This is a genomic window from Pseudomonas sp. H3_A02 (genome assembly GCF_054671965.1).
Genome location: NZ_CP162807.1, coordinates 2,122,232 through 2,352,917 on the forward strand (window position 1 = coordinate 2,122,232; position 230,686 = coordinate 2,352,917).

The 230,686-nt window shown below is 60.7% G+C and carries 195 protein-coding genes, 8 tRNA genes, 3 rRNA genes and 5 pseudogenes (2 of these 211 cut by a window edge); 115 read left to right on the forward strand and 96 right to left on the reverse strand.

What is annotated here, in order from left to right; all coding sequences use genetic code 11:
- From AB4N80_RS09245 to AB4N80_RS09260, 4 genes are all read left to right on the forward strand, one after another.
- Positions 1-317 carry the 3' portion of a hybrid sensor histidine kinase/response regulator gene (locus tag AB4N80_RS09245; RefSeq protein ID WP_354339267.1) on the forward strand. The gene continues 2,068 nt to the left of window position 1, outside the view, so only the last 317 of its 2,385 coding nucleotides appear in the window; its start codon lies off the left edge, out of view; it ends in the stop codon at positions 315-317.
- 70 nt (positions 318-387) lie between these two features.
- The gene (locus tag AB4N80_RS09250) at positions 388-2,037 is read left to right on the forward strand and encodes an acyl-CoA dehydrogenase family protein (RefSeq protein ID WP_122565064.1); all 1,650 of its coding nucleotides are present in this window, start codon (positions 388-390) and stop codon (positions 2,035-2,037) included.
- Positions 2,038-2,253: 216 nt separating this feature from the next.
- Positions 2,254-3,753 carry an AMP nucleosidase gene (gene amn, locus AB4N80_RS09255; protein ID WP_460081666.1) on the forward strand — a complete coding sequence of 500 codons (1,500 nt, stop codon included), beginning with the start codon at positions 2,254-2,256 and terminating at the stop codon, positions 3,751-3,753.
- A gap of 70 nt (positions 3,754-3,823) precedes the next feature.
- A complete protein-coding gene (locus AB4N80_RS09260) occupies positions 3,824-4,459 on the forward strand; it encodes a pseudouridine synthase (RefSeq protein ID WP_460081669.1) in 636 nt (211 codons plus the stop codon).
- Here the strand turns inward: AB4N80_RS09260 and AB4N80_RS09265 are convergent.
- From AB4N80_RS09265 to AB4N80_RS09285, 5 genes are all read right to left on the reverse strand, one after another.
- Positions 4,454-4,663: a DUF2788 domain-containing protein gene (locus AB4N80_RS09265; RefSeq protein ID WP_039594082.1), complete on the reverse strand. Its 210-nt coding sequence runs from the start codon at positions 4,661-4,663 to the stop codon at positions 4,454-4,456. The genes AB4N80_RS09260 and AB4N80_RS09265 overlap by 6 nt on opposite strands.
- A 290-nt stretch (positions 4,664-4,953) precedes the next feature.
- Positions 4,954-5,433 (reverse strand): Lrp/AsnC family transcriptional regulator, encoded by a 480-nt coding sequence (locus tag AB4N80_RS09270; protein ID WP_003185723.1) that lies wholly within the window; start codon positions 5,431-5,433, stop codon positions 4,954-4,956.
- Between the two features lie 337 nt (positions 5,434-5,770).
- Positions 5,771-6,451 carry a hypothetical protein gene (locus AB4N80_RS09275; protein ID WP_163006685.1) on the reverse strand — a complete coding sequence of 227 codons (681 nt, stop codon included), beginning with the start codon at positions 6,449-6,451 and terminating at the stop codon, positions 5,771-5,773.
- A gap of 122 nt (positions 6,452-6,573) precedes the next feature.
- Entirely contained in the window at positions 6,574-16,212 is a 9,639-nt protein-coding gene (locus AB4N80_RS09280) for a hemagglutinin repeat-containing protein (RefSeq protein WP_460081674.1), read from the reverse strand.
- Between the two features lie 35 nt (positions 16,213-16,247).
- Positions 16,248-17,939, reverse strand: coding sequence for a ShlB/FhaC/HecB family hemolysin secretion/activation protein (locus tag AB4N80_RS09285; RefSeq protein ID WP_460081676.1), 1,692 nt, complete (start codon positions 17,937-17,939; stop codon positions 16,248-16,250).
- Between the two features lie 341 nt (positions 17,940-18,280).
- Here AB4N80_RS09285 and AB4N80_RS09290 point away from each other — a divergent pair, with 341 nt between their 5' ends.
- Positions 18,281-19,291, forward strand: a complete 1,011-nt coding sequence (locus AB4N80_RS09290) for a DUF6515 family protein (RefSeq protein WP_305468603.1) — start codon at positions 18,281-18,283, stop codon at positions 19,289-19,291.
- A 177-nt stretch (positions 19,292-19,468) separates the two neighbouring features.
- Here AB4N80_RS09290 and AB4N80_RS09295 read toward each other — a convergent pair whose 3' ends face one another.
- Positions 19,469-20,362 carry a cation diffusion facilitator family transporter gene (locus tag AB4N80_RS09295; RefSeq protein WP_122565070.1) on the reverse strand — a complete coding sequence of 298 codons (894 nt, stop codon included), beginning with the start codon at positions 20,360-20,362 and terminating at the stop codon, positions 19,469-19,471.
- 28 nt (positions 20,363-20,390) lie between these two features.
- On the reverse strand, positions 20,391-20,810 hold the full coding sequence (locus AB4N80_RS09300) for a polyribonucleotide nucleotidyltransferase (protein ID WP_122565071.1): 420 nt from the start codon (positions 20,808-20,810) through the stop codon (positions 20,391-20,393).
- 98 nt (positions 20,811-20,908) lie between these two features.
- Between AB4N80_RS09300 and hrpB the strand changes: the two genes are divergently transcribed.
- The 3 genes from hrpB to AB4N80_RS09315 all read left to right on the forward strand — a co-directional run bounded on the left by hrpB (position 20,909) and on the right by AB4N80_RS09315 (position 25,262).
- Positions 20,909-23,425, forward strand: a complete 2,517-nt coding sequence (gene hrpB / locus AB4N80_RS09305) for an ATP-dependent helicase HrpB (RefSeq protein ID WP_460081681.1) — start codon at positions 20,909-20,911, stop codon at positions 23,423-23,425.
- 284 nt (positions 23,426-23,709) lie between these two features.
- Entirely contained in the window at positions 23,710-24,285 is a 576-nt protein-coding gene (locus tag AB4N80_RS09310; RefSeq protein WP_460083038.1) for an IS66 family transposase, read from the forward strand.
- Between the two features lie 170 nt (positions 24,286-24,455).
- A complete protein-coding gene (locus AB4N80_RS09315; RefSeq protein ID WP_240998411.1) occupies positions 24,456-25,262 on the forward strand; it encodes a nucleotidyltransferase domain-containing protein in 807 nt (268 codons plus the stop codon).
- Between the two features lie 209 nt (positions 25,263-25,471).
- Here AB4N80_RS09315 and AB4N80_RS09320 read toward each other — a convergent pair whose 3' ends face one another.
- From AB4N80_RS09320 to AB4N80_RS09330, 3 genes are all read right to left on the reverse strand, one after another.
- Positions 25,472-26,731, reverse strand: coding sequence for a hypothetical protein (locus AB4N80_RS09320; RefSeq protein WP_460081684.1), 1,260 nt, complete (start codon positions 26,729-26,731; stop codon positions 25,472-25,474).
- Between the two features lie 13 nt (positions 26,732-26,744).
- Positions 26,745-27,824, reverse strand: coding sequence for an endonuclease/exonuclease/phosphatase family protein (locus AB4N80_RS09325; protein WP_354339258.1), 1,080 nt, complete (start codon positions 27,822-27,824; stop codon positions 26,745-26,747).
- Between the two features lie 89 nt (positions 27,825-27,913).
- Positions 27,914-28,576 carry a YciC family protein gene (locus AB4N80_RS09330; RefSeq protein WP_122565113.1) on the reverse strand — a complete coding sequence of 221 codons (663 nt, stop codon included), beginning with the start codon at positions 28,574-28,576 and terminating at the stop codon, positions 27,914-27,916.
- Positions 28,577-28,751: 175 nt separating this feature from the next.
- Between AB4N80_RS09330 and AB4N80_RS09335 the strand changes: the two genes are divergently transcribed.
- From AB4N80_RS09335 to AB4N80_RS09345, 3 genes are all read left to right on the forward strand, one after another.
- Positions 28,752-29,507: a DUF2076 domain-containing protein gene (locus tag AB4N80_RS09335; RefSeq protein WP_305481946.1), complete on the forward strand. Its 756-nt coding sequence runs from the start codon at positions 28,752-28,754 to the stop codon at positions 29,505-29,507.
- Between the two features lie 128 nt (positions 29,508-29,635).
- Positions 29,636-30,115, forward strand: a complete 480-nt coding sequence (locus AB4N80_RS09340) for a LabA-like NYN domain-containing protein (protein WP_013694260.1) — start codon at positions 29,636-29,638, stop codon at positions 30,113-30,115.
- Positions 30,116-30,136: 21 nt separating this feature from the next.
- Positions 30,137-30,748 (forward strand): 3'-5' exonuclease, encoded by a 612-nt coding sequence (locus tag AB4N80_RS09345; protein WP_122565077.1) that lies wholly within the window; start codon positions 30,137-30,139, stop codon positions 30,746-30,748.
- 128 nt (positions 30,749-30,876) lie between these two features.
- On the opposite strand, the gene AB4N80_RS09350 is transcribed toward AB4N80_RS09345, so the two are convergent.
- On the reverse strand, positions 30,877-31,329 hold the full coding sequence (locus AB4N80_RS09350) for an Lrp/AsnC family transcriptional regulator (RefSeq protein ID WP_460081691.1): 453 nt from the start codon (positions 31,327-31,329) through the stop codon (positions 30,877-30,879).
- Positions 31,330-31,490: 161 nt separating this feature from the next.
- On the opposite strand from AB4N80_RS09350, the gene yedA reads away from it, so the two are divergent.
- Positions 31,491-32,393, forward strand: a complete 903-nt coding sequence (gene yedA, locus AB4N80_RS09355; protein WP_122565078.1) for a drug/metabolite exporter YedA — start codon at positions 31,491-31,493, stop codon at positions 32,391-32,393.
- Positions 32,394-32,451: 58 nt separating this feature from the next.
- Positions 32,452-33,789, forward strand: coding sequence for a DEAD/DEAH box helicase (locus AB4N80_RS09360; protein ID WP_305468595.1), 1,338 nt, complete (start codon positions 32,452-32,454; stop codon positions 33,787-33,789).
- Between the two features lie 135 nt (positions 33,790-33,924).
- Here AB4N80_RS09360 and AB4N80_RS09365 read toward each other — a convergent pair whose 3' ends face one another.
- Together AB4N80_RS09365 and AB4N80_RS09370 are read right to left on the reverse strand one after the other, a co-directional pair.
- Positions 33,925-35,166 carry a TIGR03862 family flavoprotein gene (locus AB4N80_RS09365; RefSeq protein ID WP_460081695.1) on the reverse strand — a complete coding sequence of 414 codons (1,242 nt, stop codon included), beginning with the start codon at positions 35,164-35,166 and terminating at the stop codon, positions 33,925-33,927.
- Positions 35,167-35,445: 279 nt separating this feature from the next.
- Positions 35,446-36,366, reverse strand: a complete 921-nt coding sequence (locus tag AB4N80_RS09370) for a histone deacetylase family protein (RefSeq protein WP_460081698.1) — start codon at positions 36,364-36,366, stop codon at positions 35,446-35,448.
- A gap of 73 nt (positions 36,367-36,439) precedes the next feature.
- Between AB4N80_RS09370 and AB4N80_RS09375 the strand changes: the two genes are divergently transcribed.
- The 3 genes from AB4N80_RS09375 to AB4N80_RS09385 all read left to right on the forward strand — a co-directional run bounded on the left by AB4N80_RS09375 (position 36,440) and on the right by AB4N80_RS09385 (position 38,573).
- Entirely contained in the window at positions 36,440-37,009 is a 570-nt protein-coding gene (locus AB4N80_RS09375; RefSeq protein ID WP_018604974.1) for a GNAT family N-acetyltransferase, read from the forward strand.
- Between the two features lie 104 nt (positions 37,010-37,113).
- Entirely contained in the window at positions 37,114-37,983 is an 870-nt protein-coding gene (gene tesB / locus AB4N80_RS09380; RefSeq protein WP_024780306.1) for an acyl-CoA thioesterase II, read from the forward strand.
- Positions 37,980-38,573 carry an HAD family hydrolase gene (locus AB4N80_RS09385; protein ID WP_460081703.1) on the forward strand — a complete coding sequence of 198 codons (594 nt, stop codon included), beginning with the start codon at positions 37,980-37,982 and terminating at the stop codon, positions 38,571-38,573. The genes tesB and AB4N80_RS09385 overlap by 4 nt, the downstream gene beginning before the upstream one ends.
- A 143-nt stretch (positions 38,574-38,716) precedes the next feature.
- On the opposite strand, the gene AB4N80_RS09390 is transcribed toward AB4N80_RS09385, so the two are convergent.
- On the reverse strand, positions 38,717-39,664 hold the full coding sequence (locus AB4N80_RS09390; protein WP_460081706.1) for an alpha/beta fold hydrolase: 948 nt from the start codon (positions 39,662-39,664) through the stop codon (positions 38,717-38,719).
- Positions 39,665-40,549 (reverse strand): KPN_02809 family neutral zinc metallopeptidase, encoded by an 885-nt coding sequence (gene ypfJ, locus AB4N80_RS09395; protein WP_122565086.1) that lies wholly within the window; start codon positions 40,547-40,549, stop codon positions 39,665-39,667. It lies immediately after the preceding gene.
- A 252-nt stretch (positions 40,550-40,801) separates the two neighbouring features.
- Here ypfJ and AB4N80_RS09400 point away from each other — a divergent pair, with 252 nt between their 5' ends.
- Positions 40,802-41,680, forward strand: a complete 879-nt coding sequence (locus AB4N80_RS09400; protein WP_305468589.1) for a DMT family transporter — start codon at positions 40,802-40,804, stop codon at positions 41,678-41,680.
- Between the two features lie 139 nt (positions 41,681-41,819).
- Here the strand turns inward: AB4N80_RS09400 and AB4N80_RS09405 are convergent, their stop codons facing one another.
- Complete coding sequence (locus AB4N80_RS09405) at positions 41,820-43,157, reverse strand: MFS transporter (RefSeq protein ID WP_305468588.1); 1,338 nt, start codon at positions 43,155-43,157, stop codon at positions 41,820-41,822.
- A 278-nt stretch (positions 43,158-43,435) separates the two neighbouring features.
- Between AB4N80_RS09405 and quiC the strand changes: the two genes are divergently transcribed.
- Together quiC and AB4N80_RS09415 are read left to right on the forward strand one after the other, a co-directional pair.
- Positions 43,436-45,337: a 3-dehydroshikimate dehydratase QuiC gene (gene quiC, locus AB4N80_RS09410; protein ID WP_122565089.1), complete on the forward strand. Its 1,902-nt coding sequence runs from the start codon at positions 43,436-43,438 to the stop codon at positions 45,335-45,337.
- Positions 45,338-45,440: 103 nt separating this feature from the next.
- A complete protein-coding gene (locus tag AB4N80_RS09415; RefSeq protein WP_122565090.1) occupies positions 45,441-46,118 on the forward strand; it encodes a TetR/AcrR family transcriptional regulator in 678 nt (225 codons plus the stop codon).
- A 164-nt stretch (positions 46,119-46,282) separates the two neighbouring features.
- Here the strand turns inward: AB4N80_RS09415 and AB4N80_RS09420 are convergent, their stop codons facing one another.
- From AB4N80_RS09420 to AB4N80_RS09435, 4 genes are all read right to left on the reverse strand, one after another.
- Positions 46,283-47,134: a shikimate dehydrogenase gene (locus AB4N80_RS09420; protein ID WP_436278777.1), complete on the reverse strand. Its 852-nt coding sequence runs from the start codon at positions 47,132-47,134 to the stop codon at positions 46,283-46,285.
- A 5-nt stretch (positions 47,135-47,139) separates the two neighbouring features.
- The gene (gene aroQ, locus AB4N80_RS09425; RefSeq protein ID WP_122565092.1) at positions 47,140-47,580 is read right to left on the reverse strand and encodes a type II 3-dehydroquinate dehydratase; all 441 of its coding nucleotides are present in this window, start codon (positions 47,578-47,580) and stop codon (positions 47,140-47,142) included.
- A 296-nt stretch (positions 47,581-47,876) separates the two neighbouring features.
- Positions 47,877-48,956: a tRNA (uridine(54)-C5)-methyltransferase TrmA gene (gene trmA / locus AB4N80_RS09430; RefSeq protein ID WP_460081715.1), complete on the reverse strand. Its 1,080-nt coding sequence runs from the start codon at positions 48,954-48,956 to the stop codon at positions 47,877-47,879.
- The gene (locus AB4N80_RS09435) at positions 48,953-50,248 is read right to left on the reverse strand and encodes an NCS2 family permease (protein WP_122565094.1); all 1,296 of its coding nucleotides are present in this window, start codon (positions 50,246-50,248) and stop codon (positions 48,953-48,955) included. Before AB4N80_RS09435 ends, trmA begins: the two co-directional genes overlap by 4 nt.
- A gap of 204 nt (positions 50,249-50,452) precedes the next feature.
- On the opposite strand from AB4N80_RS09435, the gene AB4N80_RS09440 reads away from it, so the two are divergent.
- Positions 50,453-50,905: a DUF4879 domain-containing protein gene (locus AB4N80_RS09440; RefSeq protein WP_305468584.1), complete on the forward strand. Its 453-nt coding sequence runs from the start codon at positions 50,453-50,455 to the stop codon at positions 50,903-50,905.
- A gap of 160 nt (positions 50,906-51,065) precedes the next feature.
- The gene (locus AB4N80_RS09445; protein ID WP_460081720.1) at positions 51,066-51,632 is read left to right on the forward strand and encodes a DJ-1 family glyoxalase III; all 567 of its coding nucleotides are present in this window, start codon (positions 51,066-51,068) and stop codon (positions 51,630-51,632) included.
- 6 nt (positions 51,633-51,638) lie between these two features.
- Here the strand turns inward: AB4N80_RS09445 and AB4N80_RS09450 are convergent, their stop codons facing one another.
- Together AB4N80_RS09450 and AB4N80_RS09455 are read right to left on the reverse strand one after the other, a co-directional pair.
- On the reverse strand, positions 51,639-51,926 hold the full coding sequence (locus tag AB4N80_RS09450; RefSeq protein WP_122565097.1) for a HigA family addiction module antitoxin: 288 nt from the start codon (positions 51,924-51,926) through the stop codon (positions 51,639-51,641).
- A gap of 15 nt (positions 51,927-51,941) precedes the next feature.
- Positions 51,942-52,220, reverse strand: a complete 279-nt coding sequence (locus tag AB4N80_RS09455) for a type II toxin-antitoxin system RelE/ParE family toxin (protein ID WP_122565114.1) — start codon at positions 52,218-52,220, stop codon at positions 51,942-51,944.
- Between the two features lie 191 nt (positions 52,221-52,411).
- On the opposite strand from AB4N80_RS09455, the gene AB4N80_RS09460 reads away from it, so the two are divergent.
- The 3 genes from AB4N80_RS09460 to AB4N80_RS09470 are packed head-to-tail and all read left to right on the forward strand — an operon-like array spanning position 52,412 to position 56,144.
- The gene (locus AB4N80_RS09460; protein WP_122565098.1) at positions 52,412-52,945 is read left to right on the forward strand and encodes a (2Fe-2S)-binding protein; all 534 of its coding nucleotides are present in this window, start codon (positions 52,412-52,414) and stop codon (positions 52,943-52,945) included.
- On the forward strand, positions 52,942-53,943 hold the full coding sequence (locus AB4N80_RS09465) for an FAD binding domain-containing protein (RefSeq protein WP_305481937.1): 1,002 nt from the start codon (positions 52,942-52,944) through the stop codon (positions 53,941-53,943). The genes AB4N80_RS09460 and AB4N80_RS09465 overlap by 4 nt, the downstream gene beginning before the upstream one ends.
- Positions 53,943-56,144: a xanthine dehydrogenase family protein molybdopterin-binding subunit gene (locus AB4N80_RS09470; protein WP_354339238.1), complete on the forward strand. Its 2,202-nt coding sequence runs from the start codon at positions 53,943-53,945 to the stop codon at positions 56,142-56,144. Before AB4N80_RS09465 ends, AB4N80_RS09470 begins: the two co-directional genes overlap by 1 nt.
- A 29-nt stretch (positions 56,145-56,173) precedes the next feature.
- Here the strand turns inward: AB4N80_RS09470 and AB4N80_RS09475 are convergent, their stop codons facing one another.
- Positions 56,174-57,412: an MFS transporter gene (locus tag AB4N80_RS09475; protein ID WP_122565101.1), complete on the reverse strand. Its 1,239-nt coding sequence runs from the start codon at positions 57,410-57,412 to the stop codon at positions 56,174-56,176.
- Between the two features lie 424 nt (positions 57,413-57,836).
- On the opposite strand from AB4N80_RS09475, the gene AB4N80_RS09480 reads away from it, so the two are divergent.
- From AB4N80_RS09480 to AB4N80_RS09490, 3 genes are read left to right on the forward strand one after another with little or no spacing between them, the layout of a single operon-like run.
- Entirely contained in the window at positions 57,837-59,273 is a 1,437-nt protein-coding gene (locus AB4N80_RS09480; protein WP_122565102.1) for a cytochrome ubiquinol oxidase subunit I, read from the forward strand.
- Positions 59,274-59,276: 3 nt separating this feature from the next.
- A complete protein-coding gene (gene cydB / locus AB4N80_RS09485; RefSeq protein WP_053125566.1) occupies positions 59,277-60,284 on the forward strand; it encodes a cytochrome d ubiquinol oxidase subunit II in 1,008 nt (335 codons plus the stop codon).
- Between the two features lie 10 nt (positions 60,285-60,294).
- A complete protein-coding gene (locus AB4N80_RS09490) occupies positions 60,295-60,459 on the forward strand; it encodes a DUF2474 domain-containing protein (protein ID WP_064503198.1) in 165 nt (54 codons plus the stop codon).
- 100 nt (positions 60,460-60,559) lie between these two features.
- Here the strand turns inward: AB4N80_RS09490 and AB4N80_RS09495 are convergent, their stop codons facing one another.
- Both AB4N80_RS09495 and AB4N80_RS09500 read right to left on the reverse strand, forming a co-directional pair.
- Entirely contained in the window at positions 60,560-61,696 is a 1,137-nt protein-coding gene (locus AB4N80_RS09495) for a methyltransferase (protein WP_122565103.1), read from the reverse strand.
- A 182-nt stretch (positions 61,697-61,878) separates the two neighbouring features.
- On the reverse strand, positions 61,879-62,592 hold the full coding sequence (locus tag AB4N80_RS09500) for an autoinducer binding domain-containing protein (RefSeq protein WP_122565104.1): 714 nt from the start codon (positions 62,590-62,592) through the stop codon (positions 61,879-61,881).
- A gap of 290 nt (positions 62,593-62,882) precedes the next feature.
- On the opposite strand from AB4N80_RS09500, the gene AB4N80_RS09505 reads away from it, so the two are divergent.
- The gene (locus AB4N80_RS09505; protein WP_305468577.1) at positions 62,883-63,659 is read left to right on the forward strand and encodes a ferredoxin--NADP reductase; all 777 of its coding nucleotides are present in this window, start codon (positions 62,883-62,885) and stop codon (positions 63,657-63,659) included.
- A gap of 170 nt (positions 63,660-63,829) precedes the next feature.
- Here AB4N80_RS09505 and mscL read toward each other — a convergent pair whose 3' ends face one another.
- On the reverse strand, positions 63,830-64,243 hold the full coding sequence (mscL, locus tag AB4N80_RS09510) for a large-conductance mechanosensitive channel protein MscL (RefSeq protein ID WP_122565106.1): 414 nt from the start codon (positions 64,241-64,243) through the stop codon (positions 63,830-63,832).
- Between the two features lie 282 nt (positions 64,244-64,525).
- On the opposite strand from mscL, the gene katB reads away from it, so the two are divergent.
- The 3 genes from katB (at position 64,526) to radA (ending at position 68,179) form a co-directional block, all read left to right on the forward strand.
- Positions 64,526-66,067 (forward strand): catalase KatB, encoded by a 1,542-nt coding sequence (gene katB, locus AB4N80_RS09515; protein WP_354339234.1) that lies wholly within the window; start codon positions 64,526-64,528, stop codon positions 66,065-66,067.
- Between the two features lie 152 nt (positions 66,068-66,219).
- Complete coding sequence (locus tag AB4N80_RS09520) at positions 66,220-66,768, forward strand: ankyrin repeat domain-containing protein (protein ID WP_122565108.1); 549 nt, start codon at positions 66,220-66,222, stop codon at positions 66,766-66,768.
- Between the two features lie 43 nt (positions 66,769-66,811).
- Entirely contained in the window at positions 66,812-68,179 is a 1,368-nt protein-coding gene (gene radA, locus AB4N80_RS09525) for a DNA repair protein RadA (RefSeq protein WP_030140305.1), read from the forward strand.
- A 140-nt stretch (positions 68,180-68,319) separates the two neighbouring features.
- Here the strand turns inward: radA and AB4N80_RS09530 are convergent, their stop codons facing one another.
- Positions 68,320-68,682: a PilZ domain-containing protein gene (locus AB4N80_RS09530; RefSeq protein WP_122565109.1), complete on the reverse strand. Its 363-nt coding sequence runs from the start codon at positions 68,680-68,682 to the stop codon at positions 68,320-68,322.
- 158 nt (positions 68,683-68,840) lie between these two features.
- On the opposite strand from AB4N80_RS09530, the gene AB4N80_RS09535 reads away from it, so the two are divergent.
- The 3 genes from AB4N80_RS09535 to yjiA all read left to right on the forward strand — a co-directional run bounded on the left by AB4N80_RS09535 (position 68,841) and on the right by yjiA (position 72,275).
- A complete protein-coding gene (locus AB4N80_RS09535) occupies positions 68,841-70,907 on the forward strand; it encodes a carbon starvation CstA family protein (protein ID WP_460081730.1) in 2,067 nt (688 codons plus the stop codon).
- Positions 70,908-70,922: 15 nt separating this feature from the next.
- On the forward strand, positions 70,923-71,120 hold the full coding sequence (locus AB4N80_RS09540; protein WP_003182142.1) for a YbdD/YjiX family protein: 198 nt from the start codon (positions 70,923-70,925) through the stop codon (positions 71,118-71,120).
- Between the two features lie 186 nt (positions 71,121-71,306).
- Entirely contained in the window at positions 71,307-72,275 is a 969-nt protein-coding gene (gene yjiA / locus AB4N80_RS09545) for a GTPase (RefSeq protein WP_122564962.1), read from the forward strand.
- A gap of 138 nt (positions 72,276-72,413) precedes the next feature.
- Here the strand turns inward: yjiA and AB4N80_RS09550 are convergent, their stop codons facing one another.
- The 6 genes from AB4N80_RS09550 to AB4N80_RS09575 form a co-directional block, all read right to left on the reverse strand.
- A complete protein-coding gene (locus AB4N80_RS09550) occupies positions 72,414-73,106 on the reverse strand; it encodes a GntR family transcriptional regulator (RefSeq protein WP_354339859.1) in 693 nt (230 codons plus the stop codon).
- Positions 73,107-73,128: 22 nt separating this feature from the next.
- A complete protein-coding gene (locus AB4N80_RS09555) occupies positions 73,129-73,833 on the reverse strand; it encodes a FadR/GntR family transcriptional regulator (RefSeq protein ID WP_305468572.1) in 705 nt (234 codons plus the stop codon).
- A gap of 59 nt (positions 73,834-73,892) precedes the next feature.
- Positions 73,893-75,206, reverse strand: a complete 1,314-nt coding sequence (locus tag AB4N80_RS09560) for a C4-dicarboxylate transporter DctA (RefSeq protein ID WP_122564959.1) — start codon at positions 75,204-75,206, stop codon at positions 73,893-73,895.
- Between the two features lie 386 nt (positions 75,207-75,592).
- On the reverse strand, positions 75,593-76,123 hold the full coding sequence (locus AB4N80_RS09565; protein WP_305491133.1) for a hypothetical protein: 531 nt from the start codon (positions 76,121-76,123) through the stop codon (positions 75,593-75,595).
- A 207-nt stretch (positions 76,124-76,330) separates the two neighbouring features.
- Complete coding sequence (gene glyA / locus AB4N80_RS09570; protein ID WP_122564957.1) at positions 76,331-77,584, reverse strand: serine hydroxymethyltransferase; 1,254 nt, start codon at positions 77,582-77,584, stop codon at positions 76,331-76,333.
- Positions 77,585-77,806: 222 nt separating this feature from the next.
- A complete protein-coding gene (locus tag AB4N80_RS09575) occupies positions 77,807-81,655 on the reverse strand; it encodes a sensor domain-containing protein (protein WP_122564956.1) in 3,849 nt (1,282 codons plus the stop codon).
- Between the two features lie 271 nt (positions 81,656-81,926).
- Between AB4N80_RS09575 and ettA the strand changes: the two genes are divergently transcribed.
- A complete protein-coding gene (ettA, locus tag AB4N80_RS09580) occupies positions 81,927-83,591 on the forward strand; it encodes an energy-dependent translational throttle protein EttA (RefSeq protein ID WP_122564955.1) in 1,665 nt (554 codons plus the stop codon).
- A 183-nt stretch (positions 83,592-83,774) separates the two neighbouring features.
- On the opposite strand, the gene lanM is transcribed toward ettA, so the two are convergent.
- The 7 genes from lanM to AB4N80_RS09615 form a co-directional block, all read right to left on the reverse strand.
- On the reverse strand, positions 83,775-86,849 hold the full coding sequence (gene lanM / locus AB4N80_RS09585; protein ID WP_460081734.1) for a type 2 lanthipeptide synthetase LanM: 3,075 nt from the start codon (positions 86,847-86,849) through the stop codon (positions 83,775-83,777).
- A gap of 81 nt (positions 86,850-86,930) precedes the next feature.
- Positions 86,931-87,089 (reverse strand): hypothetical protein, encoded by a 159-nt coding sequence (locus AB4N80_RS09590; RefSeq protein WP_163006677.1) that lies wholly within the window; start codon positions 87,087-87,089, stop codon positions 86,931-86,933.
- A 153-nt stretch (positions 87,090-87,242) separates the two neighbouring features.
- Complete coding sequence (locus AB4N80_RS09595; protein WP_163006676.1) at positions 87,243-87,386, reverse strand: hypothetical protein; 144 nt, start codon at positions 87,384-87,386, stop codon at positions 87,243-87,245.
- A 189-nt stretch (positions 87,387-87,575) separates the two neighbouring features.
- The gene (locus AB4N80_RS09600) at positions 87,576-88,067 is read right to left on the reverse strand and encodes a GreA/GreB family elongation factor (protein ID WP_305468564.1); all 492 of its coding nucleotides are present in this window, start codon (positions 88,065-88,067) and stop codon (positions 87,576-87,578) included.
- A 72-nt stretch (positions 88,068-88,139) separates the two neighbouring features.
- Complete coding sequence (locus AB4N80_RS09605; RefSeq protein ID WP_122564951.1) at positions 88,140-88,496, reverse strand: putative periplasmic lipoprotein; 357 nt, start codon at positions 88,494-88,496, stop codon at positions 88,140-88,142.
- 102 nt (positions 88,497-88,598) lie between these two features.
- Complete coding sequence (locus AB4N80_RS09610; protein ID WP_122564950.1) at positions 88,599-90,452, reverse strand: Lnb N-terminal periplasmic domain-containing protein; 1,854 nt, start codon at positions 90,450-90,452, stop codon at positions 88,599-88,601.
- Between the two features lie 90 nt (positions 90,453-90,542).
- Positions 90,543-91,031 (reverse strand): DUF3015 domain-containing protein, encoded by a 489-nt coding sequence (locus tag AB4N80_RS09615; RefSeq protein WP_122564949.1) that lies wholly within the window; start codon positions 91,029-91,031, stop codon positions 90,543-90,545.
- 274 nt (positions 91,032-91,305) lie between these two features.
- Between AB4N80_RS09615 and AB4N80_RS09620 the strand changes: the two genes are divergently transcribed.
- The 4 genes from AB4N80_RS09620 to AB4N80_RS09635 all read left to right on the forward strand — a co-directional run bounded on the left by AB4N80_RS09620 (position 91,306) and on the right by AB4N80_RS09635 (position 95,863).
- Positions 91,306-93,744: a Lon protease family protein gene (locus AB4N80_RS09620; protein WP_060740549.1), complete on the forward strand. Its 2,439-nt coding sequence runs from the start codon at positions 91,306-91,308 to the stop codon at positions 93,742-93,744.
- Between the two features lie 335 nt (positions 93,745-94,079).
- Positions 94,080-94,421: a PA4575 family protein gene (locus AB4N80_RS09625; RefSeq protein WP_013694243.1), complete on the forward strand. Its 342-nt coding sequence runs from the start codon at positions 94,080-94,082 to the stop codon at positions 94,419-94,421.
- A gap of 132 nt (positions 94,422-94,553) precedes the next feature.
- Positions 94,554-95,042, forward strand: a complete 489-nt coding sequence (locus AB4N80_RS09630; protein ID WP_047230159.1) for a TIGR00645 family protein — start codon at positions 94,554-94,556, stop codon at positions 95,040-95,042.
- Between the two features lie 203 nt (positions 95,043-95,245).
- A complete protein-coding gene (locus AB4N80_RS09635) occupies positions 95,246-95,863 on the forward strand; it encodes an FKBP-type peptidyl-prolyl cis-trans isomerase (RefSeq protein ID WP_122564948.1) in 618 nt (205 codons plus the stop codon).
- 138 nt (positions 95,864-96,001) lie between these two features.
- On the opposite strand, the gene AB4N80_RS09640 is transcribed toward AB4N80_RS09635, so the two are convergent.
- The 3 genes from AB4N80_RS09640 to AB4N80_RS09650 form a co-directional block, all read right to left on the reverse strand.
- On the reverse strand, positions 96,002-96,259 hold the full coding sequence (locus AB4N80_RS09640) for a PA4570 family protein (RefSeq protein WP_003205743.1): 258 nt from the start codon (positions 96,257-96,259) through the stop codon (positions 96,002-96,004).
- Between the two features lie 206 nt (positions 96,260-96,465).
- Positions 96,466-96,807 carry a zinc ribbon domain-containing protein YjdM gene (locus AB4N80_RS09645; protein ID WP_122564946.1) on the reverse strand — a complete coding sequence of 114 codons (342 nt, stop codon included), beginning with the start codon at positions 96,805-96,807 and terminating at the stop codon, positions 96,466-96,468.
- A 144-nt stretch (positions 96,808-96,951) separates the two neighbouring features.
- Complete coding sequence (locus AB4N80_RS09650; RefSeq protein ID WP_122564945.1) at positions 96,952-97,920, reverse strand: polyprenyl synthetase family protein; 969 nt, start codon at positions 97,918-97,920, stop codon at positions 96,952-96,954.
- 239 nt (positions 97,921-98,159) lie between these two features.
- On the opposite strand from AB4N80_RS09650, the gene rplU reads away from it, so the two are divergent.
- From rplU to AB4N80_RS09675, 5 genes are all read left to right on the forward strand, one after another.
- Positions 98,160-98,474 (forward strand): 50S ribosomal protein L21, encoded by a 315-nt coding sequence (rplU, locus tag AB4N80_RS09655; RefSeq protein WP_003176051.1) that lies wholly within the window; start codon positions 98,160-98,162, stop codon positions 98,472-98,474.
- 35 nt (positions 98,475-98,509) lie between these two features.
- A complete protein-coding gene (rpmA, locus tag AB4N80_RS09660) occupies positions 98,510-98,767 on the forward strand; it encodes a 50S ribosomal protein L27 (RefSeq protein WP_003176049.1) in 258 nt (85 codons plus the stop codon).
- A gap of 190 nt (positions 98,768-98,957) precedes the next feature.
- On the forward strand, positions 98,958-100,181 hold the full coding sequence (gene cgtA, locus AB4N80_RS09665; RefSeq protein ID WP_122564944.1) for an Obg family GTPase CgtA: 1,224 nt from the start codon (positions 98,958-98,960) through the stop codon (positions 100,179-100,181).
- Positions 100,182-100,506: 325 nt separating this feature from the next.
- The gene (gene proB, locus AB4N80_RS09670; RefSeq protein WP_122564943.1) at positions 100,507-101,625 is read left to right on the forward strand and encodes a glutamate 5-kinase; all 1,119 of its coding nucleotides are present in this window, start codon (positions 100,507-100,509) and stop codon (positions 101,623-101,625) included.
- A 9-nt stretch (positions 101,626-101,634) separates the two neighbouring features.
- Entirely contained in the window at positions 101,635-102,090 is a 456-nt protein-coding gene (locus AB4N80_RS09675) for a CreA family protein (RefSeq protein ID WP_122564942.1), read from the forward strand.
- A 578-nt stretch (positions 102,091-102,668) separates the two neighbouring features.
- Here the strand turns inward: AB4N80_RS09675 and rpsT are convergent.
- Positions 102,669-102,947: a 30S ribosomal protein S20 gene (gene rpsT, locus AB4N80_RS09680; RefSeq protein ID WP_003185593.1), complete on the reverse strand. Its 279-nt coding sequence runs from the start codon at positions 102,945-102,947 to the stop codon at positions 102,669-102,671.
- Between the two features lie 254 nt (positions 102,948-103,201).
- Here rpsT and murJ point away from each other — a divergent pair, with 254 nt between their 5' ends.
- From murJ to ispH, 6 genes are all read left to right on the forward strand, one after another.
- On the forward strand, positions 103,202-104,740 hold the full coding sequence (gene murJ, locus AB4N80_RS09685; protein WP_122564940.1) for a murein biosynthesis integral membrane protein MurJ: 1,539 nt from the start codon (positions 103,202-103,204) through the stop codon (positions 104,738-104,740).
- 129 nt (positions 104,741-104,869) lie between these two features.
- A complete protein-coding gene (gene ribF / locus AB4N80_RS09690; protein WP_460081746.1) occupies positions 104,870-105,808 on the forward strand; it encodes a bifunctional riboflavin kinase/FAD synthetase in 939 nt (312 codons plus the stop codon).
- A 13-nt stretch (positions 105,809-105,821) separates the two neighbouring features.
- On the forward strand, positions 105,822-108,653 hold the full coding sequence (ileS, locus tag AB4N80_RS09695) for an isoleucine--tRNA ligase (protein WP_122564939.1): 2,832 nt from the start codon (positions 105,822-105,824) through the stop codon (positions 108,651-108,653).
- A complete protein-coding gene (gene lspA, locus AB4N80_RS09700; protein WP_092257339.1) occupies positions 108,646-109,158 on the forward strand; it encodes a signal peptidase II in 513 nt (170 codons plus the stop codon). Before ileS ends, lspA begins: the two co-directional genes overlap by 8 nt.
- Positions 109,151-109,588, forward strand: a complete 438-nt coding sequence (fkpB, locus tag AB4N80_RS09705; RefSeq protein ID WP_030140281.1) for an FKBP-type peptidyl-prolyl cis-trans isomerase — start codon at positions 109,151-109,153, stop codon at positions 109,586-109,588. The genes lspA and fkpB overlap by 8 nt, the downstream gene beginning before the upstream one ends.
- 174 nt (positions 109,589-109,762) lie before the next feature.
- Positions 109,763-110,710 (forward strand): 4-hydroxy-3-methylbut-2-enyl diphosphate reductase, encoded by a 948-nt coding sequence (ispH, locus tag AB4N80_RS09710; RefSeq protein ID WP_122564938.1) that lies wholly within the window; start codon positions 109,763-109,765, stop codon positions 110,708-110,710.
- Here ispH and AB4N80_RS09715 read toward each other — a convergent pair.
- Positions 110,664-111,203 carry a GspH/FimT family pseudopilin gene (locus AB4N80_RS09715; protein WP_460081753.1) on the reverse strand — a complete coding sequence of 180 codons (540 nt, stop codon included), beginning with the start codon at positions 111,201-111,203 and terminating at the stop codon, positions 110,664-110,666. The genes ispH and AB4N80_RS09715 overlap by 47 nt on opposite strands.
- A gap of 235 nt (positions 111,204-111,438) precedes the next feature.
- Between AB4N80_RS09715 and AB4N80_RS09720 the strand changes: the two genes are divergently transcribed.
- The 9 genes from AB4N80_RS09720 (at position 111,439) to AB4N80_RS09760 (ending at position 119,888) form a co-directional block, all read left to right on the forward strand.
- Positions 111,439-111,912, forward strand: a complete 474-nt coding sequence (locus tag AB4N80_RS09720; RefSeq protein ID WP_305468553.1) for a GspH/FimT family pseudopilin — start codon at positions 111,439-111,441, stop codon at positions 111,910-111,912.
- Positions 111,909-112,370 (forward strand): type IV pilus modification protein PilV, encoded by a 462-nt coding sequence (gene pilV, locus AB4N80_RS09725; RefSeq protein ID WP_122564935.1) that lies wholly within the window; start codon positions 111,909-111,911, stop codon positions 112,368-112,370. The genes AB4N80_RS09720 and pilV overlap by 4 nt, the downstream gene beginning before the upstream one ends.
- A complete protein-coding gene (locus AB4N80_RS09730; protein WP_122564934.1) occupies positions 112,367-113,083 on the forward strand; it encodes a PilW family protein in 717 nt (238 codons plus the stop codon). The genes pilV and AB4N80_RS09730 overlap by 4 nt, the downstream gene beginning before the upstream one ends.
- A 5-nt stretch (positions 113,084-113,088) precedes the next feature.
- Positions 113,089-113,568: a pilus assembly PilX family protein gene (locus AB4N80_RS09735; RefSeq protein ID WP_436278779.1), complete on the forward strand. Its 480-nt coding sequence runs from the start codon at positions 113,089-113,091 to the stop codon at positions 113,566-113,568.
- Entirely contained in the window at positions 113,555-116,647 is a 3,093-nt protein-coding gene (locus tag AB4N80_RS09740; RefSeq protein ID WP_122564932.1) for a PilC/PilY family type IV pilus protein, read from the forward strand. Before AB4N80_RS09735 ends, AB4N80_RS09740 begins: the two co-directional genes overlap by 14 nt.
- 9 nt (positions 116,648-116,656) lie before the next feature.
- The gene (locus AB4N80_RS09745) at positions 116,657-117,058 is read left to right on the forward strand and encodes a type IV pilin protein (RefSeq protein ID WP_305468548.1); all 402 of its coding nucleotides are present in this window, start codon (positions 116,657-116,659) and stop codon (positions 117,056-117,058) included.
- A gap of 57 nt (positions 117,059-117,115) precedes the next feature.
- Positions 117,116-118,216 (forward strand): glycine oxidase ThiO, encoded by a 1,101-nt coding sequence (gene thiO, locus AB4N80_RS09750; RefSeq protein ID WP_122564930.1) that lies wholly within the window; start codon positions 117,116-117,118, stop codon positions 118,214-118,216.
- Between the two features lie 253 nt (positions 118,217-118,469).
- Positions 118,470-118,634, forward strand: a complete 165-nt coding sequence (locus tag AB4N80_RS09755; RefSeq protein ID WP_163006672.1) for a hypothetical protein — start codon at positions 118,470-118,472, stop codon at positions 118,632-118,634.
- 888 nt (positions 118,635-119,522) lie between these two features.
- Positions 119,523-119,888, forward strand: a complete 366-nt coding sequence (locus tag AB4N80_RS09760; RefSeq protein ID WP_122564929.1) for a DUF6124 family protein — start codon at positions 119,523-119,525, stop codon at positions 119,886-119,888.
- Between the two features lie 192 nt (positions 119,889-120,080).
- On the opposite strand, the gene AB4N80_RS09765 is transcribed toward AB4N80_RS09760, so the two are convergent.
- The 4 genes and pseudogenes from AB4N80_RS09765 to AB4N80_RS09780 all read right to left on the reverse strand — a co-directional run bounded on the left by AB4N80_RS09765 (position 120,081) and on the right by AB4N80_RS09780 (position 124,377).
- On the reverse strand, positions 120,081-121,427 hold the full coding sequence (locus AB4N80_RS09765; protein ID WP_305468544.1) for a sigma-54-dependent transcriptional regulator: 1,347 nt from the start codon (positions 121,425-121,427) through the stop codon (positions 120,081-120,083).
- Positions 121,424-123,012, reverse strand: a pseudogene (locus tag AB4N80_RS09770) (two-component system sensor histidine kinase NtrB). The gene AB4N80_RS09765 and the pseudogene AB4N80_RS09770 overlap by 4 nt, the downstream one beginning before the upstream one ends.
- The gene (locus AB4N80_RS09775; RefSeq protein WP_122564926.1) at positions 123,002-123,235 is read right to left on the reverse strand and encodes a PP0621 family protein; all 234 of its coding nucleotides are present in this window, start codon (positions 123,233-123,235) and stop codon (positions 123,002-123,004) included. The pseudogene AB4N80_RS09770 and the gene AB4N80_RS09775 overlap by 11 nt, the downstream one beginning before the upstream one ends.
- A 125-nt stretch (positions 123,236-123,360) precedes the next feature.
- Complete coding sequence (locus tag AB4N80_RS09780) at positions 123,361-124,377, reverse strand: outer membrane protein assembly factor BamD (protein WP_058546854.1); 1,017 nt, start codon at positions 124,375-124,377, stop codon at positions 123,361-123,363.
- A gap of 150 nt (positions 124,378-124,527) precedes the next feature.
- Here AB4N80_RS09780 and rluD point away from each other — a divergent pair, with 150 nt between their 5' ends.
- The 8 genes from rluD to AB4N80_RS09820 all read left to right on the forward strand — a co-directional run bounded on the left by rluD (position 124,528) and on the right by AB4N80_RS09820 (position 131,407).
- Positions 124,528-125,490, forward strand: coding sequence for a 23S rRNA pseudouridine(1911/1915/1917) synthase RluD (gene rluD / locus AB4N80_RS09785; protein ID WP_003205696.1), 963 nt, complete (start codon positions 124,528-124,530; stop codon positions 125,488-125,490).
- The gene (gene pgeF, locus AB4N80_RS09790) at positions 125,487-126,212 is read left to right on the forward strand and encodes a peptidoglycan editing factor PgeF (RefSeq protein WP_305468541.1); all 726 of its coding nucleotides are present in this window, start codon (positions 125,487-125,489) and stop codon (positions 126,210-126,212) included. The genes rluD and pgeF overlap by 4 nt, the downstream gene beginning before the upstream one ends.
- Positions 126,213-126,342: 130 nt before the next feature.
- Positions 126,343-128,907, forward strand: coding sequence for an ATP-dependent chaperone ClpB (gene clpB / locus AB4N80_RS09795; RefSeq protein WP_305491125.1), 2,565 nt, complete (start codon positions 126,343-126,345; stop codon positions 128,905-128,907).
- Between the two features lie 316 nt (positions 128,908-129,223).
- Positions 129,224-129,299: transfer RNA gene (locus AB4N80_RS09800), tRNA-Asn, on the forward strand.
- A gap of 7 nt (positions 129,300-129,306) precedes the next feature.
- Positions 129,307-129,383, forward strand: a tRNA-Pro gene (locus AB4N80_RS09805).
- A 5-nt stretch (positions 129,384-129,388) separates the two neighbouring features.
- Positions 129,389-129,464 (forward strand) — tRNA-Lys (locus AB4N80_RS09810).
- Between the two features lie 94 nt (positions 129,465-129,558).
- A tRNA-Pro gene (locus tag AB4N80_RS09815) sits at positions 129,559-129,635 on the forward strand.
- A gap of 146 nt (positions 129,636-129,781) precedes the next feature.
- Entirely contained in the window at positions 129,782-131,407 is a 1,626-nt protein-coding gene (locus tag AB4N80_RS09820; protein ID WP_460096096.1) for a methyl-accepting chemotaxis protein, read from the forward strand.
- A gap of 180 nt (positions 131,408-131,587) precedes the next feature.
- On the opposite strand, the gene AB4N80_RS09825 is transcribed toward AB4N80_RS09820, so the two are convergent.
- Genes AB4N80_RS09825 through AB4N80_RS09840 form a run of 4 tightly spaced genes read right to left on the reverse strand, consistent with a single transcriptional unit; the run spans position 131,588 to position 134,323 of the window.
- Positions 131,588-132,886 carry an NAD(P)/FAD-dependent oxidoreductase gene (locus tag AB4N80_RS09825; RefSeq protein ID WP_460081766.1) on the reverse strand — a complete coding sequence of 433 codons (1,299 nt, stop codon included), beginning with the start codon at positions 132,884-132,886 and terminating at the stop codon, positions 131,588-131,590.
- Positions 132,887-132,946: 60 nt separating this feature from the next.
- Positions 132,947-133,120: a DUF3094 family protein gene (locus AB4N80_RS09830; RefSeq protein ID WP_076386361.1), complete on the reverse strand. Its 174-nt coding sequence runs from the start codon at positions 133,118-133,120 to the stop codon at positions 132,947-132,949.
- 52 nt (positions 133,121-133,172) lie between these two features.
- On the reverse strand, positions 133,173-133,700 hold the full coding sequence (locus AB4N80_RS09835) for an MOSC domain-containing protein (protein WP_122564921.1): 528 nt from the start codon (positions 133,698-133,700) through the stop codon (positions 133,173-133,175).
- Complete coding sequence (locus tag AB4N80_RS09840) at positions 133,697-134,323, reverse strand: DUF1780 domain-containing protein (RefSeq protein WP_025215531.1); 627 nt, start codon at positions 134,321-134,323, stop codon at positions 133,697-133,699. Before AB4N80_RS09840 ends, AB4N80_RS09835 begins: the two co-directional genes overlap by 4 nt.
- Positions 134,324-134,482: 159 nt before the next feature.
- On the opposite strand from AB4N80_RS09840, the gene AB4N80_RS09845 reads away from it, so the two are divergent.
- Together AB4N80_RS09845 and AB4N80_RS09850 are read left to right on the forward strand one after the other, a co-directional pair.
- Positions 134,483-135,169 (forward strand): energy-coupling factor ABC transporter permease, encoded by a 687-nt coding sequence (locus AB4N80_RS09845; protein ID WP_122564920.1) that lies wholly within the window; start codon positions 134,483-134,485, stop codon positions 135,167-135,169.
- Positions 135,170-135,232: 63 nt separating this feature from the next.
- Entirely contained in the window at positions 135,233-135,448 is a 216-nt protein-coding gene (locus AB4N80_RS09850) for a hypothetical protein (protein WP_053125334.1), read from the forward strand.
- Here the strand turns inward: AB4N80_RS09850 and yacG are convergent.
- From yacG to pilB, 5 genes are read right to left on the reverse strand one after another with little or no spacing between them, the layout of a single operon-like run.
- Entirely contained in the window at positions 135,445-135,651 is a 207-nt protein-coding gene (gene yacG / locus AB4N80_RS09855; protein ID WP_018609255.1) for a DNA gyrase inhibitor YacG, read from the reverse strand. The genes AB4N80_RS09850 and yacG overlap by 4 nt on opposite strands.
- The gene (coaE, locus tag AB4N80_RS09860) at positions 135,648-136,271 is read right to left on the reverse strand and encodes a dephospho-CoA kinase (RefSeq protein ID WP_122564919.1); all 624 of its coding nucleotides are present in this window, start codon (positions 136,269-136,271) and stop codon (positions 135,648-135,650) included. Before coaE ends, yacG begins: the two co-directional genes overlap by 4 nt.
- Positions 136,272-136,283: 12 nt before the next feature.
- On the reverse strand, positions 136,284-137,153 hold the full coding sequence (locus AB4N80_RS09865) for a prepilin peptidase (RefSeq protein ID WP_460081774.1): 870 nt from the start codon (positions 137,151-137,153) through the stop codon (positions 136,284-136,286).
- A 1-nt stretch (position 137,154) separates the two neighbouring features.
- Positions 137,155-138,372 (reverse strand): type II secretion system F family protein, encoded by a 1,218-nt coding sequence (locus AB4N80_RS09870; RefSeq protein ID WP_122564917.1) that lies wholly within the window; start codon positions 138,370-138,372, stop codon positions 137,155-137,157.
- 2 nt (positions 138,373-138,374) lie between these two features.
- Positions 138,375-140,075 (reverse strand): type IV-A pilus assembly ATPase PilB, encoded by a 1,701-nt coding sequence (gene pilB / locus AB4N80_RS09875; RefSeq protein WP_122564916.1) that lies wholly within the window; start codon positions 140,073-140,075, stop codon positions 138,375-138,377.
- Positions 140,076-140,299: 224 nt separating this feature from the next.
- Here pilB and AB4N80_RS09880 point away from each other — a divergent pair, with 224 nt between their 5' ends.
- Positions 140,300-140,707, forward strand: a complete 408-nt coding sequence (locus AB4N80_RS09880; protein ID WP_122564964.1) for a pilin — start codon at positions 140,300-140,302, stop codon at positions 140,705-140,707.
- 267 nt (positions 140,708-140,974) lie between these two features.
- On the forward strand, positions 140,975-141,328 hold the full coding sequence (locus tag AB4N80_RS09885; RefSeq protein WP_025215523.1) for a BON domain-containing protein: 354 nt from the start codon (positions 140,975-140,977) through the stop codon (positions 141,326-141,328).
- Between the two features lie 335 nt (positions 141,329-141,663).
- On the opposite strand, the gene AB4N80_RS09890 is transcribed toward AB4N80_RS09885, so the two are convergent.
- The 14 genes from AB4N80_RS09890 to dksA form a co-directional block, all read right to left on the reverse strand.
- Complete coding sequence (locus AB4N80_RS09890) at positions 141,664-141,960, reverse strand: DUF2845 domain-containing protein (protein WP_122564915.1); 297 nt, start codon at positions 141,958-141,960, stop codon at positions 141,664-141,666.
- A 1-nt stretch (position 141,961) separates the two neighbouring features.
- Positions 141,962-144,895: a DUF748 domain-containing protein gene (locus tag AB4N80_RS09895; protein WP_205929577.1), complete on the reverse strand. Its 2,934-nt coding sequence runs from the start codon at positions 144,893-144,895 to the stop codon at positions 141,962-141,964.
- 119 nt (positions 144,896-145,014) lie between these two features.
- On the reverse strand, positions 145,015-146,031 hold the full coding sequence (locus tag AB4N80_RS09900; RefSeq protein WP_122564913.1) for a class I SAM-dependent rRNA methyltransferase: 1,017 nt from the start codon (positions 146,029-146,031) through the stop codon (positions 145,015-145,017).
- 246 nt (positions 146,032-146,277) lie between these two features.
- On the reverse strand, positions 146,278-148,215 hold the full coding sequence (gene acs, locus AB4N80_RS09905; RefSeq protein WP_122564912.1) for an acetate--CoA ligase: 1,938 nt from the start codon (positions 148,213-148,215) through the stop codon (positions 146,278-146,280).
- A gap of 191 nt (positions 148,216-148,406) precedes the next feature.
- Positions 148,407-150,071, reverse strand: a complete 1,665-nt coding sequence (gene pgi, locus AB4N80_RS09910; RefSeq protein ID WP_122564911.1) for a glucose-6-phosphate isomerase — start codon at positions 150,069-150,071, stop codon at positions 148,407-148,409.
- A gap of 336 nt (positions 150,072-150,407) precedes the next feature.
- Positions 150,408-151,268: a pantoate--beta-alanine ligase gene (panC, locus tag AB4N80_RS09915; RefSeq protein ID WP_122564910.1), complete on the reverse strand. Its 861-nt coding sequence runs from the start codon at positions 151,266-151,268 to the stop codon at positions 150,408-150,410.
- Positions 151,265-152,065, reverse strand: coding sequence for a 3-methyl-2-oxobutanoate hydroxymethyltransferase (gene panB, locus AB4N80_RS09920; protein ID WP_122564909.1), 801 nt, complete (start codon positions 152,063-152,065; stop codon positions 151,265-151,267). The genes panC and panB overlap by 4 nt, the downstream gene beginning before the upstream one ends.
- Positions 152,066-152,434: 369 nt before the next feature.
- Positions 152,435-152,920, reverse strand: coding sequence for a 2-amino-4-hydroxy-6-hydroxymethyldihydropteridine diphosphokinase (folK, locus tag AB4N80_RS09925; RefSeq protein WP_122564908.1), 486 nt, complete (start codon positions 152,918-152,920; stop codon positions 152,435-152,437).
- A 3-nt stretch (positions 152,921-152,923) separates the two neighbouring features.
- Positions 152,924-154,321 carry a polynucleotide adenylyltransferase PcnB gene (locus AB4N80_RS09930; RefSeq protein ID WP_305468523.1) on the reverse strand — a complete coding sequence of 466 codons (1,398 nt, stop codon included), beginning with the start codon at positions 154,319-154,321 and terminating at the stop codon, positions 152,924-152,926.
- Positions 154,322-155,132: 811 nt separating this feature from the next.
- Entirely contained in the window at positions 155,133-156,566 is a 1,434-nt protein-coding gene (locus AB4N80_RS09935; protein WP_122564906.1) for a sigma-54-dependent transcriptional regulator, read from the reverse strand.
- Between the two features lie 22 nt (positions 156,567-156,588).
- Positions 156,589-159,543 carry a sensor histidine kinase gene (locus tag AB4N80_RS09940; RefSeq protein WP_170866875.1) on the reverse strand — a complete coding sequence of 985 codons (2,955 nt, stop codon included), beginning with the start codon at positions 159,541-159,543 and terminating at the stop codon, positions 156,589-156,591.
- The gene (locus tag AB4N80_RS09945; protein WP_003176118.1) at positions 159,527-159,703 is read right to left on the reverse strand and encodes a hypothetical protein; all 177 of its coding nucleotides are present in this window, start codon (positions 159,701-159,703) and stop codon (positions 159,527-159,529) included. Before AB4N80_RS09945 ends, AB4N80_RS09940 begins: the two co-directional genes overlap by 17 nt.
- A 77-nt stretch (positions 159,704-159,780) precedes the next feature.
- Positions 159,781-160,671 (reverse strand): tRNA glutamyl-Q(34) synthetase GluQRS, encoded by an 891-nt coding sequence (gene gluQRS / locus AB4N80_RS09950; RefSeq protein WP_305468521.1) that lies wholly within the window; start codon positions 160,669-160,671, stop codon positions 159,781-159,783.
- A 230-nt stretch (positions 160,672-160,901) separates the two neighbouring features.
- Complete coding sequence (gene dksA / locus AB4N80_RS09955) at positions 160,902-161,345, reverse strand: RNA polymerase-binding protein DksA (protein ID WP_047229844.1); 444 nt, start codon at positions 161,343-161,345, stop codon at positions 160,902-160,904.
- Positions 161,346-161,682: 337 nt separating this feature from the next.
- Here dksA and AB4N80_RS09960 point away from each other — a divergent pair, with 337 nt between their 5' ends.
- Positions 161,683-162,855 carry a pyridoxal phosphate-dependent aminotransferase gene (locus AB4N80_RS09960; RefSeq protein ID WP_460081788.1) on the forward strand — a complete coding sequence of 391 codons (1,173 nt, stop codon included), beginning with the start codon at positions 161,683-161,685 and terminating at the stop codon, positions 162,853-162,855.
- Positions 162,855-163,610: a DNA/RNA nuclease SfsA gene (gene sfsA / locus AB4N80_RS09965; protein ID WP_122564902.1), complete on the forward strand. Its 756-nt coding sequence runs from the start codon at positions 162,855-162,857 to the stop codon at positions 163,608-163,610. The genes AB4N80_RS09960 and sfsA overlap by 1 nt, the downstream gene beginning before the upstream one ends.
- Here sfsA and AB4N80_RS09970 read toward each other — a convergent pair.
- Positions 163,566-163,883 carry a Rieske (2Fe-2S) protein gene (locus AB4N80_RS09970; protein ID WP_122564901.1) on the reverse strand — a complete coding sequence of 106 codons (318 nt, stop codon included), beginning with the start codon at positions 163,881-163,883 and terminating at the stop codon, positions 163,566-163,568. The genes sfsA and AB4N80_RS09970 overlap by 45 nt on opposite strands.
- 256 nt (positions 163,884-164,139) lie before the next feature.
- Between AB4N80_RS09970 and AB4N80_RS09975 the strand changes: the two genes are divergently transcribed.
- The 4 genes from AB4N80_RS09975 to AB4N80_RS09990 are packed head-to-tail and all read left to right on the forward strand — an operon-like array spanning position 164,140 to position 167,690.
- Entirely contained in the window at positions 164,140-165,018 is an 879-nt protein-coding gene (locus AB4N80_RS09975) for a heme/hemin ABC transporter substrate-binding protein (RefSeq protein WP_122564900.1), read from the forward strand.
- 50 nt (positions 165,019-165,068) lie between these two features.
- On the forward strand, positions 165,069-166,052 hold the full coding sequence (locus AB4N80_RS09980; RefSeq protein ID WP_163006678.1) for a FecCD family ABC transporter permease: 984 nt from the start codon (positions 165,069-165,071) through the stop codon (positions 166,050-166,052).
- On the forward strand, positions 166,052-166,819 hold the full coding sequence (locus tag AB4N80_RS09985; protein ID WP_305491110.1) for a heme ABC transporter ATP-binding protein: 768 nt from the start codon (positions 166,052-166,054) through the stop codon (positions 166,817-166,819). Before AB4N80_RS09980 ends, AB4N80_RS09985 begins: the two co-directional genes overlap by 1 nt.
- 22 nt (positions 166,820-166,841) lie before the next feature.
- A complete protein-coding gene (locus tag AB4N80_RS09990) occupies positions 166,842-167,690 on the forward strand; it encodes a ChaN family lipoprotein (RefSeq protein WP_354339592.1) in 849 nt (282 codons plus the stop codon).
- Between the two features lie 225 nt (positions 167,691-167,915).
- Here AB4N80_RS09990 and AB4N80_RS09995 read toward each other — a convergent pair whose 3' ends face one another.
- From AB4N80_RS09995 to AB4N80_RS10005, 3 genes are all read right to left on the reverse strand, one after another.
- A complete protein-coding gene (locus AB4N80_RS09995; RefSeq protein ID WP_053125275.1) occupies positions 167,916-168,188 on the reverse strand; it encodes a TfoX/Sxy family protein in 273 nt (90 codons plus the stop codon).
- Between the two features lie 223 nt (positions 168,189-168,411).
- On the reverse strand, positions 168,412-168,753 hold the full coding sequence (locus tag AB4N80_RS10000) for a pentapeptide repeat-containing protein (RefSeq protein WP_122564896.1): 342 nt from the start codon (positions 168,751-168,753) through the stop codon (positions 168,412-168,414).
- Between the two features lie 91 nt (positions 168,754-168,844).
- Positions 168,845-170,401 carry a bifunctional aminoglycoside phosphotransferase/ATP-binding protein gene (locus AB4N80_RS10005; protein ID WP_305491109.1) on the reverse strand — a complete coding sequence of 519 codons (1,557 nt, stop codon included), beginning with the start codon at positions 170,399-170,401 and terminating at the stop codon, positions 168,845-168,847.
- A gap of 119 nt (positions 170,402-170,520) precedes the next feature.
- Here AB4N80_RS10005 and mrcB point away from each other — a divergent pair, with 119 nt between their 5' ends.
- The 3 genes from mrcB to AB4N80_RS10020 are packed head-to-tail and all read left to right on the forward strand — an operon-like array spanning position 170,521 to position 173,904.
- Positions 170,521-172,839 (forward strand): penicillin-binding protein 1B, encoded by a 2,319-nt coding sequence (gene mrcB / locus AB4N80_RS10010; protein WP_060740602.1) that lies wholly within the window; start codon positions 170,521-170,523, stop codon positions 172,837-172,839.
- 16 nt (positions 172,840-172,855) lie between these two features.
- On the forward strand, positions 172,856-173,575 hold the full coding sequence (locus AB4N80_RS10015; protein WP_122564894.1) for a tetratricopeptide repeat protein: 720 nt from the start codon (positions 172,856-172,858) through the stop codon (positions 173,573-173,575).
- Positions 173,575-173,904, forward strand: coding sequence for a YqcC family protein (locus AB4N80_RS10020; protein ID WP_460081800.1), 330 nt, complete (start codon positions 173,575-173,577; stop codon positions 173,902-173,904). Before AB4N80_RS10015 ends, AB4N80_RS10020 begins: the two co-directional genes overlap by 1 nt.
- A 6-nt stretch (positions 173,905-173,910) precedes the next feature.
- Here AB4N80_RS10020 and AB4N80_RS10025 read toward each other — a convergent pair whose 3' ends face one another.
- Positions 173,911-174,333, reverse strand: a complete 423-nt coding sequence (locus tag AB4N80_RS10025; protein ID WP_305468514.1) for a DUF4124 domain-containing protein — start codon at positions 174,331-174,333, stop codon at positions 173,911-173,913.
- 401 nt (positions 174,334-174,734) lie between these two features.
- On the opposite strand from AB4N80_RS10025, the gene AB4N80_RS10030 reads away from it, so the two are divergent.
- The 14 genes from AB4N80_RS10030 (at position 174,735) to AB4N80_RS10095 (ending at position 190,210) form a co-directional block, all read left to right on the forward strand.
- Complete coding sequence (locus AB4N80_RS10030) at positions 174,735-176,459, forward strand: acetolactate synthase 3 large subunit (protein WP_122564963.1); 1,725 nt, start codon at positions 174,735-174,737, stop codon at positions 176,457-176,459.
- Between the two features lie 2 nt (positions 176,460-176,461).
- The gene (gene ilvN, locus AB4N80_RS10035; protein ID WP_003176102.1) at positions 176,462-176,953 is read left to right on the forward strand and encodes an acetolactate synthase small subunit; all 492 of its coding nucleotides are present in this window, start codon (positions 176,462-176,464) and stop codon (positions 176,951-176,953) included.
- 45 nt (positions 176,954-176,998) lie between these two features.
- Positions 176,999-178,015: a ketol-acid reductoisomerase gene (ilvC, locus tag AB4N80_RS10040; protein ID WP_003185459.1), complete on the forward strand. Its 1,017-nt coding sequence runs from the start codon at positions 176,999-177,001 to the stop codon at positions 178,013-178,015.
- 144 nt (positions 178,016-178,159) lie between these two features.
- Positions 178,160-179,005, forward strand: a complete 846-nt coding sequence (gene pssA / locus AB4N80_RS10045; protein WP_053125264.1) for a CDP-diacylglycerol--serine O-phosphatidyltransferase — start codon at positions 178,160-178,162, stop codon at positions 179,003-179,005.
- A 75-nt stretch (positions 179,006-179,080) separates the two neighbouring features.
- Entirely contained in the window at positions 179,081-180,094 is a 1,014-nt protein-coding gene (gene msrP / locus AB4N80_RS10050; RefSeq protein WP_122564891.1) for a protein-methionine-sulfoxide reductase catalytic subunit MsrP, read from the forward strand.
- Positions 180,094-180,714, forward strand: coding sequence for a protein-methionine-sulfoxide reductase heme-binding subunit MsrQ (msrQ, locus tag AB4N80_RS10055; protein ID WP_122564890.1), 621 nt, complete (start codon positions 180,094-180,096; stop codon positions 180,712-180,714). Before msrP ends, msrQ begins: the two co-directional genes overlap by 1 nt.
- 543 nt (positions 180,715-181,257) lie before the next feature.
- A 16S ribosomal RNA gene (locus tag AB4N80_RS10060) occupies positions 181,258-182,794 on the forward strand.
- Between the two features lie 122 nt (positions 182,795-182,916).
- Positions 182,917-182,993 (forward strand) — tRNA-Ile (locus AB4N80_RS10065).
- Positions 182,994-183,003: 10 nt separating this feature from the next.
- Positions 183,004-183,079 (forward strand) — tRNA-Ala (locus AB4N80_RS10070).
- 241 nt (positions 183,080-183,320) lie between these two features.
- A 23S ribosomal RNA gene (locus AB4N80_RS10075) occupies positions 183,321-186,212 on the forward strand.
- A 168-nt stretch (positions 186,213-186,380) separates the two neighbouring features.
- A 5S ribosomal RNA gene (rrf, locus tag AB4N80_RS10080) occupies positions 186,381-186,496 on the forward strand.
- The 16S, 23S and 5S rRNA genes sit together here with 2 tRNA genes alongside, the layout of an rRNA operon.
- A 148-nt stretch (positions 186,497-186,644) precedes the next feature.
- Positions 186,645-187,304: a paraquat-inducible protein A gene (locus AB4N80_RS10085; RefSeq protein WP_305468511.1), complete on the forward strand. Its 660-nt coding sequence runs from the start codon at positions 186,645-186,647 to the stop codon at positions 187,302-187,304.
- Positions 187,291-187,914, forward strand: a complete 624-nt coding sequence (locus AB4N80_RS10090) for a paraquat-inducible protein A (RefSeq protein WP_305468510.1) — start codon at positions 187,291-187,293, stop codon at positions 187,912-187,914. The genes AB4N80_RS10085 and AB4N80_RS10090 overlap by 14 nt, the downstream gene beginning before the upstream one ends.
- Entirely contained in the window at positions 187,907-190,210 is a 2,304-nt protein-coding gene (locus AB4N80_RS10095; protein WP_354338834.1) for a PqiB family protein, read from the forward strand. Before AB4N80_RS10090 ends, AB4N80_RS10095 begins: the two co-directional genes overlap by 8 nt.
- A gap of 206 nt (positions 190,211-190,416) precedes the next feature.
- Here the strand turns inward: AB4N80_RS10095 and mksF are convergent, their stop codons facing one another.
- The 3 genes from mksF to mksB are packed head-to-tail and all read right to left on the reverse strand — an operon-like array spanning position 190,417 to position 195,225.
- Positions 190,417-193,257, reverse strand: coding sequence for an Mks condensin complex protein MksF (mksF, locus tag AB4N80_RS10100; RefSeq protein WP_003205592.1), 2,841 nt, complete (start codon positions 193,255-193,257; stop codon positions 190,417-190,419).
- A complete protein-coding gene (gene mksE, locus AB4N80_RS10105; RefSeq protein ID WP_014340217.1) occupies positions 193,254-193,955 on the reverse strand; it encodes an Mks condensin complex protein MksE in 702 nt (233 codons plus the stop codon). The genes mksF and mksE overlap by 4 nt, the downstream gene beginning before the upstream one ends.
- Entirely contained in the window at positions 193,945-195,225 is a 1,281-nt protein-coding gene (gene mksB, locus AB4N80_RS10110) for an Mks condensin complex protein MksB (RefSeq protein ID WP_063325220.1), read from the reverse strand. Before mksB ends, mksE begins: the two co-directional genes overlap by 11 nt.
- 181 nt (positions 195,226-195,406) lie before the next feature.
- Here mksB and AB4N80_RS10115 point away from each other — a divergent pair, with 181 nt between their 5' ends.
- Positions 195,407-196,186 (forward strand): energy transducer TonB, encoded by a 780-nt coding sequence (locus AB4N80_RS10115; RefSeq protein WP_122564732.1) that lies wholly within the window; start codon positions 195,407-195,409, stop codon positions 196,184-196,186.
- Positions 196,179-196,631 (forward strand): ribosomal protein S18-alanine N-acetyltransferase, encoded by a 453-nt coding sequence (rimI, locus tag AB4N80_RS10120; RefSeq protein WP_003205585.1) that lies wholly within the window; start codon positions 196,179-196,181, stop codon positions 196,629-196,631. Before AB4N80_RS10115 ends, rimI begins: the two co-directional genes overlap by 8 nt.
- Before the next feature lie 191 nt (positions 196,632-196,822).
- Here rimI and AB4N80_RS10125 read toward each other — a convergent pair whose 3' ends face one another.
- The gene (locus AB4N80_RS10125) at positions 196,823-197,227 is read right to left on the reverse strand and encodes a serine kinase/phosphatase (protein WP_305468507.1); all 405 of its coding nucleotides are present in this window, start codon (positions 197,225-197,227) and stop codon (positions 196,823-196,825) included.
- A gap of 132 nt (positions 197,228-197,359) precedes the next feature.
- Here AB4N80_RS10125 and can point away from each other — a divergent pair, with 132 nt between their 5' ends.
- On the forward strand, positions 197,360-198,004 hold the full coding sequence (gene can / locus AB4N80_RS10130) for a carbonate dehydratase (protein ID WP_003185433.1): 645 nt from the start codon (positions 197,360-197,362) through the stop codon (positions 198,002-198,004).
- 10 nt (positions 198,005-198,014) lie between these two features.
- On the opposite strand, the gene AB4N80_RS10135 is transcribed toward can, so the two are convergent.
- The 3 genes from AB4N80_RS10135 to AB4N80_RS10145 form a co-directional block, all read right to left on the reverse strand.
- The gene (locus tag AB4N80_RS10135) at positions 198,015-198,545 is read right to left on the reverse strand and encodes an SET domain-containing protein (RefSeq protein ID WP_122564730.1); all 531 of its coding nucleotides are present in this window, start codon (positions 198,543-198,545) and stop codon (positions 198,015-198,017) included.
- Positions 198,546-198,723: 178 nt separating this feature from the next.
- Positions 198,724-199,893 carry a hypothetical protein gene (locus AB4N80_RS10140; RefSeq protein WP_460081816.1) on the reverse strand — a complete coding sequence of 390 codons (1,170 nt, stop codon included), beginning with the start codon at positions 199,891-199,893 and terminating at the stop codon, positions 198,724-198,726.
- A 113-nt stretch (positions 199,894-200,006) separates the two neighbouring features.
- The gene (locus AB4N80_RS10145) at positions 200,007-201,461 is read right to left on the reverse strand and encodes a short-chain fatty acid transporter (RefSeq protein WP_205929564.1); all 1,455 of its coding nucleotides are present in this window, start codon (positions 201,459-201,461) and stop codon (positions 200,007-200,009) included.
- Positions 201,462-201,801: 340 nt separating this feature from the next.
- Here AB4N80_RS10145 and AB4N80_RS10150 point away from each other — a divergent pair.
- From AB4N80_RS10150 to AB4N80_RS10165, 4 genes and pseudogenes are all read left to right on the forward strand, one after another.
- Positions 201,802-202,374, forward strand: a pseudogene (locus AB4N80_RS10150) (PAS domain-containing protein); the annotation flags it as partial.
- Between the two features lie 156 nt (positions 202,375-202,530).
- Positions 202,531-202,962: pseudogene (locus AB4N80_RS10155) on the forward strand (methyl-accepting chemotaxis protein); the annotation flags it as partial.
- A gap of 90 nt (positions 202,963-203,052) precedes the next feature.
- Positions 203,053-203,607, forward strand: coding sequence for a DUF2975 domain-containing protein (locus AB4N80_RS10160; protein ID WP_122564727.1), 555 nt, complete (start codon positions 203,053-203,055; stop codon positions 203,605-203,607).
- Positions 203,608-203,614: 7 nt separating this feature from the next.
- Positions 203,615-203,848 carry a helix-turn-helix domain-containing protein gene (locus AB4N80_RS10165; protein WP_122564726.1) on the forward strand — a complete coding sequence of 78 codons (234 nt, stop codon included), beginning with the start codon at positions 203,615-203,617 and terminating at the stop codon, positions 203,846-203,848.
- Here AB4N80_RS10165 and ggt read toward each other — a convergent pair.
- Together ggt and AB4N80_RS10175 are read right to left on the reverse strand one after the other, a co-directional pair.
- On the reverse strand, positions 203,830-205,671 hold the full coding sequence (ggt, locus tag AB4N80_RS10170; RefSeq protein WP_460081821.1) for a gamma-glutamyltransferase: 1,842 nt from the start codon (positions 205,669-205,671) through the stop codon (positions 203,830-203,832). The two genes, AB4N80_RS10165 and ggt, sit on opposite strands and share 19 nt — an antisense overlap.
- A gap of 89 nt (positions 205,672-205,760) precedes the next feature.
- Positions 205,761-206,561: a helix-turn-helix transcriptional regulator gene (locus tag AB4N80_RS10175; RefSeq protein WP_305491102.1), complete on the reverse strand. Its 801-nt coding sequence runs from the start codon at positions 206,559-206,561 to the stop codon at positions 205,761-205,763.
- 119 nt (positions 206,562-206,680) lie between these two features.
- Here AB4N80_RS10175 and AB4N80_RS10180 point away from each other — a divergent pair, with 119 nt between their 5' ends.
- Complete coding sequence (locus AB4N80_RS10180) at positions 206,681-207,502, forward strand: carbon-nitrogen hydrolase family protein (RefSeq protein ID WP_354338840.1); 822 nt, start codon at positions 206,681-206,683, stop codon at positions 207,500-207,502.
- A gap of 113 nt (positions 207,503-207,615) precedes the next feature.
- Entirely contained in the window at positions 207,616-208,941 is a 1,326-nt protein-coding gene (locus tag AB4N80_RS10185) for an APC family permease (protein ID WP_122564722.1), read from the forward strand.
- Positions 208,942-209,109: 168 nt separating this feature from the next.
- On the opposite strand, the gene AB4N80_RS10190 is transcribed toward AB4N80_RS10185, so the two are convergent.
- Positions 209,110-209,186: transfer RNA gene (locus tag AB4N80_RS10190), tRNA-Met, on the reverse strand.
- Between the two features lie 103 nt (positions 209,187-209,289).
- Positions 209,290-211,347, reverse strand: a complete 2,058-nt coding sequence (locus tag AB4N80_RS10195; protein WP_122564716.1) for a methyl-accepting chemotaxis protein — start codon at positions 211,345-211,347, stop codon at positions 209,290-209,292.
- Between the two features lie 330 nt (positions 211,348-211,677).
- Between AB4N80_RS10195 and AB4N80_RS10200 the strand changes: the two genes are divergently transcribed.
- The 10 genes and pseudogenes from AB4N80_RS10200 (at position 211,678) to AB4N80_RS10245 (ending at position 221,357) form a co-directional block, all read left to right on the forward strand.
- The gene (locus AB4N80_RS10200) at positions 211,678-212,895 is read left to right on the forward strand and encodes an MFS transporter (RefSeq protein ID WP_460081828.1); all 1,218 of its coding nucleotides are present in this window, start codon (positions 211,678-211,680) and stop codon (positions 212,893-212,895) included.
- Between the two features lie 79 nt (positions 212,896-212,974).
- Positions 212,975-214,036 (forward strand): ankyrin repeat domain-containing protein, encoded by a 1,062-nt coding sequence (locus AB4N80_RS10205; RefSeq protein WP_460081830.1) that lies wholly within the window; start codon positions 212,975-212,977, stop codon positions 214,034-214,036.
- Between the two features lie 742 nt (positions 214,037-214,778).
- Positions 214,779-215,753, forward strand: a pseudogene (locus AB4N80_RS10210) (PDC sensor domain-containing protein); the annotation flags it as partial.
- Between the two features lie 429 nt (positions 215,754-216,182).
- A pseudogene (locus AB4N80_RS10215) lies at positions 216,183-216,701 on the forward strand (methyl-accepting chemotaxis protein); the annotation flags it as partial.
- Between the two features lie 165 nt (positions 216,702-216,866).
- Positions 216,867-217,301 (forward strand): hypothetical protein, encoded by a 435-nt coding sequence (locus tag AB4N80_RS10220; protein ID WP_240998387.1) that lies wholly within the window; start codon positions 216,867-216,869, stop codon positions 217,299-217,301.
- Positions 217,298-218,758, forward strand: a complete 1,461-nt coding sequence (locus tag AB4N80_RS10225) for an ATPase domain-containing protein (RefSeq protein ID WP_122564713.1) — start codon at positions 217,298-217,300, stop codon at positions 218,756-218,758. Before AB4N80_RS10220 ends, AB4N80_RS10225 begins: the two co-directional genes overlap by 4 nt.
- A gap of 9 nt (positions 218,759-218,767) precedes the next feature.
- Entirely contained in the window at positions 218,768-219,799 is a 1,032-nt protein-coding gene (locus AB4N80_RS10230; RefSeq protein WP_122564712.1) for a sensor histidine kinase, read from the forward strand.
- A gap of 72 nt (positions 219,800-219,871) precedes the next feature.
- On the forward strand, positions 219,872-220,315 hold the full coding sequence (locus AB4N80_RS10235; RefSeq protein ID WP_122564711.1) for a DUF3592 domain-containing protein: 444 nt from the start codon (positions 219,872-219,874) through the stop codon (positions 220,313-220,315).
- Positions 220,316-220,319: 4 nt separating this feature from the next.
- Positions 220,320-220,907, forward strand: a complete 588-nt coding sequence (locus tag AB4N80_RS10240; protein WP_122564710.1) for a hypothetical protein — start codon at positions 220,320-220,322, stop codon at positions 220,905-220,907.
- A gap of 72 nt (positions 220,908-220,979) precedes the next feature.
- A complete protein-coding gene (locus AB4N80_RS10245) occupies positions 220,980-221,357 on the forward strand; it encodes a c-type cytochrome (RefSeq protein ID WP_122564709.1) in 378 nt (125 codons plus the stop codon).
- 929 nt (positions 221,358-222,286) lie between these two features.
- Here the strand turns inward: AB4N80_RS10245 and ychF are convergent.
- The 8 genes from ychF to AB4N80_RS10285 form a co-directional block, all read right to left on the reverse strand.
- Positions 222,287-223,387, reverse strand: coding sequence for a redox-regulated ATPase YchF (ychF, locus tag AB4N80_RS10250; protein ID WP_060740647.1), 1,101 nt, complete (start codon positions 223,385-223,387; stop codon positions 222,287-222,289).
- Between the two features lie 22 nt (positions 223,388-223,409).
- Positions 223,410-223,994: an aminoacyl-tRNA hydrolase gene (gene pth, locus AB4N80_RS10255; RefSeq protein ID WP_122564708.1), complete on the reverse strand. Its 585-nt coding sequence runs from the start codon at positions 223,992-223,994 to the stop codon at positions 223,410-223,412.
- Between the two features lie 166 nt (positions 223,995-224,160).
- Entirely contained in the window at positions 224,161-224,763 is a 603-nt protein-coding gene (locus tag AB4N80_RS10260; protein WP_060740648.1) for a 50S ribosomal protein L25/general stress protein Ctc, read from the reverse strand.
- A gap of 140 nt (positions 224,764-224,903) precedes the next feature.
- Positions 224,904-225,845: a ribose-phosphate pyrophosphokinase gene (locus AB4N80_RS10265; RefSeq protein WP_003171603.1), complete on the reverse strand. Its 942-nt coding sequence runs from the start codon at positions 225,843-225,845 to the stop codon at positions 224,904-224,906.
- Positions 225,846-225,892: 47 nt separating this feature from the next.
- A tRNA-Gln gene (locus AB4N80_RS10270) sits at positions 225,893-225,967 on the reverse strand.
- 37 nt (positions 225,968-226,004) lie between these two features.
- Complete coding sequence (gene ispE / locus AB4N80_RS10275; RefSeq protein ID WP_460081835.1) at positions 226,005-226,856, reverse strand: 4-(cytidine 5'-diphospho)-2-C-methyl-D-erythritol kinase; 852 nt, start codon at positions 226,854-226,856, stop codon at positions 226,005-226,007.
- 1 nt (position 226,857) lies between these two features.
- Positions 226,858-227,475, reverse strand: coding sequence for a lipoprotein insertase outer membrane protein LolB (lolB, locus tag AB4N80_RS10280; RefSeq protein ID WP_003205525.1), 618 nt, complete (start codon positions 227,473-227,475; stop codon positions 226,858-226,860).
- A gap of 4 nt (positions 227,476-227,479) precedes the next feature.
- Entirely contained in the window at positions 227,480-229,204 is a 1,725-nt protein-coding gene (locus AB4N80_RS10285; protein ID WP_122564706.1) for a tetratricopeptide repeat protein, read from the reverse strand.
- A gap of 172 nt (positions 229,205-229,376) precedes the next feature.
- On the opposite strand from AB4N80_RS10285, the gene hemA reads away from it, so the two are divergent.
- Both hemA and prfA read left to right on the forward strand, forming a co-directional pair.
- Entirely contained in the window at positions 229,377-230,666 is a 1,290-nt protein-coding gene (gene hemA, locus AB4N80_RS10290; protein WP_122564705.1) for a glutamyl-tRNA reductase, read from the forward strand.
- Positions 230,663-230,686, forward strand: partial view of a peptide chain release factor 1 gene (gene prfA, locus AB4N80_RS10295; RefSeq protein ID WP_060740653.1) — the beginning only. The gene runs 1,059 nt beyond the window's last position; the window shows 24 of its 1,083 coding nt (coding positions 1-24); its start codon is at positions 230,663-230,665; its stop codon lies off the right edge, out of view. The genes hemA and prfA overlap by 4 nt, the downstream gene beginning before the upstream one ends.

Here is a 230,686-nt window from a genome sequence, read left to right on the forward strand (position 1 = left end):
AGCTGGGTTATCGGGTGCGCACCGCCGACAGTGGCCGCGCCGCGCTGGAGCTGCTGCACGGCGAGCGCTTTGATGCGGTGCTGCTCGATTGCCAAGCGCCGCCGCTGGACGGTGTGTCGGTCTGCTGCCAGATCCGATCGTTGTCCGGCTGCGAGGAGCTGCCGGTGCTGGTGGTCAGCCCGAACGTGGGCCATGAGTGTTGCCCGTCGGGCGCGTTGATCGATTACCTGAGCAAGCCGGTGAAATTCGAGGCCTTGCAGGCGACGCTCCAGCGTCGGGTGCTGTGCCCCAGGCAGGGTGAAAGCGCCGATATTTAGGCGCATATGACACTTTGTTCGGCTTGGAGGCGGTGCTTAACTGAATCCCTGCCGATCGAGGAGCCCTCTCATGAACCTGCACCAGTTCGCTGAAACCCACGACGTCACCAATCAGCCGCCATCCCTGGATGGCGCGAACCTGTACCGCATCGACCTGCCGCTGCAACAGTGGTCGCAGCGCTTTGGGGCTGGCTGGGCGCAGGCGCGGATCGATGCGTATGGGGCGTTGGCCGGCGGGCCATTGATGGAAGCGGGCTTCCTGGCCAACCAGAACAAACCGGTTTTTTCCAGTCATGACCGTTACGGTCATCGCATCGATCTGGTGGAATTCCATCCCGCGTATCACCAGTTGATGCGGGCCGCCGTCGAGCATGGCCTGCCCAGTTTGCCCTGGGCCCATCCACAGCCCGGTGCGCATGTCGCCCGTGCCTCGATGACCTACCTGCACAGCCAGGCTGAAGCCGGTACTGGTTGCCCGTTGACCATGACTTTTGCCAGCGTGCCAGCGCTGCGCTTGCAGCCGGACCTGGCCGAGCGCTGGGTGCCGAAGGTGCTCGCCACCGAGTACGACCCGCGCAATGTCGGCATGGCCCACAAGCCCGGGGTGACCGTGGGCATGGCAATGACCGAAAAACAGGGCGGCACCGATGTGCGGGCCAACACCACCAAGGCCTATCCGGTGGGCGCCAGCGGCCCGGGCCAGGCCTATGAGCTGGTGGGGCACAAATGGTTCTGTTCGGCGCCGATGTGCGACGCCTTCCTCACCTTGGCCCAGACCGACAAGGGGCTGACCTGTTTCCTGCTGCCGCGCCATCGCCCCGACGATACGCGCAATCAGTTCTACATCCAGCGCTTGAAAAACAAACTGGGCAACTGTTCCAACGCCTCCAGCGAAGTCGAGTTCCGTGGCGCACTGGCCTGGATGGTCGGTGAAGAAGGCCGAGGCGTGCCGACGATCATCGAGATGGTGGCCATGACCCGCTTCGATTGCATGGTCGGCTCCAGCGCCTTGATGCGCCAGGCGTTGACCCAGGCCAGCCATCACTGCGCGCACCGCAAGGTCGGCGGCAAGCTGTTGAGCGAACAGCCGCTGATGCAAAACGTCCTGGCTGACCTGGCGCTGGAAAGCGAGTCCGCCCTGGCCTTGAGCCTGCGCATGGGCCGGGCGCTGGACCACTTGAACGACGAGCACGAGGCCAAGTTCGCCCGGCTGGTGACGGCGGTGGGCAAGTACTGGATCTGCAAGCGCGCCCCCGCGATGATCAACGAAGCTGCCGAATGCATGGGCGGTGCCGGCTACGTCGAAGACAGCATCCTGCCGCGCCTGTACCGCGAAGCGCCGGTCAACTCGACGTGGGAAGGCTCCGGCAACGTGCAATGCCTCGATGTGTTGCGCGCCTTGTCCAAGGAGCCGGGTGTGCTGGAGGTCTTGTTCAGCGAATTGGGCGACGGCCACGGCGACAAGCGCCTGGCCGGCCACATCCATCAATTGCACGCGGCGTTCAAGGACACCGACGACATCCAGTACCGCGCCCGGCAATTGACCGAAGACATCGCCGTTGGCTTGCAAGCCAAACTGTTGCTCGAAGCGGGCAACAGTGAGGTCAGCGATGCCTTTATCGCCAGTCGCCTGGGTTCGACCGGCCGGGTGTACGGTGCCCTGCCTCGGGGCTTGGATGTAGAGGCCATCGTCGCCCGCTCGACCCCACACGGCTTTTAAGAGGGTTCAGGTTGGCGCATAACCCTGTGGGAGCGGGCTTGCTCGCGAAAGCTTCGTCACATTCAGCATCTTTGTTGTCTGACACACCGTTTTCGCGAGCAAGCCCGCTCCCACAGGGTTATGCGGTGAATGCGGATCTGCAACTGCCGGCGACCAAGGGTGGGAGCGATCGAGTCCACTACGCCACTGTTCCCGTCAGACGACGATGCAGGCAAGATGAAGGCCTGCAAGTCAGAACACAGGAAGCTGATCGTGACCGAAGCGTTTATTGTCGTTCAAACCGCCGAACAAGCCGTGGATCGTCTGGCGGCCCTGCACGAGCGTGCGACCACCGCGCTGAACCAGGCGCTGATGCGTTATCTCAAGGATCGCATCGAGCCGGATGCCGAGCAGCGTGCATTGTTTCGTTATCCGGCTCTGCGCCTGACCTATCACTGCCACGGCGAAGTCCCGCAAACCACACGGGCCTACGCCAAGGTCCAGTTGCCCGGCACCTACAGCGTCACCGTCACCCATCCCGCCGCGTTCCGTAAATACCTGCTGGAACAGCTGGTCCCGTTGATGCACGACTTTACCGTCACCGTGGAAGTGGGCGTCAGCGAGCAGAACATCCCGTACCCGTACGTGGTGGAGCAGGGCGACGAACTGGCCGGCTCCGGTGTGACCGCCGCCGTGCTGGCGCGGGTATTCCCCAGCACTGACCTGTCGGCCGCCACCGATGGCATCGCCGACGGCCTCTATGACTGGGAAAACACCGACCCGCTGCCCTTGGCGCTGTTCGACGCCGCGCGGGTGGATTTTTCCCTGCGCCGGCTGGTGCATTACACCGGCAGCGACTGGCGCCATGTGCAGCCGTGGATCCTGCTGACCAACTACCACCGCTATGTCGACCAGTTCATCGTCCATGGCCTGGAGCAACTGCGCAGCGACCCGCGCTTTGTGCGCATGGTCCTGCCGGGCAACGTGATCATCGACAAGAACATGGAGCACAGCGAAGCGTCGGCCATCGCCGCCGGGGTGGTCTGGCACCGCTATCAGATGCCGGCCTATCACCTGCAGGCCAATGATGGCCATGGCGTGACCCTGGTGAACATCGGTGTCGGCCCGTCCAACGCCAAGAACATCACCGACCACCTCGCCGTGCTGCGCCCGCATTGCTGGCTGATGATCGGCCATTGCGGCGGGTTGCGGCAGTCCCAGACCATTGGCGACTATGTGCTGGCCCACGCCTATATGCGCCGCGACGGGATCCTAGACCGGGTGGTACCGCCGAACATTCCGATTCCGGCCTTGGCCGAAGTGCAGATGGCCCTGCAGCAGGCGGCGGCGAATATCACCGGCGAAAAGGGCGACGAGCTGAAGAAACGCCTGCGCACCGGCACCGTGCTGACCTACGACGACCGTAACTGGGAACTGCGCTGGGCCCAGGAGCGGCCGCTGATCAACCTGTCTCGCGCCGTGGCGGTGGACATGGAAAGCGGCACCATCGCCGCCCAGGGTTATCGTCTGCGGGTGCCTTATGGCACGCTGCTGTGCGTCTCGGACAAACCGCTGCACAGCGAGATCAAGCTGCCGGGTTCGGCTAACGCGTTCTATGAGCGAGCGGTCAACCAGCATTTGAAGATCGGCATCGCGGCGCTGGACCTGTTGCGCACCGAACTCAACTCGTTGCATTCGCGCAAGCTGCGCAGCTTCGACGAGCCGCCGTTCCGCTGATCGGATGGTGGTCATTTAACGGTCGGGCCACTAGCATGGTCGGCCCTGACCGTTAGATGTTGTATTCGCCATGCCCCGTCCCCCACGCCCCGCTTCCCGTCGCCCTGGCGCGAAGCTCCCCGCCGCAGCCCCGCGCCGTGAGGCCAAGGCTCCGCCGGCCGAGCCAAAGCTGATCCTGTTCAACAAACCCTTCGATGTGCTGACGCAATTCAGCGACGGTGAGGGGCGGGCGACGCTCAAGGATTTTATCGACGTACCGGGCATCTACCCGGCCGGGCGGCTGGATCGCGACAGCGAAGGGCTACTGTTGCTGACCAACGATGGGCAGCTGCAGGCGCGTATTGCCGACCCCAAACACAAGCTGGCCAAGACCTATTGGGTGCAAGTCGAGGGTGAACCGAGCGCTGAACAATTGCAGCGTTTGCGCGAGGGCGTGGAATTGAACGACGGCATGACGTTGCCGGCCGAGGCGCGGCAACTGGACGAGCCACAATTGTGGCCTCGCAACCCGCCGGTGCGTTTTCGTAAAAGCGTGCCCACGAGCTGGCTGGAGCTGGTGATCCGCGAAGGGCGCAACCGTCAGGTGCGACGCATGACCGCTGCGGTGGGTTTGCCGACACTGCGCCTGGTGCGGGTCAGGATCGGTGACTGGACGCTCGAAGGGCTCGACCAGGGCCAGTGGAAGGAAGTGCCGGCGCGCTTATAGCGTCCCGGATTCGATCAGGCCGATCACCACGCTCTTGATGATGAACGCGGCCACGCCGAGGCCCAGCACGAAAAACAGGATGAACGAGCCAAAACGCCCGGCCTTGGACTTCTTCGCCAGGTCCCAGACGATGAAACCCATGAAAATGATCAGGATGCTGACCAGGCCGGTCATCATCCACTCTTCGAAAACAGCAGGATCCATCAGGACACTCCGGCGTGGGCGGGATTGAAAAGGCGCGGCGAGTATAAGGCATGGGGGGCGGGTGGGGGATTGGCCTGCGGCGGTGTGTCGCAGCTATTCATCGCCTGGGCTGACGCTATAGACCCATGTGGGAGCGAGCTTGCTCGCGATGGCGGTAGCACATCCAACGTCAATGCAAGCTGAACCACCGCTATCGCGAGCAAGCTCGCTCCCACAGGGATTTGCGGTAGGCGCGATTTCTGTGAGCACCCGGAACCCATGTGGGAGCGAGCCTGCTCGCGATGGCGCCTTCAACTGCGCAGGTGCGTCAACGGCAGCTCGGTACTGTTAAGCACCTGGTTCAGCACAAAGCTCGAACGCACGCTGGTGACGCCATCGATCCGGGTCAGGTGCCCCAACAGCAGTTTCTGGTAATGGTCCATGTCCGGCACTACCACCTTGAGCTGATAGTCCGCGTCCATGCCGGTGACCAAGCTGCACTCCAGCACTTGCGGCAGGTTGCGGATGGCGGCTTCGAAGTTCTCGAAGCGCTCGGGTGTGTGGCGGTCCATGCCGATCAGCACATAAGCCGTCAGGCTCAGGCCCAGCAGCTTGCGGTCGAGCAGGGCGACCTGGCGGGTGATGTAGCCGTCATCTTCCAACTGCTTGACCCGTCGCGAGCAAGGGGAGGGCGACAGGCCGATGCGTTCGGCCAGTTCCTGGTTGGAGATGCGCGCGTCGCGCTGCAATTCCGCCAGAATGCTCAGGTCGTAACGGTCGAGTTTGCTCATCGGTCGGGCCTTTATCTTGATAATTGCGGCAGATTATCTATCCGGGGTTAAAAATTGCGCAAGTGATGTTTATTTAAGCAATCTTCGCAATCATCCGTCGGCACCCCACGCTTATGCTTACCACCAAGATCACTGCTCGGACAAACAGTCCAGTGCAGCCCGCCCAATCAGGCCGGCTGCGGTCGCAGTACCCACCGGTACTGGCAGACCCCCGAGCTGCACACCGTCCAGAAGACGGCGTGAGGTGAGCCGACGTCATAAGCGTCGCGCACGGACGAAGTTCTCAAGGGGAGGCCGACGGGTCTCCCTTTTTTATTGGGCGCAGATTCTGCTTTGGCTAGGGCGCGTCATATCCGCAAGAACGCAGGCGTTGGCGGGTCAGGCGTTTGTCCGGGTAGTCGCTGCCCCAATTCAGATGCTGGTCATAACGAGATTTGACGTGGGCGCAGGCAGCCTTGATTTTTGCGTCAGCCTCCGCCAGGGCGGTATCGGACAGGCGATTGATTTTCAGGCTTTGGAAAAAAGGCAGGATAAACGCCTGATCCAGGTCGTAGCCTTTACTACCTTCGGGCAAGCGTTGGCCGGCGTTGACCGAGAATGGCTGTTTCAAGCCGCTCTGGTTTTCCCAGCACCAGTAGGTGACGTCTTCTTCCCATGCATTCGTCGGGCTATGCCAAATGTCATAGAAGCGCAAGCATTGCATGCCTTGCCGCGTGACCCAATCGATTCCTTCGGGGCGTGCCTTGCTTGGGGGGAGGTCCATCAGGGCGAGTTTGTTTTGCAGGAACTGCTCGGGAGAATAGAGCGTCCCTTCGTCCTTGCCGTCAAGCAGGCTTTCGACGGTTATCCAGCGCGATGAGGCCAGTACGACGAGGTCATCGGAGCGAAAGCCGCCTGCAGCACTCGCCGACTGAATGTCGCGCACCTTGTCATAGTTGAAGCCGCTTTTGATCGTGCCGCACGGCGTGTGCCGCAATGGCCCTGGCAGGTCGTAGGAGAACCGTGGGCTCAGGGTCACCCGTTGTTCCCCCACTTCACACAGCATTCGGCTCAGCCGCTTATCATCTTCATGCACCCGCGGCGCGGGCACGCAGCCCCACAGGGCCACGGGCAGCAGCGTCAGGGCAACGCGCCCGGGCCTCAAAGCGAGGCGCCGAAGGAGTTACCGTTCTTGTCGATGAAAGTTGGCACGATGTAAGTCTTTTTCGTCGTCCCGTCTTTGTCGGTAGTCGTGCCGTTCTTGAAATCTTGTTGCACTTGGTTAGTGCCTGTTTGGCACATGGATTTCACCTGGCACAAATAGTTGGAGTGCGGGCTCTCCTTACCCAGGAGGCCAGGGATTGTGAATATAGCCCCCAGGTACCGGGTGATCGGGTCGCTGGAGTTAAGGGCATTGTGGCCCAGCAAGTCGGAGACGGTGTCTGTCTTGGGCAACATGCCAAAGAACACTTGGCTGTCCGGGCGGTTGACCTGGAAAACCGCGTTGTTGCCGTCGGTATTGAAGCCCGCCTCTTGGGCGGCGTCAAAGAAGTGTTGCGCGAACACTGGCGCGCCAGACAGTTGAATGCCGCCTGCACTGTTGCCAAATTGCAGACCATCAAGCCCTCGATAGGTGAGCAACGCGCCCTGGCTGTGGCCCACCAAGTCCAGCTTGAACCCCTGGTCAATACCCGCCTGGTAGAACTCACTCACCTGTTGCGCGTTACCGGATCGTTTGACGCTACCCAAGGCCACGTCCCATAGGGACTCCACCAGGTCACCCAGGAGGCCGTGCTCCGGGTTGTAGCCTTGCATGAAGCTGTCCTTGCCGCCTTGCATGCTGCCATTCACCGCTGCATCTTGCAGCGAGTTCTGGATGCCGTTGATGGCAATCACCCCCTTGGCGTCAGGACGCACAATCAAGTCGAAGTCGACCTTATCCACCAGCGGCTTGCCGGTTTTCGGGTCCATGATGATCTTGCCTGTGGAGTCTTTCTTGTAATCCACTGTAGTGCGGTAAAAACTCATATCACCGCTGAGCAGCACCGGCAGTTGCGTCGCTGCGCCGCCGTGGCTGATCACGCCCGGCATCAGGCCCAGGGTCCCGTACGAGGTTTTATCCAAAGCAGCTTGCAGTACGCCCGGAATCCACGCCAAAGGTGCCAGGCCTGGATTTTCCTCCAGCGCTTTTTCGGTGAGGCCGGTCATGTCGCCATAGGGTTTGAACAGGTCGGAACTGCTCTTGCCATAGTTCTGCAGCCCTTTTTTCCACCGATCCAAGGTTTGCGACGGGTTGCCCACCGAGTTCAACGACGACTCGCTCACATAGAGGTCGGTACGCTTTTCCTTGTCCCGAGTGATGTCGTAGGCCTTGGACGGGTCGCGGTTGAGGCCGCCGGTGGAGGTTTGCCCGGTAACCGCATCGTTGCGCACGATGATGTTGCCCGCGCCGACGGTGGCGCGCACGTCCTGCTCGCGCTCCTTGCGGTAGTCGTAGCCGCTCACGCTCCAGCCATTGAAGCCTTCCTTGGGGGCGCCGCTCAGGCTCTTGTCGCCAGTGAAGGCCACGTCCTTGCCGCCGGTGGCCTTGGCGCCGTTACCCGCGTCCGCGCCCCAACCAAAGGCACCGCCAACGTTGACGTAGTAGCTGTGCTCCTTGTCTACGCCATTGATGTCACGGAAGCCCAGGGTGTTGGTGTCGAGCTTGAGCTTGCCGTTGTCGGCGGCGATCAGCGCACCGTCGATCTGGGTGTGTTTTTCGGTACGGATATCCACGCCGTTTTTACCAGTGATGCTGGTTTGCTGCTCGACCCAATGGGTCTTGCCGGTGGTCTTGCCCACGCCCACCGAGCCGCTGACGCCCCCACCACCGGCCAGGCCGATGCTGACGGTAACGCTGGCATCGAACTGCTTGCCGCTGACTTTGCCAGTGTCCGGCACCGACGACACCAGCAGGTCGCCGCCAACGCGGCCGACTACTTCGTTGGCGCGCAGGTTGGCGCCGGCGATGGTGGTGTCGTTGCCGCTGTTGAAGCGCAACTGGTTTCCTGCATAGAGGTAGGCAGTCTGCTGTTTCTCGGTCTCGCGCTCCAGCTTGCCCTTACCCATGTCGACGCTGGCGTAGACCGCGATGAAGTCTTTACCGCCCACGGCGATGCCGACCTCGCCACCACCGCTGCGACGGGTGGACTCACTGCTGGAGTCGTTCTGCGCGGCGCGGATGTTCAGGTCCTTGCCGGCACGCAGGTCGATGTCGTGGCCGGCGATCACCTGGGTTCCGACCATGTTCAGGTTCTCGCTCGCCTCGATGTTGGTGTCCCGCCCGGAAAGCAGGACGCTTGGGTTGTTGGTGCCCTGGGTCAGCTCTTCGCTGGCCACGCCATTGCTGCCGCCAATCCCGGCGCGGCCACTGCCACCGCCGCTCTGGCCGTTGATGCCGCCCTGGCTGCGAGTGGTCTGGCTCTCCTCGTTGATCTCGCCACGGGCCACGTCGAGGTTGACGTTCTTGCCCACCAGGGTGATGTCGCGCCCGGCCTCGAACTGACTGCCGCGCACATTGAGGTTGTTGCCGGCCACGGCGTTGATGTCTCGTCCGGCGCTCAAAGTGGAGGGGACGTTGTCACGAATTTCCGAACGCGAGCTGGTGCCCTGGCTGGCCGAGCCAAAGTGGGTGGCGCTGGTGGGCCCGGAGGTGAAGGAGTTGATGGCGTCCACGGTGCTGAGCACGCTGGAGGCTTTGCTGACGTTGTCTTCACCTTTGCCAGTGCCGTTGATGGCATCCATGGTGTTGCCATAGTTGTGGCTGATATTGGCGGTCAGGCCGTTACGGTCGCGGGTCTTGCTGCGCTCCTGGATGAAGGTTTCATCGGCGGCATCGACATTGATGTCGCGCGTGGCTTGGAGACTGATGTCGCGTCCGGCGTCGAGGCCCGCACCTTCGAGGGTCAGGTCGCGTCCGGCCTGGACGGTCATGTCCTGGCCGGCCACCAGTTGGCTGCCGGCGGCGGTCTGCTGGGCGTCGCGGGACTTTTGCTTAGTCGCTTCGCGCCCGGCAAACGCAGTGAAACCGTTGCGGTCGCTTTCCAGGGAGAGGCCGGCCTGCTTCGTGGATTTCCAGTTGCTCTGGTCCTGGCTGTTGCTACCGGCCAACACGTTGACGTCGCGCCCAGCACCCACTTGCAGGTTACGCCCTGCCTCGGCGGTGCTGCCGATCATGTTCACGTCACGGATGCTTTGCAAGGTGACATCACGGCCGGCGTTGACCTGACTGCCGACGCTTTGGGTTTGCAGGTTTTCCTGCCCGGACTTCTTCGCCGAGGCGATGGAAATGAAATTGCCGGAGGTGCTGAAGCCCACTTTGCTTTTGTACTTCTCGCTCTGACTGGTGGACTCGTTGGCGGCGTCCATCAGGTTGACGTCGCCGTTCTTGTCGATCATCCCGGCGCGCAATTGCGCATCGCGCTTGGCATCGATACGGCTGGCGGACAGATTGACGTTACCGCCAGCGACCACCACGGCATCGTTACCGGCGTCCAGCTCGCTGCCCACTTGGGTGATGCTGCTGGAACTGCGGCTATTGCCGCTTTTGCTCAGGCCGAAGCTGCCTTTTTTCTTCATGCTATAGCTGCTGTCGGTCTGCTCTTGCGCCGACATCAGGTTCACGTCGCCGGCACCACCGACCAACACGTCATTGCCGGCCTTGAGCTGGCTGCCGATCACGCTCACGTCGCGGCCGCCATTGAGGCCGATGCGACCGTCCTTGTCCTGGGTGACGTTGACGGTCAGGTCATGTCCGGCTTCGATCTGCGAAGCCACGTTGGTGGTCGCCGAGTCCGCGCTCTGGATGGTTTTACTTTTGCCCCAGGAGCCTTTTTTCTTCTGGGAGAAGGTCGAGGACTGTTCGTCCTGGGCCGAGACAATGGCCATGTCATTGCCGGCATTGAGGGCCAGGTCATTACCCGCCTTGACCTGGCTCGCCACGACCGCCATGTCGCGTCCAGCGTTCACTTCCAGGTTGCCACCGGTGGTCACGCTGGAACCGAGGGTCTTGACCGTTTCGTTGGTCACCAGGCCACGGCGGATCGCATTCTGGGTGAAGGTGTGATCCTGCACCGCGAGCATGTCCACATCGCGTCCAGCATTGAGCGTGGCATTGCCGTCGCTGTTGATCTGGCCTTTGTTGGTCAGGTCGCGCCCGGCGTTGACATTCAATTGCTGACGGGCGCTGATCAGGCTGCCTTGATCCAGGTTGGTCCGCGAGCCGGAGCCATAGAGTACCTCCATGGCGGCGCGCTCGTTGACGATGTCGCCTTTGACGGCAGTGAGGTCGACCTGATTGCCGCGTACTTCACCGCCCAGGGCGTTGCGAATACTGTTGGTGGCCATCAAGCTCACACGCTCGCTGGCCTGTGTCAGGCCGCCCTGATAGAGGTTGTTCCCTGCCTCGGCCGACAGGTTGCTGCTGGCCCGCAGGGTGCCGACGTTGGTCAGGTCGCGACCGGCCATCAGGTTAATGTCACGGGCTTGCACCAGACTGCCGCCGCGCAGGTTGCGCGACTCGGCCTGGGCCAGGTAAAGCACCGGCACCAGCACTTGCTGGCCCTGCACCTGGCGAGTTTCCATCCAGACGATGTCGTGGGTCAACGCCGCCACTTGCTGGGCGCTCAAGGCTACGCCGACGCTCAGGCGCAACGCGTCCTTGGAGGCGATGGCGTTATCCATCAGGTACTGGTATTGCTCATAGTCGCTCGTCAGGCTGGCCGCGAGGAAGCGTTGACCGGTCTGGGCCAGCACCGCTTCGCGGATCAGGCGGGTCTCGTAGAGACCATCACCCAGGCGACGCCAGCTACGGTCGTCGTTGTAGCCCAACAGGCCGAACATGTAGTCGGAACTCATGAACCGCGAGAGGTTGGTCAGGTTCGGGTTGGTCTCGATCAGGTAGCGGCTGTCCGGATTCTGGCTGCGCACGAATAGGCCATAGTCACCCTCCGGCAGGCGATAGGTGGCGAGCGCAGTGGGATCGACCGTGACAAAAGGCACGCCGGCAAAGTCCACCGGCACGAAGCTGACCTGGGTGCTGCCGTCGGCAGTGACGCGCTCGACGCGTCGTACATCCGCCGCGACCTGGGTGCTGCCGCCGCTGCCCAGGGCGTTGACGGTGATGGTTTGGCCGCCGACCAGGCCAACGGTGTTGGTCAGGCTCTGGCCAGACAGCTGAGCGCTGGCCTGTTGAGTCAAGGTGCCGTTTTCAAGGTTGCCGGTGACGGTGAGGTTCAACTGGCGACCGGACTGCAAGGTCGACGCGTAACCCGCCTGGGTGCCGTTGTGCACGACGCTGCTCTGACCGATGAGTGGGTACTGAGTGATCGCCGCCGGAATGGGTTGCTGCTGGTCGGGAGCGCTACCGGCATTGGCCGCGTTCCAGGCATTGGCGTTTGATTCTGCCCAACGGAAGTCGCCCTGTTTCACCCCGTGCAGGAAGTAAGTGGTGCTTTCAACACGCTGGTCGAGGGTTGCCCCTCGGTTGTAGAAGTTTGTCGCGTTGACGAATGCGTCGCGGTTGGCTGCGAGCAGGCTTTGTTTGTTTTCCACGGTACCGGCATTGATCAGCAGGTCGCGCCCGGCAATCAGGCGCGCGGCCGGGGAATCCTGGATGACTTTACCCAGGTAGGTGCTGTTGACGATAAACGTCGCGGTGTGGTGCTTGCCGGAACAGTCGGTGCAGTTGATGTCGATACGGCGGCTGACAAGGGATTCGCCGATCTCGAATATGTCTTTGGTGTTTTCCAGGCTGGCGACATTGAGGTTCATGTCGCCTTCGCTTTCGATGTTCGCCGAACGGTTGCTCAGGCTCTGCGCCTGACCATTGTCCAGGGCGGCGAAGCTCAGGTTGCCCTTGCTGTAGATATCGCCGTAGAGGTTGCTCAAGGTGGCACCGCGCAGGTTCATGTCGGCGCCGCTGTAGATCAGGGTATTGGCTGACGTGCTGATGCCGTTGCCAGCGAAGATGTCCAGTTGGCCCATGGCGCCGAGGGTTCCGCGGTTGCCGACTTGGGCGGCGTGGATCTTGAGATTCTGGTTGGCGATCAGGCGCCCGAGGTTGTCCAGGTTACCGCGCAGGGTGAGGGTGGTATCGCCAGCGCTGGCGATGCGTCCGCCATCTTGGCTCAGGTTACCCGCCGAGATGCTGACGGCCTTGGCCGCTGAAACCAGGCCGTTATTATTCAGGTCGCCGGTGAGCGTCAGGCCCAGGTCACCGTCGCTGAGCACTTCGCCGCTGTTGTTCAGGGTCGTGGCGCTTAGCGTCAGGCCGCTGGCACTGGCGATGCGGTCGCCGGCCAGCAGGGTGAGGCTGTCGTTTACGGCCACATCCAATGCACCATTGAACTGCAAGCGCCCGGTGCCATTGATCGAGCTAATGTCCACGTCGGCGCTGCCCAGGCCGGTGATGCTGCCCTGGTTGCCGGTCAGGCTGGCAAGGTCGATCTTGAACAAACCCGCTCCGGTGTGCTCGACGCTACCAGCAAGGTTATTCATCGCGTCAGCTTGGAGGTTGAGCGCCTGGCCAGTGATACCGATGGAGCCGTCCTGGTTATTCAGGGCGCCCGTGAGCAGAATCTGGCTTAGGTCACCGCCAATGGCGCGGATGCGGCCAGTACTGTTATTCAGGTTGCTGCCGGTCAGCAGCAGGTTACCGCCCGATTCGATCAGGCCGGTCTGGTTATAAGTGTTCAAGGCGTTGAGGTTCAGGGTCCTGGCGCTTATTTCACCGCCCGCTCGGTTGTCCAGGATCTGGCCCTGGCTGCTGAGCAGCCCTTGGGCATAAAGGCGGCCTGCCTGGTTGGTCAGGTTGTCGACCACCAGTTTCAAATCGCCGACTTGGGCGTTGATGATCCCGGCCTTGTCGGCCAGTGCGCTGTTGTTCACAGCGGCGGCTTTCACTTCGACACTATCGCCTTGCAACGCTCCGCCCTGATTGTTCAGCGTTCCTTGATCAAGCTGTAGATTGGCGTGACCACCGCCTGCCAGCACAAGTCCTTCGCTGTTATTCACGGTGGTTGCGGTGACTTTCAAACCCTCGGTGCCGGATAGGAGCTGGCCCTTGCGGTTGTCCACCACCGTAGCCTGTACGTCCAGGCGTTTGCCGGTGAGGGTGCCGCCCTGATTGTCGAGCTGGGTGGTCTGGGTCACGCGAACCGTCGACTCGCTGCCATCGATCAGGCCCAGGGCGTTGTTCAAGACGCCCGAGACCGTCAGTTCAATCGCACCGGCGGTGGCAATCGTCGAGCCTTGTGCGCTGTTGTCCAGGCTGGAGACATTGGCCCCGACGCTGCTGCCCAGCAGCACGCCGCCGTGGTTGTCGATGTCGCTGCCATTGATCTGCAAATGGCCGTCGCTCTGCACGCGCCCCTGATGGTTGAGCAATTGCCCCCGCGTCAGGCCCTGATCCTTGAGCGTCAGCAGCGCACCACCAGTCCCGGCCAGCAGCAAGCCGCCGGCGCGGTTGTCGATGCGCCCGGCGCCAACGGTCAGTTGATCGCCCACCACACGGCCGCCGCGGTTATCCAGCAAACCGCTTTGAGTCAACAGCAGTTGCTTACCGACGATCACGCCTTGCTGGTTGTTCAACGTGGCTGCGCTGACGTCGAGATCACCGACTTTGGATTGGAGATGACCGGCGCTGTTGTTCAGTTGTTGGGTCACGACCATGGTCAGCTTGCCGGTTTCGGCGCTGAGCACGCCTTGGGCGTTTTGGCTGAGGCTGTCCAGGCCCGTGCTGAGCTGGCCGCCGTTGACGTTGCCCTTGAGGTTGTTCAGATCACGGGCGGTCAGGGAGGCGCTGCTTGTGCCTTGCAGCAAGCCTTCGGTGTTGTCCACGTCCAGGGCGGTGACGGCCAGTTGATCGGCGCTGATCTTGCCTTGCCGGTTGTTCAGGTTACCTTGGCTGACCAAGGTCAACTGTTGGCCCACCAGCGTGCCGCCCACATTGTCCAGGCTCCCGGCCTTGATGCTCAATGCGGAAGCTGCCTGGATCCGGCCGCCCTGATTGGCCAGGTCTTGCGTAACGGTCAATACGTTGTTGCCAAGCTCGGCACTGATCAAGCCATTGGCGCTGTTGTTCAGACGCTGGGCAGTGAGCTTGAGGTGATCGGCGACAAGTTTCCCGCCTTGGTTCAGTACCTCGGCGGCGCTGACATCCAACAAGCTTTGGGCTTGCAGCACGCCGTCGGTGTTGTCGAGTTGGCCGCTGACGTTGAGGATGGACTGGCCGACGCTGGATGCGATCAGGCCGCCTTGGTTGTCCAGGCGCTCGGCGGTCACTTGCAGTTGGTCGGCGATCACTGAGCCGCGCAGGTTGGTCAGTTGCTTGGCGTTGAGACCGAGGCTGCCGCCGGCCAGTTCGAGGTGGCCGTCGGTGTTGTCCAGGGTGTCGAGATTGAGGGTGGCGGACTGGCCGTCGCCGAAGCGGATCAAACCGCCCAGGTTGACGATGGCCGGCGTCGACAGAGACAGCGTATTGATCCCCAATACCCGCGCCGTCGTACCTTGGTTGACCAGGCGAGAGCTGGTCAGGCCAACGTTGGTGCCCTGGATGATGCCGTTCTGATTGTCGATCACCTCACTGGCACCCACCTCGAGGTTGCGGCTGGCAACGATGTTGCCGGTGTTGCTCAGTTGCCTGGCGGTGATGGCTACGTCACCACCCTGGTTGCGGGTATTGTCCGGATTCACTCCGGCTTCGACGATACCGTTGTTGATGACCTTGCCGGCGCTGGTGATTGTGACTTTGTCGCGAGCGGCGATGCTCTTGCCTACCGTCACATTGCCGCTTGTGTTTACGTTGGCCTGGGTACCCGCGTAGACCTTGCCTTGCACGTCCAGATTTTGTCCATTGACGGTGACCGCCTGGTTGGCGCTGGCGTTGGCCATGCTGACCTTGCCGCTGGTATCGATCTGGATGTCGCCCACGCTGGCTGCCATGTCGCCCGCCAGGCGCACACCCACGCCCTTTTCGGTGCCCACCAGACGAATCGCCCCGGCGTACATGCCGCCCAGGGCCGAGCTGTCGATGGCCAGCTCCGGTTTTTCGCTGCCGTCGTCGGCGCGGGCGGTGGCGCTCAGGCTGTCGGCGTTGACGTCGTTGCGGCCGGTTACCACACTGAGGTTTTTCGCATAGATATTGGCGTTGAGCTTGGCGCTGCGGGTAATCAGGTCGAACTGGTCGACATCACTGGCGTCCAGGCCCGCCCCCTCAATACTGATATCGCCACCGTCGACCTGGAAGCGGTCCAGGCGCTGGCCGTCCATGATGGGTTTGCCGGTGGTCAGGGTGGCGCGCGGTGTGTTGATAAAGCCGCAACCGCTGCAGGTGATGCCATTGGGGTTGGCGACGATGACGCGTGCCGCTTGCCCGGCTACTTCGGTGTAGCCGGCCATCTGGCTGCGATTGCCGCTGGTGATTTCGTTGAGGATGACTTGCGCGGCCTGGCCCTTGAGGTTGTCGTTGCCAAGGATGAATCCGCCTAGCTGAGTGTTCTGCGTCTTGCCGGTGGCGTTATTGAGGATCACGCCGTTCTTGCCGACGTTGTAGTCGGTGAACTTGTTATGGGACAGCCCGCTGCCGTTGGTGCCGTTGATGTTGATCACCGGCACGCCATTACCCGCCGCCCCAATGGTCGTCTTGCCCCCTGCCGCTGCGTCGACCGCAAGACCAGCCGCTGCGGCGACGATCGGATTGAGCAATACAATCGAGGCCAAAGCCAGGGCAATACCTTGAGACAGGGGGCTGCGCACGTCCATGTGAAAGTCTTCCATTTACAAGAGCGAGTCGGGTGTCAGAAAAACAGATCGACGCGGAAATACACCGGGCGTTCACGTTTTTCGATAATCCCCGGGCGTTCCAGTGAGCGAGCGAAACTCACGGAAGTTGCGAGGTTCTTGCCCCTGGCGTTGAACTCCAGGGCATTGCCGGTGACGCGGCCACGTTCGTCGGGGTTCGAGGAACGGCCCTCGATGACCCCGACATCGTAGGCAAACGCCACGCCGTACTCCTGCAACAGCGGTTGCAGAGGCTGCCAGGTCACAGGCCGGCGCCAACGCAACTGGTTGCGCCAGTAACCGCCGCTGTCACCGGTCAAGGTCTGGTCTTGCAGGCCACGTACTGAACTGACACCGCCCAAGCTGATTCGTTGCGGGCTGTAGAGTTCATCTTCGCTGCGCTGACCCGTTGCAAGGCTGTCGAAGCTGAAGTTTTCATTCCATAGACGGAACGGCTGCAGATAGCTCAAGGTCAGGCTGTATTTGTTGTAGCGCGATTGCGGCCCTTGGCGAGAACTGTCCCGTTGGGCATCCAGCATGCCAATCCCTTGTTGCCAACCGGCGTCCAAGTTGATGAACGCCGAGCCGATGCGCCGACCATGGTTGAGGTTCAATTGGGTCTCGGTGATGGTCACGCTCGAGGTGTCGATGAAGTTATCGTCCACGTAGTTGCGTGTGCGCAGTTGGCTGAGGCCGAAACTGATGCCGGTCTTGCTTACGTTGTCGCGATACAGCACGCGCTCGGCGCGCAATGCATGGTTCTTGCTGGTGCCGTCATAACCGAATTTGAAGCCTTGTACGTCGCTGCGGGCGCGGTAGAAACTCTGGCTGTAGGCATAATTGAAGGTCCACCAGCCGTAGGGCACGCTGTAATACAGGCTCTGATTGTCGGAATGACGCCAGTGGTCGCTGACAGCGTCCTGATTGGCGCGCAGGCTTAATTGGTCGGCTAGGCCTAGAGGGCTATCCCAGTCCAGGCCCAGGCCCATTTGCTGCTGACCCGTGCTGCGGTCACCGTCGTTGTTACGGGTGGCCGATACGCGCCAGGGTTTTTCACGCTCGCCCTTGAGGCCGATGCGGCTGCCGCCGACTTGCTCGCCTGGCGCCAGTTCGAGCTGGGCCTGACGGGATGGCAAACGACCGAGCTGATCCACCAATTGCTCCAGCTCGCGCAGATTCAGCGGCTCGCCGGTCTGGCCGGGAAACGTCATTGCCAATTCGCGAGGGCTGGCCAGGGCTGAACTGTCGAAGCCTTCAAGCCGCCCTTCGACGACCACTATTTTCAGTACGCCGCCCGACAGGTCCTGCTGTGGCAGGTAGGCCCGAGTGGTGACGAAACCGCGCTCAAGATAGTGATGGGTCAGGGCCTTGAGCAAGGCGTTGATCTGGCCTACCGACAAGCATTGGTTCTGATAGGGTTTGATCAACTGCTCGCGCATCCCCGCGTCAAGGTGGTCCGCGCCCTCGAGTTCGACGGTCTTGATGTTGAAGCAACGCTTGTCGTCGGGGGTGGCAGGTACGGGCGCAGGTAAGGTCTTGCCGGGCAGTTGTTGAAGTTCGTCGAGGCGTCGTTGTTGTTCTTGCAGCAATTGCTGCTGGCGATCACGAATCAGATCACGATCACCAGGCGTCTGAAGGGGGGCGGCATGGGCCAGGGATGTGAACATCGCACAACAAGCTAAAACGTGCGTAACGCCAAAATGTGACATGCCTTCATTCCCTTGAATGGCTAGCTGCGGCTGATGCCGGCGATCGTTTCAGGCAAATGGAGATCCCTGTCGCCTAGCTAAAACGCTGGGCATCTTAAGTGGTAATACTTCTTGTCATGAAAAATTCTCTATAAATCCGACGAGCGGTGATTGCTATGTTTTCATGAGTGATGGCGTTTTGGTGTTATGGAGGGCGCGTCCGGGCTTCATGGTGTGAGCCATGCCGGTGAGGTGGCTCAGGAATGTCGGCGAAATAAGATCGATGACTGATAACCTGTCGCAGAACCGGCCTGGGCTTTTCCAGTCTTATCATCAGGCCCTGAACCGTTGTGAGGAATTTCATGAAGTCGCGCATCTGGCGTTTGGCAGGTGTTGGTCTGTTGTGGGCAAGTGTCAGTGCGCAGGGAATGGCCGACGATCAGCAAAACCGTGGCGGCCCGGATGGCAGTCGCGGGCCGGACGGGCGCGGCGGCAACGGCCAGGGTTACTCGGGCCAGCCACGGCCGCAGAGCAACGAAATCATTCGGGGCGACAACAGTCGTCAGTTCGAGGTCAAGCCGCAGCCGCAATACCAGGGCGGCCAGCACTATGACCGTGGGCCTCAAGACCCCAACGGCCATGGCCGCCCGCAGCCGCAGCCTGGCAACAACTTGCCCATTCAGGGCCGGCCCGACAGCGTGACCCAGACCCGTGAGCCGCAACCGGGGTATTACCGCGATATTCCTCGGCGCAACGATGGTTATCCGAACGCAGGTCCGCGTCCTGACCATGACGGCCGTCCCGATCGGCCTTGGCCCGGCCGGCCGGGTGGGCACGGCAACGGCTGGGGCCCAGGGCCGCAATACCGTCCTGGTTATGTGATCGACCGTTTCCCGGATCGCAACTACCGTGTGCCTTATCGCGGCCAGGACTATTTCTATTCGGGCGGCTACTGGTATCGCCCTCAAGGGCCGCGTTATGTGGTGGTCGCGCCACCGCGGGGCATCCGCACCCGTTACCTGCCCGATTACGCCCGGGAAGTGTGGATCGGCAGTTCGCTATTCTTCCTCGCGGCCGGCGCCTATTACATCTACGAAGCCAACACTCAGGATTACGTCGTGGTCGATGCGCCGGTCGCCAACCCGCAGCCGCAGCCCCAAGGCAACAGTTTCGATGTGGTGGCCTATCCGGCCAACGGCCAGTCGCCCGAGCAGGTCAATCAGGATGGCTACGACTGCTATCGCTGGGCGGTGCAGCAGAGCGGGTTCGATCCGCGCAACTACACCTACCCACCGGCACCTGAAGTGGTGCAGACCTATCGCCAGGCCCAGGGCAGTTGCTTGAGCAGTCGTGGGTATCAGGTGACGTACTGAGTTTTGAGAAGAGGGGAATGCCCGTTCTTGTGGCGAGGGGATTTATCCCCGCTGGGCTGCGGAGCAGCCCTCAGGTTCCACAACTCGGTGTGCCAGAACGGTTGAGTCGCTGCTTTGGGACTGCTTCGCAGTCCAGCGGGGATAAATCCCCTCGCCACAGGTTCGATGTTCGACAGCTTATGCGCTGGCGCGCTTTACCACGTCCGACGGATCGGCATGCACCAGAACCTCGGCCTTCGGGTAAGCACGGTGGATGGCATCGGCGGCCTGGTCGCTGATGCCGTGGGCCACTGACAGGGTCAGTTCCCCCGGCAACTCCAGGTGCAGTTGCACGAACCAGTGGTTACCGGAGACCCGCGTACGCAGGTCATGGGCGCCGAGCACGCCGGGTACGGCACAGGCCAGTTCCAGCATGCGCTGGCTGACGTCGGGCGGCAGTTCTTCATCCATCAGCACCGCGAAGCTTTCCCGAGCAATCTGGATGGCGCTCCACAGGATGTACGCCGCAATGCCCAGGCCGAACCAGGCGTCGAGTTGATACCAGCCGAACCCGGCCAGTACCAGCGCGACCAGGATGCTGCCGTTGAGCAACAGGTCGGAGCGATAGTGCAGCGAATCGGCGCGCACGGCGTTGGAACCGGTAGCGCGGATGACCCGATGCTGCAACGCCAGCAGCGCCAGGGTCAGCCCCAGGGAAAACACGATCACGCCGACGCTGAGCCAGGGCGCGTCCACCGGCACCGGCTCTTTCAGGCGCTCAAAGGCCTGCAAGGCAATCAATACCGCACTGCCGCCGATAAACAGCGCCTGGGCCATGCCGGCCAGGGACTCGGCCTTGCCATGACCATAGCGATGGTCATCGTCGGCGGGGCGCAGGGCGTAATGCACCGCCAGCAGATTGAGCAGCGAGGTGACGCCGTCCAGCGCCGAGTCGGTCAGGCCGGCGAGCATGCTCACCGAACCGCTGAGCCACCAGGCCAGGGCCTTGGCGACAATCAGGACAAGGGCTACGGCCACCGACGCCCGGGTGGCCAGGCGCAACAGGCGAGCGTGTTCGGTACTGGTGGTCATGGCGCGGTCGTTCCTTCTGCAGCGCCGGTCATGCGGCCGGTTTGAGACCGAGCGTGGCCAGTTGCTGCGCGCTGCCTTTGTGTTGGATCAGGCGAGGATCGTCCAGCGGGAAGCTGCGGCCCAGTTCGCGTTCCAGGATCGCCTGCAGTTTTTGGTTATTGACTGTGCCGTCGGGGTTGATGGCCGGCTTGAGTTTCTCTGGCTCGATCTGCACGCTGCGGCCCGGCTCGAAATAGATGGCGCCGGTGGCAAAGTCCACGGCGAACGCGATCAGGCCGGGGATGATGTAGAACAGCAGGCCGACGGCATCGAGGGCGGCGATGGCCGGGTCGATCTTGCCGTCGATCTGGCCGCGACGGTCCGGGTAGAAGATCGAGCCACAGGCGCTGATCTGGGTCAGCAGGGTGGCGACCAGCACGCCACCGATCACGCGAGAGGGAATACGCATAGCAATCTCCTGAACAGGTAGTAGAGGCGTTGCTGGTTGGAGTCCAGACCACGCTAAACAGTTCGCCGTTATACTCGGCCCTCTGTTTTGGAGCCAGCATGATTTCTTTGCCGATTGATGAAGTTTTACCCGCCCTGCGCCAAGCCCTGGCCTTGCGCCACGAAGCCGTGCTTGAAGCGCCGCCCGGTGCCGGTAAAACCACCCGCGTTCCCCTGGCCTTGCTGAACGAGCCCTGGCTGGCCGGGCAGACCATCCTGATGCTCGAACCCCGGCGCCTGGCGGCACGGGCGGCGGCCGAGCGGCTGGCCAGCGAACTGGGGGAGAAGGTCGGTGAGACGGTTGGCTATAGGATTCGCCTCGACAGCAAGGTCGGGCCCAAGACCCGCATCGAGGTGGTCACCGAAGGCATTCTCACACGCCGTTTGCAGGACGATCCGGCGCTGGAAGGTGTGGGGCTGCTGATTTTCGACGAGTTCCATGAACGCAGCCTCGACGCCGACCTGGCCCTGGCCTTGAGCCTCAACGGTCGGGAGTTGTTTCGCGACGACCAGCCGCTGAAGATCCTGCTGATGTCCGCCACCCTGGAAGGCGAACGCCTGGCCGGGTTGTTGGACAACGCGCCGATCCTGCGCAGCGAAGGCCGCATGTTCCCGGTGACGGTGCGCTGGGGCCGGCCATTCCAGCCTGGCGAGTTCATCGAGCCACGGCTGGTGCAGACCGTGCTTGAAGCACTGCACGATGAAACCGGCAGCGTCTTGGTGTTCCTGCCTGGGCAGGCGGAGATCCGTCGGGTCCATCAGCAACTGGCCGAGGCCTTGGGCGAGGGCGGCAACGTCTTGCTCTGCCCGTTGCACGGCGAGCTGGACCTCGCCGCCCAGCGCGCCGCCATCGACCCGGCGCCCCACGGCCAGCGCAAGGTGGTGTTGGCCACCAACATTGCCGAAACCAGCCTGACCATCAATGGCGTGCGGGTGGTGATCGACGCCGGACTGGCCCGGATACCGCGTTTCGACCCGGGCAGCGGCATGACCCGGCTCGACACCCAGCGCATTTCCCGGGCCAGCGCCACCCAGCGGGCCGGTCGCGCCGGGCGCCTGGAACCGGGGGTGTGCTACCGGTTGTGGTCCGAAGACCAGCATGAACAATTGGCCGCTTACGGCAGCGCGGAGATCCTGTCGGCGGACCTGGCCGGGTTGGCCCTGCAGTTGGGACGCTGGGGCGTGACGCCGCAGCAACTGGTCTGGCTCGACGTCCCACCCGCCGCCGCGTATGCCCAGGCCCAGGACCTGCTGCAACGCCTGGGCGCGCTGGAGGGCGAGCAACTGACCCGCCACGGCCAGGCCATGTCCGAACTGCCGGCCCACCCGCGTATCGCCCACCTGCTGTTGCGCGGCCAGGCCCTGGGACTGGCGGACATGGCCTGCAACGTCGCCGCACTGTTGGGCGAGCGCGACATTCTCCGTGGCGCCGGCGCGGACCTGCACAGTCGCCTGGCCTTGCTGTCCGGCGAAGAACGGGCGGCGCGGGGCGCTCAGGGCGGGGTACAGCGGGCACGGCAACTGGCCCGGCAATATCGCGGCTATTTGCGGGGCAAGGCTGAAGAAGCCGTGGCCGATCCCGACCATCCGCGCTGGCTCGGCGCGTTGCTGGCCTTGGCTTACCCGGACCGCGTTGCCCAACAGCGCCGGCCCGGCGGCGCGGAGTATCGCCTGGCCAACGGCCGTGCGGCGCTGTTTGCCGAGGCTGACAGCCTGATGAAACAAGCGTGGCTGGTGATCGCCGACCTGGGCAGTCGCCAGGGCCAGCGGGAAGAGCGGATCTACCTGGCGACGGATTTCGACCCGGCACTGTTCGAGTCGGTATTGGCCGAGCAAGTGCGCACGGTGGATCAACTGGATTGGGACGAGCGCGAAGGCGTGCTGCGAGCCGAGCGCCAGCGCAAGGTCGGCGAACTGGTGCTCAGCCGCGAACCGTTGACCGGCCTGGATGAGTCAGCCCGTAGCCAGGCCCTGGTGAACCTGGTGCGGCGCAAGGGCCTGGAATTGTTGCCCTGGACCCCGGAACTGCGGCAATGGCAGGCGCGGGTGGCGCTGCTGCGTCGTCTGGACCTGGACACCAAGGGTGAAAGCGAGTGGCCGGACGTCAGCGACGGCGCCTTGCTGGACAGCCTTGAGCATTGGTTGATGCCGTACCTGGCCCGCGTCTCGCGCCTCAGCCATTTCGCCAACCTGGACCTGTCGAGCATCGTTCACAACCTGTTGCCCTGGCCCCTGCCGCAACGCTTGGATGAACTGGCGCCGCACCATTTGAGCGTGCCCTCGGGTTCGTCGATCCGGCTGGACTATAGCGAACATCCGCCGATCCTGGCGGTGCGCTTGCAAGAACTCTTCGGCCTGGCCGACACCCCGCGCATTGCCGGCGGGCGGCAGGTGGTCAAGTTGCACCTGCTGTCCCCAGCGCGCCGACCGGTACAGGTCACCCAGGACCTGGCGAACTTCTGGCGCAGCACCTACGCCGAGGTGAAGAAGGATCTCAAGGGGCGGTATCCCAAGCATTACTGGCCGGATGATCCGCTGGTGGCGGAGGCGACGGCGCGGGTCAAGCCGCGTAAGTGAGCCGAGGAAATTCAGGATATAAAATACAAACCCTGTGGGAGCCGAGCTTGCTCGCGATGGCGGTGAGTCAGCCAATAATCATGTTGCTGATCCACCGCTATCGCGAGCAAGCTCGCTCCCACATGGGTTTGGCTGTGAGCCAATTAAGGCGCTGTCGGCAACAACAAACACGCAATCACCGGCAAATGATCGGAGATGCGCAGGTATCGTCTTGTCTTACCTGGCTTGGACCCGTTTGATTCGCGGGCAGGCGAGAAGAAAACTCACCGCGCTTACGCCTGGACCTGCAGCGCCACGCCGTTTTCAAGGTTGTAGTTTATGACTTCAGTCCCACCCGTGCAGGCGAGCATGCTCGCAACTTCCTTGGGCAGTGGAACGGCAAGCTGGTATGCGACGATTTCGCTGGCTACAAAGCCGGTTTCGAGAAAGGCATCACCGAAATTGGCTGCATGGTTCACGCTCGCCGCAAATTTTTCGATCTGCACGTGGCGAACAAAAACCAACAGGCTGAACAAGCGCTGTACTCGATTGGCGGCTTGTATGAAATCGAACGCCAGGCTCGGGATATGAACGATGAAGATCGATGCGAATACGCCGGGAAAAGGCGGCACCGATCATCAAAGCGCTGCATGACTGGGATGCTAGCCCAGCGCGATCTGATGCCCAACGGATCAGCAACGGCCAAGGCTCTGGATTACAGCCTTAAACGCTGGGTAGCGCTGACGCGCTACCTGGAAGATGGGCTGTGCCCATCGACAATAATCAGGTGGAGACCAGATTCGGCCATGGGCTCTTGGGCGATCGAACGGGTTGTTTTAAAGGGTCGCTTCGCAGCGGCAAACGCGTGGCGGCGATCATGAGTTTGATTCAATCATGCGTGCATGAGTGGCATGATTCGTATGCCACTTGAAGGACGTCCTCACTAGCCATCCGACACAGCGGGCGAGTGAAATTTTCGAACTGCTGCCTGATAAGTGGGCATTAGCTCATCTAACGATCGCTACAGTCGCTAACCAATCGGACAATTTTCATGGATAAGGATATGGATAAGGGTCATGGAACAGATGCTGAGGGATTCATTAAGTCCATGCCAGCTGTTCATCTCCAGCCAGAGTTTGAGAGTGTTGTCAGAGATGTTTGCTCGACCTTGGTCAAGGCGCTTGGGACAGCAGTAGATAGCATCTACCTGTATGGCAGCGTTGCCAGCGGACAAGCGAGACCAGGTGAGTCAGATCTAGATGTGACACTGCTGATCAATGGTCAACTTGAGCTTTATAATCGCAAGCTAGAGCGTATAAAGGATGAGTTACAGGAACGACACCCAGAAATCACCAAGATTGATTTCGATGTAGGAACACGGACTGAAGCTCAGGCCCCTGCGAACCTTTTTAGCTGGGGCTACTGGCTAAAGCATCATTGCCGGTGTGTTTGGGGGAGCGACCTTAGCAGCGAATTACAACGTTTTAAGCCCTCACGCGAGATCGCAATGGCAGTCAACGGAGATTTCGCTCCGGTGCTAAAGAAGTACGCCACCTCGATTGAGTGTACTACTGATACCGAGCAACTACGTCGCTTGCAGCGCGAGGCGTCCCGAAAACTTATCAGGTCGACGAATATTCTGCGTTTGGATCAGGAGCAATCGTGGCCTCTAACACTTGAGGATTATGTGGAACTCTTTTTACGAGTCGCTCCGAAAATGGAATATACAATTGATTATTTCCTAAGGCATGCAAGAGTTCCAGACTCCACGGCAGATACGTTTTCGGCGGCCCTTAGATCTTTTACGGACTGGATGCTCGAACAGCAAGCGCGTCGCGATACCCTACCTAAAGGGTAGCTCTATGGCGCCTCTAAACCTCCAAGCAAGTAGGATTCAGCTATAGCGGAGTGGGTATGCGCTTGGCTATAACTAACCCACCCGCAGCGCATGCTTTCTTACCCAAAATATACCGCAAGACAATCAGAGCGTACCTCTCGTATTGGTCGAGCGTTATCCCCACGGACACGCTCTAGATCTTCAATATATAATCTAGAGGCGATGGCCGATTACTGGCCAGCCGATCCGCTGGTTGCGTTCAGATTCCTCGAGACGATATCTGCAATTAGAAGACCTATCTTCTCGGAAAAGACTACTGATGCTTGGCCGTTAGCATATTGGATTCTGGCCGGTGCAAGTGTTTCGTCGCTTTCGGTCACGCCCTTTACAACAGCATATCCATTGACCGATACGGTCAGGCGAACCCTCTTGACCGGCAAGCCGTGCCCAAAGTCCTTTTGCAGGACGTCCGCCGGAACGATGCCTGAAATTCTGGGGTCCGATAGCGCCGAACTTGCGTCTCTATCGTAGTGGTTGAAGAACCGCTCGATGAGTACCCCCTCTACTTGCTCGAATGTGAACGCCAGGTTGTCAAAGAGTCGATCCAGGTCGAATTCTTGTGTTCTCAGACAGAACGTCAAGACCTTCAAGATGACTTGCGACCCTTTGAAGTTAGCGTCATCCGCAGGCGGGTGGGTGCTTTCGGAGAAATGGAGCCGGGTCAGATACAAGGCATCGTCCTTGACCAGGATATTCAAGTCGATTCTGGGAGGCGTGGGTTTTATCCCGATAGATTTGATGCCATACCATTCATAAAATCCGCCGAACCGATCATGAATGGGTGTATTGGGTTTGCGCCCGTTGTTGATGTCGGATTCGTAATACAGCATGTTGGAACACAAGGATTCCGCCAGTTCTTCAGTCGGCGAGATATGCGTCCAGGGCCAATTCTCGATCGAAGTGAAGCGTTCGTCTTCCGTGTCGATCTGGCTCTTTAGATAGTTTGTCCCGGAACCGGCGAGATAGCAGGTTCCAAAGTTCTGGGTGGTCATTGTGGCTTCGGGGCGGTGGATGTAGGCACGCATACCCCCTTTTCCATCCGATACAACGCCCAGCATGTGGAAGGCACTTGCGGTCCTGTCCATGCCCATTAGAACCTGGTCGATCGTGTCGGCATCTATCAGGGCGTCCGGTTGATAGCCGAGCTTTATCTCGATCGACTTCGCAAGCGCCACCCAGAACTCATAAGCCGATCGGCAATCCCCTGCAAAGGCGAGAATGCCGCTGTTGTTCGGCAGGATGTAGGTTTTTCGACCCATGCGCGCGATATGAAACGGCCCGTCAGCGTCACTCCAATCAGAGGGTATCAGCCCCAGCGAAGGAACCCACACGGACATTGACTGGCGTTTGTCTGGACCGTCCGCGCTGATCATGCAATCGGCGATCAAGTGTGGGTCACTCTCGGGGTTGATCAGGGCGATTACAGTCATGGAGAGATTCCTTTCAAGGCATTGCCGGCAACAAAAACCGTGCTATCACCGGCAAATGATCGGAGATGCGCAAGGTGTCGTCCTGCCTTACCTGGGCTTCAACCCGTTTGATCCGGGGGCTGTAGAACAGGTAGTCGACGGTGCGGTCGGGGCCGTTGAGGCCGGGGTCGTTCGGGTAGTGGGTCAGCCAGTGTTCGCGGTCGATGCCGCTGGCTTCGTTGTTGGTGGGGATCATTGGGTATTTGTCCCACAGCAGGTGCAGGGGGCTGTCGGCGGAGTAGGGCGTGCGTTGCTCGGACGGCAGGCGCCGGTACTGACCCAGGGGCAGCAGGTTGAAGTCGCCGCCGATCAGCCAGGGCGTGCCCGCGGATTCGAACTTGTCCAGGGCCTTGCTCACGGCGGTGATTTGTCTGGGCAGGGTTTCGTCCGGTTCGGTGGCCCGTTCCAGATGGGTGTTAAGTACTGCCAACTGGCCGCCGTCGCTCAGTGATAGATAACTCACCAACAAGGCATTTTTCGGCTGGAACTGACGGCTGATGAAATTGGCGTCGGCCACCGGCAGTTGCACCCGTTCGGCATGGTCGATGCGGTAGCGGCTCAGGGTCGCCAGTTGCCGGCCGACGCTGCCGAAGATGTGCGGGTCGGGGATGAAGTCGGCTTTCCAGTCGAAGGCGCTGGTGCCGCACGGATAGAGGTCGGCCAGGCGCTCCTGCAACAGTTTGAGCTGGTCCTGGTAATCGCTGGCCTTGGCGCCCTTGTCCAGTTCCTGGAGCAGCACGATGTCCGGTTGCTCGTCGCGGATGACCCGGGCCACTTCGTCGAGGCTGAAGGCCATGTCTTCCAGGGTCGGGCTTTCATCGTCGCCCTGGGCCAGGTCGTGCCAGAACACGTAGCGCTTGCCGGCGAGGAACTGGACGTTCCAGGTCATCACCTTCAAGGCTTGGCCGGGCGCCAGCTTTGCTGCGTTGGCGGTGCAACTGACCGGCACGGTTTCCCGGGGCTGTGGCCGCCAGGTCAGGCCATAGATCGACAGGGCGGCCAGGCTGAGGATCAACAGCAGGCCCAGCAAGGTGTAGCGCAATAGACGGGTCATGGCTCGGCTTATGGGCGAAACGCAAAAGTGCTCCCGAGCATAACCGAGAGCGGTTCTCAAGCCCAAGCCCAGGCGCTCGCCGTGTGCGATCAGCGGCTCCCGGGCTTGGCTTCGATCAGCATGAACAGGCGGAACAGCACCACGGTGGTGAACAGTTGCAGGAAGCTGTGGATGCTGTCGATCAGCAAGCTGACCACGGGGTTCTGCGGCGACGGATACATCGAGACGCTGGCGCCCTTGAGCAGCCACAGCGGGGTCATCACACACAGAATGCACAACAGGACTCGCCAGAAATTGCCGCGAGACATGTTCAGGCTTTCCTTCATCGCCGCCAGGGGGGGCAGGCCCCTGAGGACCAACAGGTATTCGCCGAAGGCCAGGGTCACCATCAGCCACAGGCCCGGCAGGAAGTACAACGACAGCCCCACCAGGATCAGCAGCGTATTGAGGGCCGTCAGCAAGGCAAAGCGTGGCCACAGGGTCAGGGCCATGGCGAGCAGATCGCGCGTGCGTGGCGCTTCACCGCGGCTGCGGGTGTCGAGAAACAGGATCAATGCGGCGGTGTACAGCGGGTACACCAGCAGCCCGACAATCACGCTGTAGCCGGGGAAACCCTCGGGGCCGAGGGCGCTGTCCACGCCTTGCTGCAGCAACGCCTCGAGTATCACCAGTGGCAGGCACAGTTGGGCGATCCGGCCCAGATGGCGCTTGAAAAAATACAAGGAGTCACGCAGTACTTCTAACGGATTCATGGGGCGGTATCGCAATTCAAAAAAGCGGTCCGACACTTTACCCATCAGGTGACCGCATAAACAAACGTAAACATCAGGTAAAGACCATTGAAAGCTTTCCGGCGAGCCCCATTACTGATGGGCACCGGTCTTTGGGATCGGAATGGTTTCTACCCGGCAATCGAATGAGGTCGCCATGAACAGCGAAGAACAAACCCTGATCGATGGACTGTTTTCACGGCTGCAACAGGCCGAAAAGGATTCAGCCCCGCGCGATGCCCAGGCCGAGGCGCGGATCAAGGAACACCTGGCGAGCCAGCCAGCGGCGGGCTATTTCATGGCCCAGGCGATCCTGGTGCAGGAGGCCGCGATCAAGCGCCTCGATGAGCAGAACAAGCAACTCGCCCAGCAGGTCGAGCAATTGCAGGCCGAGCTGCAACAGGCTCGCAAGCAAGCGCCGGCCCCCAGCGGTGGCGGTGGTTTCCTCTCGAGTATTTTCGGCGGCAGCCCGCGGGACTCGCGCCCGACGAGCGCGCCGGCTTCCAGCGGTGGTGGTTGGCGCGAACCGGCGCAACCGTCCTTCAATGCCCCGCCCCAACAGGGCTTCGGCGCGCCGTCCGGCAATTATGGCGCACCGCAGCAGGCCCCGGCAGCGGGCAGCTTCCTCGGCGGTGCGCTGAAAACCGCGGCGGGCGTGGCTGGCGGCGTGATGCTGGCCCAAGGCATCAGCAGTCTGTTCCACAGTAACCAGCAACCCCAGGAAATCGTCGAGGTCATCAAGGAAGAACCGGCGCAACCGGTCAACGACACTGCCAACAACGGCGACAACGGCTGGGGCGATGATTCGCGGGTGGCCGATAACGACGCCTACGGCAACGACCAGGGCGGGTTCAGCGACGCGGACTACAGCGACGATTCATCCTCCTTCGGCGACGACGACTCCTTCGTCTGACCTGCCATTCGTCCGGGGCGCCCTGGCGCCTCGGGCCGATTATTCGCGGAACAATCCTTCTGGCTGGCATACTGGGCGACTTTTCGGCCCTGGTGGTCTGCGTACGTGTGCATCCAAGAGGAAACGCGGTGAAAAAAATTGCAGTGTTCGCCGATGTCCAGAACCTCTACTACACCGTGCGCCAGGCTTACGGCTGCCATTTCAACTACGCCGCGCTGTGGGCCGATGTCAGCAAGCAGGGGCAGATCGTCGAGGCCTATGCCTATGCGATCGACCGCGGTGACAGCAAGCAACAGCAATTCCAGCAGATCCTGCGCAACCTGGGTTTCATCGTGAAGCTCAAGCCCTACATCCAGCGCAGCGACGGCTCGGCCAAGGGCGATTGGGACGTGGGCATCACGCTGGACATCATGGACGCTGCCGACCATGTCGATGAAGTGGTGCTGGCCTCCGGCGATGGCGATTTCGACATGTTGCTCGAACGCATCATCCAGAAGCACGGTGTGCAGGCCGTGGCCTATGGCGTGCCGGGGTTGACCGCCAACTCGCTGATCCGCGCCGCCAGTCGCTATGTGCCCATCGAAGGCGCGTTGTTGCTCAAGAATTGATTTTCACGGAGTTCAAAAGGTTTGGAACGCATCGCAGTCATCGACTTTGAAACCACCGGGATCACCCCGAGCAGCGGTTGCCGGGCTACTGAAATCGCGGTGGTGATGCTCGAGCAAGGCCGGATCGTCGACCGCTACCAGAGCCTGATGAATGCCGGCGTCCGGGTGCCGGCCTTCATCGAGCAACTGACTGGCATCAGCAACGCCATGCTGCGCAGCGCACCGTCGGCGGAAAAGGTCATGAACGAGGTCAACGAGTTCGTCGGCATCACGCCGCTGCTGGCCCACAACGCCGCGTTCGACCAGAAGTTCTGGGATTTCGAGCTGGGACGCATCAAGCGCACCCGCCTGCAGAATTTTGCCTGCTCCCTGTTGCTGGCCCGGCGCTTGATGCCGGCGGCACCGAACCACAAGCTCGGCACGCTCAACACGTTCGCCGGCTTGCCCCACACCGGCCAGGCTCACCGGGCCATGGCCGACGCCGAAATGGCCGCCAACCTCACCGCGCACCTGGCTTCGGAACTGCGGCAAAAGCATGGGCTGCGGGAGTTGTCCCATGATTTGCTGTGCAGTTTGCAAAAAGTGCCGGCGGCGAAGATCAACGAGCATCTCAAGCGGCATCGCGGGTTTTAAACACACCACAAAACCCTTGTGGGAGCGGGCTTGCTCGCGAATGCGGTGTGTCAGTAGGTAAATGTGCGACTGACACACCGCATTCGCGAGCAAGCCCGCTCCCACACAGGTTGTTCAGTGTTTGATCCTTATTTCCCGTTGCCTTCCAACTGCCCCAACGGCACGCGTTTTTCAATAGCGCTGGACAGCACGATCGAGGTCTTGCTGAAACCGAACTTGGCGATGCGGTTGATCAGCTCTTCCAGCTCGGGCATTGAGCCAACCGCCGCCTGCATGATCACGCAGGGGTCGCCGGTGACCCGGTGGCATTCGGTCAGTTGTGGGATCTTGCACAGTTCGTCGTAGGTCTTCTGGTTGCCGTGCTGGTTCATTCGCAGTTCGATGACGCACTGCACCGACAGGCCGATCTTCGCCATGTCGACTTTGGCCTGATAACCGGTGATGACGCCGCTGGCTTCCAGTTTGCTCACTCGTTCGGCCACGGCCGGGGCTGACAGGTTCACTTTGCGGGCCAATTCGGCGTAGGACGCACGACCGTTTTCCAGCAGGGCGGCGAGCAGCATGCGGTCGTATTTATCCATGGGTTGGCTTCCAGATGACGTGACTTTCGAAAGCGCGGTTTATAGCGCCAATCTCCACGTTTTGAAAAGTGTATGGCCCGGATAAACAGGTTTTGTAGCTTAATTTCCGTCTGTCGCCTTTCTAGAATAGCGTCTCTCATTGTCCTGACTTCGAGCTGAACATGCCTGGCCCACGCCGTTTCCCCCTGCCATTGATCGCTGCCTTCTTTGCCTTGTATGTCATCTGGGGCTCGACTTACCTGGTGATTCGCATCGGCGTGGAACATTGGCCGCCTTTGCTGCTGGCCGGGATTCGTTTTGTGCTGGCCGGTTCGCTGATGTACGGCTTCCTGCGCTGGCGCGGGGCACCGGCACCGACCTGGGCACAATGGAAGGCCGGGGCCATCATTGGCGTGCTGTTGCTCAGTTTCGGCAACGGCGCGGTCAGTGTTGCCGAGCACACGGGCGTGGCGTCCGGGGTCGCGGCGTTGGCCGTGGCGACGGTGCCTTTGTTTACCTTGCTGTGCGGCTATTTCTGGGGCGCGCGTAATACCCGTCTGGAATGGGCGGGGATTGCGCTGGGCTTGATCGGCATCGCCATGCTCAACCTCGGTTCCAACCTGCAGTCCAGCCCGTTGGGGGCGACGTTGCTGGTGTTTGCGGCGGCCTCTTGGGCGTTCGGTTCGGTGCTGAGCAAACACCTGCCGTTGCCAGCGGGGGCGATGGCTAGCGCCGTGGAAATGCTGGTGGGCGGTGTGGTGCTGTTGATCGGCAGCGTGGCCAGCGGCGAACACCTGGAGAGCATGCCGCCGCTGGAAGGCTGGCTCGCCTTGGCTTACCTGACTTGCTTCGGTTCGATCATCGCCTTCAATGCCTACATGTACCTGCTCAAGCACGTGCGTCCGGCGGCGGCCACCAGCTATGCCTACGTCAACCCGGCCGTGGCGGTGTTGCTGGGCATTGTATTCGCCGGTGAAACCATCGGCTTCGAGGAGGCCTTGGCGATGTTGGTGATCATCGGTGCGGTGGTATTGATCGGCTTGCCGCAGTGGCGCAAACCCAAGCCTGCGCCGGCCGCCACCTGATTTAGGGTAAACTGCCGCGCATTGCACACCTTGCGCTGATTTTTCCTACGGTATCTCCATGACTTTCGCCACCCTTGGCCTGATCGAACCCTTGCTGCGCGCCCTCGAGACGCTCGGCTACCAGACCCCGACGCCGGTTCAGGCCCAAGCCATGCCGGCGGTGCTCGCCGGTCGCGACCTGATGGCCGCGGCCCAGACCGGCACCGGCAAGACCGCCGGTTTTGCGGTGCCGCTGTTGCAGTTGCTGACCACCGAAGGGCCGAAGGTCGCCGCCAACTCGGTGCGGGCGTTGATCCTGGTGCCGACCCGTGAACTGGCTGAGCAGGTCCATGAAAGCGTTCGTCAATACGCGCAAAACCTGCCGCTGAGCACCTACGCCGTGTATGGCGGCGTGAGCATCAACCCGCAGATGATGAAGCTGCGCAAAGGCGTCGACCTGCTCGTCGCCACGCCGGGTCGTTTGCTCGACTTGTTCCGCCAGAACGCGCTGAAGTTCAATCAACTGCAGACCCTGGTGCTGGACGAAGCCGACCGCATGCTCGACCTGGGCTTCTCCGAGGAGCTGGCGCATATCTACAAGGCCCTGCCGAAGAAGCGCCAGACGCTGCTTTTCTCTGCGACCTTTTCCGATGCGATCCGCCTGCTGGCCGGGCAGATGCTCAACGATCCGCTGAGCATTGAAGTGAGCCCGCGCAACGTGGCCGCCAACACCGTCAAGCAGTGGGTGGTGACGGTGGACAAGAAGCGCAAGCCGGAATTGTTCGTGCACCTGATGCGCAAGAACAAGTGGAAGCAGGTGCTGGTCTTTGCCAAGACCCGCAACGGCGTCGATGCGCTGGTGGAAAAACTCCAGGGCCTGGGTGTCAACGCCGACGGTATCCACGGAGACAAACCCCAGGCCACCCGCCAACGTGCGCTGGACCGCTTCAAGGCCAGTGAAGTGCAGATCCTGGTCGCCACCGACGTCGCCGCCCGTGGTTTGGATATCGAGGATTTGCCGCTGGTGGTGAACTTCGACCTGCCGATCGTCGCCGAGGACTACATCCACCGCATCGGCCGTACCGGTCGGGCGGGCTCGACGGGGGAAGCGATCTCCCTGGTCTGCGCCGATGAAGTGAATTTGCTGTCGGCCATCGAGATGTTGACGCGTCAGACGCTGACTCGCCAGATGGAACAGGACTTCGAACCCGAGCATCGGGTACCGGACACCGATGCCAGCGGCCAGGTGATCAAGAAACCGAAAAAGCCGAAGAAACCGAAAACCTCCGGTGGTGGCGGCAAGCGCAACCTGGGCAAGTGGGTGGACAGTGGCGACGCTGCGCCTGTGGAACCTTCGGTCAAGCCTGTGCGAAAAGTGCCGGTGTTCAACACTGGGCCGCGTAAGCGTAAGCCTTGATGATTCGCGGCGTCTGATACATCGCTATCGCGAGCAAGCTCGCTCCCACAGTGGTTCTCAGGTGTGCACAGATCCGGTGTCCGCTACAGATCTTCTGTGGGAGCGAGCTTGCTCGCGATGGGCGCGCCTCGATCTTCAATCCAGACGCTGTAACCACTCCACCATTCCCAACCCCGCCGCCCGGCCGCTGGCAAAGCACGCCGTGAGCAGGTAACCGCCGGTCGGCGCTTCCCAATCGAGCATTTCCCCGGCGCAGAAAACGCCGGGCACTTGCTTGAGCATCAGGCGTTCATCCAGGGCTTCGAACGTCACGCCACCGGCGCTGCTGATGGCTTCGTCCAGGGGCCGGGGCTTCACCAGGGTGATCGGCAGGGCTTTGATCGCCTGGGCCAGTTGTGCCGGTTCAGTGAAGCACTCGACCGGGGTGAGCTCGCGCAACAGTGCCGCCTTGACCCCGTCGATCCCCAATTGGCTGTGCAAGTGCTTGGCCATCGAGCGTGACCCACGCGGTTTGTTCAGGGCCTGGAGGATCTTATCCACAGGCCGGCCCGGCAACAGGTCCATATGAAGGGTCGCGCTGCCGTGTCGGTTGATGGTTTCGCGAATCGCTGCCGACAGGGCATAGACCAGGCTGCCTTCGAGGCCGGTGGCGGTGATCACGCATTCGCCGAGGCGTGGCACATCGTCGTTCAGGCCCATGGCGATGTTCTTGAGCGGGGCGCCGGCAAATTTGCTGATCATCAGGTCGCTCCAGGCCTCGACCTCGAACCCGCAGTTGCTCGGTTGCAGTGGCGCCAGCGCTACGCCGCGTTGTTCCAGCGGTAGCATCCAGGCGCCGTCGGAGCCCAGGCGCGACCAACTGCCGCCGCCCAACGCCAGCAAAGTGGCCTTGGGGCGCAAGGTTTTTTCACCGTCCGGCGAGGCGATGCGCAAGCTGCCATCGGGATTCCAGCCGAGCCAGCGATGACGGGTGTGGATCACCACGCCAGCGTCGCGCAGGCGTTTGAGCCAGGCGCGCAACAGTGGAGCGGCCTTCATGTCGGTAGGAAAGACCCGCCCGGAGCTGCCGACAAAGGTGTCGATGCCCAACCCGTGGATCCATGTGCATAACTCATCCGCCCCGAAGGCCCGCAACAGCGGTGCGAGGTTTGGCGCGCGTTCGGCGTAGCGGGACAGGAAGGCCGGGAAGGCTTCGGAGTGGGTGATGTTCATGCCGCCCACGCCGGCCAGCAGGAATTTCCTGCCCACCGATGGCATGCCGTCGTACAGGTCGACCTGCAGGCCGGCCTGGCTCAACACCTCGGCCGCCATCAGGCCGGCGGGGCCGCCGCCGATGATGGCGATGTTTGAGGAGGAGGGCTGGGCGGTCGAGGTCATGATGTGAACTGTGGGGGCTGGGATAGGCGGGGCATTCTATCAGCACAAATCCCTGTGGAAGCGAGCTTGCTCGCGATAGCGGTGTGTCAGCGAGATTGATGTGGCTGATACTCCGCTATCGCGAGCAAGCTCGCTCCCACATGGGAAGGTAGGTGTTCTTGAGAACTCTGATCAAAAAATAGCCAAGCCTCTGCACGCTACAGGCGACATAGCCTGTAGGCCGTTTCGCTCAGGTTATCCACAGGCCGCTCCACAGGCATTGTGGGTAAAGCCCAGGTTTCAATGACAACCTGATGACGTCCAGACCCTTTGTGCGCTGTGGTGCAGGATCCCGTGGCGGCGGGCCAGGGCCTGGCGGTCCTTGCTGTAGCCTCCGCCGATCACGCCGACCACCGGGATGTCGCGTCCCAGGCAATGGCGCATGACGCTCTCGTCCCGGGCGGCGAGGCCTTCGTCCGTCAGCTTCAGATAACCGAGGGCGTCGTCCTTGTGCACGTCGACGCCGGCGTCATACAGCACCAGGTCCGGCTGGTAGAGCGGCAGCAGGTAGTTGAGCGCATCGTCCACCACGTTCAAGTAAGCGGCGTCGCCCATGCCCATCGGCAGCGGGATGTCCCAGTCGCTTTGCGCTTTGCGTGCGGGAAAATTCTTTTCGCAGTGCAAGGAAACTGTCACGGCGTCCGGGGTGTCATGGAGTATTCGGGCGGTACCGTCGCCCTGATGCACATCGCAATCGAAAATCAGCACTCGCGAGACCCGACCGCTGGCCAGGAAATAGCGGCTGATCACCGCCAGGTCGTTGAAAATGCAGAACCCGGCCGGGTGGTCGTAGTGGGCGTGATGGGTGCCGCCGGCCAAGTGGCAGGCCAGTCCGTGTTCGAGGGCTTGTTCGGTGGCCAGGAGCGAACCGCCCACGGCGCGTACCGTTCGGCGGGCCAGGGCCTCGCTCCAGGGCAGACCCAGTCGCCGTTGGTCTTCGCGGGACAACTCGCCGCCCATGTAGCGTTCGATATACCCACGGTCGTGGGCCAGGGCGAGAATGTCCGGCGGGCACAGCGATGGGCGCAACAGGTCCGCGTCGCGGGTCAGGCCGCTGTCCACCAGGTGATCGCGCAGCAGGCGAAACTTGTCCATGGGGAAACGATGTTCCGCCGGGAATTCGGGGCTGTAGTCTTCGTGATAGATCAGCGGTAGCGGCATGGTGTTTTCAGTAGTGATTGAGTGACGGATCCTACCAGCGATGTAGACTCTGGGGCATGGAAAGGGAGTGAAGATGGAGCCGATACTGGAACTGGAAAGCGCACGGTTGCTCTTGCGGCAGTGGCGCGATGATGACTTGCCGGAATTTGCCGCCATGTGCGCCGATCCGCAGGTGATGCGGTATTTCCCGGCGCGCCTGAGCCGCCTGGAAAGCGCCGCCCTGATCGGTCGCGTGCGTGGGCATTTCGCCGAGCATGGTTTTGGTTTGTGGGCGCTGGAACGCAAGGACACCGGGGCCTTCATTGGCTTTACCGGGCTCGGTGTGGTCGGGTTCGACGCGCCGTTCACGCCGGCCATCGAGATCGGCTGGCGCCTGGCCCGGGAGCACTGGGGCCTGGGGTATGCCAGCGAAGCGGCGTGGACCGCGCTGCGTTGTGCCTTCGACCAGTTGACGCTGGACGAAGTGGTGGCGTTCACCGCCGTCGATAACCTGCCCTCGCAAAAGGTCATGCAGGCCATTGGCATGCAGCATGACCCGGCGGACGACTTCGAGCACCCGACACTCGCCGTCGGTCATCCTTTGCGTCACCATGTGCTCTATCGCATCAATCGTGAGCAGTGGTTGCAGACCCTGCACGGTTAGCCGACACGGACGTTTATACTGCCCGCCAAAATGGCCCGGGCCAACAATCGATCCACCGCCGTGGCGTAGCCTGCGCGGTATTGCGCTGTGTGAGGAAAGTCTGAATGAGCCACGTGTTGGAAGATCTGGTCGACCTGCTGACCCTGGAACCGATCGAAGAGAACCTGTTTCGCGGTCGCAGCCAGGATTTGGGGTTTCGCCAGTTGTTCGGCGGCCAGGTATTGGGCCAGTCGTTGTCGGCGGCCAGCCAGACCGTGGAAGAGGCGCGCCATGTGCATTCGATGCACGGTTATTTCCTGCGTCCGGGCGATGCCGCGCTGCCGGTGGTCTACCAGGTGGACCGGGTGCGTGACGGCGGCAGTTTCAGCACCCGCCGGGTGACGGCGATCCAGAAGGGCAACCCGATTTTCACCTGCAGTGCGTCGTTCCAGTACGACGAACAGGGTTTTGAGCACCAGAGCACCATGCCGCAGGTTGTCGGCCCGGAAAACCTGCCGTCCGAACTGGAGCTGACCCAGCAGCGCGCGCACCTGCTGCCCGAGCACATGCGTGAAAAACTGCTGTGCCCCAAGCCGATCGAGGTGCGCCCGGTCACTGAAAAAGACCCTTACAACCCGCAGCCGGCCGACCCGGTGAAATACGTGTGGTTCCGTGCCGATGGCGCCTTGGCGGATTCGCCGGCCTTGCACAAATACCTGCTGGCCTATGCGTCGGACTTCGGTCTATTGACCACCTCGATGTTGCCCCACGGTAAATCGGTCTGGCAGAAAGACATGCAGGTCGCCAGCCTCGACCACGCCTTGTGGTTCCATGCCGACCTGCGCGCCGATGACTGGTTGCTCTACGCCATGGACAGCCCGTGGGCCGGCAATTCCCGTGGTTTTTCCCGTGGCAGCGTGTTCAACCGCGCCGGGCAACTGGTGGCCTCGGTCACCCAGGAAGGCCTGATTCGTCACCGCAAGGACTGGGCATGAGCCTGTCCGAGGTTCGGCACTGGGTGTTCGACATGGACGGCACGCTGACGATCGCCGTGCATGACTTCGCGGCGATCCGCGTGGCCCTGGCGATTCCGGCCGAAGATGACATCCTCACTCATCTGGCAGGGTTGCCCGCTGAGGAAGCGGCGGCCAAGCATGCCTGGTTGCTGGAACACGAACGGGACCTGGCGCTGGGCTCCAAGCCTGCGCCTGGCGCGGTCGAATTGGTGCGAGAGCTGACCGGTCGCGGCTATCGCCTGGGGATCCTGACCCGCAACGCCCGCGAACTGGCCCACGTGACCCTGGAGGCCATTGGCCTGGCGGACTGTTTCGCCGTGGAGGATGTGCTGGGCCGCGACGAGGCCCCGCCCAAGCCACATCCCGGTGGCCTGTTGAGACTGGCCGAGGCCTGGAACGTGGCACCCGACACGATGGTGATGGTGGGTGACTATCGCTTCGACCTGGACTGCGGGCGCGCGGCAGGGGCGCGGACGGTGTTGGTGAACCTGCCGGACAATCCATGGCCGGAGCTGACGGATTGGCATGCGCGCGATTGTGTCGAGTTGCGGCGGATGCTTTCTGCTTGAGATTTTGTATTGACTGGCTAATCGCTTTCGCGAGCAAGCCCGCTCCCACAGGGGGCTCTGTCGAACACAAAATAGGTGTTCGCCACAAATCCACTGTGGGAGCGGGCTTGCTCGCGAAGGGGCCCTCCCAGTCGACACAAGGCTTACCGCCCAAACAATACCTTTAACCCCTCCGGCGAATTGAACATCCCACTCCCATTGTGCCCGACCCCCGGCACTTCGATCAGCCGCTGGTTCAATCCCTCGGGATGACGCCGGGTCAGGTAGTCGAAAAAGAAATGCCCGCGCAGTAACCGATACGGCCCTTGGGTTTGCGCTTCACAACCCTTGTCCAGCGCCGGATGCTCCGGGTCGGTATCCTGCTGCCCGAGCAGATAAACGATGTCGCGCTTGACGTAGTTCTCCTCCAGCCGGGCAGGCGTTTGTCCGGTGGCGTAGGCGGGCAGGTCCTGCAGGCCGTATTTCCAGCGGTTGAAGCCAGGACAACTGGCCGGGTCGAACGCCATGGGCCGTTGCGCATCGAAGTAGGCATAGGACGATGGGTTGGCGATGACAAACCGCGGGTTGATCCGGTATTGGCCGTGGGCGAGCAGGGCATAGCGCTGCACGACTTGGGCGCCGCCGGAATGGCCAGCGATGACGATCTCCTTCACCTCGGGAAACTGCTGCCGATCACTGACCCGCGCGACGATGTCGTCGAGAACCTGGAAAGAACTGACCGGATTGGGCCCCGTGGACAAGCCACCGGCCATCCAGTCATTGCCCCGCCAGCGCAGCAGCTCATTGGGCAATGTGTGGCGAGCCACGTCCTGCTCGTTGAGAAATTGTGGGGCGATGATCAGCGTCGTGCCCTGTTGCCCGGCCTGCTCGGCCGCTTTTTCGGCGCTGTGCAGGTAGGTTTCGGCATTGCGCAGCCGACCATGAAGGATGATCAGCACGCGCTGGATAGACGCCGGGGGCGGGCTGACGGCGACGGCCAGGGCGCCGCCCTTGAATTGCAGGCGCCCTTGGGCGACCACGTTGACGCCGTGTTCCTCGCCCTGGGCAACGGTGCAGCACAGCACCAGCCCGATCAACGCCCCCCACTTCATCTACAGGTTTTTCGCCGCGAACGTGTCGCACTGGCTGACCTGGCCCTGGGCGAAGCCGGTCTTGAACCAGCGCACCCGCTGCGCCGAAGTGCCGTGGGTGAAGGAGTCCGGCACGACGCGGCCCTGGCCTTGTTGCTGCAAGCGGTCATCACCGATGGCGTTGGCGGCGGTCAAGGCTTCCTCGATGTCCCCCGGCTCCAGCCAGTTCAGGCGTTTTTGCGCATGGTTGGCCCAGACCCCGGCCAGGCAGTCGGCCTGCAATTCCTGGCGTACCAACAAGCCGCCGTCGCCCTCCATCTGCCGGCCTTGCTGGCGGGCTTCCTGGATTTTCGCCGACACGCCGAGCAGCGTTTGCACATGGTGACCGACTTCGTGGGCGATGACGTAGGCTTGGGCGAAGTCTCCGGCGGCGGCGAAGCGTTGGGACATTTCCTTGAAGAAACTCATGTCCAGGTAGACCTGCCGGTCCGCCGGGCAATAGAACGGACCGGTCGCCGAGGAGGCCAGGCCGCAGGCCGAGTTGACTCGACCGCTGAACAACACCAGTTTGGGTTGCTGGTACTGGCGTCCGGCCTGCTGGAAGACCTGGCCCCAGGTGTCTTCGGTATCGCCGAGGATCGAGCGCACGAACTCGGCCTGTTCATCGTTGGCCGGTGGCGCTTGGCGGGTTTGTGAAGTGGCGGGCGCGGACTGGTCCATCTGCCCGGCCAGTTGCCCGAGAATCTGCATCGGGTCCTGGCCGGTGATCCAGCCGATGCCGACGATCAGGATAATGGCCGTCAGGCTCAATCCCTTGCCGCCGCCGAAACGCATTCCGCCACCGCCCCCACCGTCACCACGGGCGTCCACCACGTTGTCACTGCGGCGACCTTTTTTCCATAACATGTGGAAAATCCTCTGAATGACCCTGCTAAAAATGACTGCTGTGGCGATGAGTCTAGCTTTTAGGCGCCCAAGGTGCGCGCTGCGCTTGAGCTGTCAGGCAACGGAGGCGGGTTTTGGTTCAGCGGTGAGCCAATCCTGCCTGGCTGCGCAATTTTCATTACACTTCGAATTCAGAACTTATCGGTATGCTCGCTGGCCCAACAACTGCATCGTGCGTCACGGCCCTTACATCAAGCAACGCAGGTTTCCCTCATGACCGTCAGCACACCGCTCTCCGGCGTCAATCAGGCTTTCAAGGGCATCGTGCTTATTCTGGTCGCAACGTTCCTGTTCTCCAGTCATGACGCGTTGTCCAAATATCTGTCGGGTTTTTATCCGATCATCATGGTGGTCTGGGCGCGTTACGTGGTGCACACCTTGTTGATGGCGGGGATCTTCCTGCCGCGTTCGGGGTTGCGGGTTTTGCGTACCAAGCGCCCGTTGTGGCAGTTGGCCCGGGCGTTGTGCCTGCTGGGCACCAGTTTGTTTTTCACCACTGCGTTGATGTTCATCCCACTGGCGGAGGCGACGGCGGTCAACTTCCTTGCGCCCGTGCTGGTGACCGCGTTGTCGGTACCGTTGCTGGGGGAACACGTGACACGCGGTCAATGGATCGCGGTGATCTTCGGTTTTATCGGGGTGTTGATCATCGTCCATCCCGGCGGCGATCTGTTCACCCCGGCGGTGTTGTTGCCATTCTGTTCGGCGCTGTTTTTCTGTTTCTACCAACTGCTCACGCGCAAGCTCAGCGAGATCGACAGCCCGACCACCAGCAACTTCTTCGCCGGCCTGTGCAACACATTGGTGATGAGCGCACTGGTGCCGTTCTTCTGGCAAGTGCCGAGTCTGATGCACGGGGTGATGATGTTGGCGCTGGGGGCCTGCGGGATGACCGCGCACCTGATGCTGACCCAGGCCTTCCGCTTTGCCGCCCCGGCGCTGCTCGCGCCGTTCGGGTATTGCCAGATCGTGTTTGCCGGGCTGCTGGGCTGGTTATTGTTCAACCATACGCCGACGCTGACCACTGTGGTGGGCATCGCGCTGATCTGCTTGAGTGGGTTGGCGGCGGCGTGGCAACAGCGGCGGGCTTAACACCGATTGTGAAGGGATCAATTGTGGGAGCAAGGCTTGCCCGCGATGAGGGCACCTCGGTTCACTTAGGACCGCATCGTCTTCATCGCGGGCAAGCCTTGCTCCCACATTGGGATAAATAATCCCGGGCTGACTGCAATCAGTTTTCCAGGGTCGGCACCTTGCGCGGCGCCATGAAGTACAGCCAGGTCAGGGCAATGAAGTACATCGCCGGGATCAGGGTGAACAACACGGTGTAGTTGTTGTTGGTGATCGTGAGGATGTGGCCCACCAACTGGGTCATGAACATCCCGCCGATGGCCGCGCACATGCCGCCGAAGCCGAACACCGTGCTCATCATGTGCTTGGGCGTGTAGTCCATCACCAGGCTCCAGATGTTGGCGGTCCAGGCCTGGTGCGCGCCGATGGCCAGGGAAATGGCGAACACCGCCATCCACAGGTTGCTGGCGCCGGCGGCCATGATCACGCCGATGATGCAGCAGGCGAACAGCAGCATGGACACCAGCCGCGCCTTGATCGGATTGAGGCCGCGGCCGATCAGGAACGACGACAGGATCCCACCGCCCACGCTGCCGAAGTCGGCGGTGAGGTAGATGATGATCAGCGGGATGCCCATTTGGGTCACGTTGATGCCCAGGTTGTATTGCTGGTTCAGGAACGGCGGCAACCAATAGAGGTAGAACCAGAACACCGGCGCGGTGATCGAGTAGGCCAGGGCGAACGCCCAGGTGCCGCGCATGCGCAGGATACGTGAGAACGGTACGCGAACCTGGTCCGGTTCGTCCTGGGCCTGGATGTAGTCCAGTTCCGACTGTTTGACGGTGGGGTGGTCTTCGGGGTTGAAGTATTTCAAGCCCCAGAACAGCAGCCAGATCCCGCCCAGGGCGGCCATGCACAGGAACGCGGCCTGCCACCCCCACACGTGCAGCACCAGCGGCAGCAGCATCGGGGTGAACATCGCGCCGACGTTGGTCCCGGCGTTGAAAATACCTGTGGCCACGGCCCGTTCGCCCGCTGGGAACCACAGCCGGGTGGTCTTCACGCAGGCCGGGTAGTTGGCAGCTTCGGTGAGGCCGAGGATGAAGCGGCAGACCATGAAGCCCACCGCCGACGTGGCCAGGCCATGGGCGCCGGTCGCCAGGCTCCAGAGCAGCACGGCGCAGAAGAACACGCGCTTGACGCCGATCCGGTCGATCAGCCGCCCCTGCAACACGAAGCCGATGGCATAACCGACCTGGAACCAGAAGTTGATGTTGGCGTAATCCATCGCCGTCCAGCTCATTTCCTTGGCCAGGATCGGCTGCATGACGCCCAGGGCGGCGCGGTCGATGTAGTTCAGGGTGGTGGCGAAAAACACCAGGGCGAGCATGCCCCAACGGGTCTTGCCCACGGCCATGGCGCCGCGGATCTTGTCAGCGACGCTGCCGGTGGAGGCACCCAGGCCTGGGGCCAGGCGGGAACTTTGGGAAGGAATCATAGCGTGTACCCGTTTTTGAAATTCTTATGGTCGGTCTGGGTCTGTCCAGCGAAGTCGGCAGGGCCGGCGTCAATGTGGGAGCGATGGTGCGCAGTGAGCAAAAAATCGTCAATTCGGCAATCGGCATTTTGTTCGATAATCGCCCAAAAAACTAACTGAATGGTACATATTAAATTGCTGAAAGAAACCGGCAGCTCAATAATCGGCTGACTCTTTTAAGAGCATTTTCAAAAGCGGCGCACCTTTTGTCGCCGATGCCTGTCCCGGGAGCCGACGTCATGCAGCGTTCCATTGCCACCGTATCCTTGAGCGGTACCTTGCCGGAAAAACTCGAAGCCATTGCCGCCGCCGGTTTTGACGGGGTGGAAATCTTCGAGAACGACCTTCTCTATTACGATGGCAGCCCGCGGGAAATCAGGCAGATGTGCGTCGACCTGGGCATCGCCATCACCTTATTCCAACCGTTTCGTGACTTCGAAGGCTGCCGTCGTGATCGTCTGGCGCGCAACCTGGAGCGGGCCGAGCGCAAGTTCGACTTGATGCAGGAACTGGGCACCGACCTGGTGCTGGTGTGCAGCAATGCCTCGGCCGACAGCGTCGGCGACGAGCAGATCCTGATCGATGACCTGCGCCTGTTGGCCGAACGGGCCGGTGCGCGGGGCTTGCGTATCGGTTACGAAGCGCTGGCCTGGGGCCGCCACGTCAATACGTATCAACAGGTCTGGAACATCGTGCGCCAGGCCGATCACCCCAGCCTTGGGGTGTTGCTCGACAGCTTCCATACCTTGTCCCTCAAGGGCGACCCGAGTGCGATTGCCGAGATCCCCGGCGAGAAGATCTTCTTCGTGCAAATGGCCGACGCGCCGATCCTGGCCATGGACGTTTTGGAGTGGAGCCGGCATTTCCGTTGTTTCCCGGGACAGGGCGAGTTCGACTTGCCGGGGTTCCTGGCGCCGATCATCAAGAGTGGTTATACCGGGCCGCTGTCGCTGGAGATCTTCAACGACGGCTTCCGCGCCGCGCCGCCACGGGCCAATGCCGCCGACGGCCTGCGCTCGCTGCTGTACCTGGAAGAAAAGACCCGCCAGCGCCTGGCCGAAGACGCGAGCGCCGTTGGCAAGGCCGATATCCTGTTCGCCACGCCGCCGGCCAGCGAATACGACGGCATCGAGTTCCTCGAGTTTGCCGTGGACGATAGCCTCGGCGCCAAGCTCTCCCATTGGCTGGAGCGCCTGGGGTTCGTCAAGGCCGGCCAGCACCGTTCGAAGAATGTCAGCCTGCTGCGCCAGGGTGATATCAACCTGATCCTCAACAGCGAACCGTACTCCTTCGCCCACAGCTTTTTCGAAGCCCATGGGCCTTCGTTGTGCGCCACCGCCGTGCGCGTGAAAAACAGTGCCAGCGCCTTGGAGCGGGCGGTTGCCTACAAGGGCCAGCCTTATCGCGGGCTGGTGGGGCCCAATGAGCTGGAGCTGGCGGCGGTGCGCGCACCGGATGGTAGCCTGATCTACCTGGTGGACCAGGAAGCCGACGTCTATGGCACCGATTTCAACCTGCAGCCGGGTGCGGTGATCGGGGCCGGGCTCAAGCGCATCGACCACATGGCGATGGCGCTGCCGGCCGACAGCCTCGACAGTTGGGTGCTGTTCTACAAGAGCCTGCTGGATTTCGAGGCCGACGACGAAGTGGTCTTGCCCGACCCCTATGGCCTGGTAAAAAGCCGTGCCCTGCGCAGCCGCTGCAGTTCGATCCGCTTGCCGCTGAACATTTCCGAGAACCGCAACACCGCGATCTCACACGCGCTGTCGAGTTATCGCGGCTCCGGCGTGCATCACATCGCCTTCGATTGCGACGACATCTTCGCCCAGGTCAGTCGTGCCAAAGAGGCGGGCGTACCGTTGCTGGACATTCCGCTCAACTATTACGACGACCTGGCGGCGCGTTTCGATTTCGACGACGAGTTCCTCAGCGAACTGGCCTATTTCAACGTGCTGTACGACCGCGATGCCCAGGGTGGCGAGCTGTTCCACGTCTACACCGAGCCGTTCGAGGGGCGGTTTTTCTTTGAAATTATCCAGCGCAAGAACGGTTACGCCGGTTATGGCGCCGCCAACGTCGCGGTGCGCCTGGCGGCCATGGCCAAGTCCCGCAGCGGTGGTTTGCGGCACGCCAAGTTGTAGGGAAATCGTAAACGCTGCGGTAAAGGGCAACGCCGTGGCTTCCTTCACTGCACGGTGCGGCCCATAATCGCCAGCCTGTGCAGTGATGGCCGTGAGCCCCGCAATGACTATGAATCCAGAGCTTTCCGCAGCGCTCGACGAACCCGTCGCCACGCCGCGCAAGAGTCGCAAGAACAACCCGGAAAAGACCCGGGAAAACATTCTTCAGGAAGCCATCGTCGAGTTCGTCCAGCAAGGCCTGGCCGGCGCCCGGGTTGATGCCATTGCCGAGCGCATCCACACCTCCAAGCGCATGATCTACTACTACTTCGGCAGCAAGGAGCAGTTGTACGTCGAGGTGCTGGAAAAACTCTACGGCGATATCCGCACCACCGAGAGCCGCTTGCATCTGGCGGAACTGGCCCCGGTCGACGCGATCCGGCGCCTGGTGGAATTCACCTTCGACCACCACGATCGCAACGTGGATTTCGTGCGCATCGTCTGCATCGAGAATATCCACAACGCCGAATACGTGAAGCAGTCAGGCACGATCAAGGCGATGACCAACACCATCCTCGATTCCCTGGGCGTGATCTTGCGGCGGGGCGCCGAAGAGGGCGTGTTCCGTGCCGGCCTCGAGCCGCTGGATGTGCATCTGCTGATCAGCTCGTTCTGTTTCTACCGGGTATCCAATCGCCAGACGTTCGGTGAGATCTTTCAGATCGATTTGTCGGACGAAGCGGTCAAGCAGCGGCATCGGCAGATGGTGTGTGAGTCGGTGTTGAGATACTTGCAGGCCTGACACCGAACCTGATGTGTGTGCGGGCTTATGTGGGAGCGAGCTTATGTGGGAGCGAGCTTGCTCGCGATAGCGGTGGATCAGTCGGTATTGAAGTGACTGACACGCCGCCATCGCGAGCAAGCTCGCTCCCACAAGTCATTCCCACAAGGGATTGTCACCCGGTTTTAGTGATTCATGCTTTGAAAATGCGCCAGCATCCGCTGCGCATCCGGCGCCACGCCGCTGAACAGCTCGAAGGCCTTCACCGCCTGGAACACCGCCATGTTGCCGCCATCCAGCGTGCGGCAGCCGAGGGCACGGGCGTTGCGCAGCAGTTCGGTTTCCAGCGGGAAGTAAACGATTTCCGCAACCCACAACTCGCCCCGCAACAATTCGACCGGCACCGGCATGCCTGGCAGTTTCGCCATGCCCATGGGCGTCGTGTTCACCAGGCCATCGGCTTCGGCCATGGCGCTGGTCAAGTCATGCCCGGCCCGGGCGCGGCCGGCGCCGAAGTGTTGGTTCAGGTTATTTGCCAGGGCCTCGGCACGGCTGACCTCGACATCAAAGATACTCAGCGTCTGTACGCCTTCTGCCAGCAGCGCGTGGGCCACGGCCGCGCCAGCGCCACCGGCGCCCATCTGAACCACGCGTCGACGGGAAACATCACCCAGGCCGCGACGGAAACCTTCGGCGAACCCCAGGCAGTCGGTGTTGTGGCCGATGCGTTTGCCATTCTTCCACACCACGGTATTCACTGCGCCAATGCCTCGGGCCTCGGGTGAAAGCTCATCGAGCAACGGGATGATCGCCTGCTTGCAGGGGAAGGTAATGTTCAGGCCGGTGAAGTTCATGCGCTCGGCGGCGCTCAGTAAATCGGGCAGGGCGCCGCTGTCGAGTTGCAAGGCATCGAGGTCGATCAGCCGATAGAGGTAACGCATGCCCTGGGCATCGCCTTCGCGTTCATGGAGGGCTGGTGTGCGAGAGGCCTGGATGCCCGCGCCGATCAGGCCGGCGAGCACAGTGATATTCGACATGCTCATCAACCCTTCAACCGCTGACTGAAATGTTCCAGGGCCAGGCGATAACCATGGCTGCCAAACCCGCACATCACGCCGATAGCGACGGATGAGACGAAGGAGTGATGGCGGAAGGTCTCGCGGGAGTGGACGTTGGACAGGTGAACTTCGATGACCGGCACTTCGCTGGCCACCAGCGCATCGCGGATCGCCACGGATGTATGAGTCCAGGCCGCCGGGTTGATGACGATACCGGCACACCGGCCACGGGCACCGTGAATCCAGTCGAGCAATTCGCCTTCCTGGTTGGTCTGGCGAAATTCCACGCCCAGGCCGAATTCTTCAGCGGCGCGGCCGCACAGCGACGAGATGTCAGCCAGGGTTTCGTGGCCGTAGGTTGCCGGCTCGCGGGTGCCGAGCAGGTTCAGGTTCGGGCCGTTGAGCACCAGAACGATCGGAGGCATCGCAATTTCTCCACATTTTTATTGTTGGTGTCGGCGGGGTTTCAGCCGGTCGAGATAAATTGTACTAGATGGTTAATTTGGTCAAATAAAGCAGCGGTCATCGGGCAATAAGTGTTCGATGATCGAACATGACCATTGTTGGGAAGTGAGGGAGGGCAATTGTGGCGAGGGATTTTATCTGTGGGAGCAAGGCTTGACCGCGATACAGGCGACTCAATTTCTACCTGTATCGCGGGCAAGCCTTGCTCCCACAGAGCTTTGCCCAGTCCAGCCCAGAGGGGAGATCGCCCCAGCGTTTAACGCCGCGTCAACAACACCCCGGACTCCATGTGATGGGTCCAAGGAAATTGATCGAACAACGCGCAGCGCGTGATGCGGTGGGTGTCGTTCAGTTGCGCAATGTTCGCGGCGAGGGTGTCAGGGTTGCAGGAGATGTACAGGATGTTGTCGAAACGTCGGGTCAGCTCGCAGGTGTCCGGGTCCATGCCGGCGCGAGGCGGGTCGACAAAGACGCTACCGAATTCATAGCTTTTCAGGTCGATGCCCTGCAGGCGGCGGAACGGCCGGACTTCGTTCAAGGCTTCGGTCAGTTCTTCGGCGGACAGGCGCACCAGCGTGACGTTATCCACAGCATTCTCGCTGAGGTTGCTCAACGCAGCGTTCACCGAGGTCTTGCTGATCTCGGTGGCCAGGACTTTGCGCACGCGGGTGGCCAGGGGCAGGGTGAAGTTGCCGTTGCCGCAGTACAACTCCAACAGATCGTCGCTGCGCTCACCCAGCGCGTCATAAGCCCAGTTGAGCATATTCTGGTTCACCGTGCCGTTGGGCTGGGTGAAGGCGCCTTCGGGCTGGCGATAGCTGAAGGTACGACCGCCGACGTCGAGTTTCTCCACCACGTAGTCATGGCCGATCACTTCCCGCTTGCCCTTGGAGCGACCGATGATGCTCACGCCCAGGTCGGCCGCCAGTTTCGAGGCAGCGACGTGCCAGTGCTCGTCCAACGGGCGGTGATAGCACAGAGTGATCATCGCATCGCCGGCCAGGGTGGTCAGGAACTCCACCTGGAACAGCTTATGGCTCAGGGGCGCACTGGCTTGCCAGGCGGCCTTGAGTTGCGGCATCAACTGGTTGATGCGCAGGCTGGCAATGGGAAAATCCTCGATGAGGATCGGTGTGCGCTTGTCGTCCTGGGAGAACATTGCGTAGTGCCGTTCGCCAGCCTCGCGCCAGAGACGGAATTCGGCTCGCAGGCGAAAGTTTTTCAGGGGCGAATCGAACACCGCAGGTTCCGGTGCATCGAAGGGCGCCAGCAGGTCACGCAAGCGAGTAACCTTGTCCTGCAACTGGGCGGCGTAGGCCTGGGAATCAAAAGTCATGCGTTGAACCAACCCAACTTGATCACGAACAGGATCGACAGAATGACCAGCGCCGAGTTCAGCTCACGGCCACGGCCAGACACCAGTTTGATGGCGGTCCAGGCGATGAAACCGAAAGCGATGCCGTTGGCGATGGAATAAGTGAATGGCATCGCCAGGGCAGTGATCACCACCGGGGCGGCGACGGTGATGTCATCCCAGTCGATTTCCGCCAGGCCCGAAGTCATCAGCACGGCGACGAACAACAAGGCCGGCGCAGTGGCGAAGGCCGGAACGCTGGCAGCCAGTGGCGAGAAGAACAGCGCCAGCAGGAACAGGATCGCCACCACGATGGCGGTCAGGCCTGTACGGCCGCCAGCACTGACGCCCGCCGCCGACTCGATGTAGCTGGTGGTGGTGGAGGTGCCCAGCAGCGAACCGGCCATGGCCGCGGTGCTGTCGGCGATCAGCGCACGGCCCATTTTCGGCATGTGGCCGTCCTTGCCCATCAGCCCGGCGCGCTTGGCGACGCCGATCAGGGTGCCGGAGTTGTCGAACAGGTCGACGAACAGGAACGCGAAGATCACGCTCACCAGGCCAATGTCCAGGGCGCCCTTGATGTCCAGTTGCAGGAAGGTCGGGGCCAGGGACGGCGGCGCGGAGATGACGCCGCCGAACGGGGTGAAGCCCATCAGGATCGAGACGAGGGTGACCGCCAGGATGCCGATCAGCACGGCGCCACGCACTTTCAGTGCTTCGAGGGCGACGATCAGGACAAAGCCGAGGGTCGCGAGGATCGGCGCCGGTTGTTTCAAGTCGCCGAGGCCGACCATGGTCGCCGGGTTTTTCACCACGATGCCGGCATTGTTCAGGGCGATCAGCGCCAGGAACAGGCCGATACCGGCGGCAATGGCCGAGCGCAGCGGCAGCGGGATGCTGTTGATGATCCATTCGCGGATGCGAAAGATCGACAGCAGGAAGAACAGCACGGCGGAGATGAACACCGCGCCCAGCGCCACTTGCCAGGTGTGACCCATGTGCAGGACCACGGTGTAGGTGAAGAAGGCATTCAGGCCCATCCCCGGGGCGAGGGCGATCGGGTAGTTGGCGATCAGGCCCATGACCGTGGAACCAATGGCCGCCGCCAGGCAGGTGGCGACGAACACCGCGCCTTTGTCCATGCCGGTTTCGCCGAGGATGCTCGGGTTGACGAACAGAATGTAGGCCATGGCCAGGAAGGTCGTGACGCCCGCCAGGATCTCGGTCCGCACGTTGGTGTTGTGTGCCTTGAGTTGAAACAGCCTTTCCAGCATGTCTGCTCCCCGTGGCGCGCCCGGCGCCGTGAATGTATCGACCTCAACAGCAAAGCACAGGTCGCCAGCGGCGCCCGGGAATTTTCTGCGGGTCGGAAAAAGCCGCGCATCATACCAGCAGCGTAGCGTTGTGGCTGCGATCGTCGTCGATGTTTTGCCAACGCGCCAAGTGGGCCATACTGCGCGCGGTTCCGGGAGGTCTCTATGGTTCACATGAATAAAAAACTGCTGGCGGCCATGGGCTGCGCGCTGGGCCTGTGGCTGCCCGGGCAGGCCGCCACTGCCGCGTCGGCGCCGCCCTTGAGTGAAGTCAAGGTGCTCAAGGTCGAGTCGCCGGCCTGTGGCTTCGAGGACATCGCCCAAGGGCAGGCGCAGACGCGTTGCGACCACGGCCCGACGATCAAGGTCTATGTGCTGGAGGTCGGCTATGGCCACCAGCCCCATGTCACCCTGGACGGCTTTGAAGTCGACGGCACCCGCTCGCCAGTGTGTGCGTACAGCAATGGCAATCTCAATGACTGCTCGGTGCGGACCAAAGTCGTCGGCTATTTGTACATCTTCGATCTGAAGGGCAAGCAAGAGGGCACCTTCAGCTTCAGCAACCAGTCGATCAACGCACCGGGCAACCGGATGTCGGCCGAGCTGTACATCAAATAGTCCGCCTCCCCGCGTAGGAACTGCATAAACGCTGTGTAGGAGCTGTCGAGCGCAGCGAGGCTGCGATCTTTCCTCTGACGCTTGAATCTCAAGCGCATATCAAAAGATCGCAGCCTTCGGCAGCTCCTACACTACAAGCATCATCCAGCGGAGAGCGCCCATGATTCCTGGAACCAAGATCCCCCGAGCCCTGATAGCCGTCGCCGAGGGTGTCGACGACTTGCAGACGGTCACCGTGATCGACGTGCTGCGTCGAGCGCAGATCGAAACCGTGGTGGCGAGCATTGAAGGGAGGCGCATGCTCACCTGCGCCCGCGGCACCCGCCTGACGGCCGATGGCATGCTGGTGGACGTGCTCGTGCAGGATTTCGACCTGGTCGTCCTGCCGGGCGGCATCATCGGCGCCCAGCACCTGGCCGCCCACCAGCCGCTGCAACAATTGCTCAAGGACCAGGCCGCCGCCGGACGTTTCTTCGCCGCCATCGCCGAAGCCCCGGCCCTGGCGCTGCAGGCGTGCGGCCTTCTGCGCCAGCGGCGCATGACCTGCTTGCCGGCAGTGAGCCAGCAACTGTCCGGTTGCAGCTTCGTCGATCAACCCGTGGTGGTGGATGGCAACTGCATCACCGCCCAAGGCTCGGCCGCCGCCCTGGCGTTCGCCTTGATGCTGGTGGAACAGCTCAGCGGCAAGGGCGTGAGGAACGTGGTGGCGGCGGAGTTGCTGGCCTGACAGACGTCAAGCGTGCTGTGGGAAGGGTTCGATCACAGGCTGTTCACGCCGTTCGGCCTGCCACAAATCGTAGTCAGTCTGGACACCCAGCCAGACCCTGGCCTTGCCGATCCCGGCCCGTTCCAGGCGCACGGCCAGATCGGGGCTGATGGGCGCATGACCATGCAAGACCCGGGAGAGATGAGGCCGGGCGAAGCCCAGGTGTCGCGCCAGTTCGGTGACCGTGATGCCCAGCGCGGGCAACACGTCCAGCCGCAAGGTTTCGCCAGGGTGTGGCGGATTGTGCATGGGCATGTTCCAGCCTCCTGATCAGTGGTAGTCCAGATAATCGACCAGTTCGATATCGGACCCGATGAAACGAAAAATAACCCGCCAGTTTCCCGAAACCCCCAGCGACCAGTATCCATCCAGCTCACCCTTGAGCGGATGCAATCGCCATCCGGGAATATCCAAGTCGTTGGCGACCTGCGCCCTGTCCATGAACTGGAGCATACGGGCCAGGCGTTTTCCGTGGTCCGCCCGGCTACGACGGGTCGACCCCGTCTCATAAAAGAGTCTGAGGCCTTTGTGCTGGAAGGATTTAATCATGGAATAGAGTGTAAGGCGATACATTACACTCGATGCGGTACATATATACCGCACAGGCCAGTTGAATCCATGCTTCTTGCGTTTTAGCCGCATCGCAATTGCCTTGAACGCTTCACCCCACCCTGAAGTCGTACCCCTTATGACGGCGGTTTCCCAAAACGCCGCGAGTACGACCAACCGTGAGGTGTTCCATGAGCGCGACCCTGTCCGAAGCGACGCCGGCGGCCTTCGTCCGTCATCCGATCCGTCTGACCCTCAATGGCCAAGTGCGCGAGTTGCAAGTGCTGGCCTGGACCACCTTGCTGGACCTGCTGCGTGAGCAGCTGGACCTGGTGGGCAGCAAGAAAGGCTGCGACCACGGCCAGTGCGGCGCCTGTACGGTGCTGCGCGATGGCAAGCGGATCAATGCCTGCCTGACCCTGGCGGTGATGTGCGACGGCGCCGAGTTGACCACCATCGAAGGCCTGGCCGGCGATGAGGCACTGCATCCCATGCAGCAGGCGTTCATCACCCATGACGCGTTCCAGTGCGGTTATTGCACGCCGGGGCAGATCTGTTCGGCGGTGGGGCTGGCCAACGAGGGCAGGGCGCAGAGCCGCGCACAGATCAGTGAACTGATGAGCGGCAACCTTTGTCGGTGCGGCGCCTACAACAACATTCGCGATGCCATCGAGCAGGCGCTGCCCCTGTGCCGCCAACCCCAGGCGCAGGGAGGTGACCAGTGAACCCTTTCCAATACAGCAAGCCGGACACGGTGCAGGCGGCCGTCGATCTGTCGAGCCCGGTTTCGCGCTTCATCGCCGGCGGCACCAACCTGCTGGACCTGATGAAGGAGAATCTTACCCGTCCCGAGCACCTGATCGACATTACCGGGTTGCCCCTGGCGGATCTCAGCGAAACCCCGTCCGGCGGGGTGATGATCGGCGCATTGGTGAGCAATGCCGACCTGGCCTGGCACCCGTGGATCGAGCGTCGTTATCCGCTGCTGGCCCAGGCCATCCTGGCCGGCGCCTCGCCACAATTGCGCAACATGGCCAGCACCGGCGGCAATCTGTTGCAACGTACCCGCTGCTATTACTTCTATGACGCGAGCGTGCCGTGCAACAAACGCCGGCCCGGTAGCGGTTGCCCGGCCCGGAACGGTTTGAACCGGATCCACGCGATTTTCGGCGCCAGCGATCAATGTGTCGCCACCCATCCTTCCGACATGTGCGTGGCCTTGGCGGCCCTGGAAGCGGTGGTCCATGTCCTGGGTCGGGGCGGGGCGCGGACCATCGAGTTCGCCGACTTCCATCGCCTGCCCGGCGATGCTCCGGAGCGCGATAACCAACTGGCCGACGATGAGCTGATCACCGCCATCGAATTGCCTGCCGCCGGTTTTGCCGAGCATAGCCACTACCTGAAGATCCGTGACCGCGCCTCCTACGCCTTTGCGCTGGTCTCGGTGGCGGCGGCGCTGGAATTGGACGGGCCGGTGATTCGCCAGGCGCGCTTGGCCCTGGGGGGCGTAGCGCATAAACCCTGGCGTGACCGGGCGGTGGAGAGCTGGCTGATCGGGCAGACCGTCAGCCGCGAAACCTTCACCGCCGCCGCCGACGCGCTGTTGCAAAACGCCGAGCCGCTGGAACACAACGGCTTCAAGGTCAGACTGGCGCGCCGGGCGATTGTCCGCGCCTTGAGTGATGCCGCGCTGGGTTGCGCACCGCAGGGAGGACACACCTGATGAACGCTTCGAGCAAATCCATAGGGCAGCCACTGGACCGGGTCGATGGCCTGCTCAAGGTGACGGGTCAGGCCCGTTACGCCGCTGAATACCCCGAAGACGGCTTGCTGCACGGCAGCGTCGTCTCCGGCACTGTTGCCCGTGGCCGCGTGCTGCGCATCGATGCGTCCCGAGCCCTGGCGCTGCCCGGTGTGGTCGCGGTCATCGACCACACCAACCGGCCGAGGATCGCCAGCTACGACGAGCCGTATCAGGATGCCGATGCGGCGGACGGCTCGCCGTTCCGGCCGTTGTTCAACGACCAGGTGCTCTACAGCGGCCAGCCATTGGCCCTGGTGGTGGCGGAAAACCTTGAGCTGGCCCGGTACGCCGGTTCGCTGGTTGAAATCGAATACGAGGCCCAGGAGCATCAGACCGATCTGATCGTCCTGCAAAACGACGCCCACCCGGCACCTGCTGAACTGCCCAAGCCCCGTGGGAATTTTCAGGGCGAGTACGCCAGCGCCGCGCTCAGCGTGGACGTGTCCTACAGCACGCCGATCGAACACCACAACCCGATGGAGCCACACGCCTCCACCGTGCTGTATCAGCCTGACGGCAGCCTACACATCCACGACAAGACCCAAGGCACGCAGAACTGCCAATCCTATGTGCAGAAGGTCTTCGGCCTCGAGAAAGAACAGGTGCGGGTGTTTGCCGCGTTTGTCGGCGGCGCCTTCGGTTCCGGGCTGCGCCCGCAGTATCAATTGCCGTTGGCCGTGATGGCGGCCATGGCCCTCAAGCGCTCGGTGCGGGTCAGCCTGACGCGCCAGCAGATGTTCACCTTTGGTTATCGGCCGCGCACCCTCCAGCGCGTGCAACTGGGGGCGGCGGCCAACGGTCGCTTGCTGGCCGTGGCGCACACCGCTATCGGCCAGACCTCGCGCTTCGAGGACTTCACCGAACACGTGGTGGAGTGGAGCGGCATGCTCTATCACTGCGACAACGTTGAGTTGACCTACAAGCTGGTGCCGCTGGACGTCTACACGCCCCTGGACATGCGCGCCCCTGGTGCCGCCCTCGGGTTGATTGGCTTGGAGTGCGCCATGGATGAATTGGCCTGCGCCCTGGCGATCGATCCGATCCAACTGCGCTTGATCAACTACGCCGAACGCAACGAGAACGAAGGCAAGCCGTATTCCAGCAAGGAACTGCGTGAGTGCTACGCCCAAGGCGCCCGTCGTTTCGGCTGGGACAAGCGCAACCCGGAACCGCGCAGCATGCGTGAAGGCCGGCAACTGGTCGGCTGGGGCATGGCCGGTGGCGTGTGGGAGGCCATGCAGCAGAAGGCCAGTGCCAAAGCCTCCCTGGATACCCATGGCAAGCTGACCGTCAGCAGCGCCACCACGGACATCGGCACCGGCACCTACACGGTCATGACCCAGATCGCCGCCGAGGCTTCAGGCGTTTCCCTTGAGAACGTCGCGTTTATCCTGGGGGATTCGTCGTTGCCAACCGCGCCGTTGCAGGGTGGTTCGTTCACCGTCTCGTCGGTGGGCACGGCCGTGCAGCAGGCCTGTGAAGCACTGAAGGAAAAGCTCCTGGCCGTGGCTCGCCAGGCCTGCCCGGCCTTCAGTGGCGCGACCCTTGAGCAAGTGACGTTTGTCGATGGCCAACTGCGGCTGGGCGAAGCGAGCGTCGCGTTAGCGGAGCTGGCGCAAAAAAGTGGCGAGACACCGTTGCAGGCCCAGGTCACCGCCGAGCCGGATGCAAAACGCCAGGCTTACGCCACGGCCACTCACTCGGCGGTGTTTGTCGAGGTATGGGTGGACGAGGACTTGGGGACGGTGAAGGTCAACCGACTGGTCAGCGCCATCGCCGCCGGCCGGGTCGTCAACCCGAAAACCGCCCGCAGCCAGATTCTCGGCGGCGTGGTGTGGGGCGTCGGCATGGCCCTGCACGAAGAAACCCTGACCGATCACGCCCTGGGGCGCCACATGAATCACAACCTGGCGGAGTATCACCTGCCGGTCAATGCCGACATCGGAGACATCGAGGTGATTTTCGTCGAAGAACAGGACGCGATCGTCAATGCACTCGGGTCCAAGGGCGTGGGTGAGATCGGCGTCGTCGGGGTGGCAGCAGCGGTGGCCAATGCGATTTATCACGCCACCGGCAAGCGGGTGCGGGACTTCCCCATCACCCTCGACAAGTTAATCTAGTGGCCTGTGTGGCTAATTCGTACAGGCCACTAGGCTTTCGCTTCGTCCACCGGTTCGTGCATCCGGTCGCGGTTGGCCAGGGTCGGGAACAGCTTGATCCAGGTCCCGGTCACCAGCAGCGTGCCCACACCGCCCATGACCACCGCCGGCACGGTGCCGAACCAGTGGGCGGTGAGGCCGGATTCGAATTCGCCCAACTGGTTCGAAGCGCCGATGAACAGCCCGTTCACCGCGCTGACCCGGCCGCGCATCTCATCCGGGGTTTCCAGTTGCACGAACGAGGCTCGGATCACCATGCTGATCATGTCTGCCGCCCCCAACACCACCAGCACCGCCAGGGAAAACCAGAACGAGGTGGAGAGGCCGAAGGCAATGGTGGCGACGCCGAACACGCCCACTGCGGTGAACATCACCCGGCCGACCTTGCGCTCCACGGCAAACCGCGCCAGCCACAGCGACATCAGCAGGGCCCCGACCGCCGGTGCCGAACGCAACAGGCCCAGGCCCCAGGGGCCGGTGAGCAGGATGTCCTTGGCGAACACCGGCAGCAGCGCCGTCGCACCGCCGAGCAGCACCGCGAACAGGTCCAGGGAGATCGCCCCGAGAATGTCCGGGCGACTGCGGATGAAGCGAATCCCGGCCAGCAACGAATCCAGCGTCGCCTTGCCTTTGTTCAGCGGCGTCTGCCGGGCGGGCAGGTTGAGCATCAGGCAGCAGGCGATGATGTACAGCAGCACGGTCGGCCCGTAGACCCAGACGCTACCGAAGGCGTAGAGCAAGCCGCCCAGTGCGGGGGCGACGATGGTGGCCGATTGCTGGGCCGATTGTGCGGCGGCCACGGCCCGGGGAAACAGCGCAGATGGCACGATGCTCGGCAGCAACGCCTGGGTGGTCGGCATTTCGAAGGAGCGGGCGGCGCCCAGCAGGAAGGCGAGGATGAAGATCATTTCCCGTGTGACATTGTCGGTGGCGCTGCCAATCGCCAGTGCCAGGGCAATCATGGCCTGCAATGACTGGCAAATCGCCGCGACCTTGCGCCGGTCATAGCGGTCCGCCACATGCCCGGTGTGGAGCATGAACAGCACGCGCGGGGCAAATTCCACCAACCCCACCAGGCCCAGGTCCAGGACATTGCCGGTCAGTTGATAGAGGTTCCAGCCGATGGCCACGGTGAGCATCTGGAAGCCGCTGGCGGTGAATATCCGGGCCAGCCAGAAGGCGATGAAGGGACGATGGTGACGGAGCAGCAGCGGTGCTTGGCTGGGCATCTATGACGGGTCCGGTGATGAAGGCCACGAGATTAGCACCGTGCTGTAACAGGAAGTTGCGGTGAGTGGAAAAATAGTTAGCCAAACATCGATCTTTCACACATTGCACTTTTTTGTGGCAAGGGGATTTTATCCCTCTGTGGGAGCGAGGCCTTGCTCCCACACATCCTCGCTTCAGCCAGCACTGAGACAACCTGCCACGCGACAAAAGACCACGCCGTCCATCGGCCATATTGCGACTACTCTTTGAGCATTGCTTGATCCAGATCAATGCCCTCAGGGGCGTTGGGCTGGCGGCCATCCGGCCAGAGTCCTGCGTTGTGACGGTTATAAAAAGAACGATTTGAAAAGCATCGCACTCCATATCCCTGGGGGCTGGTGCCAGCCCCGCCCGCAGCCGGTTTTACCTGACAGAGGAAGACTTATGTTCGGTTTGGAGGCGCTCGATCTCGCCCGAATCCAGTTCGCGTTCACGATCTCGTTTCACATCCTGTTCCCGGCCATCACCATCGGCCTGGCGAGTTACCTGGCGGTACTCGAGGGCCTGTGGCTCAAGACCCGCGATGACACCTACCGTGACCTGTACCACTTCTGGTCGAAGATCTTTGCCGTCAACTTCGGCATGGGGGTGGTATCGGGGTTGGTCATGGCCTATCAGTTCGGGACCAACTGGAGCCGCTTTTCGGATTTCGCCGGTGCGGTGACCGGGCCCCTGCTGACCTACGAGGTGCTCACGGCGTTCTTCCTTGAAGCGGGTTTCCTGGGCGTGATGCTGTTTGGCTGGAATCGCGTCGGCCGCGGCCTGCATTTCTTTTCCACGGTCATGGTGGCGATCGGCACCCTGATCTCGACCTTCTGGATCCTGTCCTCCAACAGCTGGATGCAGACCCCCCAGGGCTACGAAATCATCGACGGCCGGGTGATCCCGGTGGACTGGCTGGCGGTGGTGTTCAACCCTTCGTTTCCTTATCGATTGCTGCACATGTCCACCGCGGCGTTTGTCGCCACGGCGTTCTTCGTCGGCTCGTCGGCGGCCTGGCATTTGCTGCGCGGCCGCGATACCCCGGCCATCCGCCGGATGCTGTCGATGGCGATGTGGATGGCCTTGCTGGTGGCGCCGATACAAGCGGTCATCGGCGACTTTCATGGTCTGAACACCCTCAAGCACCAACCGGCGAAAATCGCCGCCATCGAGGGCCATTGGGAAAACGTCGGCAATGAGCCGACGCCGTTGATCCTGTTCGGCTGGCCCGACATGCAAGCGGAAAAAACCAAATACGCCGTGGAAATTCCCTACCTGGGCAGCCTGATCCTGACCCACAGTCTGGACAAGCAGGTGCCGGCCCTCAAGGAGTTCCCGCCTGAGGATCGACCGAACTCGACCATTGTGTTCTGGTCGTTCCGGGTCATGGTCGGCCTCGGCTTGCTGATGATTTTCACTGGGCTGTGCAGCCTGTGGCTGCGCCGCAACGATCGGATCTATCAATCCAGGCCATTCCTCTACATGGTGCTATGGATGGGGCCGTCCGGCCTGGTTGCGATCCTGGCCGGCTGGTTTACCACGGAGATCGGCCGCCAGCCCTGGGTGGTCTATGGCTTGATGCGCACGGCCGATGCTTCGTCCGGCCACAGCTTCGCCCAGATGAGCATTACCCTGGTGCTGTTCGTCGTGGTGTATTTCGCGCTGTTCGGCGCAGGCTTGAGCTACATGATGCGCCTGGTGCGCAAGGGGCCGGAGGCCCACGAAGCCGAGCCGAGCGACGGTGGCCCGGGCCAGAAACGGACGCCGGCCCGGCCATTGTCGGCCGCCGATGACGGCGAAGGCGTGGATAAAACCGACCGCTCGAACAAGGGGAATTGAATCATGGGTATTGATCTTCCGCTGATCTGGGCCGTGGTCATCATCTTCGGCATCATGATGTACGTGATCATGGACGGCTTCGACCTGGGGATTGGCATCCTCTTCCCCTTCGTCAAGGGCGAGCGTGACCGTGACGTAATGATGAACACCGTGGCGCCGGTCTGGGACGGTAACGAAACCTGGCTGGTGCTGGGCGGTGCCGGGCTGTTCGGGGCGTTTCCGCTGGCCTACTCGGTGGTGCTTTCGGCGCTGTACCTGCCGTTGATCCTGATGCTCATCGGCCTGATCTTCCGCGGCGTGGCCTTCGAGTTCCGCTTCAAGGCCAAGGCTGAGAAGCGCCACCTCTGGGACAAGGCATTCATTGGCGGCTCGCTGACGGCCACCTTCTTCCAGGGCGTGGCGCTGGGGGCGTTCATCGACGGCTTCGAGGTGGTCAATCGGCAGTTCGCCGGCGGCTCCCTGGACTGGTTCACGCCGTTCACGGTGTTCTGTGGTCTGGCGTTGATCGCCGCCTACGCGTTGCTCGGCTGCACCTGGCTGATCATGAAGACCGAGGGCAAGTTGCAAGAGCAGATGCATGACCTGGCCCGGCCACTGGCGTTCGTGGTGCTGGCCGTGATCGGTATCGTCAGCATCTGGACGCCGCTGGCCCACGCGGACATCGCGGCCCGCTGGTTCACGTTGCCGAACCTGTTCTGGTTCCTGCCGGTGCCGATCCTGGTGCTGGTGACCATGTACGGTTTGTTCCGCGCGGTGGCGCGCAACGCCAACTACACGCCTTTCATCCTGACCCTGGTGCTGATCTTCCTCGGCTACAGCGGCTTGGGCATCAGCCTGTGGCCGAACATCGTGCCACCGTCCATTTCGATCTGGGACGCCTCGTCACCGCCCCAGAGCCAAGGCTTCATGCTGGTGGGCACGCTGTTCATCATTCCGTTGATCCTGGTGTACACCTTCTGGAGCTACTACGTGTTCCGCGGCAAGGTGACCCATGACGACGGCTACCATTGAGGGCGCGAGCATGGCCAAACCTGACTTGAAAGACATCGAGGCCGCCGAACGCAAGCCGCTCTGGCAGCGGCTCGGCTGGCTGGCGCTGATTTGGACTGGCAGTGTGCTGGCGTTGTTCATCGTTGCCAGCCTGATGCGGATGTTCATGAATGCCGCGGGGCTGACCACCCACTGATTTCCTGTGGGAGCGAGGCTTGCCCGCGATGGGGCGACGCGGTCTCGCAGAAACCGAGGTGCTTGCATCGCGAGCAAGCTTTGCTCCCACAGGGAACGATTTATTTGCGGGCTTTGAGAATCACGAATTTCGGCGTGGCGGCTACTTGCTCGACGCCCCGGAACAACCGCGCCAGTTTGCTGTGGTAGCCCAGGTGCCGGTTGCCGACGATGTACAGCGCGCCGCCTACCACCAACGCTTCGCGAGCCTGCTGGAACATCCGCCAGGCGAGGAAGTCGCCCACCACTTGCTGCTGGTGAAAGGGCGGGTTGCACAACACCACATCCAGTGACTGCGCTTCTTGCCCGGCCAGGCCATCACCCGCCCGGATCGTCACTTCACGCTCGCCGAGGGCCGCACGCCAGTTCTCGGCGGCCGATTGCACGGCCATATACGACTCGTCCACCAGGGTGTAGCGAGCCTCGGGGTTTTGCAGGGCACTGGCGATGGCCAGCACGCCGTTGCCGCAGCCCAGGTCCGCTACTCGCGCTGTACCGAGGTTTTTCGGCAGGTGTGGCAGGAATGCGCGGGTGCCGATGTCCAGGCCTTCGCGGCAGAACACGTTGGCATGGTTGAGCAGTTCTATCTTCGGCTCGTCCAGCCAGTAGCGCGTGGGGTAGGGCGACACGGCTGGCGCGATGCCGGGGGAAGAGGTGGGTGGCGTGGCGATCAACAGCCGCGCTTTTTTCACCGCCAGGGAGGCCTGCACCGGGCCGATGTAACGCTCCAGCAAGTCGCCGGCGGCACGGGGCAGGTGCTTGATCATGGCCCCGGCGATCACCTCGGCGCCCGGCGCCAGTTGGCCTTGCAGGCGAATCAGTTGTTCCTCCAGCAGGGCCAGGGTTTTCGGTACTTTGATCAGCACGCGATCGAATGGGCCGGTCAACGGTTCGCTGGCGGGCAACGTTGGCACGGCATCGAAGGGCCGGCCATTGCGCACCAGGTTTTTCTCCAGTGCCTGCAAGGCCAGGAAGGAATCACCGCTGCTGGTCACCAGGACGTTGCCGGCCAGGCTGGCGGCCAGGGCGCCGAAGCCGTCATTGAGTACCAGGACCCGAGTCTGCGCGGCCGGTTGTTGTTCGGCCAGGTACGCGAGCAGGTATTCATCGGCCGCATCGAAGGCTTGCAGCGGCTCGTTCTGCTGTTCGGGTTGGCGGATCAGGTCGAGTTCGGCGAAAGGGCTGTCAAGCAGGGGCATGGCTGGGGACTCTGGAGATCAACGAATGTCCCGCTGCCTGGAGGTAGGTGTCTGTGCGGGACCGCCTGAATGAACGGCGTCGCGTGTAAAAAGCGGCATCATTCAAGAGGAACCGTAAATGGTACGTTTTTTTGTTGCACATTACTCGCGGGTTTTTCAGCTCGGCAATGCCTCTCTACTGTTCAAATCACATGGATTTGGGCTGCCTTGGCCACCGCCGAAATTTTATTGCTGACGTTCAGTTTTCGCATGCAACTGCACACATGGAAATTCACGGTTCGTTCGGAAAGGCAGAGAATCCTGCCCACTTCCGACGCCGTCTTGCCTTCGGCTGACCACCTCAATACTTCGATTTCTCTCGGGGACAAGTGGTAGTTCTGCTTCACTGCGACGGCGTCAGACAGTTTTTTGCTGGCGAGCGCGTGCAGCTTTTGACTGGCGAAGATGGCATAGCCAAGATTGCCATAGTGTTCCTCGATATCAATGGGACAATGGGTTCGTGCGAGGCTGAACAGACTGCACTGTGCCCCTTGGTCGTCATGAACGGCCTGGGTCCAGCCGTACTTGAGTCCCTGTCGATTAAGTTCTCGCCATAACTTGGGGGCCTGAGCGAAAACAGTCTCATCCCACATGATAGGGAGCGATGATTGATTGCAATGTGCTACTAATGGATCGTTCGACGCATAACCGTTTTGTTCATAAAGACGGTCCCATCCATAAGGGTAGTTATTCAGGTTCACCTTGCTGGTGTGCTTGTCGGGGCTTCCGAGATAGGCTCCGAATGCACAATATTCAAATCCCTGATTGTTAAAGAAATTAAGTACCAGACGATAGGCCGTCTGCAGGTCTTTTTCACAGGATAACTTCCTCAGCAACAAGTCTCTCCACCTGTCCATCGCTTTCTCCTGGGTTTGATTCGTCCATGCGGATCCAATCCATGATGCGAAATTTTAGTGTAGGACTATTCTTAACTTGTAGTGAATTTTTTTAGTTGCTTACATTTGGAAATATTTAAAGGAGTGAATATTTTATTTGGTATGTTTTACATGAATATAACTTTGTACAAGTTTGGTAAAGGATTTGGAGGTGGCGGCGGCAATTGTAGCTAAAATGCCATTACTTGCTGTCGGTGGTGAAGACGCCCACTTTGCGGGACACTGCATGTCTTGTCCCCTAGGAGTGGCTCATGACCGACAGCGCAGAGAAGTTCACCCGCCAAACCTTGCTCGATGTCCAGCCCGTGACGTCTCATTTGTTTACATTGCGCACGACCCGGGATCGCGGCTTTCGTTTCCGGGCGGGTCAGTTTGCCCGACTGGGCGTCGCCAAGGCGGACGGCACCACCGTCTGGCGGGCGTACTCCATGGTGTCGTCGCCGTTCGACGAGTTCCTCGAATTCTTTTCCATCGTAGTGCCTGATGGCGAGTTCACCAGCGAACTCAGCCGCTTGCAGCCGGGTGACGAACTGTTGGTGGAACGCCAGGCTTTTGGCTATCTGACGCTGGACCGCTTCGTCGATGGTCGGGATTTGTGGTTGCTGTCCACGGGGACCGGCGTGGCACCGTTTCTTTCGATCCTCCAGGATTTCGAGGTTTGGGAAAAATTCGAGCGGATCATCCTGGTGTACAGCGTGCGTGAGGCGCGAGAACTGGCGTATCAGGACCTGATCAAGGAACTGCCCCAGCGCGACTACCTGGCCGAGTACGCGCACAAGTTTCGTTTCATTGCGACCGTCACCCGTGAGCAGCACCCAGGGGCGCTCAGTGGGCGGATTACCACGTTGATCGACAACGGCGAGTTGGAGCGCGCGGCAGGCGTAGCGCTGACGCCTGAGCATTCGCGGGTGATGCTGTGCGGCAACCCGCAAATGATCGACGACACGCGCACGCTGCTCAAGGCCAGGGGCTTGCAACTGAGCCTGACCCGTCGTCCGGGCCAGGTGGCGGTGGAAAATTACTGGTAGGGCTGATGTCGATCAGTGTGGCGAGGGGATTTATCCCCGTTGGGCTGCGAAGCGGCCCCCAGTACTGTCGACCTCATCTACCAGAGAGCCGTGATGTTAGGTTTTAGGGCCGCTTCGCAGCCAGCGGGGATAAATCCCCTCGCCACAGGGGGTGGCAGTGACTGATCGGTTCAGGGCCGCTCGTTCTGAGCCTTGAGCAGGTCGCGAATCTCACCCAGCAACAGCTCTTCCTTGGTCGGAACCGGGGGCGCGCTGGGGGCTACGGCTTCTTCACGCTTGAGGCGGTTGATGGCCTTGACGCCCATGAAAATGGCGAACGCCACGATGATGAAGTCGATGGTGCTCTGGATGAATTTACCGTAGGCCAGTACCACGGCAGGCGCATCACCCTGGGCGGCCTTGAGGGTGATGGCCAGGTCACTGAAATCCACGCCACCGATCAGCAGGCCGATCGGCGGCATGACCACGTCGCCCACGAAGGACGAAACGATTTTGCCGAAAGCGGCACCGATGATGATCCCGACGGCCATGTCGACGACATTGCCTTTGACCGCGAAGGCCTTGAACTCGCTTAGCACGCCCATGAGTTATTCCTTGTAACAGATGAAAGATGAGTGGCAGTGTAAATCAGCCCAACGAGTCCTGCTCGAAACGCCTGCTTACAAAGCTTCAGTTATCGACCGGGGCTCGGATGAAAAGTTTACAAAGTGCCATCAATCGCGCGTGATACGCGGTTTCGCTCGCACGCCCTATAACGTTTTTTCTATCGGCACGGTACGGCATTTCTATTTAGGTTTTCCTTTTTCCGGCACTAGCCTCTGGATGGCGCACATGGATGCGCTCTATAACATCAGAGGAACATGCCTATGAACACTTCCCTCGGCCTCGGGGCTTATTCCCACCGCCGCGCTCTTTTTGTGTTGACCGCGAGCCTCCTATCCTTGTCTGTCAACGCGGCCACCCTGACCCGGGACAACGGTGCGGCGGTCGGCGATAACCAGAATTCGCAGACGGCAGGTCCCAACGGTCCGACCCTGTTGCAAGACGTGCAGTTGATTCAGAAGCTCCAGCGCTTCGATCGTGAACGCATCCCCGAGCGCGTGGTGCATGCCCGTGGTACCGGTGCCCACGGCACATTCACGGTGTCCGACGATCTCAGCGACCTGACCAAGGCCAAGGTCTTTGCCGCAGGCCAGGCCACCCCGGTGTTCGTGCGTTTTTCGGCCGTGGTGCACGGTAATCATTCGCCGGAAACCCTGCGCGACCCCCGTGGCTTCGCCACGAAGTTCTACACCGCCGACGGTAACTGGGACTTGGTGGGCAACAACTTCCCGACTTTCTTCATTCGTGATGCCATCAAGTTTCCGGACATGGTCCACGCTTTCAAACCCGATCCGCGGACCAACCTGGACGATGATTCACGCCGTTTCGATTTCTTCTCCCATGTTCCAGAGTCGACCCGCACCCTGACCGAGTTGTATTCCAACTCCGGCACACCGGCCAGTTACCGTGAAATGGACGGTAACGGTGTGCATGCCTACAAGCTGATTAACGCCAAGGGTGAAGTTCATTACGTGAAGTTTCATTGGAAAAGTTTGCAGGGTTTGAAAAATCTCGATCCGAAAGAAGTTGTGAAAGTTCAGGGTCAAGATTACAGCCATATGACAAACGATCTGGTGAGTCATATTAATAAGGGCGACTTTCCAAAGTGGGACTTGTACGTCCAGGTGCTCAAACCAGAGGACCTTGCCAAGTTCGACTTCGACCCATTGGACGCGACCAAGATCTGGCCGGGTGTGCCTGAGCGAAAAGTTGGGCAAATGGTCTTGAACCGTAATCCGGCGAACGTCTTCCAGGAAACCGAGCAGGTGGCGATGGCGCCGGCCAATCTGGTGCCAGGCATCGAGCCCTCCGAGGATCGTCTGCTTCAGGGACGGGTGTTTTCCTACGCCGATACGCAGATGTACCGCCTGGGCGCCAATGCCCTGCAACTGCCGATCAACGCCCCCAAGGTGGCGGTGAACAACGGTAACCAGGACGGTGCGATGAACCCAGGCAGCACCAGCACCGGGGTGAACTATCAGCCGAGCCGCCTGACGCCGCGTGAAGAACTGCAAGCGGCCCGCTACAGCCAGACCGCGCTGAGCGGCAGCACCCAGCAGGCGAAAATCCAGCGCGAGCAGAACTTCAAGCAGGCCGGTGATTTGTATCGTTCGTTCAGTAAGAAAGAACGTGATGACTTGATCGAAAGTTTCGGTGGCTCGTTGGCGACCACTGATGACGAGAGCAAGCACATCATCCTGTCGTTCCTCTACAAGGCCGATCCTGAATACGGCACTGGCGTGGCCCGAGTCGCCAAGGGCGACCTGGCCCGGGTCAAGGCGCTGGCGGAAAAACTGAGCGACTGATCCACAGCTTGGCAGGTGCATGAGCTGTGGGAGCAAAGCTTGCTCGCGAGGCAGGCACTGGGGTCTGAAACCAGACGGAGTCGACTGCATCGCGGGCAAGCCTTGCTCCCACAAACCTGCCCCCACAGTCATGTGCCAGAGGATACGTCACGATGGGTAAACTCCTTTTATCGATGCTTGTCGCCTGGTCAGCCGGCGTATTGGCCGATCAGCCAATACCCACTGAACCGGCGGCGGTACAGGAACAGCTGCAAACCTATTATTTCGACGCCGCTCGCCGGGGCGATGTGCCGATGCTCGATACTTTTATCGAGGCCGGTTATTCGCTGGATACCCGGGATGAGAAGGGCTACACCGCCCTGATTCTGGCGGCTTATCACGGCCACGGACCGGCGGTGGAGCGGTTGCTGGCTGCCGGGGCCGATGCCTGTGCCCAGGATAAACGCGGCAACACGGCGTTGATGGGAGCGATTTTCAAGGGCGAAGTGCAGATTGCCCGTCGTTTGCTGTCCACCGATTGCAGTCCGGACCAACGCAACGGTGCCGGGCAAACCGCCGCGATGTATGCCGGGCTGTTCAAGCGTGGCGAGTTGCTCGATGCCCTGAAAGCCAAGGGCGCCGACTTGGAGGCCAGGGACCCGTTGGGCAATACCGCGGCGGATCTGGCGAAGGGCGAAATCAGAATGCCGGCCCCTCAGTGAACCTTGGCTGGGCTATCATCGCGGTTTTGACCCCGGAGTTCAGATGGCCAAGGCAAAGCGCATGTACGGCTGCACCGAGTGCGGCTCGACCTTTCCCAAATGGGCCGGCCAATGCAGCGAATGCGGGGCCTGGAACACCCTGACCGAAACCATGGTGGAAAGCGGCGGCGCGGCGGCCCCCACCGGGCGCACGGGCTGGGCCGGTCAGCAGGCGCAGATCAAGACCCTGGCCGAAGTCAGCGTTGAAGAAATTCCGCGATTTTCCACTGCGTCCGGTGAACTGGACCGCGTGCTGGGTGGCGGCCTGGTGGACGGCTCGGTGGTGCTGATCGGCGGGGACCCGGGCATCGGCAAATCCACCATCTTGCTGCAAACCTTGTGCAACCTTGCCACCCGCATGCCGGCGTTGTACGTCACTGGCGAAGAGTCCCAGCAACAGGTCGCGATGCGTGCCCGGCGCCTGGGCTTGCCCCAGGACCAATTGCGGGTCATGACCGAGACCTGCATCGAAACCATCATCGCCACGGCGCGCCTGGAAAAACCCAAGGTGATGGTGATCGACTCGATCCAGACGATTTTCACCGAACAACTGCAATCGGCCCCGGGCGGTGTGTCCCAGGTGCGTGAAAGCGCGGCGTTGCTGGTGCGCTACGCCAAACAGAGCGGCACGGCGATTTTCCTGGTGGGCCACGTCACCAAGGAAGGTGCGTTGGCGGGGCCGCGGGTATTGGAGCACATGGTCGATACCGTGTTGTATTTCGAAGGCGAATCCGATGGCCGCCTGCGTTTGCTGCGGGCAGTGAAGAACCGCTTTGGTGCCGTCAACGAATTGGGTGTGTTCGGCATGACCGACAGGGGCCTGAAAGAAGTCTCCAACCCTTCGGCGATCTTTCTCACGCGTGCTCAGGAAGAAGTCCCGGGCAGTGTGGTCATGGCAACGTGGGAAGGGACCCGCCCGATGTTGGTCGAGGTGCAAGCATTGGTGGACGACAGCCACTTGGCGAACCCACGGCGGGTCACCCTGGGCCTGGATCAGAATCGGCTGGCGATGCTGCTGGCGGTGTTGCATCGACACGGCGGGATTCCGACTCACGACCAAGACGTGTTCCTCAATGTCGTGGGCGGGGTCAAGGTACTGGAGACCGCGTCCGACCTGGCCTTGATGGCGGCGGTCATGTCCAGCCTGCGCAACCGGCCGCTGCCCCATGATTTGCTGGTGTTCGGTGAAGTGGGGCTGTCGGGGGAAGTGCGACCGGTGCCCAGCGGGCAGGAGCGGCTCAAGGAGGCGGCCAAGCACGGCTTCAAACGCGCCATCGTGCCCAAGGGCAACGCGCCGAAGGAAGCGCCGGCGGGGTTGCAGATTATCGCGGTGACCCGTCTGGAACAGGCGTTGGATGCGTTGTTCGAATAACACTGGCCATTGCGGAAGAAATGTATGTGGGAGCAAAGCTTGCTCGCGATGCAGGCGACTCGATTTTGAAGGACCGCATCGCAGCCATCGCGGGCAAGCCTTGCTCCCACATGGATCCCCGTGCCAAGGGGCGGGGTAGCTCAGAGATGAATCAACGCCGCCAACTCCCGCTCCAGCACCCCTTCATCATGATCGTCCCGATTGAGATCCACCAATCGGCGCAAGTGTGCGATGGACTCCTGATCGATGCGTTCACAAACGAAACCCAGGTGACCATGGTCATCATGAGTCAACCGAACTTCCATTTTGATTTCAGCCTCAGGGCTCAAATGAATATCGGCTATGAAGGGCTGTTTGATATCGCCAAGCCAGGGCTCGGGCTTCTGGATCAGCAGTCCCTTGAGGGACAGATCCAGCAGCTCCACCGGCCAGATGAACGGGCCCTGGCTCAGGTCGATCCTGGCATGGAATTCAATTCGCACGAAGCGGCGACGTTCACTCATGACGCATCCCCTCTAAAGATTCATTGACTATAGACCCTACTGAGGGGGCCTCGTCACCGTTCGGCAACAGACAGACGAATGTCGAGTATGGCCTTTGTCCAGGTTAGCGCTAAACTCCTGTGGCTATCTTTCTTGTCCACCCTGGCTGGAATATAAAAATGAAAAACAACAATAGCCTGCTGCGCCATCTACCCTGGCTACTGCTGGCCGTCTTAGGAGCGTGCGCCCTGGGCGTCGTGGCCTTGCGCCGAGGTGAGGCGATCAACGCCCTCTGGATCGTCGTCGCCGCCGTGGCCATCTACCTGGTCGCCTACCGCTACTACAGCCTCTTCATCGCCAACAACGTGATGCAACTCGATGCGCGTCGGGCCACCCCCGCCGTGCTCAACAACGATGGCCTGGACTATGTCCCGACCAACAAACACATTCTCTTCGGCCACCACTTCGCGGCCATTGCCGGCGCGGGGCCGCTGGTCGGGCCGGTGCTGGCGGCGCAGATGGGTTATTTGCCCGGCACGCTCTGGCTGATCGCCGGCGTGGTGCTGGCCGGTGCGGTGCAGGACTTCATGGTCCTGTTCCTGTCCACTCGCCGCAACGGTCGCTCCCTGGGCGACATGGTGCGCGAGGAAATGGGCCGCATCCCCGGCACCATCGCTCTGTTCGGCTGCTTCCTGATCATGATCATCATCCTCGCGGTGCTGGCGCTGATCGTGGTCAAGGCCCTGGCCGAGAGCCCGTGGGGGATCTTCACGGTGATGGCAACCATCCCGATCGCGATGTTCATGGGCATCTACATGCGCTACATCCGCCCGGGCCGCATCGGTGAAATCTCGATCATCGGCGTGCTGTTGCTGCTGGGCTCGATCTGGCTGGGCGGGCAGATCGCCGCCGACCCGGTCTGGGCCAAGGCCTTCACCTTCACCGGGATCCAGATCACCTGGATGCTGATCGGCTACGGTTTCGTCGCGGCGGTACTGCCGGTGTGGCTGATCCTGGCGCCGCGGGACTACCTGTCGACATTCTTGAAAATCGGCACCATCGTCGCCCTGGCGATCGGCATCCTGGTGACCATGCCCGAGCTGAAAATGCCGGCGCTGACCCAGTTCACCGACGGCACCGGGCCGGTGTGGAAGGGCGGGCTGTTCCCGTTCCTGTTCATCACCATTGCCTGCGGCGCGGTCTCGGGTTTCCATGCGCTGATTTCCTCGGGCACCACGCCCAAGCTGCTGGATAACGAAACCAACGCCCGCTACATCGGTTACGGCGGCATGCTGATGGAGTCCTTCGTGGCGATCATGGCGATGGTTGCCGCATCGGTGATCGAGCCGGGCGTGTACTTCGCCATGAACAGCCCGGCGGCGATCGTCGGCGGTGACGTGGTGGCCGTGGCGCAGACCGTCAGCAGCTGGGGTTTTGCAATCACCCCCGAAGCGCTGCAAGCGGTGGCCAAGGACATCGGCGAGACCACCGTGCTGGCCCGTGCCGGCGGTGCGCCGACCCTGGCGGTGGGTATCGCGCAGATCCTGCACTCGGTGCTGCCGGGTGAGAACACCATGGCGTTCTGGTACCACTTCGCGATCCTGTTCGAAGCGCTGTTCATCCTCACCGCCGTGGACGCCGGTACCCGTGCCGGGCGGTTCATGCTCCAGGATCTGCTCGGCTCGTTCGTGCCGGCGCTCAAGCGCACCGAATCCTGGACCGCCAACCTGATCGCCACCGCCGGCTGCGTGGCGCTGTGGGGTTACTTGTTGTACCAGGGCGTGATCGATCCGCTGGGCGGCATCAACACCTTGTGGCCGCTGTTCGGCATCTCCAACCAGATGCTGGCCGGTATCGCCCTGATGCTCGCCACCGTGGTACTGATCAAGATGAAGCGCCAGCGCTACGTCTGGGTCACGCTGCTGCCGGCGGCCTGGCTGCTGATCTGCACCACCACGGCGGGCCTGATCAAGCTGTTCGACGCCAACCCGGCGATCGGCTTTTTGGCCCTGGCGCGCAAATACAACGATGCCCTGACCGCCGGCCAGATCCTGGCCCCGGCCAAGAGCATCGAGCAGATGCAGCACGTGGTGTTCAACGCCTACACCAACGCGACGCTGACGGTGTTGTTCCTGTTCGTGGTCTTCAGCATCCTGTTCTACGCGCTCAAGGTCGGCATCGCCGCCTGGGGCACCAAGGAACGCACGGACAAAGAAGCGCCATTCCAGGCCCTGCCAGACGCTTGATAGAGGATTGCAACGATGTTCAATGACTTGAGTCGCCTGGGTAAATACCTCGGTCAGGCCGCCCGCCTGATGGTCGGCATGCCCGACTACGACAACTACGTCGAGCACATGCAAACCAAACACCCGGACAAGCCGATGATGGACTACGAGGCGTTCTTTCGCGAACGCCAGGAGGCCCGTTACGGCGGCAAGGGTGGGCCCAAGTGTTGTTGAGTTGAGCTAAACCCAAACCCCATGTGGGAGCGGGCTTGCTCGCGAAGGCGTCGGGTCAGTTAACAGATAATGTGGCTGACACACCGCTTTCGCGAGCAAGCCCGCTCCCACAGTTGTTTTGGGTTGGTTTCAGCATTTGCATACGCCACAAAACCGCTTTCCTTTCAGGCATCAAGGAGATTCAGTTTGTCCTCTCCCATCCCGGTCACCATCCTCAGTGGCTTCCTCGGCGCTGGCAAGACCACGCTGTTGCGCCATCTGCTCAAGGCTGAGCACGGCTTGAAAATCGCCGTGATCGAGAACGAATTCAGCGATGCCGGTATCGACACCCAGCTGCTGGGCGACGAGCCGGTGCAAGTCATGACCCTGGCCAACGGCTGTGTGTGCTGCACCATTCACACCGACCTGACCAAGGCCCTGTACCTGTTGCTCGAGCGGCTGGACAGCGGCGAGATCGCCTTCGACCGCCTAGTCATCGAGTGCACCGGCCTGGCTGATCCGGCCCCGGTGGCGCAGACTTTTTTCATCGACGAGGACCTGCGCGAGCGCTATATCCTCGACGGGATCCTGACCCTGGTGGACGCCGCTCACGCCGACATCCACCTGACCCAGGCCATCGCCCAGGCCCAGGTCGGGTTTGCCGACCGCCTGCTCCTGAGCAAGACCGACCTGGTGAATGCCGCCCAAGTCCAGGCCCTTGGCGAACGTCTGACGCGCATCAACCGGCGGGCGCCGATCAGGGTGGTCGAACACGGCAAGATCGACCTGGCCGAGCTGCTCGACATTCGTGGTTTCAATCTCAATGCGGACCTGGGCGCAGGGTTCAGTCTGCGACCGGTGGGCAAGGCAACCCCGGGTGATCGCATCAGCAGCCTGGTGCTGCGCACCGACAAGGCGCTGGATATCGACAAGCTCAGCGAGTTCATGAACCAGTTGCTGGAAGACCACGGCAAGCAATTGCTGCGCTACAAAGGCGTGCTGAACATCGCCGGCGAACCCCGTCGGCTGGTGTTCCAGGGCGTGCTCAAGTTGTACGGTTTCGATTGGGACACCGAATGGGCGCCCGACGAAGCCCGGGAAAGCGTGATCGTGTTCATCGCCGATGAACTGCCCGAAGAGAAGATCCGCGCCGGCTTCGAAGCCGCGCTACTTTGACAGTGTGGCGAGGGGATTTATCCCCGTTGGGCTGCGCAGCGGCCCCAAACCAGGCAACTCGGTGTGCCAGGAAGATTGAGTTAACTGCTTTAGGGCCGCTGCGCAGCCCAGCGGGGATAAATCCCCTCGCCACGACCGTTATGCGATCAGCAGTTTTTGCTCCAGATGGTCCAGGTGCTCGTCCATCAGCCGCACCGCTTCATTGACGTTGCGGCCCTCCACCGCGTCGATGATCGCCAAGTGTTCCTGCCAGGCGCAATGTCGACGGGATTTGACCTCATGTCGCGCCAAGGCCAACGAGGTCAACGGCACCAGGCTGCCGAGAAATTGCCTCAACGGCGCATTGCCGGCCATGGCGGCCAGTTGCAGGTGAAACTCGCCGGACAGGCGTATCGCCGGGCCACGCTCGCCGCGGTCCAGGCAGTGCTGTTGCTGTTCCACCAGATCCCGAAGGCGTCGTAGATCCTGCGGTTGCGGCGCCTTGCAAGCCAGGCGCACCAGGGTTTGCTCAGCCAGGCGGCGAGCATGAAGGATCTGCCGGGTCTGCTCCAGATCCGGCGCGGCGACTTGTGGCCGGTGGTTGGGCCGCAATATCACCACTTGCTGGTGGGACAGGCGCGCCAGGACACGGCGAATGATGCTGCGGCTGACACCGAACACGTCCCCCAGGCTTTCCTCGGTGAAGCGGCTGGCCGGGGCAATGCGTTGTTCGAGGATGGCGTCGAAGATCCGCGGGTAGATATCGTCCACCGACGGTTTGCCGATCCGCCCGGGCAGGGGCAGGGCGGCGAGTACATTGCGGTTATGTTGATGGGAAACGAGATTATTCATGGCGGTCTCCGCAGACCCAGGCTCAAGTGCCGAGGTTATCGTCCGGAATATTCAATTCGATGCCCATGCGCTGGCCTTCCCGAAGAATGTGCCGGCGCATTTCGGCGCTGGCCTGGGCGCTGTTCTTGCCACGGATGGCACGGACCACCGCTTCGTTCTCTGTCAGGCGTTCGGCCAGGTGCTCGGGCGAGTTGCGCAACACATCGGCGCTTTGCTTGAGGGCGTTGCTGGTCTGCTGGACCACGTTCTGGAAGATCGGGTTGGACGTCAGGGCAAACAATTCTTCATGGAAGGCGATGTAGGCGTTGGCGCAGGCGTCGCTGTCGTTGGCTTCCAGGGCTTCGCGCATGTCCATGAGGGTCAGGCGCAACTGGCCGACTTCCTTGCTGCTGATGGACTGGGCCACCAGGCCGACGATGAAGGGTTCCAGGGTGTAGCGCAGTTGCAGCAGGTCTTCCAGGCTCGCGCCGGCCATGGCACTGCCTTCAATGGCGGCATCGCCGGGATTGGCCTCCAGCACCACGACGCCCTTGCCCGGCATCGAGCGCACCAGTCCCAGAGTTTCCAGGACAATCACCGCTTCACGCAGGCTGGGTCGGCTGATACCCAGTTGCTCGGCCAACTCGCGCTGGCCGGGCAGCATGTCGCCTGAGCGCCACTGGCCCCGGGCGAGGGCGGCGCGGAGTTTCTCCACCACGGAATTGACGACGGTCGATGAGCTGATCACATGTGACTCCTTGGAAATCAATCAGGCGATGCCGGCTCGCGGGCCGGCATCGCCATCTTTCAGAATTGCTGGTGATGGGCACTGCCCACCGGTTTTCTGGGTTGGAAGGTATAGCCTTGTTGGCCTGACAGCACCTTGCGCGCCCGAGGCACATCGATGTCTTTTTCCCAGCGGGCAATCGCCACGGTCGCTACGCAGTTGCCGATCAGGTTGGTCAGGGCCCGGCCAATGCCCATGAACCAGTCCACGGCCAGCACCAGCACCAGGCCGACCACCGGGATCGCCGGGATCGCGGTCAGCGTCGCCGCCAGGATCACCAGCGCCGAGCCGGGAATCCCGTGGGCGCCCTTGGAGGTGATCAGCGAGACCAGCAGGATGGTCAGCAGATCGCTCAGGGCCAAGGGCGTACCGGTGGCGTTGGCAATGAAGACAATCGCCAGGGTCAGGTAGATCGAAAAACCGTCCAGGTTGAACGAGTAACCGGTTGGAATCACCAGGCCCACGGTGGAGCTGCCAATCCCCAGGTGCTCGAGCTTGCGCATGATTTGGGGCAGCACGGCGTCGGACGACGCGGTGCCGAGGACGATCAGCAGCTCTTCGCGCAGGTATTTGAGAAACGGCAGCATCGGCAGGCCCGACGCACGCATCACCAGACCGAGGATCAGCGTGACGAAGGCGATGCAGGTCAGGTAGAACAGGCCGACGAGGCTGCCCAGGTGCTGCAGCGAGTCCAGGCCATATTTGCTGGTGGTAAAGGCAATGGCGCCGAACACACCGATAGGGGCCAGGCGCACGATCATGCCCATGATGCGGAAGATCACATGGCTGAGTTCGTTGATCAGCCGCGAGATGCCGCTAGCTGCATCGCCCACCAGGTTCAGCGCGCTGCCGAACAGCACCGAAAACAGCAGGACTTGCAGAATGTTGTTTTCAGCAAAGGCGCCGATCACCGAGGTCGGGATCAGGTTCATCAGGAACTGGGTGGTGGTAACCATGTGCTGGCCGCGCTGGGCGATATCGTTCACGTCCGCGCTGGAGAGCTGCTCCAAGTGGATGTTCGCGCCGCTGCCAATGCCGGTGCTGAAAGCCAGGACCAGGCCGATGACCAGGGCGATGGTGGTGAGGACTTCGAAGTAGATGACCGACTTGAGGCCGATGCGCCCGACTTTCTTGAGATCACCGGCGCCGGAGATGCCACTGACCACCACGCAGAATACGATCAGGCCGATGAGCATCTTGATCAGCTTGATGAAGCCGTCGCCGAGGGGTTTGAGCTGTGCAGAATATTCGGGAAGGGTAAGCCCACAGACGATGCCGAGCACCAGTCCGAGGACAACTTGTAGGAAGATCGACCGCGAGCACCATTTGAGCATGGGAGGGATTCCTGGTTCGGTGTCCTTGTTCGCCAGGGAGGCTGGCGTCGGGACTTCATTATTGTGGTCTTACCGGTTTGTCCAGTGCAGGGGCAGTCTAGGCGCTGTTTTCGCGGCTGTGCAAGCCCGATGGCGACGGTTTGGCTTTACCGGTCTTACCAGTTGTGGTGAAAACCCTGTGCTTGAGCCTTTTCCTGGCTGAAAAAAATTTTGCCGCCAGATGCCTAAGTGAGGAGATACACAAGACTGTGGCGAGGGAGCTTGCTCCCGTTGGGCTGCGCAGCAGCCCCAGGATGTTGCGGTCGCTGCGCAACCGAGCGGGAGCAAGCTCCCTCGCCACAGGGGGGGGTACTGCCTTGCATTAAAATGCTCTACGGGTATTTGTCTCAAAGGACGCTCAGAATGAACATCGCTTTTGACTGTTCTTCCGTCTCGGCAAGATAGAGATAAGGCGAGCCCCGTAGCCTTAATCCCCCCACATGTTTTCTATTGGCCGTCATGAGCGAAATGCGGGTGTGACCGGGTTTGATAGTTTCCGGCGTGATGACCTTCTGTTGAAAGTCCATCAGGTTAAAAATCGTCGGGTTTTTAGTATTGGCATCCTTTGCGCCAAGTATTTCAAACCAGCTTTTACTGAGCAGTTTGTTGTAGTGCTCGCCGGTGTTTTTTATGGTCAGGAGATAACCGCCCGCCATATGCCGGAAATGCAGCCGCAAGGGCTCACCGCGCGTCCTCGGGTCTTCGGCGCGCATGCCAAGCAGGTGTGAATGATCTTGGGTCTGGGGTTTGCCGGTATAAAATCCACCGCTGAAAGAACTGACCGTCGCCAGCGCCGGTTTGCCATGCAGCCTTTCCAGTAGATTGATGTGAGCGCTAAACATATCAAGTGTTGCATAAAAGGAATGTTCACTGTCCATGTGAATATTGACTCCTGAAGTGAGTGATCAAGTTAAAGGTGGAAGACGCTGGATCTTATTGAGTTATTAATCACTTGTGGGGTTGTCTGTATTGCAGGACGTTAAAGGATGGCTGGCGTTAGTTGTTTGATCGTATGTTTTGCTCGTCAATAAAAAAGGCCCGCATCTTTCGATGCGGGCCTTTTTGGCTACGCGTTGGCGAGCTGATTAAGCGCCGTATACCGGCAGCTTCTTGCAGATAGCCTTGACCTTCTCACGCACGGCGTCGATGACCGCTTCGTTGTTCAGGTCCGCCAGGATGTCGCAGATCCAGCCGGCCAGTTCCTTGCACTCGGCTTCCTTGAAGCCGCGAGTGGTCACGGCCGGGGTGCCGAAGCGCAGGCCCGAAGTGACGAACGGGGAGCGTGGGTCGTTGGGCACCGAGTTCTTGTTCACGGTGATGAACGCCTTGCCCAGCGCCGCGTCAGCGTCTTTGCCGGAGATGTCCTGCTTGATCAGGGACAGCAGGAACAGGTGATTCTCGGTACCGCCGGACACCACGTCGAAGCCGCGCTCGATGAACACGCCGGCCATGGCCTTGGCATTCTTCACCACTTGTTGCTGGTAAGCCTTGAACTCAGGTTGCAGGGCTTCCTTGAAGCAGATCGCCTTGGCGGCGATCACGTGCTCCAGCGGGCCACCCTGGGCGCCCGGGAAGACGGCGGAGTTCAGCTTCTTCTCGATGTCGGCATTGGCACGAGCCAGGATCAGGCCGCCACGTGGACCGCGCAGAGTCTTGTGAGTGGTGGTGGTGACCACGTCGGCGAATGGCACCGGGTTCGGATAGACGCCTGCGGCAACCAGGCCGGCAACGTGGGCCATGTCGACGAACAGGTAGGCACCGACCTTGTCGGCGATTTCGCGGAAGCGCGGGAAGTCGAGGATCTGCGAGTAGGCGGAGAAACCGGCTACGATCATTTTCGGCTTGTGCTCGAGGGCCAGGCGCTCGACTTCGTCGTAGTCGATCAGGCCGTTGCCGTCGATGCCGTACTGGATGGCGTTGTACAGCTTGCCGGAGGAGGAAACGCTGGCGCCGTGGGTCAGGTGACCGCCGTGGGCCAGGCTCATGCCCAGGATGGTGTCACCGGCCGACAGCAGCGCCAGGTACACAGCGGCGTTGGCTTGGGAGCCCGCGTGTGGCTGGACGTTGGCGTAATCGGCGCCGAACAGTTCCTTGGCGCGGTCGATGGCCAGTTGCTCGACCACGTCGACATACTCGCAACCACCGTAGTAGCGCTTGCCCGGATAACCTTCGGCGTACTTGTTGGTCAGTACCGAGCCTTGAGCTTCCATCACCGCGGGGCTGGTGTAGTTTTCCGAAGCGATCAGCTCAATGTGCTCTTCCTGGCGCTGAGCTTCTTGCTCCATGGCGGCAAAGAGATCGGCGTCGTACTTGGCAATAGTCAAATCACGGCTGAACATGGCGGTCCTCAAGGATCGGGGGCAGAAAAGGGGGGCATTCTAACCCAACCGGTTTTGGAAGGCATATGAAAGGAGGTCATGTCGCGGACGAATGGGTTTCAAGCAAGAGGGGCGTTGCCTGTACTGGCCTCATCGCGGGCAAGCCTTGCTCCCACAGAAGCCCGCTTTCCCCTGTGGGAGCAAGGCTTGCCCGCGAGAGGCCGGCCCAGATAGCACAAGGCCTCAGTCGAGCATGAACAACGCATCATTGCTGAACTGCGCTTCGAACCGATTGGCCGGCATCGGCCGGCCGAACAGGTAGCCCTGGACTTCGTCGCAGCCGTGCTCGCGCAAGAAGTCCAGTTGCTCATGAGTCTCGACGCCCTCGGCGATCACCGCCAGGTTGAGGCTGTGGGCCATGGCGATGATCGCCCGGGCGATCTGCGCATCCTGCTCGCCGGACGGCAGGCCGTCGACGAAGGTGCGGTCGATCTTCAGCACGTCGATGGGGAATTGCTTGAGGTAGTTGAGCGATGAATAACCGGTGCCGAAGTCATCGACAGCGATGCTCAGGCCCAGGTTCTTCAACCCGGCCAGGATCTGCATCGCCTCGCTGACTTCGCGCATCAGGATACTTTCCGTCAGTTCCAGCTCCAGGCAAGCCGGTGGCAGACCGGTGCTGCGCAGGATATTGGCGATGCGCGTGCCCAGTTGGCCGTCGGAGAACTGCCGGGCGGAAATGTTGACCGAGACCTTCGGCACCCGGACCTTGGCCTGGTGCCAGGTCCTGAGTTGCCGGCAGGCTTCGGTGATGACCCAGTCGCCGACGTCCACCACCAGCCCGAGTTCTTCGAGTACCGGGATGAAGTCCCCCGGTGGCACCAAGCCACGGCGCGGATGGCGCCAGCGCAGCAAGGCCTCGGCGCCGGTCAGGCGTTTGCCATCGCCGCTGAACTGCGGCTGGTAGTACAGCACAAACTCGTTCTGCTCCAGGGCGTGGCGCAGGTCGCTTTCCAGTTCCAGGCGCTCCAGGGCGCTGGCGTTCATGTCGGCCTGGTAGAACTGGAAGTTGTTCTTGCCACGCTCCTTGGCGTGGTACATGGCCGTGTCGGCGTTCTTCATCAACTGGCTCAGTTCGTTGCCGTCCTGTGGGCTCAGGGCGATACCGATACTGGCGGTGACGAAAAACTCCCGGCCTTCGAGCACGAAGGGCCGAACCAGGCTGGCGAGGATCTGCTCGGCCACGGTGATGGCCCGGTTCAGCGCCATTTCACGGCTGGCGCGTGGTTGCAGCAGCAGGGTGAATTCGTCGCCGCCCATGCGCGCCACGGTGTCGTCGTCGGCGACGCAGCCGAGCAGGCGCGTGGCCATTTCCTTGAGCATCCGGTCACCGGCGGCATGGCCCAGGGAGTCGTTGATCGGCTTGAAGCGGTCCAGGTCGAGGAACATCAGCACGACCCAGGTCTTCTGCCGCTCGGCCGACTGCAGTGCGGTGTGCAGGCGATCCTGGAACAGCGTGCGGTTGGGCAGGTGGGTCAGGGCGTCGTAATAGGCCAAGCGATGGATGCGCTGCTCGCTGGCCTTGCGTTCGCTGATGTCGCTGAAGAAGCACACATAACTGGCCAGGTCGCCTTCGTCGTCCAGCACGGCGGTGATGCCGACCCAGGCCGGGTAGTGTTCGCCATTGCGGCGTTTGAGCCAGACCTCGCCTTCCCAGGTGCTGTGCTGCTGCAACTGCTTGAGCACGTAGCGCAAGTGGGCTTCCTGCTGCTCGTCCACGGTCAGCATGTTGGGCAACTGGTCCAGCACTTGCGACACGGCATAACCGCTGACGCGACTGAACGCTTCGTTGGCCTGGACAATGTAGCCGGCCGGGTCGGTGATCAGGATCGCCGAGGTCGAGTGCTCGAAGACCGTGGCGGCCATGCGCAGGTCTTTTTCGGCGCGCCGCTGTTGGCTGATGTCGCGGCCGACGCCGAGCACGCCTTCGAATGCGCCGTGTTCATCCCACACCAGCACCAGCCGCAACTCGATGGGGATCTTGCGCCCGTCGGCACGCAGGCAGTCGAACAGGAACAGCTGGGTCTGCATCTGGTTGCGCAGCTCGGCCAGTTGATCAGGCTTGTCGAGGGCCTTGCTGACGCGGTCCATCAGGCTGTAGATGCCGGTCAGTTGTTGCGGATTGGCGATGATCGATTGCCAGCCGTTCTGGAAAATCCAATCGGCGGTGTAGCCCAGCACCGCTTGCACCGACGGGCTGACATAGTTGAGCGAAAGCTTGTTGTCGGTTGAGAAAATCACATCGCTGATGCTTTCGGCGAGCATCCGATAGCGTTGCTCGCTGTCGCGAAGCGATTCGCTGGCCTCGATCTGCTCGGTGACGTCCTTGGCCACGCCGATGATCCGGGTCACCTGGTCGTGCCGGTCCCGGGCCAGGGCTTGTTCGCGGATGTCGAAACAACGCCATTTGCCATTGCGATGACGAAAGCGCAGTTGGCATTGCAGCAGTTGCGTATAGCCGCCCCGCCGTTGTTCCTGGCGCAGGTTGTGGTAGTGATCGGCGTCGTCGCTGTGCAGCAGGATTTCCCAGAAGTACTCGCCCATCTGGTGCAGTTCGGTGCGGTCGTAGCCCAGGGTCTGACCCAGGTGATGGTTGCTGAAGATCATCCGCTGGCTGATGACGTCCTGCACGTAGAGATGGTCCGGCACGGTGCGTACCACGTCGGACCAGAAACCTTCGCGTTCGAGCAGAGAGAGCTCGATCAGTTTGCGGCTGGTGATGTCGCTGATGCTCAGGATGACCGCGTTACAGTCTTGTTGTTTTTCCGGCAGGCGCAGCACCAGCCACAGGTGCTGGTCGCGGCCATGGGCGTCCTGGAGCTTGATTTCCAGTTCCAGTTGCTTGTGTTGGTCGAGCAACGCTTCGAGCAGTTTCGAGCCGACGGGGTTGTTGTCTGGCGTGCCCTTGCCGACCAGCAACTGCCAAGCCTGGGCACAGGAGTCGACGTTGAGCAGTTTCAACGCCATCTGGTTGACTTCGGTGACGTGAACTTCCTGGCGCAATTGTTCGAGTTGGTGAGGGGTTTGCAGCCAGGCGCGCAATTGATCGCCAGTGTGCAGGCCGGCCCGCTCAAAAAAGGCCTTGAGCCCCGACAGGTCCAGCACGCACAGGGCCACGCCGGTGCCTTCGAAAATATCCTGGTAACGTCGTCGACCTTCATGCAACTGCCGCTGGCGTCGGCGCATGTTCAAGAGCGCGATCACCGGCAGCAACGAAAATGCCAGGCCCAGCAGGCACTTGCCGATGAAGGCCGGCAGCAGTTGCTCGATCACCTGGCGACGGTCGAACAGCCCTCGCAGTTGCCAGTCGCTGCTGCTCAGGGGCACGGTCAGTACCGTGTTCTCCAGGTCATCCGGGGACAGATGGGTAGGGCTGCTCGAGGGCAGGCTCTCGTCGCGGCTGACGATCTGCTGGTTGAGACGGTTTTCCACCAGCCACAGCGGGCGTAGCCCCACATCGGCCTGCTTGGTCAGGGTGGCGAAAAAACTCGGGGTCAGACGCAAGGCCCAATAGCCCCGGCTGCTGCCGCTGGCCTGATGCAACAATAGATGAACGACGGAGCCGTCTTCGGCATTGCTGAAGTAATGGGCCTGGGCCCGGCTGCGCCGCACCAGATCAGCCAGGTAATCGGCGTCGTGGCTGTCGGTGTCGCTGTCACTGAGCACTCGGCCGGAAGGGCTCAGCAGTGCCAGGCTGCGTAATTCGGGTAGCGACTGCTGGAGTTTGCGCACCAGGGCCTGCTGTTCGTCGGCACTTTGTGGTTGCTCGACGATTGGTAGCAGATTGAGGGCGATTTGCGCGTTCAGCGCCATGTTCAGGCTGACCTGCGCGGCAAGATCGGCGGTGTAGTCGATGGTGTATTGGCGCTGTTGCTGTTGGGTTTCGCGCAGTTGGTCGAGCAGTTGCCAGAACAGCAAGCCGAGCAACAGCAGCACCAGTGTGGCCAGCGCGCCCTTCAGTGTCCCGCGCAGGGGCGAGCCGGGCACGGCGGTCGGTGCACGAGGGGACAGGGGCGGCGTGACATTAGACAAGCTGGGATCCTGCGGTTTGCTGGACTGGCGCGACACGCACTATAAGCCGGACGCCCGAAGGGCGGCTAGCATGCCTTGACTTGTGGCAAAGTGCCAGCCCCTGGCGGCTGGACCTTGACCGTCGGTTGAGGTAGCTTTGCCGGTCAAACAAGAGCGTTCCAGCTCCAGATCCCCAGGCTCTATCCGCCCGCAGGCATTGATGACCGTCAAGTGCCGGCGCCGCGCATGGCCTGGCTCGTTCTTTTCACCTGTCACTGACGCTAGGTTCACCATGGCTCAATACGTCTTCACCATGCATCGGCTGAGCAAAGTTGTTCCGCCGAAGCGGGAAATCCTGAAAAACATTTCTCTGTCCTTCTTCCCTGGCGCCAAGATCGGCGTACTGGGCCTCAACGGCTCGGGTAAATCCACGCTGCTGAAAATCATGGCCGGCGTCGATAACGAGTTTGACGGTGAAGCCCGTCCGATGCCAGACCTGAACATCGGCTACCTGCCCCAGGAACCTCAACTGGACCCGAGCAAGACCGTGCGTGAAGTGGTCGAGGAAGCGGTCAGCGTGATCAAGGACGCCCAGGCGCGCCTCGACGAGGTCTATGCCGCTTACGCCGACCCGGATGCCGACTTCGACAAGCTGGCCGCCGAACAGGCCAAGCTCGAAGCTATCCTGCAGGCCAGCGATGGCCACAACCTGGAGCGCCAACTGGAAGTCGCTGCCGACGCGCTGCGCCTGCCAGCCTGGGACGCGAAGGTCGAGCACCTGTCGGGCGGTGAGAAGCGCCGCGTGGCCTTGTGCCGCCTGCTGCTGTCGGCCCCGGACATGTTGCTCCTCGACGAACCGACCAACCACCTGGACGCCGATTCCGTCGCCTGGCTCGAACACTTCCTGCACGACTTCCCTGGCACCGTGGTGGCGATCACGCACGACCGGTACTTCCTGGACAACGTCGCCGGCTGGATCCTGGAACTCGACCGCGGCGCAGGCATTCCGTACGAAGGCAACTATTCGGGCTGGCTGGAAGCCAAGTCCGATCGTCTGGCCCAGGAATCCAAGCAGCAGTCGGCCCATGAAAAAGCCATGAAGGAAGAGCTGGAGTGGGTGCGCAAAGGCGCCAAGGCCCGCCAGTCCAAATCCAAGGCACGTCTGCAACGCTTCGAGGAAATGCAATCCCAGGAATTCCAGAAGCGCAGCGAAACCAACGAGATCTACATCCCGGCCGGTCCGCGCCTGGGCGACAAGGTCATCGAGTTCAAGAATGTCACCAAGGGTTATGGCGACCGCGTGCTGATCGACAACCTGTCGTTCTCCATGCCCAAAGGTGCCATCGTTGGTGTGATCGGTGGTAACGGTGCGGGTAAATCCACGCTGTTCCGCATGCTGATGGGCAAGGAAACCCCGGATTCGGGCAGCATCGAAGTCGGCGAAACCGTGCAGTTGGCTTGCGTCGACCAGAGCCGCGAAGACCTGGACGGCAGCAAGACCGTGTTCCAGCAGATCTCCGACGGATCCGACCAGATCCGCATCGGCAATTATGAAATTCCGTCGCGCACTTACGTGGGTCGCTTCAATTTCAAGGGCGGCGACCAGCAGAAGTTCGTCAAGGACCTGTCCGGTGGTGAGCGCGGTCGCTTGCACCTGGCGTTGACCTTGAAGGAGGGCGGCAACGTCCTGCTGCTCGACGAACCGTCCAACGACCTCGACGTCGAAACCCTGCGCTCCCTGGAAGAAGCCTTGCTGGACTTCCCGGGCGCCGCCATTGTGATCTCCCACGATCGGTGGTTCCTCGACCGCGTGGCGACCCACATCCTGGCGTACGAAGACGATTCCCAAGCGGTGTTCTTCGAAGGCAACTACACCGAGTACGAAGCCGATCGCAAGAAACGCCTCGGCGAAGCGGCCGCCCAGCCGCATCGCGTCCGGCACAAGAAACTGGCCTGATTCGGTCGGTTGCAAAAAAACGGAGCCTTCGAAAGGCTCCGTTTTTTTATGGCCGGCGCAAATTCCCTGTGGGAGCGAGCTTGCTCGCGATAGCGCTGGAACAGCCAGCAGAGATGTCGAATGTGAAGCCGCCATCGCGAGCAAGCTCGCTCCCGCAGTTCTTGCAGGCTCCCACAGTGACTGTTAGCCCACTTGAGCGGGCATGGCAAAATCGAGCGAGAGTATGTTGGGGATCGTTGGATCGATCTCATACAGCAAGGCATAACCTGCGCCCGTAATACCAGTCAGCAGGCTGACGTCGGGCACCCGATCGCTGTTGAGAAAGGGGCCTTCGAAAAACTGCCGGGCGACTTCGCCGAGGGCCTGTTTGACCCTGCTGATGCCCTCGGGATTATCGGCGTGCCGATACAAGTCATACAGGCAGATCAGATTGCCGAAATCGCCATGGCAAAGGTTATAGCCGTCACCCAAGCCATGCTGCCAGAGGTTGTTCTCGCAGCGCTGAATGTCGTTGAGCACCGTCTGCCGGGTGGTTTCGTCCAAGGCATCGCCCATCGACGTCATGAGTTGGCGCCTGGCGATGAGGATGCCACCGTCTCCGTGACACCACTTGGTGGCGTGGTCGACAGGGCCCAGGTCTCTCAGATCCAGCCAGAAACCCTCCCGGCTCAAGCGATTTTCAGCCTCCAGTACCTGGATGGCCAAGGGCACCAGCGCCCTATCGTCGGTCACGTCATAGGCTTTGCACAACGCATGGATGACGCCGGAGAGACCATGGGACAGGCCCGTCAACATGACGGAGCGGTCGTCGCGTCGCAGAAGCTGGCCGTCTTCAACCAGGATCTGGTCCTTTATGTAAGCGACCATGCGCCGAATGGCCGGCAGCACATCCGCTTGCGCGGATAACCCATGGATATTGGCCAGCAGCGTCACCGCACCACAACAACCGCCCAGGAAGTCGAAATCGTAGTGTTCAGGCGGTACTTCAATCAGTTGGGTCAGCAAGTCGGCAATTTTTTCGTTGTGTTTCGGATCGCCCGTTATCTGGCGACGATTGATGAGTAGATAGAGATAAGAACCCAGGCCATGGTACGCACTGACGGTCAGGTCGGCTTTGAAGAAGCCAAAATGTTGCTCCAGTGAGGCCAGTACCTGATCCAGAAGTGACAACAAGTGCGGTTTGCCGCTCACCTTGAACAGGCTCAGGTAAAACAACCCAATCCCGGCGATACCGGAGTACAGGCCGTGGTCCATTGGCGAGGGGTATTTTCTGTGGGTCGTGGGGTGCGTATGAAACGCCAGCCAACTGACGTCTGTTGCCGTTCCCTTGGTCGCAAGCGCTTCGAGGCGGGAGCTGATGCCGAGTATTGCATCGAGTCGATCCACTTGGGACGCATTTTTCAGGGAGGCACGTGATGACGGCTGTTCATTTGCCTCTGGATACAAACACATTTCGAGCAGTGTGAGTTGTAATGCCCTGTCGGCTGCAGACAGATTGGCTATTTTCTGTAAGCAGCCTTTTATCGGGGGTTGTACTTTCGTCATGTCTATTGTTTCACCTTGTGCGCTCATCAAAGAGTTGGAGTTGAGCGGCATGGTGAAACACGGAATGCTGGACCTTTGCAGGTCGGCTATTTCATAACGCGGGATGCCCTTTTCCCGATAGGGTTCTTGCAAGTCTTTCCACAGAGTTGCAAGCAGAAGCTCTCGGTCCAGCATGCTTTTCATGAAGCGTGGATGGCGGCTCAGCCCGATAAAGTCCGCATAACGTTGAGAGTTTTTGAACAATACGCGGGTCGATAGCTCGCCTGCGGATTGTTCAAGCATCTGCATAATCGTGTGCCGATGCGTCATCAATTCGCCATAAGCGTATTCAAAGCCGTGGACAAGTTCGGATTTATAAGTTTCATGTCCCTTGCGCTCACCCTGAAAAAGCGGCAAATGCTTTTGCACCAGGAGGTGTTCGAACTCGACTTTACGCAAGTGGTAAAAGCCATTTTCGAAAACCAGAGAATGGCGGGTAGAAATGAATAACTCTTGCCGGGTCAGTCCGCTCTGGTCGTTATTGGATTTTTGTGAAAAAGGCACAAAACCGCTGGAGCATACTGACTGCTGGATCAATTTAAAGGTATTGGACAGTGCACAATCGGCAGGCAGGTCGAGTAGCAGGTCACTGGTGGACGCGGTGAACAAGCACTCCAGGTCAATCATGACCGGGCTGTTGCCACACGCAATGATGTTCTCGTAATGGAAGTCGATGCCGTTGAGTGCATGAATGACGGCGATTTGTGCGCCCATTTTTTTATAGAACAGCGCCACATCCGCTGCGCTGGCACAAGGCGTGTTCTCGACCTTTTCTATCCAACTGTGTCGCTCTCGGCTGAGGATTCTTGGCGCGTGGATGGCAAAACAATCGTCGCCTGTCCCCTCACGTAGTTGTCCAAGCAGTTGATTGAAAAAAAGTGCTTCACGGCTTGCTCTTGGCTTGTAGACCAATGAAAGTGCGCAGACCTTAACCAGGCAGACTGTTTCGCCACGACCATGGGGGTCACCCAGGCCGAACTCGATCGCCTCGATTTTCCGAGACGGGATCGAGAACTCCGTTTCCAACGCCTCAACATCGTCGGCGAAATCGAGAATGACGGCATAAAGATAGTTGAGGGTGTCTTCCAGCAAATCCAGCAGCAGTGTCGCCAGCACGGGATAGGATTCGAAAAATTTCAGCAACGGCAATGTGCGCAGGTGTTCGTTGAACCCGCCCAGATCAATGTCGTCGCCGTCGGCGATCCGGGTATTCAGATAATGGACCAGGCTTTGTTCCGAGGTGCGTCCGACTCGGGCCAGGACATAGCTTTCAAGGCTTGCCAGCAGGGCGGTTTCATCAATGTGCAATGACGCGCCGACGTAGCGCTCATCCGCCTTGAACATGTCGACGAAATAAAGAAAAAAACGGTAGCCAAACCAATAAAAATTGTCGTTGCCGCTCAAGGCCTCTGTATCGACGTGAAGGCTGTCAAGCCGAGTGAGCTTTTCCTTCAGCGCCATCAAGATGGTTTCACCGTCGACAGGTAGGCACGGGGGACTGAGGGGTTCCTTGGCGTACGACGCCAGTTGGTCCCTGGTCAGCCCGAAATGATCCAGCAAGGCCTGATCATCAGCATGCAGGCGGGTCAGGTTGTTTTCAAAAAGGGCGATGTCGCCGTCGGAAGTGAATCTGTACCGGCCTCGCTGATTCAACTTCAAAGCGTTAACAAGCATGCTGTCGCTCCAGACATGGATAGAGCAGGCGTTGCCTGCTCTATGGTTATAGGTGTTGCCTGTTTTTATCAGTTGAAGGGCTTAGCAACCGAGTGTCGAGCATTCAACATTGGTGCACGTTCCAAAGGTGTTGCATTCCATTGTCGTTGCCAGGATCGACCCCAGGTTGTTGGCGGGTGCTTGATAAGCGTCGAATTCGCTGTAGAAGTCGCCGGACATGTTCAGGATCTGTTCGCTCATGGTGTTTTCCTCATCAGTTATCAAACATCAAGTACAGCCCATTGGGTGCAAGCAAACGCATCCGAACTGTAGGATGTTGGTGAAGTTGTTTTGTAGGTGGGATTAGGGAGTATCAAGGACCTGTTGTGCAGGTCTATTTTGCTGGAGAATGATTTAGCATAAAAGAGCAGTGTAGTTTTGGCTACCGCACTCGACAATGGTCAGTGCTGCTGACTCGATACCGAGGTTATTTATCTGTTGGTAGGACTTGAAGTCGCCGTCGAAGTCACCTGACATTGCCATTATCTGTTCGCTCATTGTATATCTCCTTTTTGTTTTTACAGTGCACCGATGGCGGTGCGAGAAAAACAGTAGCATGGTCCTGATTTGGCGCAAACTTGTTGTTATGACCTCATGTTGCGGTTACATATGGCTACAGGCAAGTAACAGATTGTTGTCGGGTTTTAATGTTGGAGGCTTTAATCATGCTTAAAGAAGTCGGCAACATTATTGGAGATCTATCGTAACGACCTCAATGGCGAGATCCCCCACTGGTCGCTTCCATATCACTTCATCTCCAACCTTCGCCCCCAATAACGCCCGCCCCAGCGGCGAGCCCCAGTTGATCAAGCCACTGGCCGCATCGGCCTGGTCTTCACCCACCAATTGCACCCGTTGCTCATGATCCTGTTCATCAACAAAGGTCACCCAGTGCCCGATCCGCACTTGATCGGACGACGTCGGTGCAACGATTTGGGCGCTTTGCAGGCGCTGCTTGAAATAGCGCAGATCCCGTTCAAGGTCGGCGATCCGTTGTTTGTCCGCCAGATCTCCGCGGGCCGCCTGCTGGCTGCGCAGGGCCTGCAAATCGGCGACCCGGGCCTGGAGCTGGGCAAGCCCGGTGGGCGTGACGTAATTGGGTTGCGCGCTGACCTGGCGTTCGACCGGCTGGTCGGCCTGGGCAGCGGCGTTGTCTTCGTTGACGAAGGCGCGACTCATGGCATTTGCTCCTCTATTGGAGTTTGGGCCATGGTCGCAGGGTTTTGGTTTCGACGAATGTCTGTAGGCGACTCACGGCGAGCGATAAGCCCGGGCGGCGTCCTGGTCTTTCTGTTGCTGCCAGGCCCGCTCACGTTCGTCCCAATGACGTTCGCGATAGGCATTACGCTCTTCGCTCTCGCGCATGGCCTGGCACTGCCGGAAGCCATCGCTCCAGCCTTCGGCGTAGCGCGGGTCCTTGAGGTAACGTGGCACGTCTTTCCTGAATTGACCGGTGATCACCCCGGCGGCCTGCCGGCCACTGCTGCAACCATCGTCATAGCCGTCGGCGAACGCCGGTGGGTAACCCCGGGCGATCAAGTCTTCGTGGGTGGTTTCACAGCCACCGAGCAACATCAACACACCCAGTGCCATCACCGCGCGTTTCATTTCCGTTTTCCTGACGAATCCCGCCTACAACAAGTCTAGAAGTGGATTCGTCAGAAAGGCGTGAAAGCGCGGTGATCAATCCGTTGGTTGCGCAGGCCATTGTCAGTAGTGGTACCACTTCACCTCGAGCATCACCTCGTTCTCCGGTGAGGCCAATTGGCTGAATTCCCGCTGGGCGCTCAGGCGCAGGCCGAGGTTGCGGGACAATTCCCACTGCTGATTCAGGCTCAGGCTACGGCGCACTTCGCCGTTGACGAAATAATCGCCCTTGGCCTCCAGGCTCAAGTTGCCTAGCGGGTTTTTCCACAGCACGCCGCTGTTGAAGCCGGCGGCCGGGGCGATGAACTGGGCGAAGTCGTTGTTGTGTTCGACCCTCACCGTGCCCAGGGCAAAGCCCAGCACATCTTCGCCCAGCGCCCAGGTACCACCGGCACCGCCGTTGACGTGGCTGACCAAGGTTTCATCGTCGTGTTTGCCCGGCACCCGCTCCAGGCCGCCGGTGACCTGCCAGGACAGTGGTTGCAGCAGCTCGTTGCGTGGGGTCAGGGAGCGAATGGTCGCCAGGTCCAGTTGCTGCACTTGCCAGTCATTGCCTTCGTACTGGCGCAGTTTCAATTGCAGGATTTCGATCTGTGCCCCCAGCGGGAAACTTTCGGCGTTGTCGTTGAGGTCGTGATAGGCCATGCGCAAGCCATATTCGCCGAACGCCCGATCGCCCCGCGTGCCGAGGCCGGCCTGCCAGGTGCGCGATTGGTGACCGTCCTCGGGCAGGCCCGGTTGCGGGATGTCGAGTTCTGGTGGGGGGTTCTGGTTGATCGCCCGCAACAGCTCGAAGCTGCGCTGGGCCCGTTGTGGCTCGCGTTCCTGGCCGTTGGCCCGATAGCGCTCCAGGCGATACGCCGCGTCGATGATCAGCGCCTGGCGTTCGCGCGGCAGCGCCTTGAATGCCGGTGTTTGCAGTTGCTGCTGATCGGCGCTGACGTTCAGTACCCATTGCTGTTCATCATCGCTGAGCGGTTCGGCGCGGCTGAGCAGTTCCCGTTCCCGGGACGGTCGATATTGAATGCTTTCCACCAGGCCGGCTTCTTTCACCGCCTTGACGGTGTCGGTGGGAATCGCCGTCAGCGGGAATTGTTCGGTCAGGCGCAGGCCGGGGCGTGCCACTTGCAGCAATTCGAGCAGGCGATAGGAGCAGTTTTCGTCGAAGAAGAAATAGTCGAACTGGATCTGCTTGAGTTCCCAGACGTGCTCAACCATGCGTTCGGTTTCCGCCTGGCTCAGGTTGAGGCGGTATTCCCACAGGTCGCGGTTCTCCAGGCTACGGTACTCGGAGAGTTTTTCCTGGTACGGCACCAGGGCGAACAGGCCGGGATAGCCTCCCATCAGACCCTTCCAGGCATAGAGGATGCTGTTGTCGGAACCTTCGATGTAGGCGCCGAAGTTGATCGCGTAGCTGAGCAGGGCGGTCTTGTCGCTTTGCACATCGGCCTGGTCGATGCGCAACAGGGTGTGGCCGAACATCGAGGATGGGCTGTTGAGGTACGCGGCGGGGAAAATCATCACCGCGCTGTGGGGCGACACGTCCTTGAACCACTGGGTGAAGTCGCTGCAATTGACCGCCGGCAGGTCCGTCAGGTTGAGCTGCGCCTTCAGCCAGCGGGTGCGCGCCGGGTACACGCACTGGGCATGTTGCTGGCCGGCGCTGGCCGGGCCATACAAGGCTTGCAGCGTGGCGGTCAGTTCACGGTCAGGATGTTCGTTGCCGTCGGAGGCGAGGAAGAATTTTTTGTCGCTGATATAGCTGCGCCAGCCACCCAGCTTGGCGGTTTCGTAGTGGCCCAGGGAGATCCAGAATCGGTCATTGGCCAGTTGCTGCAAACGTTGAGGGTCGACATGAGGCGCGGCGGACAGTGGGGCGCACACACAGAGCGCCAGCCAGGCAAGGCGTTTGAGCATAGTCGGCTACTTGGAGAGTCGAAAAAAATAAAGACCGAGGGGGCCCCAAAAAGAAAACCCGCTCCCCGAGAGGAGCGAGTGCTGTCGAGCTTAAGCTTGAGGCGCGTACTTGGCCAGGCGAGGGTCGCTTTTCAGCACGGCCAGGGTGTTGGTATGCACATCTTCCGCCGTCACGTCAGCCTTGCTGAAGATCTGCTGGAAGTGCTCGTGGGTAACGGCGGAGAAGTGTGCGCGATCTTCCGGCGCTACACCCAGTACCACAGCATAGGTGGTCAGCGCTTCGCCCTGACCCTTGGCCATGTCTTCGGACAGCTCGTTCATCATGCCATTCATGGCCAGCCAGGACTTGCCACCGTAGGTCAGTGCCGCGTTGGTCGAGCACCCGTTGGTGCCGGAGGTCATGCCGAAGGTCGCGTTACCGGAAGTGCCGTTGGTGGTGGATGCCAGGAAGTGTGCCGGAGTGCCACGCTGACCTTCGAACAGCATGTTGCCCCAGCCGCAATCCGGGCCGCCCGGCGCCTGAGCCATGGCGTTGAGGGATACAGCGGTGAAGAGAGTACCGAGAAGAATCCGTTTCATAGCTATGTTCTCTTTATGTGCATACCAATGGACAGGGTCTGGCCCGTACAGCTGCCAGTGGGCCGGTTATTGTTCCAGCCGCGCAATTTGGAGTTTAGGCACGATCCGAGGGTTCCGTGACATTTTGCAAAAACATTACGGGGGATCGTCTATTTACGGGGCCCCGCCCGGGGTTTTCCCATTGACTATGCTTTGGCCTGAGGCGCTCCTTGCCAGTCAGGTACAGGCAGCGCCAGAATGCCGCTATCTGCCCCGCCTGATGTAAGGAAGCCCGATGCCTGATCCTGTTGCTGCCAGCTTGCGTCTAGCGCCCGAAGCGCTGACCCGTCCGTTTTCCGCTGAACAGTTCAGCTTCTCTACCACCAATGATCTGGAGCCCTTCCGCGGTGTGCTTGGCCAGGAACGTGCGGTCGAAGCCTTGCAGTTCGGCGTGGCCATGCCGCGCCCCGGTTACAACGTCTTTGTCATGGGCGAGCCCGGCACCGGCCGGTTTTCGTTCGTCAAACGCTACCTCAAGGCCGAAGGCAAGCGCCTGCAGACCCCGGCGGACTGGGTCTACGTCAATAATTTCGATGAACCCCGCGAACCCCGCGCCCTGGAGCTGCCGTCCGGCACGGCCGGTGCGTTCATCGGTGACATCAACGGTTTGATCGACAACCTGCTGGCGACCTTCCCGGCGGTGTTCGAGCACCCGTCCTACCAGCAGAAAAAAAGCGCCATCGACCGCGCCTTCAACCAGCGCTACGACCGGGCCCTGGATGTGATCGAGCGCCTGGCGCTGGAGAAGGATGTCGCGCTGTACCGTGACAGCAGCAACATCGCCTTCACGCCGATGAGCGAAGGCAAGGCCCTGGACGAGGCGGAATTCGCCCAGTTGCCGGAAGCCGAGCGCGAGCGTTTTCACGAGGACATCTCCGGCCTGGAAGAGCGCTTGAACGAAGAGCTCGCCAGCCTGCCGCAATGGAAGCGCGAGTCCAGCAACCAGCTGCGCCAGCTCAACGAAGAAACCATCACCCTGGCCCTGCAACCGTTGCTGGCGCCGCTGTCGGAAAAGTACGCGGAGAACGCCGCGGTCTGTGGCTACCTGCAAGCCATGCAGGTCTATCTGCTCAAGACCGTGGTCGAGCAACTGGTGGACGACAGCAAGACCGACGCCATCGCCCGCAAACTGCTGGAAGAGCAGTACGCGCCGAGCCTGGTGGTCGGGCATCCATCCAGTGGTGGCGCACCGGTGGTGTTCGAGCCGCACCCGACCTACGACAACCTGTTCGGCCGGATTGAATACAGCACCGACCAGGGCGCGCTCTACACCACGTACCGGCAGTTGCGTCCGGGTGCCTTGCACCGGGCCAATGGTGGCTTCCTGATCCTTGAAGCGGAAAAAATGCTCGGCGAACCGTTCGTATGGGATGCGCTCAAGCGCGCCCTGCAATCGCGCAAGCTGAAGATGGAATCGCCCCTGGGTGAGCTGGGACGCCTGGCCACGGTCACCCTGACGCCGCAACACATCCCGTTGCAGGTCAAGGTCGTGATCATCGGCGCCCGCCAGCTCTATTACGCCTTGCAGGACCTGGACCCGGACTTCCAGGAAATGTTTCGCGTGCTGGTGGATTTCGACGAAGACATCCCGATGGGCGACGAGAGCCTGGAGCAGTTCGCCCAGTTGCTCAAGACCCGCACTTCGGAAGAGGGCATGGCACCGCTGACCGCCGACGCGGTGGCGCGCCTGGCGACCTACAGCGCCCGGCTGGCCGAGCATCAGGGACGCTTGTCGGCGCGTATCGGCGACTTGTTCCAGCTGGTCAGTGAGGCGGATTTCATTCGCCAACTGGCCGGTGACGAGATGACCGACGCCGGCCACATCGAGCGTGCCCTCAAGGCCAAGGCCACCCGTACCGGGCGTGTCTCGGCGCGAATCCTCGACGACATGCTGGCGGGGATCATCCTGATCGACACCGCTGGCGCGGCCGTGGGCAAGTGCAACGGGCTGACAGTGCTGGAGGTCGGCGACTCGGCGTTTGGCGTGCCGGCGCGGATTTCCGCCACGGTGTACCCGGGCGGCAGTGGCATCGTCGACATCGAGCGCGAGGTCAACCTTGGCCAACCGATCCACTCCAAGGGCGTGATGATCCTCACCGGTTACCTGGGCAGTCGTTATGCCCAGGAGTTCCCGCTGGCGATCTCGGCCAGCATCGCCCTGGAACAATCCTACGGTTACGTGGATGGTGACAGTGCGTCCCTGGGCGAGGCGTGTACGCTGATCTCGGCCCTGTCGAAGACGCCGTTGAAGCAGTGCTTTGCCATCACCGGCTCGATCAACCAGTTCGGCGAAGTGCAGGCGGTGGGCGGGGTCAACGAGAAGATCGAAGGCTTTTTCCGTCTCTGCGAAGCCCGCGGGTTGACCGGTGAGCAGGGGGCGATCATTCCCCAGGCCAACGTCGCGACCCTGATGCTTGACGAGAAAGTGCTGGCCGCCGTTCGCGCCGGGCAGTTTCACGTCTACGCGGTGCGCCAGGCCGACGAAGCCCTGAGCCTGCTGGTGGGCGAGCCTGCCGGCGAGCCGGATGAAAACGGCGAGTTCCCGGAGGGCAGCGTCAACGCCCGGGTGGTGGAACGGCTGCGGGTAATCGCGGAAATGATCAGCGAAGACGACATCAAGGAAGCGGAAAAGGAACTGGCGCAGCAAGCCTTGGCGGAGGCCAAGCCGGCTTGATGCGTCGCCAATTGTTAATTGTGGAGATCTAATTGTGGGAGCGGGCTTGCTCGCGAAGGCGGACTGTCAGTCGACATGGTTGTTAGCTGACACACCGCCTTCGCGAGCAAGCCCGCTCCCACAATCGATTCTGCAGTGATGCTTGGATTTGACCCAAAAGTGCCACCACTTTGGCGTCAATATTCACACTATGACCGCTCGGCGTATTCTGGTCTCGGAAACCCGTGGGGCCGGAACTTTTCTTCTATCCTCAGCTCAAGGATAACGAGAGTCATCATTGGATCGAAACAGCCTCCTCCCGAGGCTGAATACCGGATCTACCGAGGGGCGCCGCCATGTCGCGCAACCTTTGCCTCACTCGTCAATGCCTGGGCCTTGTCACCCGTATCGAATGCGCCATCCGCCCCCTGGCGGGAGATACCGGTATGTGGACCTTGCTCTTCGCCGCCGGAATGGCTGGCGAACAACCCTCCGCCATCAAGGCGCAAGGGCCATTTCCCGGCCCGACTGCCGCCGAATCCATCCTCGATACCATTGTGCAAAGCCTGACCCTGCACGGCTATGAGCTGGCCGACGACCCGCAGATCTGGTCCTTGCACATGCAGGCCCAACTGCGTGAAATCAATGGAGGCCGTTGTCGCAATGTCGGCGGCTTCGAGTTTCGTCCGCTGCATTGAAAGCCATCACCGTATGGATACTTGCGGAAAAATTTTGACACATGAGCGGGGGCCAGGGATGGCCCCGGCATTTGTGGGGCAGGTCGTGGCTGATATACTCGCCGCGATTTTTCAGCCCAGGTGTGAGATTCAATGGAACGCTTTATCGAAAACGCAATGTACGCCTCCCGTTGGCTGCTGGCGCCGATCTACTTCGGGCTGTCCTTGGGCCTGCTGGCCTTGGCACTGAAATTCTTCCAGGAAGTCTTTCACATCATCCCCAATGTGTTTGCCATGGCCGAGTCCGAGCTGATCCTGGTACTGCTGTCGCTGATCGACATGGCGCTGGTGGGCGGCTTGCTGGTGATGGTGATGATTTCCGGCTACGAGAACTTCGTTTCGCAACTGGACATCGACTCCGACAAGGAAAAGCTCAACTGGCTGGGCACCATGGACTCTTCATCGCTGAAGATGAAAGTCGCCGCCTCGATCGTGGCCATTTCCTCCATCCACCTGCTGCGCATCTTCATGGACGCCAAGAACGTCGATCCCGAGCACCTGATGTGGTACGTGATCATCCACATGACCTTCGTGGTCTCGGCCTTTGCCATGGGTTACCTGGACAAGCTGACCAAGCACTGAGGCCCGTTCATCGCACTGGCGCAACGCCCGCCTGGCGAACTGCAGGCGGGCGTTGTCGTTTCTGGCGGGTTGCTTTGACGTGAGGGCTCGTCACCCGCCGTGGCATCTGTGCTAGTCTGCTCGCCCTTTTGGTTCCGGGCGCTCCGGGAGGCGCTGTGTCACGCACGGCAACTCTCGAGCCGTCCGCACAGCGGAGCAGCATCATGTCCGAAGTTAACCTGTCCACCGACGAAACCCGCGTCAGCTACGGCATTGGCCGTCAGTTGGGCGACCAACTGCGCGACAACCCACCACCGGGTGTCAGCCTGGACGCGATCCTGGCCGGCCTGACCGACGCGTTCGCCGGCAAGCCAAGCCGCGTGGGCCAGGACGAGATGTCCGCCAGCTTCAAGGTCATTCGTGAAATCATGCAAGCGGAAGCCGCCGCCAAGGCTGAAGCCGCTGCTGGCGAAGGCCGTGCGTTCCTGGCGGAAAACGCCAAGCGTGACGGCATCACCACCCTGGCTTCCGGCCTGCAATTCGAAGTGCTGACCCAGGGTGAAGGCGCCAAGCCGACCCGTGAAGACCAGGTACGTACCCACTACCACGGCACCCTGATCGACGGCACTGTGTTCGACAGCTCCTACGATCGCGGCCAGCCAGCTGAATTCCCGGTAGGCGGCGTGATCCCAGGCTGGACCGAAGCACTGCAACTGATGAATGCCGGCAGCAAATGGCGCCTCTACGTGCCGAGCGAACTGGCTTACGGCGCTCAAGGCGTTGGCAGCATTCCACCGCACAGCGTGCTGGTGTTTGACGTCGAGCTGTTGGACGTACTGTAAGACCCTGTCCTGTCCGGTTTTACCACCGGACAAAAACTGTGGGAGCGAGCTTGCTCGCGATGGCGGTGTGTCAGTAACGAAAATGTCGACTGATTGACCGCCATCGCGAGCGAGCTCGCTCCCACAGGTTATTTGTGCTCATCCGTGAAACCTGCCGCTGAAATCCCCCGTAGGGCGCAACGCCCGGGCATAGCAAAACAGGAACAGATTGCGCACCAGTTCCTTGAGCACCAGCGGCTCACTGGAATTGAGGCTGTTGAGGTCCAGGTCTCCTTGGTCCTGCAGCTCGTTCAAGGCTTCTTCTTCAAGCACTGCACAGACTTCCCCGGTTTCCCGATGCAGGATCCTGAGGTAGGGATGTGGGCGGTCCAACCAGGCATCGATCAAATAAGTCATGGTTCTCATCTCCTTGATGGGGTTCGATGAGAATAATTCTTATTCGCTAAATAGCAAGTCTCTATTGGCGTTGCGATTGTTTTTCTGACGATGGGTTGTGGTAGCTCAGGATGGCTGAGACTTGATTGGCGCCCGGGAAGTGGGGCTGAAGCGGGGAGGGTAAAGCTCCATCCCACGCGGGAGGCATGGGATGGAATACAGCAGAATCAGACTTTTCTGACGAACTCGGATTTGAGTTTCATCGGGCCGATGCCGTCGATCTTGCAGTCGATGTCGTGGTCGCCATCGCACAGGCGGATGTTCTTGACCTTGGTGCCGACCTTGACCACCAGCGACGTGCCCTTGACCTTGAGGTCCTTGATCACGGTGATGGTGTCGCCGTCCTGCAGGACGTTGCCGACCGAATCTTTCTTCACGGTGTCATCGGACGCCACTTCAACTTCGCCGCTGGCGGACCATTCGTGGGCACACTCCGGGCAGACCAGTTGGGTGCCGTCTTCGTAAGTGTATTCGGAATTGCATTTTGGGCAGGGAGGCAACGTGCTCACTAAGGTTCCTTGGGTATCAGGAGGGCAAAAGGGCGCACATTATATAGGGTTTTGTTGCGAAAGAGGGACGGTACTGCGTTCGGAGATCCTATGGCGAGGGGATTTGTGGGAGCAAGCCTTGCTCCCACAAAAAGCCCTTGTGGATCAGTGAGTACGGGCCACCGCAAACTCGCTCAACTCCACCAGCGCATCGCGGTACTCGCTGGCCGGCAGGGCATCGAGGCATTTGATCGCGCGGGCGACGTAGTCGCGGGCCAGGTTCGCGGTGTACTCCAGCGAGCCGGAGGCTTCGACCGCGACACGGATGCTTTCCAGGTCTTCGATCCCGCCTTTCTGGATCGCCTGGCGCACCAGTGCTGCCTGTTCCGGCGTGCCTTCGCGCATGGTGTAGATCAGCGGCAGGGTCGGCTTGCCTTCGGCCAGGTCGTCACCGACGTTCTTGCCCAGGGTCTCGGCGTCGCCCTTGTAGTCGAGCAGGTCGTCCACCAACTGGAAGGCCACGCCCAGGTGGTCGCCGAAGGTGCGCAGCGCTTCGCTCTGCTCGGCGCTGGCGCCGGCCAGGGCTGCGGCGCTGTGGGTCGAGGCTTCGAAGAGCATCGCGGTCTTGCCGCGGATGACTTCCATGTAGGTTTCTTCGGTGGTGCTGGCATCGCGCACCTTGGACAACTGCAGCACTTCGCCTTCGGCGATGATGCGCGTGGCCTGGGACAGGATCTTCATCACCGGCATCGAGCCCAGCTCGACCATCATTTCGAACGAGCGCGAATACAGGAAGTCACCCACCAGTACGCTGGGGGCATTGCCCCACATGGCATTGGCGGTCGAGCGGCCACGGCGCATGCCGGACATGTCGACCACGTCGTCGTGCAGCAGGGTCGCGGTGTGCAGGAATTCGATGGTGGCGGCCAGCAGGCGCATGTCGTCGCCTTCACGACCCAGGGCCTTGCCACACAACAGCACCAATAAAGGACGCAGGCGTTTACCACCGGCCGACGTGATGTAGTCGCCGATTTTCGATACCAGTGGCACTCGGGAAGTCAGCTGCTTCTTGATGATGCCGTCGACGGCGCTAAAATCGTCCGCCACCGCGCGGTAGAAAGCTTGGGGTTGCATCAGCGACAGGTGCTCCAGAAGGGTTGCGCGGCATGCTAGGACCCCCACCCAGGCCTGTCAAGGCGCGATGGACGGCTACTTGCAAGGCTGTTGCGGCTTGCGTACAATCGCGCACCCTGAACTTCCTGGGCAGCACCTGCCTTACGCAATTGCATCCGGGCCTTCCAGCCCATGCAGCCATGCCAGCCAATACCTCTTCTTATAAAGCGCTGGGTGAGCAGGATTATCGGAGAAATACCATGTCGTACGCAGTAATTGTTACTGGTGGCAAGCAATACAAGGTCGCCCCAGGTGAATACCTGAAGATCGAAAAACTGGAAATCGCTACCGGCGAATCCGTGACTTTTGATCGCGTTCTGTTGGTCGCCAATGGCGATGACGTGAATATCGGCGCTCCAGTCGTTGCTGGCGCTACCGTTGTGGCTGAAGTGATCTCCCAAGGTCGTCACGATAAAGTCCGCATCATCAAGTTCCGTCGTCGTAAGCACCACATGAAGCGTATGGGCCACCGCCAGTGGTACACCGAGATCAAAATCACCGGTATTCAGGCTTAATTTCAGCCTAATTCCTCACTAGGAGAATTGAACTCATGGCACACAAAAAAGCTGGTGGTAGTACCCGTAACGGTCGCGACTCAGAAGCCAAACGCCTTGGCGTGAAGATGTATGGCGGCCAGAAAATCATTCCGGGCAACATCATCGTGCGTCAGCGCGGCACCCAATTCCACGCCGGTTACGGTGTTGGCATGGGTAAGGATCACACCCTCTTCGCGAAAATCGAAGGCGTGATCAAGTTTGAAGTAAAGGGCGCGTTCAACCGCCGTTACGTGAGCGTTGTCGCAGCTTAATTGCGAGATCGCTGGAAAAGCCCTGTCTTGCGACGGGGCTTTTTCGTTTGTGGGGTGAGTCTCTTGCAAAACTGTTTGTATGGGCTGTCGGCGCTGCGGTTGGGGCGTGTCATCAGGTCGCTGCGCTCATTTTTGCAAGAGTCTTATGTCTTGTTTTTTTGGCTCGTCCGTATGGCGAGAGGCGTGTGTCATGAAGTTTGTTGATGAAGTATCGATTCGAGTGAAGGCCGGTGACGGCGGCAATGGCTGCATGAGTTTCCGTCGGGAAAAGTTCATTGAAAACGGTGGTCCGAACGGTGGTGACGGGGGCGACGGTGGCTCGATCTACATGCTCGCCGACGAAAACCTCAACACCTTGGTGGACTACCGTTACACCCGGCACTTCGATGCCGAGCGTGGCTCCAACGGTGGCAGCACCGACTGCACCGGCAAGAAGGGCGAAGACCTGATCCTGCGTGTGCCAGTCGGCACCACGGTGATCGATTCCGCCACTCAGGAAGTGATTGGCGACCTGACCAAGGCTGGCCAGCGTCTGCTGGTCGCCCATGGCGGCTGGCACGGCCTGGGCAACACCCGTTTCAAATCCAGTACCAACCGTGCGCCGCGCCAGACCACGCCAGGCAAGCCCGGCGAGCAGCGCGACCTGAAGCTGGAAATGAAAGTGCTGGCTGACGTGGGTCTGCTGGGTCTGCCGAACGCCGGTAAAAGCACCTTCATTCGCTCGGTGTCGGCGGCCAAGCCGAAAGTGGCTGATTACCCGTTTACCACCCTGGTGCCGAATCTGGGCGTGGTCAGCGTCGACCGCTGGAAGAGTTTCGTGATCGCCGACATTCCAGGGTTGATCGAAGGCGCTTCCGAGGGCGCGGGCCTGGGGATTCGTTTCCTCAAGCATTTGTCTCGCACCCGTCTGTTGCTGCACCTCGTCGACATGGCGCCGCTGGATGAAACCGATGCCGCTGATGCCGCCGAAGTCATTGTCAATGAGCTGACCAAGTTCAGCCCGGCCCTGGCCGAGCGTGATCGCTGGCTGGTGCTGAACAAGTGCGACCAGATCCTCGAAGAAGAGCATGAGGAGCGGGTCAAGGAAATCGTCGACCGCCTGGAGTGGGAGGGTCCGGTCTATGTGATCTCGGCCATCGCCAAGGAAAACACCGAGCGCCTGTGCCACGACATCATGCGTTACCTGGAAGATCGCGCTGATCGCCTGGCCAACGATCCGGCCTACAAGGAAGAACTGGCCGAGCTTGACCAGCGCATCGAAGACGAGGCCCGTGCCCAGTTGCAGGCGCTGGACGATCAGCGTGCCCTGCGTCGCAGTGGCGTGAAGTCGGTCCATGACATCGGTGACGACGATTGGGATGAGGAAGATGTGGATGACGAAGACGGTCCGGAAATCATCTACGTTCGCGACTGATCGTGTGCTGATGCCGCTCAGCTGAAGCCGGGACCTATGTGAGCGAATCCGTGGGAGCAAAGCTTGCTCGCGATAGCGGTTTGCAGCCAGCAAAGGTGCTGGATGTGACGAGGCCATCGCGAGCAAGCTTTGCTCCCACAGGCTCACTCCCTCAAGGATTCTTGGGGACGGGTTTAACTGGTCCTGCGCAGTGTTATCATCGCCGGCAAGCCGGTTTCCAAGGCGCCGCTCATTCGAGCGGCGTTTTGGTATCTGTAAAACGCAAATACGAATAATCCCATGGGCGGCGCTGGGTCGCGTCGTCCGCTGGCAAAGGTTGAAGATGATGCGGAGCAAGGTGACGGGTGCGCAGCGCTGGGTCGTGAAGATCGGTAGCGCACTGCTGACAGCGGATGGCAAGGGCCTGGATCGCCAGGCAATGGCGGTGTGGGTCGAGCAGATGGTGGCCTTGCATGAGGCTGGCGTCGAGCTGGTATTGGTCTCTTCCGGCGCTGTGGCTGCCGGTATGAGCCGCCTGGGCTGGACGTCGCGACCCAGCGCGATGCACGAGTTGCAGGCCGCTGCCGCCATCGGCCAGATGGGCCTGGTGCAGGCTTGGGAATCAAGCTTTGCCGAGCACGGTCGCCATACGGCGCAGATCCTGCTGACCCACGACGACCTGTCCGACCGCAAGCGTTACCTCAATGCCCGCAGTACCTTGCGCGCGTTGGTCGAGCTGAAAGTCATCCCGGTGATCAACGAGAACGATACGGTGGTCACCGACGAGATCCGTTTCGGCGACAACGACACCCTGGCCGCGCTGGTGGCGAACCTGGTGGAGGCGGACCTGCTGGTGATCCTCACGGATCGCGACGGCATGTTCAACGCCGATCCGCGCAATAACCCCGATGCGAAGCTGATCTATGAAGCCCGTGCCGACGATCCGGCGCTGGATGCGGTGGCGGGCGGCACGGGCGGTGCGCTGGGCCGTGGCGGCATGCAGACCAAATTGCGTGCCGCCCGTTTGGCGGCGCGCTCCGGAGCTCACACCATCATTGTCGGCGGTCGGCTGGAGCGGGTGTTGGATCGTCTGAAGTCGGGCGAACGCATTGGCACTTTGCTCTCCCCGGAACGCGGCATGCTGGCGGCGCGCAAGCAGTGGCTGGCCGGGCACCTGCAAACCCGTGGCACTCTGGTGCTGGACGCTGGCGCCGTGTCGGCCTTGTCCCAAGGCAACAAGAGCCTGCTGCCGGTGGGCGTGAAGCTGGTCCAGGGCAGTTTCCGTCGGGGCGAAATGGTGGTGTGCGTGGCGCCGGACGGTCGCGAGATCGCCCGTGGCCTGGCCAACTACAGCGCGCTGGAAGCGCAGAAAATCATTGGTCAGTCGTCTGATGCGATTGTTGGTCTGTTGGGTTACATGGCGGAGCCCGAACTGGTCCATCGTGACAACCTTATCCTCGTCTAAGGAAAAATCATGGGTTTGGCAAAAGGATTGATCGGCTTGCTGCTGGCAGTGCCGCTGTTGGCTTCGGCCGAGGAAATTGGCCAGGTGTCGACCGTGTTCAAGTTCGTCGGGCCCAATGACCGGATTGTGGTCGAGGCGTTCGACGATCCCAAGGTGGAGGGCGTGACCTGTTACCTGTCGCGGGCCAAGACCGGCGGTGTAAAAGGCGGCCTGGGTCTGGCCGAGGATCGCGCCGAGGCGTCCATCGCCTGTCGCCAGGTCGGGCCCATCAGCTTCAAGGGGGAGCTCAAGGACGGCGAAGAGGTGTTCCGCGAGCGCACTTCGTTGGTGTTCAAGACCATGCAGGTGGTGCGGTTCCTCGACAAGAAACGCAATACGCTGGTGTACCTGGTCTACAGCGATCGCGTGATCGAGGGCAGTCCGCAGAATGCGGTGACGGCCATTCCGATCTTGCCTTGGCGTTAACTGTCGAATGACGGGCGGGCCGATCGGCTCGCTTTTTTAATCTCCATGGATGTTGTTATGCCAATGGTCAGATCGACAGATCCAGGTGTGGGAGCGAGCTTGCTCGCGATGACGGCAATGCAGTCGCCATCTCCATCGTCTGACCCACCGCTATCGCGAGCAAGCTCGCTCCCACAGGGGAATTAGGGTGGGTACAGAAATTTATGCCCACTGAAGATCCAGTGTGGGAGCGAGCTTGCTCGCGATGACGGCAATGCAGTCGCCATCTCCATCGTCTGACCCACCGCTATCGCGAGCAAGCTCGCTCCCACAGGGGGGGATTTATGGTGGGCACAAAATTCATGCCCGCTGAATATCCAGTGTGGGAGCGAGCTTGCTCGCGATGACGGCAATGCAGTCGCCATCTCCATCGTCTGACCCACCGCTATCGCGAGCAAGCTCGCTCCCATAGGGGGGGATTTATGGTGGGCACAAAATTCATGCCCGCTGAATATCCAGTGTGGAAGGGAGCTGGTTAGGGGTAAATCGCAGGCAATAAAAAACCGACCCTGAGGTCGGTTTTTTAACGAGCGCGTCGCTTAGGCAGCAGCGGCAACGTTCAGGGCCTTTACGTGGCCATTCAAACGGCTCTTATGGCGAGCAGCCTTGTTCTTGTGGATGATGCCTTTATCGGCCATACGGTCGATAACTGGCACAGCCAGAACGTAAGCAGCTTGAGCTTTTTCAGCGTCTTTTGCGTCGATGGCCTTAACTACGTTCTTGATGTAGGTACGGACCATGGAACGCAGGCTGGCGTTGTGGCTGCGACGCTTCTCAGCCTGTTTTGCACGTTTTTTGGCGGAAGGTGTGTTGGCCACCGTCGAGCTCCTCGAAAGACTTTTTGGGAAATAGCAAACAAAATAGGCCGCGAATCATGCCGATGAGTTGAAGTCTTGTCAAGGGCGGGTGACGCGTTCCGCTGAATGGCAGGTGCTGCGCACCGAAGGATTTCTTTCCGGCGTGCGACCTGTAAACTCGCGGGCTTTGGCTCTGCACTGTTTAGCGGCGCGGAGTATCGCACAAGTGGGCGCGTTGTTCGCCTGCTGTTTATCGACAGGCAAAAACTCTTTTCATGAATCTGCTCAAATCGTTGGCCGCCGTCAGCTCTATCACGATGCTTTCCCGCGTCCTGGGGTTCGTTCGCGATACGTTGATCGCACGGATATTCGGCGCGGGGATGGCCACCGACGCCTTCTTCATCGCCTTCAAGCTGCCCAACCTGTTGCGGCGGATCTTCGCCGAAGGGGCGTTCTCCCAGGCCTTCGTGCCGATCCTGGCGGAATATAAAAGCCAGAAAGGCGACGAGGCGACCCGCACCTTCATTGCCTACGTCACTGGCTTGCTGACCTTGGTGCTGGCGCTGGTCACGGCCGCCGGCATGCTTGCCGCGCCCTGGGTGATCTGGGCCACCGCGCCGGGCTTCACCGACACCCCGGAAAAATTCCAGCTCACCTCCGACCTGCTGCGAGTAACCTTTCCTTATATATTGCTGATTTCCCTGTCGTCCCTGGCCGGGGCGATCCTCAATACCTGGAACCGCTTTTCCGTGCCGGCCTTTGTGCCGACCCTGCTCAACGTCAGCATGATCGTTTTCGCCGTGTTCCTGACACCGTACTTCGACCCGCCGGTGATGGCCCTGGGCTGGGCGGTGCTGGTGGGTGGCCTGGCGCAGTTGCTCTATCAACTGCCGCACTTGAAAAAGATCGGCATGCTGGTGCTGCCACGGTTGAACCTGCGCGACAGCGGCGTGTGGCGGGTGATGAAGCAGATGCTGCCGGCGATCCTGGGGGTGTCGGTGAGCCAGATTTCCCTGATCATCAACACCATCTTTGCCTCGTTCCTGGTGGCCGGCTCGGTGTCGTGGATGTACTACGCCGACCGCCTGATGGAATTGCCGTCCGGCGTGCTGGGCGTGGCCCTGGGCACGATCCTGCTGCCAACCCTGGCCAAGACCTACGCCAGCCAGGACCGCCACGAATACTCGCGGATTCTCGATTGGGGCCTGCGCCTGTGTTTCGTGCTGGTGTTGCCGTGCGCCCTGGCGCTGGGGATTCTCGCCGAGCCGCTGACGGTCTCGCTGTTCCAGTACGGCCAATTCAATGCCTTCGATGCCTTGATGACCCAGCGGGCACTGATCGCTTATTCGGTGGGCTTGCTCGGGATCATTGTGATCAAGGTGCTGGCGCCAGGGTTCTACGCCCAACAGAACATTCGAACGCCAGTGAAGATCGCCATTTTCACCTTGGTGATGACCCAGTTGTTCAACCTGCTGCTCATCGGCCCGTTGGCCCACGCCGGCCTGGCCTTGGCGATCAGCGCCGGCGCCTGCCTCAACGCCGGGTTGCTGTTTTACCAGTTGCGCAAGCAGAAGATGTATCAACCGCAGCCGGGCTGGGGCAAGTTCGGCCTCAAGCTGCTGGTCGCTGTGGCTGTGATGTCGGCGGTGTTGCTGGGGGCGATGCATTTCATGCCGGCCTGGGGCGAAGGGCAGATGCTCGAGCGTTTCCTTCGCCTGGGCGCGCTGGTGGTGGCCGGTGTGGTGGCGTATTTCGGCATGTTGCTGCTGATGGGGTTCCGTCTGCGCGACTTCAATCGCAAGGCCTTGGGCTGAGGACGGGACCTTGATAATCCCGGGCCGGGCAGCGGTTTTGTCGGTTCGATCACTTTGGGGTGCGGTGTTGCCTGTCGTCGGCCGCCGGGTGTGGTTATAATCGGCCACTTTATGAGCAAGAAGCGCGTTATGCAGCTGGTTCGAGGCCTCCACAACCTGCGCCCCCAGCATCGGGGCTGTGTCGCCACTATTGGCAACTTTGACGGTGTTCACCGTGGCCACCAGGCTATCCTGGCGCGACTGCGCGAGCGTGCGCTGGAGTTGGGCGTGCCCAGCTGCGTGGTGATTTTCGAGCCGCAGCCGCGGGAATTTTTCGCCCCGGACACCGCTCCGGCCCGTCTGGCCCGCTTGCGGGACAAGCTGCAATTGCTGGCCGCCGAAGGCGTCGACCGGGTCCTGTGCCTGGCCTTCAACCAGCGCCTGAGCAAGCTCAGCGCCGCCGAGTTCGTCGATACCATCCTGGTGGACGGTCTCGATGTGAAGCATCTGGAAGTCGGCGATGATTTCCGTTTCGGTTGCGACCGGTCCGGGGATTTCGATTACCTGCAACAGGCCGGTATCGCCCAAGGGTTCACCGTCGAAGCGGCGCAGACCGTCGAGATGGACGGCTTGCGCGTCAGCAGCACCCAGGTCCGCAATGCCCTGGCGGCGGCCGACTTCGAATTGGCCGAGCGCTTGCTCGGCCGGCCGTACCGGATTGCCGGGCGGATCCTGCACGGGCAGAAACTGGCGCGCCAATTGGGCACGCCGACGGCCAACGTGCAGCTCAAGCGTCGTCGTGTGCCGCTGACCGGGGTGTTCCTGGTGAGTGTCGAGATCGACTGCAAGACCTGGCCCGGTGTCGCCAACATCGGCGTGCGACCCACGGTCCAGGGCGATGGCAAGGCCCACCTTGAAGTACATGTTCTGGATTTTGCCGGCGATCTGTATGACCGGCGTTTGACGGTGGTTTTCCACCATAAGCTGCGTGAAGAGCAGCGTTTTGCCTCTCTGGAGGCGCTCAAGACGGCGATCCATGCAGATATCGCCGCCGCCCGTGCCCTTGTCGCAACCAGCGCCAATCGCTAATGAAGAGCCTTAAATGACCGACTATAAAGCCACGCTAAACCTTCCGGACACCGCCTTCCCAATGAAGGCCGGCCTGCCTCAGCGCGAACCACAGATTCTGCAGCGTTGGGACAGCATTGGCCTGTACGGAAAGTTGCGCGAAATTGGCAAGGATCGTCCGAAGTTCGTCCTGCACGACGGCCCTCCGTACGCCAACGGCACCATCCACATCGGTCACGCGCTGAACAAGATTCTCAAGGACATGATCATCCGCTCCAAGACCCTGTCGGGTTTTGATGCGCCGTATGTCCCGGGCTGGGACTGCCATGGCCTGCCGATCGAGCACAAAGTCGAAGTGACCCACGGCAAGAACCTGGGCGCGGACAAGACCCGCGAGCTGTGCCGTGCCTACGCCACCGAGCAGATTGAAGGGCAGAAGTCCGAGTTCATCCGCCTCGGCGTGTTGGGCGACTTCGCCAATCCGTACAAGACCATGGACTTCAAGAACGAAGCCGGCGAAATCCGTGCCCTGGCGAAAATCGTCGAGGGCGGCTTCGTGTTCAAGGGCCTCAAGCCGGTCAACTGGTGCTTCGATTGCGGTTCGGCCCTGGCCGAGGCGGAAGTCGAGTACGAGAACAAGAAGTCCTCGACCATCGACGTCGCGTTCCCGATCGCCGATGAAGACAAGCTCGCCGCCGCTTTCGGCCTGGGCAAGCTGGCCAAGCCGGCGTCGATCGTGATCTGGACCACCACCCCGTGGACCATCCCGGCCAACCAGGCGCTGAACGTCCACCCGGAATTCAACTACGCCCTGGTCGACGTCGGCGACAAGCTGCTGGTGCTGGCCGAAGAGCTGGTCGAAGCCTGCCTGGCCCGCTACAACCTCGAAGGTTCGGTGATCGCCACCGCCCCAGGTTCGGCGCTGGAGCTGATCAATTTCCGTCATCCGTTCTACGACCGCCTGTCGCCGGTGTACCTGGCCGACTACGTGGAACTGGGCGCAGGCACGGGCGTGGTTCACTCCGCGCCGGCCTATGGCGTCGACGACTTCGTGACCTGCAAGAAATACGGCATGGTCAACGACGACATCCTCAACCCGGTGCAGAGCAATGGCGTGTACGTACCGTCGCTGGAGTTCTTTGGCGGCCAGTTCATCTGGAAAGCCAACCCGGCCATCGTCGACAAGCTGACCGAAGTCGGCGCGTTGCTGCACACCACCGTCATCGAACACAGCTACATGCACTGCTGGCGCCACAAGACCCCGCTGATCTACCGCGCCACCGCGCAGTGGTTCATCGGCATGGACAAGCAGCCCACCAGCGGCGACACCCTGCGCCAGCGTTCGCTCAAGGCCATCGAAGAAACCCAGTTCGTGCCAGCCTGGGGTCAGGCGCGCCTGCACTCGATGATCGCCAACCGTCCGGACTGGTGCATCTCCCGCCAGCGCAACTGGGGCGTGCCGATCCCGTTCTTCCTGAACAAGGAAAGCGGCGAGTTGCACCCGCGCACGGTTGAACTGATGGAAGTCGTGGCCAAGCGCGTCGAAGCCGAAGGCATCGAAGCCTGGTTCAAGCTCGATGCCGCTGAGCTGTTGGGCGATGAAGCGCCGCTGTACGACAAGATCAGCGACACCCTGGACGTCTGGTTCGATTCCGGCACCACCCATTGGCACGTACTGCGTGGCTCGCACCCGATGGGCCACGAGACCGGCCCGCGCGCCGACCTGTACCTGGAAGGTTCGGACCAGCACCGTGGCTGGTTCCACTCCTCGCTGCTGACCGGTTGCGCCATCGACAACCACGCGCCGTACCGTGAGCTGCTGACCCACGGCTTCACCGTCGACGAATCTGGCCGCAAGATGTCCAAGTCCCTGGGCAACGTGATCGCGCCGCAGAAGGTCAACGACACCCTGGGCGCCGACATCATGCGCCTGTGGGTGGCCTCCACCGACTACTCCGGCGAGATGGCCGTTTCCGAGCAGATCCTGCAGCGCAGCGCGGACGCCTACCGGCGGATCCGCAACACCGCGCGCTTCCTGCTTTCCAACCTGACCGGCTTCAACCCGGCCACCGACCTGCTGCCGGCTGAAGAAATGCTCGCGCTGGACCGTTGGGCCGTGGACCGTACCCTGCTGCTGCAACGCGAATTGCAGGAACACTACGGCGAATACCGCTTCTGGAACGTCTACTCCAAGATCCACAACTTCTGCGTGCAGGAGCTCGGTGGTTTCTACCTCGACATCATCAAGGACCGCCAGTACACCACTGGCGCCAACAGCAAGGCCCGTCGTTCGTGCCAGACCGCGCTGTTCCACATCAGCGAGGCGCTGGTGCGCTGGATCGCGCCTATCCTGGCGTTCACCGCCGACGAGCTGTGGCAGTACCTGCCGGGCGAGCGCAACGAATCGGTGATGCTCAACACCTGGTACGAAGGCCTGACCGAACTGCCGCAAGGCTTCGAGCTGGACCGTGCGTATTGGGATCGTGTGATGGCGGTCAAGGCTGCGGTCAACAAGGAAATGGAGATCCAGCGGGCGGCCAAGGCCGTCGGTGGCAACCTCCAGGCCGAAGTCACCCTCTACGCCGAAGACGCCCTGAGTGCCGACCTGGCCAAGCTGGGCAACGAGCTGCGCTTCGTGCTGATCACCTCCACCGCCAGCGTTGCACCTTTCGTGCAGGCGCCGGCCGATGCGGTGACCACTGAAGTCAGCGGCCTGAAGCTGAAGATCGTCAAGTCGAACCACACCAAGTGCGCCCGCTGCTGGCACTGCCGCGAAGACGTCGGCGTGAACCCGGAGCATCCGGAAATCTGTGGCCGTTGCGTCGACAACATCAGCGGCACTGGCGAGGTTCGCCACTATGCCTAACGCAGCGGGCCGTTTCGGACGGCTGGGCTGGCTCTGGTTGAGCGTGCTGGTACTGGTCATCGACCAGGCCAGCAAGTTCTACTTTGAAAGCTCTTTGACCCTGTACCAGCAGATCGTGATCATTCCTGATTACTTCAGCTGGACCCTGGCCTACAACACCGGGGCAGCGTTCAGTTTCCTGGCCGACAGTTCCGGCTGGCAGCGCTGGCTATTCGCCCTTATTGCCGTCGTGGTCAGTGCCGTGCTGGTGGTCTGGCTCAAGCGCCTTGGGCGCAATGAGACCTGGCTGGCCGTGGCGCTGGCCTTGGTGCTCGGTGGGGCCTTGGGCAATCTCTATGACCGCATCGCCCTGGGCCACGTCATTGATTTCATCCTGGTGCACTGGCAGAACCGCTGGTATTTCCCGGCGTTCAACTTTGCCGACAGCGCCATCAGCGTGGGCGCCGTGATGCTCGCCCTGGACATGTTCAAGAGCAAGAAAACCGGAGAAGCCGTCCATGACTGAGCAGCGTATCGCTCAAAACACTGAAGTGAAGCTTCACTTCGCTCTGCACCTGGAAAACGGTGACACCGTCGACAGCACCTTCGACAAGGCTCCGGCGGTGTTCAAGGTCGGTGACGGCAACCTGCTGCCAGGCTTCGAAGCGGCGATCTTCGGTTTCAAGGCTGGGGACAAGCGCACCGTGGTCGTGCCACCGGAAAACGCCTTTGGTCAGCCCAACCCGCAAAACGTGCAGACCATGCCACGCTCCCAGTTCCAGGACATGGAGCTGTCCGAGGGCCTACTGGTGATCTTCAACGACGCGGCCAATACCGAACTGCCGGGTGTGGTGAAGGCGTTCGATGATGCCCAGGTGACCGTGGACTTCAACCATCCGTTGGCGGGCAAGACCTTGAACTTCGAAGTGGAAATCCTTGAGGTCAAGGCGGTTTAACGTTTGACGGGCAGCTTCTGCTGCCACCCGATTCACTGTGGGAGCGAGCTTGCTCGCGATTGCGGTAGATTATTCAACAGTGATGTTGACTGACACACCGCTATCGCGAGCAAGCTCGCTCCCACACTGAATTACATTGATTCAATTTCTTGCGCGCAAGACACGAGGCACAGCATGCAAATCAAACTCGCCAACCCCCGTGGCTTCTGCGCTGGTGTGGACCGGGCGATCGAAATCGTCAACCGCGCCCTGGAAGTCTTCGGGCCGCCGATCTACGTGCGCCACGAAGTGGTCCACAACAAATTCGTCGTCGAAGACCTGCGCAGCCGCGGGGCGATTTTCGTCGAGGAACTGGATCAGGTGCCGGATGACGTCATCGTGATCTTCAGTGCCCACGGGGTTTCCCAGGCAGTACGCAGCGAAGCCGCCGGCCGTGGCCTGAAGGTGTTCGACGCGACGTGCCCATTGGTGACCAAAGTGCACATCGAAGTGGCGCGCTACAGCCGTGACGGTCGCGAATGCATCCTGATCGGCCATGAAGGCCACCCGGAAGTCGAAGGCACCATGGGCCAATACGATGCCAGCAACGGCGGTGCGATCTACCTGGTCGAAGACGAGGAGGACGTTGCGGCCTTGCAGGTACGCAACCCCGAGAGCCTGGCTTTCGTGACCCAGACGACCCTGTCCATGGACGACACCAGCCGCGTGATCGACGCCCTGCGTGCGCGCTTTCCGGCCATCGGTGGCCCGCGCAAGGACGACATCTGCTACGCCACCCAGAACCGCCAGGATGCGGTCAAGCAACTGGCCAACGAATGCGATGTGGTGCTGGTCGTCGGCAGCCCGAACAGCTCCAACTCCAACCGCTTGCGCGAGCTGGCCGAGCGCATGTCCACCCCGGCCTACCTGATCGATGGCGCCGAGGACATGCAACGCAGCTGGTTCGAGGGCGTCGAGCGTATCGGCATCACCGCCGGTGCTTCCGCGCCGGAAGTCTTGGTGCGTGGCGTGATCCAGCAATTGCAGGCCTGGGGCGCAACCGGTGCCGATGAGTTGGCCGGTCGCGAGGAAAACATTACGTTCTCGATGCCGAAAGAGCTGCGCGTCCGCTCCTTGCTTTAAGTCCTTTTTCGCACAGGGCCTGCTCGGCTTTAACACTTTCCAGCCGGACGCGGCCGGAAGGTGCCAATATCACTTGATGATGGCTGACCGGCCCGCGTTTGGCGCAGACATGCAGCCTGCCGGCCTGGAAGGCGCCGCTGGTTTGCAGTGCTTCGCCCTGGGTGCCAAACCTCACCCGGCGTTTCACCGGCCAGTTGCCCATCACCCGAGCGTTTGCACGGCGCTCCATCAGCACGGTCTTCTCCTTGTCGTCCAGGGTGATGCGCCAGCCCCGGCCCCAATCATTGTCGATACCGCTGAGCACGACCGTCCGGTTACGCATGATGGCTTCGCTGCGCGCGCTACGCAGCCCGCTGATCAGCAACTGCGCGGTATCCTCGCGTTCGATGGACTCGATCAGCTCTTTGTAGCCCGCGCCGGCCCACGGTAGAACAATTGCGGCAATTGCCAGTCCCATGAGCAGTTCGATCAGGCTGAAGCCCTGTTGATACATGACGTCTCCTCCCTGGAGAGCGTGAAGCTACGCGACAGTGTAAGAACTCGATGTGGTGGGAAGCCTGTTGTGGCGAGAGAGCTTGCTCCCGCTGGGCTGCGCAGCAGCCCCAAGATAGCGGCCGCTACGCGCTGGAGCGCCAGCCCGGCCGAGCGGGAGCAAGCTCCCTCGCCACAAGCAGTGGTTTGTTCTAGCGTGTAGAAGCAGGTATAGCCGACGGCAACGGAGGGCATCGATGGATCTTCGTACAAAAGGTTTCACGCTGATCGAGGTGCTGGTGGCTCTTGGCGTGTTGCTGATCCTGATTACCATGGCGGTGCCGGCCTTTACCGGATCGATGCAGGGCACCAAGGCCGATACCGAGATTGGCGATCTGCGCCGGGCGCTGAACTTTGCCCGGATGGAGGCGATCGACCGCGGTGTCACCACACGTATCCGCCCTACGGTCGAGGGCAGCGTCTGGAACGGCGAACTCACGGTGTATGACAGTACTGGCTCGTCGCCCAATATATTGCGGGTTGTTCCAGCGATGAGCAGCGGCGCGACTCTGACGCTAACCTCAGAGGTGAGCAACATCGATTTCAACAACCTCGGTGGGTTATCGGCGCCGGCCACGCCGGTGAGCTTCAATTACGTGAGAGGGGCGCAGAGCAGGACGCTGAGTGTTTGCCTCAATGGACGAATCGTATTGGGTGGAAGTTGCGGATGAAGGATTGCAGTAAAAGGGCGCAGGCCGGCATGACGTTGATCGAAGTGCTGGTGGCAGTACTGATCCTCGGCGTCGGCTTGCTGGGGGCGGCGATGATCCAGCTCAATGCGCTCAAGTACACCGACAGTTCGCGCATGACCAGCCAGGCCAGCTTCATTGCCTATGACCTGCTGGACCGCATTCGCGCCAACTCCGGCGCCGACTACACCGTCGCACCGCCCAGCTCGCCGAACCTCAACGTGGCCCGGGACCAGGACCTCTACGACTTCAAGACCAACATCATCGCCTTCGGCGGCGCCACGGCCACTGGCACCATTGCCCTGAACCAGCGCGTCTACACCATCACCATTTCCTGGGACGACGCCCGGGCCGCCAACACCACTGACGCGGCCGAGGCGCGGCGCAGCTTTGTGCTGACCAGCCGCGTCGCCGTCGATCCGCCGGGGACGCCGCCATGAACAGGCGTTGCCGGGGATTCGGCCTGATTGAATTGATGATTGCCCTGGTGCTCAGCCTGATTGTCATCCTGGGTGTCGTGCAGATTTTCATCGCCGCCAAGAACACCTACATCAGCCAAAGCGCGGCGGCGGTGATGCAGGAGGACGCCCGGTTCGTCCTGAGCAAGATGGTCCAGGAGATTCGCATGGTGGGCATGTTCGGTTGTCTGGGGAACATTACCGATGCTTCCACGGCCAATGATTTCAATGCCAGCCAGATCACCCCGATCCGCTGGGATAACGCCAACCGGAGATTGACCCTGGTGACCGCCGACATAGGGAGTGGTGGTAGCGCTCCGACCTGGACCGTCGTCTCCGATTGCCGCACCTCGGCGACGGCCTATACCAACGCGCGGTTACCGGCGACGGGGCAGTTGGCCTTCCCGATCCGTCGACTGGTCTACAGCTTCAACAACAACCAATTGCTGCTGGGCAGCGGCGCTGGCAATCCGCCGACCCTGTCGGTGCTGGTGGACAACGTGCGGGCGTTCGACGTGACGTTCGGCGTGGCCGGCAGTGCGACGGACATCGCGGCGTCGAGCTATACCAGCAATCCGGCTGACCCGGCACTGATCCGCAGTGTGCGCCTGACATTGACGCTCTTTGATCCGAGGAACGCAGTGCGCGAGCAGACCTTCAATGTGGTTGCTGCCTTGCGCAACCGGTTGCTATGAAGGAGATGACTTCGATGGGGCAGGTGCACCGCCAGCGGGGCATGGCATTGCTGGTCAGCCTGGTCTTCCTGTTGCTGCTGACGCTGATCGGCCTGTCGTCGATGCAGAGCGCCACCCTCCAGGAAAAAATGACCAGCAGCGTCATGCTGCGCAACCAGTCGTTCCAGGTGGCCGAGGCGGCGCTGAGGGTGGGCGAAAGTGCGGTGCAGGTCGAAACGTACTCATTGCCGGTATGCACCACCACGACCCAGTGCGCGCCGCCGGTCGAGTCGGCGACGCTGACAGTGGCGGGGCGCGACCCAAGGTCGGGGGTGCTCTGGGTTGCCGCTGCCGGTGGGTTTTATGGCGTGCAGAATATCGGCACGACGCTCACGGCGGTCAACGTGCCGGTCAACACGTCGGCGACGCTGTATCGGATCACGGCGGTGGCGGTGGTGGGCAATAACCAGCGCAGCGTGGTGGAGAGCATCTATGCCAAATATTAAGGCGCTGCTGGGGATGTTGTGGGGGGCGTTGCTCAGTCTTTACCTGGCGGCGCCGGCCTATGCCTTCACGCCTTCGGATTCGCCGTTGCTGAGTGCGGCCGCCGTCACGCCGAACGTGATGTTGCTGATCGATGATTCGGGGAGTATGAACAACATCATCTGGGCGGCGGGGTTTGATCCGACGGCAACGCAAACGCGCACTTATGCCTGCAACGCCAGTAACAACTGCAACGATAGGTATGAGCTGGACCTGGACGATTCGAACATCCTGTTGTTGGGCCTGTTGCGTGGCGGCTGCTCGTCTGGCTGGTACGGTTTCTATCGCCCCAGCCTTGGCCGGATCTGTCTGCGGCTGCCGGACCCTGTAGGGAATGGTGATACCCGTTACACCGGTAGGTACCTGGCATATCTGGTGACCTTGGCCAACGGCTCGAGCCGGGACTTCACCACCGGTTCAATCCCCACCGACTATCGCATCAACGTGGCACGGGATGTCTCCAACGACCTGGTCGCCAATAACCGCGCCCTGCGTATTGGGCTCGCCACGTTCAATCCACCTAATTTCAGCAACTCTGGCCCCGGGGGCTACATCGCTCGCGCCATCAGCGACCTGTCACCGGTCACCGGCAGCGTGACCCAAACCCAGGCCAACAGCAACTACAGTGCCCTGCTCAACGCCATCAATGGTTTGGGCGCCGTCGCGAATACACCATTGGCCGAGAGCTATTACGAGGTCACCCGCTATTTCAGGGGCATGGCGCCTTACTACAATGGAACACCGGCGACCTATACCAGCCCGATCCAGTACCGTTGCCAGAAAAACTTCGGCGTGGTCATCACCGACGGCTTGCCCACCTTTGACCGAACGTTTCCCAGCAACGACCCGCTGGGCTTGGCCCGGTTGCCGAACTGGGATGGTATCAGCAGCAACGATGGCAACAATCTCAGCGGCGACGCCGAGGGCGATACGCTTTACCTGGACGACATCGCCAAGTTCGCCTTCGACGTCGACATGCGTTCCACCGGCACCGACGCCACGGGCAAGAGCTGGAACGCCACGGATTTTCCCCGGCAATACCTCAATACCTACACTGTGGGTTTTGCCGTCACCAACCAGATGTTGTCCGACGCCGCCCGCTACGGTGCGGGCAAGTATTATCCGGCGAGCGACAGCGAGGGCCTGAACTCGGCCCTGTCATCCGCCTTGAGCGACATCACCTCCAAGGCCGGCTCCGGGGGCGGTGGCACCACCAACGCCGCCACGTTGTCGAGTACCTCAAGCTACTACCAAACCACGTATGACCCCAAGGACTGGCGCGGCACCATCCGGGCGTTCGGTTTCACCACGGCGGGCACGGTCAACACGGCAGCGGTGCAGTGGACCACCGACACCGCCATCGTGCCCGGCGCCACGCCGCCGATCTATCAGTCCTGGAACACTGCGACGAATGTGCCGGTGACCCTGGCCTATGGCAATTTTTCGCCGGCCCAGCAAACCAGCCTCAGCCAGAACCTGCCCACGGGGATCACCGGCAATGATCTGGTGGAGTGGAGCAAGGGCGTCAACAAAACCGGCCTGAAGGCGCGCAGCGCGCTGCTGGGGGACATCATTAATTCGCCGCTGGTGCTGGCATCGCCCAACGACCAGACCGCTGCGGACCTGCTCAACGACACCAGCTACAGCACCTATTTGACGACCAAGGCGACGAACATGAGCACCAGCCTGGTGGTGAATGGCAACGATGGGTTTTTCAGCGTCATCAACAGTGCAAACGGCACACGGCGTTATGCCTACATGCCTTCGAACGTGCTGCCCTCGCTGCAGGACATTGCCGACACCAATTACATCAATGGCGTGAGCCACAAGTTTTTGGTGGATGGGCAGGTTGGCGTGTTCGATGTGCAATCGGGCAGCGCCTGGAAGACCGTAGCCCTGGGCGGCACGGGGGCCGGGGGCAAAACGTTCTTCGCGGTGCAACTGTTCGATGCGGCGGCGGGTAATGCGTTTCGGGCGTTGTGGGAAATCCGCGCGCCAACCGTTGCCAGCACCGCCAATGTCTTCAATGACCTGGGCTACGCCTACGCACGCCCTGAAGTCGCGCGCCTGGCGGACGGTCGCTGGGCGGCGTTCATCGCCAACGGCTATGGCAGCAACAGCGGCGTGGCGGCGTTGTACGTGGTGGATATCCGTGACGGTTCGCTGATCCGCAAAATCGTCATCAACAGCAGTGAGACCGATAACGGCCTGTCGTCGGTCAAGCTGCGGGTCAACTCCCAGAATGTGGTGCAGGCCGCGTACGGTGGCGACTTGAAGGGGCGGATGTGGAAATTCGACCTCAGCGGCACCTCGCCCACCACATGGGGCCTGGCGTTCGCCGGCCAGCCATTGTTCACCGCCCCCGGCGGCGCGACCCAGCCGATCACCGTACAGCCTCTGCTGGCAGACAACCCCCAGGGCGGCACCCAAGTGTTTTTCGGTACCGGCAAGTTCAACGAAGCGGCCGACAAGCTCAACAAGGATCTGCAAGCGTTCTATTCGATCTGGGACGCCACGGGTGGCGGGGGGCAAATCACTGTGTCGAGCCTGCAGGCCCAGTCGATCACGGGGGTGTTTTCAGGCAGCACCGGGCAATTCGTGACCACCAGCCAGACCGACGTTACATATCCTGCGAGGAATGGCTGGTACCTGCCTTTGGTGTACAACAATGCGTTGACCGGGGAGCGGGTCATCAACCCGGCCAACCTGGTGCTCGGCCGCGTGATCTTTACCACGGCCGCCGTGGACACCACCGACCCTTGCGCCAGCTTCGGTACCGGCAAACTGATCGAGTTGGATGCGTTCAGCGGTAAGATGCTCAACTATGCGGTACTCGATACCAATAACGATGGTTCGCTCACCAGTCTCGACACGATTTCCGCCGGCGTGGTGTTCACGGGCGGCATCCCGACCCTGAGCGCCGTCGTCAACGCCAACGGCGCCACCAACATGATCGTGAACGATTCCGGTGGCGGTATCACCGACCTGCTGGGCAAAACCGTCGGCGGCAGCCGCCGTATCATGTGGCGGCAAATACAATGAGGGCAACGCATGCGAAGATCCAACCGGGGTTTCACCTTGATCGAAATCATGATCGTGATCGCGATCATCGGTATCGTGATCACCGTCGGCTATCCGAGCCTGACCGAATACATGAAGAAAGGCCGGCGCGCTGAAATTGCCGGGCTCTTATCCGAGCAGGCGCAAATTCTCGAGCGCTACTACTCGAAGAACAACCGCTACACCGATGCGACTGGCTTGAGCAGCGGCAACGATTTCTACACCATTAACCTGGTACCAACGGACCAGAGCTTCATCCTGACCGCAGTACGCAGGAGTGGATCGTCCATGGCGACGGACAAATGCGGTGACTTCAAAATCACCAATACCGGGGTACGAAGCATCGAGAACGCCGCCGCCGGGGTGACCGCCAAGGATTGTTGGGGGCGCTGAGTTTCTTTTATCCGGGCGCGCTTTTGCGCCCGTTGTTTTAGTGAGTCGAATCAGAACATGACCAGGCAACAGCAAGTGGTGATCGTCGGTGGCGGAGTCATCGGCCTGCTGACGGCGTTCAATCTGGCGTCCGCAGGGCAACGTGTGGTGCTGCTGGATCGCTCCAATGTCGGCCAGGAATCGTCCTGGGCCGGCGGCGGTATCGTTTCGCCGTTGTACCCCTGGCGCTATAGCCCGGCGGTCACGGCGCTGGCCCATTGGTCGCAGGATTTTTATCCTCAGCTGGGCGAGCGATTGTTCGCCGCCACCGGGATCGATCCGCAGGTGCACGTGACCGGGCTGTATTGGCTGGACCTGGACGATCAGGACGAAGCGCTGGCCTGGGCCCAGCGGGAAGGGCGCCCGCTGCGGGCTGTGGATATCTCGGCGGTCCACGATGCGGTGCCGGTGCTGGGCTCGGGTTTTTCCCGGGCGATTTATATGGCTGACGTGGCCAACGTGCGTAATCCGCGGTTGGTGAAGTCGCTCAAGGCTGCGTTGCTGGCGCTGCCTAATGTCACGCTTCATGAGCATTGCGACGTCAGTGGGTTCATTCGCGACGGTGGGCGTGTGGTGGGTGTGCACAGCTCTGCTGGCGAAATTCGTGGTGATGAGGTGGTTTTGGCAGCTGGTGCCTGGAGTGGCGAGTTGCTCAAGACCTTGGGCTTGAAGTTGCCGGTCGAGCCGGTCAAGGGGCAGATGATTCTGTACAAGTGCGCGTCGGATTTTTTGTCGAGCATGGTCCTGGCCAAGGGGCGTTATGCGATCCCGCGTCGTGATGGGCATATTCTGGTTGGCAGTACGCTGGAGCGCGAAGGTTTCGACAAGACCCCTACCGATACGGCGCTGGAAAGTTTGAAGGCTTCGGCGCAGCAGTTGATTCCGGCATTGGCGGGGGCTGAGGTGGTGGGGCATTGGGCTGGGTTGCGGCCCGGGTCGCCTGAAGGTATTCCCTATATTGGCGAGGTGCCGGGAGTTGCGGGGTTGTGGTTGAACTGTGGGCATTATCGCAATGGGCTGGTGTTGGCGCCGGCGTCGTGTCAGTTGTTTACGGATCTGATGTTGGGGCGTGAGCCGGTGATTGATCCTGTGCCGTATGCGCCGGCTGGGCGGTTGTAAGGTTCGGTTTTGATACAGTTCTTGTGCTCAGATTCAACTGTGGGGAGATCCAACTGTGGGAGCGAGCTTGCTCGCGATGGCGGCCTGATGGTCGGCCAGAATTGTTGATCGTGTACATATCCGTTTCTGTGGTAACGGCCACTTAGGGTTCCGCCTTTACGGCGGGTCACTTTCGAAAAGCCCGGAAGCCGGCCCAGTCAAAAGTAACCAAAGCGCTCCTGCCCCACCACTCGGTGCCTCGCCTAGGCTCGGCATGCCCGAACGAAGGCATTGCTCCGTGGGCCGCCGCGAAGGGCCATCCATGGCCCAGCGCGGCTACCTCGGCATCCATGCCGAGGTGCCCACTGCGCAATGCCTTCGTTCGGCCATCGTGGTTAACGGGGCGCCCCAGATCAAAATCAAAAGCGAGGCGGCCTGATAGCCGACCTGGCTCTTCCCGGTGGTACACCAATCAGAATTTGTGGGAGCAAAGCTTGCTCGCGAGGCGGCCTGACAGCCGACCTGGTTCTCCCGGTCGTACACCTATCCAATTGTGGGAGCGAGCTTGCTCGCGATAGCGGTGGTCCAGTCACATGAATGTTGGGCTGACAGGCCCCATCGCGAGCAGGCTCGATCCCACAGGAAAAACGCGGTCCCACCAAGAACCAGGTCGGCTGTCAGGCCGCCTCGCGGTGGACGTTGATCTCGGCGCCCCGTTAACCACGCTGGCCGAACGCAGGCATTGTGGAGTGGGCATCCCGGCATGGATGCCGGGATAGCCGCGCTGGGCCATGGATGGCCCTTCGCGGCGGGCCCACGGAGCAATGCCGGAGTGAGGGCACACCGAGCCTAAGCGAGGTGCCAAGTGGTGGGGCATGAGCGCTTTGGTTACTTTTGACTGGGCCGGCTTCCGGGCTTTTCGAAAGTGACCCGCCGTCAGGGCGGAACCCTAAGCAGCCGTTACCGCAGAAACGGATATACACACTGCCCTCACATCCAACCAGCCTTTGTGGGAATGGTCGGACAAGATTCCTGATTCGAGCCGAATTTTCCGACGAGTTCTGGCGGTTGCCGGGTGGGAAGAACTCTGGCTAACCTTTTCCCGTCGCTGCCAATTCAGCGTCCGGGCGTCGCGGCCCGTTAACTTGGTGCATAATTCCAACCGACGACGGTGCTTCGGTATTTGTCGTTGTGTCATGGTTGGCTGTGCGTGGGATACCTTCGGGTATGCCGAAGCTCCAAGTTCGGTCCGCGAACCTGCGTACAGCTGCCACCTCCAATCGCGTCGCGGCGATCGGTGACAGCTCCAAAAACTTGGAGATGCACAATGATTAAAGATACACCCAATCCCCCAGAAACAGGTTCCTCGTCAACCCACGTCGATCCTGATCACCAAAAGCTCGATGAAGCCGCCAAACGCGCCCTCGACTATTACCTTGGCCCAAAGCCCGAAGCCAAAAAGAAACCCGCCTCAACCCAGCTATTCACTGTCGTGGACGGCATCGACACCGAATGCCTCCTCACCAACCTCAGCGAAACCCTGGCCTCTGCCAACGCAACGATCAGCGACCTGGCCTTCGAACTTGAAGGCTCGCGGCGACATATCGCCTTGGGGGTACAGCAGTTGATTGAGCTGAGTGAGTTATTGGCCAATCGTGTTCTGGACGAGCGGGTACCTGTGCCGGAGGGCTAGAGAACGGCGTTACAGAGGGTGAACGCCGAACCTGTGACGAGGGAGCTTGCTCCCGCTGGGGTGCGAAGCAGCCCCAAAAGCAGCGACTCGATCAACCTGATGCACCGAGGTGTCAGGTTGGGGGCCGCTTCGCAGCCCAGCGGGAGCAAGCTCCCTCGCCACAGGAGGAAACGTGGGCTTCAAAACCGTGGCTCAATCCAGCCCAAGTTTCTTCAACCGATACCGCATCGACCGAAACGACAACTTCAACCGCTGTGCCGCCGCCGTACGGTTCCAGCGGGTTTCCTCCAGTGCTTGAAGGATCAGCTTACGCTCGACGTCTTCCAGGTAGTCCTCCAGATTGTCGACCTGCATCAAATCGGGTTTGCCCGCCTCGCCGGCATTATTGCCTTCGGCCAGGCGCAGGTCGTCGGCTTCGATCAGTTGTTGTTCGCACAGGGTGTAGGCCCGTTCGAGCATGTTCTCCAGCTCCCGCACATTGCCCGGGAAGCGGTAGTTTTGCAGCGCGGCCAGGGCCTGGGGATGGAGTTTTACTGCGGGGCTGCCGGTGTTGGCCGCCAAGCGCTGGAGCATGTGATTGGCCAGCGGTTCGATGTCTTCGCGGCGTTCGCGCAAGGGCGGCACGCGCAGTTCGATGACGTTCAGCCGGTAATATAGATCCTGGCGAAAGCGCCCGGCGGCGACTTCGGCGTCCAGATCCTTATGGGTGGCGCAGAGGATTCGCACATCCACCACTTCTTCCTGCTGGCCGCCCACGGCGCGCACGGCTTTTTCCTGGATGGCTCGCAACAGCTTGACCTGCATCGCCAGGGGCAGGTCGGCCACTTCATCAAGGAACAGAGTCCCGCCATGGGCGGCCTGGAACAGTCCGGGCTTGTCTTCGATGGCGCCGCTGAAGCTGCCTTTGCGATGGCCAAAGAACTCGCTTTCCATCAGTTCCGTGGGAATCGCCCCACAGTTGACCGGCACAAAGCCCTGGTTGGCACGGGGGCCTTGTTCGTGGATCAGCCGGGCGACCAGTTCCTTGCCGCAACCCGACTCCCCACTGATGTACACCGGCGCCTGGCTGCGGGCGAGTTTTTCGATCTGTTTGCGCACGCTGCGCATCGGCGGCGAGTCGCCCAGAAGGCATCGCTCGATGGTGCTGGTCGGTGTGGCGACGGCTGGCAGGCGCAGGGCACTGGTGACCAGTTCCCGCAGCCGCCCCAGGTCGACCGGCTTGGTCAGGAAATCGAAAGCGCCGGCCTTGAGGGCGTCGATGGCGGTTTCCAGGCTGCCGTAGGCGGTGATCATCGCCACGGGCAGTTGTGGATAACGTTGCTGGATGTGCTGCACCAGTTCCAAGCCAGTACCATCGGGCAGGCGCATGTCGGTCAGGCACAGGTCGAAGGCATCTCCCGCCAGCAGGGCTTGGGCCTCGGCAAGGTTCTTGGCGCTGCGGGTGTCGAGTTTCATCCGGCCCAGGGTGATGTCCAGGAGTTCGCGGATGTCCGGTTCGTCATCGACGATCAGGATTCGTTGCCGTGAGCGATTGTTCAAATCTGTTTCCGTCCGTGAGCAAAGGTGATGCGAAAGCAACCGCCGCCTTGGCGTGGTTTGAAGTCTAGGCGGGCCTGGTTGCTTTCGCACAGCTCACGGGACAGATAGAGCCCAAGGCCGGTGCCCTGGCTGCTGGTGGTGAAGAAAGGTTCGAACAAATGCGCCTGCTGCTCGGGCGTTACACCGGGGCCGTTGTCGATGATGTCCAAGGTCGACAGCTGGCTGTGGGGGTCGATGAACAGTTTCAACCAGGCCTCGGCCTGCTCATGGGCCATTGCGCTGTGGCGCCAGGCGTTGCGCAGCAGGTTGTCGAGTACCTGGGTGAGCTGGTCGGGGTCCATCAGCGTGGTGTAGTCCCCCGGGTCGATGCTCAGGTGCAAGCGCTGGTGTTCGGCCATGCTTTCGCGGGCCTGCCGGACGAATTGGTCGAGCCAGGTACGCAGGTCGAGACGCTGGGGTGTGGTTTGCTGGCGACGAGACAGCTGCAGAACGTTTTCAATGACGCGATTCATTCGTTGGGAGTGATCTTGAATAATCTGCGTCAGACGCCGATCCGCGTCGTTCAGTTCCTCTGATTCGCGCAGCAATTGCGCCGCGTGGCTGATGGCGCCCAAGGGGTTGCGGATTTCATGAGCGATACCGGCGGTCAGGCGCCCCAGGGAGGCGAGCTTGAGCTGCTGGGCATGCTGGGCAACCTGGGCCAGGTCTTCGAGGAACACCAGGATTTGATGCTGGTCGTTATGGCCCAGGGCGATGAAGCTCGGTTGCAGGGCCAGGCCCGTGCCCGTAACGGTCAGGCTGGACGGGCGCAGGCTGGGGTTGTTTCGCCATAATTGCAGGCGTTCGACCAGGGCAGTGGAGTAATCGTCGAGCTGCTGGCCGACCAGATCGTGCATGCCCAGCAGATTCAATGCGCTTTCGTTGGCCAACTGGACCCGACGCTCACGGTCGAGCACCAGGATGCCGGTGCGCATGCGTTGCAGGATCAGGGCGTTGAGCGCTTCCAGGCCGACCACTTCGCTGGCCCGTTGCTCGGCCAGGGTTTCGCTGGCTTCCAAGCGTCGGGTCAGGCCTTGCACCAGCAGCGCGGCGGCAAAACACAGCGCCCCGAGGGTACCGGCCTGCAAATAGCTGCTGGGACGGTTCGAGTCGCTCAAGCCAAGAAAAAACTCGAACCGACGATGCCGAGGGTGGCGACGGCCGCGATCAACAGGCCGATCCTGCCGCGCAACAGCGTGTTACCGATGGCCACCGAGACGATGATCAGGTTGCCGATGGCACTGGGCACACCGCCGGCTGCGAAAAACAGCCATGAAAGCAAGAGCACGTCGGTGAGGGCCAGGCCGAACAGTCGGGCAGGGCGTCGGGTGTTCTCAAGGAACACCACCAGCAGGATGTTCAGCACCAGGTACAACCAGCTACCGCTGCGCAGCAGGTGGTCGTTGGCGAACTCCAGCAGGCGGTTGTCCATGTTGCTGGAGATCAGCAGCACCAGGGTGATGCCGATACTCAGGCGGTACAGGTGATAGAGGCGCAGCAGGCGCTGCGTCTGTTTGACGCGTGGGCTTGAGGCCTCAGCGCTCACGATTGCCCGGGCCTTGCTCGAGGTGAGCCTGGCTGCAATACCATTGTTGTTCGAGGGCCAGTGCCCGGTCGCGGGGCAGGTGTACGCCGCAATGGGCGCAGCGCACCATGGGCGGTGCGTCGTACTCTCGGGGAGCGTTCGGCGCGGAGGAGGCACCCTTGAACTTGCGCCAGAACCATACCGCGGCGGCAATCAGGGCGATCCAGAACAGTAAACGAAGCATGATGGGCAGCTTTTTGGCTAGAGATCAGGCAGTTTAGCCAAGGACTGGAACGGCGCACAGCGCAATAAAACCCAGGCATAAAAAAGGGAGACCCGAGGGTCTCCCTTTTTGCTGATGCCTTGGCCTCAGTCGAACAGGCCGAAGGTCATGTAGCTGAACCAGGAGCGGTCGCTGGATTCGTTCTCGGGTTCTTCTTCCTCGATCACGTCGCCATTTTCGTCCTTGGGCTTGAGTTCGTTCGGGATGGCTTCCTTGGCATCCTGGAACTGACGCTGCACGTCCTGGTTGGCGCGGGTTTCGCCAGGCGGCAACGGTGGACGGGACTCGATCAGGCCCAGGGTCGCCTTGCTCAGCCACGAACGGTTGTCGGCTTCGTCGACCCGTGGGGTGAACTGACCATCGACCAGCGACGGGTGATCCGGGTAGTTCAGCTTGAGGGTTTCCAGGCTGGTGGCCGCCAGGTCGTCCAGGTGCAGACGCTGGTAGGCTTCGGTCATCACCGCCAGGCCATCACCCACCGAAGGGGTTTCCTGGAAGTTTTCCACCACGTAGCGGCCCCGGTTGGCAGCGGCGACGTAGGCCTGGCGGGTCAGGTAGTAGTCGGCCACGTGGATTTCGTAGGAAGCCAGCAGGTTGCGCAGGTAGATCATGCGCTGCTTGGCGTCCGGCGAGTAGCGGCTGTTGGGGAAGCGGCTGGTCAGCTGGGCGAACTCGTTGTAGGAGTCGCGCGCGGCGCCCGGGTCACGCTTGGTCATGTCCAGCGGCAGGAAGCGCGCCAGCAGGCCGACGTCCTGGTCGAAGGAGGTCAGGCCCTTGAGGTAATAGGCGTAATCGACATTCGGGTGCTGCGGGTGCAGACGAATGAAACGCTCGGCGGCGGATTTGGCGGCTTCCGGCTCGGCGTTCTTGTAGTTGGCGTAGATCAGCTCCAATTGGGCCTGATCGGCGTAACGACCGAACGGATACCGCGACTCCAGCGCCTTCAGCTTGGCGGTGGCGCTGGTATAGCTGTTGTTATCCAGGTCGTTCTGCGCCTGTTGGTACAGTTCGACTTCGCTCAGGTTTTCGTCTACGACTTCCTTCGACGAGCAAGCAGCAGTCAATGCGAGGATGGCGATCAGCAGCAGGTGTTTCACTTGCATGGCGGCTTGCGTCCCTATGACGGCCGCTGTCTTGGGCGGGGCCGTCCTGTTATGATGAGCGCCCCGTTGAAAGCCTCGGGGCAAAAGACGCCGTATTTAACCACAAGCGCGCAGCCGAAACCAAAGGCTGTGCCGACGCCTAGTCCGAGCATGTCCGATAAAATAGAACTTCGCGCAGAGGTGCCGTCCGAATTGGGCGGCCAACGCCTCGATCAAGTCGCCGCACAACTCTTTGCCGAGCACTCTCGCTCGCGCCTTTCCGCCTGGATCAAGGACGGCCGCCTGACTGTGGATGGGGCGGTGATTCGTCCGCGCGACATCGTCCATGGCGGCGCCATCCTCGAACTGACTGCCGAGCAGGAGGCCCAGGGAGAATGGGTCGCCCAGGACATTGCCCTGGACATCGTCTATGAAGACGATGACATCCTGGTGATCAACAAGCCTGCGGGCCTGGTGGTGCACCCGGCGGCCGGTCATGCCGACGGCACGCTGCTCAATGCCTTGCTGCACCACGTACCGGACATCATCAATGTGCCCCGTGCCGGCATCGTGCATCGCCTGGACAAGGACACCACCGGCCTGATGGTGGTGGCCAAGACCATCCAGGCGCAGACACAGCTGGTTACACAGCTGCAAAGCCGCAGTGTCAGCCGCATCTATGAATGCATCGTGATCGGGGTCGTCACTGCCGGTGGCAAGATCAACGCCCCGATCGGTCGTCACGGCCAGCAGCGCCAGCGCATGGCGGTAATGGAGGGCGGCAAGCAGGCGGTCAGTCATTACCGCGTGCTGGAGCGTTTCCGTTCCCACACGCACGTGCGGGTCAAGCTGGAAACCGGTCGTACCCACCAGATCCGCGTGCACATGGCCCACATCAACTTCCCGTTGGTGGGCGACCCGGCTTATGGCGGTCGTTTCCGCATTCCGCCAGCCGCGAGCCAGACCATGGTCGAATCGCTGAAGAATTTCCCGCGCCAGGCGCTGCACGCGCGTTTCCTGGAACTGGATCATCCGACGACCGGCAAGCGCATGAGCTGGGAATCGCCGTTGCCGGATGATTTCGTTTGGCTGCTGACGTTGCTCAAGCAGGACCGCGAGGCGTTCATCGGATGAGTGACTGGCTGACACCCGACTGGCCCGCGCCGGCCCGGGTCAAGGCCTGCGTCACCACCCGCGAGGGCGGCGTCAGCCTGGCGCCGTTCGACAGCCTCAACCTGGGCGACCATGTGGGCGACGACCCCACGGCCGTCGCCGAAAACCGCCGTCGCGTCACCGATCCATTCGCTATCACCCCGGCCTGGCTGCAGCAGGTCCACGGCATTGCTGTGGTCGAGGCTGACCCAGCCCAGGTGGCGACCGCCGATGCCAGCTGGACCGCGACGCCGGGTATCGCTTGCACGGCGATGACGGCGGACTGCCTGCCGGTGCTGTTCTGCAACCGTGCCGGCACCCGCGTCGCGGCGGCCCATGCCGGCTGGCGCGGGCTGGCGAACGGTGTGCTGGAGGCCACCCTCGACAGCCTTGCCGTGCCCGCGGAAGAAATCCTGGCCTGGCTCGGCCCGGCCATCGGCCCGCAAGCGTTCGAAGTCGGGCCGGAAGTGCGTGAAGCCTTCATCGCGCAACTGCCTGAAGCGGTAAAAGCCTTTGCCGCGAGCCCCAATCCCGGCAAGTTCCTCGCCGATATCTATCAGTTGGCCCGCTTGCGGCTGGCGGCACGCGGTGTCACGGCCGTTTACGGGGGCGGTCTCTGCACCGTGACCGACCCACGTTTCTTTTCCTACCGCCGCAACCCGCGCACCGGTCGCTTTGCCTCGCTGATCTGGATCGAACGCTAGACTTCTCTGATCTGCATCAAGGGCGCCCGGCTTGAATCTTCCAGAATCGACCACATCTATAACGGTATCTGGCAGGTTTCTTCATTCAGGATGTTTTCAAGGTCCGGCCTGCTCATTAGGAAGGTGACCCATGCGTATTGATCGTTTAACCAGCAAATTACAATTGGCCCTATCCGATGCCCAGTCCCTGGCCGTCGGTCTGGACCATCCCGGTATCGAACCGGCGCATTTGATGCAGGCCATGCTCGAACAGCAGGGCGGCTCCATCAAGCCCCTGTTGATGCAGGTCGGCTTTGACGTCAACAGCCTGCGCAAAGAACTGGCCAAGGAGCTCGACCAGTTACCCAAGATCCAGAATCCGACCGGTGACGTGAACATGTCCCAGGATCTGGCGCGTCTGCTCAACCAGGCCGACCGCCTGGCCCAGCAGAAGGGCGACCAGTTCATTTCCAGCGAATTGGTGCTGCTCGCCGCCATGGACGAGAACAGCAAGCTTGGCAAGTTGCTGCTCGGCCAAGGCGTGAGCAAGAAAGCCCTGGAAAATGCCATCAACAACCTGCGTGGCGGCGAAGCCGTCAACGACGCCAACCATGAGGAGTCGCGCCAGGCGCTGGACAAATACACCGTCGACCTGACCAAGCGGGCCGAGGAAGGCAAGCTCGACCCGGTGATCGGTCGCGACGATGAAATCCGCCGCACGATCCAGGTGCTGCAACGCCGCACCAAGAACAACCCGGTGCTGATCGGTGAGCCAGGCGTGGGTAAAACCGCCATCGCCGAGGGCCTGGCCCAGCGCATCATCAACGGCGAAGTGCCGGACGGCCTCAGGGGCAAGCGCCTGTTGTCCCTGGACATGGGGGCCTTGATCGCCGGTGCCAAGTACCGTGGCGAGTTCGAAGAACGGCTCAAGGCGCTGCTCAATGAACTGTCCAAGCAGGAAGGGCAGATCATCCTGTTCATCGACGAATTGCACACCATGGTCGGTGCGGGCAAGGGCGAGGGGTCGATGGACGCCGGCAATATGCTCAAGCCGGCGTTGGCCCGGGGCGAGTTGCACTGTGTCGGCGCGACCACGCTCAACGAGTACCGCCAATATATAGAGAAGGACGCGGCGCTGGAGCGGCGCTTCCAGAAAGTGCTGGTGGAGGAACCGAGCGAAGAAGACACCATCGCCATCCTGCGCGGCCTTAAAGAACGCTACGAAGTTCACCACAAGGTGGCAATCACCGATGGCGCGATCATCGCCGCGGCCAAGCTCAGCCACCGCTACATCACCGACCGGCAGTTGCCGGACAAGGCCATTGACCTGATCGACGAGGCGGCCAGCCGCATCCGCATGGAAATCGACTCCAAGCCCGAAGTGCTGGATCGGTTGGAGCGGCGCCTGATTCAACTCAAGGTCGAATCCCAGGCCCTGAAGAAAGAAAGCGACGAAGCGGCGAAGAAACGTCTGGAAAGGTTGCAGGAAGAAATCGTTCGTCACGAGCGTGAGTATTCCGACCTCGAGGAAATCTGGAACTCGGAGAAAGCCGAAGTCCAGGGCTCGGCGCAGATCCAGCAAAAGATCGAACAGTCCCGCCAGGAACTGGAAGCGGCTCGCCGCAAAGGCGACCTCAACCGCATGGCCGAGCTGCAGTACGGGGTGATCCCGGATCTGGAACGCAGCCTGCAAATGGTCGACCAGCACGGCAAGAGCGAAAACCAGTTGCTGCGCAGTAAGGTCACCGAGGAAGAGATCGCCGAAGTGGTGTCCAAATGGACCGGCATTCCGGTCTCGAAGATGCTTGAAGGCGAGCGCGACAAGCTGCTGAAAATGGAAAGCTTGCTGCACCAGCGCGTGATTGGCCAGGAAGAGGCGGTCGTAGCGGTCTCCAACGCCGTGCGCCGGTCCCGCGCCGGGTTGTCGGATCCTAATCGTCCGAGTGGCTCGTTCATGTTCCTCGGCCCGACCGGTGTGGGTAAAACCGAGCTGTGCAAGGCGCTGGCCGAGTTTCTCTTCGACACGGAAGAGGCCATGGTGCGCATCGACATGTCCGAGTTCATGGAGAAACATTCCGTGGCACGGCTGATCGGTGCGCCACCGGGTTATATCGGCTATGAAGAGGGCGGTTACCTGACCGAGGCGGTGCGGCGCAAGCCGTATTCGGTGATCCTGCTCGATGAGGTCGAGAAGGCCCATCCGGATGTGTTCAACATTTTGCTGCAAGTGCTGGAGGATGGTCGCCTGACCGACAGCCACGGGCGCACGGTGGACTTTCGCAATACGGTGATCGTGATGACCTCCAACCTGGGCTCGACGCAGATCCAGGAGCTGGTGGGCGATCGCGAGGCGCAGCGCGCGGCGGTGATGGACGCGATCTCTACCCATTTCCGTCCGGAGTTCATCAACCGTGTGGACGAAGTGGTGATCTTCGAGCCGTTGGCCCGGGATCAGATTGCCGGCATTACCGAGATCCAGTTGGGTCGCCTGCGCAGCCGCCTCACCGAGCGTGAGCTGAAATTGCAGTTGAGCGGTGAGGCGTTGGACAAGTTGATTGCGGTGGGTTACGACCCGGTCTATGGCGCACGGCCGCTCAAGCGAGCGATCCAGCGCTGGATCGAAAACCCGCTGGCACAGTTGATCCTGTCCGGGCGCTTCATGCCGGGCGAAACCGTGACCGGTACGGTGGAGAACGACGAAATCGTCTTCAACTGAAAGCCGCTACGGCCGTCGATTGAAATGGCCTTGCCTTGCAAGGCCATTTTTTTCATCAGGCCGTTGAACTCAAAGGAAAAGGCTTGTAAAGTGCGCCCCGCAGTACGTCACCCCAAGGGCGACTTCTCACTGAGAAGGAATCCAAAATAAGTTGCAAATCATTGTCTTGAAAGCAATTTAAGGGGTTGACAGAGGTTTTGAAGATTGTAGAATAGCGCGCCTCAGGCACACGAACGCAGCGATGCGTAAGGGTAGAAGAGGTTGAAGCGAGCTTCAACGTTGTAGCTTCAAAATTGCAGTAACTTGAAATATCAGTTCCGTGATAGCTCAGTCGGTAGAGCAAATGACTGTTAATCATTGGGTCCCAGGTTCGAGTCCTGGTCACGGAGCCATTTCAATCGGGGTATAGCGCAGTCCGGTAGCGCGCCTGCTTTGGGAGCAGGATGTCAGGAGTTCGAATCCCCTTACCCCGACCATATTTGGGTCGTTAGCTCAGTTGGTAGAGCAGTTGGCTTTTAACCAATTGGTCGTAGGTTCGAATCCCACACGACCCACCATTTTTGAAACCAGCTCGCTGGAATCGAATCTTAAGATCAGAGGCCAAAAGCGCTGATCGAGGAAGGCGACTTGCGAAGGTCGCCTTTTTTTTACCGGGGTATAGCGCAGTCCGGTAGCGCGCCTGCTTTGGGAGCAGGATGTCAGGAGTTCGAATCCCCTTACCCCGACCATACTAAAAATCCTCGTATCGAAAGATACGGGGATTTTTTTTGCCTGCAATAAAGTGGATCGACTTAAGACATCGTACAACTTGCCGATAACCCAGCGACAGGGGCCTGGCCCCACCTCAGGCCACCAATAAAAAAGGCACTCCCCTATGTCGCTTCGTCAGTTGAATATCGCCCCCCGTGCCGCGTTGGGGTTTGCCTTGATCGCCGTGCTGGTGGCGTTACTCGGGGTGTTTGCGCTGGGTCAGATGTCGAGCATTCGTGACAGTGAAGTCGCCGTGGAAACCCAGTGGCTGCCCAGCATTCGTGAGGGGGGCGATATCCGCGAGTGGATGCTGCGGATCCGCACCATCTCCCTGCGCATGGCCCTGGACCAAGACCCGAAGAATATCCCGGTGTACCGCGCACAAATGGACACGCGCGACAAAGAACTGGGCGAAAAAATCGCGGCTTACGAAAAACTCGTCGTGACGCCTGAAGGCAAGGCCCTTTACGACCAGTTCAAGCAGACCTTTGCCGCTTACCGTACCGGTATCGCGCAATCCTTCACCTTGGCGGAGCAAGGGCGTCGGGACGAGCTGATCAAGCTGCTGCTGGTGGACATGAAGACCGTGGTGGACGGTTCCGGCAAGCAGCTCAACGATCTGGCGGAGTTGTTCTCCAAGCAGGTGTCCGTCGAGAGCCAGAAGTCCCAGGAGCACTACGCCAATTCCCGCATGATCGTCAGCCTGTTCATTGTGCTTGCCGCCCTGGCCACGGTGGCCCTGGCCATGCTGCTCACGCGCAGTATCGTCAAACCCTTGGGCGAGGCCTTGAATGCCGCGGAGAGCGTCGCCCGGGGTGACCTGACCCGGCCAATCGAGACCCATGGCAACGACGAAGTGAGCCGCCTGCTCAAGGCGTTGGCGGCGATGCAACAGAATCTGCGTGAGACCCTGCAGGGCATCAGCGGCTCAGCCGCGCAATTGGCCACCGCGGCCGATGAGCTGAGCGCCGTCACCCTCGACAGCACTCAAAGCTTGCAGCAACAGAACAACGAAATTGAACAGGCCGCCACTGCCGTCACCGAGATGACCACCGCTGTGGAGGAAGTGGCGCGCAATGCGGTTTCCACCTCCGATGCCACCCGTCAGTCCAGTGAATCGGCCTCCCTGGGGCAGCAGCGGGTCAGCGACACAGTCGATGCCATTGGCGCCCTCGCCAGCGATGTGCAGGTGACCGGCGGCTTGGTGCAATCGTTGGCCAACCAGTCGCAGGATATCGGCAAGGTGCTGGACGTGATCCGCGCCATCGCCGAGCAGACCAACCTGCTGGCCCTCAACGCGGCCATTGAGGCGGCCCGGGCGGGTGAGAGCGGGCGTGGGTTTGCGGTGGTGGCCGATGAGGTGCGGGCGCTGGCGTATCGCACGCAGCAATCGACCCAGGAAATCGAGCAAATGGTCCAGGGCATGCGCAGCGGTGCCACCCAGGCACTCGATTCCATGCAGGCCAGCTCCAGTCGCGCCGCCAGCACCTTGGCCATGGCGGAGCGGGCAGGGGACGCGCTGCAGACCATCACGGCCTCGGTCAATGAAATCCACGAACGCAACCTGGTCATCGCCAGCGCCGCCGAAGAGCAGGCGCAAGTGGCCCGTGAGGTGGATCGCAACCTGGTGAACATTCGTGATTTGTCCGTGCGCTCGGCTTCCGGCGCGGACCAGACCAGTGCCTCCAGCCATGAGTTGTCGCAGCTGGCGAATTCGCTGCGTACGATGGTGCAGCGGTTTCAGGTTTGATCGATGGATGGCTCGGACAGTGAGCCTGCCCGAGCTCAAGTCTTGACTGTACCGCCCCCATCGCGAGCAAGCTCGCTCCCACAGGATGACCGCGATCAACTGTGGGAGCGAGCTTGCTCGCGATGACGGTGGATCAGCCAGCACCAATATTGCTGATCCAGCGCAATCGTCAGTAAGGCCTCAGTGCAACTTCAGCCTAGGCTCAGTCCCGCGCCCGATCTTGCTGCCCAGCATCAGCATGGCCGTGCGGAACATGCCGTACAGCGCCATCTGGTGCATGCGGTACAGCGACACATAGAACATCCGCGCCAGCCAGCCTTCGAGCATCACGCTGCCGGTCAGGTTGCCCATCAGGTTGCCCACCGCCGAGAACCGCGACAGCGAGATCAGCGAGCCGTAGTCGGTGTACTTGTATTCAGGCAGGGCCTTGCCTTCGATCCGCAGCTTCAGGGATTTTGCCAGCAGCGAGGCCTGCTGGTGCGCGGCCTGGGCGCGGGGTGGAACGTTGCGATCGCTGCCGGGTTGCGGGCAGGCGGCGCAATCGCCGAAGGCAAAGATGTTCTCGTCGCGGGTGGTCTGTAGCGTCGGTAGCACTTGCAGCTGGTTGATCCGGTTGGTCTCCAGCCCGTCGATGTCCTTGAGGAAGTCCGGTGCGCGAATTCCGGCGGCCCAGACTTTCAGGCTCGCGTCGATCACTTGGCCATCCGCCGTGATCAGGCTGTCGGCGGTCACCTGGCTGACGGCGGCGTTGGTCATGACGTTGACCCCGAGTTTTTCCAGGGTCTTGTGCACCGGTCCGCCGATACGCTCTGGCAGCGCCGGCAAGACCCGTGGGCCCGCCTCGATCAGGGTGATGTGCATGTTTTCCGGTTTGATCCGGTCCAGGCCGTAGGCGTGCAGTTCGTGGGCGGCATTGTGCAGCTCGGCCGCCAGTTCGACCCCGGTCGCACCGGCGCCGACGATGGCGACGCTGATGCGCTCGACGATATCGGTCTGTCCGGCGTGGGCACGCAGATAGTGGTGGAGCAATTGCTGATGGAAGCGCTCGGCCTGCTTGCGGGTGTCCAGGAACAGGCAGTGTTGCGCCGCGCCTTCGGTGCCGAAGTCATTGGTGGTGCTGCCGACGGCAATCACCAGGCTGTCGTAGCCCAATTCCCGAGCCGGCAACAGCTCGACGCCCGCCTCGTCATAGGTCGCGGCCAGCTGGATTCGCTTGTGCTCCCGGTCCAGGCCGCTCATGCGCCCAAGCTGGAACTCGAAGTGGTTCCATTTTGCCTGGGCGACGTAGTTGAGTTCGTCTTCGGAGGAGTTCAGGGAACCGGCAGCCACTTCATGCAGCAGGGGTTTCCAGATGTGGGTCAGGTTCGCGTCGACCAGCATCACACTGGCCGTGCCACGCTTGCCCAGAGTCTTACCCAGACGGGTAGCCAACTCCAGACCGCCGGCGCCGCCGCCAACGATGACAATACGATGAGTCATGGGGATATCTCGCAAGGCTAAAGGAATTCGGTGCCGTTACCCGAGCGAGCGCCAAGCGCTTCATAGCGTCAGGTAACTGATCAGTCGGCTCAACAGGCCCAGGCCGATCGTGATGGCCAGTACCACCACCAGGAGCATCCACGGCCGGAAAGGCCGGCGCTCGACTCGGTGCTGGGACAGTTGCAGGTACTCTTCGACATGCTTCTGGTCTTCTGGGTTCAGGCGACTGGTCATAAAGGCCTCGTCAGGTAGACGTTGCGAAAGGTGAAGACGTTACAGCGTCCGGCTAGCCGGCATTGAAAGCAGCGTAGCCGCTCGCCGGAACAGGTTCGACGCTCAGGCGGTCGTCCAGGCGAATGATTCCACTTTTTAACACTCGGGCGGTGATTCCGCCATGGCCGCGTACGGCCTGGAACGTACCTTCGCCGAGGTTTCGTTCCAGTCGTGCGCAGGGTTGGCACCAGCCGGTGGTTTCAAAGATCGCTTGGCCGATGCGAAAGCGCCGACCCTTGAGGCTGAACAGATTGATGCCGCTGACCACAATATTGCGCCGCAGCTCCTGAGGCAGTACTGGCTGGTTCTCGGGGCGGCCCATCAGCGAGCCGATCACTGCCAGGTGCTCCCACTGGATCAGCGTCACTTGTCGCGCATTGCGCGCACCGGGGCGGGCATGATCGCCGGTCAGTCCGGCTTCCAGGCGGGCCTCCACGGCGTCCAGTTCGATCATCGGCGCGTGACCCTGGGGGCGCACGCCAATCCAGCGTACGCGGCCCTGCTGCGGCACGGCGGCGATCAATTCCTGCAATGGGCTCACAGGCTGATCCCGACATCGAACACGATGCTGCGCCCCAGGTTGCCCCGCAAGAAGTCCGGCGCGTCGGGGTGGGCGAACAGCACTCGGGCAAACGTCGGCCCCACCAGCGACAGCGAGCGCCAGCCCTGGCGCAGGTATTCGGTTGGCGGTGGAAAGTGACTGTTGAGGTCCAGCACTTCGCGCTTGAGACTGGCGAAGGCGATGATGTCCAGGTCGCCCAGGTCCATGCCGCGCTCGGTGTAGTTGTGGGCTTTCTTGCGCAGGGTCGGGGCCAGGCGCATCAGGAATTCATTGGCCGGGATTCGCCGGGGCTTGGCCTCGCGCCGCACCAGTTGGCTCAGGGAAAAGGCGCTGCGGCGACGTTGCAGTTCGTCGCGCCATTCGTCATTGAGGCGGCGACCTTCGTCGAGTACGAAAAACACCTCGAAATTGGCATCGCGAAACAACACGTCCGGTGGCTCACCGGCCGGGGCGAACTCGTCGGCGCGATAAGGCACGTTCAGCCCTTGCAGCAGACGCTGGCAGACCCAACGCTCACGCTCCCATTTGCGGGCATTGGAGAGAAAGGCGTTGGCTTGCTCGGCCGCGATGGTCAGCAGGCGTAAGTAATCGGAGTCATCCATGGGCCCAAGCTTAGCGTTCAATTGCGACAAGCTGGAAGCGTTGCGTTGATTAATGGCCGTTAGGGGGCGGGGTGTAGACTGCCGAGAGTTGTGGCGAGGGAGCTTGCTCCCTCATCACAGAAAATCGATGCAACAAGGGCAAGCGAAAGGAGTAGTCCCATGATCGGTGCCGAACTGCTCTCACCGCAAACCCTGGCGGCCGGTTGGCTGATGTATGTGCCGATGTTGGCCTGGGCCGTGGTGCGGGCACCATGGGTCGAGCTGTTCACCGACAGCCGTCGCCAGCATTTGCTGTTCGGCACGGTGCTGGCGTTGTTCATGCTGTGGCTGGTGCGACGGGATTTCGACACCGGTGTCTCGTATCATTTCATCGGCATGACCGCCGTGACGCTGTTGCTGGACTGGCCATTGGCAATCCTGGGTGGCTTGTGCGCGCAGCTTGCGCTGGTGCTGCTGGGCCGTCAGGACATGGCGGCGGTCGGGGTCAACGGTGCGCTGCTGATCCTGCTGCCGGTGCTGGTCACCGAGTGTTGCGCGATCCTGGTGGAGCGCGCCCAGCCGCGCAATCTGTTCGTGTACATCTTCTGTTCGGGATTTCTCGCCGCCGCGCTTTCGGCGTTGGCGTGCCTGCTGCTGGGGCTTGGCCTGCTGTGGTACGACGGGATATTCGCCATGCCTTACTGGCTGGAGGATTTCATCGGCTACCTCTGGCTGATCATCTTTCCCGAGGCTTTCATCAACGGCATGGTGATCAGTGCGTTGGTGGTGTTCAGCCCCGAATGGCTGGAGACCTTCAACCGCACGCGCTACCTGTCGGCACCGTGGAACGATGATGACAAGCCTTGATTCACGTCAAGGCTGCCCCACCGCACGCCCTTCATGCTCTGGAAAACTTCCAGGAGTACAACCATGAGTGTTTATGAGTGGGCCAGGCAAGAGATCAGGCGTAGCCACGACGCCGCCATGGAGATCGGCTTCGATCCGGGCTTGAGCCTGCGGGCCTTGCTCAGTGCCATCGTGCAGCAGAGCAAGACAGTGCGCAGCGCTGAAGACCTGGCCGACGAGTTGAGTTTCCTCGCGGAAAACCTCGACGATGAGCAGGACTACGGTTTCATGCGGCCTTAGTGGTGTGAGCGTGGCTCGAAGTCTTCGCTGAACAGCTCATCCTCGGCGTCGGGGCTGACCGGAATCTTGTGTTCTTCCGACGCCCAGGCGCCGAGGTCGATCAGTTTGCAGCGATCAGAGCAGAACGGCCGGAATGTGCTCTCCGGGCTCCATTCCACAGGGGCACCACAGGTTGGGCAATCAACGGTTGGGGTTTGGCTCATGATTGGCCTCCACGCAAAGTAAGGTAAAAGTGATGCAGGCGCTCGACCTCGCTGTGCAGCCAGGCGAGGTCGCGATCGTTGACCACCACGTCGTCGGCATGGTTCAGGCGATCCTGACGGCTGGACTGAGCCTTGAGGATTGCCTGGACCTGCTGTTCGCTGGTCTGGTCGCGCTGCAACGTACGTTCGATCTGCAGTTGTTCCGGCGCATCGATCACCAGGACCCGCTGGGTCATGGCGTACTGCCCAGATTCGATCAGCAGCGGCGACACCAGGATCGCGTAGGACGATTGTGCCTGAGCCAGATGATGGGCTATTTCCTCGGCGATCAGCGGATGTAGCAGCGCCTCGAGCCAGCGGCGCTCATCGGCCTGCTCGAAAATCAGTTTGCGCAGCGCCGCCCGGTCCAGGGTTCCGTCAGCCTGCAATACGCCAGGGCCGAAGTGCTCGGCGATTTTCGCCAGCGCCGGGCGCCCGGGTTCGACCACCCAGCGTGCCGCATGATCGGCGTCGATGACGTGCACGCCCAGGTCGATGAAATGCTGGGCTGCCGCGCTCTTGCCGCTGCCGATGCCACCGGTCAGGCCGAGAATCCAGGGTTTTTCCAGAGGGTTATTCATAAAAGATCGACATTAGAAACCGACAGACTGCCAATAGAAGTCGGTTATTTGACCACCCCAGAGCAAGGCAATCCAGCCGGCAATGGCCAGATAAGGCCCAAAGGGGATTTGCGTCGACCCGGGAGCATCACGCAAGCGCAGCACAATGACCCCGATAACGGCGCCCACCAGCGATGACAACAGCAGCGTCAGCGGCAGGGTCTGCCAGCCACCCCAGGCGCCCAGCATCGCCAGCAGCTTGAAATCCCCGTAGCCCATGCCTTCCTTGCCGGTGATCAGCTTGAACACCCAGAACACCGACCACAACGCCAGGTAGCCGGCCACCGCGCCCCACATCGCCTGGTCCAGGGAGACGAACAGCCCGAAGCTGTTGACGATCAAGCCCAGCCACAACAACGGCAACACCAAGGTATCGGGCAGCAATTGATGCTCGGCATCGATCAGGCTCATGCCCAGCAGGCCCCAGGTCAGCACCAACACCATCGCAGCGTGCCAGCCAAAGCCGAAATGCCAGGCGACGAACGCCGATAACGCGCCGCAGGCCACTTCGGTCAGGGGATAGCGCTTGCCGATGGGCGCGGCGCAACCCGAACAGCGGCCGCGCAGCATCAGGTAGCTCAATAGCGGAATGTTCTCCCAGGCGCGGATGCGATGGCCGCAGTGCGGGCACTGGGAATGGGGCAGCATGAGGTTGTAGACCGGGCCCGGGGTTTCGGCGGGCAGGCCTAGCAGCTCGTGGGCTTGCAGGCGCCATTCGCGGTTGAGCATCTTTGGCAGGCGCCACACCAGCACGTTGAGGAAGCTGCCGATGATCAGGCCGAGCAATGCCGCAACGAGCACAAAAGCCACGGGATACAGCACGAAAAATTCGCTCAGGGGCATGTCAGATCGCAGAGCCGAGTTGAAAGATGGGCAGGTACATGGCAACCACCAGGCCACCGACGACGACCCCCAGGATCACCATGATGAAGGGTTCCATCAGGCTGGTGAGGTTGTCCACCAGATTGTCCACTTCGGCCTCATAAAAGCTCGCCACCTTGTCGAGCATGTCGTCCAGCGCGCCGGATTCCTCGCCGATGGCGGTCATCTGGATGGCCAGGTTCGGAAAGATGCCTGAGGCGCGCATGGAAAAATTCAACTGCATGCCGGTGGAGACGTCCTGGCGGATGCGCTGCACGGCGCGCTTGAACACCACGTTGCCGGTGGCGCCCGATACCGAATCGAGGGCTTCGACCAGCGGCACGCCAGCGGCGAATGTCGTCGAGAGCGTGCGGGCGAAGCGCGCCACCGCAGACTTGTACATCAAGGTGCCGATCAAGGGGAGCTTGAGCAGCCACTTGTCTCGCCAGTCACGAAACGCCTGGGACCGCTTGAGGGCATATTTCACCCCGAAGAACGTCCCCACCAAGGCGCCAAGCAACATCCACCACCATTGCTGCATGAATTCCGACAGGCCGATGACCATCACCGTGAAAGCCGGCAGCTGCGCCCCGAACCCGGAGAAGACTGATTCGAACTGCGGCACCACCTTGACCAGCAGGATGCCGGTGACCACCGCTGCGACGAGTATCACTGCCGTGGGGTAGGTCATGGCTTTCTTGATCTTGGCCTTGAGGGCTTCGCTCTTTTCCTTGTAAGTCGCCACCCGGTCCAGCAGGGTGTCCAACGCACCGGCCTGTTCGCCGGCGTCCACCAGGTTGCAGTACAGCTCGTCGAAATATTGCGGGCATTTGCGCAGCGAGGCGGCGAAGCTGTTGCCGGCGGCGACTTCCTGCTTCACCTGGTCCACCAGCTTGCGCATGTTGGCGTTGTCGAAGCCTTCGCCGATGATGTCGAACGCCTGCAACAGCGGCACGCCAGCCTTGAGCATCGTGGCCATCTGGCGGGTGAAGAGGGCGATGTCCAGCGGCTTGATACGCTTGCCCTTGCTGAATATCGAGGTGGATTTCTTGCGCACCTTCTCCGGGTTGATGCCTTGCTTGCGCAGTTGTGCCTTGACCAGGGCTGGGCTCTGGCCCGTCAGCTCGCCGGTCATTTTCGCGCCTTTGCGGTCTTTGCCTTCCCACGTATAGACGTCGGTTTTTACTGCCTTGACCGCCATGCTCAATCCTTGGTGACCCGGTTGATTTCTTCGAGGCTGGTGACGCCCTGCATCACTTTGAGCAGCCCCGATGTGCGCAGGTCATTGAAGCCGTCCTTGCGCATTTGCAGATCGATTTCCAGCGAGTTGCCCTCGGCCATGATCAACCGTTGCAGCTCGGGCGTGTTCTTGACCACTTCGTAAACCCCCACGCGCCCTTTGTAGCCGTGGTTGCACTGTTCGCAACCGACCGGCTCATAGATCGTGAATGTGCCGATGCGTTCCCGGGGGAAACCTTCCTTGAGCAAGGTTTCCTCGGGAACCTCGATGGCCTTCTTGCAGTGGTTGCACAGCTTGCGCGCCAGCCGCTGGGCGATGATCAGGTGCACGGCGGTGGCGATGTTGAACCCCGGAATGCCCATGTTCTGCAAGCGGATCAGGGTTTCGGCGGCGCTGTTGGTGTGCAAGGTGGAGAGCACCAGGTGCCCGGTCTGGGCGGCCTTGATGGCGATTTCGGCGGTTTCCAGGTCGCGGATCTCGCCGACCATGATCACATCCGGGTCCTGGCGCAGGAACGAGCGCAGGGCCTGGGCGAAGTCCAGCCCCTGGCGCGGGTTCACGTTGACCTGGTTGATGCCTTCCATGTTGATCTCCACCGGGTCTTCGGCGGTGGAAATGTTGATGTCCACGGTGTTGAGGATATTCAGCCCGGTGTACAGCGATACGGTCTTGCCCGAGCCGGTCGGTCCGGTGACCAGGATCAGCCCTTGTGGTTGCTTGAGGGCGGCCATGTACAGGTCTTTCTGATCCGGTTCATAGCCCAGGGCATCGATGCCCATTTGCGCACTGGACGGGTCGAGGATCCGGATTACCACTTTTTCGCCCCAGAGCGTCGGCAGGGTGTTGACCCGGAAGTCGATGGACTTGGTTTTCGACAGGCGCATTTTCAATCGGCCGTCCTGGGGTTTGCGCCGCTCGGAAATATCCAGGCTGGCCATGACCTTCAGGCGGGCGGCAATACGGGTCGCCAGTTGGATCGGCGGCCGGGCCACTTCCCGCAGCATGCCGTCGGTGCGCACCCGCACCCGGTAGATTTTTTCGTAAGGCTCGAAGTGCAGGTCGGAAGAGCCGCCCTTGATCGCGTCCAGCAGCATCTTGTTGACGAAACGCACCACGGGCGCGTCGTCGGTGTCCTGGCCGCCGATGGAATCCTGCTTGGTGTCGTCGATCGACTCGATGTCCAGGCCGTCGAGGTCGGCATCGCCCATGCCTTCCAGGCCCGTACTTGTGGATTCGAAGAACTTCTCGATGGCGTCGCTGAGTTTATCGTCCTCCACCAGGATGGCTTCGGTGGTCAGGCCGGTGCTGAACTGGATGTCATTGATGGCCTGGTGATTAGTCGGGTCGGAGATGCCCACGAACAGTTTGTTGCCGCGTCGCCACAGCGGCAGGGCATGGTGCTGGCGCACCAGTTTTTCGCTGACCAGGCCGGTGGGCTGGGCTTCTTTGTCCAGGCTGTTGAGGTCCAGCAGGGCGACGCCGAAATGCTCCGAGGCGATTTCCGCGACCTGACGGCTCTGGACCAGTTTGTTCTGCACCAGGTAGCTGACCAGGGGGATGCGGCTGCGTTGAGCCTGTTGATACGCCTGTTGCGCACTTTGCTCGGTGATCAGTTCGGCCAGCACCAATTGCTTGGTCAGGCCGCTGAGGGCGATGTCATTCATGGGGATACCGGACGCGGACAGTTCATGACTTATAGCCTAGTCAAGCATCGACGCCAAACCAGCGGGCCAGGGTGACAAAAAACGTCAGATAGTGCGGTTGTGGAGGTAGGACGCCGCCGTTGTGCGGGTTCAAACCCCTTTATTGATAGGGCTTGAGGGTTGGCATGTGCCCTGCAATGGCCGTTTCAGGTCATGAGATTTCGACTCATGCATGGGAGATGTCTATGAATAAGCAAAAGGGTTTTACGCTGATCGAGCTGCTGATCGTCGTGGCGATCATCGGCATTCTGGCGACGTTCGCGTTGCCTCAATATTCCAGGTATCAAGCGCGGGCGAAGGCTACCGCTGGGCTGGGGGAAATCTCGGCGCTGAAGGTAGCGTACGAGGATCAAATGAATCAGGGCGTTACTCCAACGTTGGCCCTCATGAACGCCCCGACCACAACCAGCAACTGCACAATTTCGGTAACAGGTACGGCTACGACGGCAGGCTCTATCGTTTGTACCCTCCTGAACGCCCCTGCCTCTATAGCAGGTAGGACGATCACCCTCAGCCGCGATGTCAACGGCGCTTGGACATGCGCATCCACCGCACCCAGGGAATTCCTGCCGACCTCTTGCCCTGGCACCTAATACTCGCGCGGCGAGGGGCCCCGCTCCCTCGCCGTGCAAACCCTTCTTGATTCATCAGCTTAGCGGCAAGGCAGGATCGGCATGTTGCATGTTGAAAATGGGAGGCTCATGCAATTTGCATGATTCTGAATTTCATCGCTTCGCTTAACTTATTGATTTTTATGTAATTAATTAATCTCTTAAAACTGGCACAACCTTCGCACTACTCCTGATAACCCTGCCGGGATCCACCTCCGGCAGTTTTTGAGAAAAACAGGAGTTACTCGTATGAAGAAGTTCGCTATCACTGCCGCCGCTGCTACCGCACTGACCCTGACCATGGCTAGCGCATTCGCCGAGACCACTCAAGCAACTCAGGCGCCAATGATGCTGGCTGCGGGCGAAGTGACAGAGGCCAAGGAAGACGTTTCCGATACCTGGATCACCACCAAGGTCAAAGCTGACCTGGTCACCGAAAAAGGCATTCCTGGCAGCGACATCAAAGTCGAAACCAATAAAGGTGTTGTGTCCCTGTCTTCGATGACCAAAGTCACTGATGCACAAAAAGACACCGCCGTGGCGATCGCCAAGAAAATCAAAGGCGTTAAGGCCGTATCGGCTGACGGCCTGAAAGCCGAGTAAGGCTAAGACTTCTCGCCTGGACCGGGAGAAGGCACGGTAAGCGGGCTGAGTCATACGCTTGCCGTTGCTTTGGAGTTCATGCGAAAGGCCACACGGACGTGGCCATTACAGGCCCCCGGCATTCGTGCCGGGGGCCTGTTCTATTCTGGGGAGGGAAGAGTGTGCGGTCCGGCCGGGGAAACCGGGTTGTCCTTATCGCGAGCAAGCTCGCTCCCGCAGGGATCGAGTTCTTTCAGAAGAAAGCGATCAAGCCTGTTCCCCCAGGGGATCGAGTTCTGCCGGAAGCAATGCGATCAAATGTGGGAGCGAGCTTGCTCGCGATGGCGGCGGTACATTCACCGCCCCCGCTTGCTGGTGATCTGCACCAGCCGATTTCCCTCGAAACGCAGGTACTGGTACATGCCGCTGTTGGGGCCGTAGGTCCATTCTTCCACCGGGTATTCCTCCCGGCGATTGACACTGCGCTTGTAGCCCAGGTCATCCCGCGCCACGGGCTGCCCACACTTTTGCAGCACTTCACTGGAGCGGTCGCCGACGCTGATCAACTGGCTGCCGCAGCGCAGCGTGTCGGCAGCCGAGGCCTGGCCGGCGGCGAGCAACAGACCCAGGCTGAGCCCGTACCAGGGTTTCATCTTATTCGGCATCCAGATGCATAGGGGTAATCACCCGGCCATCGCTTTCAGCCTGGCCGAGGCTGGCGTCGATGAAATACACACGGTCGTCGGCCAATTGGCCTTTGTCCACCAGGAAATCCTTGATGCTGCTGGCCCGTTCCTGCCCCAGCTGACGCAATAGCACGTCGCTGCCGCTCCAGAACTTGATCACGCCTTCGCGCAGTTTCTCGATACGGGCCTTTTTATCCAGTTGCGTCCATTCGGCCGGCGGCTGGGTCTTGAGGCGCGTGCGGTAGATGCCTTCGAGCAGCGGGGCCTTTTCATCCTCGGGCACTTCTATCAGCGAAGCCTGGGCCGGAACTTTGTCGCCCCGACGCTGGAGCATCTTGTAGTAGTTGTACTGGTATTCGCGCTCCAGGCGCTGGGCGGCGAGCAATGGTCCGTCGCTGCTCTCGGCGGCGGTGCCTTCGATCTCCAGGCGCAGCTCCGGCCGTTTGGCCAGGGCTTCGGAGAGTTTGAGCAGCGTGCCTTCGTTGTCCTTGCTCAGGTCGCTGGAGCCCGGCGCAAACGCGACGCTGCCCAGGTCCTCCGAGCCGCCGCCGGCCACCAGCCCGCCGATGAGCTTGAACGGCGCCTGGGCCGCGCGTACCACCAGGTTGCGCAGGGTCTGCCAGACGATTGGCATGACACTGAACTGCGGATCGTTGAGGTTGCCAGTGACCGGCAGTTCGATGGAAATCTTGCCCTCTGAGTCCTTGAGCAAAGCGATGGCCAGTTTCAGCGGCAGGCTCACGGCGTCCGGGCTGTCGACTTTTTCCCCCAACTGCAATTGCTCGACCACCACCTTGTTCTCCGCCTGGAGCTGGCCCTTGGTGATTCGGTAATGCAGATCGAGATTGAGCCGGCCCTTGCGGATGCGATAACCGGCGAACTTGCCGGAGTAGGGCGTCAGGGTCGTCAGCTCGACCCGTTTGAAACTGGTGGCGATGTCGAGGCTGGCCATCGGGTCGAAGGGGTTGACCGCGCCCTTGATAGTGACAGGTGCGTATCGGTCGACCTTGCCCTTGACGTCCACGCTGGCCGGTTGAGCCTGGCGGCTGTCGATGGTGCCGATCTGGCCATTGAGTTGCTGGATGGCCGTGGCGAAGTTGGGTGTCAGGCTGAAGTCGGCGAAGTTGGCCGAACCGTCGTTGATGGCGATGCCGCCGATGTGAATGCCCAGCGGTTTTTCCTGGGACGCCGGTTTTGCCGCGGTGCTCTTCGTGCCGCTGTCGGCCGGTTGCGGGATCAGCAGGTCATCGACGTTGGTGGTGCGGTCGTCATTGATCATGAACCGCGCGTAAGGCTGGAACAGGTTGACCTTGTCGATGGACAGGCTGTCGCCGTGCTGATAGTTCAGGCCCTCGAGGACCAGTTTCTGCCACTTGAGGAAATCACGGGTCTTGAGGGTGTCGAGGGTGTGCAACTGATCGACCTGGGCGCGGCCGGTGACGGCGAATGCCAGCGGCTCGGTGCTTTTGAGGTCGACCGCCAGGTCACTGCCGAGCATCCCGGAGCGCAGCTCCAGGCGAATGAATGGGTTGATATACGACTGGGCGACACGCAGGTCGATGTCCTGGGTCTTGACCTTGAGCCTGGCGCTGATCGGGTTCAGGTTGACCTCGCCATCGGCCAGGATCTTGCCCTGTTTGCCCAGTCCGGTGTCCAGCTTGAGGGTAAAGGGCGAGCCATTGAGGGTGTCGTAGTTCTGCAGGTCGAGGTTCAGCGGGCCGACCTCCAGGGCCACGGCGGGCTGCGCCTGGCGGTCGGCCAGGTGCACTCGGTAGTCGCGCAGTTGCACGTCCTTCAACAGCACTTGCCACGGTTTGCTGGGCGGTGCCGGTTCAGCTTTTGGCGAGTCGGCCGCCGCCGGGGCGGATGCCGGTTCAGCCTTGACCTGCGGTTTGGCCGGCTGGCTGGCGAAGAGCTTCTGCCAGTCCAACTGCCCGTCCGCCTCGCGAGCGGCCCAGGTTTCCAGCTTCTGGCTGCGGATCTTGCCCACGATAACCTGCTGCTTGGCCAGGTCCACCGTGGTTTCGCTCACGTCCAGGCGTTCGAGTTTCACCAGTGGACGGCCATCGGGGGACTTGATGGCGAAGGGCGCGACACTGACGGCGACGTTGTTGAGCAGCAGCTCGGTGCCTTTGGCCAGGTTGAGCTTGTAATCGGCGTTGAGGTTCAGGACGCCGTTTTCCAACACCAGCGGTACGGCGTCGCGTACGTAGGGCCACCAGGCTTTCATTTGGCCGCCAGTGACCTTGAGCGTGCCTTGGGAGGCAATGGGTGTGAGGCTGAAATTGCCGGTCCAATCGATCTGTCCGCCCTGGGGGCCGGCCGCCACCAGGGTCATGTCGGCATTGTCGTCGGGCAGGGTGCTGAGGTTCTTCAGCTCGAAATCGAGGGTGTCGTAGAGGAATTCGATGGGCTCGCTGGGGCGCAGGTCCTGGAAATGCACGTATCCGCCGGCCAACTTGATTCGATCGACCCGCAGGGGGAACGGCTTGGCCTCGGGATCGGCGGGCGTCGGTTCGCTGGCAGGCAGCTTGAACAGGCCCAGCAGGTTCAACTGGCCGTCCTTGGTGAACACGACTTCGGTCTTGGGCTTGTCCAGCTCGATGTCGACCAGATGCAGGGCGCCGGACCACAAGCTGTCGAGTTGCAGATTGGCGTACAGCCGTTCGAAGCCGACCTGCTCCTTGCCTGGCTCGCCAATATTCAGGCCCCAGAGGGTGACTTCAAGGCTGAAAGGATTGAGTTCTATACGCTGGATCTGCGCCGGCACTGTCGCATGGGCGGCCAATTGCTGATTGGCGATGCGCAAGGCAATGCCCGGCAATATCAGAAAACCCAACAGGCTGTAGAGGGCCAGTGCGGTCAACAGGGCGCCGAAAGCGCGAATCAATCCTTTGGGCATGTGCGGCTTCATCTAGTGTGAATTCAGAGTGCCTTGGAGTATGGCATGCGTTTACGGTTCCGAAGCCACTGTGATTTAACAGATTTGTCCGTTTTGCGAGTAAGAATTCCGAGTCTGGCTTAGAGTTGGAGGATCAGCGTCTTGAGTGGCGGTTGTTGATCCAGGGAGGGAAAATCGCTGCCGGGTGCCAGCACGCTCCACTCGCGCACCGGTCGGCCAGCTTTTTCCGCACAACGCAACACCTGCTCGCGCCAGTCGTCCATGGGCACTTTTGCCAGGTTGTTGCAGCAGATCAGCACGCCATTGTCAGCGGTGGTGAGCAGCGCCGGTTTCAGCAGGCTTTGGTAGTCGCGCAACAAGTCGACAGTGCCGAAGGCACTTTTGGCCCAGGCCGGAGGGTCGAGCAGCACCAGGTCGTACTGGCGTTGCTCCAGGCGCACATAGCTGGGCAGTTTTTGCCCGCGACGCTGGCTGATGGGCAGGCCGGCCAGTTGGCGAATCGCCGGGAAGTAATCCGACTGCACGAATTCCATGGGTGGCAAATCGGGGTTGAGCAGGCCGTTTTCGCGGCCCACCGCCAGGTTGCCTTCGGCGAAGTCCAGGTTGCACACCTCCCGCGCGCCACCGGCCGCAGCGCTCAGGCCGACGCCACAGGTGTAGGCGAACAGGTTCAACACGCTTTTGCCACGGCTGTTTGCCTTGACCCAGCCTCGGGCGTTGCGCAGGTCGAGAAACAGCAAGGGATCCTGCCCGGCATGGCGGCCGCGAACGCGATAATTCAAGCCCCATTCATGCCCGACCAGGTCTTGCAGGGCGGCCTCGTCCGCCTGATAGACCGTGTCCTGGCGGTCGATGCGCGAATTGCCCCGGGCGCGGTCGTTGTAGACCAACAAGGTTTCCAGGCCCAGCCATTCGTTGACGAGGCCATGCAGTTGCAGCAGGTCGTCGCGCTCCAGTGACTGATGGAAGCTCTGCACCAGCAGTTGCGGGCCGTAGCGGTCGACGGTCAGGCCGGGCGCGCCTTCCTGGCTGCCGTGGAACAGGCGATAGCAATCGGTGCCTTGCTCATGCAATTGGCCGAGCAGTTCCTGACGCTGGTCGAGGGCGGCGCGCAGCGCCTGATTCAAGGAAGACATGCCGGGCGCGCCTTTGAGAAATGAGGCGCGGGAGTTTAGCAGTTATGGATACTCGGGTTGGGTATTGCATGCTGTTGAGTCGGGCTCTGACCTATGGCGAAGGGCTTTGTGGGAGCAAGGCTTGCCCGCGATGAAGGCGATGCGGTCTTTCAGGAATCGAGGTGCCTGTTTCGCGAGCAAGCTTTGCTCCCACAAAGCCCCTCGCCACAAGGACGCGGTACCTCAGGGGGAACCGCGTCGTTTGGCTTATCGATTCAAGCGCTTGTCGATCAGCCCCTCCACCACACTTGGATCGGCCAGGGTCGAGGTGTCGCCGAGGCTGTCGAGTTCGTTGCAGGCGATCTTGCGCAGGATGCGTCGCATGATCTTGCCCGAACGGGTCTTGGGCAACGCCGGTGCCCATTGGATCAGTTCCGGCTTGGCGAAGCTGCCGATTTCCTTGCTGACGTGGGCGAGCAATTCCTTCTTCAGCTCGTCATTGGCCTCCACACCGTTCATCGGCGTGACAAAGGCATAGATGCCTTGGCCCTTGAGGTCATGGGGGTAACCGACCACGGCCGCTTCGGCGATGTTGTCGTGCAGCACCAGGGCGCTTTCCACCTCGGCGGTGCCAATGCGATGCCCGGAGACGTTGATCACATCGTCGATGCGCCCGGTGATCCAGTAATCGCCGTCTTCGTCGCGGCGCGCGCCGTCGCCGGTGAAGTAGTAGCCGGGATAGGGCTTGAAGTACGTCTCCACCATGCGTTGGTGGTCGCCATAGACACTGCGAATCTGCCCCGGCCAACTGGATTTGATCGCCAGCACGCCGCTGCCGGCGCCGCTGATTTCCTTGCCCACCTCATCCAGCAAGACCGGTTGCACGCCGAACATCGGTTGGGTGGCGCAGCCCGGTTTGAGCCGTGGGGCACTGACCAGCGGGCTGAGCATGATGCCGCCGGTTTCGGTCTGCCACCAGGTATCGACAATCGGGCAGCGTTGTTCGCCTACGATGTTGAAATACCATTCCCACGCCTCAGGGTTGATCGGCTCACCGACGCTGCCGAGCAATCGCAGGCTTTTGCGCGACGTTTCCTGCAACGGTCCGGCCCCTTCGCGCATCAGCGCACGTAGGGCGGTCGGTGCGGTGTAGAAGATGTTGACCTGGTGCTTGTCGATCACCTGCCAGAAGCGCGAACTGCTGGGGTGGCTCGGCACGCCCTCGAAGATCAGTGTAGTGGCGCCGTTGGCCAGCGGGCCGTAGACGATGTAGCTATGGCCGGTGACCCAGCCGACGTCGGCGGTGCACCAGAACACTTCGTTGTCGCGGTAGTCGAGCACGTACTTGAATGTCATCGCCGCTTGCAGCAGATAGCCGCCCGTGGTGTGCAGCACACCCTTGGGTTTGCCGGTACTGCCGGAGGTGTAGAGGATAAACAGCGGGTCTTCGGCGTCCATCGGTTCGGGCGGGCAGTCGTCGCTGATGTCGTGCATGGCCTGGTGATACCAGAGGTCACGACCTTCAACCCAGCCCACCTCGCCCTGGGTGCGCTCGACCACCAGCACGGTGCTGACGTTCGGGCAGCTTTCCAGGGCCTTGTCGACGTTGCGCTTGAGCGGTATGAAGCGTCCGCCACGCACGCCTTCGTCAGCGGTGATCACGGTGCGGCAGTCGGCATCGAGAATCCGATCGCGCAGGGAGTCCGGCGAGAAGCCGCCGAACACCACCGAATGCACCGCGCCGATGCGGGTGCAGGCGAGCATGGCGTAGGCGGCCTCGGGAATCATCGGCATGTAGATGCAGACCCGGTCGCCTTTCTTCACGCCACGGCTTTTCAGCACGTTGGCCAGGCGGCACACATGATTGTGCAGTTTCTTGTAGGTGATTTGCGCCGATTCGGCGGGGTCGTCGCCTTCCCAGATGATCGCGACCTGGTCGCCACGGGTGTCCAGGTGACGGTCGATGCAATTGGCGCTGACGTTCAGCTTGCCGCCGGCGAACCAGGACGCGTCGCCGTTCTTGAGGTCATAGCGCTGGACGGTTTGCCAGGGCGTCATCCAGTCGAGAAAGCGCGTGGCCTGCTCGGCCCAGAAGGCGCTGGGGTGTTCGATGGATTCTTTGTAGAGCCGCTTGTACTCGTCCTGACTCAGTTGCGCAGCCCGGCGGACGGCATCGGCGTGGGGGTACTGGCTGATATCGAACATGACGGTTCCTTATTCTTGTTTTTGCGACAAGTCATAAAGATGCGCCCAGTAGCCTGAGGGTTCAAGTCATGCACAAAGCAACTGTGGGAGCGAGCTTGCTCGCGATGGGGGTGGATCAGTAACACAGAGGTTGACTGACACACCGCCATCGCGAGCAAGCTCGCTCCCACAGGGATTAGCGGTGAACTCGATCAGCCGCGGTGACGCCCGCGGAAGTAGTTGATCAAGCCCTGGGTCGAGGCGTCGTCGGCCGGGCTTTCTTCGCTGCCCACCAGGCGGTTGTAGACACCCTTGCCCAGTTCCTTGCCCAGCTCCACGCCCCATTGGTCGAAGGCGTTGATGCCCCAGACTACGCTCTGCACGAACACCTTGTGTTCATACAGCGCCACCAGTGCGCCAAGGCGGCGTGGGCTGATGCGTTCGACCACGAGGGTGTTGCTCGGACGGTTGCCCGGAATCACCTTGTGGGAGGCCAGTTTCTGCACCTCTTCTTCGCTGGCGCCCTTGTCCCGCAACTCGGCTTCGGCCTCGGCGCGGGTCTTGCCCAGCATCAGTGCCTGGCTCTGGGACAGGCAGTTGGCGTACAGCCACTGGTGATGGTCGGAAACCGGGTTGAAGCTGACGATCGGCACGATGAAGTCGGCCGGGATCAACTGGGTGCCCTGGTGCAGCAACTGGTGGTAGGCGTGCTGACCGTTGCAGCCGACGCCGCCCCAGATCACTGGGCCCGTGTCGGTCGACACCGGGGTACCGTCCTGGCGCACGCTCTTGCCGTTGGATTCCATGTCCAACTGCTGCAAATGCTTGGTGATGTTGCGCAGGTAGTGGTCGTACGGCAGGATCGCATGGCTCTGCGCGCCCCAGAAATTGCCATACCACACGCCCAGCAGCGCCAGCAGCACCGGCATGTTCTGCTCGAACGGGGCGCTCTGGAAATGCTGGTCCATGGAATAGGCGCCGGAGAGCAATTCCTTGAAGTTCGACATGCCGATGGCCAGGGCGATCGGCAGGCCGATGGCCGACCACAGCGAGTAACGCCCGCCGACCCAGTCCCACATCGGGAAGATGTTCTCTTCACGGATACCGAAGGCCACGGCGGCGGCGTTGTTGCTCGACACGGCGATGAAGTGGCGATACAGCTCCGCTTCGGAACCACCCTGGGCCAGGTACCAGGCGCGGGCGGCCTGGGCGTTCTTCAGGGTTTCCAGGGTGTTGAAGGATTTCGACGAGACGATGAACAGCGTGGTCTCGGCGCGCAGCTTCATGGTCAGTTCATGGAACTCGCTGCCGTCGATGTTCGCCAGGTAGTGGCAGCGAACACCTTTTTGCGCGTAGGACAACAGCGCTTCGGACACCAGTTCCGGGCCGAGGAAAGAACCACCGATGCCGATGTTCACCACGTCGGTGATCGGCTTCTCGGTGTAGCCGCGCCACAGGCCGTCGTGAATGCGGCCGACCAGGTCAGTGATCTGGTTCAGCACTTTGTGCACGTCCGGCATCACGTTGACGCCGTTGACCAGCAATTTGTCGCCCACCGGCCGACGCAGGGCGGTGTGCAGGGCAGGGCGGTTTTCCGAGGCGTTGACGATTTCGCCTTCGAACAGCGACTTGATCGCGCCCTTGAGGTCGACTTCGTTGGCCAGGCCCACCAGCAGGTCGCGGGTCTGGGCGTTGATCAGGTTTTTCGAGTAGTCGAGAAACAGGCCGCAGCTCGACAGGGTGAATTGAGTGAAACGCTGCGGATCGGCATTGAACGCTTCGCGCATGCTGAAATCCTGCATGGCTTTGCGGTGGTCATTCAGCGCTTGCCAGGCTGGCAGAGCGGTCACGTCATGAGGGGTTCGGTAATACGCCATCGCTGCGGGTTTCCTTTTTACTTGAACGACCTTTTGTACACTAAAAATTCCGGCGCGGCTCGAGGTGGGCGTCCGGACACTGCATCGACACGATCGCCAGACACAGGGCGACTACAGTAAACCTCGCGTTGCGATCTGTCTTGACTTTGTAAGACCGGTTCCCGGTACTTTTTTATACAACGAGGGTGGGAAAGGGCCGACAGACGGAGGTGTTGGGGATATTACTGGTCCACTGTGGGAGCGAGCTTGCTCGCGATGGCGGTGTGTCAGTCAGCATTACATCAACTGTCCCACTGCTATCGCGAGCAAGCTCGCTCCCACAGGGTTTTGTGGTGTTCAGGCGGGGGTGTCGAGATCCAGATGCAGGTTGTCGATCAGGCGCGTGGTACCGAGGAAGGCGGCCACCAGAATCACCAGGTCGCGGTCCTCGCTCAACGCTGGGCGCAGGGTCTTGGCGTGACGGATTTCCAGGTAATCGGGACGCAGGCCGGCGGCTTCGAGTTGCTTGAGCTGCGCGCCGATCAGCGCGGGGAAATCCCGCTGGCCCTGCTTGATTGCCTCGGCGATCTGGCTCAGGACGCGATAGACCACGGGCGCGACGGCACGTTGATCCGGGCTGAGGAAGCCGTTGCGCGACGACAGCGCCAAGCCATCCTCGGCGCGCACGGTCGGCTCGCCGATGATCTGGATCGGCATGTTCAAGTCATGGACCAGGGCGCGGATCACCGCCAGTTGCTGGAAGTCTTTCTGGCCAAACACCGCCAGGTCAGGCTGGACCATGTTGAACAGCTTGCTGACCACCGTCGCCACGCCCTCGAAATGCCCGGGACGGCTGGCGCCGCACAAGCCTTCGGACAATTGCGGGACGCTGACCCGGGTCTGTCCGGCCATGCCGTCGGGGTACATCTCTTCGACGCTGGGGGCGAACAGCAGTTGGCAGCCGGCCTGGAGCAGTTTTTCCTGGTCGGCCGCGAGGGTGCGGGGGTATTTGTCCAGGTCTTCGCCAGCGCCGAATTGCAGCGGATTGACGAAAATGCTCGCCACCACGAAGTCGGCCCGTTGTGCGGCCTTGGTCACCAGCGCCACATGACCGCTGTGCAGGTTGCCCATGGTCGGCACGAAGGCGATGCGCTTGCCTTCGCCACGGGCACGGGCTACGGCGGCCCGCAGTTCGCGTACGGTTTTGACGGTGTTCATGCGGAAAACCCGTGTTCGGCGCCCGGGAAGGTCGCCGCCTTGACTTCCGCGACGTAGGCACTCAGGGCGCCCTGGATGGAGGTTTGCCCGACCATGAAGTTCTTCACGAACTTGGGCACGCGACCGGTGATCGACAGCCCGAGCATGTCGTGCAGCACCAGCACCTGGCCATCGGTGGCGTTGCCGGCGCCGATCCCGATCACCGGGATCTTCACCGCCTGGGTGATTTCTTCCGCCAGTTCGCTGGGCACGCATTCGAGCAGCAACATCGCCGCACCCGCCTGCTCCAGCGCAATCGCATCGGCGCGCATCTGCCGCGCCTGGTTTTCATTGCGGCCCTGGACCTTGTAGCCGCCGAGGATATTCACCGCTTGGGGGGTCAGGCCCAGGTGCGCGCACACTGGGATACCCCGCTCGGCCAGCAGCCGAATCGAATCGGCCAGCCACAACGCGCCTTCGACCTTGACCATGTGGGCACCGGCCTGCATCAGCATGGCGCTGTTGGTCATGGTTTGTTCGAGGGTGGCGTAGGCCATGAACGGCAGGTCGGCGAGGATCAACGCATCGGTGTTACCGCGTTTGACGGCGGCCACATGGTAGGCCATCTCGGCGGTGGTCACCGGCAGCGTGCTGTCGTGACCTTGCAGCACCATGCCGAGGGAATCGCCCACCAGCAGCACTTCGACACCGGCCTCATTGCAGGCATGGGCGAAGGTTGCGTCATAGCAGGTCAGCATGGTGATTTTTTCACCTTTTTGCTTGAGACCTTGCAGCGTGGTCAGGGTAATAGCTGGCATGAAAAAGTCCTCATTAGGCGCTCGTGAACTACTGCGAGTAACGCGCATGATTCGCCATTTATACAGGCGCACCTTCTATGCGTGGTGCTTGTAAGGCCTGGATTGCGCCCTTTAAACGCCGCGTTGGCGGCTACGGGACGCCTATAGTCGTGAGGAGTAAGGGGGAAGTCAATTGGATGTGTTACCGCCGGGTGTTACCGGGGTTACTGATGCGTTTCAGCGTAGGAGCGTGTCCCCGGAATGACTGTCCAGTACCGCATCCTGTGGGAGCAAAGCTTGCTCGCGATGGCGGTGGATCAGAAGACGGTATGGATGTTCACTGGCCCACCGCAATCGCGAGCAAGCTTTGCTCCCACAAGAGGAACTGCTTCAGTTCGGTGGCAAGCGTTCCAGACCAACGAATGGGCACGCCGCAAGGAGATCCTTGAGCAGGCGCCCATCGGCCAGGCGCAAGTCGGCGGGGGCCAATTCGGCCAGCGGGTACAGGACAAAGGCCCGGGCCTGCATGTGGTAGTGGGGGACCTTGAGGCGAGGCTCGTCGATCAGGCGCTCGCCAAACAGCAGGATATCCAGGTCCAGGGTGCGTGGGCCCCAGCGTTCGAGGCGTTCGCGACCCTGTCCGGTTTCGATGGCTTGCAGCGCATCGAGCAAGTCAAGCGGTGCCAGGTGGCTGTCCAGCGCCGCCACCGCGTTGGTGTAGCGCGGTTGGCCGGGTAGCAGGGAATCGCTTTGATAAAACGCCGAGACCCCCACCAGTTGGGTGTCGGGCAATTGCGCCAGCGCCTGGACGGCACTGCGCAATTGTTCGGCGGGTTCGGCCAGGTTGCTGCCCATGCCGATGTAGATGCGTTCCATCGATTACTCGCCCGATGCGCTCGGTACGCCGGCACGTTTGCGCTTGGCACCGCTGCTGCGGCGGCGCTTGCGCGGGCCACTGGCGCCGTCATCCTTGCCGCTGAGTTCACGAATCATGTCGCGGCGCTCGCTGTCGTTGGCGTCCTGGTAATCGGTCCACCATTCGCCCAGGCCATCGGTCTGCTCGCCTGCGCTTTCACGCAGCAGCAGGAAGTCGTAGCCGGCGCGGAAACGCGGGTTGTCCAGCAGCAGGTCGGCCCGTTTGCCGCTGCGCCGTGGCAGGCGCTCCTGCATGTCCCAGATCTCGCGGATCGGCATCGTGAAGCGTTTTGGAATAGCGATGCGCTGGCACTGTTCGGCGATCAACTCGTGGGCGGCTTCCTGCATCGCCGGGATCGGTGGCATGCCACGGTCTTGCAGGCGCAGCACCCGGGCCGGCAGGGCAGGCCAGAGCAAGGCGGCGAACAGGAACGCCGGCGTCACTGGCTTGTTCTGCTTGATGCGCAGGTCGGTGTTGATCAGTGCTTCGCTGATCAAGGTGTGGGTATAGGTCGGGTTGTGCTCCAGGGCCTCGGCGCTGGCGGGGAACAGCGGATCGAACAGCTGCAGGTCCACCAGCATTTCGAAGGTGTCGGCCGCGTTGCCTGACAGGAACAGCTTGAGCACTTCCTCGAACAGGCGCGCCGAAGGAATTTCCCGCAGCATGGGCGCCAGTTCGCGAATCGGCAGGGCGCTGTGTTTTTCGATGCCGAAATCCAGCTTGGCGGCGAAACGCACGGCCCGCAGCATCCGCACCGGGTCTTCCTGGTAGCGCTGCTTCGGATCACCGATCAGACGGATCAGGCGATTGCGAATGTCGTGTACGCCGTTGGCGTAATCGAGGATGCGCTCGCTGACCGGATCGTAATACAGGGCGTTGATGGTGAAGTCGCGGCGCTGCGCGTCTTCTTCCAGTGTGCCGTAGACGTTATCGCGCAGGATGCGCCCGCTCTCATTGCGGGAAGACTGGTTGCTGTCTTCCTCTTCATCGTTTTGCGGGTGGTTGGCGCGAAAGGTCGCCACTTCGATGATTTCGCGGCCGAAGTGGATATGGACCAGCTTGAAGCGCCGGCCGATGATCCGTGCATTGCGAAACTCGGCCCGTATCTGTTCCGGCGTGGCGCTGGTGGCGACGTCGAAATCCTTGGGCGTGATGTTGAGCAGCATGTCGCGCACGCAACCGCCGACCAGGTAAGCCTGGTAGCCGGCGTTCTGCAAACGTTCGACGATGTTCACCGCATAACGGCTGAACTGGGCCTTTTGCAGCGAATGCTGGCCGCTGTTGAGCACTTCAGGCGTGCTGCGAATGTGTTGCGTACGACGCAAGGGAGAACGGAATGACTGGAACAGCTTCTTCAGCATGGGATGCACTGTTTGAAGGAATATTCGGCCAAAAACGAAGAATGACCGCATGATGGGCGGGGATTCTAGCATTTAGTCGAGGGATGGTGTAGGACGGAGCAGTTTTGAGCTGCAAGCTTCAAGCGACAAGCTTTGTAGGCTTCAGGGAAGGGGAATGACAGAAACCACAAGGGGAGCCGAAGCTCCCCCAGAATTAGTTGCGTGCTCTGTTTTTATTATTGGTTTCGGGCTTCTTGTTTTTGTTGAGTGCCCGCGCCACGAGGTTTTCCCTTCGTGACCCTCCCAATCGGGAGCCAAGAGCAAACGGATTGCTTTGGTCGCTGTGTTGCAGTGATCAATCGATCCAACCAGTTCAGGCACCTGTCTTGAGACAGTTTTTATTGTTCTCGGCCTGGTTGTGGGGCAAGCCCCAAATACAACGCCTCTCCAAAAGAATCAGTTAGCTGCGCCTCTCGCCGTCTTGTTTTTATTGTGCGTGAGTCGATTCGTCTTATTTTTATTGTCTTTTGCATTGCTTGTTATTGTTCTTGTACCAAAGCTATAGCAGGGTGCGTGCCAACTTTTGCGAAACCCAGAGAAACCGGGGGTTCTATGGTTATAGCCATTTTTCCGAGGCGAAAAAAAGCCGGGGTTTCGTTACCGTAAACCCCGGCTTCTGTTACGTGAAAAAGACTGGGGTAACAGTTTTTTCACATTCATCAGTGTTCGAACCTTCCCTCTGTGGGAGCGAGCTTGCTCGCGATGGCGGCGTATCAGTTTGCACAAAGGGTGACTGACACACTGCCATCGCGAGCAAGCTCGCTCCCACCAATCAGCTTTCGCTGGTCGCCCCGGTCTTGCGCCGTGGGATCCCCAGGCGCTGGCGCCGTTCCCACAGGCACTTGCGGCTGACGCCCAGCTTGCGGGCCAGTTCGGTCTCGGTCATGTGGTCCTGATGTTCCAGGACGAAATGCTGGAAGTAGTCTTCCAGGGACAGGTCTTCGGTGGGTTCGTGGCTGGTGTTGTTGGCAGCGCCGCCCTGTTGTGGGGCCAGGCCGATGAATTCTTCATCGTCCAGATCACTCAGTTCAATGTCGATGCCCAGCAGGTCGGCAGAGATTTCCGGGCTCTCGCACAGGATCACTGCCCGCTCGACCGCGTTTTCCAGCTCCCGAACGTTACCCGGCCAAGCGTAATGACGAATGGCTTGTTCGGCATCCGGGGCGAACTTGAGGTCGGTACGGTTGACTCGCGCGCTCTGGCGGGCCAAAAACGCCTGGGCGATTTCATTGACGTCCGCGCCACGCTCGCGCAAGGCCGGAAGCTTCAAGGCGATCACGTGCAAGCGGTAGTACAAGTCTTCGCGGAACTGGCCGATTTTCGCCAGGCTCTTGAGATCACGGTGGGTGGCCGCGATCAGGCGGACATCGACCTTCTGCGACTGCACCGAGCCGACCCGGCGGATTTCGCCTTCCTGGAGCACCCGCAGCAACCGCGCCTGGGCTTCCAGTGGCAGCTCGCCGATTTCATCGAGGAACAACGTGCCGCCGTCCGCCGCTTCCACCAGCCCGGCACGCCCGGCGCTGGCGCCGGTGAACGCACCTTTCTCGTGACCGAACAGTTCGGACTCGATCAGGCTTTCCGGAATCGCCGCGCAGTTCACCGAGATCATCGGTGCCTTGGCCCGGCGCGACAGGTTGTGCAGGGCGCGGGCCACCAGCTCCTTGCCGGTGCCGGACTCGCCCTGGACCAGGACATTGGAGTCGGTCGGCGCCACTTTGCGAATCTTGCTGTACAGGTCCTGCATGGGCGGGCAGGAACCGATGATGCCAATTTCGCCGTTAGTGTTGCTGGCACCGGCTTTTGCAGAAGCGCTGGCCTTGCCAACGGGTTCCGCCGGGTTGCTGGTCGCCGCCTGTCGGTCGCGCAGGATGCGGGCTACGGCCTGGAGCATCTCGTCGTGGTCGAACGGTTTGGCGATGTAGTCCACCGCACCCATTTTCATGGAGTCGACCGCCGAGCGCAGGCTGGCGTAGCTGGTCATGATCAGCACTGGCGTGCCCTGGCCGAGCTTGATCAACTCGGTACCCGGTGCGCCCGGCAGGCGCAGGTCACTGACGATCAGGTCAAACGTGGGGATGCTGAAACGTTCTTGTGCTTCCTGCACTGAACCGGCTTCGCTGACCTGGTACTGGTTGCGTTCCAGCAGGCGGCGCAAGGCGGAGCGGATAATTGTTTCGTCTTCGACGATCAAAATGTGCGGCATTGATTCGATTCTCTCGACGGTCTCAGTTCACAGCGGACGTCGCTTCGACATGACGCGGCAAGGTCACCCGGATACGGGTGCCGCGTTGGCTCTGAACATCGGCCGGGCTGTCGATGGTGATTTGTCCATAATGCTCTTCAACGATGGAATAGACCAGTGCGAGGCCCAGACCGGTGCCTTCGCCAGGATCCTTGGTGGTGAAGAAGGGTTCGAACAATCGGTCCATGATGTTCTGTGGGATACCACTGCCTTCGTCTTCGACGATCAGGTCGATCGTGTGTTCGAAAGCCTCGCTCTTGACCCGCACCGCGCTGCCGGCCGGTGAGGCGTCCCGCGCGTTGGAGAGCAGGTTGATCAATACCTGGGCGAGCCGCTGGGGGTCGCCATCGACCCAATGGTCCGGGTCGCACAGGTTGAAGAATTGCACCTCGAAATTGCGCCGGTTGAGGGCCAGCAGACCAATGGCATCCTGGGCCACTTCGGCCAGGCAGACGGGCTCGTCATTGTGCTGGTGACCGCCGGCATGGGCGAAGCTCATCAGCGACTGGACGATGCGCGAAACGCGTTTGGTCTGTTCGAGGATCTGACCGCTGATTTCCGTCAGCTCACCGTCGTCCTCGCGCTCTTCGCGCAGGTTCTGCGCCAGGCAGGCGATGCCGGTGATCGGGTTGCCGATTTCATGGGCCACCCCGGCGGCCAACCGGCCAATGCTTGCCAGTCGTTCGGAGTGGACCAGCTTGTCTTCGAGCATCTGGGTGTCGGTCAGGTCTTCCACCAGCAGTACCAAGCCGCTGTTACCGGGTGCCAACGGCTCGTCGATCGCCGCCTTGTGCAGGTTCAGCCACCGGGTCTGGCCGTCGAGGGCCAGGTGCTGTTTGTGCAGATGCTCGTCCGGCAGGTCGATGAAGCCTTGCAGCAAGCCTTTCCATGGCTCGCCCAAGGTGCTCAGGCGTGAACCGACCACGCGCTGGGCGGCGATCCCGGTCAGTTCTTCCATGGCCTTGTTCCACATCAGGATTTCCTGGTCCTTGGCCAGGGAACACACACCCATCGGCAGTTCCTGCAAGGTCTGGCGGTGGTAACGGCGCAAGGCGTCCAGTTCGGCAGCCAGGCCGGTGAGGCGCGAGTGGTAATCCTCGAGGCGGCTTTCGATGAAGTGGATGTCTTCGGTGACATAGTTCTCGCCACCGGCCTTGTAGGGCAGGAACGTCTCGACCATGTCCTGGGCCACGCTGGGGCCCATCAGGCCGGACAGGTTGGCCTCGATCCGGTCTCGCAGGCGCCGCAAGGCATACGGGCGGCGTTCATCGAAGGGCAGGTAAAGATCGCGCAGGGCCTGTTCGACTTCCTTTTGCGCAGCCTTGGCGCCGAGGGGCTTGGCCAGTTGCGTGGCGAACTCCTGGGGCGAGGCGGCGTGCAGCTCGCGGCGCTGCGGGCGACGAACGTTGTCCACCGCACAGGCTTCGGCGGCGCTGGCTTCTTCGCTGCTGGCGTTGGTGAACAGCGAGATCAGGGTGAACATCAGCACGTTCGCCGCCAGGGAGGCGATGGCCGCCATGTGCCAACTGGTGTCGTCGAGCACGTAGATCATGTTCAGCAGCGGAATATAGAAACCCTGCAAGTTACCCATCAGCGGCAGCAGCATCGCCACCAGCCACACCAGGATTCCCGCCAGCAGGCCGGCGATGAAGCCGCGGCGGTTGGCGGTCGGCCAATACAGCACCGACAGCACGCCGGGCAGGAACTGCAAGGTGGCGACGAAGGCGACGATGCCCAGGTTGGCCAGGTCCTGCCCGTCGCCCAGCATCAGGTAGAAACCGTAGCCGGCCATGATGATCGCGACGATCAGCGCCCGTCGAGTCCATTTCAGCCAGCGATAGATGTTGCCTTCGGCCGGTGGCTGGTAGAGCGGCAGCACCAGGTGGTTGAGGGCCATGCCCGACAAGGCCAGCGTGGTGACGATAATCAAGCCGCTGGCCGCCGAGAGGCCGCCAACGTAGGCCAGCAACGCCAGGGCCTTGCTGTTGGCGGCGATGCCGATGCCCAGGGTGAAGTATTCCGGGTTGGTGCTGGCGCCCAGCTTCAAGCCGGCCCACAAGATCAACGGCACCGCCAGGCTCATCAGCAGCAGGAACAACGGCAGGCCCCAACTGGCGCTCACCAGCGAGCGCGGGTTGAGGTTTTCGGTAAAGGTCATGTGATACATGTGCGGCATCACGATGGCCGAGGCGAAGAACACCAGCAACAGCGTGCGCCACGGGCCTTCCTGCAAGGGCGTGTGCAGGGCGGCGAGGGCGGTCTGGTTCTGCAGCAGCCACACTTCCAGCTGTTGCGGGCCGTCGAACACGCCGTACAGGGCATAGAGACCGACGCCGCCGATGGCGATCAGCTTGATCACCGACTCGAAGGCGATCGCGAACACCAGGCCTTCGTGTTTCTCCCGCGTGGCGATGTGCCGGGAACCGAAGAAAATCGTGAACAGGATGATCAGTACGCAGAAACTCAACGCCACCCGGTGCTGCACCGGTTCGCGGGTCAGGATGCTGATGGAGTCGGCCACGGCCTGCATTTGCAGGGCCAGCAACGGTAACACCCCGACCAGCATGAAGATCGTGGTCAGGGCGCCGGCCCAGGTGCTGCGAAAGCGAAACGCGAACAGGTCGGCCAGGGAGGAAAGTTGGTAGGTGCGGGTGATTTTCAGGATCGGGTAGAGCAACACTGGCGCCAGCAGGAACGCGCCCGATACACCGAGGTAACTGGAGAGGAAACCATAACCGTACTGATAGGCCAGCCCGACCGTGCCATAGAACGCCCACGCGCTGGCGTAGACACCCAGTGAGAGGGTGTAGGTCAGCGGGTGACGGATGATCGCCCGGGGGATCATGCCCCGTTCGCTGATCCAGGCCACGCCGAACAGCACCGCCAGGTAGGCGGCGCTGATCAGGATCATCTGGGTCAGGCTAAAGCTCATCGGCATCTTTTTGGCTCTGCAGGATGAAGGTCACGACAATCAGGATCAGCCAGAGCAGATACGGCCGATACCAGGCACCCGTGGCATCGATCCACCAATCCATGATGGCCGGGGAGAACAAGTAAATCCCCACTACCAGGAGCAGGACCAAGCGATAGATATACATCCCGGCCTCTCTAATTTATGCGCGTGCCCGAAAACGTGCGGCGATGGTAACGGATGGGCGCCAAGCTGCAAGGGCCGTCAACGTATTTGCGCTTCGGGCAGGCTCAGTGTGCGCGGGATCTTGCCCGCGTCCCAGTGGCGAATGCCCCAGGCCAGCAGTTCCCGTGGGCTGGCGTCGAGCAGTTCGAGGCCCGGTTGCTGGCCTAGTGCGCGCAACGCCCGCAGCAACAGCGGCGTGGCCTGGTCGGCCGCCAGCGGCGGTGAACGGTAGGATTTGCCGAGCTTGTGCCCGTCGGGCTGGGTGATCAATGGCACGTGCAGGTAACGCGGTTGTGGCAAGCCGAGCAGTTCTTGCAAATAGAGCTGGCGCGGCGTGGAGTCCAGCAGGTCGGCGCCGCGCACGATATCGGTCACCCCTTGCCAGGCGTCGTCCAGGACCACGGCCAATTGATAGGCGTAGAGCCCGTCGCGGCGGCGGATCACGAAATCACCGACCTCACGGCCCAGGTGCTGGCGGAACTCGCCCTGGACCCGGTCGGTGAAGTGGTACTCAAGCTCAGGGACACGCAGGCGGATGGCGGCGTCCTCGGTGCCGTGCCCGGCATTGCGGCACAGGCCCGGATAAATGCCTTGATACGCCTCCAGTTGCTTGCGCGAACAGGTGCAGGCATAGGCCAGGCCCTGGCTGAATAGCCGGTTGATGACCTGGTCGTAGGCATCATGGCGCTCGCTTTGGCGAACCATCTCGCCGTCCCATTCGAACCCGTAGCTTTCCAGCGCCTTGAGAATCGCCGCTTGCGCACCCGGTTCTTCCCGAGGCGGGTCGAGGTCTTCCATGCGCAGCAACCAACGCCCGTCCACGGCCCGGGCATCAAGGTACGACGCCAGTGCGGCGACCAGTGAGCCGAAGTGCAAGTGGCCGCTGGGGGTGGGGGCGAAGCGTCCGATGTAGGGGGCGGTGGCAGTCATAGGGCGAATGTTACTGAGTCTGAGCGGTAGGGATATAACGCTTGCTGACGAAACCTATCCCTGTGGGAGCGAGCTTGCTCGCGATAGCGGTGGGTCAGCTTGCACCCGTATTGAATATGCCGCCGTCATCGCGAGCAAGCTCGCTCCCACAAGGGTATTGGGTGTACCGAAGGTGCCAGAAACAAAAAACGGAGCGTATGAACGCTCCGTTTCGGTGACAGCCTCGGCGATTACTTGCCGACCTGTTTTTCCTTGATTTCCGCCAGGGTCTTGCAGTCGACACACATGTCGGCGGTCGGACGGGCTTCCAGACGCTTGACGCCGATCTCGACGCCACAGGACTCGCACCAACCGTATTCTTCGTCTTCGATCAGTTGCAGCGTCTTGTCGATTTTCTTGATGAGCTTGCGCTCACGGTCACGGGCGCGCAGCTCGAGGCTGAACTCTTCTTCCTGACTGGCACGGTCGGCCGGGTCGGGGAAGTTGGCCGCTTCGTCTTTCATGTGATCCACGGTGCGGTCGACTTCCTGCATCAAGTCCTGTTTCCACTTGTTCAGGATCTTGGTGAAGTGCGCGCGCATGGGGGCGCCCATGTACTCTTCGCCAGCTTGCGGGACGTAAGGCTCAAACCCGCTGAGCGACTGATTTTGATTTTGCTTTGCTTGGGTGGGCATGAATGGACCGCCTCTACTCTTGTAATCCACTACGCAGGATTGCTCCATCACCGACACCTGCCGGCCCTGCGGCTGCAAGCGGGCGAACTTACCAGATCAAATCGGGCCGCGCTACTCCCGGTTGTCGAGCCTGCGGCGGCCGGGGCCTGTAAAACGTGATCGGGTTCGCTTCGGTGGGGATGTCAACCTGCTCAATGCTTGATTCTAGTCAAGCCTGGGCCAATCGCAGGAGTCATTTCCTGCAATCCGAGGGCTCAGACCGCTTTGGGTTCGCGCGCGTTCCCGCAGTTGTTCCTGAGTTGGGTAGAATCGGTTCTTTTCCCCTGAAGGAAGGCCAATGGCTCAGCCCTACAGTGCGCGCAGCCGCGCCATCGAACCTTTCCATGTGATGGCGCTGTTGGCCCGCGCCAACGAACTGCAAGCCGCCGGGCATGACGTCATCCACTTGGAGATAGGCGAGCCGGATTTCACCACCGCCGAGCCGATCATCCAGGCCGGCCAGGCGGCGCTGGCGGCGGGCAAGACCCGTTACACTGCGGCCCGTGGCATCCCCGAGCTGCGCGAGGCCATCTCAGGTTTCTACAGGCAGCGCTACGGGGTCGACATCGATCCTCGACGTATCATGATCACGCCGGGCGGCTCTGGCGCGTTGCTACTGGCCAGCGCCTTGCTGGTGGACCCGGGCAAGCATTGGCTGTTGGCCGACCCCGGCTATCCGTGCAACCGTCATTTCTTGCGTTTGGTCGAAGGCGCGGCGCAATTGGTGCCCGTGGGGCCGGATGTGCGCTACCAATTGACGCCAGACCTGGTGAATCGCCATTGGGACCAGGACAGCGTCGGTGCGTTGGTGGCCTCGCCGGCCAATCCGACCGGGACGATTCTCACCCGGGACGAGTTGGCAGGGTTGTCCAAGGCCATCAAGGGCCACAACGGCCATCTGGTGGTGGACGAGATCTATCATGGCCTGACCTACGGCACCGACGCCGCCAGCGTGCTGGAAGTCGACGACGACGCCTTTGTCCTCAATAGTTTTTCCAAGTATTTCGGCATGACCGGCTGGCGGCTTGGCTGGCTGGTGGCCCCGTCGGCAGCCATCGGCGAGCTGGAAAAGCTTGCGCAGAACCTCTACATCAGTGCGCCGAGCATGGCCCAGTATGCTGCCCTGGCCTGTTTCGAGCCCGCCACGATCGAAATCTTCGAGCAGCGGCGGGCCGAGTTCGCGCTGCGCCGCGACTTTCTGCTGTCGGCCTTGCGGGAGCTGGGCTTCGGTATCGCGGTGGAACCGCAGGGGGCGTTTTACCTCTATGCCGATATCAGCGCGTTCGGCGGCGATGCCTTTGCGTTCTGCCAGCACTTTCTGGAAACCGAACACGTGGCCTTCACGCCGGGTCTGGATTTCGGCCGCCATCAGGCCAGCCACCATGTGCGGTTCGCCTACACACAGAGCTTGCCGCGGCTACAGGAAGCGGTGGCGCGAATCGAACGTGGACTGCGGAGCTGGCAAGGCTGATGCGTTTTTCTCCTGCACTGGAAGAGGGGCGTCTGATTCGACGTTACAAGCGTTTTCTCGCAGATATCGAGACCGTTCACGGCGAACTCCTTACTATTCACTGCCCCAACACCGGCTCGATGCTCAATTGCATGGCCGAAGGCGCCCGTGTCTGGTTCAGTCGCTCCAGCGACCCCAAGCGCAAGTTGCCCGGCACCTGGGAAATCGGTGAAACCCCTCAAGGGCGGCTGGCCTGCATCAATACCGCGCGGGCCAACGCTTTGGTCGAAGAAGCCTTGCGCGCCGGAGTCATCACTGAATTGAACGGGTTTACCGGGCTCAAGCGTGAAGTGGCTTATGGCGTGGAAAACAGTCGTATCGATTTTCGCCTGGACTACGCTCAGGGCTCGGCCTGGGTCGAAGTCAAAAGTGTCACGCTGGGTTTCGATGGTACTAATGTGGCCGCGTTTCCCGATGCAGTGACCCTGCGCGGGGCCAAACATTTGAGGGAGCTTGCCTGCCTGGCTCGGGAAGGCGTGCGGGCAGTGCAGCTGTATTGCGTGAACCTGAGCGGCATCGAGGCGGTACGCCCGGCACACGAGATCGACCCGGCGTACGCCGCTGCCTTGCGTGATGCGGTGTCGGCGGGTGTGGAGGTGCTGGCCTACGGGGTTACGTTGACGCCCGAGCAGATGTGGGTGGACCGTGCGTTGCCGGTATTGCTTGAACCGCTACAGCTCGACCCAGATGCCTTGCTCGTCCTCCCGGCTGTCTAGCGCAGCCAGGAACTGACCGGCGCAGGGGCCGGCCACGCATTCACCGCTTTCGATCAGGAACAATGCGCCGTGAGTGGCGCACTGGATCAGGCTGGCGCTGGGGTCGAGAAACTGGTCGGGTTGCCATTCCAGTGGCACGCCACGGTGCGGGCAGCGGTTGAGATAGGCATACACCTGGCCGGCGCGTCGCACGGCCAGCACCTTGCGCCCATCGAGGTCGAAACCGCGACTGCCGTTGTCGGGCACTTCGGCGGCGCTACAAAGAAACTTCATGTGTGTCTCTATATGTCTGTCGGTGTAAATCCCTGTGGGAGCGAGCTTGCTCGCGATAGCGGTGTACCAGTCACCTTAATATTGGCTGATCGACCGCTATCGCGAGCAAGCTCGCTCCCACATGGGCTTTATGCAGCAAAAGATCCATGCTTGACGGTCAAATGAAAACAATTATCAAATGGCGCCTCCTTCACAGGTGGTTGAGGATACTTGGCCTGGCCAATCCTGCGAAAAACTTCTTTGAGGAAGCTGCCCGATGCGCCTGAACATCCGCGTTGTTGCGCTCTGTGTCGCACTGTTAGTCAACCAGGGGGCCGGCGCGGCTGAATTGCCGCAACGTTGGGTCAGCGCCGGCGGCGCCTTGTCGGAATGGGTCAGTGCGCTGGGGGGCGAGTCGAAGCTGGTGGGCGTCGACACTACTAGCCAGCATCCTGAAGCCTTGCGGGCCCTGCCCAGCATTGGCTATCAGCGACTACTGTCCGCAGAGGGCGTATTGAGCCTGCGTCCGCAGATCCTGGTGGGCACCGAGGAAATGGGGCCGCCACCCGTGCTGGCGCAAATCCGCAGCGCCGGTGTGCAGGTCGAATTGTTCTCGGCCACGCCAGACCTGCCGACCCTGCAGGGCAATTTGCAGCACCTGGGGCAATTGCTGGGGGCCGAGGCCGAGGCGACACGGCTGTTCGACCGTTATCAGGAACAGCTCGCCCAGCAACATGCCCGGGTGACCGAGGCCCAGCGCAAACAAAAGGCGCCTGGCGTATTGCTGTTGGTGGGCAGTTCCGGCGGCAAGCCACTGGTCGCAGGCCTGGGCACGGCCGCCGATTGGTTGTTGCAGCAGGCCGGCGGTCACAACTTGGCGACCCACAGCGGCTACAAGTCTTTTTCCGTGGAGACCTTGGCCAGCCTGAATCCTGAAGTGCTGGTCTTTACCGACCGTGCCTTGAGTGGCGAAGAAGCGCGTGCGGCGCTGTTCAGGGAAAACCCGATTCTTTCCTCGACCCGGGCCGCCAGGGATGGGCGCGTCATGGAGCTCGACCCGACGCTGTTGGTGGGCGGGTTGGGCCCGCGGTTGCCGCAAAGCCTGGTGAAACTGACGGCAGGCTTCTATCCGGCTGCGTCGGCCACGGCGCCATGACCTCGTTGGTCAAGCCACGCACCTTGTTCATCGGCCTGGGCCTGCTGTGTCTGCTGGCGACCTGGCTGTCCCTGGCCCTGGGGCCGGTGAGCTTGCCGCTGCTGGACACCTTGCGCGCCGCCTTGCGCCTGTTGGGCTTGCCGGTGACCGCCGATGGCCTGGAGCAAGCCGAACTGATCCTCGGCCAGATCCGTTTGCCGCGCACCCTGCTGGGCTTGGCGGTGGGTGGGGTGTTGGCGTTGTCCGGCGTGGCGATGCAGGGGCTGTTTCGTAATCCCTTGGCCGACCCGGGGCTGGTGGGCGTGTCCAGCGGCGCGGCACTGGGGGCCGCGTTCGCCATCGTTGCTGGCTCGGCACTGGGCGGGTTGCCCGAAGCCTTTGGCCCTTACGTGTTGTCGTTGTGTGCGTTCCTTGGCGGGCTCGGTGTGACGGCGCTGGTCTATCGTCTCGGTCGCCGCAATGGCCAGACCCATGTCGCGACCATGCTCCTGGCCGGCATTGCCCTGACCGCGCTGTCCGGCTCCGCCGTCGGCCTCTTCACCTACTTGGCGGATGACGCGACCCTGCGCACCCTGACGTTCTGGAACCTGGGCAGTCTCAACGGCGCCAGCTACGCGAGGTTGTGGCCGCTGTTGCTGGTCAGCGCCGGCGTGGCGCTCTGGCTGCCACGCCGGGCTCGGCAACTCAATGCGCTGTTGCTGGGCGAGTCCGAGGCTGCCCACCTGGGTGTCAACGTCGAAGCCCTCAAGCGAGAGTTGGTGTTCTGTACGGCCCTGGGGGTTGGCGCGGCGGTGGCGGCGGCGGGCATGATCGGTTTCGTCGGGCTGGTGGTGCCGCATCTGGTGCGTCTGGTGGCCGGCCCCGACCATCGTGTGTTATTGCCCGCTTCAGTGCTGGCGGGGGCAAGCCTGTTGTTGCTCGCCGACTTGGTGGCACGCTTGGCGCTGGCCCCGGCGGAATTGCCGATCGGCATCGTCACGGCCTTCATCGGCGCGCCGTTCTTCCTCTATCTATTGGTACGAGGGCGTGCCTGATGTTGCGCGCACAGAACCTGCACATTCAGCGTGGCCGCAAAACCGTGCTGGCGGACATCGATCTGCTGCTCAATCCCGGCGAAGTACTCGGTGTGCTCGGGCCCAACGGCGCGGGCAAAAGTACCTTGTTGGCGGGCCTGTGTGGCGAATTGCGCCCGAGCCAGGGGCAGGTCTGGCTCGATGAGCGGCCACTGGCCCAATGGCACGGTGCCGAGCGCGCCCGTCGTCTGGCGGTCTTGCCGCAGTCCTCGACCCTGGATTTTGCCTTCCGTGTCGAAGAAGTCGTCGGCATGGGACGCCTGCCGCACCAGAGTGGCCGGCTGCGCGACGAGCAAATCGTCACCGCGGCGCTGCAAGCGGCAGACGCCGCGCATCTGCACGGTCGCAGCTACCTGGCGTTGTCCGGCGGCGAACGCCAACGGGTGCATCTGGCGCGGGTGTTGGCGCAGTTGTGGCCGGGTGAGGCGGGGCAGACCCTGCTGCTGGACGAGCCGACCTCGATGCTCGATCCGCTGCATCAGCACACCATCCTCCAGGCGGTGCGTGAATTCGCCAGTCGCGGGGCTGCCGTGCTGGTGATCCTGCATGACCTGAACCTGGCGGCGCGTTACTGTGATCGCCTGTTGCTGCTCGCGTCCGGTCGGCCGGTGGCCCTGGACACGCCCCGGCATGTGCTGCGCCCGGAACCGCTCAAGGCGGTGTTTGGCCTGGACGTGCTGGTGCAAGACCATCCGGAGCGCGGGCATCCATTGATCATTGCCCGCTGAGGGCGCCCTGGAGGATACGGACGTGCGCCTGCTCCTGATTCTGGCCTTGAGTGTACTGACAGCGTGCCAGAGCCTTACGCCGCCTCCGCTCGGCGGACGGATTCGTGATCTGCACAACGGCCAGGCCGTGACGCCCCAGACATTGGTCGAACGCCTGGCAAAGGCGCCGCGGGTGGTGGTGGGGGAGCAGCACGACAATCCTGATCACCACGCGCTGCAGCTCTGGCTACTCCAGGCCTTGGCCGGGCAGCGGGCCCAGGGCAGCCTGTTGTTGGAAATGCTCACCCCCTCCCAGCAGCCACGCGTTGATTCGGTCCGCCAGCTACCTGCCTTGCCCAAGGATCTGCCCGGCGCGCTGGCCTGGTCCCCCGGCTGGGATTGGAGTCTGTATGGGCCTGTCGTCGAGTTTGCCCTGGCGCAACGCTATCCGTTGCTGGCCGCCAACCTGGACGCCGCCGAGATTCAGCGTTTCTATCGGCAAGCGCCCGGCTTGATGGGCACTCGCGCCAATGCCGCCACGGTGAAGGAACAGCTGTTGGGACAGATCCGAGAGTCCCACTGTGGTTTGCTGCCGGAGTCGCAAATGCCGCCGATGCTGGCCGTGCAGCAACAGCGTGACCGGCGCATGGCCGAACGCCTGCTGCAAGCGCCGACCCCGGCATTGTTGTTCGTCGGTGCCTGGCATGGGCGAAAAGATCTTGGCGTACCGCTGCATGCTCTGGATCTCGGCGCCAGCGAGGCACCGACCGTCCTGATGTTGGCCGAGGAGGGCCGTGACGTGACCTCCGCCATGGCGGACTACGTGTGGTACACCCCGGCCATGCCACCCCAGGATTATTGTGCGCAAATGCGCGAACAGATTGGACAGTGACGTTTTTGCGGGCAAAAAAAGACCCGGCAAGAGCCGGGTCAAATAACCGTGATTAGCCTGATGAGGAGATATCTGAGAGTCCGAACCAAGGGCTGTTCAAATATCGACCAGTCTCGCGACCGGATGTGGTAATCATAGCGATTCTCATTACCATGTCAAACATTGTTTGTGCGATTTGTCGAAATAACCTCGCGGCCAGGGTTCGCTCTGGAAACGAAAAGGGCATCAGGCTTTGTGACGCGTCGAAAGGGCGTCCAGCTGTTTGTTCAGGGCTTCCTTGCGTTCGGCGGGGATGTCATTCCAATGCACATCCATCAATGCGCCCTCGATGGCGTACAGCAACACCTTGGACGCCCGGAAGCCGCGTGTGCGCACGGCGCGATAGGCGTCCACCGCCCCGAGCCGGCGTAGATCGGAAGCGCTGTGGATACCCACGGCGTGCAGCCACTGGGCCGATGTCTTGCCCAGATTCTTCAGGTGTTGCAGTTCATCATTCATCGAGCCTCCTTGCGACGGCCGACTGGTGCGGTGGGCAAGCTTCTGAGCAGTGTAGCGGTCAGTAGGAAAAGCGTGATTCTTTGGTGGGATTCGACGCAAAAGCTTCTAATGCATTACGCACGATGAAGTGGGAAGGGGCTGCATTCTCCAGCGCAAGCGGGGGCACTGGAGATCCGTTCGGTCGTGTCAGGTCTGCGCGTTGGCCGGCCCGGTTCAGACAGTGTCAGCGAGTACGGTAGCGCAGCCGGGTGCCGAAATTCATCGACATCAGGATCTCGTCGGCAGACAACTCAGGCGGGAAGTAGGCGCCGGATATTTGCGCATGGGCCAGGCTCGCGCCTTCCAATGACGATTTGCGGAAATCGATGCCGCGTAAATCGGCAGCGCGGAAATACGCATCGGTGAAATCGACGTCGTCCGCGTTCAGCTCCCGCAGATCGAGGCCACGAAAATCGCCGCCGCGCATGTCGACCGTACCTTGGGGGCGCTCCTTGTTGAAGCCTGAAATGTCATCTTTGCGCAGCAGGGCATAGAGCGGGCTGTTGAGAATCTTGGGGTGGCTCATTTCATATCACCTGTTGGTTTTATGACGCCAGTATAGTGCCACTATTTGACGGCCGTGAAGCCGGGCGTCGCTTCACGGCCGAAATAGTGATCTACAGGCCTGGCAGGCGCTGACGGATTTGCGCGACCACGATGTCGAGCGTGCCGCTTTCGTTGGTTTTGACCTGTTTGCTGCAGAGAATTTCCGTCGGGGTCAGGGCTTCGCGGCTGGACTGTTGTGCGGCGATGACCGCCAGATTCGCATCGGAGGGGTCTTGCTGGTCGGCCTGACGCTGCGCCAGGCGGCTTTCGATGACCGCTTGCGGCGCGTCGCAGTCGAGGATCAGGAACGGAGCGCCGGTGGCCTCGGCGACTTTTGCCGCAGCGTCGCGCTGATCGTGCTTGAGGTAGGTGGCATCGATCACTACCGGGAATCCGGCGCGCAGGATCGCCGCGGCGACTTCATGCAGGCGGGTGTAGGTGGCGCTGCTGGCGTCGCTGCTATAGATGCCGGCTTGTGGGTCGTTGGGGACCTGTTGCTGGCCGAACAGGCGCTTGCGCTCCACGTCCGAGCGCAGGCGAATGGCACCCAGTGCCTCGACCAGGCGCATCGCGACATGGCTTTTGCCAACGGCCGAAACACCGTGGGTGATGGCCAGGAAAGGCGAAGGGATGGTGCTGTAGCTTTCGGCCAGGTTGGCGTAGTTGCGGTATTGGCGCAGGGTGGTGGCGCGCTGCACCGGATCGGCTTCGGCCGGCATGCTGAACAGCGCGACTTTGGCCCGGACGAGGGCGCGATAGGCTTTATAGAAGTTCAGCAGTTCCAGGCCCTGGTAATCGCCGGTCAGTTCCAGGTACTGGCTGACGAAACGCCGCGCCAGGGACTTGAGACCACGGTCCTCCAAGTCCATCGCCAGGAAGCCGGTGTCGGCGTAGACGTCGGTGAAACGGAACGGTTCGTTGAATTCGATGCAGTCGAAAATCACCACTTTGCCGTCGATCACGGTGGCGTTGCCCAGGTGGATATCACCGTGGCATTCGCGGATGAAACCTTCGGTCTTGCGTTGGGTGAACAGTGGCTTGAGGCGTTCGAAACTGCTTTCGGCCCAGGCTTGCAGTGCTTCGAGTTGCAACAGGTCGGCCTTGTCGTTGAGGAACGGACGGATCTGTTCGAAGTTCTGCAGCACCGGCGCCATCACGCTTTGCGGAGTGCCGGCGGCGTTGTCGGCGGGCACCTTGGGCGTGGAGAGGTGGAACTGGGCGATCTGCGCGGCCATCTCGTCGATGTGCGCGGTGGTCAGTTCGCCGTTGGCTTGCAGTGTGCTGAGCAATTGGCTCTGGGGGAACTGACGCATCTTCAGGGCGTATTCGATGGCCGGACCGTCGCCACCCAGTTGTGGCGCTTCGACGCTGCCGGTAATCGGCAGCACGTCCAGATACAGGTCTTGGGTCAGGCGCTGGTTCAGGCGCAACTCTTCGCCACAGAAATGCTGGCGCGCCTGGAGGCTGGTGAAATCGAGGAAGCCGAAGTTGACCGGCTTTTTGAATTTGTAGGCGTATGGACCGGTGAGCAATACCCAGGAAATATGGGTTTCGATGACCTGGAACGCTTCGACGGGATGCGGGTAGAGGGCCGGGTTTTGCAGGGCGGCGATCAGGGATTGGCTCACGGGCGGTCCTTCATAGGCTGGAAAAATTCAAGGCCGTCATTATGGCCGCAAGCCGCGCTAACGCAAACCGCGTGGCGGGCTCATGTTGAACCGAAGCAAAGTGCGTATAATCCGCCGCCATGACTCGTACCCGATCCCCCCGTACCCCCAAGAAACCACCCGCCAGCCGCTTGCGGCCCTGGCTGGGCTGGGCCCTTAAACTCAGCCTAGTGGGCCTCGTCGTGCTCGCCGGTTTTGCGGTCTATCTCGATGCCGTGGTCCAGGAGAAGTTCTCCGGCAAGCGCTGGACCATCCCGGCCAAGGTCTATGCCCGGCCGTTGGAGCTGTTCGTCGGACAAAAGCTGAGCAAGGACGACTTCCTGACCGAGCTCGATGCCTTGGGTTATCGCCGTGAAAGCGTGGCCAATGGTCCGGGTGCGGCCTCGGTCAATGGCAATACCATCGACCTCAACACCCGTGGCTTCCAGTTCTATGAAGGCATGGAACAGGCACAACCGGTGCGGGTGCGTTTTTCCGGCGACTACGTGGCTGCGCTGACCGGCGCGAACAACGCGAGTCTGTCGGTGGTGCGCCTTGAGCCACTGCTCATTGGTGGCCTGTACCCCAAGAACCTCGAAGATCGGATCCTGATCAAGATCGACCAGGTGCCGCCGTTCCTGCTCGACACGCTGATCGCCGTCGAAGACCGCGACTTCTACCATCACTTCGGCGTCTCGCCCAAGTCGATTGCCCGGGCCATCTGGGTCAACACCTCCTCGGGCCATATGCGCCAGGGCGGTAGTACGCTGACCCAACAGTTGGTCAAGAACTTCTACCTGACCAACGAGCGCAGCCTGACTCGCAAGCTCACCGAAGCCATGATGGCGTTGTTGCTGGAACTGCACTACGACAAGCAGGAGATTCTGGAGGCGTACCTCAACGAGGTGTTCGTCGGCCAGGACGGTCAACGGGCGGTGCACGGTTTCGGCCTTGCCAGCCAGTTCTTCTTCAGCCAGCCGCTGTCCGAGCTCAAGCTGCATCAGGTGGCGTTGCTGGTGGGCATGGTCAAGGGGCCGTCTTCCTACAACCCGCGGCGTAATCCGGAACGTGCCCTCGAGCGGCGCAACCTGGTGCTCGATCTGCTGCAACAACAAGGTGTGGCGACAGCCGAGCAAGTCGAAGCGGCGAAAAAGATGCCGTTGGGCGTGACCAAGCGTGGCAGCCTGGCAGACAGTTCGTTCCCGGGCTTCATGGACCTGGTCAAGCGTCAACTGCGGGAAGACTACCGCGACGAAGACTTGACCGAAGAAGGCCTGCGCATCTTCACCAGTTTCGACCCGATCCTGCAGATGAAGGCCGAGGCCTCGGTCGAGGACACCTTCAAGCGGCTGGGCGGACGCAAGGGCGCCGACGAAGTCGAAGCGGCCATGGTCGTGACCAACCCGGAAACTGGCGAAGTCCAGGCCATGATCGGCAGCCGCCAGGCCAGCTTCGCCGGCTTCAACCGGGCCCTGGATGCGGTGCGTCCGATTGGCTCGCTGATCAAGCCTGCGGTGTACCTCACCGCGCTGGAGAAACCGAGCCAGTACACGCTGACCAGTTGGTTGTCGGACGAGACGTTCTCGGTCAAGGGCGCTGATGGCCAGGTCTGGAAACCGCAGAACTATGATCGTCGTTCCCACGGCACGGTGTTCCTCTACCAGGGGCTGGCGCATTCCTACAACCTGTCGACGGCTCGCCTCGGGCTGGAAGTCGGTGTGCCGAATGTACTCAAGACCCTGGCGCGCCTGGGGGTAAGTCGCGAATTCCCGGCCTTCCCGTCGATGCTGCTGGGCGCCGGTGGCCTTACACCGATCGAAGTGGCGGCCATGTACCAGACCCTGGCCAATGGCGGTTTCAATACGCCGATGCGCGGGATCCGCAGCGTGCTGACCGCCGATGGTGAGCCGCTCAAGCGTTATCCGTTCCAGATCCAGCAGCGTTTCGACCCGGCCTCCATTTATCTGATCCAGAGCGCGATGCAGCGAGTCATGCGTGAAGGCACCGGCAGTTCGGTTTATAACGTGTTGCCTCGGACCCTGACCCTGGCGGGCAAGACCGGTACCAGTAACGACTCGCGCGACAGCTGGTTCGCCGGTTTCAGCCAGGACCTGCTGGCAGTGGTCTGGCTCGGACGTGATGACAACGGCAAGACCCCGTTCACCGGCGCCACTGGTGCGCTGCAGGTCTGGACCAGTTTCATGCGCAAGGCCGACCCGCTGCCGCTGGACATGCCGCAACCGGACAACATCGTCCAGGCCTGGGTTGATTCGCGTACCGGCCAAGGCTCCGACGCCAATTGCCCGGGCGCCGTACAGATGCCGTATATTCGCGGCAGCGAACCACCACCCGGTGCAGCCTGTGGCGGCACGAATCCTGCCGAATCGGTGATGGATTGGGTCAAGGACTGGATGAATTAAGCAAAGAGGGTTTCAAGTGAACAAGTGGTTGATTCCAGCGGTAACGGCCGTGGCTTTGCTCAGTGGTTGCTCTACCGTACAACGCGGTTCGATTCCGGTCGTTGACTCCGGCACTGCTGTGTCCAACAGCGAGCGGGTCTCGGCCAACGGTGGTTTCCGTCAAACGACGGTGAAACGGCCGGTGCAGGGCCAGGTCCAGGCAATCCCGCAAGGCGACACTGGCGTCGTGGTGATGGTGCCCGGCGGAGGCGCGACGACTTCGGCGCCGATCAGCAGCACGCCGATCACGCCGGGCCCGATCACGCCAGGACCTATCGAAACCTCGCCGATCGATCAGGGCAGCTACAGCATGCCTTCGACGCCGAGCAGCATCCCGTCGGCAAGTTCCGGTGGTTTGTCTGCCGATGAACAACTGGACGGCCCGGTACTGGCTCTGCTGACCACGGCGCAACAGCAACAGGCCGGCGGTGACCTCAACGGTGCGTCCTCCAGCCTGGAGCGTGCCCAGCGTGTGGCGCCACGTGAACCCCAGGTGCTTTATCGCCTGGCCCAGGTGCGCATGGCCCAGGGTGATGCGCCGCAAGCCGAACAACTGGCCCGCCGTGGCCTGACATTATCCAGTGGTCGCCCGGCACTTCAGGCCAGCTTGTGGGAATTGATCGCCCAGGCCCGTGAGAAACAGGGCGATTCCGCTGGCGCGGCGTTGGCTCGTCAGAAGGCCAAGGTTTCGCTCTGATGGATACACGTTTTCCTCAAATCGCCGATCAGTTGCTGTTGATCGAGCGGGAGCTACGGGTCCAGGGCTGGTGGAGCGAGGTATCGCCTTCGGCGCAGGCGCTGGCCAGCGTCGAGCCGTTCGCGGTCGACACCCTGGATTTCGAGCAGTGGCTGCAATGGATTTTCCTGCCCAGGATGAAAGCCATCCTGGAAAACGACCTGCCGCTGCCCAACGCCTCGGGCATCCTTGCCATGGCCGAGATGGTCTATGCCCAGCGGCCAGGGCAGGGCGTCGAGTTGCAGCGGCTGCTGGCGCAATTCGATCGGTTGATCATCGACGTCGGCTGACCGCCATTACTGGCAGTTCTCCTCGATTTGCTGGCGGGTCTCATCGATCCGCAGGCGCCGCTCTTCATCGGTGAGGCGGCGCATTTCCCCCTCCACGTCTTCGCGCACCCTGGGGTTGTTCTGCAATTGCGCCAGGTTGGTCCGGGCCTGTTCGCAGAACGCCTTGAGCTGGGCTTCCTGTTCGGCAACCTGTTTCCTGACCTGTTGGTCGATGGCCTTCTGGTCGCCAATGACCCCACCAGACGGCGGTGCCGCCGGTTTGGTGGCGGGTGGAGCGGACTTGATCACAGTCGTGGCCTCTGTGCCGTCGGGGGGCTGGGCGCCGAAATGGGTCACGCCCTGGGCGTCGACCCATTTGTAGACCTGGCCGGCCATGCATATCGGGCTCAGGCCAACCAGCAGGCTGGCCGTCAAGAAGATCATTCGCATGCTGTTTCCTTGTCTTGGGTTGCGCAATTGAAGCTAACACAGTTGCCGTTTAAGGGTTTTTTCTTGCGTTCTCATGCGCTTACTTCGAATAAAGCACATAGACGACTTGACTTGAAGGAGGCGAAACAGAAGAATCCAAAGTCCGCTGTAGAGGGACTGCCAGAAGCAGACCCACTCGGCAGATCATGAGGCGCACATCCGCGCCGACCTGTTACACCCGCAACGCGTTACCTCGCGCTGGGTGGGAAAGGCCCGCAACACTTGGGACGATCCCAATACTTGCTCAGTCAGTGCTGACGTAGTCGGCGACCACCGTCGCTCATGCTCTGCCGAGAAGTAAACCTATTAAGACCCGTCCCCTTTTTGTGGGTCGGTATTCTGGCGTTTTAGAGGTGAACAACGTGGAGCTTTTATCTGGCGGTGAGATGCTCGTCCGCTTTTTGCGTGACGAAGGCGTCAAATATATCTACGGGTACCCCGGTGGTGCTCTTCTTCATGTCTATGATGCCCTGTTCAAAGAACCGGAAGTGACCCACATTCTGGTTCGTCACGAGCAGGCGGCCACTCATATGGCTGACGGCTATGCCCGTGCCACCGGCAAGGCCGGCGTGGTACTGGTGACTTCCGGTCCAGGCGCCACGAACGCCATCACCGGTATCGCCACGGCGTACATGGACTCCATCCCGATGGTAATCATCTCCGGTCAGGTGCCCAGCACCATGGTCGGCACCGACGCGTTCCAGGAAACCGACATGATCGGTATTTCCCGGCCGATCGTGAAGCACAGCTTCATGATCAAGCACGCGTCGGAAATCCCGGAAGTCATGAAGAAGGCTTTCTACCTGGCCGAATCCGGTCGTCCGGGTCCGGTCGTGGTCGATGTCCCGAAAGACATGACCAACCCGGCCGAGAAGTTCGAATACATCTTCCCGAAAAAAGCCAAGCTGCGTTCCTACAGCCCGGCGGTCCGTGGTCACTCCGGGCAAATCCGCAAGGCGGCCGAAATGCTGCTGGCGGCCAAGCGCCCTGTGTTGTACTCCGGTGGTGGTGTAATCCTCGGCGGTGGCTCCGCGCCGCTGACCGAGCTGGCGAAAATGCTCAACCTGCCGGTCACCAATACGCTGATGGGCCTGGGCGCGTTCCCGGGTACTGACCGTCAGTTCATCGGTATGCTCGGCATGCACGGCAGCTACACCGCCAACCTGGCGATGCACCACGCCGATGTGATCCTGGCGGTCGGCGCGCGTTTCGACGACCGTGTGATCAATGGCGCGGCTAAATTCTGCCCGAACGCCAAGATCATCCACATCGACATCGACCCGGCTTCCATCTCCAAGACCATCAAGGCAGACGTGCCGATTGTCGGTCCTGTCGAGAGCGTGCTGACCGAAATGGTCGCCATTCTCAAGGAAATCGGCGAGGTTCCGAACAAGGAGTCCGTCGCCAGTTGGTGGAAGCAGGTCGATGAATGGCGCGGCGATCGCGGCCTGTTCCCTTACGACAAGGGCGACGGCAGCGTGATCAAGCCGCAGACCGTGATCGAAACCCTGTGCGAAGTGACCAAGGGCGATGCCTTTGTGACCTCCGACGTGGGCCAGCACCAGATGTTCGCGGCGCAGTACTACAAGTTCGACAAACCCAACCGCTGGATCAACTCCGGTGGCCTGGGCACCATGGGCTTCGGTTTTCCGGCAGCCATGGGCATCAAGTTGAGCTTCCCGGAGGCTGATGTCGCCTGCGTCACGGGCGAGGGCAGCATCCAGATGAACATCCAGGAACTATCCACCTGCCTGCAATACGGTTTGCCGGTGAAGATCGTGATCCTGAACAACGGTGTGTTGGGGATGGTTCGCCAGTGGCAGGACATGAGCTACGGCAGCCGTCATTCGCACTCGTACATGGAATCGCTGCCTGATTTCGTCAAGCTGGCAGAGGCCTATGGTCACGTTGGCGTGCGCATCACCGAATCGAAGGATTTGAAGTCGAAGATGGAGGAAGCGTTCGCCATGAAGGATCGCCTGGTGGTGATCGATATTGCGGTCGACACCAGCGAGCACGTCTACCCGATGCAGATCAAAGACGGCTCCATGCGCGATATGTGGCTGAGCAAGACGGAGCGTACCTAATCATGCGACACATTATTTCCTTGCTTCTGGAAAACGAACCGGGTGCGCTGTCTCGTGTTGTAGGCCTGTTCTCGCAGCGCAACTACAACATCGAAAGCCTGACCGTGGCGCCAACCGAAGACCCGACCCTGTCGCGTCTGACGCTGACCACCGTGGGGCACGATGAAGTCATCGAGCAGATCACCAAGAACCTGAACAAGCTGATCGAGGTGGTCAAGCTGGTGGACCTGTCGGAAAGCGCTCACATCGAGCGTGAACTGATGCTGGTCAAGGTCAAGGCCACCGGCGCCCAGCGCGCCGAGATCAAGCGTACTACCGATATTTATCGTGGGCAGATCGTCGATGTCAGCGCCAGCGTCTATACCGTTCAGTTGACCGGTACCAGCGACAAGCTCGACAGCTTCATCCAATCGATCGGCACTGCCTCGATTCTGGAAACCGTACGCAGTGGCGTCACCGGGATTGCCCGTGGCGACAAAGTACTGAGCATCTAAACCAAATTAGCGAATGGCCTGAATGGCCGGATATAGGGGAAATTCATGAAAGTTTTCTACGATAAAGACTGCGACCTGTCGATCATCCAGGGCAAGAAAGTCGCCATCATCGGCTACGGTTCCCAAGGTCACGCCCAGGCGTGCAACCTGAAAGATTCCGGCGTTGACGTGACTGTCGGCCTGCGTAAAGGCTCGGCCACCGTTGCCAAGGCCGAGGCCCACGGCCTGAAAGTGACCGACGTGGCTTCCGCAGTTGCCGCAGCCGACCTGGTCATGATCCTGACCCCGGACGAGTTCCAATCTGCCCTGTACAAGAACGAAATCGAGCCGAACATCAAGAAAGGTGCCACCCTGGCCTTCTCCCACGGTTTCGCGATCCACTACAACCAAGTCGTGCCTCGTGCCGACCTCGACGTGATCATGATCGCGCCGAAGGCCCCGGGTCACACCGTGCGTTCCGAGTTCGTGAAAGGCGGCGGTATCCCTGACCTGATCGCGATCTACCAGGACGCGTCCGGCAACGCCAAGAACGTGGCCCTGTCCTACGCTGCTGGTGTGGGTGGCGGTCGTACCGGCATCATCGAAACCACCTTCAAGGACGAGACTGAAACCGACCTGTTCGGCGAGCAAGCCGTTCTGTGTGGCGGTACCGTCGAGCTGGTAAAAGCCGGTTTCGAAACCCTGGTTGAAGCGGGCTACGCGCCAGAAATGGCCTACTTCGAATGCCTGCACGAACTGAAGCTGATCGTTGACCTCATGTACGAAGGCGGTATCGCCAACATGAACTACTCGATCTCCAACAACGCCGAATACGGCGAGTACGTGACCGGTCCGGAAGTCATCAACGCCGAGTCCCGCCAGGCCATGCGCAACGCCCTGAAACGTATTCAGGACGGCGAATACGCCAAGATGTTCATCAGCGAAGGCGCCACCGGCTATCCTTCGATGACCGCCAAGCGTCGCAACAACGCCGCCCACGGTATCGAAATCATCGGCGAGCAACTGCGCTCGATGATGCCGTGGATCGGTGCCAACAAGATCGTCGACAAAGCCAAGAACTAAGTCGCGAACTTGAGTCGAAAAACGCGGCCTTGGCCGCGTTTTTTCGTTTGGGCGATGGCTTCTGGTATAAAGCTGCATCGTTTGCGGTCGAACCGTCGTCCCAGACATCTGTCGAATTTTTCACACCGTTGCAAGGTATTGTCCATGAGCGAACGTCCCGACGAGCCAAACCAGGCTCCTGACGCCGAAAGCCTGTTGCCCATCGATGAGCACATCGAAGAAGGCCATGACGCTGAAGGCCGTAAGGTCCGGCATCGTGGCATCTATCTGCTGCCGAATCTGTTCACCACCGCGAACCTGTTCGCCGGTTTCTATTCCATCATCAGCTCCATGAGTGCCCAGGCTGCCTTGAGCGCCGGCGATAGCGCAGGGGCGAGCCGTTACTTTGCGTTCGCCGCCATTGCGATCTTCGTCGCCATGGTGCTCGATGGCCTGGACGGGCGCGTCGCCCGCATGACCAATACCCAAAGCGCGTTCGGCGCCGAATACGATTCACTGTCCGACATGGTCGCCTTTGGCGTGGCGCCGGCCTTGCTGGCGTTCGGCTGGGCGCTGGGGGACATGGGCAAGGTCGGCTGGATGGTCGCCTTCATTTATGTGGCGGGTGCGGCATTGCGCCTGGCCCGTTTCAACACCCAGGTCGGCAAGGCTGATAAACGTTACTTCATCGGCCTGGCCAGTCCGGCCGCGGCGGGTGTCGTGGCCGGTGTTGTCTGGGCATTCAGCGACTACGGCATCCAGGGGTCGAAAATGTCGTTCCTGGTAGCGCTGCTGGTTGCCGCGGCCGGGATGCTGATGGTCAGCAACATCAAGTACAACAGCTTCAAGGAGCTGGATCTGAAAGGGCGTGTGCCATTCGTTGCGATTCTGGCGGTGGTGCTGGTATTCGCGGTGGTGTTCAGTGATCCGCCGCGTATCCTGCTGCTGGTATTCCTCGCCTATGCCGCTTCGGGCCCGGTGCAATACTTGTTGCGTCTTCGCCGACGCTAAACGTTGCCTTAATGTAATTTCCCCCATACTCCGCAGTCTATTGGTACATCTGCCCTCCAATACTGCGGAGTTGTCATGCTGATCAAGATCCCCAAGTCGTCCGACTGCCGTGAATCGGACGTCACGCCCGAATCCTTCTATCTATCCCGTCGTCAAATGCTCGGTGCGACCATGGCGGGTCTCGCCGTGAGCAGCTTTCCGCGATGGGCTAGCGCTGCCGATGTGGCGCGTTATGCCGAGGTCGAACCAGGCAAGGCGCCGTCCTGGTTTGCCGAAAAATTGCCGTCCGTCCAATGGGAGGCGGTCACGGTCAAGAATGAGCCCATCACGCCGTTCAAGGACGCGACCCATTACAACAACTTCTATGAGTTCGGGACCGACAAGGGGGATCCGGCCGCCAATGCCGGCTCCCTGAAGACCGAACCCTGGAGCGTGGTGGTGGATGGAGAGGTGGGCAAGCCGGGACGCTATGGGTTGGAAGACTTCATGAAGCCTTATCAGCTGGAAGAGCGGATTTATCGACTGCGCTGTGTCGAGGCCTGGTCGATGGTCATTCCGTGGATCGGTTTTCCCATCTCTGCATTGCTCAAGCAGGTCGAGCCGACCTCCAAGGCCAAGTACATCCGCTTCGAAACTCTGCAGGATCCGAAAGTCATGCCGGGGCAGCGTTCTGGTTTCGCCTTGATCGACTGGCCGTATGTGGAGGGCTTGCGATTGGACGAGGCGATGAACCCGTTGGCTATCCTCGCGGTTGGGATGTATGGACGGGAGTTGCCAAACCAGAACGGCGCGCCGCTGCGGCTGGTGGTCCCGTGGAAGTATGGGTTCAAAAGTGTGAAGTCCATCGTGCGCATCAGTCTGGTGAGCGAGCAGCCGAAAACCACGTGGCAGAGCATCGCGTCTGATGAGTACGGCTTTTATGCCAACGTCAATCCAACGGTCGACCACCCGCGCTGGACCCAGGCGCGTGAACGTCGTTTGCCGAGTGGGCTGTTCAGTCCCAATGTGCGCGATACGCTGATGTTCAACGGCTATCAGGATGAAGTCGCTTCTTTATATGCAGGGATGGACCTGAGGAAGGACTACTGATGCGTTTTCCAGTCTGGCGAATTAGCGTCTTCATCGCCGCGGCAGTCTGGCCGTTGCTCTGGCTTTACGAAGCCTTGATGAATTCGTTGGGTCCTGACCCGGGCAAAGTGCTGGTGGATCGGCTCGGGTTGGGGACACTGATCCTGTTGTTGATCACCTTGAGCATGACGCCGTTGCAAAAAATGACGGGGTGGGCGGGGTGGATTGCGGTCAGGCGCCAGTTGGGTTTGTGGTGCTTTGCTTATGTTGTGTTGCATTTAAGCGGGTATGCGGCGTTCATACTGGGATTCGATTGGTCGCAGTTGGGCGTCGAATTGAGCAAGCGGCCTTACATTATTGTCGGGGCGCTTGGGTTTCTCGGCTTGCTGGCGCTGGCAGTCACATCCAATCGTTACAGCCAGCGGCGACTTGGCGTGCGCTGGAAGAAGTTGCATCGCCTGGTGTATCTGATCCTGGGGCTTGGATTGCTGCATATGCTGTGGATCGTGCGGGCAGATCTGAAGGAATGGTCGATATACGCCTTTATTGGGGTCGTACTGTTGATGCTGAGAGTCCCGCCGGTTATGCGTCGAATCCCGCGTTTGCTGGGCAGGAAAGTGCCTTCTGCAACAAAAGCGTAATTAGGGGGTTGACGGCAGATTCTGGACGTCTATAATTCGCCCCACTTCCGGCGCAGTCGAAACGGAAAACTCCTTGAGATTCAATGAGTTAAGTAAGTTTCGAAGGGGTTTGGCTTCAGTTCATCGAGGTCTGGAAGGAGCAGATAGAGCAGTGTTGTTTGGCTCCATCAGCGGTTCGATCTTCTCGGTCGAAAGCGGTGAAAAAGAGGTGTTGACAGCAGCGAGTAACGCTGTAGAATTCGCCTCCCGCTAACGAGAGATCGGAAGCGCAAGTGGTTGAAGTTGATAAGGAAACTTTGAAAACTTCTAAAAATAACCGCTTGACAGATACACGGGGCGCTGTAGAATGCGCGCCTCGGTTGAGACGAAAGACTCAGCCAACCGCTCTTTAACAACTGAATCAAGCAATTCGTGTGGGTGCTTGTGGAGTCAGACTGCTAGTCAACAGATTATCAGCATCACAAGTTACTCCGCGAGAAATCAAAGATGTAACCAACGATTGCTGAGCCAAGTTTAGGGTTTTCTCAAAACCCAAAGATGTTTGAACTGAAGAGTTTGATCATGGCTCAGATTGAACGCTGGCGGCAGGCCTAACACATGCAAGTCGAGCGGTAGAGAGGTGCTTGCACCTCTTGAGAGCGGCGGACGGGTGAGTAATGCCTAGGAATCTGCCTGGTAGTGGGGGATAACGCTCGGAAACGGACGCTAATACCGCATACGTCCTACGGGAGAAAGCAGGGGACCTTCGGGCCTTGCGCTATCAGATGAGCCTAGGTCGGATTAGCTAGTTGGTGGGGTAATGGCTCACCAAGGCGACGATCCGTAACTGGTCTGAGAGGATGATCAGTCACACTGGAACTGAGACACGGTCCAGACTCCTACGGGAGGCAGCAGTGGGGAATATTGGACAATGGGCGAAAGCCTGATCCAGCCATGCCGCGTGTGTGAAGAAGGTCTTCGGATTGTAAAGCACTTTAAGTTGGGAGGAAGGGCATTAACCTAATACGTTAGTGTTTTGACGTTACCGACAGAATAAGCACCGGCTAACTCTGTGCCAGCAGCCGCGGTAATACAGAGGGTGCAAGCGTTAATCGGAATTACTGGGCGTAAAGCGCGCGTAGGTGGTTCGTTAAGTTGGATGTGAAAGCCCCGGGCTCAACCTGGGAACTGCATTCAAAACTGTCGAGCTAGAGTATGGTAGAGGGTGGTGGAATTTCCTGTGTAGCGGTGAAATGCGTAGATATAGGAAGGAACACCAGTGGCGAAGGCGACCACCTGGACTGATACTGACACTGAGGTGCGAAAGCGTGGGGAGCAAACAGGATTAGATACCCTGGTAGTCCACGCCGTAAACGATGTCAACTAGCCGTTGGGAGCCTTGAGCTCTTAGTGGCGCAGCTAACGCATTAAGTTGACCGCCTGGGGAGTACGGCCGCAAGGTTAAAACTCAAATGAATTGACGGGGGCCCGCACAAGCGGTGGAGCATGTGGTTTAATTCGAAGCAACGCGAAGAACCTTACCAGGCCTTGACATCCAATGAACTTTCCAGAGATGGATTGGTGCCTTCGGGAACATTGAGACAGGTGCTGCATGGCTGTCGTCAGCTCGTGTCGTGAGATGTTGGGTTAAGTCCCGTAACGAGCGCAACCCTTGTCCTTAGTTACCAGCACGTAATGGTGGGCACTCTAAGGAGACTGCCGGTGACAAACCGGAGGAAGGTGGGGATGACGTCAAGTCATCATGGCCCTTACGGCCTGGGCTACACACGTGCTACAATGGTCGGTACAGAGGGTTGCCAAGCCGCGAGGTGGAGCTAATCCCACAAAACCGATCGTAGTCCGGATCGCAGTCTGCAACTCGACTGCGTGAAGTCGGAATCGCTAGTAATCGCGAATCAGAATGTCGCGGTGAATACGTTCCCGGGCCTTGTACACACCGCCCGTCACACCATGGGAGTGGGTTGCACCAGAAGTAGCTAGTCTAACCTTCGGGGGGACGGTTACCACGGTGTGATTCATGACTGGGGTGAAGTCGTAACAAGGTAGCCGTAGGGGAACCTGCGGCTGGATCACCTCCTTAATCGACGACCGCAGCTGCTTCATGAGCTCCCACACGAATTGCTTGATTCATTGAAGAAGACGATAGAAGCAGCTTTAAGCTCCAAGCTGATAGCTCACGCTAACAGTTACAAGCTCGAAATTGGGTCTGTAGCTCAGTTGGTTAGAGCGCACCCCTGATAAGGGTGAGGTCGGCAGTTCGAATCTGCCCAGACCCACCAATTTTGTAATGGGGCCATAGCTCAGCTGGGAGAGCGCCTGCCTTGCACGCAGGAGGTCAGCGGTTCGATCCCGCTTGGCTCCACCATAAACTGCTTCTGAAAGCTTAGAAATGAGCATTCCATCAACGTGATGGTGAATGTTGATTTCTAGTCTTTTGATTAGATCGTTCTTTAAAAATTTGGGTATGTGATAGAAAGATAGACTGAACGTTACTTTCACTGGTAACGGATCAGGCTAAGGTAAAATTTGTGAGTTGCTCTTTGAGCAAGATCGAATTTTCGGCGAATGTCGTCTTCACAGTATAACCAGATTGCTTGGGGTTATATGGTCAAGTGAAGAAGCGCATACGGTGGATGCCTTGGCAGTCAGAGGCGATGAAAGACGTGGTAGCCTGCGAAAAGCTTCGGGGAGTCGGCAAACAGACTTTGATCCGGAGATGTCTGAATGGGGGAACCCAGCCATCATAAGATGGTTATCTTGTACTGAATACATAGGTGCAAGAGGCGAACCAGGGGAACTGAAACATCTAAGTACCCTGAGGAAAAGAAATCAACCGAGATTCCCTTAGTAGTGGCGAGCGAACGGGGACTAGCCCTTAAGCTTCTTTGATTTTAGCGGAACGCTCTGGAAAGTGCGGCCATAGTGGGTGATAGCCCTGTACGCGAAAGGATCTTAGAAGTGAAATCGAGTAGGACGGAGCACGAGAAACTTTGTCTGAATATGGGGGGACCATCCTCCAAGGCTAAATACTACTGACTGACCGATAGTGAACTAGTACCGTGAGGGAAAGGCGAAAAGAACCCCGGAGAGGGGAGTGAAATAGATCCTGAAACCGTATGCGTACAAGCAGTGGGAGCCCACTTTGTTGGGTGACTGCGTACCTTTTGTATAATGGGTCAGCGACTTATTTTCAGTGGCGAGCTTAACCGAATAGGGGAGGCGTAGCGAAAGCGAGTCTTAATAGGGCGTCTAGTCGCTGGGAATAGACCCGAAACCGGGCGATCTATCCATGGGCAGGTTGAAGGTTGGGTAACACTAACTGGAGGACCGAACCGACTACCGTTGAAAAGTTAGCGGATGACCTGTGGATCGGAGTGAAAGGCTAATCAAGCTCGGAGATAGCTGGTTCTCCTCGAAAGCTATTTAGGTAGCGCCTCATGTATCACTGTAGGGGGTAGAGCACTGTTTCGGCTAGGGGGTCATCCCGACTTACCAAACCGATGCAAACTCCGAATACCTACAAGTGCCGAGCATGGGAGACACACGGCGGGTGCTAACGTCCGTCGTGAAAAGGGAAACAACCCAGACCGTCAGCTAAGGTCCCAAAGTTATGGTTAAGTGGGAAACGATGTGGGAAGGCTTAGACAGCTAGGAGGTTGGCTTAGAAGCAGCCACCCTTTAAAGAAAGCGTAATAGCTCACTAGTCGAGTCGGCCTGCGCGGAAGATGTAACGGGGCTCAAACCATACACCGAAGCTACGGGTATCACGCAAGTGATGCGGTAGAGGAGCGTTCTGTAAGCCTGTGAAGGTGAGTTGAGAAGCTTGCTGGAGGTATCAGAAGTGCGAATGCTGACATGAGTAACGACAATGGGTGTGAAAAACACCCACGCCGAAAGACCAAGGTTTCCTGCGCAACGTTAATCGACGCAGGGTTAGTCGGTCCCTAAGGCGAGGCTGAAAAGCGTAGTCGATGGAAAACAGGTTAATATTCCTGTACTTCTGGTTATTGCGATGGAGGGACGGAGAAGGCTAGGCCAGCTTGGCGTTGGTTGTCCAAGTTTAAGGTGGTAGGCTGAGATCTTAGGTAAATCCGGGATCTTAAGGCCGAGAGCTGATGACGAGTTACCCTTTGGGTGACGAAGTGGTTGATGCCATGCTTCCAAGAAAAGCTTCTAAGCTTCAGGTAACCAGGAACCGTACCCCAAACCGACACAGGTGGTTGGGTAGAGAATACCAAGGCGCTTGAGAGAACTCGGGTGAAGGAACTAGGCAAAATGGCACCGTAACTTCGGGAGAAGGTGCGCCGGTGAGGGTGAAGCACTTGCTGCGTAAGCCCACGCCGGTCGAAGATACCAGGCCGCTGCGACTGTTTATTAAAAACACAGCACTCTGCAAACACGAAAGTGGACGTATAGGGTGTGACGCCTGCCCGGTGCCGGAAGGTTAATTGATGGGGTTAGCTAACGCGAAGCTCTTGATCGAAGCCCCGGTAAACGGCGGCCGTAACTATAACGGTCCTAAGGTAGCGAAATTCCTTGTCGGGTAAGTTCCGACCTGCACGAATGGCGTAACGATGGCGGCGCTGTCTCCACCCGAGACTCAGTGAAATTGAAATCGCTGTGAAGATGCAGTGTATCCGCGGCTAGACGGAAAGACCCCGTGAACCTTTACTATAGCTTTGCACTGGACTTTGAATTTGCTTGTGTAGGATAGGTGGGAGGCTTTGAAGCGTGGACGCCAGTTCGCGTGGAGCCATCCTTGAAATACCACCCTGGCAACTTTGAGGTTCTAACTCAGGTCCGTTATCCGGATCGAGGACAGTGTATGGTGGGTAGTTTGACTGGGGCGGTCTCCTCCTAAAGAGTAACGGAGGAGTACGAAGGTGCGCTCAGACCGGTCGGAAATCGGTCGTAGAGTATAAAGGCAAAAGCGCGCTTGACTGCGAGACAGACACGTCGAGCAGGTACGAAAGTAGGTCTTAGTGATCCGGTGGTTCTGTATGGAAGGGCCATCGCTCAACGGATAAAAGGTACTCCGGGGATAACAGGCTGATACCGCCCAAGAGTTCATATCGACGGCGGTGTTTGGCACCTCGATGTCGGCTCATCACATCCTGGGGCTGAAGCCGGTCCCAAGGGTATGGCTGTTCGCCATTTAAAGTGGTACGCGAGCTGGGTTTAGAACGTCGTGAGACAGTTCGGTCCCTATCTGCCGTGGACGTTTGAGATTTGAGAGGGGCTGCTCCTAGTACGAGAGGACCGGAGTGGACGAACCTCTGGTGTTCCGGTTGTCACGCCAGTGGCATTGCCGGGTAGCTATGTTCGGGAAAGATAACCGCTGAAAGCATCTAAGCGGGAAACTTGCCTCAAGATGAGATCTCACTGGGACCTTGAGTCCCCTGAAGGGCCGTCGAAGACTACGACGTTGATAGGCAGGGTGTGTAAGCGCTGTGAGGCGTTGAGCTAACCTGTACTAATTGCCCGTGAGGCTTGACCATATAACACCCAAGCAATTTGTAACTCCAAGCCCAAAGGCAAAGAGACCAGATTGCGGTGTCTGAAGACGAAACGAACCGAAAGTTCGAGATACTCACAAACAGCACACAAACTATCGCATACCCATTCGCTGGCACGTGACCGCAAGGCACGAACCGGCTACCGAATTTCTTGACGACCATAGAGCATTGGAACCACCTGATCCCATCCCGAACTCAGCAGTGAAACGATGCATCGCCGATGGTAGTGTGGGGTTTCCCCATGTGAGAGTAGGTCATCGTCAAGATTAAATTCCGAAACCCCTATCTGCTGATGCAGGTAGGGGTTTTGTTTTGCCCGTCATAAAAGTCTGCGAAAGCTCGTGATAAATTTGCACAGTTATTTTCGAGCTGGAGCACTAGAATAGCCCCACCTTAGCTGAGCCAGAGCTGTTTATGCCCGATCCGTCAGACACTGATAGGTTGCCAGATCTACCCCTGGGCGAACTGGTGGCGTGTCATGAGTGCGACTTGTTGATGCGCAAGCCCCAACTGTCCCACGGCGAGAAAGCCGAGTGCCCCCGCTGCGGTTATGAACTTTATGCTCACCGGCACAATGTAGTCGAACGCAGTCTTGCGTTGGTGATCGCCGCCCTGCTGTTATACGTGCCGGCCAACTTCTTACCCATCATGCAACTCAATCTGCTTGGACAGACCTCCCAGGACACCGTTTGGAGTGGGGTAGTGGGTCTGTTCGATACCGGCATGCAAGGCGTCTCGGTAGTTGTGTTCCTGTGCAGCATGGGTATTCCGTTGCTCAAGTTGCTTTGTCAGTTGGCTGTGCTGCTGACCATTCGCTTGGACCTTGGCCGTAGCTACGGTTTGTTGCTGTACCGCATTTATCACCACCTACGCGATTGGGGGATGCTCGAGGTTTACCTCATGGGCGTGCTGGTGGCCATCGTCAAATTGGCAGACATGGCGGCCATCACCGTAGGCCTTGGCTTGGTGTGCTTCATCAGTTTGTTGCTGGTCCAGGTCTGGCTGGAGGTGGTGATGTCACCGCATCAGATCTGGCAGGCGTTATCAGGAGAAGATGCCCATGAGGGCGATTGATGCCGGCATTCTGGTTTGTACGGAATGCCATGAGTTGAATCGGCAAGACGTCGAAACCGACAACCAAACCTGTACTCGCTGTGGCGCACTGGTTCACCCCCGTCGGCCGAACAGCTTGATGCGAACCTGGGCATTGCTGATCACGGCCGCGATTCTTTATATCCCGGCCAATATGCTGCCGATCATGACCATCAACTCGCTGGGCCAGGGCGCCCCGAGCACCATCATGGCCGGCGTCATCGAGTTGGTTCACCACGGCATGATTCCTATCGCCGCGGTGGTGTTCATCGCCAGTATCCTTGTACCCACCTTCAAGCTGGTGGGCATCGCTTTGTTATTGTTTTCCGTACAGCGGCACCAGCCCATGTCGGCGCGGCAACGCATCCTTATGTACCGTTTTATCGAGTTCATCGGGCGTTGGTCGATGTTGGATATTTTCGTGATCGCCATTCTGGTCGCGGTGGTGAATTTTGGGCGACTGGCCAGTGTCGAAGCCGGTCTCGGCGCGATTGCTTTCGCCAGCGTAGTGATTTTGACAATGATTGCCGCAGTAACCTTCGATCCCCGACTGATTTGGGATAACACGGAGTCGGATAACGACCATGACTGATTTGCCTACCGCTAAAACCCGACCGGCTTCGAACTGGTCTGCTATCTGGGTCTTGCCGCTGATTGCATTGATCATCGGCGGCTGGCTCGGCTGGCGGGCATATAACGAGACCGGAATCGAGATCACTGTGCGCTTTGAGAGTGGCGAGGGCATCCAGGTCAACAAAACCGAAGTCGTCTACAAAGGGATGACGGTCGGCAAGGTGACGGCCCTCACGCTCGATGACGAAGGCAGCTCCAAGGGCGTGGTCGCGACGGTCGAGATGAACAAGGACGTCGAGCAGTATCTCAAGACCGGCACACGTTTCTGGCTGGTCAAGCCGAGCGTGAGCCTGGCCGGGATCACAGGCCTGGAAACCCTGGTGTCGGGTAACTACGTGGCGATCAGTCCGGGTGAAGGCGAGTCGACGCGCAAGTTCAAGGCCTTGGCCGAAGAGCCGCCGCTGTCGGACGCCAAGCCGGGTTTGCACCTGACCCTCAAGGCTGACCGCCTGGGCTCGCTCGACCGTGGCAGTCCGGTGTTCTACAAGCAGATCCAGGTCGGTCAGGTGAAAAGCTACCTGCTGTCCGAAGATCAGCGCACTGTCGAAATCAAAGTCTTCATCGAGCCGACCTACGCCAGCCTGGTGCGTAAACACACGCGTTTCTGGAACGCCAGTGGCATCAGCATCGATGCCAACCTCTCGGGCGTCAAAGTGCGCAGCGAGTCCTTGGCCAGCATCGTGGCGGGAGGTATCGCGTTTGCTACGCCGGAAAACCGTAAAGACAGTCCACCTACGGACCCAAGCCTGCCGTTTCGTCTGTACGAAGATTTCGATGCCGCCGCCGCGGGGATTCGCGTCAAGGTCAAGCTCAGCGACTTCGAAGGGTTGCAGGCTGGCCGTACGCCGGTGATGTACAAGGGCATCCAGGTCGGCAGCCTGAAGACTTTGAAAGTCGACCCGGACCTGTCCAGCGCCAGCGCGGAGTTGACCCTCGATCCGTTGGCTGAAGATTATCTGGTGGCCGGCGCTCAGTTTTGGGTCGTCAAGCCGTCGATTTCCCTGGCGGGCATCACTGGCCTGGAGGCGCTGGTCAAGGGCAACTACATTGCCGTGCGTCCCGGCGACAAGGGTGGAGCGCCGCAACGCGAGTTTGAAGCCAGGGCGAAGGCACCACCGTTGGACCTGCGTTCACCGGGACTGCATCTGGTCCTGTTGACGGAGAACCTCGGCTCGCTGGAGGTCGGTAGCCCGATTCTCTACAAGCAGGTCAAGGTCGGATCGGTGCAGAGCTACCAGTTTTCTCGCAAGAAAAAGCAACTGATCATCGGCGTGCATATCGAGAAGGAATACGAAGGACTGGTCAACGGCTCGACGCGATTCTGGAACGCCAGCGGCGTTACCCTCACGGGCGGCTTGACCGGCGGGATACAGGTCAAGAGCGAGTCCCTGCAAAGCCTGATGGCCGGCGGGATCGCCTTCGAAACGCCGGAGCCGAACGTGCCGTTGAAAAGGCGCATCCCACGCTTTCGTTTGCATGCAGATCGCGAAGCCGCACAACAGAAGGGCACGGTCGTGACGATCAAGGTCGACCGCGCCGATGGCTTGCGCAGCGGTACGCCGATCCGTTTCAAAGGCCTGGATGTGGGCAAGATCGAAGATGTCGATCTCAGCGCCGACATGCAATCGGTGCTGCTCACGGCGCGTATCACCGAAGTGCCGGAGCGTATCGCCCGGGTCGGGTCCCTGTTCTGGGTGGTCAAGCCTGAGCTGGGGTTGATGAAGACCTCCAACCTGGAGACGCTGGTCACCGGCCAATACATTGAAGTGCAGCCTTCGGCGAAAAACCTCGGGCCACAGAAAAGCTTCGTAGCCTTGGCCAACCCACCGGAAAGCGCTGTACCCGAAGCGGGTCTGAGCCTGGTGCTGAGCGCGGCCCGCCGTGGTTCGTTGAAGATCGGCGTGCCGGTCACTTATCGCGAGATCACGGTGGGCAAGGTCACCGGTTATGAACTGGGCCAGACGGCGGACCGGGTACTGATCCATATCCTGATCGAACCCAAATATGCGCCACTGGTGCGCAGCGGCACACGCTTCTGGAATAGCAGTGGCTTCGGTTTGGACTTCGGTCTGTTCAAGGGCGCGACGGTGCGAACCGAGTCGCTTGAAACGCTGATCCAGGGTGGCATTGCGTTCGCAACGCCGGACGGTGAACGCATGGGCAATCCGGCCCGGCCGGAGCAGACGTTCCCGTTGTTCGATAAATTCGAAGATGAATGGCTGACCTGGGCGCCGAAGATCAGTCTCGGTAAGTAAATGGGATGGCGCTAGTCTGTTCTGGCGCCATCGCGAGCAAGCTCGCTCCCACAGGAATGCAGGATCGTCCATCCAAAGCATTCCAATGTGGGAGCGAGCTTGCTCGCGATGAGGCCATCCCTCGCACTGAAGACTCAAAACTAGCGCAATAAAAAAAGGCCGCGGTCCATTTGGATCGCGGCCTTTTTCATGTCCGGCTATTCACCTCACACCGGATCCAGCTCCGGCTCATCGGCCTGCACATTCACCGTGGCCTTCACCGCATCGTGACGACGGATGTATTTCCAGTCCGCTTCGTCGATGTAGATGCCGTTCGGGCCGCTGCCGCCTTCCAGGTCGATGGCGACACTGGCGCAGACTTGCGGCTTCACACTGGCGAGGATTGGCACGAAGCCCAGTTGCAGGCTGGTTTCCAGCAGGGCGGCCTGGTTTTTCTCGTCGATGTCTGCCGCTTCGTCCAGGTAGTACGGCAGGCGCACGCGGCCGGCCTGTTCGCGGTCCATCAGGTGCAGCAACAAGTACATGTTGGTCAGCGCCTTGATGGTCATGGTGGTGCCGTTGGACGCCGCGCCGTCGATGTCGGTGTGGATCACGGGCTGGCCGTTGACCTTGGTGATCTCGAACGCCAGTTCGAACAGGTCCTTGAGGCCGAGCTGGTTGTGGTTCGCCGCCACCAACCGCGCCAGGTATTCCTTGGCCTCTTCGTTCTTGTTGTCCTGCTCGGCGCTCTGGCTGAGGTCGAACACCGACAGCGTCTCGCCTTCCTCGTACTGGCCGGCACTGTGGATGATCTGGTCGATGTGCTTGAGCGCTTCCTTGTTCGGCGCCAGGACGATCCGGAAGCTCTGCAGGTTGGACACCTGACGCTTGTTGATCTCGCGGTTGAACAGCGCCAGTTGGTGCTCGAGGCTGTCGTAGTCGCTGCGGATGTTGCGCAGGGTCCGGGCGATGTCGGTCACGGCCGCACGGCGCGCCTTGCCCAGGGTCAGGGCCTCGTCGGTGCGGTGGGCATAGGCGTTGATCAGCAGTTGCAGACGCCGCTCCATGTCGTCTTCGCTGTCGAACTTGGCCACGCCCTTGAGGCGCACCTGGGCATACAGCGCTTCAATCTGGCCGTCGACCCGCAGCAGCCCTTGCCAGCTGTCCTGATAGTCATTGAGCAGCGGCAGCAGGTTGTCCATGGAATCGTCGACCGGGTCCATGAACGGCGTGCCGAACGGCAGGTCCGCCGGCAGCAATTGACGACGGCGCAGGGCGTCGTCGAGGGTGCGTTGCTTGGCTTCCATGTCGGCGATCTGCCGGCCCACCAATTGCAACTTGGCGGACAACTGCTGGACGCGTTCGGTGAAGGCATCGCTGGAGCGCTTGAGTTCGTCCTGGGCGGCTTCCATCTGCGCCAATTGCTCGAGCTTTTCGCCTTCTTCGGCGCTCAAGGTCTGGCTGCGGCGGAAGTCTTCCAAGGCCTTTTGCGCATCCAGCACCTGCTGGTACAGCGCCTCGGTCTGGGTCTTGCTCGCGGCGCGGTCGGCGGCCACGGCTTGTTGGGTCTTGAGCTGCTTGAGTTCTTTTTCCAGGCGCTCTTTCTGGTCCCGCAGCGCGGCCCGGTCAGCCAGGGCTTGCAGGGCGGGCGGCTCGATGTGGGACAGGTCGATGGACAGACCCGGCACTTCGAAACGTTCACCCTTGAAGCCGTCGAGAATCAGCTCCATGGATTTGACCCACTCGCCGTTCTCGTCCAGCGCAATGCCGTGCTCACCCAATGGCAGGCTGAACAGGGCGCTGTTGAACAAACGCATCAGGCGTTCGACATCCTGCTGCGAGAATTCCTCACGCAGGCGGGCGTAGCTGTTGTTGTCGGCGTGATCGAGTTGCTGCTTGACCGACTTCAGGCGTTTTTCCAGGTCCCGCAGGCGCTCTTCCAGGTCTTCGGCGCTGAACTGCCGGGACTGGGCCAGGGCGCCGGCCAGTTCGTCGTGGGCGTCCTTGGCGGCGAGCAGTTGCTGCTCCAGGACCTTGACGTCATCTACCAGGGCAAACCGGTGCTTGAGCACCGACAGCTCGCCGAGCCAGCGCTGGATGCCGCTGATTTCCCGCTCCAGACGCATCAGCTCCTGAGTGCCGCCGCGCTGGTCGTTCTGCAGCGAATCCTGTTCGTTGCGGTAGTGTTCGGCCTGAATGGTCAGCTCTTCCTTACGCGCACTGGCGTAGTCCGACCAGGTGCCCAGCAACGAATCGAGCAACGGCGAGAGACGATGCAATTTGCCGCGCAGGATATCGCGCTGCTTCACGCCATTGGCCAGGGCTTCCACCAGCGGCCCGGCCGCCACCAGGGAGTTGTAGTCCTGCTCCATGCGACGCACATCGCGGAAGGCTTCTTCGCACGCGGCGATGTAGTCCACGCTGCCGGAGCGCAGGCTGTGCTCGAACGCATCGAGGAACAGCTGCTTGAGCTTGGCCGCAGTGATTTCACGCATGTGCAGCAGGTTGATGAACAGCGCGCGGAAGGTCTTGAGGCTTTGCTCGCTGGTGGAACGCAGCGGGATCAGCGTCAGGTCCAGCGGAATGGACGTATGACCACCCACCAACAGCCGGCGCAGTTCATCCGGCTTGAGTTCGTAGGCTTTCAGGCCTTCGCGTTCCAGGTTGGTGAACAGCTCTTTCTGCCGCAGGCAGGTGTCATTTTTCTGATAGTGGGCCAGGTCCAGTTTGCCGGCGTAGGCAAAGAACTGGTGACCGAAACCGCCGCCCGGGCCGCGACCGACCACGCCAATCACGTGCGGGCCGTGGGGCAGGGCGACTTCCACCAGGATGTAGCTGGTGTCCGAGGCAAAGTAGAAACGCCGGGATTGCTCCAGGCTGTACTTGCCGAAGCTCATGTCCGACATGCGCGCCAGGATCGGGAACTGCAAGGCGTTGATCGAGGCGGATTTACCCAGGTTGTTCGCGCCATACACCGACAGCGGTTCTTCCAGCGGGAACAAACCGAGGCTGTAGCCGGCGGTGTTCAAAAGGGCAAAGCGGCGGATGCCGTAGCGTTCCTTGCTCATGCGTCGGTCTCCTGTTCTTCGGCAATGGCGCGGGCCAGTGCGTCTTCTTCGCTTTCACCTTCGAATTCGCTGAGGTCCAGCGGATCGTCGGTCTGCAGCAGCTTCTCGTCGCTGTCTTCGTCGATCAATACCGGTGCCGGCAACGGCAGCACGCTGTGCAGGCTGGCGGCCAGGTCGCGGTCCTGCTGGACCGACAGGCAGACGTCGAGGAAGCGGTGCATCGGCGGCAGGAAGCGGTACACGCCGTTTTCTTCGCTGGCAAAACCCAGTTGGGTCATGCGGCGCATGATTTTTTCTTCCAGTTCTTCCTGGGTCTGTACTTCGGCCTGGATGAAGAGGTCGCGGTATTTCTCCAGCAACGAAGGCAGCTCATCGCGGCCCAGGCTGCCGCCGTCGAGCACGGCGATCGGGTCGCGGCCCTGGTCGGCCAGGTGCTCCACCAGGATGAAGGTGAACAGGGCCAGGCGCTGGGCGGTCTTGTTCACCGCCGCGGCGGCCAGGTCCGGCACGAAGTAGTAGAAGCCACGGGTGTCGCACACCAGTTCGAAGCCCAGGGCCTTGAACAGCGTACGGTACTGGTCCTGGAAGTTCGACAGTTGGGCGTACAGCTCCGGGTCGCGGCGGCTGACGTGATAGCCCTTGAACAGCTCGCGGAAGATCGGCGCCAGCTGGGACAGTTCGGATAGATCAAGATGCATGGGGGATGCTCGCAGAATCCTCGGCGGCGGTGTCGCCGGCCGAGAGCAGGGCGAAGGAGCGCAGGCTGACCTGATGCTCGTGAGTGTGATAATCGCGGCGCTCCAGACGCTCGCGCTTGAAGCGTTTTTCCCGCGACAGGCGCGAGAACCAGTACAGCAATTCGTCGGTGGCGCCGTCCGGTTCCTGCTCCAGCAGCCAGGTCATCAGGTCCGGCATCGGCAAGGCGTCTTCGCAACGCTCAACCATCTCGCGCACGGTGCGTGGCGCACGCGGCGCTTCGCCACCCTTGTGGGTCTTGTGAGACTTGGGGAAACGCGCCGGTTTGGGTTCGAAACGGGCCAGGGCGTAGACATAGGCTTCGACCTGACTGGCGCTGCCCAGGAAGGTGCTCTGCGGCCGGGTGAACAGCGGCATGGCGGCCTGCGGTACGGCATCGATGCCCTTGCGGCGAATGGCGGCCAGGGCCAACGCCGCGCCACGGGTCACGGCGTTGTGGCGGCGGGCTTCTTCGCGCAATGGCAGCAGCAGTTCGCGGGCATGGCGCAAGGTCAGCTGGGCGCTGGTCTGCATCTCGAGGATGCGCGCGTGGGTGCGCAGCAGCATGTCGTCGTCCACCAGATGCCCGAGGCGCTGCTGTTCGGTGAGCATGCGCAACAGCACGTTCTCGACCTTGCGCACGCCTTGCTCGAAGGCGCCGTCGGCGTTCACCAGTTGGATCATCGGCTCGACGTATTCGTCCCAGGTCGCCAGCACTTCGGCGTAGCGTTGACGCAACGGGATCTGCCGGTCGCTGGTCTTGGCCCGTTCGGCCACGGCCACCAGGGCCTGTTCATCGTTGGCGAGTTTCTTGAGCACGTCGCGCACGCGCATGTCCAGCAGGCGCAGCTGGCGGGCCAGGTCGTTGCCGTCGCGAATGTCGAAGGCGTCCTGGATGTAGCCGGCCAGGCGCTCCAGGTGGCGCAGGTAGGCTTCGATTTCCAGGCACAGGCCCAGGCGGTGCTCGCGGCGCAGGTAGGCGAGGAAATCATGGATCTGGGCGTTGAGCTCGAAGCGGTTCGGGCTTTTCGCCACCGGCACGAGGATGTCCAGGCGGATCCACACGTCCAGCAGGCTGGTGATGTCCTGAGGCGTGCTGTCCAGTTGTTGGGCGGCCAGCTGTGAACGCAATTCGTTGAGGCTCAGGGTGCCCTGGTCGAAGTGCTCGCACAAAGGTTCCAGCAATGCCCAGTGTTCAGCGAGGGCGCGCAAGACGCGCTTGGGTTCGATCATCGCAATGGCCGTCGGGTTGGCAATTAAAAGCGGCGATTGTACTGCATCGAGCCGGTTGCGATTCACCCCTTGGACGGACTGTCGTGCTCAATCGATCAACTATTGGCTCAACAGGGAAGCGATCCGCCTCGAAGGGCGGTAGAATCGCTTCCACTTTCAGTTATCCACAAGTGGCCGACCCTTGCTTATCGAGTCCCGTCGCCGCGCCTATCTGACCGCCATGCAGGTGGTCAACTGGCTGCCGCGCACCGAATTGCCGTTCGCCGCCCCGTCGCGGCCCGAGCTGCTGGAAGCGCCCGAGCCCGAGTCCATCGCGCCGGTCGTGACGGCACCCGTGGCCAAGACGGTCGTCGAGCCGCCAGCGCCAGCCGCCGAGCGGCCAAAAATCGAAGTGCCGCGCCCGAGCCTGGCCTCGACCCGCACCAATGCCAAGCCGGTGGAAGAGGTGGTCGAGGCGCCGCCCAAGGCCCCCTACGTCGCCCCGCCGCGTTTCGCCCTGCAATTGCTGCGAGCCGGACGTTGCCTGCTGCTGGTGGAGTTGCCCACGGGCGAGCCGTTCCAAAGCCGCGATCCGGCCTACTTGCTGCTCAAGGACATGCTGCGCGCCGCCGGTCTGCCGGACAGCCCGCAAATCATCGGCGAACCGGTGCGTTGGCCGCTGCTGTCTCGCGGCACCATGGACCAGGGGCCGGAAGCGGCGCGAGATTTCGTCCAGGGGTTTGTTTCGGCGCGTCTCGAAGATGAGCCCTGTGTGTGCCTGTGGCTGATCGGCCTGCCGGCGGTGAAGTTTGCCGGCGAGGCGGATGCCGAAGCGTTCAATCGCGAACTGCAGGTCGAAGGCCTGGGCTCGGCCTGGGCACTGCCCGGGCTGGAACTGTTAATGGACACGCCACAGCGCAAGGCTGATGTCTGGCAAGCCATGCGCCGGCTGATGGCGCGCTGGAAAGAATCGAATGAGTGACGCTGTATCGTTCCGCCCGATGACCGAGGCGGACCTCGACGCTGTACTGAAGATCGAATACGCGGCCTACAGCCACCCCTGGACCCGGGGGATATTTCTCGACGGGCTGGGCAAATACCAGATCTGGCTGATGTTCGAAGGCCAGCAGCAAGTGGGCCATGGCGTGGTGCAGATCATCCTGGATGAGGCGCACCTGCTCAACATTACCGTCAAACCGGAAAACCAGGGCCGTGGCCTGGGCTTGCGCCTGCTGGAACACTTGATGTCGATTGCCTACAAGGCCGAGGCCCGGGAGTGTTTCCTGGAAGTGCGCGACAGCAACCGCACGGCATTCCGGTTGTATGAGCGCTATGGCTTCAACGAGATTGGCCGACGCCGGGATTACTACCCGGCGGTGGGTGGGCGCGAAGATGCGGTGGTCATGGCGTGTACTCTGGTCGATTGAATACCACGCCCCCCTGTGGGAGCGGGCTTGCTCGCGAAGACGTCGATACATTCACAGCAGATGCAAGCTGACCCACCGCTTTCGCGAGCAAGCCCGCTCCCACAGGTTGTGCGTCATACACTTATGTTTTGGGCTCAGCAGATCCAATGTGGGAGCGAGCTTGCTCGCGATGGCGTCAGCTCTATCGACACTTACCGCTTGCCATCCAACGGATCGATATCGGCCATTTCCGCTTCGTCGAGCCCGTCGCCCCCGCCAATGTCATTTTCATCCACTACGCTCAGGTCCCAATCGGCCCGTTCGTCGTCGCCGGCCTCAGAGGCGTCCCGGGCGCCGTCTTCTCGGATGAGGGTTTCCGGGCTCATGTCATCGTCAGTCGGTTCGTGATCCTCCGTTGAGGCGCCGGTCATGCCCGCTTCACGGACGCGTTCACGCGGCATCAGCTGTTCGCGTTCGTTTTCCGGCAATTCGTCGCCGATTCTCGCACTGGGCTGCTCGTCGTCGAACTCCAACTCATGCATCGAGCCCATGCGGTCTTCATTGTCGTCGATGGGTTCCGGTTGCGTCGCATCGAAGGGGCGTCGTGAATCATTCATGGCAATTCCTCGTACTGTGGGCCTTACTGGTGTCGACCGGAAGCGCAGCCAGGAATTCCAATGCATCGCCGACGTGACCTCGACCGGCGGTCGTCTGTCACAGTTGCGCACTCTCTATCGAGGCTAGACAGCATGAACGAATTACAAGATCTGATTGATAACAACGCGCGCTGGGCCGATGCGATCAAGCAGGAGGATCCTGACTTTTTCGCCAAGCTGGCTCGTCAGCAAACCCCGGAGTATCTGTGGATCGGTTGTTCCGATGCGCGGGTGCCGGCCAACGAGATCGTCGGCATGCTGCCGGGCGATCTGTTCGTGCACCGCAACGTGGCCAACGTGGTGTTGCACACCGACCTCAACTGCCTGTCGGTGATCCAGTACGCGGTTGACGTGCTCAAGGTCAAACACATCCTGGTCACCGGCCATTACGGCTGTGGCGGCGTGCGTGCCTCGATGCAGGACCGCCAACTGGGCTTGATCGACGGCTGGCTGCGCTCGATTCGCGACCTGTACTACGAGCATCGCGAGGCGTTGGGCCAGTTGCCGACGGAAGAGGAACGTGTCGATCGCCTGTGCGAGCTGAACGTGATCCAGCAGGTGGCCAACGTCGGCCATACCAGCATCGTGCAGAACGCCTGGCACCGTGGGCAGAAACTGTCGATCCATGGCTGCATCTACGGCATCAAGGATGGACGCTGGAAGAGCCTGGACACCACGATCAGCGGTTTCGAGCAATTGCCGCCGCAGTATCGGCTGCGTCCGGTCGGCGCGCCCTGACCCCGGCTCGTCAGTCGCGGTGACACTGACGACGCCAGTGCCGAAGAAATGTCATTCCCTGCTCATTGGGCGGTTCGTCATAGCCGGTAATCCAGCCATGACAGTTGTACGAACCGCACCGGCAGGCGAACTGGCGGTAGAGTTTCTGTTCGGTACTGGCGTAGTCCATTGTCAAGCTGTCGCCTTCATCGATACGGGCCAGTGACCACAGCCACAGTTCGCTCATGTCGAGGAATACATTCGGGTTGCAGGAGTGCAGCAGCAATCCGGCGAAGCGTGGGTCATACATGTGCACGTCCGGCAGGATCTGCAGCGTGTGCAGGCGTCGCCGGCTTACCAGCAGCCCTGACACCCTGCACATCCGCGTCATGGGCGCGAACGACTTGCGGGCGATGATGATGCCGTTGCCGCGCCCGTCGGTCGTCTGGTGCACTTCAAAATCGCGCACAGAAGGGTAGCCCAGGCGGGTGCTGAGTTGTTTTTCCGGGTAGATGCAATCCCGGCGCTGTGAACAGGTGTTGTCGCGGATGAACAGGCTCATGACGATCCTTGTCGGTGATGGACACTCGACTGGCTGGCGCTGGCGATCCTGCCGGCGGTCGTTGAAAGAGCTTTGATAGCTTCGCCCAAGTCGGAGGGCGCATCTACTGTCGAGTCTGACAGGAGCCAAAGGCGCTTTCCCGTGTCAGCGCAAGCTTACGCGGGAAGCGCCTCAAGGTTTACACCGCCTCGGCAGGCAGCGGCATAGGCACCTTCAGCTGCGGAAGTTGCGACTTGATCGCCGGCGTTTCGCATTTTTTCGCTGCATCAGCCGGCGTCAGGTTGCGAATGGACGTGTAGAACAGCTCGCAGGTCTTTTCCTTTTGCGTGACCTGCCAGGTTTGCGTGCACTGGTTCAGCAGGGCGCTCGGGTCGGTGCCCGGCTTGCTGCCCATGCCGGCCTGCCAGCATGAAGCACTCAGGTCCTGGCCCATGACTTTCAAGCCGGCGGCATCAGCCTTGGCTTCGTCACCGTCGTAGCTGTCCTTGTCGGCGGCGTACCAGATGTAGCTTGGATGGTTGGAGCCCAGGACCGGGACCTTGGCCCCGCTACCAGTTGTGATGGTTGCTAGGCCGAGCACGTTCACGGTCGGGCCGTACTGGGTCTTGATCCAGTTCCGAACGGGTGCTCCGAAGGCCACCATCGGTAGTGCGGCGCCGCTGGCGGTTTGGGTGACCTCTGTGACCATCGTGGTCTGGTAATCGTTGAAGTAGCTGTAGAGCCCCTCTAACGTGCTGCCAGCATTGGACGGCGCCGCGATGGGCGCGATGTCGATGATGGTCTGGTAGGCCGGGGTTTGTTCAGCGGCAATGCCGTTGGCGGTCAGCAGCGTGGCCCAGCGATCAGTGGTCGCCGACTCCAGGTAATCCTGGGCCTGGGTCAGGGAATAATCTGGCGGGAAGTGCAGCAACTCGACACTCTTGCGGTTTTCCAGGGCCATGCCCAGTGGCAGGAACAGGTACCAGTTGTAGGACCATTTCTTGTCGCTGTTGAGTTTCGAGGCACCGTTGTACGCAAGGTCCCCTGCGTCGAGCAGCGCTTTCAGCGGTTGGCCGTAGCTCTTCGGCACCCCATCGATGTTGGCATAGACCTTATCGTTGTCGATTGTGACCTGGACCTTGGCCTTGGCGTAGCCGTCGCGCTGCACACTTTGGGTCAGGTAATGCTCGACGGTCTGTTCCAGGGTCCAGTCGCGAAAACAGATGACGTTGCAGTTGTTGGGGTAGGCGAAGAGGCGCGTGACGCGCTCGGTGCTGCCCAGCTGCACATCGATCTTGGTCACGTCGGCGGCGTGGGCGGTGGCGCTCAGGGTAAGGGCGGCAAGAGGAAGTACGGCGAGTTTGAACATGCTCAGATCCTTTTCAGCGTGAGGGACCCTCAAAAGCAGGGCGTATCCATACTGAAACAGACCGAGCCGAAGAAAAAGTGGGCCGATGGAAATATCGGCCCTTTTTTATGGCTTTATGGCATCACTGGCGGTAGATAACTCAATGTCGTCCCCAGCGCCCACAACAGCGCCAGCACCAGTGGCGTGTGTACCAGCAACTGCACGAAGGAAAAGCCGATCAAGTCCCTGGCCTTCAGTCCCAGCACCCCCAGCAACGGCAGCATGTAGAAGGGATTGATGAGGTTCGGCAGCGCTTCGGCGGCGTTGTAGATCTGCACGGCCCAGCCCAGGTGATAGTTCAGGTCGTTGGCCACCTGCATGACGTAAGGCGCTTCGATGATCCACTTGCCGCCGCCGGAAGGAATGAAAAAGCCCAGCACCGCCGAATAGACACCCATCAGCAAGGCGTAGGTGTCATGGGAGGCGATCTGGACGAAAAAGGTCGAGATATGGTGGGCCAGGGTCTGGGCATCGCTGCCTTTGACCGTGGTCAGCAGCGCGGCGATCGAGCCGTACAACGGAAACTGGATCAACACGCCCGTGGTGGTCGGCACCGCGCGGGCCACGGCGTCGAGAAAGCTGCGTGGCCGCCAGTGCAGCAAGGCGCCGAGCATGATGAACAGGAAGTTATAGGTGTTGAGCCCGGAAATGGCACTGATCGCAGGCTTGGTCGAAAACTCATGGAATAGCCAGCCGGCGGCCAGTAGCACAAGGGCGATGGTCAGCAGCGGACTGTGCTCCAGCCATTCCCCTGGGCGGGTGCGGGGCTGCAACGCCGGCATGCTGAAACTCGGGTCGATACCGCAAGCGGCGGCGTCACGGGCGCTGTTGGGGCCGGGAGCGGTGGCGTAGGCGACGATCAACGAGATCACGATCAGCGCCAGCAGCATTACGCCAGACTGCCAGAGGAATATCGTCTGGGTGAACGGAATGACGCCGGTAATCGACAGGATCGAAGGCGGCAGGCTGGCCGGGTTGGCCTGCAATTGCGCCGCCGACGAAGATAACCCCAGCGCCCACACCGCGCCCAGGCCCAGGTACGCGGCGGCACCGGCGGCGCGGTAATCCATCTTCAGGTCGGTGCGGCGGGCGAGGGCGCGCACCAGCAAACCGCCAAATACCAACGACAGGCCCCAGTTAAGCAGCGATGCGACCATGGATATCAGTGCCACCCACGCCACGGCAGAGCGGCCGTTGGTCGGAATACGCGCCAGGCGATCGATCAACTTGACGGCCGGTGGCGAGCTGGCAACCACGTAACCGCCAATCACCACGAAGGCCATTTGCATGGTGAACGGGATCAGGCTCCAGAAGCCGTCGCCGAACGCCATGGCCGCTGCCGTGGGCGTGGCGCCGATGAATTGCGTCGCCACGGCGACCACCAGCACCGCCAGCGCGGCGAAGACCCAGGAGTCGGGGAACCAGCGCTCGGCGAAACTGGAACAGCGCAAGGCGAAGCGGGCGGAACGGCTGTCTTCGATGTCGGTGGTCACGGCAATTACCTCGTTTTTATGGTTATGGGTATTCATGGCGGCAGGGCTTCAAAGGTCAGGCGCAACAGTAGAACAATCCAGTGACCATGGGAGGCTTGTCGGGTTCGAGAGACGCTCTGGATTATTTTCAATAGGGGCTCTCAGCGCTCTTTAGAAAAAAAACGCCGGGCCGATGGCAAAGGGAACAGCCATTTAATTCTTCCGCTGTCCGGAGCTGCCCATGTTCAACAACCGCCTGAAGCAGGAGCTACTGGCTCTTCGCCAAGAACTGTCCAGTCTTGTGCAAGTCAAGGAAAGTCTGGACCGTGAAATGCTTGGCCTCACTCTGGATGCCGATGGACGGATTCAATCGGTCAATCAGAATTTCCTCGACGAGATGCACTACAAGAGCCAGGACCTGATCGGCCGGCCTGTGGATGAGCTGGTTCCCGCGTATCTGAAATCCAATGAATTCCAGATGCGCTTCAAGTCGGCGCTGACCCGTGGCGAGCACTTCTCCGGTGCCGTGCGCCTGCTGCGGGGCAATGGCCAGGAGGCCTGGCTGCGTTCGATCCTCCAGCCCGTACGAAATGCTGACGGGCGGATCCGCTTTTTTTCGATGTATGCCAATGACCTGACCCGCACCATCGAGGCCTCCCGGGAACATGAAAACCTCATCGGCGCGCTGGTGCGCTCAACGGCGGTGATCGAGTTCGATCTGGGCGGTCATGTCCTGACGGCCAACGATCGCTTCCTCAACGCCATGGGTTACAGCCTTGCGCAGATCAAGGGCAAGCACCACCGCACGTTTTGTGAGCCTGAGGAATACAACAGCGCGGCCTACCAGCAGTTCTGGAAGCGGCTGACCAGCGGTGAGTTCGTGGCTGGCCGCTTCAAGCGACTGGACAGCAGTGGTCGTGAGGTCTGGCTGGAAGCCTCCTACAACCCCGTGCTCGATGCCAACGAGCGGTTGTATAAAGTGGTCAAGTTCGCCACCAATATCACGGATCAGGTCAACCAGGAAAAAGCCGTCGCCGAGGCAGCCAACATTGCCTACAGCACTTCGTTGCAAACCGACAACAGCGCCCAGCGCGGCACGACTGTGGTGACCCAGGCCGTGGACGTGATGCGCGACCTGGCCCGGCACATGCAAACCGCCGGCGAAGGCATCGAGGCGTTGAACGAGCAATCCCTGGTGATCGGTACCATCGTCAAGACCATCAGCGGCATCGCCGAACAGACCAACCTGCTGGCGCTCAACGCCGCGATCGAGGCAGCCCGGGCCGGTGAGCAGGGCCGGGGCTTTGCGGTGGTGGCCGACGAGGTGCGTCAACTGGCATCGCGTACCAGCCAGGCGACCGATGAAATCGTCGGCGTGGTCCGCCAGAACCAGGACATGGCGCGCAACGCCGTGGCGCTGATGACCGACGGCCAGCACCAAGCCGAGCACGGCCTGGCCCTGGCCGCCGAGGCGGGGACGGTGATCGTCGAGATCCAGGACGGAGCGAAGAAGGTGGTCGATGCCGTGAGCCAGTTTGCCAATCAGCTCTCCACTTAGAATGTTATTATTGTTTTTTACATATTAATTGTTGTTTTACGATAATTTAGTGGCTATGTTCTGGGCTCCCTTACTCTATTGGAGCCTCACATGCACTCGAATCGTCTTGCCTTGTACAGCCAACGGATGGCAGCCATCACCCTGGTTTTCATGGTCGCGATGATGGTCGTCAACGCTGTGGCCTGGCTGTATCCTGAAGCGGCCTCGCGATACGGCCTGGGATTCGCCCTCACCGAGCGGCAATTGTCGAGTCTGCCTGAAGGGGCGATGGGATTGACGGGATGGCAATGCCTGGGTGGGATACTGTTGACCAGCATTCCCTTGCTGGCCCTGGCGGTCGGGCTCACCAACTTGCGCAGGCTCTTCAAGCACTACGCCCAAGGCCAATACTTTTCCACCGCAGCGGCGGTCTACCTGGGAAATGCGGGTCGTGCGGTGGCGTTGTGGGTGCTGTTGGACTTCATCTGCGAACCGTTTCTCAGCCTGCTGGTAACGATCAATGCGCCGGTTGGCCAGCGATTGCTGACCTTCAGTATTACTGCGCCGTCTTTCGTCGCTTTATTTCTTGCCGCCTGTATTGCGATCATTGCCCGGATACTGTCCCAGGCCAGTGAAGTCGATTCAGAAAACAGAACATTCGTTTGAGATTCTTATGCCCATCGTTATTCAACTCGATGTGATGCTGGCCATGCGCAAGGTCAAATCCAAGGACCTTGCCGCTGCAATCGGCATTACTGAAGCCAACCTTTCCTTGTTGAAACAAGGAAAGGTCAAGGGCATACGCTTGGCGACCCTCGAGGCCATTTGCAGTTATCTGCAATGTCAGCCCGCGGACTTGCTGGTCTATCAACCGCAGGATGAGTTCGATCAGTCGCCCAGTGCTTGACCCTCGCGCCGTGGATCCGCACCGCCGGCCAGTGAGGTTTTCCCTTGCGCATCACGCATCCGGACAATGGCCTGGGTGCCGCTGTTCATGTCGATCTCGCTCACAGTGTGGCCTTTGTCTTTCAGCGCTTGGATCAGCGTCGGGCTGAACTGTCCTTTCTCCAGTTCGGTGGGGCCATTGCGGCTGCCGAAGTTGGGGAGATTGATGGCGGTTTGCGGATCCAGGTTCCAGTCCAGCAGGCCGATCACTGACTTGGCGACGTATTCGATGATTTGCGAGCCGCCTGGAGAGCCGACAGCGGCCAGCAGTCTACCCTGATGATCGAAGATCAGCGTCGGTGCCATGGACGAGCGAGGGCGTTTGCCCGGTTCGACACGGTTGGCGACTTTTTGCCCATTCTCTTCGGGGATGAACGAAAAGTCGGTCATCTGATTATTGAGCATGAAGCCCTGGACCATCAAATGTGAGCCGAACGCCGACTCCACCGTGGTGGTCATGGACACCGCGCCACCCTGGTCATCCACGGCCACCACTTGCGAGGTGGAAATACGCAGGGGGGAGCGGTCCGGGGCGTAGGCCACCTGGATGCCCGGTGGCGTGCCGGGCTTGGCGACACCCATGCTACGCGGGCCGATCAGGCTGGCGCGGCTGGCAAGGTAACCTTGATCGACCAGGCCTTTGAGCGGCACGGCTACAAAATTCGGATCGGCGATGTATTGGGCGCGGTCGGCGTAGGCCAGGCGCTCGGCCTCGGCGATCAGGTGCACGGCTTCGGGGGTGGGTTCAATGCCGGCGGGTTTATCGGTCTTGAGAGGTTTCAAGGGGGTGAGGGCGGCGTTGCTGTCGCGCTGTTCCAGGGCCTGCAATGTCCCGAGGATCTGCGCCACGGCAACCCCGCCCGAAGACGGTGGTGGCATGCCGCAGATTTGCCAGCGCTTGTAGTCAGTGCACAACGCGGGCCGCTCCCGTGCGGTATAGCCCTTAAGGTCGTTCAGCGAAAGACTGCCGGGGTTGGCGTGGCCCTGCACCTTGGCGACGATTTCCTCGGCAATCGGCCCGTTGTACAAAGCATCGGGACCTTCGTTGGCGATGCGCTTGAGTACGGCTGCCAATGCCGGGTTTTTCAGCACGGTGCCGACTGCTTTCGGGCTGCCATCGGCATTGAGAAAGTACGCCGCCATGTCTGGTGAGCCCGGCAACGACGGGTCGGACGCGATCAAGGCGTGCAGTCTTGGAGAGATCGCGAAGCCCTGTTCCGCCAACGCGATGGCCGGCTCGAACAGCGTCGCCCATTCCAGGCGCCCGTGTTTGCGGTGGGCCAGTTCCAGTCCGCGCAATACCCCCGGTGTACCCACCGAGCGACCGCCGATCTGCGCGGCGGTAAACGGCATGGGTTTGCCGTCGGGTTGCAGGAAAAGTCTTTCAGTGGCGCCGGCCGGTGCCGTTTCGCGACCGTCGTAGGTGCGCACGGCCTTGCCATCCCACAGCACAATGAACGCACCGCCGCCGATGCCTGAAGATTGCGGCTCCACCAGGGTCAGCACCGCTTGCATCGCGATGGCTGCGTCGATGGCCGAGCCTCCGCGTCGCAACATCTCTCGCCCGGCCTCGGCCGCCAACGGATTGGCTGCGGCCGCCATGTGCTTGTCGGCGTAGCGGGTCTGTAGATCGGTGCGGTAGCCGGAGACGATCTCCGGTGGGGCAGGCAATGCAGGCGTGGTGGTGGAGGAGGGTGGGGCCTTACAGGCGACGAGTGTCAGGGCGACAGCCAGCAACGAAACGGCTGACAGGCGATGAAGGTTCGGTTTCAGATCTGTAAGCATGTGTCGCTCCATCCGTGGGCCAAGAATATTGAGACCGACTGTAGCGACGCGGGACGTGGGGTGCAAATCAGCGGGGGGATTTGGAGAAGTCAGGCGTTCTGCGCCTGGAGAAAAATCGAAAACAGCTCGGACTGGGACTTGATTCCCAGTTTGCTATACATGTGTTTTTTATGAACTTTCACTGTTTCGACAGAAATTTCCAGCTTGCGGGCAATTTCCTTGCTGGAGCAACCACTGAGCATCAAGCGGCCTACATCCAACTCCCGCGCCGTCAGTTGTGCGCCTTTGAGTTGCTGAACGGACGCTTCCAGCTGCACTCGCCAATCGACTTGCGACGATACTGGCGTGAGGGCCACCACTTCGTTGATTTCGTACGGCAGGCGCTGGCGCAACAGGCCGAGTACCCAGGGCTGGATCAGCGACAGCAGGGCAATCTGTTGGCCACTGAACCGCTGCTTGCTGCCTAACGACAGGCACAGCGTGCGATCGTCTTCGAGCTGGCAATTGAACTGGATTTCATCGGACACCACATTCAGCCGGAAGTACCGCTGGTAATATTCGGTCAACTCGAAATGTTCCGGTGCCACTTCCGACAGGCGATACAGGCCGCTACGCGACTGCTCCCGACAGGCGATGTAGAACGGATCGAGCAGATACAACCCTCGCAGATAATCCTGGAACAATTGATCGGGGCTGCCGTGCGCGCCCGGGCACTCGGCAAACACTTGCGGGTGCTGATCAGCACTGAAAAGCAGCGCGACCCAGCTGTCGAAAGGGACGTACTGGTCCAGCAAACGTACTAGCTGCGTCCAGAAATTGGGCTTGTCCAAGGCCTCGATCAATTGCCCGATCGAGCGGTGCCACGCGACATCGTCTAACGAAAGTGTCATGCCTACCCCTATCGGGTTACCCCAGCGGCGTGATTTTCCGGCCGTTGGCTTGCTGCGCATACTGGCGCACAGACAACGACCGGGCAATCTTTCCGTCTGGTCAAGAACAAGGAATACACATGAAAGTCGAACTCGCCCAGTTTGCGGGCCGTGATAACAATACGGCTTACAACCTCAAACGCGCTCTCGAGGCGATTGCCGCCTGTGCGGCCGATACGCAATTGATCGTGTTTCCCGAAACTCACCTGATGGGATTTCCATCGTTTGAGACAGTGGCCCAGAGCGCCGAACCGCTGGACGGTCCGACCGTCAGTGCGGTGATTGCTGCGGCCCGCGAACATGACGTCGCCGTGGTGATCGGCGTCGCCGAGAACGACCACGGCCGCTTCTACAACACCACCCTGCTGATCACCCCGCAAGGCATCGCACTGAAATACCGCAAGACGCACCTCTGGGCGTCGGATCGCGGTGTGTTCGAGGCCGGTGATCGCTACGCCACGTGTGAGTGGAATGGCGTGCGGGTCGGCCTGCTGATCTGTTACGACATCGAATTCCCGGAAACCGCCCGAGCCTTGGCGCAATTGGGCGCCGAGTTGCTGATCGTCACCAATGGCAACATGGACCCCTATGGTCCGACTCACCGCACCGCGGTCATGGCGCGTGCCCAGGAAAACCAGGCGTTTGCGCTGATGGTCAACCGGGTAAAAGAAGGTGATGGCGGGTTGGTCTTTGCCGGTGGCAGCGCCTTGGTAGACCCGCTGGGCAAGTTGCTGTTCGAGGCCGCGCGTGAGGAGGGGCAGTTTGCCGTGGAACTGGACCTGAATCAGTTGAAGGCGGCGCGACGTGATTATCGGTATCTGGACGATCAGCGGCTGAAAATAGCGGGAGAGATCGTTGAGTACCCCTGCGGATTGCGGGAGCTGCTGATTCCCGCAGTTTGACCCCGACAACACCTTCATTTCTGTTGGCCAAAAACCAGAACAACAACGTAGCACCCGAAATTTGCGCCGAACTCGGCTCTGCCATAAATCTAATAAATTCGGAGTAGTCGCTCATGGCTCGTTTGCAACGCACCCTTTCACTGGGGGCGGTGGTGCTGTTTGGCATCGCCTATATGACACCCATCATTGTCCTCGGCACTTTCGGCATCCTCGCGCAATCCACCACCGGTATGGTCCCCGCCGCTTACCTGGCGGCACTGGTGGCGATGTTTTTTACCGCCATGAGCTACGGCCGAATGGCCACTGCATTTCCCGTCGCGGGTTCGGCCTACAGCTACGTGCGCAAGGCGATCAGCCCAAAACTCGGTTTCATCGCCGGTTGGGCGGTGTTGCTCGATTATCTGTTCTTGCCCATGGCAATCTGGCTGATCGGCGCCGCCTACCTCCATTCCGCATTCCCGAGCCTGCCGCAGTGGCTCTGGGTGCTGGTGTTCATCGGCATCACGAGTGCGATCAACATCGTCGGCCTGAAATTGGCCAACGGCGTCAACGCATTATTGATGCTGGTGCAATTCCTGGTGCTGATCGCCTTCGTTGCGCTGTGCATTCATTACGTCGGTGGTGATGCGAGCACGCCGTTGTGGTCGGTCAAGCCATTCTTCAACGGTGACATGCAGATGCCGTTGATCATGAGCGGTGCGGCCATTGCCTGTTATTCATTCCTCGGGTTCGACGCGGTGAGCACCTTGACCGAAGAAACCCGCGACCCACGCCGTACCATTCCGCGAGCGATCATGTTGATTACCCTGATTGGCGGATTGATCTTTGTCAGTGTGTCGTACTTCGTGCAAATCGCGCACCCATCGTTACAGTTCGACAGCGTGGACTCGGCCGCCTATGAAATCGCCCGCAACATTGGTGGTGACCTGTTCGTGTCGATCTTCCTGATCGGCCTGATCGTCGGCCAGTTCGCGTCGGGGCTGTCGGCCCAGGCGAGTGGCTCACGCCTGTTGTTCGCCATGGGCCGGGATGGTGTGCTGCCAAAATCGTTCTTCGGCACGCTGCATGAACGCTTTGGTACGCCGGTCAATAGCATTCTGTTGTGTGCCGTGGTCGCTTTGCTGGCGCTGAAGCTGGACGTCACCACCTCAACCTCGTTCATCAACTTCGGCGCGTTCCTGGCGTTCAGCCTGGTGAACCTGTCAGTGATCTTTCACTACTGGATCGGCGCTGAGAAGAAGGGGCTGCGTGAATGGGTGCTGTTCCTGCTGTTCCCGTTTATCGGTCTGGCGGCGGATGTGTGGTTGATGGTCAGCCTTGATCACCTGGCGATCTATCTGGGCCTGAGTTGGCTGGCGATTGGCGTGGTGTATCTGGCGGTGCTGACAGGCGGCTTTCAGCGCCAGCCACCGGAGATGGATTTCCAGGAAACCACATAAAACCCATTGGCCTGTATCCCCTCTGTATCTGGAGGGGATATGCCGTGGGAAATACGAGGGGCGGTATGAAGAGAGACAAAAAGAAACAGCCAGAAACAAGAAAGCCCGCACGAGGCGGGCTTCTTGAGGTGATTCATAGACTGCTGTAGACATCTATGGATCGGTACTTGGTGGCTACACAGGGACTTGAACCCCGGACCCCAGCATTATGAATGCTATGCTCTAACCAACTGAGCTATGTAGCCAAGTGGCGCGCATTATTCGCCGGTAACGAAGATGTGTCAAGCGTAAATCTGAAATATTTCTCTGCGCTTTCAACCGCTTAACAATCCTCGCTGCAAATCCCTGTCAGCCGAGCTGAAATCTCCCTGTGTTGGCACTCAAGGCCTTGCTTCCCTGGCTCAGGGTATCGGCCGCCACGTTCACGGCCCGTGCGCCTTCGAGCAAGCGCATGGCCGCCTGGTCGACCTGCTGGATATTGCCGCTGACCTCGTCGGCGGTGCTGGCCTGTTCATCCACGGCGGTGGCGATTTGTGCCAGGGTGTCGGTGACGCTTTGCACGGCGCTGGCAATTTCTCCCAGCCGTTCGCCCAGACCGGTGACGGCTTCGGCGTCGGTCTGGGCCTGGCCACAAGCGGCTTCCATCAGGCTGACGGCCTCGTTGACCGTGGCGCGCAGGCTGTCGACGGTGCCGGCAATCTGTTGCGTGGAGGACTGGGTGCGTTGTGACAGGCTGCGCACTTCATCGGCCACCACCGCGAAACCACGCCCTTGTTCCCCGGCGCGAGCCGCTTCGATGGCGGCATTGAGGGCCAGGAGATTGGTCTGCTCGGCCACGCCGCGAATGGTATCGACCACCAGTTGGATCTGTTGCCCCTGTTCGCTGACCCGCCCCAGTGCGGCGGCGGTTTCGTTGAGCCGCTGGTTGAGCTGCTGGATGCTCGCCGTGGTGCGCTGGCTGTCGCGGCTGCTGTCGGCGGCGATGCGGCGGGTTTGCTGGGCGCTGTCAGATGCCTGTTCACAACTCTTCGCCACGCCCTGGGAGGTGGCGGCCAGTTGCGTCGCGGCGGCGGCGATCTGGCTGATCTGCATCTGCTGGGCCTCGACTTCTCCCAAGGCGCCGCTGGAGTGCGTATTGAGGGTGCGCACGGCATTGCTCAACTGCAAGGTCTCGTGATCCACCCCCAGCAGGCTGTTGCGCAACTGCACCACGGCGACGTTGAGGGCGGTGCTGATGGCCGCCAGTTCATCGCGCCCTTGTACCGGCACTTGCAGGCTGAGATTGCCATCGCGCAGGGCCTCGGCCAGCAGGGTGATGCCGCTGGCGCTGCGCCGGATCGACGCTTGCAGGCACACAAAAAGATACAGCGCCGCCAGCAGCAGGCAACCCAGCACCGTCGCTACCAGGGTGAACTGGCGAATCGCCGAACCGTGGTAGTGGTCCAGTCGCGTATCCAATGCCACCAGTGATTGTTGCCGCAGGGTCGCCAGGTCGGCGAGGAGGGCGTCCATGTGTTTTTCGAAGTCTTCCGGCTTCAGGTTGATGGAGCCGCCGAACACGCCGTCATCCAGCACTTTCAGGCCGGCGTCCAAGTGCTTGAGGCTACCTTGGAATTGTCCGGCCCAGGTCTGCAGGTTGCTGGGCAGGCGGGTTTCCAGCAGTGCTCCGGTCTTGACCAGTTGATCCCGGGCATCGCCGATACGGCTGCGCAGGTCCCGCAGTTGCAGGCGACTCTGCAGCGTGAACTGGCCTGATACTACGGAGGACTGGCCGACGCTGGCCAGGCGGCCGACCCGTTCGATCAGGTCCGGCGTCTGTTGGGTGGAGATCTGGGTCAGCAGATAAGTCTCCAACCAGGAGGCGAGGGTCAGGCGGTTATCCATGACCATCTGCTCGCGCAACGCTTGCAGGGCGCTGAGGGCCGCGGTGAAGCGGTCGTAGCCATCCGGCCACCAGCCCACGCTGCCCAGGCTTTTCGAATCCAGGCCGTTGAGGCTGGTTTGCAGGGATTGATAGCGGGCGAGGGTATCGGCTTCGGCCCCTTCGGTTTGCAGCGTATTGGCCAGGTCACTGGCGGCCTGGTTGAGGGCGGGTTGCACGGCATCGTAAGCCGCCATCGCGGCCAGTGTCGCGGGTGTCGGCTGCCGATTGGTCTCGGTGGCACGCCAGCGGGCGGCGCGGTTGCGCTGGGCGGTGAGCAGGTTGTCGAGGTTATCCAGGGCCAGCAATTGGCGCACCCCGGCGCGCTCCCCGGAAATCAGGCTGAGTTTGTCGCGATAGTCCTGGCCGATGAGCCAGAGGCTGCCCATGAGCGGCAGGATAAAAAGCAGGAACAGCAATTGGAATTTGCGGGCGAAGCCGAAATGCCCCAACAACCTGATTCCCGGTGATAGAAAAGCCTGCATGCCCATACTCCCCTGAACACCCTTGCACTGTTTTTGTGCGTTTCTACACAAGTGCCAAAACGGGTGCCCTTTTAAAAGGCTTCGAAAGTTTGTCCAAATCGGCTCGGTAGGCCAGCTCTGTAGCGAAACTTCCCATTCTCGGTCTCCTTTGTAAGGAGCCGCGTTGTAGGGCATTAACAAGGCAAGATTCAGACCATGGCGTTGGGCTATCACCTTGGAATTCGACAATTTTTCAAGGTCGATAGCAAGCTAAGGGGATAGCCTTGTCGCACCGAAAAATGGCACATTGACGCACCTGCCCGTGTGCACCCCTGTCGTATGGAAACTCCCATGGCTATCAGCAATACCCAGGCCGACATTCCGGCCGTTGCCGTCTCGGCGCAAAGCAGCCCGTTGGTCATGCGCATCATCGGTGCCGTGGCGCTGGCACACCTGATCAACGATTTGATCCAGGCGGTGCTGCCCTCGATCTACCCGATGCTCAAGGACAGCTATGGCCTGACCTTCACCCAGGTTGGCCTGATCACCCTGACGTTCCAGTTGACCGCATCCTTGTTGCAGCCCTGGGTCGGTTATCACACCGATCGGCACCCCAAGCCCTGGCTGCTGCCGGCCGGGACGGTGTGCACGCTGATCGGCATTGTGATGATGTCCATGGTCGGCAGTTTTGCCCTGATCCTGTTGGCGGCGGCGTTGATCGGCATCGGCTCGTCGACCTTCCACCCGGAAGCATCGCGGGTGGCGCGACTGGCCTCGGGTGGCCGTTACGGGCTGGCGCAATCGACGTTCCAGGTGGGCGGTAACGCCGGCTCTGCCTTCGGCCCGCTGCTGGCGGCGGCGATCATCATTCCCTACGGGCAAGGCAACGTGGCCTGGTTCGGGTTGTTCGCACTGTTTGCGTTGTTCGTGCTGTACCGCATCAGCCGCTGGTACGCCAACCACCTGAACCTGTTCAAGCTCAAGCAAGGCCAGGCGGCCACCCATGGCCTATCCAAGGGCCGGGTCATGAGTGCGCTGGTGGTGCTGGGGCTGCTGGTGTTTTCCAAGTACTTCTACATGGCCAGTTTTACCAGCTACTTCACGTTCTACCTGATCGAGAAGTTCGACCTGTCGGTGGCTTCTTCGCAGTTGCACCTGTTCCTGTTTCTCGGAGCAGTGGCGGCGGGGACCTTTTTTGGCGGACCGATTGGCGACAGGATCGGGCGCAAGGCGGTGATCTGGTTCTCGATCCTCGGCGTGGCACCGTTTACCTTGATCCTGCCTCACGTCGACCTGTTGTGGACCAGCATCCTCAGCGTGGTCATCGGCTTCATCCTCGCCTCGGCATTCTCGGCCATCGTCGTGTATGCCCAGGAGCTGGTGCCGGGCAATGTCGGGATGATCGCCGGCGTGTTCTTTGGGTTGATGTTCGGTTTTGGCGGGATTGGCGCCGCGCTGCTGGGACACCTGGCGGACATCCGTGGTATTGAGTACGTGTATTGGTTGTGCTCGTTCCTGCCGTTATTGGGGGTGTTGGCGATTTTCCTGCCAAGGACTAAAAAAGCCTGATCCCAATCCAGATGACCGTTACCCATGAATATTTAATTCTATGCTGAAAAACCTTTTGATCAGAACGGTGACCGCCGCGATGGGTAAACGTAAACGCAAGACACTGCCGAAGGATTACGGTCAGTTGCTGGAACAGGCCTCGTTTGCCGAGCTGGTCGCCGTGTTCGATGGGTGCGAGCTTGAAGCCACCGGCGGTTACAGCAAGAGCACCGCGCTGGGCTTCTACAACTGTCCCGACGAACTGGCCCGCTGGCTGGTGGAGCAGGGCGCCGATATCAATGCCCGTGACACTTACCAGCGAACGCCCCTGCATCATCGCAGTTCGAGTTGGATCGGTGGTGTCGATCTGCTGCTGGATTTGGGCGCCGATATCGAGGCGCAGGATTACCAGGGCTACACGCCATTGCATGCCGCGGCCAACAGTCACAAGGCCGAGGCCATTGCTGCCCTGATCCGCCGTGGCGCCAATGTCGATGCTAAGAGTCGGCAGGGACAGGGTGTGTTGCATATTGCCCTGGCGACTACCCGCAATGCCGATATCGAGGCCACCGCGGAAATCGTCCAGACGCTGCTGGCGGCAGGGCTGCAAGCCGATGACCGCATGCTCGCTGAAGTGCAGCGCATCGGTCGTGAGTTCGAGTTTCACCGGGCCTCCTTCAACCCGGACTACCTCGAGACAACGGACGCTGCCCTGGCCAGTCTTTATCGTCTTTTCAACGTCACTCCCGTCGCCCCTCGCAAGGTTCACGACGGTCAGGCCGCTATCGTCGTAGCGGCCAGTGACTGGCGTGACCAGCATCAGCAACTGTGGGAGCTGCTGGTGCCATCCTCTGGCGCCGCAGCGACGGCGCAGGGTGAGGTGATCCGCATCAGTGGCCGTATTTCCCGAGAGATTCACCACAACGGCTCGGCCAACTGGGACGCGGATTTCAAAGCGATGTTGGCGGCTCTGGTTGACCATGTGGGCAGCGCCGTGCCCTTGCCTGCGGCCGAGCTCGCTGAAGCACGGGCGCTGGCTGCCGTTCTGCGCAATGGCAACGATAACGCCGAGCAGACCGAGCGTCTCTGTGAATTGGCTGTGCGTTGGGTCATCGCCAACCCGCAGCCGGTGCCATTGGCGATGCCCTCCTATAGCCGATAACACGACGGCGCGCCCCAGCCTCTTTCAGGATCGAATAGCCCGGCGTGATACTTTGCGCGCGGGCACTTTCACCCTGGATGTCGGGCCTTTGGTGAATTAAGACTAAAGTACTGTTTTGTATAACGCCTAAGTTTGATTTTGTATAAAACCCGGTCGTGTTAATTTGCTGTCGTGGTTATTGGTCTGAATGGATTCTGCGGCATTATTCAAGGGTGACCTTGTGGTGACTGGACAAGCAGGCTTCGCATTCTTTCCAGCTATCGCCCTTACTGTCCTGGACATAAGGCCTTCGGTTCCTGACTTGAATACCTCTACTGCTTTTTGTGCCCCACCTGCCACGTTTCAAATACTTATAAAGCAGCTGTATCGCCGTGCCCTTTCAAGGCGATTGCCTCGTGGGCCGCGTAAACAGCCGTGATTGATTGTTATTCGCCGCGTCGCGCACAAGTTAGAGGCCTTCGTCTTTAACGTTGGCAATAAATAGAATCAGGCAGGGGATGATATGAAGTTCAAGTCATTGCAGGCACGCATTTGTGTCACGGCAGGCGTTTGTCTGTTTGTTTCATCGGTCAGCCTGATTATCTACGGGCTCTTTACCGCTCGGGCCAATGAGCAATACGTGGCCACCGAAGTCTCGGCGCTGGTTGAAAAATCAACGATCCGGGAAATTCAGAACCTGGCCGAGTCCCGGGCCAATGCCATCCAGGCCAAGTTGCAGAATGCCCTGGATGCAGCCCGCACCATGGCCAATACCTTTGCCGCCAGCAAGAGCACGCAAAGCCCCCTGGCATTGGGCAGGGAGCAGATCAATACGGTGTTGCTCAGCGTCCTCAAGGACAACCCTGATTTCAATGGCACCTATTCCTGTTGGGAACCGGATGCGCTGGATGGACAGGATCTGGCGTTGCGCAATGCCCAGGACGGTAACAATCCACAGACAGGGCGCTTCACGCCTTACTGGACACGTAGCGCCGGTGGCCATGTCGCGGTGCAGCCGTTGGTCGAGTATGACTCCCCGGACCGTCACCCTAACGGTGTGCCCAAAGGCGGCTGGTACAGCGGCCCGCGCGACACCCTGAAGGAAAGCGTGCTGGACCCCATTCCTTATGTGGTCCAGGGTAAAAACGTTTGGCTGACCACTTTGTCGGTTCCGATCGTCGCCAATGGCAAGTTCTACGGTGTGGTCGGTGCTGACTTCGACATCGCTTTTATCCAGAAGCTCAGCGAGCAGATGTCTGCCGAGCTCTACGGCGGCAAAGGCACGGTGACGATCCTGAGTAACCAGGGCCTGGTGGTTGCGGACAGCCAGCGTACTGACTTGATTGGCCAGCCCATCAAGGCGTTGTTACCTGAGTCCTGGGAAAGCGTGCTGCGCGACATCCAGAGCGGTCGTGGCAATGGCCTGCTCAATCCACAAACCCAGCATATCGAAGTGCTGATGCCCATTACGCTGGGTCGCACAGGCAAGCCCTGGGCGGTGCTGATTCGTCTGCCCAAGGCCGTGGTCATGAGCCAGGCGATAGCCCTGGAGCAAGAGCTGCAGGCGCGCAGTATCAGCAACAGCATCTGGCAAGTGTCGGTGGGGATGGTCATTTCCCTGTTGGCCCTGGCCGCCCTGTGGTTTGCCGCCGCGAAAATCGTCGGGCCGATCCGCGAGGCCGCGGCCTTGGCCGCCAACATCAGCCTGGGGGATTTTTCTCGTCGCCTGGTGCAGAAATCCGAGGATGAAGTCGGGCAATTGTCTGTGGCGCTTAACGACATGTCCGAAAGCCTGCAACGCCAGGTGCGAGTGGCCGAGCGTATTTCCGAAGGCGATCTGGACCTGGAGGTCCGGTTGTCTTCGCCCCACGATACCCTTGGCAAGTCACTGGAGAAGATGGTCAGCAACCTGAATCAGCTGATTTCCGAGGTGCAGACCAGCGCCACCCAGATTACCGGCAGCTCGGCGCAGGTCACCGATCTGAGCCAGTCGTTGTCCGATGGTGCGTCGAACTCCGCGTCGTCCATCACCGAAATCAGCGCGGTGATGACACAAATGGCTGCCCAGACCCGGGACAACGCCGCCAACGCCAAGAAAGCCGATGAGCAATCCCAGGCATCACGGGCCGATGCGGGAGAGAGCGACAAATTGATGAGCGAGCTGATTGCCGCGATGGCTGAAATCGACAACTCGGGCAAGGACATCACCGCGATCATCACCACCATCGACAATATTGCCGCTCAAACCAATCTGTTGGCGCTGAACGCGGCCATTGAAGCCGCCCGGGCGGGTGAGCTTGGCCGCGGTTTTGCCGTCGTCGCCGACGAAGTGCGCAGCCTGGCCGCCCGCAGCGCCGAGGCTGCCCAGCAGACGGCGGCATTGATCGCCGATTCATCGAGCAAGACGCAGCGCGGCATGATCATCGCCGGCCGGACCGCCGAATCGCTGAAAAACATCGTCACCGGCACCAGCGCGGTTTCCAACCTGGTTTCGCTGATCTACCAGGCCTCCAGCGAGCAGGCGTCAGGCTTGCAGCAGGCCAGCATCGGCTTGGAGCAGATCGATGAAGTGACGCAGAAAAACCAGTCCAACTCACAAGAGTGCGCGGTGGCGGCCAAGGACCTTTCGGAGCGAGCCTCACTGATGCAGCGCGTGTTGGGACGTTTCAAGGTCAAAAGAGGTTAGTGGGTTTTCCACCCCTGGAGTCACTGTGGCGAGGGAGCAAGTCCCCTCGTCACGGATTCAATCCAGCTTCTGAATACGTACAGTTGCATTGCTTCATACAATGGTGGCTCGATAATACCTGTGAGGGTGTAGTATCAAAACCTGCCCATCGGATATCAGTTAGCTATGTCCACGCTAAGCGAAGAGAGCCGTCAGATCGTAGCTTCTCTGACGCACCGCGTTGGTCCCAACGCTGACACTGTCAGGATCGCCCACGCGATCATTTCAATTTTGCAGGACATAGAAGCGGCCCTTACGCCCGTCATAGGTCAACAAGGGGTTGCCGCACTGTATCGCCGCAGCCTGCACTTGTGCGGGTCTACTCATCCGCGCCTGACCAGCACCTGCGACAGGGTGCAGCCCGGCCTGGTTCTGACGGCCCTTAACTCCGTACTCGTTGAGCAAAGTGAAGCCGATGCGCTGTTTTTCGGTGAAATGTTGCTGACCATCTTCTACGAGTTGCTGACCACGCTGATCGGGCCTTCGCTCACCGCACGTTTGCTTCGTGGCGTGTGGGAACCTTCCTTGAGCGACACCCCTTCGCAGGAAAATTCGCCATGAGCACCAAAGTGACTATCAACCGCTTGGCCACCGGCGTGCCTGGGCTGGACGAAGTCTTGGGCGGAGGGTTGCCGGAGTTTTCGTTCAACCTGATCGCTGGCCCGCCGGGTTGCGGCAAGACCACCCTCGCACACCAGATGATGTTTGCCCTGGCGACCCCCGAGCGCCCCGCGCTGTTCTTTACCGTGCTGGGCGAGCCGCCGTTGAAGATGCTGCGTTATCAGCAGCAGTTCGATTTTTTCGACAGCGAAGCGATCAATCAATCGATCCGCTACGTCAATCTGGCTGACGACACCCTGGCCGGGAACCTGGACGAAGTGCTGCGGCGCATTGTCAGCGAGGTGGAGGCTCACTCCCCGGCACTGGTGTTCGTTGACTCGTTCCGTTCGGTGGTGCTGGCCAGCCAGACCCAGGACAACCCGAATAACAACCTGCCACAGTTCGTCCAGCAACTGGGCATGTTGATGACCACCTGGCAGGCCACGACTTTCCTGATCGGCGAGTATTTCACCGAAACCGATACCAACCCGATTTTCACCGTGGCCGATGGACTGATCTGGCTGCGTCAGAGCGTCCAGCGCAATTCCATGGTGCGCAAGATGGAGATCATGAAGATGCGCGGCCAGCCGACGCTGCCGGGTCTGCATACCTTCCGTATCGCCTCGTCGGGGATCAAGGTCTTTGCCCCGGCGCCACTCAACCCGGTCGAAGCACCCTTGCAATTCCCCATCAATCGCCTGGCAATGGGCGTGCCGCAGCTCGATGAAATGCTTGGTGGTGGCCTGCCGCGCGGTTATTCCTTGTTGGTGGCGGGCCCGTCCGGTTCGGGCAAAAGCATTCTGGCGGCCTCCTTCCTCGAAGAAGGCGCGCGCAACGGTGAAACCGGCGTGATCGCGGTGTTCGAACAGCGCCCCAATCATTCCCAGAACGCCACCCTCGCCAACTTGATCCAAAGTGGAAAAGTCGGGCTGGTGGATAGCCGGGCGCCGGACCTGTCCATCGACGAAATCGTGCACCTGCTGCTGGGCGAGATCGCCCGCTTGAAAGCGACCCGGGTGGTCATTGATTCGCTGTCGGGCTTCGAACTGGCGCTGGCGCCGACCTTTCGCGAGGACTTTCGCGAGTCGCTGTCGCGCATGGTCACGGCGTTGACCAGCGCTGGCGTCAGTGTGTTGCTGACCTCGGAGCTGGAAGACCGCTACACCGACCTGCGTTTCAGTCCTTACGGCACGGCGTTTCTCACCGACGCCATCATCGTCCAGCGCTACATTGAAGTGCAGAGCCGTTTATTGCGCATCATGGCGGTGGTCAAGGTGCGGGCCAGCGTCCACTCCGATGAATTACGCCTGTATCGCATTGATGACGGCGGTTTGCAGATCGGTGAAATGTTGCCGGACCAGGAGGGATTGCTCGGCGGCCGGCCTACCCGGCAGCTCGCTGTCAAAGACAGTGAATGAGTCAGAATAATGGATGAGGCCAACGGCAAGGATGAGCAAGCGATGACTTCGGTCGCTCGTGAGCTGTTCCTGCTCGGCCAGAAAACCGTCGAGGCGCGGGCGGTGCTGGCGGCGTTGCATAAGGAACTGCGCGACGCCAATGCTCAACTCGTCGATAAGCAACAGATCGAGCACTTGATCGAGGCCAACCAACAGTTGGTCCTGGCGATCCTGTCGGCCCAGTCCGAGGCGCAAAAGCCAAAAACCACGCCGGTGGAACAACAGTTGTACCTGGATATGCGCGAAGCCAATGAGCTCTTGGTCATCGCCGCCCTCAGTGCGCAACACCTGAGAACCTCGGCCGAACGCGCGCTGGAGCGTCAACGCAGCGTTCTCGCCCTGGTCGCCCATGAACTGCGCAATCCGCTGACCCCTATCAGCATGATTGCCGGCCGACTGGCGCGGGTGCCCAGCGAGGAGCTGCCGCGCATGCAGAAGCTGATCGAAGGCCAGGTGCAGCATATGTCCCGTTTAGTCGAAGACTTGCTTGACGTTTCTCGCGTCAAGACCGGCAAGCTTCGTCTCGATTGTCACAGGATCGATCTGCTGCCGATCATTCATGAAGCTATGGATATCTGTAAGTCGGTGATGATTTCCAGCGACTTGCATTTCATTGCAAAACTGCCCGAGTGTGCCTTGTCGTTGATCGGCGATCCGGTGCGGCTTGCACAGATTTTCGGCAATCTGCTGGGCAACGCGGCCAAGTACACCCCGGCAGGTGGCACCGTCGTACTGTCGGTCACCACCCAAAACGACACGGTGGAAATAAGCATCCGCGATACCGGCATAGGTATCTCACCCAAGGCACTGCCGTTCATCTTCGAGCCTTTTGTGCAGGATGTTCACGCCATCGGGTTCAATGGCGCGGGCCTGGGCATTGGCCTGACGGTGGTGCGCGAGTTGGCCGAAAGCCACGGTGGCACGGTGATCGGCAAGAGTGCGGGGGATGGGCAAGGGAGCGAGTTCGTGGTGAGGTTGCCGTTGGTGAGTCAACCCACGTAAGGGGATAGGATATCGCCAGGATTTCTTGTTACCCTGATCGCCTTCTTTCATGGATGAATACCGGGACACACCATGGCTAACGACACCCCGTCACGCATCGGGACGATTCTGCTGGGCCTGCTTTTTGCCCTGATTGGTATTGGCTTGTTGGGCATTGCCGTCAATCTCTCCCTCGACCGCCGCGACTTCCTCGCCCGGGCACAGACCGCCGATGGCATTGTCAGCCATTTGAATGCCGGCGGTTCCCATCCTGAAATCGCCTTCACCACCGCCAGCGGTGAAAAAGTTTCCTACCCCCAGGGCGGCTTTATCTTCGGCTATCAGAAAGATCAACCGGTGCGGGTGCATTACCTGCCCGAGCAGCCGGCTGGCAGCGCCATCGTCGATGCCCCGGCCGCACTGTGGGGCACCTCCGGGGTGCTAGGGTTCATCGGTTTGGTGTTCACCCTTGTCGGCCTGCTAAAAGCCTTCCGTCAACGCGGCCGCGGTGCGGCTCATTCACATAAAGGACTTTGAACGTATGAGCTACAACATCCCTCTCCCGGTCAATGAAAGTCGCTGGTTGTACCAAACCGCCAGCGGCGGTGGCCTGACCGTGGTCATGGTGGCGGGCAGCGGCGGCTCGATTATCCTGCGCTCGCCCCAGGGCGAGGACGTCAGCTACCGCTATGGTGGTGTCGGCGTGGGTGTCGGGTTTGGTGCACGGCTGCCGCGCTTCGGCAAGATCAATATCCAGATCAAGGGCAAGAGCGTGGCTGGCGCCGGTGCTGCAGAGGCGTTTCCCAGCACCGGCAAGGTGTTTGTCAGCGATGCCTTGGTCAATCGCGACCTGACCAGCGACGACATCACCGGCCCATGCATGTATACCGAAGTGGGCGTGGGCCTGGTGGTCGGCGGCTCGGCCACGGCCCTGCTGTTCGGGCTCGATCCCAAGTTGCTGGCGTTGTCGGTGGCCCTGAGCTCCAACCCGGCAACTTCGCTCATCGCTTCGAGCACGGTCAACCGGCAACTGGCGCGCTCGGCCAAGGGCGCGGTGGTCATGGCGGGTGTGAACGCTGGTTTGCAGGCTGGTGGTGGTGCGGCGATCTATATGGGTTATCTGTTCTAGTGAGGTGTGGGAGCGAGCTTGCTCCCGCAGCAATAGCGCCGACCTGATTTATACAACAAGGCTGCATGAATAGTGAGAGTGTTAGTCATTGCTTCGCTGGGGATTTTGTCGCTCATTCAAACGTCATTGGCCTTTGCGGATAATGCCAATGGGAAAAGTATCTATTTGCAGCGATGTGTCATGTGCCATGGAGTGGACCTCAAAGGGACAGGGCCATTGGCTCATAAAAGCAATCCTCCTACGCCTGATCTTACGACTGCGGCTTTCAAGGAGCGTCTGAGGGTTTATCCGGGGGTTATTGTGTCGTCGGTAATACTTCGTCCCAATGGGGACTTGATTCCCAGGACTTTGAAAGAGAATGGGGTGAAGTTAGCGCCGTTTTCTTGGGGGGTTAAGGACTTTCGCGATTTGAATCAGTATATGAGTGGTGTGATTTCAAGAAGTCGATGATTTTTTATAGTTTTTTTGCGTGTTGTTGATCTTATGAGGGCCTTGGATACGTTTTTGGGTTTGTGTGTATATCCGTTATTTAGGTAACGGCTACTTAGGGTTCCGCTCTTACAGCGGGTCACTTTTGAAGAGCGCAAAAGTAACCAAAACGCTCTTGCCCCACCACTCGGCACCTCGCTTAGGCTCGGCATGCCCTCACTCCGGCATTGCTCCGTGGGCCGCCGCGAAGGGCCATCCATGGCCCAGCGCGGCTATCCCGGCATGCCCACTGCGCAATGCCTGCGTTCGGCCAGCGTGGTTTAACAGGGCGCCCAGATCAAGATCAAGATCCAAAGCAAGAGCAGGAGCGGGGCACATGTCAGCATCTATGTGGCTGAGCCACCGCTATCGCGAGCAAGCTCGCTCCCACAATGGGCCTGCGGTGAACACAAGACTGATGAACACCAAGATCCCCTGTGGGAGCGAGCTTGCTCGCGAAGAGGCCGGCACATCCAACATCACCGCAAACTGACCCACCGCCTTCGCGAGCAAGCCCGCTCCCACAATGGGCCTGCGGTGAACACAAAACTGATGAACACCAAGATCCCCTGTGGGAGCGAGCTTGCTCGCGAAGAGGCCGGCACATCCAACATCACCGTAAACTGACCCACCGCCTTCGCGAGCAAGCCCGCTCCCACAGGGGAAACGCGGCCTCATCGAGAACCAGGTCGGCTATCAGGCCGCCTCGCGGCGGAATGCCTTCGTTCAGGCATGCCGAGCCTAAGTGAGGCATCGAGTGGTGGGGCAAAAGCGCTTTGGTTAATTTCGACAGGGCCGGCTTCCGGGCTTTTCGAAAGTGACTCGCCGTAAGGGCGAAACCCTAAGTCGCCGTTACCTAAATAACGGATATACACACCGTTTAAGCAACCACCCTCAACGCCCTGTGCAACTCAGACGTTGAAGCGGAAGTGCATCACATCACCATCCTTGACGATGTATTCCTTGCCTTCCAGACGCCATTTACCCGCTTCCTTGGCGCCCGCTTCGCCCTTGTACTGAATGAAATCCGAATAGGCGATGACTTCGGCACGAATAAAGCCTTTTTCGAAGTCAGTGTGGATCACACCGGCGGCTTGCGGTGCGGTGGCACCCACGCGGACGGTCCAGGCGCGGACTTCTTCGACACCGGCAGTGAAGTAGGTCTGCAGGTGGAGCATCTCGTAGCCGGCGCGGATCACGCGGTTCAGGCCAGGTTCTTCCAGGCCCAGGGCCTCGAGGAACATGTCTTTCTCTTCACCGTCGTCCAGTTCGGCGATTTCCGCTTCGATCTTGTTGCAGACCGGAACGACCATGGCACCTTCTTCTTCGGCGATGGCCTTGACCACGTCCAGGTGCGGGTTGTTCTCGAAACCGTCTTCAGCGACGTTGGCGATGTACATGACCGGCTTGGTGGTCAGCAGGTGGAAGCCCTTGATCACCAGCTTCTCGTCGGTGCTCATGTTCTTCATCAGGCTGCGCGCAGGCTTGCCTTCGGTAAAGTGGGCGATCAACTGCTCCAGCAGGCCCTTCTGGACGACCGCGTCCTTGTCGCCACCCTTGGCGTTGCGGGCAACTTTCTGCAGTTGTTTTTCGCAGCTGTCGAGGTCGGCGAAAATCAGTTCCAGGTCGATGATCTCGATGTCGCGTTTCGGGTCGACGCTGTTGGAAACGTGAATCACGTTCTCGTCTTCGAAGCAGCGCACCACGTGGGCGATGGCATCGGTCTCACGGATGTTGGCCAAAAACTTGTTACCCAGGCCTTCGCCTTTCGACGCGCCAGCCACCAGGCCTGCGATGTCGACGAATTCCATGGTGGTCGGCAGGATGCGCTTGGGGTTGACGATAGCGGCCAAGGCTTCCAGGCGCGGATCGGGCATCGGCACGATGCCGCTGTTCGGCTCGATGGTGCAGAAGGGGAAGTTCTCGGCCGCGATACCGGATTTGGTCAGGGCGTTGAACAGGGTGGACTTGCCGACGTTAGGCAGGCCGACGATGCCGCAATTGAATCCCATGGTGTTTCCCCTCGGATAAGTGTCAGGCCTTCTGGCTGTGCAGGTTTTTCATCGCGCGGTTCCATTCACCGGCGAGGATATCCGGCAGCACGCCGAGGGCAAAGTCGATGCTGGCATCGAGTTTTTCCTGTTCGGCGCGAGGCGCACGACCCAGGACAAAGTTTGAAACCATACTGGCAACGCCTGGGTGGCCGATGCCGAGCCGCAGGCGGTGAAAGGTATTCTGATTACCCAGTTGCGCGATGATGTCGCGTAACCCGTTGTGACCGCCATGGCCGCCGCCCTGCTTGAGCTTGGCAACGCCCGGAGGCAGGTCGAGTTCGTCGTGGGCCACCAGGATTTCTTCAGGCGTGATGCGAAAGAAACCGGCCAATGCCGCCACGGCCTGGCCGCTGCGGTTCATGTAGGTGGTGGGAATCAACAGGCGAACATCCTGACCTTGGTGCGAGAAGCGCCCGGTCAGGCCGAAATACTTGCGATCGGCTGCCAGGCTGACGCCTTGTGCGTGCGCGATGCGCTCAACAAAAAGGGCCCCTGCGTTATGCCGGGTCTGTTCGTATTCAGCGCCTGGATTTCCCAGGCCAACGATCAGTTTAATGGCAGTCACGATAGGGGCCCTTCCTGGAGTGTGGATAACGATGTCGCAATCAGGCGGTGTTGCGACAGTGGACGATAATGGCGGATTCACCGTTAAGTAAACTTCGCGTTCTCGCCCGCTGTCTCGCTACGTTCCAGTCCGCGATGTTTCCGGTCACTCCGGCGACAGAGTGAAATTACTCTGCAGCGCCTTCTTCAGTGGCTTCTGGAGCAACACGTGGAGCGTGGACGTTGGCAACAGCCTTGTCATCGCCGTGTGCCAGAGCAACAAACTCAACGCCTTTAGGAGCCTTGAGGTCGGACAGGTGAATGATCGTGCCGACTTCGGCGTCAGCCAGGTCGACTTCGATGAATTCAGGCAGGTCTTTCGGCAGGCAGGACACTTCCAGCTCGGAAGTCACGTGCGAGATTTCGCCGCCTTTCTTGACCGGAGCAGCTTCATTGATGAAGTGCACTGGAACAACAGCAGTCAGCTTCTGGCCGGCAACAACGCGGACGAAGTCAGCGTGCATCACGTGGCCTTTGGCCGGGTGACGCTGCAGGGCTTTGATCACGACGTTTTGCTTGGTGCCGCCAACGTTCAGCTCGATGATGTGGCTGTAGGCCGCTTCGTTTTCGAGCAGTTTGGCAACTTCTTTGGCCAGCATGCTGATGGACTCAGGGGCTTTGTCGCCACCGTAGACTACAGCTGGAACCAGGCTTGCGAGACGACGCAGGCGGCGGCTCGCACCTTTCCCCAGGTCGGAACGCACTTCAGCATTCAGAGTAAAATCGTTCATGTTGTATCTCCAAAATAGCCATTTCCGCATGACGTCTGCGACCGACGCCAAAGCGGTATGGGCAAAAAAGCCCCGCCCCAACATGAGTGTTGGGGCGGGGCGCTTTTCGTCAACGAGATGTCCTGAAAAGGGTAGGGCCCTTAACGGAACATCGCGCTGATCGATTCTTCATTGCTGATGCGGCGAACCGCTTCGGCAACCACCGGTGCGATATCCAGTTGACGGATACGCGCACAGGCTTGTGCTGCAGCGGACAGCGGGATGGTGTTGGTCACCACCAGCTCGTCCAGCACGGAATTTTCAATGTTCTCGATCGCCCGACCCGACAGCACAGGGTGTGTGCAGTAGGCAAAGACCTTGGCAGCGCCATGCTCTTTCAGGGCCTTGGCCGCGTGGCACAAGGTGCCGGCGGTATCGACCATGTCATCGACCAGGATACAGGTGCGCCCTTCGACGTCGCCGATGATATGCATCACTTCGGAGTGATTGGCTTTCTCACGGCGTTTGTCGATGATACCCAGATCCACGCCCAGGGATTTGGCAACAGCCCGTGCACGCACGACGCCGCCAATGTCCGGGGACACGATCATCAGGTTTTCGAAGCGCTGATCTTCAATATCATCCACCAGGACCGGGGAGCCGTAGATGTTATCTACGGGAATATCGAAGAAACCCTGAATCTGGTCAGCATGCAGATCAACCGTGAGGACACGGTCGATGCCGACTACGGTGAGCATATCAGCCACGACTTTCGCGCTGATCGCCACACGTGCGGAACGCGGACGGCGATCCTGACGGGCATAACCAAAGTAAGGAATAACAGCAGTGATACGAGTAGCCGAGGAACGGCGGAAGGCATCAGCCATCACGACGAGTTCCATCAGGTTATCGTTGGTCGGAGCGCAAGTCGGCTGAATAATGAAGACGTCTTTACCGCGAACGTTTTCATTGATCTCGGCAGTGATTTCGCCGTCGGAGAACTTACCGACAGAAATGTCACCGAGAGGGATATGCAGCTGACGTACGACACGCCGAGCCAGATCGGGGTTGGCGTTCCCCGTAAAGACCATCATCTTGGACACGCGCAGTACCTGAAGGCTGAGGGTATACCTGGATGAGTATAGGAAAATGGCAGGGGCGGCTGGATTCGAACCAACGCATGGCAGGATCAAAACCTGCTGCCTTACCGCTTGGCGACGCCCCTGTATCTGTTGCTGCGAGTGCCCAGCACTCGATTCCTTTTAGATCAGGCCTTGCAGCTTGCGATGCAACATCGAAACGTTGCTTCCTTTTGCTACAAACCCTGTAAGGGTCTCTGTCAGAAGGGCCGAGACTTTATCAGCTTCAGCTTTGCTTGGGAAGCCCCCAAACACACAACTTCCAGTTCCGGTGAGTTTTGCTTCGGTAAATTTACCTAACAAATTCAAAGCGTTACGAACATCTGGATAACGCCTTGCTACCACCGGTAAGCAGTCATTTCGACTGTTTCCCTTGGGAACGGGGCGCACTTTAATGGGAGGAGAGTTACGTGTCAACAGCGGATCTGAAAAAATTTCTGCTGTACTTACAGATACTTGCGGCACCAGCACCAAGTACCAGGGTTCCTCGGGGTCCACCGGGGTGAGTTTTTCCCCAACGCCCTCGGCAAAAGCGGCGTGGCCACGCACGAAAACCGGCACGTCGGCGCCCAGCGTCAGGCCCAGGGCGGCCAGGCGATCGATGTCCCAGCCCAGCTGCCACAAATGATTGAGGCCCAATAAAGTCGTCGCCGCATTCGAGCTGCCGCCACCGATGCCGCCGCCCATGGGCAGGATTTTTTCGATCCAGATATCGATGCCCAGGGCACAACCGGATTGCGCCTGGAGTTGTTTCGCGGCCTTGACGATCAGGTTGCTGTCGTGGGGGACGCCTTCGAATTCGGTGTGCAGGCGAATCACGCCGTCGTCGCGCACGGCAAAGGTGATTTCGTCGCCGTAGTCCAGGAACTGAAAAATCGTCTGCAACTCGTGATAGCCGTCCTGACGACGGCCGAGGATGTGCAGCATCAGGTTGAGCTTGGCCGGGGAGGGCAGGGTCAGGCGTGCAGCGGTCATGTCATTGCCCCAGCTTGCGCGGCTGCCATTGCTTGATCACCAGCGTGACGTCGAGGTTACTGCCGTGCAACTTGATGCGTTCGGGCAGCCAGTAGCCGTTCTGCTGGGCATAGCTGAGGTATTCGATCTGCCAGTCGTCCTGTTCCAGGTTGGACAAACGACTGTCGGCATCGAGGGTCAGGCGGCTTTTACTGTCCGGCGCCGGCAGCCCGCGAACCCACCAGGTCAGGTGGGAGACCGGCAGTTTCCAGCCCAGTTGTTCTTCCAGCAGCGCTTCGGGGGTCGGGGCCTCGTAGCGTCCCTGGTTGGCGACTTCCAGTGAAACCTGGCCTGGCCGGCCGGTCAGGCGGGCCGCACCGCGACCCAGTGGGCCGGACAGGCGAATGTCGTAGTAGTCCTGGCGTTGCAGCCAGAACAGCGTGCCACTGCCCGAGTCTTTCGGGGCGCGGATGCCGATCTTGCCGTCGATCTGCCAGCCGTCGAGGCCGCTCAGTTGTTGCTTGTGCTCGCGCCACTGGGCCTGGTTGCCCTGGCCCTGGACGGATTCACGGGCGCCGAAGCCCGCGCAACCGGCGAGCAGGGCAATGAAGCTGAAAACGATGAGATGGCGCAAAAACATAATCTTAAAGAGTCTCGGATCCGGTCAGGCGTTTGATGGTGCTGCGCAAGATGGCGCTGTCAGGCTGTTCCTTAAGGAATCGGCTCCAGATTTGCCGCGCTTCGCGTTGTTTGCCGTTGGCCCACAGGACCTCGCCCAGGTGAGCGGCGACTTCCTGGTCGGGAAAGCGCTCCAAGGCCTGGCGCAACAGGCGTTCGGCTTCGTCGAGATTGCCCAGGCGGAAATTCACCCAGCCAAGGCTGTCGAGTACCGCCGGGTCTTCCGGATTGATCTGGTGGGCCTGTTCGATCAGCAGCTTGGCTTCGTCGTAGCGGGTGGTGCGATCCGACAAGGTGTAACCCAGGGCATTGAGGGCCATGGCGTTGTCCGGGTCACGCTGGATGATCAGGCGCAGGTCTTTTTCCATCTGGGCCAGGTCATTGCGTTTTTCCGCCAGCATGGCGCGGGTATACAACAGGTTCAGATCGTCCGGGTACTGCTTCAAGGCTTGCTGCAGTACGTTCCAGGCCTTGTCGCCCTGATTGTTGGCCGACAGGGTTTCGGCTTCGATCAGGTACAACTGGATGCCGTAGTCCGGCTGGGAGTCGCGTTGTACGGCGAGGCGGCTCTGGGCATCGGCGGTCTTGCCATTGCTGATCAGGATATCGGCCTGGCGCAGTTGCGCCGGCAGATAGTCGTTGCCCGGGCCAACTTGGGCGTACTCGATCAGTGCGCTCTCGGGGTCGTTGCGTTCCTCGGCGATGCGACCCAGGTTCAGATGGGCCGAGTCGACGTGGCTTTCCCGGGCGATCAGGTCTTCCAGGTAACCCTTGGCCTCTTCCCAGGCCTTGGCTTCCAGGCAGACCAGTGCCAGGGAATAACGCAACTCGTCGTCTTCCGGGTATTGCTGGACCAAGCTGGAGAACTCCACCTTGGCATCGTCCATGCGGTTGTTTTCCACCAGCATGCGGGCGTAGGTGAGGCGCAGGCGTTTGTCGTCCGGGTATTTCTTGATGCTTTTTTCCAGCAACGGCAGCGCTTCGTCGCCACGGTTCAAGCCTTGCAGCAGGCGGGCACGCAGCAGGATCGGCGCCACTTCGCCGGCTTCCGGCGGGTTGTCTTCCAGCAGGGTGAGGGCGCCCTGGGTGTCGCCATCCTGTTGCAGCAGCAGGGCCTTGCCGAAAATCAGCTGGCCGTTGTTCGGGTGGCGCTGCAACAGGCGATCGAAGCTTTTCATCAGGCCGTTGCGGGTTTCCTGGTCGGTATCGGCGGCGGACAGCGCCAGGAAATCGAAATGGGTGTCGCCCTTGCCCAGCAGGACTTTCTCCATATACACCATGGAGTCGTCGTAGCGTCCGGCCCGGGCCAGTTGCACAGCGGCGGCGCGCTGCGCTTCCAGGTCATCGGGGGCATTCCTGGCCCAGATCAGCGCGGTATCCAGCGCAGGCTGGTCGGCGCCCAGGTATTCGGCGATGCGAAATGCCCGCTCGGAGATGCCCGGGTCCTGGGTGTTGATGGCCTGGGTCACGTAGTTGTCCAGCGCAATGTCGAAGCGATTGCGTTGGCCGGCCAGTTCGGCGCTCAACAGGCTGAAGATGGTTTCTTCGCTGAACGAGCCATAGACCTTGGGTTTTTCAGGGGCCTGCACGCTGTCTTCGACTGGCGGCGTACCGTCCGTCGAAACGGGGGCCATGGACTGGCAGCCGCTGAGCACGGCAAGGGCGAGGAGCAACGCGGAAGATCTATTCATATAGGAAGAGGACGACTAACCTGCGGTCGGATCATCATGACACAAGCCTTGAGTCAAACATAACCGCCCCGTCGATTTACCACCCGGGCAGAGGCGATAGAGATCGAGTGGTTGTTCTGAATCTGACGAAGTAGGACAATTGCCGGCTTCACGTCACCATCAGCGACCTTGAATGGCCTTCCTTGCACTTGGTATTAACCACAAGACTGCTTCAGTAGACGTCCGCGAGCGCGTGGCCTTTACGCCTGAGCAGCTGGTTGAGGCCCTGCAGCAGCTCTGCCGACTCACCGACAGCCGCGAAGCTGCGATCCTCTCCACCTGCAATCGCAGTGAGCTTTATATAGAACAGGATCACGTTTCGGCCGATTCAGTGCTGCGCTGGCTGGCCGAATATCACAACTTGAGCCTTGAAGAGCTGCACGCCAGTGCCTATGTGCACGAAGACGATGCGGCCGTTCGTCACATGATGCGCGTCGCCTCGGGGCTCGATTCGCTGGTGCTGGGCGAGCCGCAGATTCTCGGCCAGATGAAGTCGGCCTACGCCGTGGCCCGCGAGGCCGGCACCGTCGGCCCGCTGCTGGGGCGCTTGTTCCAGGCCACATTCAATGCCGCCAAGCAGGTGCGCACCGACACCGCCATTGGCGAGAACCCGGTGTCCGTGGCGTTCGCCGCCGTCAGCCTGGCGAAACAGATTTTCAGTGATTTGCAACGCAGCCAGGCGCTGTTGATCGGCGCCGGCGAGACCATCACCCTGGTCGCTCGCCACCTCCACGACCTGGGTGTGAAACGCATTGTCGTCGCTAACCGGACTCTGGAGCGGGCCAGCACCCTGGCCGAACAGTTCGGTGCCCATGCGGTGCTGCTGTCGGACATCCCCGCCGAGCTGGTACATAGCGACATCGTCATCAGTTCCACCGCCAGCCAGTTGCCGATCCTCGGCAAGGGCGCCGTGGAAAGTGCCCTGAAGCTGCGCAAGCACAAGCCGATTTTCATGGTGGACATTGCCGTCCCCCGCGACATCGAGCCGGAAGTCGGCGAGTTGGACGACGTTTATCTCTATAGCGTCGACGACCTGCACGAGGTAGTGGCCGAGAACCTCAAGAGCCGGCAGGGCGCGGCCCAGGCGGCGGAAGAGATGATCAGCGTCGGCGCCGAGGATTTCATGGTGCGCCTGCGCGAGCTGGCGGCGGTGGATGTGCTCAAGGCGTATCGTCAACAGAGCGAACGCCTGCGTGACGAGGAGCTGCAAAAGGCCCAGCGCCTGCTGGCCAACGGCGGCAGTGCCGAAGAGGTGCTGGTGCAACTGGCCCGCGGCCTGACCAACAAGTTGCTCCACGCCCCCAGTGTCCAGCTCAAGAAGCTGACCGCCGAGGGCCGCCTCGATGCGCTGGCCATGGCCCAGGAACTCTTTGCCCTCGGTGAGGGCTCACCGGATAGCTTTTCGGATAAAAAACCGCAATGAAAGCGTCACTGCTCAACAAA

Bases quoted from the DNA above. Each gene is read 5' to 3' on its own strand.
- mksB (WP_063325220.1), bottom strand. From the start codon at position 195,225: ATGATCGAACCCAAGCGCGTCTTGCGCGCCCTCGCTGAACACTGGGCA.
- AB4N80_RS09540 (WP_003182142.1), top strand. From the start codon at position 70,923: ATGTTCAATGACTTGAGTCGCCTGGGTAAATACCTCGGTCAGGCCGCC.
- msrP (WP_122564891.1), top strand. From the start codon at position 179,081: ATGCTGATCAAGATCCCCAAGTCGTCCGACTGCCGTGAATCGGACGTC.
- AB4N80_RS09530 (WP_122565109.1), bottom strand. From the start codon at position 68,682: ATGAGTGAACGTCGCCGCTTCGTGCGAATTGAATTCCATGCCAGGATC.
- AB4N80_RS09900 (WP_122564913.1), bottom strand. From the start codon at position 146,031: ATGTCTTCCTTGAATCAGGCGCTGCGCGCCGCCCTCGACCAGCGTCAG.
- AB4N80_RS09930 (WP_305468523.1), bottom strand. From the start codon at position 154,321: ATGCTGAAGAAGCTGTTCCAGTCATTCCGTTCTCCCTTGCGTCGTACG.
- AB4N80_RS09470 (WP_354339238.1), top strand. From the start codon at position 53,943: ATGAACGCTTCGAGCAAATCCATAGGGCAGCCACTGGACCGGGTCGAT.
- AB4N80_RS09870 (WP_122564917.1), bottom strand. From the start codon at position 138,372: ATGGCGGTCAAGGCAGTAAAAACCGACGTCTATACGTGGGAAGGCAAA.
- AB4N80_RS09460 (WP_122565098.1), top strand. From the start codon at position 52,412: ATGAGCGCGACCCTGTCCGAAGCGACGCCGGCGGCCTTCGTCCGTCAT.
- ileS (WP_122564939.1), top strand. From the start codon at position 105,822: ATGACCGACTATAAAGCCACGCTAAACCTTCCGGACACCGCCTTCCCA.
- folK (WP_122564908.1), bottom strand. From the start codon at position 152,920: ATGGAACGCATCTACATCGGCATGGGCAGCAACCTGGCCGAACCCGCC.
- ribF (WP_460081746.1), top strand. From the start codon at position 104,870: ATGCAGCTGGTTCGAGGCCTCCACAACCTGCGCCCCCAGCATCGGGGC.
- AB4N80_RS09970 (WP_122564901.1), bottom strand. From the start codon at position 163,883: ATGAAGTTTCTTTGTAGCGCCGCCGAAGTGCCCGACAACGGCAGTCGC.
- pilB (WP_122564916.1), bottom strand. From the start codon at position 140,075: ATGAATGACATCGCCCTCAGCGGCCTGACCAAGCAATTGGTGCTGGCC.
- AB4N80_RS10000 (WP_122564896.1), bottom strand. From the start codon at position 168,753: ATGAGCCACCCCAAGATTCTCAACAGCCCGCTCTATGCCCTGCTGCGC.
- aroQ (WP_122565092.1), bottom strand. From the start codon at position 47,580: ATGCCTCCGATCGTTCTGGTGCTCAACGGCCCGAACCTGAACCTGCTC.
- AB4N80_RS09760 (WP_122564929.1), top strand. From the start codon at position 119,523: ATGATTAAAGATACACCCAATCCCCCAGAAACAGGTTCCTCGTCAACC.
- AB4N80_RS09365 (WP_460081695.1), bottom strand. From the start codon at position 35,166: ATGACCTCGACCGCCCAGCCCTCCTCCTCAAACATCGCCATCATCGGC.
- AB4N80_RS09590 (WP_163006677.1), bottom strand. From the start codon at position 87,089: ATGAGCGAACAGATCCTGAACATGTCCGGCGACTTCTACAGCGAATTC.
- AB4N80_RS10235 (WP_122564711.1), top strand. From the start codon at position 219,872: ATGGCTAACGACACCCCGTCACGCATCGGGACGATTCTGCTGGGCCTG.
- glyA (WP_122564957.1), bottom strand. From the start codon at position 77,584: ATGTTCAGCCGTGATTTGACTATTGCCAAGTACGACGCCGATCTCTTT.
- cydB (WP_053125566.1), top strand. From the start codon at position 59,277: ATGGGTATTGATCTTCCGCTGATCTGGGCCGTGGTCATCATCTTCGGC.
- ettA (WP_122564955.1), top strand. From the start codon at position 81,927: ATGGCTCAATACGTCTTCACCATGCATCGGCTGAGCAAAGTTGTTCCG.
- AB4N80_RS09280 (WP_460081674.1), bottom strand. From the start codon at position 16,212: ATGGACGTGCGCAGCCCCCTGTCTCAAGGTATTGCCCTGGCTTTGGCC.
- AB4N80_RS09405 (WP_305468588.1), bottom strand. From the start codon at position 43,157: ATGATTCCTTCCCAAAGTTCCCGCCTGGCCCCAGGCCTGGGTGCCTCC.
- rluD (WP_003205696.1), top strand. From the start codon at position 124,528: ATGTCCGATAAAATAGAACTTCGCGCAGAGGTGCCGTCCGAATTGGGC.
- AB4N80_RS09565 (WP_305491133.1), bottom strand. From the start codon at position 76,123: ATGGACAGTGAACATTCCTTTTATGCAACACTTGATATGTTTAGCGCT.
- AB4N80_RS09755 (WP_163006672.1), top strand. From the start codon at position 118,470: ATGCCCGAACGAAGGCATTGCTCCGTGGGCCGCCGCGAAGGGCCATCC.
- AB4N80_RS10165 (WP_122564726.1), top strand. From the start codon at position 203,615: ATGCCCATCGTTATTCAACTCGATGTGATGCTGGCCATGCGCAAGGTC.
- AB4N80_RS09895 (WP_205929577.1), bottom strand. From the start codon at position 144,895: ATGCCCAAAGGATTGATTCGCGCTTTCGGCGCCCTGTTGACCGCACTG.
- lanM (WP_460081734.1), bottom strand. From the start codon at position 86,849: ATGCTTGTTAACGCTTTGAAGTTGAATCAGCGAGGCCGGTACAGATTC.
- AB4N80_RS09335 (WP_305481946.1), top strand. From the start codon at position 28,752: ATGAACAGCGAAGAACAAACCCTGATCGATGGACTGTTTTCACGGCTG.
- rpmA (WP_003176049.1), top strand. From the start codon at position 98,510: ATGGCACACAAAAAAGCTGGTGGTAGTACCCGTAACGGTCGCGACTCA.
- pssA (WP_053125264.1), top strand. From the start codon at position 178,160: ATGAGCGAACGTCCCGACGAGCCAAACCAGGCTCCTGACGCCGAAAGC.
- gluQRS (WP_305468521.1), bottom strand. From the start codon at position 160,671: ATGACTGCCACCGCCCCCTACATCGGACGCTTCGCCCCCACCCCCAGC.
- ilvN (WP_003176102.1), top strand. From the start codon at position 176,462: ATGCGACACATTATTTCCTTGCTTCTGGAAAACGAACCGGGTGCGCTG.
- AB4N80_RS09370 (WP_460081698.1), bottom strand. From the start codon at position 36,366: ATGCCGCTACCGCTGATCTATCACGAAGACTACAGCCCCGAATTCCCG.
- lspA (WP_092257339.1), top strand. From the start codon at position 108,646: ATGCCTAACGCAGCGGGCCGTTTCGGACGGCTGGGCTGGCTCTGGTTG.
- AB4N80_RS09445 (WP_460081720.1), top strand. From the start codon at position 51,066: ATGATTCCTGGAACCAAGATCCCCCGAGCCCTGATAGCCGTCGCCGAG.
- AB4N80_RS09435 (WP_122565094.1), bottom strand. From the start codon at position 50,248: ATGCTGGAAAGGCTGTTTCAACTCAAGGCACACAACACCAACGTGCGG.
- AB4N80_RS09820 (WP_460096096.1), top strand. From the start codon at position 129,782: ATGTCGCTTCGTCAGTTGAATATCGCCCCCCGTGCCGCGTTGGGGTTT.
- AB4N80_RS09440 (WP_305468584.1), top strand. From the start codon at position 50,453: ATGGTTCACATGAATAAAAAACTGCTGGCGGCCATGGGCTGCGCGCTG.
- AB4N80_RS10200 (WP_460081828.1), top strand. From the start codon at position 211,678: ATGGCTATCAGCAATACCCAGGCCGACATTCCGGCCGTTGCCGTCTCG.
- yedA (WP_122565078.1), top strand. From the start codon at position 31,491: ATGCCTGGCCCACGCCGTTTCCCCCTGCCATTGATCGCTGCCTTCTTT.
- AB4N80_RS10225 (WP_122564713.1), top strand. From the start codon at position 217,298: ATGAGCACCAAAGTGACTATCAACCGCTTGGCCACCGGCGTGCCTGGG.
- panC (WP_122564910.1), bottom strand. From the start codon at position 151,268: ATGAACACCGTCAAAACCGTACGCGAACTGCGGGCCGCCGTAGCCCGT.
- AB4N80_RS09830 (WP_076386361.1), bottom strand. From the start codon at position 133,120: ATGACCAGTCGCCTGAACCCAGAAGACCAGAAGCATGTCGAAGAGTAC.
- AB4N80_RS09260 (WP_460081669.1), top strand. From the start codon at position 3,824: ATGCCCCGTCCCCCACGCCCCGCTTCCCGTCGCCCTGGCGCGAAGCTC.
- AB4N80_RS09625 (WP_013694243.1), top strand. From the start codon at position 94,080: ATGTCGCGCAACCTTTGCCTCACTCGTCAATGCCTGGGCCTTGTCACC.
- can (WP_003185433.1), top strand. From the start codon at position 197,360: ATGAACGAATTACAAGATCTGATTGATAACAACGCGCGCTGGGCCGAT.
- AB4N80_RS09500 (WP_122565104.1), bottom strand. From the start codon at position 62,592: ATGGACAGGTGGAGAGACTTGTTGCTGAGGAAGTTATCCTGTGAAAAA.
- AB4N80_RS09880 (WP_122564964.1), top strand. From the start codon at position 140,300: ATGAATAAGCAAAAGGGTTTTACGCTGATCGAGCTGCTGATCGTCGTG.
- AB4N80_RS09560 (WP_122564959.1), bottom strand. From the start codon at position 75,206: ATGCTCAAATGGTGCTCGCGGTCGATCTTCCTACAAGTTGTCCTCGGA.
- mksE (WP_014340217.1), bottom strand. From the start codon at position 193,955: ATGCATCTTGATCTATCCGAACTGTCCCAGCTGGCGCCGATCTTCCGC.
- AB4N80_RS09845 (WP_122564920.1), top strand. From the start codon at position 134,483: ATGATCGGTGCCGAACTGCTCTCACCGCAAACCCTGGCGGCCGGTTGG.
- AB4N80_RS10195 (WP_122564716.1), bottom strand. From the start codon at position 211,347: ATGCAGGCTTTTCTATCACCGGGAATCAGGTTGTTGGGGCATTTCGGC.
- ychF (WP_060740647.1), bottom strand. From the start codon at position 223,387: ATGGGATTCAATTGCGGCATCGTCGGCCTGCCTAACGTCGGCAAGTCC.
- ispH (WP_122564938.1), top strand. From the start codon at position 109,763: ATGCAAATCAAACTCGCCAACCCCCGTGGCTTCTGCGCTGGTGTGGAC.
- AB4N80_RS09520 (WP_122565108.1), top strand. From the start codon at position 66,220: ATGGGTAAACTCCTTTTATCGATGCTTGTCGCCTGGTCAGCCGGCGTA.
- AB4N80_RS09615 (WP_122564949.1), bottom strand. From the start codon at position 91,031: ATGAAACGGATTCTTCTCGGTACTCTCTTCACCGCTGTATCCCTCAAC.
- AB4N80_RS09780 (WP_058546854.1), bottom strand. From the start codon at position 124,377: ATGCAAGTGAAACACCTGCTGCTGATCGCCATCCTCGCATTGACTGCT.
- proB (WP_122564943.1), top strand. From the start codon at position 100,507: ATGCGGAGCAAGGTGACGGGTGCGCAGCGCTGGGTCGTGAAGATCGGT.
- AB4N80_RS09935 (WP_122564906.1), bottom strand. From the start codon at position 156,566: ATGCCGCACATTTTGATCGTCGAAGACGAAACAATTATCCGCTCCGCC.
- AB4N80_RS10175 (WP_305491102.1), bottom strand. From the start codon at position 206,561: ATGACACTTTCGTTAGACGATGTCGCGTGGCACCGCTCGATCGGGCAA.
- AB4N80_RS09320 (WP_460081684.1), bottom strand. From the start codon at position 26,731: ATGACTGTAATCGCCCTGATCAACCCCGAGAGTGACCCACACTTGATC.
- AB4N80_RS09505 (WP_305468577.1), top strand. From the start codon at position 62,883: ATGACCGACAGCGCAGAGAAGTTCACCCGCCAAACCTTGCTCGATGTC.
- AB4N80_RS09330 (WP_122565113.1), bottom strand. From the start codon at position 28,576: ATGAATCCGTTAGAAGTACTGCGTGACTCCTTGTATTTTTTCAAGCGC.
- AB4N80_RS09250 (WP_122565064.1), top strand. From the start codon at position 388: ATGAACCTGCACCAGTTCGCTGAAACCCACGACGTCACCAATCAGCCG.
- yacG (WP_018609255.1), bottom strand. From the start codon at position 135,651: ATGAGCCAAACCCCAACCGTTGATTGCCCAACCTGTGGTGCCCCTGTG.
- AB4N80_RS09730 (WP_122564934.1), top strand. From the start codon at position 112,367: ATGAACAGGCGTTGCCGGGGATTCGGCCTGATTGAATTGATGATTGCC.
- AB4N80_RS10180 (WP_354338840.1), top strand. From the start codon at position 206,681: ATGAAAGTCGAACTCGCCCAGTTTGCGGGCCGTGATAACAATACGGCT.
- coaE (WP_122564919.1), bottom strand. From the start codon at position 136,271: ATGAATAACCCTCTGGAAAAACCCTGGATTCTCGGCCTGACCGGTGGC.
- hrpB (WP_460081681.1), top strand. From the start codon at position 20,909: ATGATTTCTTTGCCGATTGATGAAGTTTTACCCGCCCTGCGCCAAGCC.
- AB4N80_RS09745 (WP_305468548.1), top strand. From the start codon at position 116,657: ATGCGAAGATCCAACCGGGGTTTCACCTTGATCGAAATCATGATCGTG.
- AB4N80_RS09675 (WP_122564942.1), top strand. From the start codon at position 101,635: ATGGGTTTGGCAAAAGGATTGATCGGCTTGCTGCTGGCAGTGCCGCTG.
- AB4N80_RS10140 (WP_460081816.1), bottom strand. From the start codon at position 199,893: ATGTTCAAACTCGCCGTACTTCCTCTTGCCGCCCTTACCCTGAGCGCC.
- AB4N80_RS09270 (WP_003185723.1), bottom strand. From the start codon at position 5,433: ATGAGCAAACTCGACCGTTACGACCTGAGCATTCTGGCGGAATTGCAG.
- AB4N80_RS09865 (WP_460081774.1), bottom strand. From the start codon at position 137,153: ATGCCCCTGAGCGAATTTTTCGTGCTGTATCCCGTGGCTTTTGTGCTC.
- AB4N80_RS09775 (WP_122564926.1), bottom strand. From the start codon at position 123,235: ATGCTTCGTTTACTGTTCTGGATCGCCCTGATTGCCGCCGCGGTATGG.
- quiC (WP_122565089.1), top strand. From the start codon at position 43,436: ATGCAGCGTTCCATTGCCACCGTATCCTTGAGCGGTACCTTGCCGGAA.
- tesB (WP_024780306.1), top strand. From the start codon at position 37,114: ATGAGCCACGTGTTGGAAGATCTGGTCGACCTGCTGACCCTGGAACCG.
- AB4N80_RS10020 (WP_460081800.1), top strand. From the start codon at position 173,575: ATGGATACACGTTTTCCTCAAATCGCCGATCAGTTGCTGTTGATCGAG.
- AB4N80_RS09550 (WP_354339859.1), bottom strand. From the start codon at position 73,106: ATGAATAATCTCGTTTCCCATCAACATAACCGCAATGTACTCGCCGCC.
- AB4N80_RS09890 (WP_122564915.1), bottom strand. From the start codon at position 141,960: ATGAAACCCTGGTACGGGCTCAGCCTGGGTCTGTTGCTCGCCGCCGGC.
- AB4N80_RS10135 (WP_122564730.1), bottom strand. From the start codon at position 198,545: ATGAGCCTGTTCATCCGCGACAACACCTGTTCACAGCGCCGGGATTGC.
- AB4N80_RS09415 (WP_122565090.1), top strand. From the start codon at position 45,441: ATGACTATGAATCCAGAGCTTTCCGCAGCGCTCGACGAACCCGTCGCC.
- murJ (WP_122564940.1), top strand. From the start codon at position 103,202: ATGAATCTGCTCAAATCGTTGGCCGCCGTCAGCTCTATCACGATGCTT.
- AB4N80_RS09740 (WP_122564932.1), top strand. From the start codon at position 113,555: ATGCCAAATATTAAGGCGCTGCTGGGGATGTTGTGGGGGGCGTTGCTC.
- mscL (WP_122565106.1), bottom strand. From the start codon at position 64,243: ATGGGCGTGCTAAGCGAGTTCAAGGCCTTCGCGGTCAAAGGCAATGTC.
- AB4N80_RS10085 (WP_305468511.1), top strand. From the start codon at position 186,645: ATGCCCGATCCGTCAGACACTGATAGGTTGCCAGATCTACCCCTGGGC.
- AB4N80_RS09825 (WP_460081766.1), bottom strand. From the start codon at position 132,886: ATGACTCATCGTATTGTCATCGTTGGCGGCGGCGCCGGCGGTCTGGAG.
- pilV (WP_122564935.1), top strand. From the start codon at position 111,909: ATGAAGGATTGCAGTAAAAGGGCGCAGGCCGGCATGACGTTGATCGAA.
- AB4N80_RS09605 (WP_122564951.1), bottom strand. From the start codon at position 88,496: ATGAAACGCGCGGTGATGGCACTGGGTGTGTTGATGTTGCTCGGTGGC.
- AB4N80_RS09720 (WP_305468553.1), top strand. From the start codon at position 111,439: ATGGATCTTCGTACAAAAGGTTTCACGCTGATCGAGGTGCTGGTGGCT.
- mrcB (WP_060740602.1), top strand. From the start codon at position 170,521: ATGACTCGTACCCGATCCCCCCGTACCCCCAAGAAACCACCCGCCAGC.
- AB4N80_RS09455 (WP_122565114.1), bottom strand. From the start codon at position 52,220: ATGATTAAATCCTTCCAGCACAAAGGCCTCAGACTCTTTTATGAGACG.
- AB4N80_RS09450 (WP_122565097.1), bottom strand. From the start codon at position 51,926: ATGCCCATGCACAATCCGCCACACCCTGGCGAAACCTTGCGGCTGGAC.
- AB4N80_RS09945 (WP_003176118.1), bottom strand. From the start codon at position 159,703: ATGTATATCTATCGCTTGGTCCTGCTCCTGGTAGTGGGGATTTACTTG.
- rimI (WP_003205585.1), top strand. From the start codon at position 196,179: ATGAGTGACGCTGTATCGTTCCGCCCGATGACCGAGGCGGACCTCGAC.
- AB4N80_RS10285 (WP_122564706.1), bottom strand. From the start codon at position 229,204: ATGAATAGATCTTCCGCGTTGCTCCTCGCCCTTGCCGTGCTCAGCGGC.
- msrQ (WP_122564890.1), top strand. From the start codon at position 180,094: ATGCGTTTTCCAGTCTGGCGAATTAGCGTCTTCATCGCCGCGGCAGTC.
- AB4N80_RS09390 (WP_460081706.1), bottom strand. From the start codon at position 39,664: ATGAAGTGGGGGGCGTTGATCGGGCTGGTGCTGTGCTGCACCGTTGCC.
- AB4N80_RS09595 (WP_163006676.1), bottom strand. From the start codon at position 87,386: ATGAGCGAACAGATAATGGCAATGTCAGGTGACTTCGACGGCGACTTC.
- AB4N80_RS10095 (WP_354338834.1), top strand. From the start codon at position 187,907: ATGACTGATTTGCCTACCGCTAAAACCCGACCGGCTTCGAACTGGTCT.
- mksF (WP_003205592.1), bottom strand. From the start codon at position 193,257: ATGAGCAAGGAACGCTACGGCATCCGCCGCTTTGCCCTTTTGAACACC.
- AB4N80_RS09325 (WP_354339258.1), bottom strand. From the start codon at position 27,824: ATGACCCGTCTATTGCGCTACACCTTGCTGGGCCTGCTGTTGATCCTC.
- hemA (WP_122564705.1), top strand. From the start codon at position 229,377: ATGGCCTTCCTTGCACTTGGTATTAACCACAAGACTGCTTCAGTAGAC.
- AB4N80_RS09480 (WP_122565102.1), top strand. From the start codon at position 57,837: ATGTTCGGTTTGGAGGCGCTCGATCTCGCCCGAATCCAGTTCGCGTTC.
- AB4N80_RS09495 (WP_122565103.1), bottom strand. From the start codon at position 61,696: ATGCCCCTGCTTGACAGCCCTTTCGCCGAACTCGACCTGATCCGCCAA.
- AB4N80_RS09635 (WP_122564948.1), top strand. From the start codon at position 95,246: ATGTCCGAAGTTAACCTGTCCACCGACGAAACCCGCGTCAGCTACGGC.
- AB4N80_RS09385 (WP_460081703.1), top strand. From the start codon at position 37,980: ATGAGCCTGTCCGAGGTTCGGCACTGGGTGTTCGACATGGACGGCACG.
- AB4N80_RS10185 (WP_122564722.1), top strand. From the start codon at position 207,616: ATGGCTCGTTTGCAACGCACCCTTTCACTGGGGGCGGTGGTGCTGTTT.
- AB4N80_RS10240 (WP_122564710.1), top strand. From the start codon at position 220,320: ATGAGCTACAACATCCCTCTCCCGGTCAATGAAAGTCGCTGGTTGTAC.
- AB4N80_RS09300 (WP_122565071.1), bottom strand. From the start codon at position 20,810: ATGCGTATTCCCTCTCGCGTGATCGGTGGCGTGCTGGTCGCCACCCTG.
- amn (WP_460081666.1), top strand. From the start codon at position 2,254: ATGAAGGCCTGCAAGTCAGAACACAGGAAGCTGATCGTGACCGAAGCG.
- radA (WP_030140305.1), top strand. From the start codon at position 66,812: ATGGCCAAGGCAAAGCGCATGTACGGCTGCACCGAGTGCGGCTCGACC.
- AB4N80_RS09400 (WP_305468589.1), top strand. From the start codon at position 40,802: ATGACCGTCAGCACACCGCTCTCCGGCGTCAATCAGGCTTTCAAGGGC.
- AB4N80_RS09885 (WP_025215523.1), top strand. From the start codon at position 140,975: ATGAAGAAGTTCGCTATCACTGCCGCCGCTGCTACCGCACTGACCCTG.
- AB4N80_RS10145 (WP_205929564.1), bottom strand. From the start codon at position 201,461: ATGAATACCCATAACCATAAAAACGAGGTAATTGCCGTGACCACCGAC.
- AB4N80_RS09290 (WP_305468603.1), top strand. From the start codon at position 18,281: ATGAAGTCGCGCATCTGGCGTTTGGCAGGTGTTGGTCTGTTGTGGGCA.
- acs (WP_122564912.1), bottom strand. From the start codon at position 148,215: ATGTTCGATATCAGCCAGTACCCCCACGCCGATGCCGTCCGCCGGGCT.
- clpB (WP_305491125.1), top strand. From the start codon at position 126,343: ATGCGTATTGATCGTTTAACCAGCAAATTACAATTGGCCCTATCCGAT.
- ilvC (WP_003185459.1), top strand. From the start codon at position 176,999: ATGAAAGTTTTCTACGATAAAGACTGCGACCTGTCGATCATCCAGGGC.
- AB4N80_RS09610 (WP_122564950.1), bottom strand. From the start codon at position 90,452: ATGCTCAAACGCCTTGCCTGGCTGGCGCTCTGTGTGTGCGCCCCACTG.
- AB4N80_RS09420 (WP_436278777.1), bottom strand. From the start codon at position 47,134: ATGTCGAATATCACTGTGCTCGCCGGCCTGATCGGCGCGGGCATCCAG.
- AB4N80_RS09850 (WP_053125334.1), top strand. From the start codon at position 135,233: ATGAGTGTTTATGAGTGGGCCAGGCAAGAGATCAGGCGTAGCCACGAC.
- fkpB (WP_030140281.1), top strand. From the start codon at position 109,151: ATGACTGAGCAGCGTATCGCTCAAAACACTGAAGTGAAGCTTCACTTC.
- thiO (WP_122564930.1), top strand. From the start codon at position 117,116: ATGACCAGGCAACAGCAAGTGGTGATCGTCGGTGGCGGAGTCATCGGC.
- AB4N80_RS09640 (WP_003205743.1), bottom strand. From the start codon at position 96,259: ATGACTTATTTGATCGATGCCTGGTTGGACCGCCCACATCCCTACCTC.
- AB4N80_RS09960 (WP_460081788.1), top strand. From the start codon at position 161,683: ATGGCTCAGCCCTACAGTGCGCGCAGCCGCGCCATCGAACCTTTCCAT.
- trmA (WP_460081715.1), bottom strand. From the start codon at position 48,956: ATGACTTTTGATTCCCAGGCCTACGCCGCCCAGTTGCAGGACAAGGTT.
- AB4N80_RS10205 (WP_460081830.1), top strand. From the start codon at position 212,975: ATGGGTAAACGTAAACGCAAGACACTGCCGAAGGATTACGGTCAGTTG.
- AB4N80_RS09840 (WP_025215531.1), bottom strand. From the start codon at position 134,323: ATGGATGACTCCGATTACTTACGCCTGCTGACCATCGCGGCCGAGCAA.
- rplU (WP_003176051.1), top strand. From the start codon at position 98,160: ATGTCGTACGCAGTAATTGTTACTGGTGGCAAGCAATACAAGGTCGCC.
- AB4N80_RS09620 (WP_060740549.1), top strand. From the start codon at position 91,306: ATGCCTGATCCTGTTGCTGCCAGCTTGCGTCTAGCGCCCGAAGCGCTG.
- AB4N80_RS09535 (WP_460081730.1), top strand. From the start codon at position 68,841: ATGAAAAACAACAATAGCCTGCTGCGCCATCTACCCTGGCTACTGCTG.
- panB (WP_122564909.1), bottom strand. From the start codon at position 152,065: ATGCCAGCTATTACCCTGACCACGCTGCAAGGTCTCAAGCAAAAAGGT.
- AB4N80_RS09600 (WP_305468564.1), bottom strand. From the start codon at position 88,067: ATGAGTCGCGCCTTCGTCAACGAAGACAACGCCGCTGCCCAGGCCGAC.
- AB4N80_RS10090 (WP_305468510.1), top strand. From the start codon at position 187,291: ATGAGGGCGATTGATGCCGGCATTCTGGTTTGTACGGAATGCCATGAG.
- AB4N80_RS09285 (WP_460081676.1), bottom strand. From the start codon at position 17,939: ATGTCACATTTTGGCGTTACGCACGTTTTAGCTTGTTGTGCGATGTTC.
- AB4N80_RS09995 (WP_053125275.1), bottom strand. From the start codon at position 168,188: ATGAATGATGAACTGCAACACCTGAAGAATCTGGGCAAGACATCGGCC.
- AB4N80_RS10025 (WP_305468514.1), bottom strand. From the start codon at position 174,333: ATGCGAATGATCTTCTTGACGGCCAGCCTGCTGGTTGGCCTGAGCCCG.
- AB4N80_RS09315 (WP_240998411.1), top strand. From the start codon at position 24,456: ATGGATAAGGATATGGATAAGGGTCATGGAACAGATGCTGAGGGATTC.
- AB4N80_RS09630 (WP_047230159.1), top strand. From the start codon at position 94,554: ATGGAACGCTTTATCGAAAACGCAATGTACGCCTCCCGTTGGCTGCTG.
- AB4N80_RS10220 (WP_240998387.1), top strand. From the start codon at position 216,867: ATGTCCACGCTAAGCGAAGAGAGCCGTCAGATCGTAGCTTCTCTGACG.
- AB4N80_RS09295 (WP_122565070.1), bottom strand. From the start codon at position 20,362: ATGACCACCAGTACCGAACACGCTCGCCTGTTGCGCCTGGCCACCCGG.
- AB4N80_RS10260 (WP_060740648.1), bottom strand. From the start codon at position 224,763: ATGAACGATTTTACTCTGAATGCTGAAGTGCGTTCCGACCTGGGGAAA.
- sfsA (WP_122564902.1), top strand. From the start codon at position 162,855: ATGCGTTTTTCTCCTGCACTGGAAGAGGGGCGTCTGATTCGACGTTAC.
- AB4N80_RS09360 (WP_305468595.1), top strand. From the start codon at position 32,452: ATGACTTTCGCCACCCTTGGCCTGATCGAACCCTTGCTGCGCGCCCTC.
- dksA (WP_047229844.1), bottom strand. From the start codon at position 161,345: ATGCCCACCCAAGCAAAGCAAAATCAAAATCAGTCGCTCAGCGGGTTT.
- AB4N80_RS09475 (WP_122565101.1), bottom strand. From the start codon at position 57,412: ATGCCCAGCCAAGCACCGCTGCTGCTCCGTCACCATCGTCCCTTCATC.
- pgeF (WP_305468541.1), top strand. From the start codon at position 125,487: ATGAGTGACTGGCTGACACCCGACTGGCCCGCGCCGGCCCGGGTCAAG.
- AB4N80_RS09375 (WP_018604974.1), top strand. From the start codon at position 36,440: ATGGAGCCGATACTGGAACTGGAAAGCGCACGGTTGCTCTTGCGGCAG.
- AB4N80_RS09715 (WP_460081753.1), bottom strand. From the start codon at position 111,203: ATGTATCAACAGGGCTTCAGCCTGATCGAACTGCTCATGGGACTGGCA.
- pgi (WP_122564911.1), bottom strand. From the start codon at position 150,071: ATGGCGTATTACCGAACCCCTCATGACGTGACCGCTCTGCCAGCCTGG.
- ggt (WP_460081821.1), bottom strand. From the start codon at position 205,671: ATGCTTACAGATCTGAAACCGAACCTTCATCGCCTGTCAGCCGTTTCG.
- ypfJ (WP_122565086.1), bottom strand. From the start codon at position 40,549: ATGTTATGGAAAAAAGGTCGCCGCAGTGACAACGTGGTGGACGCCCGT.
- AB4N80_RS09975 (WP_122564900.1), top strand. From the start codon at position 164,140: ATGCGCCTGAACATCCGCGTTGTTGCGCTCTGTGTCGCACTGTTAGTC.
- AB4N80_RS09650 (WP_122564945.1), bottom strand. From the start codon at position 97,920: ATGCAACCCCAAGCTTTCTACCGCGCGGTGGCGGACGATTTTAGCGCC.
- lolB (WP_003205525.1), bottom strand. From the start codon at position 227,475: ATGTTTTTGCGCCATCTCATCGTTTTCAGCTTCATTGCCCTGCTCGCC.
- AB4N80_RS09490 (WP_064503198.1), top strand. From the start codon at position 60,295: ATGGCCAAACCTGACTTGAAAGACATCGAGGCCGCCGAACGCAAGCCG.
- AB4N80_RS10125 (WP_305468507.1), bottom strand. From the start codon at position 197,227: ATGAATGATTCACGACGCCCCTTCGATGCGACGCAACCGGAACCCATC.
- AB4N80_RS09985 (WP_305491110.1), top strand. From the start codon at position 166,052: ATGTTGCGCGCACAGAACCTGCACATTCAGCGTGGCCGCAAAACCGTG.
- AB4N80_RS09735 (WP_436278779.1), top strand. From the start codon at position 113,089: ATGACTTCGATGGGGCAGGTGCACCGCCAGCGGGGCATGGCATTGCTG.
- AB4N80_RS09265 (WP_039594082.1), bottom strand. From the start codon at position 4,663: ATGGATCCTGCTGTTTTCGAAGAGTGGATGATGACCGGCCTGGTCAGC.
- cgtA (WP_122564944.1), top strand. From the start codon at position 98,958: ATGAAGTTTGTTGATGAAGTATCGATTCGAGTGAAGGCCGGTGACGGC.
- katB (WP_354339234.1), top strand. From the start codon at position 64,526: ATGAACACTTCCCTCGGCCTCGGGGCTTATTCCCACCGCCGCGCTCTT.
- AB4N80_RS10230 (WP_122564712.1), top strand. From the start codon at position 218,768: ATGGATGAGGCCAACGGCAAGGATGAGCAAGCGATGACTTCGGTCGCT.
- ispE (WP_460081835.1), bottom strand. From the start codon at position 226,856: ATGACCGCTGCACGCCTGACCCTGCCCTCCCCGGCCAAGCTCAACCTG.
- AB4N80_RS09940 (WP_170866875.1), bottom strand. From the start codon at position 159,543: ATGCCGATGAGCTTTAGCCTGACCCAGATGATCCTGATCAGCGCCGCC.
- AB4N80_RS10160 (WP_122564727.1), top strand. From the start codon at position 203,053: ATGCACTCGAATCGTCTTGCCTTGTACAGCCAACGGATGGCAGCCATC.
- AB4N80_RS09350 (WP_460081691.1), bottom strand. From the start codon at position 31,329: ATGGATAAATACGACCGCATGCTGCTCGCCGCCCTGCTGGAAAACGGT.